The organism is Streptomyces sp. DH37, assembly GCF_029813835.1.
Taxonomy (GTDB): domain Bacteria; phylum Actinomycetota; class Actinomycetes; order Streptomycetales; family Streptomycetaceae; genus Streptomyces.
This window is the reverse complement of the sequence record NZ_JARVKV010000008.1, coordinates 1-166,385: the sequence shown is the minus strand read 5'-3', so window position 1 is coordinate 166,385 and position 166,385 is coordinate 1. Positions and strand designations below refer to the sequence as shown.

Sequence of the window (166,385 nt, the reverse complement as noted above, 5' to 3'; positions counted from 1 at the left end):
GCGCGGCGGTCGGCGGCGTCCCGGAGGCACCCGCCGCCCCCGCCCCCGCCCTCACCCCCGCCGCCGGCGCACCGGCGCCGCCCTCCGGCCCCTTCCCCCTCACCGAGATGCAGCTCGCCTACCTGGTGGGCCGGGCCGACACCTGGCTGGGGAACGCCGTCGGACCCCACTACTACACCGAGGCCGACCTGGACGACCTCGACGTCGACCGTCTCCGCACGGCGCTGCACACCGTCGTCCGGCGGCATCCGATGCTGCGGGCCGTCGTCACCGACGACACCCGGCAGACCGTCCTGCCCCGGCCGGCGCTGCCCGAGATCGACGTGCGCGACCTGCGCGGCCTCGCCCCCGACGCGGCGCGGGAGGAGCTGTCGCGCCTGCGCCACGAGAGGTCCCACCGGGTCATGGACCCGGCCCGGAGCCCGATGCTCCATCTCGCGGCCACCCGTACCGGGGAGCGCGGCTGGAGGCTGCACTTCGGCCTCGACCTGCTCTTCTGCGACGCGCGGAGCGCGGTCGTGCTGGTGGACGAGCTGTTGACCGCCTACCGGGACCCCGGCGCGCTGCCCCCGCCGCCGTCCGTCACCTTCGCCGAGTGGGCGCACGAGTGCTCCGCCGCGGCCGACGACCGGCGCCGGGCCGAGGCCACGCGGTACTGGCGCCGCAGGGCCGCCGAGCTCCCCGACGGCCCCGCCCTCCCCATCGCCCCTCCCGGGCCGGGCGGGGTCCGCTTCACCCGCCGCCGGGCCGTCCTGGACGCCGAGCGGTGGAGCGCCCTGCGGGACCTCGCCCGGCTCCACCGGGTGACGCCGACGGCCGTGCTGCTCACCGCTTTCGCCGACGTCCTGCGCGCCGGCACGGGCAGCGACCGCTTCACCCTGGTCCTGACCACCTTCGACCGGCCCGAGCACCACGGGGGTGTCATAGGCGACTACACCTCCACCGTCCTGCTCGGTGTCGAGGATCCGGCGCCGGACGTCGCCGGCCGCGTCCGCCGGACGCAGGACCGGCTGTGGTCGGACCTGGAGCACGCCTCCGGGGCCGCCGGTGTCCACGGCAACGAGGTGCTCAGGGAGATGACGGCGCGCAGGGGACGCCAGGTGCTGCTGCCGGCGGTCTTCTCCAGCGGCCTGGGCAGCACGTCCGGGGTGCGCGGTTCCGCCGACGCCTCCGAACTGCTGGACGGGTTCGGCCGTACCGTCTACGCCATCAGCCAGACCCCGCACGTCGTCCTGGACTGCCAGGTCTTCGAGCAGGACGGCGAACTGCGCGTCAACTGGGACGCGGTGGAGGCGGCCTTCCCGCCCGGATACCTGGACCCGCTCTTCGCGGCCTACACCGACCTGCTGCGCCTCCTGACCGAGGGCCGGCCCGTGTGGAGCAGCGCCGATCCCGCCGCGCTGGCCGGCCGGAACCTGCGCCCGGCCGGGCCGGTTCCCGGCCGGGCGCCCCTCGCGGTCCGCGCGGCCGACGACGATCGGCGGGATCCCGCCGTGGAACTGCGCGTGGCCGCCGCTCTGGCCGACCTCGTCGGCGCCGACCCCGCGCAGCTCGACCGCGACCGCTCGTTCTTCGAGCTGGGGGCGACGTCCCTGACCCTGGTGCGCGCCCATCGCGTCCTGCGCGGGGAACTGGACGGGACCCTCTCCGTGCTCGACCTCTTCGCGCACCCCTCGATCCGCGCCCTGGCGGCCAGGATCAGCCGGGGGCAGGGGGCCGTCACCCGGCGGTCGGAGTCGCGGGACCGGCGGACCGGCGGCCGTGCGGCTCCCCCCGCCGACCCCCTGGTCGTCCGGGCCCGGCAGCGGGGAAGCCGGCGCCGGGACCGCCGCGGGATCGCGCGCTGAGCGGGAACCGCGGCGGTCGCGGGGCGGCACCGCGCGCCCGCGCTCCGGGGGAGACGCGGCCACGAGGCGGTGCCCGCCGTACCCGCCCCCGGGGCCGGGGGCCGGTGACCGGGGGCCCGGCCCCCGGTCACCGTCGGACGACCGGCCGGAAGGCGTCCCGTACGCCGGACGTGGTGGTGGAGACGAACCGGTCGCTCCCCGGCCCGTAGTCGTACGCGCCGTAGTACTCGTAGCGCAGGACCCTCGGGCAGCTTCCGCCGCCGATCTGCACCTCGCGCGGGTCGACGCGCTTTCCGGTGCGCAGCTCGTAGACCTTCAGCGGAATCCTGACCTTGTGGAAGGTCACTTCGTGGGGAAGGTGCGCGAACCTGTCGTTCTCGTAGTGGCAGGTCTCGACGGCGGCCCCGTTCTCCGCCCTGCCCGCGCAGACCACGAGCGCGGCCTCGGCCGGGTCGTCGGCGCGCCAGCCGTCCGGGAGCTTCCCGGTGTACTCGGTGTCGCCGAGGAACACCGCGCGGTTGAGCCCCTTGCGGTACGGCGGGGCGCCGCGGTACCCGGCGGGTGCGTCGCAGTAGCCGGACTTCGCGTCGAACGTCTTCCCGATCAGGCGGCGCACCGTGTCCAGTTCGATGGCGAGGGTGGCCTTCTCCACACCGCCGCGCGCCTCGTCCGCGCGCGGGTCATCCGGGTACGCGTCGAGGAGGCGCTGGTAGCGCGCCCGCGCCTGCCGCCAGTCGTCCTCGTCCATCAGGTCGTCGCCGCACTCCACCAGCGCGGCGGGTTCCGTGCGCGTCGCGGCGTCGGCGGACCGGTCCAGCACGGGGTGGCCGGGGTCGCGGTGGCGGAGCCAGTCGGCGGTGTCGGCGGTGCGGCAGGGGTCCCCGGTGGGCAGGCCGTCGAGGAAGGCGTCCAGGACCGTCCCGACGGTCTCCTCGTTGCCGGGCTCCCTCAGGACGCGGGCGAGGATGCCGAAGCCCCGCTCCAACTCCTCGGTGTCCCCGTTCCGTCCGGCGTCGGCCAGCGCGGACGCCGCCTGCTCCAGCCGGCGGCACGCCTCCACCACCGCGTCGCCGTGCCCGACCACCGGTGCGCCCGCCAGCCGGTGGCCGAACCACACCTCGCCCTGCGCGGCCACGGCCTCCTCGCAGTCGCCGTCCTCACGGGCCTCGTCCACGCGGTCCTCGATCCCGTACGCGCCGGCTCGCAGCAGCGCGGCGGTCAGCAGCACCGCGACCGTGACGGCGAGTGCCCCCGCGCGCTGCCCGCGCCGTACGGCGTGCTCCGCGCGTCCGCGTGCCAGGAGCCAGCCGTGGGCGGTGCCGGCCGCCCACCACAGGAGCAGCAGCGTCTCGCACCAGGTCGCGGCGGCCGAGGCGGTGAGGCCGAGGAGCACGACCGTGCCGAGCGCGGCGAGCGCGGCGAGCCGCGGGCGGCCCAGCAGCAGGTAACCGATGCCGAGCAGCGAGGCGTTGCCGAGCGCGGCCGCCACGGGGTCGCGCGGGACCGGGGCCCCGGACGGCTCCGGCGGTTCGGCGGGCGGCCGGCGGGGACCGTGCGTCGGGTGGTCCACGGGCGATCACCCCCGAGCCGAGGCGGACGACGGGCCGCGCACGGAGAACCAGCGGCGGGCGGTCTCGCCGAGCACCACCCACAGGGCCGCCACATCGACGCCGAGGACCACGAGCATCCCGAGGCCGGGCGAGCCGGCGGCCAGCGAGCCGATGAGGGCGAGGGCCGTCGAGAACGCCACCAGGACCAGCCACACGGCGAGCACCGCACGGATCCAGGGGCGGCGCTTCCGGGCCCGTACGACGCAGACGGACTGGAGCACCGCCGTCCCCCAGCCGAACAGTGCCACGAACCAGGCCACGCCCATCGGCATGAGCGGTTCCTGCCCGTGCTCCCGCCTGCCGTGGTTCTCCTGGAGGACCGCCCAGCCGCCGATGGCCGCGCCCAGCGCGTGCACGGCGACGACCACGAGGACGAAGACGAGGACCCCGGGCATGCGCGCGGTCTCGGGCGGACCGGCCGCACCGGGCGGAGACGGGGAGTTCCGCACCGCGGTCACCCCGCGCTTCCGCGGTCCGGCAGGCGCGCCGGGCCGGCGCTCACCGCGGTCGCCGAGGGCGCGGCCGCACCGGCCCCCGCGGCGGGGTGCCGGGCGCGAAGTCGTCCGTCCATGCCTCTCCTCCCGTCTGTCACGCGTGTGCGGGGACGAGGCGGCCCGAGCCCCCCGTTCGCCGGGCCCGGGCCGCTCCATGGCCCGTCCCGGCCATGTCCCCCGGCCATCCGACCGCCGTACACCGTTGTTCGGCAGGCCCTCCCCCGGCGCCGAACAACCCGGGCGCGCGAACCGAACGGAGACGAAGGGGCCGGGAGGAACCGTGAAGACCGGGTGAACGCCCGTGCCCCGTCCGCCGGTACGCCCGGAGTCCGGTTGCGGCCGCCCCTGCGGCTTCCTACCGTGGGCACCCGTACGGGCGCGCTGGGTGACGGCCCGGCGGAGACGCGAGCGGACGAGGGTGGGGGCACGTGGCGGGACGACCGGGGCCGGGGCGCACCGAGGGCGGGCTGGATCCGGGGGCCGGGCCGGTGCCGCGGTTCGCCGCCGGACTGCGCGCGCTGCGCGAGTCCGCGGGGAGGCCCACGTACCGGGCGATGGCCCAGCGGGCGCGGTACGGGGTGACCACCCTGTCGCAGGCGGCGGCCGGGAAGCAGCTGCCCACCCTCGCGGTGACGCTCGCCTACGTGGAGGCGTGCGGCGGCGACGTGGCCGAGTGGGAGCGGCGCTGGCGCGGGGTGTCGGCCGAACTGGCCGCCGAGGCCGCCGCCGACGAGACCCGCCGGCCGCCGTACCGCGGCCTGACCCGGTTCGAACCGGGTGACGCCGACCTGTTCTTCGGCCGCGACCAGCTCGTGGAACGGCTGGTCGGGCTGAACCGCGAGCACCGCTTCACCGCCGTCTTCGGCCCCTCCGGCAGCGGCAAGTCCTCACTGCTGCGCGCCGGTCTGATCCCCCGGCTGCGCGCCCCGCGCGGCGGGGAGGGCGGCAGGGAAGGCAGCGGGGAGGGCAACGGGGACCGCGCCGCCGCTCCCGCGGCCGTCCGGATCCTCACGCCCGGTGCGGACCCGCTGCGCACGCACGCCGACCGGCTCGCGCCCGTACCCGGCACCGACGCCGACACCTGGCTGATCGTCGACCAGTTCGAGGAGCTGTACACCCTCGGCGCCGACCCGGCCGAGCGGGACGCCTTCATCGACCGCCTCGTCGCCGCCGCCGACGCCGGCAGCCGGCTGCGCGTCGTCATCGCGGTGCGGGCCGACTTCCTCGGCCGCTGCGCCGAACACCCCGGCCTCACCGCCGCGTTGCAGGACGCCACCCTGCTCGCCGGGCCGATGAGCCGCGGGGAGCTGCGGGAGGCCATCGTCCGTCCGGCCGCCGCGGAGGGTCTGATCGTCGAACGCTCCCTGACCGACCGCCTGCTGGACGAGGTCGAGGGCGCCCCGGGCGGGCTGCCGATGATGTCCCACGCCCTGCTGGAGACCTGGCGCCACCGCAGCGGCCGGGTCCTGACCGAGACCGCGTACGAGGCGGCCGGCGGGCTGCACGGCGCCATCGTCCGTACGGCCGAGCAGGTCCACGGCGAACTCACCGCGCCGCAGGCCGAGCTGGCCCGCCGCATCCTGCTCCGCCTCGTCGCCCCCGGCGACGGCGCACCCGACACGCGCCGCCCCGCCGAGCACGCGGAGCTCGACTTCGGCGGTGCCGCCGACACCCGGGTGGTACTGGAACGCCTGGCCCGCGCCCGCCTCATCACCTCCGACGACGGCACCGTCGACCTCGCCCACGAGGCCCTCATCACCGCCTGGCCCCGCCTGCGCGCATGGACGGACGCCGAACGCGACCGGCTGCGCGTCCACCGCTCGCTCTCCGAGGCGGCCCGCACCTGGCAGGCACTCGGCCGGGAGAACGCCGCGCTGTACGCCGGCTCCCGTCTGGACGCCGCCCGCGACGCCTTCCCCCGGGGCGCCGCCCGGCCGCACGGCACCGCGCGGGAGGACCGCGAGGACCACCGCGGCGACGAACTGACGCCGCTGGAACGGGACTTCCTCACCGCGTCGCTCCGGCGCCGGCACCGCGCCGCGCGACTGCGCCGTACGGTCGTGGCCGCACTCGCCGCGCTCGTGCTGCTCGCCACCGGCACCGCCGTCGTCGCCCTCCAGGCGCGCTCCGCCGCACAGGCCGAACGGGACGGCGCCGTCTTCGGCCACCTCACCGCCGAGGCCGACAGGGTCCGCGAGACCCGCGCCGACCTGGCCGCCCGGCTCGACGTCGCCGCGTACCGCATGCGCTCCACCCCGGACCTGCGGACCCGGCTGGCCGCGGACGCGGGCCGGGTCCTGGCCACCCGGCTGCCCGGCCACGGCGCTCTGGGCAGCTCCGTGGCGTACGCACCCGACGGCCGCACCCTCGCCAGCGGCGGCCACGACGGCACGGTGCGGCTGTGGGACACCGCCGTGCGGCCGGGGTCGGCGGACAGGCCGGAGGACGTGGGGAGGCCGCTGGGCGAACCGCTGCGCTTCCGCACGGGACCGGTCGGCGCGGTCGCCTTCGCGCCGCCGGACGGCGGCCTGCTGGTGGCCGCCGGGGAAGGCGGCGCCGTCCAGCTGTGGGACGTACGCGACCGGGCGCGGCCCCGCGCCGTCGGCCGGCCGCTGGTGAGCCACGACGAGGAGAACGTCGTCTCCGTCGCGTTCGCCCCCGACGGCCGCACGCTGGCCACCGCCGGCGACGACGGGACCGTACGGCTGTGGGACCTGAGCGATCCGGTCCGCCCCGCGCCGCTCGGTGAGCCCGCCGAGGCCGACGGGTCCGAGGCGGGCAGCGTCCGCGCCGTCGCGTTCGCCCCGGACGGGGACACCCTGGCCACGGCGGGCTTCGACGGGACCGTGCGGATGTGGAGGTTCGGCGGCGAGGGGATCGCCCCCCTCGGCGGGCGGCTGCGCGAGCACACCGCCTCCGTCTGGACGCTGGCCTTCTCCCCGGACGGCCGGACGCTGGCCACGGCCGGCTTCGACGAGACCGTACGGCTGTGGGACGCCTCCGACCCGGGCCGCCTCCGGCCGCTGGGCGAGCCGCTCACCGAGCACACCGCGCCCGTCATGTCGGTGGCCTTCAGCCCCGACGGCCGCACCCTGGCGACCGCGGGCGAGGACAACTCCCCGATCCTGTGGAACGTGGCCAACCCCGCCTACCCGCAGCGGCTCGGGGAGCCGCTGACCGGCCACGGGGAGGCCGTGTGGGAGGTGGCCTTCAGCCCCGACGGCCGCACCCTCGCCGGCACCGGCGCCGGCCGCGGCGTCCACCTCTGGCACCGGCCGCCGACCGTCCTCACCGACTTCACCAACCCCCTGACCGCCGTCGCCTACAGCCCCGACGGCCGTCTGCTCGCCGCCGCCAGCACCGACGACGCGCTGATCCGCCTGTGGGACGTGGGCGAGCCGGGCCGCCCCCGCCGCGTACCGCGCCCCCTCACCGGCCACGAGGACGAGGTGCTGGCCGTCGCCTTCGCCCCGGACGGCCGTGTGGTCGCCGGCGGCTCGAAGGACGGCACGGTGCGGCTGTGGGACGTCTCCGTGCCGGAGCGTCCCGCTCCGCTCGGCGAACCGCTGGACGCGCACGCCGGGGGCGCCCCCGCCGTCGCGTTCGCCCCCGACGGCCGCACGCTGGCCACCGGCGGACGCGACGGCACGGTGCGGCTGTGGGACGTACGGCGGGCCGAGCGGGTACGGCCGCTCGGCGGGGCGCTGCGCGGCCACGGGGACGCCGTCACCTCGGTGGCCTTCGCCCCGGACGGGAAGACGCTGGCCAGCGGCGGCGAGGACGGCACGGCGCGGCTGTGGCGCGTACGGGACCCGGCGCGGGCGAGGCCGGCCGGCGGGGCCCTGACCGGGCACGACCGGCCGGTCAACGCGGTGGCCTTCGCCCCGGACGGGAAGACGCTGGCGACGGGCGGCGACGACCGTGCGGTGCGGCTGTGGGACGTACGGCGGGCCGAGCGGGTACGGCCGCTCGGCGGGGCGCTGCGCGGCCACGGGGACGCCGTCACCTCGGTGGCCTTCGCCCCGGACGGGAAGACCCTGGCGACGGGCAGCGGCGACAGCACGGTCCGCCTGTGGGACGTGGCCGACCCGGCGCGTGCCGAGCCCGCCGGCCGGGAACTGACCGGCCACCTCCGGACCGTCACCTCCGTCGCGTTCAGCCCGGACGGCGACGCCCTCGCCTCCGCCGGCTACGACCTGACGGCCCGGGTGTGGATCCTGGAGACGGACCGCGCGGCGGACTACGTCTGCGACCGCACCGGCGGCGTCCTCACCCGCGCCGCCTGGGAGGAGCACCTGCCGCGACTCGGCTACCGGGAGGCGTGCGGGGCGGGCGGGGCCGTGTCCGGCGGGTGATCCCGGCGCAGTGGCCGGCGCGGCCGCCGCCGGGGCGGCCGCACCCGGCCCGCCCGGCCACCGGGCGTTGTGCACGTTGTGCACGTCGTTCACGTTGTCCACGTTGTTCACGGCCGCGGACCGGGTGACCGAACAATGCGCGCCCCGCTGAACTGGGAGCACGGCGCCGGGCATCCGGCCCCGCAGGACGGTTCCGCAGCGCGGGGAGCCGCGGGAGAGAGGTCGTGGGATGTTCGGCAGGAGGGTGAGCGCCGCCGTGGCGGCCGCCGGGCTGGTGCTGGCCGCCGGCGCCTGCGGGGGCGGGGCGGACGGGAGGTCCGGCACGCCGGACAGGGGGTCCGCCGAACCGGCGCCGACACGGCCGCCGTCCGGGGAGCTGGTGGAGTGGGTCGGCGGCATGTGCGGGTCCACGGCCGCGCTCGAGGAACTCCGGGCGGACAGCGCGGCGGACCTGAAGGAGATACGGAACCCGGACGGGGCCGGTTCGCCCGCCGAGCACCTCGCCGCCGGCTACATCTCCCGGACGTCGTGGGCGGTGGAGGACGTGGAGCGTGATCTGGAGGATCTCGGCTCGTCGGGAGTGCCCGCGGCCGACCGGCTGCTCGACGCCTGGTTGAAGAAGGTGAAGGGCGTCGTGACCGAACTCGACGGGGTGTCCCCGTCCGCGGCCTTCGACGACGCCGAGGGCAGTGCCGCGGACGTCGACGCGCTCGTGCAGTCCCTCACCCCGCCGGAGCCGGACCTGCCGACACTGGCGAAGGAGGAGCCGCGGCTGGCGGCCGCGCGCCGGCACGCGGAGCAGTGCGCCCCGGGCTGGAAGCCCTCCGAGGGGACGGCCCCGCCCGCCCCCGACCCCTCCGGCCCGCTGCCGAGGGCGGCGGACGGCAAGCGGACCGGGGCCTGCGCGGACGGCGAGTGCGAGGTCCTGGTGACCTCGCCGGTGGACATCACGGCGAACGGGCTGACCGTGAACGTCTCCGCGGCGGACGAGTCCGTCACCTTCCGGACGCCGACCGGCGTGATGCGGCTGGGCGGCCAGGGCGGCGTGGCCAGGTTCGGCGACGTCCTCGCCGTGACCGTGGTCGCGCAGAACGAGGACGGCGCCGTGCTGAGGTTCACCACCCCCTGAACGCCTCCGGCACGCCTGGCGCCGGAGGTCGTCCGGGCGCGGCACCGTGGCCGGGGGAGACCGCCGCCCGCCGGGCCCACCGCCCGCCGCCGTCCCTCCCGGTCGGCGGCGGGCGCTCGTCCGGCCGGCGTCGGGAGCTCGTGAGGGCGACGAGCTGCCGGGTCGCCCGGGTCATCGCGACGTAGCGGTCGACCGCTCCCTCGCCGCCCTCGCCGTCCTCGCCGAACTCCTCCGGGTCGGCGAGGACGACCAGGCCGAACTCGAGCCCCTTCGACAGCTCCGGGGCCGGCGACCGGACGCGGGAGGTCGCCCGGAACGCGGGACCGCCGATGACGCAGGCGGTCCCGTCGGCGTGCTCGGCGAGCCAGGTGCCGAGCCGCGTCCGGCTCCGAAACGGATCCGTGGACGACGGGGACGCCGCTGCCGCGGATGGGGGCCGGGACGTCGGCGTCCGGGAGCACGGCCCGGATGACCGGCTCGGCTTCCGCCATGACCTCCTCCGGCGTCCGGTAGTTGACGCCCGGGGAGGCCACGCCGATCCGCCCGAGCCGTTCCCGCCACGACTCCGTGAACCCGGGCCTGGCCTGGGCGCGGTCCCCGACGATGTGCGCGAACGGGCCGGCGAACGGGTCCGGTTCGGCACCGGGGCGGCGCGGTGGTCGCGCGGGGCCGGCCGGACCGGCGGGCGCCGGGTGAGAAGACGATCACCTTTCGGAGGGAACGCACCCGTAAGCGGGGTCGTGCCCTCGAAAGCCGACGGGCCGGCCCCGTCGCCGGATCATGCTGCTGCATATCAATAGTTGTTGCAAGTTATTCGCAACAAGGGCATAGGCTGGCCCCGGACGATCACCCCCGTGGAAAGGAGTCGTGCCGATGGGCACCTACGCGCTTCCCGACCTGCCGTATGACTACTCGGCGCTCGCCCCGGCCATCACGCCGGAGATCCTGGAGCTGCACCACGCCAAGCACCACGCCGCGTACGTCAAGGGAGCCAACGACACCCTGGAGCAGATCGCCGAAGTCCGGGAGAAGGAGCAGATCGCGCCCACTCAACTGGTGGGTCTGGAGAAGACCTTCGCCTTCAACCTCTCCGGGCACGTGCTGCACTCGATCTTCTGGCAGAACCTCTCCCCGGAGGGCGGCGACCGCCCCGACGGCGCGCTGGCCGACGCCATCGACGAACACCTCGGCGGCTTCGAGGCGTTCAGGAGGCAGCTCACCGTGGCCACCGCGTCCGTGCAGGGCTCCGGCTGGGGCGTGCTGGCCTGGGAGCCGCTGGGCCGCCGCCTGATCGTGGAGCAGGTCTACGACCACCACGGCAACGTCGGCCAGGGCTCGGTGCCGCTGCTGGTCTTCGACGCCTGGGAGCACGCCTACTACCTGCAGTACAAGAACGTCCGCCCCGACTACGTCACCAGGCTGTGGGACCTGGTCAACTGGGACGACGTCGCCGCCCGCCACGCCGCGGCCACCGGCGCCTGACCCGGTCCCGGGCGGTCACCGGCGGGCCGGGAGGAAGCGCGGCGCCTCCCGGCCCGGTCACGGGCCCTGCGGCGTGGCGAACCGACGGTCGCCGAGGCTGCCGGACTCTTCGACGGGCCGGCAGCCGGGGCGGGCAGTACGTCTGGCGGAAGCTGCCGAGCGCGACGTCGCACGCGGTGATGCCGACGCCGACCGGGAAGGCGCCGGCCGTGAAGAGGAGCAGGCCCGCCTCCCGGAGAGGTGAGGAGCATCGGGAGCGCCCAGGGGCCGGTGAGCAGGCGCATCGCCGGCATGCCGCGGCTGGTGCCGAACCGGCGTCCCGCGGTCCGGGCGAGCGTCGCGCCCACGACGCCCCCGAGGCTGCCCGCGGTCAGCACCGGTCCGACCGCCGCGGAGGTGACCCCGGCGGTGCGTACGTCGTTCACGGCGGGTGCGCACCGATGGAGCCCGGTCAGCGCCGGGCGTCGCCGGGGACGAGCGGGCCGGTGACCTGGGCGATCGCCTCCGAGGGAGGGGCGAAGGCGCCGGCGGGTGCTCTCCTGCGGGCCTCGGCCCCGCCGAGCGCACCGTGCGCCTGCCGGGTGCCGCCCGGGTCCACGCCGCGCCCGTTCGCGGCGGATCCCGCTGCCGTCTCCGGACGCCGGGTGGCCGAGGGACCGGGCCGGACGGTGTCGTGGCTGCGGCCACCGTCCGGCCCGGAGTCTTCGCGTCCCCTCAGTCCCGCGGGGTCAGCAGGCCGCGCTCATAGGCCTTGACCAGGCGCTGCGGCACCAGATGGACGGTGCCATCGAGGGTGACGGGCACGAGTTGGGCTGTCGTGGCCTTCCACTGGGCGCGCCGGTGACGGGTGTTGCTGCGGGACATCTTCCGTTTGGGTACGGCCATGGTTACTCCTTCGACGGCGTTCGGCCTCCACTCTATATGAAAATGGTTTCCGTTTCGGAAGTCGTGCTCCGGTGACGCCTCGGCGGCCCGTGCGGGACGAGTTCCGGTGCCGGGGCGTGATCGCCGGGACGCCGGGGGATACGCCCCGCTCCTCGCCGCCGGCCCACGGCGCGCCCGTGGGCCCGTTCCGACGCCGGGTCAGGGCGCGAGCGGCTGTGCGGCCCGCCGGTCCCGGCATCCGCGGCACAGGCCTTCGAAGGTGAGCATGTGGCGCACGTCGACGAATCCGTACCGCCGCTGCGTCGCCGCCAGCCACTCCTCGAACTCCTCGCAGGGGATGGGCACGCTGTACCCGCACTGCCGGCAGATCAGGTAGTGCTGGTGTTCGCTGGTGTCCCTGCGCCGGTAGGCCTTCTCCCCCCTGCTGTCGCGCACGGCGTCGACCAGGCCCAGGTGCTCCAGGGTGGCAAGGGTCCGGTACACGGTGCTCAGGCTCACGGGGGCGTCCTGGCCGCGGAGATGGCGGTGGATCCCCTGCGCGCTGGCGAACACGTCCAGCCCGGCGAGGGCCCGCAGCACCGCCTTCTGCTGCGGGGTGTTCAGCGGCAGGAGGCCCCGGCCGGACGGGCGTTCGGCGCCGTGGCGCGCGGTGGAACGGTGCGGTGGGTGGAGGGTCCGCCTCTCGGGCATCTCTTTCCCTTTCCCGTGCGGTCGGACAGCGGCCTCGACGGGTGCGGCGGACGTGTCGTCCGTCCTGTGCCCCCGGCGTCCGGAACCTCACCGCGTCCCGCGCTCGCCGGATGGTCCGCGGCGGCGAACCGCCGTGGGCCGGGGCGTTCGTCCCGGGGCGGCTCGGTGGATCCCGCCCGTGGTGCGTCCCTGCCGCCCGACGCCCATGGCGCCGGGCGGCAGAGGGACGTACGCCCGCGTGGGGCGTGCGACCGCCCATGACCCGCGTCCGGACGGGCTCCCCAGTGCAGAGACGAGCCGGAGGAACCGTGGCGGCTGCCGCCGTCTCGTCGCGAGCCACGGTGACACTTTACGGGCGCTGGTTTTCATTTTCAATTGAGGAGCGCCGTCGGCGCGGGAGCCCGAAGGTGGGCCGCCGTGGGGCCGGATGACGCCCCGTCATCCGGCTGTCGCGCGGCTGGTGGCGGGTGAGGCGGTGACGTGGTTTTCATTTTCATGTAGCCTGTCTTCGTCGTCGCTGAGCGGGAGCTTCCCATGCATCCGTTCCGGCCCCTGTGCGCTTCGCGCGGGGTGACGCCCTCTCCTGGCCGGGTCCCAGGCGTGGTTGCGGCGCGCTGGTGCGCTCGCTCGGACTGTCCTTCCCCGGGACGACGGCCGCGACAGGGCGGCTGTCACGGTTGCTGCGGCCGGGGGGCCGGCTGACTGCGACCGTCTGGGCCCGGGGGGCGGCCGGACCGCCCCCCGGGCCCCTCCTCCGTGCGGTCGCGGCCGAGCGGTCGTACGTTCCCGCGCGCCGCGCGGGCCGCGGCCTGTCCCGAGCCGGCCGGCGCATCCGAGGTGTTCGGGAGCCCGCTGCCGGAACGTTCCTCAACGCCTGTTCACCGCACAGTCCGTGATCGAGGGTCACCCCGCCAAGATCGCCGGCGCCGATCCACGGCACTGGATGCCCCCGCCTCCGCACCGGCGGACGGGTGCACGCGGTGGTGTGCGGGCGGGCGACCGCGCTCCGTGCCGGTCGGTGGAGCCCGGCCGTACGACGCCCCGAGGGTCACCGGATGCCCGATCGCACCCGGGCGGCCGGAGTCCGGTCCCCTGCCCGGACGGCGTACGGCCGAGCGCGCCGGACCCGTCCCGGTCGTCCAAGGGCCGCCCGGTGGGGGAGCCGGGGGTGCGGGGGAGGCGGCGGCCGAGGGCGGGCTCGCGGCTGCCGCCGGGAGCGCGCGCATGCGGAAACCGGGCGAGGCGGAAGCGCCGTGCTCGTCGCCGTACGGCAGGTCCGCCGGCGGTCCGCGAAGAGAAGGGGTGATCTCCCATGTGAAACCGACTGTCGTTTTAACGTCTCATCAGACGTGCCGGATGCCCCGGACCTGCCGGACGGGCCGACGTGGCCGAGTGGCGGCGGTGCGCGCAAGACGGCGAACGGTCTTGACAATCGTTTTCATCTGATGGGAGGCCGGCCACGTATGGCATGCCGTTGTAGACGGAGTACAGCCACACGACCGTGGGCTCGCCCGTGACGTCGCCGCCGGCGGCGGCCGCCTCCCCGACCGCGGCCCGCTGCCGCTCGGAGAGCTCCGCGGCGCGCTCCTCGACGCCGAAGATCCTGCCCAGGTTCTCGTAGTCGTCCAGCAGCAGGTCGAAGGCCGTCCTGCCCGGGGCGGCCCGCTCCGGGCAGTCCACCGCGCTGACGTACGAGGCCAGGCCGAGTCCGTCCAGCTCCTCGCGCGTGCCGACGCGGTCCTTGGCGTACAGGTCGGTGAAGGACGAGACCACCAGGTCCGGCGCGGCCGCGCGCAACTACTCGCTCGTCAGGACCTCGGGGCTGAGGACCGGGACATCGGCGTAGGCGTCCCGGTACTCCTTCGCGACCTTCGTCTTCAGGTTGGAGGTGCCGGCCATCCGGTCGGCGAGCCCGAGTGCCGGCAGGGTCTCGGTGGAGGACTGGTCGAGGGTGACGGCCCGCTCCGGCGGTGCGGCGAAGGTGAGGGTCCGGCCGCAGCTGGTGACGGCCGTCCGCTCCCCGGGCCCGCTCCCGGCGGGGGAGCCGTCTCCCGCGGCCGAACAGCCGACGACCGCGAGAGCGAGGGTGAGGGCGACGCCCGAGCGGGCGAGCTGACGCATGGATCCTCCGGTCTGGGGCGTACGGACGCCGAGGTGGATCATGTGAGCGTGGATGGCCGACGGGTAGCCTACCGGTAATCATTTTCATTAGGGTGGTACTGGAGCGCCGCCAGTTCGTGCGCTCTCTCCTCGCGCTGCCCGCTGACCACGTGGCGGCTCCCGGCACTGGCACGGACACGAACCACTGGGCCCGCAGTCGATCCGCGCCCTCCACGACAGGAGCATCACACCGTGGCGACTTCGTCCGCACCGGCAACCTCCCAGGCCGACCCGCCGCCCCGGAGGAGCGTTCTGCTCGACATCGCCTTCCTGAGGCTGTGGGCCGGCACCACGGCATCGGGCCTGGCCACCTGGGCCCTGCCGTTCGTGCTCGGGCTCGCGGTGCTCGACCGGACGCTCACCCCCGCGGGGCTCGGCCTGGTTCTGGCCACCCGCACGGTGGGATTCCTCGCGGCGGTCCCGATCAGCGGTGTCCTGGCCGACCGGCACTCCCGCCGGGGCGTCGTGCTGTGGGCCGGACTCGCCGCGGCCGTGGCGGCGCCGCTGATGGCCGCCGGGCTGGGACGTTCGCTTCCGCTGATGGCCGCCGCGGCCGCGCTGGCCGGGGCCGGGCAGGGGGCCTGCCGGCCGGCGTTCCAGGCCCTGACCGCCGAGGTCGTCGACGTCGACCGCAGACAGCAGGCCAACGCCGCCATGACGCTGGCGGTCCGCGTCACCACCCTGGTGGGCCCCGCTCTGACCGCCCTGCTCGCGGTGTTCCTCGACACCTGGGCGCTGTTGCTGGGAATCGGCCTGCTCTGGCTCCTCGCGGCCCTCGTCCCCGGTCCCGGCGCCGCCGGCGCACCCGCCGCCGCGGGCCGCCGCGCCTCCTTCTTCGGCGAGTTCGCCGACGGAGTGCGCGAGGCGCGCCGGCACCCCTGGTTCGTGGCCGGGCTCGCCGCCCTGACCGCCGTCATCGCCACCGGCTACTCCGCCACCGGCGTCGCGCTTCCCCTGGTCAGCCGCGACCGGTACGGGACCGAGGTCGTGCTCGCCGCGGCGATGACCGCCTACACCGTGGGCGCGTTGGCGGGAGCCGTGGTCATCGCCCGCTGGCGATCGCGGTCCCAGGGCTGGACCGCCCTGGCCGGCCTGGCCGCCTACGGTTTCGCGCCGCTGAGCCTGATGCTGCCGGTGCACCCCGCCGTCGTGGTCGCCGCCTACGCCGTCGCGGGGATCGGAATCGAACTGTTCAACGTGCCGTGGTTCACCGCCACCCAGCGCGAAGTCGAGCCGGACAAGCTCGCCCGGGTCTCCTCACTGGACTTCCTGCTCTCCTACGGCCTCGCACCGGTCGGCCTCGTCCTCATAGCCCCGGCCATCGACGCCTTCGGAACCCAGACGGTCCTCGCCGCCTGCGCCCTGATCTGCTTCCTCGCACCGGCCGCAGCCGCCGCGGTGCCCACCGCCCGCCACTTCTCCCGCCGCCCGAAGTGATCTGCGAACCCGTGGACATGAGCGGCCACACCCCGACACGTCACCCGGCTCCCGCGGGCGAGCGGGACCCGCGGGGCCCCGGCCTCGTCCCCGCCCGCGTCGGCATCGACCGCACGGACCGGGCCCGGGAACTGCTCGCGGAACACGGCGCGGTCATCCTCACCGGATCCCGGGCCACCGCCGACGCCCTCGTCGTGGCGGCCGCTCTCCTGCTCGGCGACCGTCTGCGCGAACTCTTCCCCCACCGGGTGCGCACCTCCGGCGACGCGGGCCCCGTCCACCTGCACGCCGACAGCTTCGACCTCCTCGTCGACGTGGGAGGCGTCCCCCACCGGCGGCGCGATCCCGACGAGGACCACGTCCTGGTGCAGTGCCTCCGCCCCGCGCCGGCCGGAGGGGACTCCTTCGCGGTCGACGCCCACCGTTTCGCGGACGGCCTCGAGAGCGCCGATCCCCGGCTGTGGGAGTTCCTCACGGGCGTCGACGTCGACCTCTTCGGGGCATGGGCGGGGCTGCGCGGCCTGCCCTCCACCCCGCGTGTCGGCCGCCACGTCGAGTACACCCGCACCGGCAGGCGCATCGTCCGCCGCACCGACGGGGCCGCCCCGCTGCACCGGGATCCGGACGCCGACCGCGTACGCGCCATGCTGACCCGCTTCGAGCACGCCGTGCACGAACTGGAACTGACACTTCCGCGGTTCCGGCTCGATGAGGGGGACATCCTCGTCCTGGACAACTACCGCTGCTGGCACGGCCGTGACGCCCACACGGGCGACCGTACCGTCCGCATCCTCACCCTGCGCAGCACCGACACCCGCTGACGGCCCGGCCCAGGGGACCGGGCGCGTCCGGAGGCACCCTCCCGGGGGCTCCGGACGGCGCCGGGCCACCGCGGTACGGGGCTGCCGACGCGGCGGGTCGGCGGGCCGACGGGCGGTCGGCCGGCGCCCGGGAGGGGAGCGCGCGGCGGGCGGCACCGCGCGGCCGGGGCGCTCGGCGGATTCCGGCCGCGGGGCCGGTGGTCAGCCGGCCGCGGGCGCCCCAGAAGTCGACGGCGCGGCGGATGGAGTCCAGCGCCCGCCGGGCGGTGTCGCTCCCGCGGTCGGGCCAGTGTCCGTCACACCACGCGGTGAGCCGGTCGGCCGCCCCGGCGTCCTCCAGGACGGTGAGACGGTTGCAGGAGCCCAGGCGGGTGCCGAGCAGCATCGCGGTGGCGTCGGCGGTGCCGGAGGACTCGGCGAGGAAGGCGGCGACGGCCTGCCGGAGGGTGGGCACCCGGGACGGCGCGGGCTCCGGCCGGACGGACCGCGGCCGGGCGGTGGTGCGCGGCCTGTTCGAGGCCGCCGGATCCGGGGCCGGGACCGGCTTCGGGCCGTCGGGGGCGCTTTCCTTTCGGGGCTTTTCCCCCGACTCGGCCCGCAGGGCGGGGGAGGCGGCCCGGACCGGTCCGGCGGGCGCGGCGGGGGGGGGCGGAGCGGTGGCGGTCCGCTCTTCGCGGCCGAGCGGGCAGACCGCGGCGTAGTCGCCGGGGACGGGGAGGTCGTCGGCGACGGAGGCTTCCAGGGCCTCGGCGTCGCAGTGGACCCGCACTGAATCCTTCCCTCACGTAAGGGCCGGTTCCCCGGGGCCGGGCCCGCCCCTTCCGGGCGCGCTCGCCGGCCCGGAAGGCCGTCCGCCCCGGGACGCGCCCGTCATGTGTGGGCGGCGATGAGCGTCTCCAGCCGGGCACGGGGGAACTCGCGGGCGAAGGAGTCGGCCTGCCAGCGGCTGGGGAAGAGGGCGAGGTGGGTGGTGTCCCGGCTGCGGACCAGGCTCTCCCCGGCCACCAGCCGGGTGCGGTTGAGGGCGTCGGCGCCGGCGGCGTCGGTGGCCCGGGCGACGCGGTAGGGCAGCGGCTCCAGTCTCACGGGGGCGGAGAACTCGTGCTCCATGCGGTGGGCGACCACGTCGAACTGCATGGGCCCGACCGCGGCCAGCACCGGCGCCTGCTCGCCGCGCAGGTCGGAGACGAGGACCTGGACCACGCCCTCCTCGTCCAGCTGCGCGATGCCGCGGCGGAACTGCTTGGAGCGGCCGATGTCGGCGGGGCGGGCGACGGCGAAGTGCTCGGGGGCGAAGGTGGGCATGGGCGGGAAGGCGGCGGGCGGGCCGGTGTGGAGGGTGTCGCCCACCCGCAGGGCGGTGGCGTTGACCAGGCCGACCACGTCGCCGGGGTAGGCGATGTCGACCGAGGAGCGGTCCTGGCCGAAGACGCTGTGGGCGTACTTGGTGGCGAACGGCCGCCCCGTGGCGGCCCGGACCACGGTCATGCCGCGTTCGAAGACCCCCGAGCACACCCGCATGAAGGCGATGCGGTCGCGGTGGGAACGGTCCATGTTGGCCTGCACCTTGAACACCAGGCCGGAGAACGGGGCGTCGACGGGCCGGTGCCCGCCGCCGTCCAGCTCGCGCGCTCCGGGCGGCGGGGCGAGGTCGACGACGGCGTCCAGCAGCAGCCGCACCCCGATGTTGGAGACGGCCGCGCCGAAGAACACCGGCGTGGACCTGCCCGCCAGGAACGAGCCCTGGTCGTGCTCGGCGTCGGTGGCGCGCAGCAGGTCCAGCTCCTCGACCGCCCTGACCCAGTCGGCGCCCTCCTCGCCGGCCGCCCGGTCGGCCGGGACGGACTCCTCCGCCGCCGCCCGGGCGCCGCCGGGGGCGCGGGTGTAGCGCAGCATCCGCTCCGGTTCGCGCACGTCGATCAGCCCCCGCAGACGGCCGGCGCCGCCGACCGGCCAGGTGACGGGGGTGGGCTTGAGGCGGAACTCGGACTCGATCTCGTCCAGCAGCTCCAGGGCCTCGCGGCCGGGCCGGTCCCACTTGTTGACGAACGTGATGACGGGGATGCCGCGGTGGCGGCAGACGTCGAACAGCTTGCGGGTCTGCTCCTCCAGGCCCTTGGCCGCGTCGATGAGCATCACCGCGCAGTCCACGGCGGCCAGCACCCGGTAGGTGTCCTCGGAGAAGTCCGCGTGGCCGGGGGTGTCCAGCAGGTTCAGCACCCGGTCGCGGTGGGCGAACTGCAGCACGGCGGAGGTCACCGAGATGCCGCGGGCCTTCTCCATCTCCATCCAGTCCGACGCCACTCCGCGCCGGCCCGCCTTGCCGTGCACCGCGCCGGCCGAGGTGATCGCCCGCGCGTGCAGGGCCAGTGCCTCGGTCAGCGTCGACTTGCCCGCGTCCGGGTGGCTGATCACCGCGAACGTCCGCCGCCGGGCCGCCTCGCCGGCAACCTGCCGGTCCCTCGCACTCGCCGCGCTCATCGCATTCACCGTACTCACCGCGCCGTCCCGGTGTCGGCCGCCTCCGCCGCGTCCGGCATCCGGGCGAGCTGCCCGTGCGGGAGCCGGGCGAAGTCCTCGGCCCGCGCCGGCTCCCGGCGCAGGTCCTCGCACCGTGCGTCCGCCTCGACCCAGTACCCGCGCAATCGTTTCACCAGTTCCTCGTGTGCCTCTTTGTTGCCTTTGCTGCTTTCAGTGCTTTCGCCGGTCTCGGGCATCGGCCCGCCGCCGTCCGGCAGTCGGGCCGGCGGCTCCGGCAGCGCCTTCACGTCCTCCAGGTACAGGCCCGGGGGCCGCATCCGGTGCACCGGGCCCAGTCCGCGCACCTCCGCCTCGCTGTGGAGCCGGAAGCCGCCCATGCTACGTCCACCGGGCGCCATCGCGGCGACGTCCTCGTGGTGGCGGGATCGTGCGCAGGGGCAGACCCGTACGCCCGGCCACCTCGCCGATCCGCGTCAGCCGCTCGTCCACGGCTCCACCGCCTCGCCTCGCGTGCCGGGGCCCCTGCCCTCCATGAACCTACCCTAACGTGAGGGTAGGTTCTAAGGTGGGCGGCCGTCGCCGGCCGCCTCTCACGCCGCTGCCGGCCCCGCGCCCTGGCCGCAGCACCTTCTTCCGCTGCTACGGCGCCAAGGAGGACGTCGCCATGGCCGCCGAGGGGGAGCTGTGGGACGCCTGCACCGCCCACTTCGCCCGGCGCACCGGCCGCACCCCCGACGGCCGTGACGGGCGGCGCGGCCACGGCGGCACCGAGATCCTCGCCCGCCGCGTCGGGGAAGCCTTCGACGCCATCCCCGCCGGCCTCACCCTCGAACCGCCCTGAACCCGCAGGGGGCGGGACCGTCCGTGTCGCGGTAGCCGGGGAGGGGCGTTCGCGCGCCCCGCGGCGGAGGTCCCCGCGGAAGTTCCCGCGGCCGCCCACCGTGCCGGGGCCGAGGTGCTCGAGGTGCCCCGGGGTATCCGGGATGCCGCCGGGCGCGGCCGCGGGGGAGTTTCACGCGCGGCCGCGGGGCTTTCAGAAGTCCAGACCGGTCGAAGATTGTATTGGATTCAACAGAAGGATGACGGAAGGGGAAACCCGGCATAGACGGGAACGCCCGGTTCCTGTCGGTTCCCGAAGTGGGGAGAGGTGCCCCCGGGGGTACCCGCAAAACAGAGGCGGGCGCGATGGCGAGTTCACCTGGGCGTGTGAGAAAGATGTGTGTGGTTAATGCGGGAGGCGCGGGCATCCTGCTAAAGTCGTGGCCGGTTCCGGGGCTTGGTGGGGCCCCGGTGGTGATTTGCTGTTGAACGCACGGGGGTGGCGCATGGTGATCACCGAGTTATCAGCAGTTTCTCCAGGCGTTTCCGACCCAGGAGGCCCCGGGAGGGCGGAGTCGCAAGTCCCTCCGCCCGCTGTCGCGGGAGCCGGTTCGTCGTGCCGCACTGCCGGCCGCCCTCAGGGCGGGCGGGGGCAGTGGGGTGGCGGCGCCTGGAGTCAGGTGCGGCTCCCGCGTCACAGGGCGACGCGAGGCGGCCGCTCCGGAGTTCGGGCGCACCGCCGCATGGACAGGGCGCCCGCCGCTTTATAGGCCTCGGACGGCGAGGTCCGCTCATGGCCCGGTCGTGTGCGCCGGTGGTGCCCGGCGGGTTGTGGCGCAGACCTCAGGTTCGACCGAGGTGTTCCAAGTCGCTTGCTGTCATTGCCAGTTGATCGCAGGGTCCGTTCCTTCCCCCAGAGGACGGCCGGCATGCGAGTCCCCGATCCGGTGACCGGTGCCGCGGACTCGGGCGGTCCGGCGTCGACCGCCGGAACGCCCGCTCCGCTTCCCTGACCGCCCCACGGCGGGACTGTCCACGTCCGCCGGGGCCGGCTTCCGGGAACCGGTGCCCCGGCGCGGGAGGCATGCCGTCGTCGCGCGTTTCCGCGGACGCGCCGCGACCGGGTCCGCCGGCAGGGACGGCAGGGGGCTTCCGGGCAGCCCGGGGCGGCCGTGTGCCGTCCGCGCCCCCGCCGAAACCCACATGTCCGTCATGAGTTCTGAACGGAGACGTTCATCTTGCGGGTAATTCTCTGAGGCTTTCGATACCGCAGTATCACTGACCGCACGCTCGACATTTCGCACTCCGCTCGGCCGACGAGGCCGTGGGCGATTTCTGGGTCACGGCCGCCCGGAGAGGCGGCCGTATCAGGGCTGCGCAGAAAAGGGCGGCATTCTTCGCCCGACCGGTGGCTCTCGAATGCACATACCCGGCTGTTCCACAGCCGCGCGGAGAAGTGATCGCAATCCAAGGGAGCACTGTGTCTGCCATGCGCTTCAAAACCCGGAATTCCGCGCAGGAGGTCCTGATCACCGAGGGGAGGGGCCGGTGAAGCCGCGGGTGGCCGTCGTCGGAGGCGGGGCGGCGGGCATATCGGCCGCCTATCACCTGCGTGAGGACGCCCAGGTCACGCTGTTCGAGTCCGCACCGCGGCTGGGCGGGCACGCCCACACGGTCGAGGTGGAGGACGCCGGCCGCACCTTCGGCCTGGACACGGCCTTCATCGTCTACAACGAGCCCCACTACCCGAAGATCACCCGCTTCTTCGCCGAGCTGGGCGTGCCGACGCAGAGCCACCCCGGCAAGTTCTGCTTCTTCGACCTGGACGTCAAGAGCGCCTACGTGTCCGACGACTTCGAGCTCCCCGAGGACGAGGTGCGGGAGCGGTACCCGGCCGAGTTCGTCCTCCTGTGGCAGGAGGCCAGGCGCTTCCTCGCCGAGTCGCCGAAGCACTTCATCCGCAAGCAGGCCGACGTCCCGCTGGGGGAGTACCTCGACCGGAACGGGTACTCCGACGAGTTCCGGTACGGCTTCGTCGTGCTGATCTCCACCGCCGCCTGGTCGGTGCCCGCCGACCGCATCTGGGAGATGCCCGCCTCCACGGTGATCGCCTTCTTCTTCGCGCACGGCGCCGAGGGACTGGGCGGGCGCACCGCCCCCTGGCGGACGGTGACCGGCGGCAGCGTCTCCTACGTCCGCGCCGCCGCCGCCCGGCTGCGCGCGGCCCGCTCCCGGATACGGCCGGCCACCCCGGTGCTGGGCGTGCGGCAGGAGGAGGACGGCGTCGTGGTGCGGACCGCCGCAGGCCCCGAGCGCTTCGACTACGCGGTCCTGGCCACGCACGCGGACGACTCCCTGGCGATGCTGGAGAACCCCACCCCGCGGCAGCGGATCCTGGAGGCGTTCGCCTACCACCCCACCCGCGCCACCCTGCACACCGACGAGTCGGTGATGCCGGAGGACCGGACGACCTGGCGGAGCTGGAACTACGGGCGCAGGAACGTCGACGGCGAGCAGGTCTCCTGGGTGAACTACTACCTCAACGACCTCCAGTGCCTGGACGGCACCAGGGACTACTTCCTCACCCTGGACTCCGGGGTGGACATCCGCGAGGACCGCGTCATCGAGGAGATCTCCTACCGGCACCCGGTCTTCACGATCGAGGCGCGCAGGCTCCAGAGCGAGATCTACTCCCTCAACGACCCCGCCGGACGCGTCATGTTCGCCGGCTCGTACTTCCACTCGCGCAAGCTCGGGCCGGACGTCATCGGCCTGCACGAGTCCGCTTTCGACTCCGGCGGCGCGGCGGCCGAGGCGGTGCGCGAAGCCCTGCGCCGCTCCCGCGAAGCCGCCGCCTGACCCCCGTGCCGACGCCGCACGCGTACCGCCGGGCCTCCGCGCGCCCGGCCGCCGCGTGGCTGGTGACGGAACTGACCCAGATGCTCGGAATCCAGGCCGCCGACCCCGCGGCCGTGTCCAGGCCTCCCAGGCCACCCCTAAGGAGAAACCCGATGTCCGACAACCCGACCGGAAAGACCGCGTCGGCCACCGCCCAGCCGCTCACCGCCGAGGCCGTCCAGGAGTGGCTGCTGGAGAAGGTCGCCTACAAACTGGGGGTCGCCCCCTCGGAGGTCGACCCCGAGCAGTACTTCGACGAGTTCGACCTGGACTCCACCGAGGCGCTGGTCCTCTCCGGCGAGCTGGAGGACTGGCTGGGGTTCGAACTGGAGACCACCGCACTGTGGTACCACCCGACCATCGCGCAGCTGTCCCAGTACATAGCCGAGAAGCAGGCCGAACATGCGGCCTGAGCGTCCCCGGCCCGAACTCGTCCGCGCCTTCGGGGACGGCGCCGGAGCGCCGGGGGGCACCCGGGTCCTGGTGATCCACCCCGGCGCCCTGCCCGCCGCCCACTACGCCGGCCTCGCCGCCGCGCTCCCGCCGGGCGCCGGGCTGCACGTGATGGACCTCGAGCAGGTCCCGGAGTACTTCCGGGCGGCGCTGGACAGCGGCCGCGTCACCACCTCGATCGACGGGCTCGCCGCCCGGGCCGCCGACGAGTTCCGCGCCCGCGGGCTGCTCTCGGGACCCTGGACCCTGCTGGGCTGGTCCTTCGGCGGCGTGGTCGGACACGCGCTGGCCGGTCTGCTGGAGGAGGCCGAACGGCCGCTGCGGCTGGTGCTGCTGGACAGCATCGCGCCCGTACCCGGCTACGTGCAGCCCGAGGACGCCATCGGCCATCGGCTGGCGCTGCCCTGGTTCTGCATGTACCTGGCCGCCAAGCGCGACGGCGACCCGGACGCCCTCCCCGCCGCCTTCCCGGACGTCGCCGAGGACCGGCCGGAGGAGGCCCTGGACCGCGTCCTGCGCGCCGGGCTGGACAGCGGCATCCTGCGGCCCGGAACCACCCTCCCGGGGCTGCGCAAGGTCTACGACACCTACCTCGACGGCCTGCGCCGCAACAACCGGCTGGCCGCCGCCCACGACCCGCGCCCCGTCAGCCTGCCGATCACCCTGCTGCGTCCCCGGCGCGGCCTCCTGGACACCCCCGATCCGCTCGGCTGGTCCCGCCTCGGCGACGACCTCCGCACCGGGCACGTCCCCGGGGACCACTACTCGATGCTGCGCGACCCGGAGGCCCTGCGGCGCATCGCGGCGGCGGCGGTCCCCGCCACGGCACCCGTCCCCGGGTGACGAGGGCGCCGGCCCTTCCCACAGGAGTCCTCCCCGACACCGGTCTGGAGTCCCCATGGTTCAGCCACAGCAACCTCCCGCCCGCAAGCTCTCCGACACCCCGGTCGCCATCGTCGGCCTGGGCGCCCTCTTCCCGCGCTCCGGCGACCTGAACGAGTTCTGGCAGAACATCGCCGAGGGCAACGACTGCATCGAGGAAGTCCCCGAGACCCACTGGAAGATCTCCGACTACTACGACCCCGACCCGTCCGTCCCGGACAAGACCTACGCCAAGCGGGGCGGCTTCATCCCCACCGTCCCGTTCTCCCCGCTGGAGTTCGGCCTGCCGCCGAACACCCTGGAGGTCACCGACGTCCTCCAGCTGCTCAGCCTGATGGTGGCCAAGCAGACCCTCAAGGACGCCGGAGCCCCCGGCTCGCAGTGGTACGACCCCTCCCGCACCGGCTGCATCCTCGGTGTCACCGGCGCCAACTCGCTCACCCAGCCCCTGGCCACCCGCCTCCAGACGCCCGTCCTGAAGGAGGTCGTGCGCAGCTGCGGCCTGAGCGAGCGGGACGCCGAGGAGATCGCCGACAAGTTCACCAAGGCGTTCGCCCCCTGGGAGGAGAACTCCTTCCCCGGGATGCTCGGCAACGTCGTCGCCGGACGCATCGCCAACCGCTTCGACCTCGGCGCCACCAACTGCACCGTGGACGCGGCCTGCGCCAGTTCCCTGGCCGCCGTGCGGATGGCCGTCTCCGAGCTGGTGTCGGGCCGCGCCGACCTGATGCTCACGGGCGGCTGCGACGCCGAGAACACGATCCTGATGTACATGTGCTTCTCCAAGACCCCCGCCTTCTCCCGCTCCGGACGCATCCGGCCGTTCGACGAGGAGAGCGACGGCACCCTCATCGGCGAGGGGCTGGGGATGCTGGCCCTCAAGCGCCTGGCCGACGCCGAGCGCGACGGCGACCGCGTCTACGCCGTGCTGCGCGGCATCGGCACCTCCAGCGACGGCCGCTTCAAGTCCATCTACGCGCCGCGCAAGGAGGGCCAGGTCACCGCGCTGCGCCGGGCCTACGAGGACGCGGGTTTCGGCCCCGAGCAGGTCGGCCTGGTCGAGTGCCACGGCACCGGCACCCACGTCGGCGACCTCACCGAGCTCTCCGCGCTCCGCGAGGTGTACGCCGAGGCCACCGGGGAGCGGCAGTTCGCCGCGGTGGGCAGCGTCAAGTCGCAGATCGGGCACACCAAGGCGGCGGCCGGCGCGGCCGGGCTCATCAAGCTCTCCCTGGCGCTGCACCAGAAGGTGCTCCCGCCGACCATCAACGTCGAACGGCCCCGGGAGGCGGTCGACTTCCCCAACTCCCCGTTCTACGTGAACACCCTCGCCCAGCCGTGGATCGCCGACCCGGCGCGCGAGCGCCGCCGCGCGGCCGTCTCCTCCTTCGGCTTCGGCGGCACCAACTTCCACTGCGTGCTGGAGGAGCACGATCCCGGCGGCGAGGGGCTCGCCGTCCTGGCTCCCGCCGCCCGCGTCCACGTCTGGCACGCCGAAGGACCGCAGGCGCTCCTGGACCTGCTGGAGTCGGACGCCGCCCCCGCCGACGGGACCGAGCCGGTTCCGGCCGGCCACGCCCGGCTGGCGCTCGTCGCCTCGGGGGCGGAGGAGGCCGCCGAGCTGCGCGCCGCCGCCGCCCGCGAGCTGCGTGCCCGGCCCGACGCCGAGGAGTTCGCCCTGCCGCGCGGCGCCTACTACCGGCGCACCGCGCTCCTGGGCGGCGGCACGGGGGAGGGCGCGGAGGAGGGCGCGCGGGCCAAGGTGGCCGCGCTCTTCGCCGGGCAGGGCAGCCAGTACCTGCGCATGGGCCTGCGCACCGCCATGGCCGTACCGCCGGTGCGCGCCGCCTTCGACGCGGCGGCGGCCGAGTTCGCCGGGGCGGAGCCGCTGGGCCGCACCGTCTTCCCGCCGCCGGCCTTCGACGACGCCACCCGCGCCGCGCAGGACGCCGCGCTGCGCCGCACCGACTACGCGCAGCCCGCCATCGGCGCGCTCTCCGCGGGCCAGTACCGCTACCTGGCCGAGCTGGGCTTCGCCCCCGACGGCGTACTCGGCCACAGCTTCGGCGAGCTGACCGCGCTCTGGGCGGCCGGCAGCATCGGCGACCAGGACCTCCACCGCCTGGCCCGGGCCCGCGGCCGTGCGATGGCCCTGCGGCCCGAGGGCGCCGAGGACCCCGGCACCATGGCCGCGGTCTCCGCGACCGCCGAGGAGGTGGAGCGGATCGCCGCCGACCACAAGGACATCGAGGTGTGCAACGTCAACGCCCCCGACCAGGTGGTCGTGGGCGGTGGCACGGAGGCGGTACGCGCCTTCGTCGCGGCCTGCGCCGCGGAGGGCCTGACCGCCCGCGAACTCCCGGTCGCCGCCGCCTTCCACACCCGTTACGTCGCCCACGCGGTGGCCGGCTTCCGGGAGGCCGTGGAGTCCGTCAAGGTGCGCCCGCCCGCGGTCCCGGTGTACGCCGACACCCCCGGCGCCTCCTACGGCCGGCGCATCGCGGGCAACCGCGACGTGCTGGTCGGGCAGCTCACCTCCCCCGTGCACTTCGCCCCGCGGGTGACCGAGATGTACGAGGACGGCTTCCGGGTCTTCGTCGAGTTCGGTCCCAAGTCCGTGCTGTCCGGCCTGGTGCGCCGCACGCTCGCCGACCGGGAGGACGTCGTGGTCCTCAGCGCCGACCCCGGTCCCAAGGGGGACGGCGACCGCGCCCTCAAGCAGCTCGCCGCGCGGCTCCTCGTGCTCGGCGCGCCGTTGACCGAATGCAACCGCTACACCGCTGACATCGAGCCGGCCCGCCCGGCAGAGGGGATGACGATTCCGTTGAACGGTGTGAACCACGTGTCCGAGCAGCGCAAGCAGGCCTACCAGGACGCCCTGGGGAACGGCTACCGCGTCGAGGCCGCCGCCGCGCCCGCCGCGCAGGTGCCCGCCGTACCGCAGGAGCAGCAGGCCGTCCCGGTGGCGGCGGCCCCCGCCGGGCAGGGCGGCGCGCCCGCGCCCGCCGGGCTGCCCGGCACGGGCGCGGTCGCCTGGGAGCACCTGTCCATGCACCGCGAGTACCTGGGCAGCCAGCTCCGGGTGGCCGAGCGGCTGACCAACCTGCTGGACGGCTCGCCCAGCGACAACGTCCTCACCGGCATCACCGCCATCAGCCAGCAGAGCGTGGCGATAGGCCAGAGCCACGCCCAGGCCAGCGAGGTGCTGCGCAGCTTCGTGCTGCTGGAGAGCGGCGTCGCGCCGGGCCCGGCCGACGCGTACGCCTACGCCCCCGCTCCCGCCGCGATGCCCGCCCCGGCGCTGGCCCCGGCGGCCGTCCCGTACGCGCCCGCTCCCGCTCCGGCCTACGAGGAGCCGCCCGTTCCCGCCCCCGCCCCCGCTCCCGCGCCGGCCTACGAGGAGCCGCCCGTTCCCGCCCCCGCGCCGACCTACGAGGAGCCGGCCGCCCCCGCTCCGCAGCAGACCGCGCCCGCCGCGCCGGAGCCCGCTCCGTCCGCCGCCCCTGCTGCCCCTGCCGCCCCGGCCGCTGTCACCGAGGAGGACGTCCGCAAGGCGCTGCTGGAGAGCGTCGCCGAGAAGACCGGCTATCCGGTGGACATGCTGGAGACCTCGATGGACGTCGAGGCCGACCTGGGCATCGACTCCATCAAGCGCGTGGAGATCATGGGCTCGCTCCGCGACCGCTTCCCCGGCTCCGCCTCCGCCGACCCCGAGAAGCTCGCGGAACTGCGCACCCTGGACGACATCATCGCCTTCGTCTCCGGTGCCGCCGGTGCCGCCGCCGGCGCCGAGGAGGTGATGGCCGCCCCAAAAGCCTGAGCCCGGGCCTGGGACGGCGGCACGCCCGGCTGAGCACCCTGCCCGCCCCCGACCTCCTGCCGGACGCCTACCGGGACGCGCCGCACGCGCTCCTGGCGGGTGACACCGGCGGCGACGGCCCGCTGGCCGCCCTCGCCGACCTGCTGCGCGCCCGCGGGTGGACGGTCCACACCGGCGTGCGGCCCCCCGGGGCCCCCGACCGGCTGGACCTGGTGGTCGCCGAGGTCGAGGCCGACGGCCAGGAGGCCGCAGCCGTCGCGCTGCGGGACACCCTGCTGCTCGCCGGCTCCGTCCAGCCCCTGCTGGAGCGGAGCGCGGGCGACGGCGGCCGGGCGGCGTTCCTCACCGTCACCCGGCTCGACGGCAGCATGGGCCTGACCGGCGCCGCCGGTCCGGAACGGGCCGTCCTGGGCGGGGTGCCGGGGCTGGTGAAGACCCTCGCCATCGAGGCCCCGGCGGTGTTCTGCCGCGCCGTCGACCTGGACCCGGCACTGTCCGCCGGGCGGTGCGCGGAACTGCTCCTCGACGAGGCGCACGACGCCCACGCCCGCATCGCCCAGGTCGGCCTCGCCGCCGACGGCACCCGCCGCACCCTGGACCTGTCCGAGCGGCCCGGGGACCTGCCCGGCGAGTCCGGCGCCCCCGAGCCCGGCCCGGACGACCTGCTGGTGGTCACCGGCGGGGCGCGCGGGGTCACCGCCGCCTGCGCCGTCGGCCTGGCCCGCGCGTACCGCCCCGGGCTGCTGCTGCTCGGCCGCACCGAGCTCGCCGACGAACCCGGCTGGGCCCGGGGCGTGCCGGAGAGCGGGCTGCGGGCCGCTGCGGCGGCGGAGCTGAAGCGGGCCGGCGGGAAGCCCACCCCGCGCGAGGTCGAGCGCATCGCCCGGGACCTGACCGGGCAGCGCGAGATCCGCCGCACCCTGGCGGACCTCGCGGAGGCCGGGTCCCCGGCCGAGTACGCGGCGGTGGACATCACCGACCCGCAGGCCGTGGCGCGGGCGCTCGCCCCGTACGCCGACCGCGTCACCGGGGTGGTGCACGGGGCCGGGGTGCTCGCCGACGCCCTCGTCACCGCCAAGCGCGGCGAGGACGTGGACCGGGTGCTGCGCACCAAGCTCGCCGGGCTGCGCCACGTGCTGGACGCGCTGCCCGCCGACAGGCTGAGGCACCTGCTGCTCTTCTCCTCGGTCGCCGGGTTCTTCGGCAACCGCGGCCAGTCCGACTACGCCATGGCCAACGAGGCGCTGAACCAGCTCGCCTGCGCGCTGCGCAGGAGGACGCCCGGGGCCCGGATCACCTCCGTCAACTGGGGTGCCTGGGCGGGCGGCATGGTCACCCCGGAGCTGGAGCGGATGTTCGCCGAGCGCGGTGTGCCGCTGATTCCCCTGGAGGAGGGCGTCCGGTACTTCACGGAGCAGTTCGGGGCCGACCACGGCGGCGACACGGTGTGCGTGGTCGGGCCGGTGACCCCGCTGTCCGCCCCGGAGCCCGCCGCGCTGCCCGCCGGGGGAGTGGAACTCCACCGCTCCCTCGCCCCCCTCGACGGCGACCCGGTCCTGGCCGACCACGCCATCGGCGGCCACCCGGTGCTGCCCGCGACGGCGGCGCTGGGCGCGGTCCTCAACGCGGTCCGCCAGGTGCTGCCCGGCACCCGGGTGAACCGGGTGACCGGCTTCGCCGTGCACAAGGGCCTGGTGCTGGACGACCGGCGGCCCGCGGGCCTGCGCCTGGCGGTCCGGCCCGCCGGTACGCCGGAGGCGTGGGAGGTCGCGGTCCGGGACAGCGACGGCCGCCCCCGCTACCGGGCGCGCGCCGAGGCCGGGGCGCTGCCCCCCGCGCCGGTCCTGACCGGCCTGCCGGCTCCCGGCACCGGCCGCCCGGTGACCGCGTACACCGACGGCACCCTCTTCCACGGTCCCCGGTTGCGGGGTCTGACCGAGGTGCTGGACGACGGCCGGCGGATGGTGCTGGCGTGCCGGCTGCCGGACGCGCCGATCGCCGACGGCGCCTGGCAGGCCCCCGGGTACAGCCCGGTCCTGGCCGACCTGCTGCTCCAGGCGGTGCTGGTCTGGGCGCGGGTGCACCGCGGCCAGGCGGTGCTGCCCAGTGCCGTCGGCGAGGCACGGCGGTACGCGGAACTGCCCGGCGCGGAGGGGTTCCTGGTGGTCGTGGACGAGGTGGCGGAGACCTCCGGCGGCATCCGCTGCACCGTCACCGCGTGCACCGCCCAGGGGCACGTCCTGCTGGAGTTCCGCGGGGTCGAGGCCGTGCACGCCCCCGGTCTCGACGAGAAGTTCCGTCCCGCATCCGCATGACGGGCGGGGCGGGAGGGGGCCGGCCCCCTCCCGCCCCGCCGGACGGCCCGTACGCGAGGCCCACCGCCGTCTGCCCGCCCGCCGACGCCTCGCCCGTCCCAGAACCCACCACCGAGCGGAAGTCACGGAGAAAAATGTCGCGTTCACCTCGCCGGGACGAGCCGGTCGCCATCGTCGGCATGGCCTGCCTGCTCCCGGGCGCCCACAGCCCCGAGGAGTTCTGGACCGGCCTGCTCGCCGGTGCGGACCACCGCACCGAAGGCGGCCGGGACGTCTTCGGCACCGGCCCCGACGTTCCCGGCGGCTGGGGCGACCCGGACCACCGCGTCACCGCTGTGCGCGGCGGTTTCGTCACCGAGCCCCCCATACCCCTCGACGGCCTGCGCCTGCCCGCCGAGCGCCTGGCCTCCCTGGACCGCGTGGTCCACTGGTCCCTGCACACCGTGCGCCAGGCCCTCGCCGACGCCGGACTGGACGCGCACCCCGACGCTCTGGCCCGCACCGGCCTGGTCCTGGGCAACTACGCCTTCCCCACCGAGCAGTCGGTGCGGCTGTGCACCCCGCCGGTGCGGCAGGCCGTCACCGAGGGCCTCTCCCGCGCCGGGCTGCCGCTGCCCGCGGACGCGCCCGGAGCGGACGGGGAACCCGCCCCCGAGAACCTGTGGCCGTTCGGCGGCCCGGCGGTCACCACCGCCGACGCCCTCGGACTCGGCGGTCCGCGGCTGGCCCTGGACGCGGCCTGCTCCTCCGCCCTCTACGGCATCTCCCTGGCCCGCGACTACCTGGCCACCGGCCGGGCCGACACCATGGTCGCCGGGGCGGTCTGCGCCCCCGACCCGCTCCTGATCCACCTCTCCTTCTCCGACCTGCGCGCCTACCCGGACAACGGCGTCAGCCAGCCGTTCGACGGCCGGTCCACCGGCATCGTCACCGGCCAGGGCGCCGGGGCCTTCGTCCTGAAGCGGCTCGCGGACGCGCTGCGCGACGGCGACCGGGTGTACGCGGTGCTGGAGTCCATCGGGCTGAGCAACGACGGCGCCGGCCGCCACCTCCTCAGCCCCAACCAGGCCGGGCAGCTCGCCGCCTACCGCCAGGCGTACGCCGGGATCGACCCGGCCACCGTGGACTACATCGAGTGCCACGCCACCGGCACCCCGCTGGGCGACGCCACCGAACTGCGCGGCCTCACCGTCTTCTTCGCCGAGCACGGCGGTGTGCCGCCGCTGCTGGGGTCGGTCAAGGGCAACGTGGGGCACCTGCTGACCGTGGCCGGCTTCACCAGCCTGCTCAAGGCCGTGCTGGCGCTGCGGCACGGCACCGTGCCCGCCACGCCGGGGGTGGCCGAGCCGCTGCGCCCGGCGGGCGGCGAGGCCGCCGCCGAGCGGATCGTGCGGGAGCGGCGGCCCTGGCCGGAGGGGAAGGGGCCGCGCCGTGCGGCGGTCTCCGCGTTCGGCTTCGGCGGCACCAACGCGCACCTGGTCCTGAGCGGTCCGGAGACCGCCGCGTCCGTGCCGGTGCCCGCGCCCTCGGAGAAGCCCGTCCGGGCGCCCGAGCCGCCCCCGCTGCCCCGGCTCGCGGTGACCGGCCTGGGCACCCGGCTCGGCCCGCTGGCCGGCACCGGGGCGCTGCACCGCGCCGCGCGGCTGGGCCGCACCGCCCTCACCGGACGCCCGCCGCACCGCTGGTACGGCGCGGACGCGATGGCGCGCGGCCCGCTGGCCGGCACGCCCGCCGAGGACTCCGCGGCGCGCGGCGGCTACCTGGACCGCATCGACGTCCACCCCCGCACCTACCGCATCCCGCCCAACGAGCTGGCCCAGGCCAACCCCCAGCACCTGGCCCTCTTCGAGGCCGCCGAACAGGCCCTCGCCGACGCGGGGTACCCCGCGCCGCCCCCCGGCACCAAGGCCGACGAACTGCCCGAGCGGCGGGTGGGCGTGGTGATCGCGATGGAGATGGAGCCGCGCACCCACACCCACCGGGCCCGGTTCGACATCGGCGCCCACGTACGGGCCGAGTGCGAGCGGGCCGGGGTGCACCTGGGCCGGGAGGAACTGGACCGCCTGGAGGAGGCGGTGCGCGGTGCCGTGCACGAGCCGATCGGCGCCAACGAGGTCCTCAGCTACATCGGCAACATCATGGCGAGCAGGCTGTCCTCGTCGCGCAACCTCACCGGGCCCTCCTTCACCGTCGCGGCGGACGGGACGGCGGCGGTCCGGGCGCTGGAGGTGGCCGGCCTGCTGCTGCTCGACCCGGCCGTCGAGGCGGTGCTGGTGGGCGGCGTCGACCTGGCGGCCGGGGCGGAGAACACCCGCGCCCGCGCCCGGCAGGCCGCCCGCGACGGCGAGGAACCGCCGCCGCTGGGCGACGGCGCGGTGGCCGTGGTCGTCACCCGGGCCGGGGAGGACACCGGCCGCCGGGTGTACGCGACGGTGGACGCCCTGCGCGTGCGCAGCGCGACCGCCGGCCGGGACGCCGCCGTGACCGAGGCGGCGCGCGCCGCACTCGCCGACGCCGGGGCGGCCCCCGGCGACATCGAGTACCTGGAGCTCGGCGGCCCCACCCCCGCCGTCCGCCGCGCCGAGGCCGCCGCCCTCGCCTCCGTCTACCGCCACGACCCGGCGGCGGACCCGGTCGGGGACACCGGCGCGGGCGACCCCTACGGCTGCGTGCTGGGATCCACGGGCGCGCTGGTGGGGGACACACAGCGCGCGGCGCCGCTGGCCGCCCTGGCCACGGCCGTGCTCGCCCTGCACCACGCCGACTTCCCCGCGGCCCCCGACGGCCTGCTGCCCGATCCGGAGGACGCCGCCCTCGAGGGCTCCCGCTTCACCGTGCTGGGCGATCCGCAGCCCTGGCCGGTCCGCCGCCGCGGCGCCGCCCGCGCCGCCGCGCTCAGCCTGCTCGGCGACCACGGCCCGGCCGGCGCCACCGCCGCCCACCTGGTGCTGCGCGGTGTGCCGCAGGGCGCCGCCCCGGCACGGCCGGCCGCCGACTGGCGCGGCGGCCCCGGCGTCCTGCTGCTGCCGCTCACCGCCGACGACGGCCCCGGACTCGCCGCCGCCGCCCGCGCCGCCGCCACCGCCCTCGCCGAGCGCGGTCCGGAGGCGGTGACGCACGAGGCGGTGCGTGAGCTGGCCGCCCGCCGCGCCCGCCACACCGCCGTCCTGGTCGCCGCCGACGCCGACCGGCTCGTCGGCGAACTGGCCGCCGCCGAACGCGACCTGCCGCGCGTCATCGCCGAGGGCGGCGAGTGGTCCACCCCCTCCGGGAGCTACTGCACCGCGCGCCCGATGGGCTCCGGCGGCAAGGTCGCCTTCGTGTACCCCGGCGCGTTCACCACCTACCCCGGCGCCGGACGCGACCTGTTCCGCCTCTTCCCCGCGCTCCTCGACGGCTTCGAGCGGGAGGCCGACCACCCGGCCCGCCGTCTGAAGCACCGCGCGCTCCACCCCCGCGCCCGCGGCCCGCTCGGGCGCCGGGAGCTGATGCGCCACGAGGAGGGGCTGATCGACGACATCCCCGTGATGCTCGCCGCCGGCACCAACTTCGCGGTCCTGCACACCCGGCTGCTCCGGGACGTGCTGGGCATCCGCCCCCACGGCGGCTTCGGCTACAGCCTGGGCGAGAGCAGCATGCTGTTCGCGGGCGGGGTGTGGGCCGAGTCCGCCCGGGACGACACCGCGCTCGCCGCCACCCCGCTCTTCCGGGACCGGCTGCGCGGCCCGAAGCTGCGCGTCCGCGACGCCTGGGGCATCCCCGCCTCCGTGCCGGACGGCGAGGTGTGGGCGACCCGGGTGCTGCTGGCCGGGCCGGACGCGGTGCGGGAGGCCATGGCCGGCCAGGAGCGGGTCTTCCTCACCCACGTCAACACCCCGCGCGAGGTGGTGATCGCCGGTGATCCGAAGCAGGTCGCCCACGTGATCGCGAAGGTGGGCTGCCAGGCCGCGAAGGCGCCCGCCAACCACGTCATGCACTGCCCGGTCGTCGACCCCGAACTCGACGCCCTGGCCGCCCTCAACGACTATCCGCTCGGCGATCCGGACCCCGGTCTGGAGCTGCTGTCCGCCTACGACTACGACCGGGTGGACCTGTCCGACCGGGAGCGGATCGCCCGCCGCATCGCGGTCACCCTGCGCAGCACCATCGACTTCGCCCGGCTGGCCGAGACCGCCCACGAGCGCGGCTACCGCTACTTCGTCGAAGTCGGCCCGGGCGCCACCTGCACCCGGTGGATCGGCGAGACGCTCAAGGGCCGCGACCACGTGGCGGTCTCCGTGGACCGGCGCGGCGCGCCCGTCGCCGCCGCGCTCGCCCAGGCCCTCGCCCGGCTGGTCGCCCACGGCCTGCCCGTCGACCTGGGCGTGCTGATGACGGAGCCGTCCGCCGCCGGACGGCCGGGGCCGGTGCTCTCCGTGCCGTGCGGCGGGGAGTCCATCGCCGACCGGACGGCGCGGGCCGCCGCCGCGGTCCTCACCCCCGACCCGCCCGAGGTGCTGTCCGACGACTCGGCACGCCCGTCCACGCCCCCCTCCGCCGCCCCGGAGACCCAGCCCAGTGAGGTGACCCCGGCCATGCCGCCCGTCCCCCCGGCCCCCACGGCACCGGTGATCCCCGCCCCCGACCCGGCGTCGGAGCGGATCGTCATCGAGGAGGAGCCGTTCGTCCACCTGCCGGAGCCGCTGCCGCGGCCCGCCGCCGAGCGGTACCGTCCGGCGGCCCTGGCCCGGCCCGCCGCGCCGCCGCTGCGGGCCCTGGCGGCGACCGTCGCCCAGGCGCACCGCTCCGCGCTGCGCGCCCAGGCCGCGCTCACCGAGACCGCGCTGCGGGCCCTGGAGACCGGTGCACCGCCTGCCGCCGCCGCGCCCCCTGCCGCCGCCGTCGCGCCGCCGGCTCCGTCCGCGCCGGGGCCCGCCGCCCGGGAGCGGCAGGTCCTGTGGGACGAGGAGGACCTGCTGGAGTTCGCCCGCGGCCGGGTCGCCCCGGTCTTCGGCCCGGCCTTCGCCGAGGTCGACACCTACCCGCGCCGCTGCCGCCTCCCCGAACCGCCGTACCTCTTCGTCAGCCGGGTCACCCGGCTCGCCGGCGAGACCGGGAGGTTCGAGCCCTCCGAGATCACCACCGAGTACGACGTGCCGGTCGGCGCCTGGTACACGGTGGACGGCCTGGTCCCGTGCGCGGTGACCATCGAGGCCGGCCAGTGCGACATGCTCCTCATCGCCTACCTGGGCATCGACTTCCGCACCCGCGGCGAACGCGTCTACCGGCTGCTCGACAGCCGGCTGGTCTTCCACGGCGGCCTGCCCCGCGAGGGCCAGACGCTCCGCTACGACATCCGCATCGACCGCTTCGTGTGGAACGGCGACAACCTGCTGTTCTTCTTCAACTACCGCTGCTACGCGAACGGGGAGCTGATCCTGGAGCTCCTCGACGCCTGCGCCGGCTTCTTCACCCCGGCCGAACTCGCCGACTCCCTCGGCGTGGTGGAGACCGCCGCGGACCGCAGGCGGCGCGCGGAGATGAGGCCGGCCCGGTTCAAGCCGCTGGCCCGCACCGACCGCACCTCCCTCACCGGCGCCGACCTGGAACTGCTCGCCGCCGGCCGCCCCGGCGAGGTCTTCGGCCCGCGCTGGGACCAGAGCGCCGACGGCTGTAACCGCTCGGTCCGGCTGCCCGACGAGCGGCTGCGCATGATCGACGAGATCCCGGTCGTCGACCGGCTCGGCGGGCCGCGCGGCCTCGGCGCGCTCACCGCCGTCAAGCGGCTGGACCCCGACGGCTGGTACTTCCGCTGCCACTTCACCGGCGACCCGGTGCTGGCCGGCTCGCTCATCGCCGAGGGCGGCGTGCAGCTCCTCCAGGTGTACGCCGTGTACCTGGGCATGCACATGGTCTTCCCCGACGCCGAGTTCCAGGCCGTGCCCGGCCTGGAGACCGAGGTCAAGGTGCGCGGCCAGATCACCCCGCAGACCCGGGAGGTCCGCTACGAGGTGGAGATCATCGAGCTGACCATGCTCCCGCGGCCCACCGTCGTCGCGGACATCACGGTCTACGACGGTGACAAGCCCATCGTCGCCATGCGGAACTTCGGCGTGCGGGTGCAGGAGAAGCCCGGCACCCCGTACCGCCCCGAGGCCGGCGGCGTCCCGGCCTTCCTGGGCCGCCGCAACGAGCGGGGCGAGGCGGCGTTCATCAACGAGCTCCACCTGGCGCACGCCGCCAAGGGCGACCTGGCCACCGCCATGGGCAGGGAGTTCGAGATCTACGCCGGCCGCCGCGCCCCCTACATCCCCAACGGGGACTTCCGGTTCGTGGACCGCATCATGCGGCTCGGCGGCACCCGCGGCGAGCTGAGCCCCGGCGCCACCATGGCCACCGAGTACGACTCCCCGCCGGAGGCCTGGTACTACCGGGACACCGCCGGGCCGGAGATGCCCAACTGCGTGGTGATGGAGACCTCCCTCCAGGCGGCGATCCTGCTCGGCTACTACCTCGGCGCCACTCTCCAGAGCCCGCAGGAGGAGCTGGCCATCCGCAACCTGGACGGCCGCGCCCGCTTCGTCCGCCGCCCCGAGCTGAGCGGGAAGACGATCCGGCACGAGTCGGAGCTGCTGTCCAGCCAGTCCGTGCCCGGCGCGACGCTCCAGAACTTCCGCTACCGGCTGCTCGCCGACGACGAGGTGTTCTACGAGGGCGAGTCGCTCTTCGGCTACTTCACCGACAAGGCCCTCGCCCACCAGGTCGGGCTGGACGCCGGCGCCCACGTGCCGCCGTGGCTGGAGACCGAGCGCGCCGGCCTCGACCCGGACCGGATGCGGACGCTGGCCGTGCGCGCCGACGACCGCTGGTTCACCCCCCGGCCCGGCACCGGGCTGCGCCTGGCCGACGACCACCTGCGGATGGTCGACGAGGTGACCGTGGTGGACGGCGGCGGCGCCCACGGCCGGGGCTACCTCTTCGGCCGGCGCACCGTCGCCGACGACGACTGGTACTTCGACTGCCACTTCCACCGCGATCCGGTGATGCCCGGCTCGCTCGGCGTCGAGGCGGTCATCCAGGCGCTCCAGGTGTACGTCATCGAGTCCGGCCTCGCCGACGGCATGGGCCCGGTGCGGTTCGGGGTCCCGCTCGACGTCGCCATGGCCTGGAAGTACCGCGGCCAGATCCTGCGCGGCGACGGCGAGATGACCTTCGAGACGCACATCAAGGAGGTCCGCCGGGACGGCGGCCGGCTCGTCGTCGTCGCCGACGCCTCCGTCTGGAAGCCGAACCTGCGCATCTACGAACTCACCGACGTGGCGGTGGAGGTCCTCCCCGCCCCGGCGGACGAAGCGGAGAAGGAGACCGCAGCATGACGACCCCCGTGCCCGGGGCCGCCCGCCCCGCACCCGCCACGGAGGCGCCCCGCACCGACCCGGAGGGAATCCGGCACGTACTGGGCCGGCTGGAGGAACCCTGCTACATCGTCGCCACCCCGCACGGGCCCGGCGCCACCACCGTCCGGCCCGGCCCGCACACCCGGGTCCTCGCCGCGCTCGGCCCGCTGCCGCCCGAGCGCCTGGGCTCCAGCGCCTTCCGGACCCGGCACGGCGTCCGCCTCGCCTACATGGGCGGCGCCATGGCGGGCGGCATCGCCTCCGAGGACCTGGTGACCGCCCTCGCCCGCTCCGGCTGCCTGGCCTCCTTCGGCGCGGCCGGCCTGCTGCCCGAGCGCATCGACCGCGCCCTGCGCCGCTTCGCCGCCGAGCTCCCGGGCCTGCCCTGGGCGGTCAACCTCATCCACAGCCCCAGCGAGGACGCCCTGGAGCGCGACGGCGTGGAGCTGCTGCTCAGGCACGGCGTCAGATGCGTCGAGGCGTCGGCCTACCTGGACCTCACCCCCCACGTGGTGCGCTACCGGGTGGCCGGGCTGCGGCGGGGCCGCGACGGACGGGTGGAGGCCGCCAACCGGCTCATCGCCAAGGTTTCGCGCCCCGAGGTGGCCGAGCGGTTCATGCGGCCCGCCCCGCAGGCCGTCGTCGCCGACCTGCTGGCCCGCGGGCTGGTCACCGCCGAACAGGCGGAACTCGCCCGGTACGTGCCCCTGGCCGACGACATCACCGCCGAGGCGGACTCCGGGGGCCACACCGACCGGCGCCCCCTCACCGCCCTCTTCCCGGCGCTGCTGGAGACGCGCGACGCCGTCCAGCGCGAACTGCGCTACCCGGTGCCGGTCGGGATCGGCGCGGGCGGCGGCATCGGCACCCCGCACGCGGCGGCCGCCGCCTACGCGATGGGGGCCGACTACGTGGTGGTGGGCTCCGTGCACCAGTCGTGCCTGGAGTCCGGCACCTCCGAGGCCGCCCGGCGGCTGCTCGCCGAAGCGGGGCTGGCCGACTGCGAGATGGCCCCCGCCGCCGACATGTTCGAACTCGGCGTGGAACTCCAGGTGCTGAAGAAGGGCACCCTGTTCCCGATGCGCGCCAAGCGCCTCTACGAGCTGTACCAGCGGTACGACGGGATCGAGGCCCTGCCGGAGAAGGAGCTGCGCCGCCTGGAGGAGCAGATCTTCCGCCGCCCGGTGGCGGAGGTGTGGCAGGAGGTCGAGGCGTACTTCGCCCGCCGCGACCCCGACCAGCTGCGGCGCGCCGCGGCCGTGCCGCGCCGCCGGATGGCGCTGCTCTTCCGCTGGTACCTGGGCATGGCCTCGCGGTGGGCGGTGACCGGCGAGGCGGACCGCACCGCCGACTTCCAGGTGTGGTGCGGCCCGGCCATGGGCGCCTTCAACTCCTGGGCGCGCGGCACCTATCTGGCCGCACCGGAGAACCGGCGTGCGGCGGACGTCGCCCGGCACCTGCTGCGCGGCGCCGCCTACGCCGCGCGGGTGCACCAGCTCGCGCTCGCCGGGGTGCGCCTGCCGCGCTCCTGCGCCGAGTACCGGCCGGCGCCCTCGGCCGTGGAAGGGGGCGGGCGATGACCGCGGAGGAGTGGCCGCGCTACGCCGCCGCGACCGCCCTGGACCGCGAGCTGGGCGACCCGCGCGAGGCGCGCAACCCCTTCGGGTTCGCCGCCGCGGCCGACCGGGACGCCTCCGGCTCCTTCCCGCACGCCCTCGCCGACCGGGCCGGGCCGCGGCTGCGCACCGCGTTCGTCCCGGCCGGCGAGGGCGGCACCCTCGCCGCCATGGACGCCACGCTGATGCTGGTGAGGGCCGCCGCCCGGCGGGACGCGGCGGTCATGCCCGCCACCATGTTCGGCATCACCGCGGCCACCTGCGTGCTGATCGCCGGCTCGGCCGGGCAGCGCGAACTCGCCGTCCGGCTGCTGCGCGACGGCGGCTCGCTGGGCTTCGCCCTCTCCGAGGCCGCGCACGGCAGCGACCTGCTGGCCAACGACTGCGCGGCCGAGCGCGCGCCGGGCGGCGGCTTCCGCCTCACCGGTGAGAAGTGGCTGGTCGGCCTCGGCGGGAGGTGCGAGGCGCTGCTGGTGGTGGCCCGCACCGGCGGGCGCGGCCCGGCCGCGTTCTCCGCGCTGCTCCTGGACGGCGAGCGGGCCGCGGCGGCCCGCCGCGGCGCCCGCCGCCCGGCGGGCATGCGCGGCGTGGACCTCGCCGGATTCCGCTTCGACGGGCTCACCGTGCCGGAGAGCGCGCTGGTCGGCGAGCCGGGCCGGGGCCTGGAGACCGCGATGAAGGCCATGCAGGTGGTCCGCACCGTGAGCACGGCGGCCAACCTGGCCTGCGCCGACACCGGTCTGCGCCTCGCGGCGGACTTCGCCGCCGCCCACCGGGTGGCGGGCCGCCCAGCCCTGGCGCATCCGGGCGTGCGGCGCGAACTGGCCACCGCCGCGGCCCTGCTGCTGGCCGGGGACGCGGTGGCGCTGGCCACCGCCCGGGGCCTGCACGTCCTGCCGGCCGCCCAGAGCCTGTGGTCGAGCGTGGCGAAGAAGGTGCTCACCGACGCCTCCGAGGAGGCGCTGGCGCGCTGCGCGGACGTGCTCGCCAGCCGCGGCGTGCTGGGCGACGGGCCGTACGCGGCGTTCGACGTCCTGCGGCGGGACAACGCCGTCGTCCGCTACATCGACACCAGCCCGACCGCCAACCTCCGCCTGGTCGCGGCCCACTTCGCCCGGCTGGCCGCCGCGTCGCCCGCCGCGGACGCGAAGGCCCCGGACTCGAAGGCACCGCACGCGAAGGCGCCGGACGCCGCCCTCGCGCAGGTGTTCGCGCTGGACGCCGAGCCGCCCGGGCTGCGCCTGGAGGGCCTGGAGCTGTCCGACCGCGGCGCGGACCCGGTGCTGGCCGCGGTGCCGGCGGTGGCCGCCGCCGTACGGCAGGAGGCGGCCGGCCGGCGCGTGGCGCGGGCCGTCACCCGGCTGGAGCGGGCCGTGTCCTGGCTCGGTCACGCCCTGCGCGCCCGCCGGGGCGCGGACCCGCTGCGCGACCAGGACCTCGCCGCGCGGCTGTGCTGGGTGCACGCCGCCGCGAGCTGCCTGCTGCTGTGGTGGCACAACCGCGACCGCCGCCTGTGCGGCGTGCCCGAGGGCGACGCCGGCTGGCTCGCCGCCGCCCTGACGGTGCTGCTGTCCCGGGCCGCGGGCCGCACCGCGCCGCTGCCGGAGGAGGACGCGGAGGCGGTCCTGGCCGCCGTACTGCCGCTGCACGCGGACGACCGCCTGTTCTCCGTCGCAGCCCTGCCCCTGGCGACCCCGGACCCCGGAGCCGGGGACACCGCGCCCGGGGAGCCCGCACCCCTGGAAGGAGCAGCCGTATGACCGCCGCCAAACTGGCCTCCCTCGCCGGGGAGCTGGAGGAGTACCTGGGCGATCCGCACGACGACCGCTCGCGGATGCCGTTCAGCCGCGTCCTCGACCACGACGAGCGCGAGCAGTACCCCTACGAGATGGTCGGCCTGCTGCAGTCCTGGGGACTGCACCACTACTGCCTGCCCGAGCGGTGGGGCGGGCGGGCGGGCGACGTGGAGGTCGGCTTCCAGCTCGTGAGGCTGGTGGCCCGCCGGGACCCGACCACCGCCACCGCGCTGATGATCACCAACGTGGCGTTCATGCCGACCTGGATCGCCGCCACCGACGAGCAGGGCAGGGCCGCCGTCGAGGCGATCAACCACGGCGGGCGGATGGCCTGGGGGCTGACCGAGCGCGGCCACGGCAGCGACATCCTCGCCAACGAGATGCGCGCCGAGAAGGTCCCCGGCGGCTACGTCCTGACCGGTGAGAAGTGGCTGATCGGCAACGCCACGGTGGCCGACGTGGTGAGCGTCCAGGCCCGCACCGACCCGCGCGGCGGGCCGGGCGGCTGGTCGGTCTTCGCGGTGGACAAGCGCCGCTGCCCGGCCGGTTCGGTGCTGCCGCTGCCGGGCGAACGCCTGCACGGACTGCGGGCCATCGACATGAGCGGCATCCGGCTGGACGGGGTGTTCGTGCCCGAGGAGTGCCGCATCGGCGCCGAGGGGCAGGGGCTCGAACTCGCCCTCCAGGGCGCTCAGGTGGCCCGTACGGTGATCTGCGCGATCGCGCTGGGCGCGGTGGACACCGCGCTGCGGGTGACCCTGGACTTCGCCGAGCAGCGGGAGATCTTCGGCCAGAAGGTCGCCGACATCCCCTACTCGCGGCGCCAGCTCGCCGAGTCCTTCGCCGATCTGATGCTGGCCGACGCGGTCTCCACGGCGGCCGTCCGGGCCCTCCAGGTGGTCCCGGAGCAGACCAGCGTCTTCTCGTCCGTCGTCAAGTACTTCGTGCCGACGCTGCTGGACCGCACGATGGCGCAGCTCTCGGTGGTGCTGGGCGCCCGCCAGTACCTGCGCGCCCACCCGCACTACGGCGTCTACCAGAAGATGCTGCGCGACCTGCTGGCGGTCCACTTCGTCGACGGCAACACGGTGGTGAACCTCAAGAGCGTCGGAGCCCAGCTCGACGCGCTGCTGACGACGGCGGTCTCGGCCGACGACGCCGCGCGCGCCGAGGCGGCCGGGCGGGCGGCCGTGGTGTACGACGCGGACGCGCCGCTGCCGCCGTGGGAGCCGCACCGCCAGCTCCTGGTCAGCCGCGGCCGGGACGACACGGTGGTCTCGCTGCCGGCGGCCGTGCGGCGGCTGCGGGAGGCGGCGGCCCGGCACGGCGACGAGCGGCAGCGGGACTGGCTGAACCGCGCGGCGGACCTGGCCGGGCGGCTGGCGGGGGAGTTCGCGCGGATGCGGGCGGAACTGGACCTGCTCAAGCAGCGGCAGGGGCGCGGGTACGGCTCCTCGGCCGAGCTGTTCCGGCTGGCCGAGCGGTACTGCGCGCTGCACGCCGCCGCCGCCTCCGTACAGCTGGCCACCGGGTCCGCCGAGGCGTTCGGCGGCGGCTTCCCGGACGGCGCGGTGCTGCTGCTCTCCCTGGAGCGGGTGTGGCGGCTGCTGTACCCGACCGAGACGGTCACCGACCCGCAGGTCGTGGACCGGGTGATGGAGGTGCTGCGCGAACTGCACGGCGCCCCGCGCCTGTTCTCCGCCCGGCCGGTCCCCGTCCGCGCGTCCACGCCCGCCCCCGAGTGACCGCCGCGCGGACCGCGGGGGTGTGGCTGCTGACCGAGGACGCGGTCGGGGGGGAGACGGCGAGGCGGGCCGCCGGCCTGCTCTCCCCCGACGAGCGCGGCCGCCTGGACCGCATCCTCCCGCCGGACGGCCGGCGCCGCTTCCTCGGCGCGCGGCTGCTGTGCCGCACCGTGCTCGGGGAGCTGCTGGGCGAGGACCCGGCCGCGCTCCGGTTCGCCCGCAGCGAGCTGGGCAGGCCGGAGCTGGACCCCAACCCGTGGGGGGTGCGGTTCAGCCTGGCGCACACCCGGGGCCTGATCGCCCTCCTGGTGAGCGGCGAGGGACCGTGCGGGCTGGACGCGGAGCCGGCCGAGGCGGGGGAGGACGCGGTCCGGTACGGCACGCGGTGGCTGGCCCCCGCCGAACGCGCGCTGCTGGCCGGGCTGCCGCCCGCGGAGCGGGCGCGGGCGTTCACCGACGTGTGGGTGCTGAAGGAGGCGTACACCAAGGCGCTGGGACTGGGTTTCCAGCACCGCTTCGACGGGTTCCGGCTCGGCCCGGACCGGTACGGCCGGATCGTGCTGGAGGACCCGGCGGTGCCGGCGGCCGAGACCCCGCGCTGGAGCTTCGCCCTGCTGTCGGCGCCCAGCGGGCACCGGCTGGGGGTGGCGGTGCGGCGGGACGGCGGCGGGCCCGGCCCGTGGACCGCCCCTGTGCCGCGGTACGTCGACCCGGTGGTGCCCGGTGCCGTCCGGTGACTCACCCGGCGGCGCCGGCGTCCCCGTCGGCGTAGCGCAGCGCGCTCTCGTGCTCCTGCGCCATCCGGCGCAGCGTCGCCAGCACCGGTTCCATGAGGACGGTCAGCACCAGGGCGCGCTCCGCGATGTCGATCCGGTCCTCGATCCCGGCGAGGTGGTCCAGGTCCAGCCGGGCGGTCGCGGCGGCCAGTTCGGCGTACGGCGCCAGCTCGTCGGCGCCGTACGCCGCGCCGACCTCGCGCAGCGCCCGCAGCCCGGCGGCCAGCGCCTCCCGGAGCGGCGACGCCTCGGTGACGGTCCAGCCCATCCGCTCGATGAGCCGCTGCACCTCGGCCGTGCTGCCGTCGTCGTCCGCGCCGTCCTCACCGCTCCGGGAGGCGCCGGCCGCCGGGGGGCGCAGGGCGTAGTGCGTGACGCCGAGGGTCCGGTACCGGTCGAGCGGTTCGGCGATCGCCTCCAGGACCTCCCGGGTGGCGGCCACCGAGAGCCCGCCGAGGGTGATCAGCGCCCGTACCAGGCGCAGCCGCCGCAGATGGTCCTCCTCGTACTCGGCCTGGTTGGTGGCCGTCGCCCGCCCGGCCGGCAGCAGGCCCTCCCGCAGATAGAACTTGATCGTCGGGACGGGCACGCCGCTGCGACGGCTCAGTTCGGACATCTTCACGGGGGTTCCTCGCTCCCGAAGTGGCTGCGGATGTCGGTAGACAAAGGAAGTGTAACGTGCCACTATCCATAGCGGATAGTTCCACTATCGATTTATCGCGGGCGCTGTCACCGCGTCGCCCGTCAGCAGCCCCCTCCGCAGAGCAAGGACCCGACTCATGCCGACACTCCCCTGGGCGAAGATCAATCCGGCGCCCCCCTCCGCCGAGGCGTTCGTCATGGCCTCCCGGCTGGAGGTCTCGTCGCTGCGGCACGTCCCCCGCTTCTTCTGGCTCTCCCTCGCCACGTGGCGGCAGGCCCGCCGGGCGCCGGGCGCCTTCGGGGCCTCGCTCATCGCCCAGCTCACCCGCGGCGTCTTCTGGACCCTGTCGGCCTGGGAGAGCAAGGAGGCGCTGTACGCCTACGCCAAGGCCGAGCCGCACAACTCGATCATGAAGCGGCTGCGGCCCACCATGCGCCAGTCCCACTTCGTCTTCTGGACCGTCCCCGGCGAGCGGCTCCCCATCTCCTGGGACGACGCCCGCACGCGCCTGGAGGACGCCCGGACCCGGCAGTCCTGAACCGCCCGCCCCCCGCCCGTTCATCCGCCCGTCCACCTGTCCCTCCACCCGCCCGTCCACCATCTCGATCCGGGAGGACGCCCTTGTCCACCGCCGCATCCGCCGCTCCGGGCGCGACGCGCACGCCGCTGTGGCTGTCGATCGTCGCCTGCTCCCTGCCGATGTTCATGACCGCCCTGGACAACCTGGTGGTGTCCACCGCGCTGCGGACCCTCCAGCAGGACCTCTCGGCGAGCACCCAGGACCTCCAGTGGTTCGTCAACGCCTACACCCTGGGCTTCGCCTGCTTCCTGCTGGTCTGCGCCGGCCTGGGCGACCGCTACGGACGCCGCCGGTTCTTCGTCGCCGGCATCACCGTCTTCACCCTGGCCTCCGTCGGCTGCGGCCTCTCCACCGGCAGCGGCCAGCTCATCCTCTTCCGCGCGCTCCAGGGGCTGGGCGCCGCCGCGGTCATGCCCCTGTCGCTGACCCTGCTCTCCGCCGCCGTCCCCGACCGGCTGCGCGGCCTGGCCGTCGGCCTGTGGAGCGCGGTCAGCGGCACCGCCGTCGCGCTCGGCCCGGTGGTGGGCGGCGCGGTCGTGGACGGACTGGCCTGGCAGTGGATCTTCTGGATCAACGTGCCGGTCGGGCTGGTCGCGGTGCCGCTGGCGCTGGTGGTCCTGAAGGAGAGCCGCGGGGAGCGGGCCCGCATCGACGTCGAGGGCATGCTGCTGGTCACCGTCGGCCTCCTCGCCCTGGTCTGGGGCATCGTCAACGGCGAGACGCGCGGCTGGACCGACGGCCGGGTGCTGCTCGCCCTGGCCGGCGGCACGGTGCTGCTCGCCCTGTTCACCCTCTGGGAGAGGCGCACCGAGGCCCCGCTGCTGCCGCTGCGCTTCTACCGGATCCGCGCCTTCACCCTCACCAACGTGGTCTCCGCCGCCATGTACTTCGGCGTCTTCGGGTCGATCTTCCTGCTCGCGCAGTACCTCCAGATCGCGCCGCCGCGCACCCCGCTGCACGCCGGTGTGCTCACCCTGTCCTGGACCCTGATGCCGATGTTCGTGGCGCCGCTGGCGGGCATGCTCACCAACCGGGTGGGGGGCGGCCGGCTGATGGGACTGGGCCTGCTCCTCCAGGCGGCCGGCCTGGCCTGGATCAACCTGGTGGCGACGGTCGACACCCCCTACTCCCGCCTGGTCGCCCCGATGGTCCTCGCGGGCATCGGAATGGGCCTGACCTTCGCGCCCGCCGCCACGGTGGTGCTCTCCGCCGTGCGGCGGGAGGAGCACGGGAAGGCGTCCGGCGCCAACAGCACCGCCCGGGAGGTCGGCGGCGTCCTGGGCGTGGCCGTCCTCGGCACCGTCTTCGCGGCCTACGGCGGCTACGCGTCCGCGCAGGACTTCGTGGACGGCGTACGGCCCGCCCTGTGGATCGGCGCCGCGGTCACCGCGCTCGGCGGCCTGGTGGCCTTCGCCATCCCGAGGCAGCCCGTCCGGAACCCGGAGCCGGAGTCCGACGGCGCCGACCCGGCGGCGCCGGACGTCCGCGAGGTGGAGCAGGCGGCCTGAGCGGACCGCCGCCCGGCCCCCTCCGCCGCCCGGCGCCCCTCCGCCCGGTGCAGCCGCTTCCAGGACCGCCTCCGTACGGCGGGGACCCCCGGCCCCGCCGTACGGAGGCCTGCCGGTGCGGGGGCCTGCCGGTACGGGGGCACGGGGGACGCGGAGGAGCGGCCCGCGGCCGCTCAGGGCGCGGCGAGGCCCGCCAGCACGGTCGACAGCGCGTGCTCGAGCACCGCGTCGCTCTGCTCGTCCGGGAGCCGGGACAGGGGACCCTCCATCAGCAGCACGGACAGACCGTGCACCGTCGACCAGGCGGTCACCTCGGCGGCGGGCCGCCTGTGCGCCGGCATCCGGCCGTGGGCGACCAACTCGTCGAGTGCGGCGGTGAGGAGCCCGAGGGCGCGGTAGCGCGGCTCTCCGTCGGCCCGCGGGACCTCCGTCCAGTCCCGGGGCTCCCCCTCCGCGCCGGGGATCCGGCAGAAGGCCGAGCGGAACAGCCCGGGGCGCCGCAGGGCGAAGCGCACGTAGCCGCGCCCCAGCGCGGTGAACCGCCGTTCGGCCGCCACCCCCGGGTCCCAGGTCGCCGGGACCCGGGCCGCCGCGTCCTCCATGGACTCGGCGAGCGCCTCCTGGCCGCGGACCTTGACTGCGTACATCAGCCCGCCCTGCCCGTCGAAGTGCCGGTAGGCGGCGGTCGGCGACACGCCGACCCGGCGGGCGACCTCGCGCAGGACCACGCGTTCGGGACCGCCGTCGCTCGCCAGCTCGACGGCGGCGGCGACGAGCGCGTTGCGGAGGTCGCCGTGGTGATAGGCCGATCTGCTCCCTGAGGCCGAACCCATGTCACCCGCCCCGTTCCATGCCGACAGCACCGACATCGATCAACAGCGCCTTCCCGGGCCCATGTTAATGGTGTAAACATGGGGTTGGCCACGCGTCGGCGCCGAGGGCCGCAACCGGAATGCCGCCTCCGCCCCCGTCGGCCGCAGCGGGCGGGTGCCGTCGCCCCCGGAGAGGTCCCCGCACCCGCCGGCCGCGATCGGTCCCCGGGCCGCCCCGGCGCCCGTACCGGCCCTGACCGCCCGGATCACCGGCTCCGGTCGGCCGGTACGGCGGGGGCGGGCCCGGGCCGGCCGCGGTCGCGGCCGGCCGCGACCACGGTGCGGAAGGGGAGTGCGACGAGCAGGGCGACCGCGACCAGGAGCCCGCTGGTCCACAGCGGGCCGAGGTCCCCGGCCGCGGTGGTGAGAGCGGCCGCGGCGACGAGGGGTCCGACGACGGCGCCGGCGTTGAGCGCGGCGGTCGCGTACGAGCCGGCCATGGTGGGGGCTCCTGCGGCCTCGTAGAGAACCCGTGTGATCAGCGTGCCGCCCAGCGCGAACGACAGCGCGCCCTGCACGAACACCAGGGTGAGCAGGGCGGCCGGCTCGTCGGCCAGCAGCGCCAGGGCGGGCCAGCCGATCAGCAGCAGCGGGCCGCCGACCGCGATGACCAGGCCGGGACGCCGGTCGGACAGCCGGCCGGCGACGGTGACCCCGGCGAGGGAACCGGCGCCGAAGAGCACCAGGGCGACGGAGACCCACCACTCGCCCAGCCCGGCGGGGCCGGTCACCACGGGGGCGAGGAAGGTGAAGCTCCCGAACGTCGCCGCGTTCACCAGCGCGCCGAGCAGCATCACCAGCACCAGCGGCCCCCTGGTGAGCTGGGCGAGCTCCGCCCGCAGGGCCGGCCTGCCGCCCTCCTGCGCCGCCTCCTCCGTCACACGTCCCGCCGGGACCCCCTTCAGGACGCCGAGGGCCGCGGGCAGGCAGAGAACGGCGACGGCCCAGAACGCGGCCCGCCAGCCGAGCAGCGTGCCGAGCACCGACCCGCCGGGGACACCGGCGATCGTGGCCAGCGTGGTGCCGGACAGCAGCACGGCCAGCGCACGCCCCTTCCTGCCGGGCGGGACCAGCGCGGCGGCAGCCGTCAGGGCGACGGCCAGGAACCCCGCGTTCGCGAGCGCGGCCACCACCCGGGTGGCGAGCAGGACCGGAAAGCTGGAGGTGACGGCGCCCACGACGTGGGCCGCCGCGAAGGCGAGGACGAACCCGAGAAGGCCGGAACGCCGGGGCCAGGTGCGGGCCAGCGCGGCCACCAGGGGGGCGCCGACGACCATGCCGACCGCGAAGGCCGAGGTGAGCGTGCCCGCCGCCCCGACCGTGACGTCGAGGTCCGAGGCGATGTCCGGCAGGAGGCCGGCGAGCATGAACTCCGAGGTGCCCATGGCGAAGACCGCCAGGGCGAGCAGGTACAGCGGAAGAGGCATCGAGTGGCTCCGGGGTGAGGAGAAGTACGAGAGAGGTCATCTCGTCACCGCGGCCGGCCCCCGGAGGGCACACGCGTCCCACCGCGCAACGCGGCGGGACGGCGGGGCTACGAGCTCAGTGGTTCAGGGGGCTGACGGCGTGACCGAAAGCCCCCACCCTGTCCGACTCAGGACTCGACATGGCCCGCACGCTACCCGACCGACGCCCGCCGGGGCACCCCGGTTTCACGGCCGCGGATCCGTGTCACCGACGCCGTGTCCCGCACCGGCCGGCGAGACCACCCCGCCGCGCGTCCACGCCGCACGTCCACGCAGCGCGCGAGCGGATCCGCCGCGGGCACTCCTCCCGGCGCGGGCCCGACGGGCCGTGCGCCACCCCTTGGCCGCGGGGACGGCGCGAGCGGCTCCGGGACCGCCGCCGTCCGCCGTCCGCCGTCCGCCGTCCGGCGTCCGGCGTCCGGCGTCCGGTGAGCGCCGGAAGTCGGAGCGGAGACGGCCCGGGTGCCGGGGAGCGCGTCCCCGGCACCCGAACGACCGGGCCGACGGGCGGGCGTGAGCACCGGGTGCCACGCTGAGGCCACAGGACCTGCGAAAGGGAATCGCCGTGATCACCACTGACTTCGTCCCCGGCTCCCCCTGCTGGCTCGACCTCGGTGCCCCCGACGTCCGGGCCACCGCGGCCTTCTACGGCGCGGTGCTCGGCTGGGACTACGAGCCCATGGGGGAGGGGGAGGGGGAGGACATGGAAGGCGGGATGTTCCGGAAGGACGGCAGGACCGTCGCCGGACTCGGCAAGCTCACCGAGGAGGGCGCGCGCTCGGCCTGGATGATCTACTACCGCGTCACCGACGCGGACGCCACGACCCAGGCCGTCGAGCGCGCGGGCGGCACCGTGCGCGTGGCGCCGACGGGCCTCGGGGACTGGGGCCGGATGGCGCAGTACAGCGACCCGCTGGGTGGCCAGTTCGCCGTCTGGCAGCCGGGGAAGGACATGGGCCTCGAACTGGTGGACCGGCCGGGCTCGCTGTCCTGGACCGAGCTGTACACGAGCGACGCCGCGGCGGCGAAGGAGTTCTACGGGGGTGTCCTCGGCTGGCAGTTCAGCGACATGGAGCTGCCGGGCGGCGCGGGCACGTACTCCCTCGTCACGCCCGCCGGGCTGTCCGAGGAGCGCACGCAGGGCGGCATCATGGAACTGCGCACCGAGGACCTCGCCCTGGCGGACGGGCGGCCCTACTGGCACCCGGTCTTCGACGTCGTCGACTGCGACGCCGTGATCGCCGAGGTCACCGAGAACGGCGGCAGCGTGCAGATGGGCCCGGAGGACGCGGAGGGCGTCGGCCGGATGGCCGTCTGCCTCGACCCCTCCAACGCGGACTTCGTGGTGCTCACCCCGGCCTCGAGCTGAGCCGCGCCCCCACGGCCCGCCGGACCCCTGGCGCCACGGCCCCCGGGGACGCCGAACAGGTCCGCGGCCGACGCAACGGTGCTCCCGGACGCACGAGCGGGTCGCGGGCGTGACGGAGCTGCCGCGGGTTCCGGACCGGTCTCCTGCCGGCGGCGGGCCGGGGCGGCGTCAGGGGAGCGCGTCGGCGGTGCGGCCACCGGTGGCCCGCAGGAGGTCGAGCTTCCCCGCACCGCTGCTTCCGGCCGCCGCCGTGTAGGTGACCATGCGCAGGTCCGCGCCCGGAACGACGAGGACGTCGCAGTCGAGCAGGACGTCGCCGACCTCCGGATGCCGGATCGTCTTCCGGTCGGTGGTGTGCGGGGTCGCGGTCGCGGTGGCCCAGTGGCGGGCGAAGACGGCGGACGCGTCCCGCAGGTCGCGCACGAGCCGGTCGAGCCGGGCGTCCGAGGGATAGCGGGACACGGCGTCCTTGAGGTCGGCGACGACCGACGCCGCGAAGGCGTCCTCGCCGCGCTCGGAGCGGACGGGGAACATCGCGGCGTGAGCGGCGCCGTCGCCGAAGACGGCGCGCGCGAGGTTCCGCTCGGCGGCCGGGAGCGTGGCGGGGTCGCCGTGCAGGGCACGCCATGCGGCGTTCCACCACACCAGGGTCCAGTCGGCGGCGAACACCCCGATCGGAACGTCGTCGAGGCGCGCGGCGAGCCGCTGGACGCCCGGGGGCACGTGTGTGTTGACCGTTCCGTCCCGCGGCGGCAGGAGCCCGGCACTCCGGTACAACCGGTCACGCTCGGTCCGGGAGAGCTGAAGGGCACGGGCGAGGGCGCCGACCACCTGGGCCGAGGGGTTCCTCGCGCGTCCCTGCTCCAGACGCAGGACGTAGTCGACGGAGAGCCCGGCCGACTGCGCGAGCTCCTCGCGGCGCAGCCCCGGGGCCCTGCGGCCGGCCGTCACGGTGAAGCCGGCGTCGGCCGGGGAGAGGCGGTCGCGCCAGGCCCGCAGGAGCGCGGCGAACGGAGGGCGGGAGGAGGCCATGGGCCCATTCTCGCCGTGCGGCGCCGGACGAGCCCGGGTACTGCCGGTCCTGGGCACGGGGACGGCACTGGTCTGCGCCGGCGGGAGCGGCGAACGTGGGGACGCGTCCACGCCGGGCGCCATCGGCCGACGGGTGGAGGAGCCTCCCATGCAGCACACCATCGTGATGACCGGCGCGAGCCGCGGCATCGGCCGCATCGCCGCAGAGCACATCCTGCGGCGGTCACCGGACACGCACCTCCTCGTCGTCGCCCGCGGGTCCTCGGGCGCGCGGCTCGCCGCGGAACTCGCCGCGGGCGGGCCCACGGTCTCGTACGTCCCGGCGGACCTCGGTTCGCTGGAGAGCGTGCGCTCGGCCGCCACCGGGATACGCGACCGGCTCGACAGCGGTGAGCTGCCGCCGCTGCGCGGTTTCGTGGGCAACGCGGGCGCGCAGTACACGGACGCGCTGACCGAGGGGCCCGACGGTTTCGAATCCACCTTCACGGTCAACGTGCTCGCCAACCACCTGTTCGTGCGCATGCTCCAGGACCGCTTCGCCGCTCCCGCCCGGATCGTGATCACCACCAGCGACACCCACTTCGGTGACTTCAGGCACAACCTGGGCATGGTGCCCGGCCCGGTCTGGAAGTCCCCGGACCTCCTCGCCCGTACCGGCGCCTTCCCCCGGCCCGGGAGCGCGGCGGCCGGGCGTACCGCGTACTCGACCAGCAAACTGGCCGTGATCCACCTGGTGCACGAGTACGCGCGCCGGCTGCCGGCCGGGATCGACGCCGTCGCCTACAACCCGGGCTTCGTCCCCGGCACCGGTCTCGCCCGCAACGCGGGACCCGCCTCCCGGTTCGCGATGCGGTACATCCTGCCGGTGACGGCCCTCACGCCGTTCGCCACCGGCCGCAACGCCGCCGGTCGCTTCCTCGCCGACGTCGTCCTCGGCGCGACCCGGGCGCCGACCGGCTCCTACGTGGACCGCGGCCGCGCGGACCGCTCGTCGGAGGAGTCCTACGACGAGCGGCGTGAGGGCGAGCTCTGGGAGGCCGTCGAGCGGTTCACCGCGGAGCACGCCGCCAGGACGGACGGCGCGTTCCCGGACGGCGCGACGGGCGGTTCACCCCGGTAGGCCGGGGCGGACCGGTCCCGGCCTACCGGCTCCCGGGGCGCACGCGTTCCGCACGGTCCACCCCCGGCGACCGCGCCGCCCGGCGGCTGCGCGGTCGTCCGGCCGGGCCCCGTGCCCGCTACCCGGCGGGCGCGGCGTCCCCGCCGGAGAGGTCCGGGAACGAGTGGTGCTCGTGCGCGACGATCCAGCGGCCCCGCTCCCTGCGCAGCCCGAGGGTGAGCCGCAGGCGGTTCTCCGGCCGCCCGGCCGGCTCCTCCGGGGTTCCGCAGCGCAGCAGGGCGTGGGCGAAGGCGACGTCGCCGCCGACGGTGACGTCGAGGGACTCGGGCTCGAAGACGGCGCCCTGCGCCTGCCAGGCGAAGAAGGGCGGCCACGTCTCGCGGTAGGCGTCGATGCCGCGAACGCCCTCGTACGGCGGCGGCACGTCGAACATCACGATGTCCTCCGCGTGATCGGCCAGGACACCGCCCATGTCGCCCCGGTGCACCGCCGCGGCCCACTGCTCGATCAGGGCCCGGATCCGCTTCTCGTCCTCGGACACGGCTCAGCTCCTCAGCATCCCGGCGGCACCGCCGCGCGGTGCGCTTCCCGACACGCGTCTGGATGGGCAGACCGCCGCCGGCGCCGGAACTCATCGCGGGCGGCCAGACCGTCACGGGAGGCGGCCCCGTCCGCCGCGGGGTCGCCTGGTTTCCCGTGGGGGTCCGGGTGTGGCCGGTTCACGCGCGGCACCGGGCGTGGAGCGCTTGACCCTCACGTGGCGTCATGCCGCATCGTCGGCGGGGTGGAGGAACACCTGACCGTGGGACGCGTGGCCGGGCTGGCCGGCGTGACCGTCCGCACGCTGCACCACTACGACGGGATCGGCCTCGTACGGCCGTCCGCGCGGACGGCGGCCGGGTACCGGGCCTACTCGGCGGGCGACGTGGAGCGGCTGCGGGAGGTGCCGGCCTACCGGCGGCTGGGCTTCGGGCTGCGCGAGATCGCGGACCTGGTCGACGACCCGGCCACCGACGCGGTCGCGCGCCTGCGCCGGCTGCGCGGCCTGCTGCTGGAACAGCGCGACCGCGCCGCCGCCATGGTGACGGCCATCGACGGGGAACTGCAGGCACGGGCCATGGGGATCAGGACGACACCGGAGGAGCAGCTGAGAGTGTTCGGCGCGCAGCTGTACGACGCCATCGGTTCCGCCTACCCGGCGACGCGGCGCACCGAGCCGCGGATCGCCGCGCAGGTCTGGGAAGCGCTCGGGGACGCGCGGACGGTGTTGAACGTCGGGGCCGGCACCGGCTCCTACGAACCCCCCGACCGCGACGTCACGGCGGTGGAGCCGTCGGCGGTCATGCGGGCGCTGCGTCCCGCCGGCGCGGCGCCGTGCGTGGCCGCCGCCGCGGAGAACCTCCCCTTCCGGGACCGGTCCTTCGACGCCGCGATGGCCTTCAGCACCCTCCACCACTGGCGGGACCCGATCGCCGGGCTGCGCGAGATGCGGCGCGTGGCCCGCCGCGTGGTGGTGTTCACGCACGACGCCGGTGACGCCGGATGGCGTCACCGGTTCTGGCTCACCCGCGACAGCCCCACCACCGCCGGGTCGTCGGCGATCCTGGACGGTACGGACTTCAGTCGCCGCCCGGCCGCGTTGCGGCACACCACCCTCCCGTCGTCGAGGGCGACTTCGTAGCCGTCGGCCGACACCCACCCCATGTGCGCCTCCCGCATCCGCAGTGATCAAGTGACGGGAACCGTAGGGCAGGCCGCCGACAAGGGGATCCGCGCGGACGCCGGGCCGGCGGGAGCCCGGGGAGCGGGCGGCGTCCGGTCCTCCGCGGAAACGACCGCCGGGCCGTCCACGACGCGGTGGCTGGCGCCGTTCGCGGTGGACCGCTCCTCGCGTCCGGCGCGCGGAGCCCGCCGGTGGCCGGCTTCCCGGGCTCGGTCGCACCGTCAGGGGCCGCTCGGGCACCGGACGGAGGCCGCCGGCCCGGCGGGCACGGTTCGACGAGCACGGCCCGGTCTGATCCCGGATACGCGGCCGGAGTTCCCGAGCCGAACACGGCTCAAACGCGTGGAATCGAGTCCCGATCACTGATATTTCGGCCATTCGGAACACGAGTTCCTGGAGGGCTCCAAAAGCAATATGAAAGGTAACTATGCTGTCCCCTGCCCCGGTCGCGATGCCCCCGGCGCCCCGTCGAGAAGCCCGGCGGCCGAGGGGCCGACCCCATGGGCACAGCAGACAGCACCTCACTCACCGTCTCATCACCGCAGCGTCCCAGCTGGTTTGTCCCGGACGACGAATTGAGTGAACCCATATGCGACAGATCACGAGAGTGTTGGGCGTCGGTGGATCGCTCCGCGCGGACTCGACGGCCGAGAAGGCACTCCGGGTGGCCCTGGCCGAAGCGGAGCGGCTCGGGGCGGAGGTCGACATGCTCGCCGGCACGCAACTGGCGATGCCGCTCTACGACCCGAGAGCCGAATACCGCGGTCCGGAGGCGCAGCGGCTGATCAAGGCGGTCGCCGCGGCGGACGGCGTGGTGCTCGCCACCCCCGCCTACCACGGGAGCATCTCCGGGCTGATGAAGAACGCCATCGACCACATGGAGGAGCTGCGCGACAACGAACGCCCCTACCTCAGCGGACGCGCGGTCGGCTGCGTCGCCGTCTCGGACGGCGCACAGGGCGCGGTCGCCGCGCTCGGTGCACTGCGGGACGTGGCGCACGCACTGCGCGGCTGGCCCACCCCCCTCGGCATCGCCCTGGACGACGTGGCGTCCCGCTTCGGCCCCGACGGGGAGTGCACCGACGTCCGGGCGCGGCGGCAGCTCACGGCGATGGCCGGGCAGGTGGTCGAGTTCGCCGTGCACCGGAAGACCGCCCTGGGGGAGCGCTCCCGCGCGGTCGGCGGAATCTCGCTGTCGTGAGCGCGGTGACCGGGGAAGCGATGAGGACCTCCGACGGCAGGGACGGCTGGCGCCGCCACGAGGAGCGGCTGGCCGAGATCAATGTCCGCATCGTGGCGCTGATACGTCAGTTCACGGAGCAGGAGTGTCTCCTGGCGGACGCGAGAAAGGCCGCGGGGCTGTCGCGCACCGACCTGTCCCGGGAGAACGAGATGGTGCGGTACTACGCCGAGGAGCTGGACGGCCACGGGGCTGACCTGGCCCTGCTCCTGCTGGTCATGCGGCGGGGCCGGTCCTGAGGGCCGGCCCCGCCGGGTGTCACAGCAGGTCCTCGCGCCGGATCGGCAGACGCCGGTGGCGCCGTCCGGTGGCGTGGTGGATCGCGTTGGCGATGGCGGGGGCCACGCCAACGAGGGCCACCTCGCCGAGGCCCTTGGCGCCCGCCGGAACCAGCCGGGGATCGGGTTCGCCGATGAAGTCGACGTCGATCCGCCCGACGTCGGCGTTCACCGGAACCAGGTACTCGGCCAGGTCGGCGTTGACGAAGCCGCCGAAACGGGGATCGGGCTCGCCGCCCTCCCGCAGCGCGGCGCCGATGCCCCACACGACGCCGCCGCGCACCTGGCTCGCGGCGGTGGCGGGACTGACCACCCGGCCGCAGTCCACGACGCTCACCACCCGCGGCACGCAGACCCGTCCGGTGGCGGCCTCCACCCGGACCTCGGCGAAGTGGGCGGCGAAGCTGAACGCCGAGAAACCGGGGTACACCGGTCCGGCCGGAGCGGACCTCCCGGCGAGCATCCTCTCGACCGCCTCCGCCGACTGGCCCGGGGCCCGGGTGGTGGCCTCGACCGTGATCGCCGGGAGACGGGCGGCGGCGAGCGCCGCCGCCAGGTCCGCCCGCCCGCGGCCGGGCAGGCCCAGCCGCGCGCGCAGCTTTCGCAGGACGGCGTGGACCGCCGCCAGAGCGGTCGCGGTGCCCCACGAACCGGCGGTCAGGTGCTGCGCGACCCCGCGGGTGTCCCCGAGGACGACCCGCACGTCACCGGGGGCGACACCGAGGTCCTCGGCCACGGTGCGGGCGACGGCGGTCCGCAGGCCCTGCCCCATCTCGTGGCCGGTGACGTCGAGGGCCACCCGACCCCGGGCGTCCACCCGCAGCCGTGCGGCGGCGGGCGCGGCGGAGGCCCGGTAGGCTCCGGCGGCCACGCCCCAGCCGACGAGGGTTCCGTCGGCGTCGCGCATCGACCCGGGCCGGGGCGTGCGGGCCGCCCAGCCGAACCGCGCCGCGCCGCGCCGCAGGCACTCGGCCAGGTGGCGGGAGGAGAACGGCAGGCCGGTGACGGGGTCGGTGGCGGTGTCGTTCGCCAGGCGCAGCGCCACGGGGTCCCTCCCGGTGGCGTACGCCAGCTCGTCCATCGCCGACTCCAGGACGAACGCGGCGACGTGTTCGAAGGGAGCGCGCATGAAGCCGGGCGTCTGCACGTCGGTGCGCTCCAGCCACTGGGCGCCGCGGAAGGCCGTCACTCCGTACAGGCGTGAGGTGACCGTGGTGAAGTCCGACGGGAACAGGTCGTGCCGGGAGGTCTGCTGCCAGGACTCGTGGATGACGGCCGCCAACTTTCCGGAGCGGTCGGCGCCCAGCCGTACGCGGTGCCGGCTGGCCGGGCGGAAGCTGGTTCCGTGGAAGGTCTGCCGCCTGGACATGACGAACCCGACCGGCCGACCGAGCCGGCGCGCGGCCACGGCCATCGGGGCCAGGTGGGACTGCAGCCAGGCCTTCTGGCCGAAGCCGCCCCCCACGTCGGGTGAGACGACCTCGATCCGGGAGTGGTCGATGCCCAGCTGCCTGGCGAGGCCGTGCCTGACGGCGCCGCTGTTCTGGGTGCTCTCGTACACCGTCAGCGTGTCGCCCCGCCACCGGACGACGGTGGCCGGCGGCTCCAGGGGCACCTGATGCTGGGGCGCGAGGTCGAACGCCGCGTCGATCCGGACCGGACAGGAGGCGAGGACCGCGTCGGCGTCGCCCAGTGAGACGTCGGAGAACCTGGGGTCGCTCAGCGCCTGCGCCTGCGACACCGTCTCGGTGCCCTCGGCGCCGAGCGTGACGGCCACCGGTTCGGCCTCGTAGGAGGCCTCCACGAGGTCCGCGGCCTCGGCGGCGGCGACCGGCGTGTCCGCCACCACCAGGGCGACCGGCTGGCCCCGGTAGGCGACGCGGTCGTCCAGGAGCGGTTGCAGGCTCTGGAAGCCGTAGCCCGAGTCGGCGGTCGGGAAGCCGGGGGGACGCACCTCGTGCTCGTCCAGACGGGTCAGCACCAGGCGCACACCGGGGACGGCGCAGGCGGCGGCGGTGTCCACGCCCGTGACGCGTCCCCTGCCGATCGTGGCCACCGCCAGCGCGGCGTGCAGGAGGCCGGGCGGTCGGTGGTCGGCGGTGTAGCGCGCCCGCCCGGTCACCTTGTCGTAGGCGCCCGCGCGCTGTGCGGAGGGCGGTACGGGGGCGCTCACGAGGCGGCCCGGAGTCCGGCGACGCGCAGGGCCGCCACGACGGTGCGGACGCCCAGCTCGGTCTTGAAGGCGTTGCGGAGGCCGGGGCGGGCGCCGGCGAGCGCCGCCTCCCCCGCGCGCCGGGCGCCGTCCTCGGTGAGCGGCCGGCCGAGGAGCGTCCGCTCGGCCTCCCGGGCGCGCCAGGGCCGGGTCGCGAGCCCGCCCAGGGCGATGCGGCAGTCCACGACCCTGCGCCGGTCGTCGAGACCGACCGCCACGGCCGCGGAGGCGAGCGCGAACGCGTAGGACTCCCGGTCCCTGACCTTGTGGTAGGTGGAGGCGCGCCCCGTCGCGGTGGCCGGCACGCGGATGCGGACCACGAGTTCGCCGGGCTCGAGGTCGTGCTCGTGCTCGGGTGTGTCCCCGGGCTCCCTGTGCAGCTCGGACAGCGCCATGGTGCGGGGCCCGCGGGGCCCCAGCAGGTCGAGGCGGGCGTCGAGGGCGGTCAGCGCCACGGCCCAGTCGCCCGGGTAGGCCGCCGAGCAGGACTCGCTCGTGCCCAGGACGGCCTGGTCCCGGTCCGGTCCGCCGCGCGCGGCGCACCCGCTGCCCGGCCGCCGTCTGTTGCACGGGAACGGCGGGCCGGCCCGGAAGTACCCGCACCGGGTGCGCTGCAGCAGGTTGCCGCCCACGGTCGCCATGTTCCGCAGTTGCGGGGAGGCCGCCTTGGTCAGGGACTCCGCCAGGACCGGGTAGTCGCGCAGCAGGACCGGATCCCCGGCGACGTCGGCCATCCGGGCGCCGGCGCCGAACACCAACTCCCCGGGGCCCGTGGTGTCGAACCCCGCCAGTTCGGCGAGGCCGCGGATGTCGACCAGGGCCGTCGGCGTCTCGACGCCCAGCTTCATCAGGTCGTACAGGCTGGTGCCTCCGGCCAGTGCCCTCGTGCCGGGCCCGCCGGCGGCCAGGGCCTCGACGGCGTCGGCAAGGGTGGCCGGCACGGTGTAGGAGAAGGGGCGCATCCGTCAGCCCCCCGCCGGGCCGCGGATCTCGCGGGCCGCCTGCCGGACCGCCGCCACGATGTTCGGGTACGCGCCGCACCGGCACAGGTTGCCGCTGAGGTGCTCGCGGATCTCGTCGTCGCTGCCCGCGTGGCCCTCGGCTATACAGGCGACCGCCGACATGATCTGGCCCGGCGTGCAGTACCCGCACTGCAGCGCGTCGTGGTCGACGAACGCCCGCTGCACCGGGTGCGGCGTGCCGTCCGCGGCCGCCAGTCCCTCGATCGTCGTCACCGCCCCGCCCTGGACCTGCACCGCGGGCGTCAGGCACGCCAGGACCCGTCGGCCGTCCAGATGGACGGTGCACGCGCCGCACTGGCCGTGGTCGCAGCCCTTCTTCGTGCCCGTCAGCGCCAGCCGTTCCCGCAGGAGGTCGAGCAGCGACTCGCGCGGGTCGATCACCAGGCGCGCCTGCGCGCCGTTCACGGTGAGGGCGACCTCCACCGACGACGCGGAGCGGTTCTTCACGGACATGGCATGTCCACCACCTCGGGGTCCGTACGGACAGGGACAGGGACGGGGGAACCGGGGGACCGGGCCGGCGGGCCGCCGCGGTCACGGCGCACGGTGGCGTGCCCGCGCACGCACGGATCCGGTCAGCGCCGACGCGATGCGCTCGAGGATCCGCCGCGACGTCGCGAAGTTGAGCCGTATGAACCCCCGTCCGGCGGCGCCGAAGAACGCGCCGTCGCTCACCGCGACCCCCGCGTCCCGCAGCAGGAAGCCGGCCGGGTCGTCGAGGCGGAGGGCGCGGCAGTCCAGCCACGCCAGATAGGTCCCCTCGGGCATCCGGTACCCCAGTTCCGGGAGTTCGGAGCGCAGGACGTCGGCCAGGAAGCGGCGGTTGGCGTCCAGGTAGCGCACCGCGTCGCGGAGCCAGGGGCCGCCGCGGGTGTAGGCGGCGATGTGGGCGGCGATGCCCAGGGTGCTCGCCCCGTGCCGGGAGTGGAAGGGCAGGGAGCGCCACCGCGCGACGTCCCCGTCGCCGGTGAGGACGGCCTGGGCGCACTTGAGGCCGGGGATGTTCCAGCCCTTGGCGGCGGAGACCAGGGTGACGGTGTGCGCGGCCGCCTCGGGCGAGACGGAGGCGTAGGGGACGTGCTCGTGGCCCGGATAGGTCAGCGGCGCGTGCACCTCGTCGGCGACGACCCGCGCCCCGCGGGCGGCGACGCAGCGGCTGAGGGCCGACAGTTCGGCCCGGGTGAACACCCTGCCCACCGGGTTGTGGGGGTTGCACAGCAGGACGGTTCCGGCGCCGCCGGCCAGGGCGGCGTCGATGGAGTCGATGTCCAGGGACGGCCCCGCCCCATCGGGGACCAGCGGGATCTCCACGGCCCGCCGCCCCTGCGCGGCCACGATCTCGAAGAACGGCGGATAGGCGGGGGTCGGCACGACGACGGCGCTGCCGGGGGCGCTGTAGGCGCCGATGCCCAGCCCCACGCCGGTCACGACGTCGGGGACCAGGAAGATCCGTTCGGCCGGCACCGACCAGCCGAACGAGCGGTCCAGCCAGCCGGAGCACGCGGCCGGCAGTCCGGTGCGGATGTCGCGGAGCGGGTACCCGGTCTCGCCGCGCTCGACCGCCCGGTGCAGCGCGTCCCGGACCTCCGGCGCCACGGGGAAGTCCATCTCGGCGATCCAGGCGCCCAGTACGCCGGGGCCGTGCCGCCCCCACTTCAGCGTGCGCCGTTCCAGCAGGCTCTCGATGCGGACGTCGTCGAACCCGGGCAGCGCCCGGTGCCCGTCCCGCGGCGGCCGGGGCGCCGCGCCGGCCGGTACGTTCTCCTGCACGCGGTCCTCCGGAGGATCGGTGGCGGATCGGTGACGGCGGGTCAGTGGCAGAAGAGCCGCAGCCCGGTGCGGACCAGGGCGATGCCGTGCTCCTCGCAGGCGGCCTCGACCTCCCCGCTCCGCCTCGACCCGCCGCCCTCGACGATGCACCCCACCCCGTGCCGGGCCGCGACGTCGACGTTGTCCCGGAAGGGCAGGTAGGCGTCCGAGACGAGGGTGCAGGACGGGCTCCCCCACGACGGGTCGGGCTCCCGTGCCGCGGCGAGCCGGTCCTCGACCAGCCGCAGCACGCCGTTCACCCGGTCCTGCAGCGGTGTGCCGTCCGGGAAGCGGACGGCGGCGACACGGGGGTGCCGCCGGAGCCGCCAGCGGTCGGCCTTCTCCCCGGCGAGCCGCACGCAGTCCACGCGCGACTGCTGTCCCGCGCCGATCCCGATCGTCCGTCCGTCCTGGACGCAGGCCACCGAGTTGGACTGGGTGTACCGCACCACGATCAGCCCGAGGACGGCGTCCCGCAGGTGCCGGTCGGTCGGTTCCCCGAACCTCTCGCCGAGCGACCGGGCGTCGATCGCGACCGGATCGGCGTCCTGGACGATCCGTACGCCGAAGACGTCCCGCACCTGCCGCCCGGCGGGCTCGTACGCCGGGTCCACGCGCAGGACGAGGTACGCGCCCCGCTTCTTGCGGGCCAGGACCTCCACCACGCCCGGTTCGTACCCCGGCGCGACGACGCCGTCGGAGACCACCCGGGCCAGCAGGCGCGCCGTCGCCATGTCGACGGGGCGCGACAACGCGGCCATGTCGCCGTAGGAGGAGCGCGGATCGCAGTCCCGGGCGCGTGCGTAGGCCGTCGCCGGCTCCGACAGGCCGTCGTCCAGCGCGAACGTCGCCCGTGTCACCGCGTCCACCTCGCCGGCGACGGCGGCGCCGGCGGGGGAGACGTGCTTCATCGACGCCGCGGCCGCGAGTCCGAGGGCCCTGTCGGCCTCCCTGACCAGTTGCCAGCCCTGCAGGGCGTCGAGCAGGTTCACCACCGAGGGGGTGCCGTTCAGCACGGACAACGGCAGGGGCCCGCCGTCGGGCATGGTCGCGGTGGCGTGCTCCTGCTGGGGGTTCAGGCCGTACTTGAGCCGCACGCTTCTCTGGTCACCGGGCATCGACGCCCCTCCAAGGAATGGCACTGTCGACCGGTCGGCGGGCGGCCGCTGCGGTACGGCCGGAAAACCGGGTGCCGGGTTCTTCGCGTTCCCCGCGGTTTCCCGCGTTCCCCGTCGTGCTCCGCCGAGCGTCCTTCCGGACGGCTGTCGCGGGACAAAGATAACCGGCGGCCCGTGGAGGCCGTCAACCCCCGCAGCGCGGCCGCATTGCGGCGGGAAAGGGCTGTATGGAACAGGCCGAATCCGGTGTTCCCGAAAGAGTGTTCCGTAAAAGCGCGCGAGCTCGTTCCGTGAGCATCGCACGGCTTTTCCCGCGCGCCGCCCGCCTCTCCGGCGACGGCCCGTGGTTGTTTCAGGCCACCGGGAGGAGAAATCCGCCGCGGAGGTCCTTGCCCGGTGGCCGTTCCGGGGATAGAGTCCCGGATTTGTGTGCCTGGAAAAGATCGCGTGACCTGCAGGGGGAATCCCCCGCGTACGACGGGCTGACGGCCGCCCGTCTCCCGTCCTCGCCGCGGGGTTACTGGGGGCGCTTCGTCCTGCTGTACCTCTGCGGGGTCCTGGCGGCCACCGGCCTGGGCAAGCTGGCGCCCGTCTCGGTCGACGTGCGCGCCGCGCTCGGCCTGTCGCTCGACCAGATGTCGTTGCTCATCTCCTCCATCACCGCCGTGGCCGCGCTGTTCGGCGTGCCGGTGAGCCGCCTCATCGGGCGGATGGTGCTCCGGTGGGCCCTGCTGGGAGGCTGCGCGGTCATGGCGGCCGCGGGTCTGCTGCAGTCGCGGGCGGACGGCTTCGGGCCGATGCTGGGGATGCGGCTGGTGGAGAGCGTCGGGTACGTCGCCGTCGTCGTGGCCGCCCCGGCGGTCATCATCGCGATGGACGCCGGCCCCCGGCGCGTCGTCGCGCTCGCCGCGTGGGGCACCTACTTCCCGGTCGGGCTGGCGGTGGGGTCGTTCGCCGGCGGCCTGCTGTCGTCGTGGCTGGGCTGGCGGGTCTGGCTGGCGGCCGAATCCGGCGCCCTGCTGGCCATCGGAGCCGCGGCCGCGCTGGCGCTCGGCCGGCCGGGCCCCGGCGACGGAACGCCGGCCCAGGGGGACGGGGAGGGGCCCGCGTCCCGCGGCGCCGGCGCGCGCCGTCTGCTCGGACCGCTGCTGCTCGCCGCCGGCTTCGCCACCGCCAGCGGAACGATCGTCGCGGTGGTCTCCCTGTTCCCGGCCTACCTGCACGAGGAGCTGGGCGTGCCCACGGCGACGGCCGGGACCATGACCGGGCTGGTGTCGCTGGCCGGCATCGCGGGCGGCTTCCTCAGCGGCTGGCTGCTGCGCAGGGGGGTGCCGGTGCGCCACCTGTTCACCGCGTCCCTGCTCATGCCGCTCGGCGCGGCGCTGGCGTTCCTGCAGTCGGGCGGGGTCGCCCTGAGCGCGTTCGGCGCGCTGCTCGTCGCGCTGGCCAACGAACTCGTCGTCGCCGCCGCCTTCGCGACGATCCCCGCGGTGGTCTCCGCGTCCCGTGACGTCAGTCTCGCCAACGGCCTCCTGGCGCAGATCGGCAGCGCTGGCTCGCTGGTCGGCCCGCCGCTGGTCGGTTCCGCGGTGCTGCTCGCGGGGGGCTGGTGGGCCGTGGGCCCGACGGTCCTGGCCGTCTGCGCCGTCGGTACGGTGCTGCTGCGCGCCTCGGTGCGGCGGGCCGGCTGACCGGCCGTGTTCCCGCCGGCGGCGGACCGCTCCCGCCGTGCCGCGCGGCCGGGACGGGCCCCCGGCGGCCGGGGAACGGGACGACTCCCGCGGACGTCGGCGCCCGGTGATTGTTCCCGCACGCCACCGATCGATATTGGCCAGACGGAGTTCCGACATTGATTTCGGGCTCCCCCTGGGTAGACTGAGTGTGCCCGGCAAACATGCCAAAGTCTTTTCATGTTTCGATCATGAGTCGGGCGAGCGCCTTCCGAGCGAATATCTCCCATGCCCTTCCAGTGCGCGACGGCTTTTCTCGTGTGCCCGTCGAGTGGCGGCGTCCAGGTCGCTCGCGGAAGTGATACCGAATGCTCTGAGGTGATCGGCGAAATGGTGCGAGAACAGGATTCCGGCCAGTTATCCGAACTGCGCCGAGAAGTGCGCGCATGGCTCCGGGAAAAATGGAGCGAAGATCTCACGGTCGGCACTTGGTGGCGATTGCTGGCGGAGGCGGGTTATGCGTTTCCGACCTGGCCCGCCGGAATGGGCGGCCGGGACCTGGGGCGCGGCGAGGCCAGGGCGATCACCGAGGAGATCGCACGGGCCGGCGCGATCGGGCCGCCCGGAGGCGTGGGGCAGATGGTGGGCGGCCCCGTGCTCATCGAGTACGGGACCCCGGAGCAGCGGCGCCGCTGGGTGCCGTCCCTGGCCGCCGGCGCCGAGTCCTGGTGCCAGCTCTTCAGCGAGCCGGGAGCGGGATCGGACCTGGCGAGCCTGCAACTGCGCGCGGAACGCGACGGGGACCGCTGGGTGCTGAACGGCCAGAAGCTCTGGTCGCGGGAGGCCGAGGGCGCCGACCGCGGCCTGGCCCTGGCCAGGACCGATCCCTCCGTCCCCAAGCGCAGGGGCATCAGCTGCTTCGTCGTCGACCTCGACCAGCCCGGCGTCGAGACCCGGCCGATCCGCCAGATGAACGGCCGGGCCACGTTCAACGAGGTCTTCCTCACCGACGTGGTGGTGCCTTCGGACCAGATGATCGGCGAGGCCGGGCAGGGCTGGCGGCTGGCCCAGAGCAGCCTCGTGTACGAGCGCCAGGAGGTGGGCGGCGGCGGAGTGCTGCGGCCGGCGCGCGTCGCGCTGCCGGGGCGGCGCAACGGAATGCTCGACCGTCGCGTCGGGGAGCTGATCGAGGAGGACCGCGCCGCGCGCCGGGACTCCACGGCCCGCCGCGGCGTCCGCACTCCCGCGGCCCTGATCGGGCTGGCCCGGGAGGTCGGCCGCTCCCGGGACCCGCTGGTCCGTCAGCGCATCGCGGCCGTGTACGGGGACGCGGAGACCAACCGGCTGCGCAACCTGTCGGCCCGGTCCGCGCGCGGACGGGGAGACCGGCCGGGAGCGGAGGCGTCCCTGGGCAAGCTCGCCGGCTCCGCGGTGGGGCGCCAGGCGCGCGACATCGGCCTGTCCCTACTGGGCGCGGAGGGCATGCTGGCCGGGCCGGACACGACCGGCGGCGGGGCGTTCCAGCAGATGGCCCTGTCGGTCCCGTCGCTGTCCATCGCCGGGGGAACGGACGAGATCCAGCGCAACCTGATCGGCGAGCGCGTGCTCGGCCTGCCGCGGGAGCCCGAGGCCGACCGCGACGTGCCGTTCCACCAACTGCGCGTGGGGACCCAGCGCAAGTAGCCGAAAGACCGCAGCAGTCGATCCTACGGAGCGGGCATGGACGGGAACAGCCACTGGAACCCTCGCCACGAGACCATGCCGAGGCGGCAACTCGAAGCACTGCAGTTGGCGAAACTCCGCAACGCCGTGGGCTGGGCGCTGGAATCCCCCGGCCTGCAGGGCGCGCTCCTGCGCGAGGCCGGCGTCGTACCGGAGGACCTAACGTCCCTGGCGGACGTCCGGCGCATCCCGTTCCTCACCCGCGACGCCTGGATGGAGGCGCAGCTCGCCGCCCCGCCCTTCGGCGACATCCTCGCCGCGCCCCCGGACGTGGCCGTGCGCCACCACCTCACCTCCGGCACGACCGGACGGCAGCCCATCCGTGTGCTCGACGGTCTCAAGGACTGGGAGTGGATCGCGGAGATGTGGTGCTACGCCTTCTGGGGCTTCGGCGTGCGGCCCTCGGACCGGGTCTTCCTCGCCTTCGGCTACGGCAGCTTCATCGGCTTCTGGGGCGCCCACTACGCCTGCGAGAAGATCGGCTGCCTGGTGCTGCCGGGCGGCAACATGACGACCGAGACACGGCTGCGCCACCTGCTCGACACCGGGGCGACGGTGCTGTGCTCGACCCCCACGTACGCCCTCCGCCTGGCGCAGGAGGCGCGGCGGCTCGGGATCGACCTGGCAGCCGGCCCGGTCCGGCGCGTCGTCCTCTCCGGCGAGCCCGCCGGCTCGATACCCGCCACCAAGCGCCTGATCGAGGCCGAGTGGGGCGCCCGGACGGCGGACACCGCCGGGATGACCGAGCTCGGCACCATCATGACGTTCGAGTGCGAGGCCCAGCCCGGCGGGACCCACATCATCGAGGACAACTTCCTGGAGGAGGTCGTCGACCCCTCCTCCGGCGAGCCCGTCCCCTACGGGCGGATGGGCGAGCGCGTCGTGACGTCCTTCGGCCGCGGGATCATCCCCTTGCTGCGCTACCGGACTCGGGATCTGGTGGTGCGGACGCCCGGCGGGCACTGCCCCTGTGGCCGCACCTGGGACCTGTACGACGGCGGGATACAGGGACGGGTCGACGACATGCTGCTCGTCCGCGGGACCAACGTCTACCCCCGCGCGCTGGAGGCGGTCGTGCGGGAGTACCCGGAGGTCGACGAGTTCCAGATCCACCTCTACACGGAGGAGGGCATCCGGGAGGAGATCGAGGTCCTGGTGGAGACCCCCGGCCGGCCGGGCACCGGCGGCCGGCTGGCCGGGGAGCTCGCGAAGTCTCTGGCCGAGGCCGCCGGTGGACTGCGCATCGGCGTCCGCGAGGCCCCACCGGGCTCGCTGCCGCGCTTCGAGCTGAAGGCCAGACGGGTGCGGGACGAGCGGATCGTCATCGGAAGCGGGGAGACCAGGGAGGCGGCGGAGTGAGGAACTGTCTGGGGCAGGAGATCAGCGGGCCCGAGGAGGAGCTGGTCGACCTCTACCGGTCCGTGTGCCGCCTCGTGGAGGAGCGACTGGAGGAGATGCCGCCCTACCAGGCGCGGAACACGCTCAAGGCGCTGTCGTGCCTGTGGCAGATCGTCAACGGCCTCGACATGGAACCCCGGCATCTCTACCATGTCGGCCTCTGAGGCGCCCCCCGCCGGGGTGGAGGGGTGCCGGATCGGCGTGGGACTGCCCTCCGCCGTCCCCGGCGCGGACGGCGGTCTGCTCGTCGAGTGGGCCCGGCGGGCCGAGGAGCTGGGCTTCTGCAGCCTCGCCGTCCTGGACCGGGTCGCCTACCCCAGCTACGACCCCGTCAGTGCCCTGTCCGCCGCGGCGGCGGTGACCAGCCGGATCCTGCTGGCCACCACGATCGTCATCCCGCCGCTGCGGCAGACGGCGCTGCTGCTGAAGCAGCTGGGCTCGCTGTCGGCCCTCGCCCCGGGGCGCGTCGTGATGGGCGTCGGCACCGGAGCGCGCGGCGACGACTACGAGCGGGCCGGCACCCCCTGGCGGGGCCGGGGCCGGCGGCTCGACCGCTTCCTGGACGCGGCCGTGCGGCACTTCGAGGCCCGGGGAGCGGGCGAGGCGCCGCTCGCGGTGCCGTGCCCGACGATCCTGGTCGGCGGGGGAGGGGCGCCCGCGTTCTCGCGCATGGCGCGCTGGGGGGACGGGTGGATGTTCGGCGGGGGCTCACCGGCCGCCTTCGCGTCCGGCCGGGCGTCCGCGACCCGGGCGTGGAGCGCTCTGGACCGCCCCGGACGCCCCCGGCTGTGGGCCATGGGCTACTTCGCCCTGGGCAGTGCCGGACGGGGACGGGCCTATCTGGAGGACTACTACGCCTTCCTCGGACCGCACGCCGCCCGGGTCCTGTCGGGGAACCTCGGGACGGGCGCCCAGGAGATCCTGCGCACCGCCAAGGCGTACGCCGACCTCGGCTGCGAGCACCTGGTGCTGTTCCCCGCGGTGGCGGACATCGGCGAACTGGACCGCCTGGCCCGGGTGGTGCCGCGTCTGACCCGGCCGCTCTCGGACCCGGTGGGGGGCTGAATGCACGTACACGTCGTCGGCGGCGGACCGGCCGGACTGGTCTTCGCCCAGGTGTTCAAGGAAGCCGCCCCCCACGCGGAGGTGGTGGTCTCCGACCGCAGCGGCGGCCGCTGCCCGCGCGGACTCGGCGTGCTGCTGTCGCAGAGCACCCGGCGGCGGTTGCGCGAAGTGGCGCCCGAGGCGTACCGGGAGTTGGAGGCCGACCTCGTCCGGTGGGACGTGCTCGAGGTGCGCCGCGGGGGCGAGCGGATCGCCATGCACGGGCACGACTACGCCGCCGTGTCCCGCCCGCGCCTGCTTGCGGCACTCGGCGACAGGTGCGAGTCGCTCGGCGTGGTCCTCAAGACCGAGGACGTCGAGCGCCCGCTGGAGGAAGCGGACCTGGTGGTCGCGGCCGAGGGCGTCAACAGCACGGTCCGCGCGCGCCTCGCCGATCCGCTGGGCGCCGAGGCGCACACCCACACCCCCCGCTTCCACTGGTTCGGGACCCCCCGGCTGTTCCACTGCCTCACCTTCGTCGTGGTGGACGGTCCGGCCGGGCTGTTCCAGGCCCACGCCTACCCGATCGACCACGCCACCAGCGCCTTCATCGTGCAGTGCGGCGAGGAGAGCTGGTACGAGGCGGGCTTCGACACGGCGACGCCCGAGGAGGCCGCGGACAGGTGCGCGGAGATCTTCCGCGAGGCGCTGGACGGCGAGCCGCTGCTGACCGCGGACCGGGGGTGGCGCCGCTTCGCCACCGTCAGGTGCCGGAGGCTGAGCGCCGGCCGGGTGGCGGTCGTCGGGGACGCGGCGCACACCGTGCACTGGTCCATCGGCTCCGGCACCAAGGTGGCGGTGGACGACGGCGCCGGCCTGGCCCGGGCGGTGTCGGAGTCCCGCTCCCTGGAGGAGGGACTGGCCCGGTACGAGCTGGCGCGCCACGGTCCCGTCGAACGGCTGCAGCGGGCCGCGGCGCGCAGCGCGGACTACTTCGACAACCTCGACCGCTTCCGCGCGCAGCCGCCGCCCCTCTTCGCGTTCAACCTGTTCACCCGCAGCGGAAGGCTGAACCACAAGGACGTCTGGGCCAGGGACCCGCGGTACGCCGCCCGGTACGAGCGCTGGTTCGCCGGACGCGGCGGCGGGAACCGGCTGCTGGTCCCCCCGCCGGCGCACGCACCGATCACCGTGCGGGGCGTGGAACTGGCCAACCGGGCCGTCGCCCGTGTGCCCGTGCGCCGGCCCGGCGGCGATCCGGCCGCCCGCGTGAGGAGCGCCGCCGCCGGCCGGCCGGGCCTGCTCCTGCTGGACCGGCTGGCGGTCAGCGGGAACGGCGCCCTGCGCGGCGCGCCCGTCCTGGACGGGGAGGGCGCGCAGGCGCTGGGCCGGCTGGTCCGGGCGGCCCGCGAGGGCGGCGCGTCCGCGGTCGGCGTGGTGCTGGACCACGCGGGACCCTCCGCCGGGCGGGGCTGGTCGGCGGGCGGGCGCCCCGACCGCGCGCCGGGCCCGCACGCCGTGGCCGCATCGGCGCTTCCGGCCGACGCCTCCGGCAGGGCGCCGCGCGCCCTGCCGGAGGAGGAGACCGGGCGGGTGGTCACCGCCTTCGTCTCCGCCGCCGGAGCCGCCCTGGAGGCCGGCGCCGACGCGCTGTTCGTGAACATGGCGCACGGCAACCTGCTGGCGACGTTCGTCTCGCCGCTGCTGAACCACCGCACCGACCGGTACGGGGGATCCGCGCGCCGGCGCGCCGGGTTCCCGGCCGCCGTGGCCGCCGCCGTACGCCGGGCCCATCCGTCGGTGCCGCTGGGCGCCGTGGTCTCGGCCGCCGACGGCGTCCGAGGCGGGACCACGCTCGCCGACGCGGCAGTGCTGGTGGAGAGGCTGTGCCAGGAAGGGGTCGACATGATCGTGGTGGAGGCCGGGCAGGGCACCGACGACGCGCTCGTGTGGTCGGACCACGGCGCGCTGCTCGGCTGCGCGGACGGGCTGCGGGCCGCGGGCGCCCCCGTCCTGGTGCTCGGTGGGCTGACGCTGGACGCCGACGAGCTGAACACCGCCGTGGGCGCCGGACGCGCCGACCTGTGCGTCGTGGAGCGGCTGTGAACCCGCCGCGCGTCGAGGGCGAGGGCGGGGCGCTGGCGGTCGCGGCGCTGCGGGCGGCCGGGGTGGACACGCTGTTCACCCTGTCGGGCGGCCACATCTTCTCGGTGCTGCACGCGGCGGCCGCGAGCGGCGTCCGCGTCGTCGACGTCCGCCACGAGCAGACGGCCGTCTTCGCCGCGGAGGGCCTCGCCAGGCTCACCCGCCGGCCGGGGACGGCGGTCCTCACCGCGGGGCCCGGCGTCACGAACGGCGTCAGCGGTCTGGCGACGGCCCAGGCCAACGGCTCCCCGGTCGTGGTGCTGGCGGGACGGGCGTCGCAGCGGCGGTGGGGGTCGGGCTCCCTGCAGGAGTTCGACCACGTGCCCCTGGTGAGCCCGGTGACGAAGGAGGCCCGGACGGTCACCGACGCGAGCGCGGTGGCCGACGAGGTCCGGGCGGTGACGGCTGCGGCCGCCAGCCCGCACCGCGGACCGGTCTTCCTGGACGTCCCGATCGACGTGATGCACAGCCGGGCGACCGCGCGGCCCGCGCCCCCGCGCCCCGACGACCCGGCCGAGCCCGACCCCGACGAGGTCGCCAGGGCCGCCGCGATTGTGGCCGCCGCGCGGCGCCCGGTGCTCGTGGCGGGCAGCGACGTCTGGTGGGGCGGCGCCTGGGAGGCGCTGCGCCGCTGCGTCGAGACGCTGCGCGTGCCGACGTTCATGAACGGCCAGGGGCGCGGCTGCCTGCCCGCCGGCCACGAACTCGCCTTCAGCAGGACCCGGGATGCGCTGAAGGAGGCGGACGCGGTCGTGGTCGTCGGCGCGCCGCTGGACTTCCGGCTGTCGTTCGGGTGTTTTCCGGACGCCCGGATCGTGCACGCCGTGGACCACCCCGACCTGCGGGCGACGCACGTGCCGACGGCCGCCTCCCCGTCCGGTGACCTGGCGGCGGTCCTCGACGGCATGGCGGCGTGGCCGGGTGCGCGGCGCGACCACGAGGAGTGGATCGGCCGGCTGCGCGAACGGGAACGGGCCCGGCGCCACGCGGAACGGCTGGAGCTGGAGTCGGACAGTGATCCGATCCACCCGGCCCGGGTCATCGGCGAACTGCGGGCCCAGCTCGACGACGACGCCGTCGTCATCGGGGACGGCGGCGACTTCGTGTCCTTCGCCGGCCGGCTGCTGGACTCGCACCGCCCCGGCCGGTGGCTCGACCCCGGGCCCTTCGGATGCCTCGGCAGCGGGGTGGGCTACGCCGTCGCGGCCGGGCTGTGCCATCCGGGCAGCCAGGTGGTGCTGCTCCTGGGCGACGGGGCCTTCGGTTTTTCGGCGGGCGACGTCGACACGCTGGTCCGCCACGGACTGCCGGTGGTGATGGTGGTCGGGAACAACGGGATCTGGGGACTGGAGAAGCACCCGATGCGAAAACTCTACGGAACGGACGTCGCGGCGGACCTCCGGCCCGGCTGCCGGTACGACCGGCTCGTCGAGGCGCTGGGCGGAGCGGGCGAGGTGGTCGGCAGAGCGCGCGACATCGCCCCCGCGCTGCGCCGCGGCTTCGCCGCGGGCCGACCGTACCTCGTCAACGTGCTCACCGATCCCGGTGTGGCCTACCGCCGCTCGGCGAAACTGGGGTGAGGGACGTGACGACATCCGGGAACCGGCGACTCCAGTTCGGCGTGCTCCAGTTCTTCTCCTGGTCCGGCCGGAAGGTCCCGCTGCCGTCCGTCTACAGCCGCGCGCTGGAGCGGGTCGACATCATGGAGAGGTCCGGCCTCTACGAGGCGGTCTGGCTGGCCGAGCACCACTTCACGACCTACTCGGTCTCGCCGTCGGTGAGCGTCATGGGGGCGATGGTGGCCGCCCGTACCGAGCGGCTGCGCATCGGCACCGCCGTCTCGCTAGCCCCGATGTACCACCCGCTGCGCCTCGCGGAGGAGATCGCGCTGCTGGACGTCCTGTCCGGCGGCCGGGTCAACTGGGGGGCGGGCCGCGGGAACGACCCGGGCGAGTTCAGGGTCTTCGGCCTCGACCTCGAACGCAGCTACGCCCTGTTCCGCGAGAACGTGGACGTCGTCCTGCGGGCGTGGCGGGAGGAACGCCTCACCTACCGGGGCGACTTCCACACCTTCGAGGGGATCGAAGTGCTGCCCAAACCGCTCCAGCGGCCGCACCCACCGGTCTGGCTGGCCGCGTCCTCGCCGGGCGCGATCGCGTGGGCCGCGTCCGCCGGCCACTCCATCCTGATGGACCCGCACTCCAGCCACTCGGACATCGGCGCCAAGTACGCCGCCTACCGTGAGGGCCTGGCGGCCGCGGGGCACCCGGTCGAGGGCCGAGTCATCCCCATGGCGCGGATGGTCGCCGTGGCGCCGACCGACGAGGAGGCCCGCGAGATCGCCCTGCGGGGTGCCCGGTGGACCGTGTCGTCGATGAGCGACCCGGCCCGGCGCGGCTACTCCAGGAGCATCCGCCCGGCCTCCTCGGCGCGCACGGCGGAACGGGACCCGCGCTCCCGCGTGGAGCGGTACGTGGACGACGTCGTGATCCACGGCACCCCGGAGCGGGTCGCGGAGCGGATCCGGGCTCTCCAGGAGGAGGTGGGGCTCCACTACCTGCTCTGCGCACCCCTGGGCCACGGTTCCTTCGTGCGGTTCACCGACGAGGTGATCCCGAAGCTGGTGTAGTGGACCGCCGAAGGACATCGACTCGACAGGGCCTGGAGGGCCGCCTGATGACGAACCCACGGACGGGACAGTGTCTGTTCATCGACGGTGACGACACGCTGTGGGAGAACAACATCTACTTCGAGCACGCCATCGAGGAGTTCATCGACCTGGTGCGGCACGAGTCCGTCACCCGGGCCGAGCTGCGGCACGTGCTCGACGAGATCGAGAGGGCCAACTGCAAGGTCCACGGATACGGGGCCAGGAGCTTCGTGCGGAGCCTGCACGACTGCTACGAGCACGTGCACGGCCGGGAGGCGCCGGACGACCACATGCGCGCGATCGCCGCGCTGGGCGAGCGCATCCTGCACCAGGCGCCCGTCCTCATCCCGGGTGTCCACGAGACGCTCTCGTACCTGAGCGAACGTCACCGGCTGGTCCTGCTGACGAAGGGCGACCACGAGGAGCAGGCGGCGAAGGTGGAGCGCTCCCGGCTCGGCTCCCTGTTCGAGGAGGTCGTCATCGTGCCGGAGAAGACCGCCGAGACCTACGTCAGCGTGGTGGAGAAGGTGGACGTCCCCACCGCGCGGACCTGGATGATCGGCAACTCGCCCAGGTCGGACATCCTCCCCGCCCTCGCCGCCGGGCTGGGGGCCGTGTACGTGCCGCACCCCGACACCTGGGTGCTGGAGAAGGACGCCGTGCCCGAGCCCTCCGACCGGGTGCTGCACGTGGAGCGCTTCGCCGACCTGGCGGAGCACTTCTGATGGCGCCCGCGCGTCTGCTCGCGCTCGGGGACGCGCTCGCCGACATCGTGGTCCCGGTCCGGCCGGGCGACTGCGAGCGGCTGGGCGTGGCGCCGGGCACCGCGGTCTTCCTGGAACTCGACGTGCTGGAGGAGGTCCTGGCCGAACTCGAACGGGCCGGCGGGCCGGCGCCGGTGTCGGCCGGGGGCAGCGTCGCGAACACCTGCGTCGCCTTCGCGGAAAGCGGCGGACGCGCGGCGCTCGTCACGGCCTCGATGGACGACCGCCTCGCCCTGGAGATCCGGAGCGACCTGACCGGCCGCGGCGTCGACGTGCCGTCGCGGTCCACCCGGCGGGGGAGGACCGGGCGGTGCCTGACCCTGCTGCTCCCGGACGGCGAGCGGGCCTTCCTGATATGGCAGGGCGAGCCCTGGCGGCTGCGGACGCTGCACGAGGAGCTGGCGGCGTCCCTCGCGGAGGCCGGGCCCTGCGAGGGGTTGTTGGTCGAGGGGTACCTACTGGCCTCCGAGGACGGGATGGCGGTGGCGCGCTCGGCCATGCGGCACGCCGCCGCCCAGGGCGCCGTGCGCGCCCTGGCCCTCTCCGACCGGAGCCTGGTGGCCGGGCAGCGGCAGCGCTTCGCGGAACTGCTCGCCTCCGGCGTGGACGCCGTGTTCGGCAACGAAGCGGAGGTCGCGGCAGTCACCGGCGCGGACGACGCCCGGGAGGCGGCGGCCGCGCTCGCCCGGGGCGGCACGCTGTGCGTCGTGACGCTGGGCGGCCGGGGCGCGTTCGCGCACGGCCCGGGCGGGCGCCACGTCATCGCCGCCCGGCGCGGTCCGGTGAGGAGCGCGATCGGGGCCGGGGACGCGTTCGCCGGGGGCTTCCTGTTCGGCATGCTGTCGGGACGCCCTCATCCGGAGTGTCTGGCCCTGGGCGACGCGAGGGCGCGCACGGTGCTGGGGGTGCCGCAGGCGCGCACCCCCCTGCGGCAGTCCATCAGAAGTCCCTGATTTTCCTCCGGGAATTCCCTGACGCCGGTCCCGGTGAGTGGAAGAACAATGTTCGACGTGGACGGTTCCAGCCTGCCCTTTTTCTCCGAATATTCGACGTCTTGTTCTTCCGGGAGCATTCTGGTACTTCTTGTCGAGTGGTGGGAAACACCTCTCCCGTGAGAAGGGGATCTCTGTAATGGCGATTACCGTGCGCACCGAGGGGATCGGCCCGTCCGCTGTTTTCGCGCTTCCCTGGCTGGTGGCCGACGAACGGGGCTACTTCGCCTCGGAGGGAATTTCGGTCGAGTTCGTCGAGAACCGTGCCGAGCAGGTCCTGACCCAGCCGGTCGAGGACCACGGCCTCGTCGACTCGATCCGCAACCACGTGCCCTTCGAGGAGGGGCGGGTCGATCTGTACCGCGCCTGCGAGTGGGGGCAGATCAGGCGCGCCCACGACAGCAGGCGGGGGGCGAGGATCATCGGCAAGCGGTCCTCGGTCGCGGTCATGGCCCTCATGGCCGCCCCCGGTTCGAAGCACTTCTACCCCCAGACGCTGGCGAACGAGCCGGTCGCGGTCAGCTTCCACAACGGCAACCACTACGCGGCCATCCAGATGCTCGAGGGCTTCCTGGAGACCGGCGAGATCAAGACGGTGGGCTACCACACGATCGACGGCTACCGCGCGGTCCGGTCCGGCGAGGCCGCCGCGGTCGCCCTGTCGGAACCGTGGATCGCCCTGGCCGAGAAACAGGGCTTCCAGAAGGTCATAGAGACCCACTACGCGGGGCTGGAACTGGCCTCGCCGGACTTCGACCGCGACGTCTACGCGGCCTGCAACCGCGCGATCGGCCGGGCCGTCGCCGATATCAACGCCGACAAGCGCCGATATCTGCACTACCTGATCGACTCGCTGCCGGAGGTCTTCCGGGGCGAGATCACGCCGGATGACTTCCACCTGCCCAGGCTGCGTTATGTGCAGCCGGAGCCGTACACCCGCGTGGAATTCGAGAAGGCGTATTCCTGGATGCTGCGCTGGGGGCTGATCGAGCCGGGTTCCCGCTATGAGGACCTGGTGATCGGGGACCCGGACGCCGGCACCGTTCGCTAGCCGATCCACCACCGAATCCGAGGGAGAGTGTGATGGCCGAGGCGTTGTCGCGGGAGTGGGGCGTGCGCATCCGGACCGGATGCCGCGTGAGCTTCACGCTGATCGACCTCAACGGGGAGACGGGCCGCCGCAACGGCATGGCGTCCATGGCGCTGCGCTCGCCCGGCCTCGAGGCCGTGGTCCTGCCGCACGACTCGAACGAGGTGGAGGCCGACGAGAACGGCTCGGCCCACCTGGAATCCGTCAGGAGCCTGCTGGACCGGCTCCGGGAGGCGTGGCAGGGGCCTCCGGCGAGGGTGGTCATCCGCAAGGGACTCCCGCCCCACACGGGATTCGGTTCGGGCACCACGACCGCCGTCGCGGTCGGCCGCGCGTACGCGCAGTTCGCCGGGGTGTCCGCAGGCATCGCCGAGATCGCCCGGGCCGCCGGGCGGGCGGGCACCTCGGGAGCCAGTCCCAACCTGATAGAGCGGGGGGGATTCCTGGTCGACGGGGGCCACCGCAACCCCGACGACTTCGCGGAGGACCCGCGGCGCTACTTGGTCCCCACCCGCTACGCGGGCGGCGGCAGGCGCCCGCCGGTGCTGATCTCGGCCCCGTTCCCGGCGTGGCCGATCCTGGTGATCATCCCGAACGGCAACCAGATGCACGGTGAGGCGGAGCGCGACTTCTTCGCCCGTACGCTGCCGATCCCGGCGGAGGAGGCGCGGCGCACCGCGCACGCGGTCCTGATGAACCTGGCCACCTCCGTCCTGGAGGAGGACTACACGGCCTTCTGCCGGGCGGTGGACTTCCTGACCTACGAGAGCCACTTCAAGCGGAAGCAGATCGACATGCAGTCGTCCCAGGTGAAGTTCCTGCTGGAGGAGGCGCGTCGCGGCACGGAGATCGACGCCGTCGCGATGAGCTCCGAGGGGCCGATGTGCTACGCCTTCACCCGGCGGCCGCGGGCCGCCGTCGACTGGCTCTCCGGGCTCCGCGAGGCCGGCGTCGTCCGCGACTTCTGGTTCAGCGGCCCCCGCAACGCTCCCGCCGACGTCAGCTGGATACCGGTGCTCGACGACGGCCTGGCCGTCGTGGCCTGAACCCGGACGAGGGCGAGGGAGGAAGCAGTGCCGAAGAGGTTCTCCACCAAGGACATGACCGTTCTCGAGGAGCCGACCGACGACCGGCCCGGCCTGGGTCGCTTCGAGTTCACCGACGACTACTCGGTCTTCCACTACGGGAAGATGCCCGACCGCCTGCCCGGCAAGGGCGAGGCGTGCTGCCGCATCGCGGCCTTCAACTTCGGCCTGCTGGCCCGGGCGGGCGTCCTCACCCACTACCGCGGCTTCCGCCCGCCCGACCTGATGGACTTCGACCTGCTGAGGGTCGTCGATCCGCGGGTGAGCGCGCTCGGGCCGTCGGACGTCAACCACCTCGTCCCGCTCCAGGTCATCTTCCGCAACCTCATCCCCGAGGGGTCGTCCGTGCTGCGCCGTCTGCGGCTGGGGCGCCTGACACCGGCGGACATCGGGCTGGAGCGGCCTCCGGAGTCCGGCACGGTGCTGGAGCGGCCGGTCATCGAGTACACCACCAAGCTGGAGGAGATCGACCGCTTCGTCGGCCGGGAGGAGGCGGCGGCGATCGGCGGCCTGGACGGGGACCGGCAAGCGGAGTTGGAGGAGCGGACGCGGCTGATCGACGAGGTCGTCACCGGGCACGCTCGCGGCCTGGGGCTGGTGCACGCCGACGGGAAGGTGGAGTTCGGCCGGGACGGCCGCGGCCGGCTGATCCTGGTCGACCACGCCGGCACCCCCGACGAGGCCCGTCTGCTGCTGGACGGCGCGCACGTGGGCAAGCAGGTGCTCCGGGACCACTACGCGGCCACCGGCCTGCAGGCACGGGTCGAGGAGTGGGTGCGGGAGGGGCGCCCCCGGTCCACCTGGCCCACTCCCGAGCCACTGCCGTCCGAGGTGGTGGAACTGGTGGCCGAGATGTACCGGTCGCTGTGCGAGGTGTGGACGGGCGAGCGCGTGTGGGGCGCTCAGGACCTGGACCGGGTGCTGGACCGGCTGGCGGACGTCGGCCCGCGGCCGGGCGGGACCGGGGACGGCGCGCCCGGGACAGGAGTGTCATGGACCTGATCATCGTGGGGTGCCAGGCCGGCGACGAGGGCAAGGGGAAGTTCACCGACATCGCCAGCGAGGCGGCGCACGCCGTCGTCCGCTACCAGGCCGGGCCGAACACCGGGCACACGGTCGTGGTCGACGGCCGGGACCACCGGTTCGTGCAGGTTCCCGCCGGCGTGCTGCGCGGCGCCGTCGGAGTCCTCGGCAACGGGTGCGTGATCGAACCGGTCTCCCTCGTCGAGGAGGTGTCCCGGCTGCGCGAGGCCGGCCTGGAGGCCGACCTGCGCATCAGCGAACTGGCACACGTCATCTTCCCGTACCACGTCGAGCAGGACGGCGCGGAGGAGGCATGGCGCGGCACCGGGATCGCCACCTCGGCCGCCACGGGCTTCACCCACGGCACCGGCCGGCTGGGCACCACGAACCGCGGCGTCGGCCCCTGCCGGGAGGACAAGGCGGGACGGATCGGGCTGCGCATGGTCGACCTGCTGGACGAGGACCTGCTCCGGGCCCGCCTGTCGCGCCTGGTCCCCCTCAAGAGGTCGCTGCTGGAACGGGTCCTGGGCCGGCCGGGCGGTCGCCCGCCGGTCGCCGACGAGGTCGACCGCCTGGTCGAGGAGTACGGCGCGGCCGGGCGCGCGCTGGAGCCGAGCCTGTGCGACGTGTCCCGACTGCTCCGGGAGATCCGCTCCGAGGGTCACCACATCGTCTACGAGGGCGCCCAGAGCTTCGGCCTGGACCTGGAGCACGGCACGTACCCGTACGTCACGAGCGGCTACAGCGGCGCGTGCGGGGTGACGGTGGGCACCGGGACGTCGCCCGCCCAGGACTTCACCGTGCTGGGCGTCGCCAAGGCGTACATGGTGCAGGTCGGCGGCGGACCGCTCATGGCCGAACTCGACGGCGCGACGGCCGACCACCTCGTCACCCGGGGCCGCGAATGGGGGACGGTCACCGGCCGCCGGCGGCGGGTCGGCTGGTTCGACGTCCCCATGGCCCGCCGCGCGATCGAGGTCGACGGCGTCCGCCGGCTCTGCCTGACCAACCTCGACGTCCTGGCCGGACTGGAGGAGGTGATGGTGGTCACCGGCTACCGGATCGGCGGCCGGGCGGTCGACTCATTCCCCGTGCGGCTCGGCGAGATCGCGTCGGCCACCCCGGTGCTGGAGCGGCTGGAGGGCTGGCCCGAGCAGGACTGGCGGGAGGTCGCGCGCCGGGGCCCGGAGGGGCTGCCCGCGGCCGCCGGGCGGTACGTCGCCCGTCTGTCCTCCCTCCTCGGCGTGGAGATCGTCGCGGCCGGGGTGGGGCCGGAGCGGACCGACACCGTCTTCTTCTCCGGCTCCTCCCTCCTGCCGCCCCCGCCTCCACCCCCGTCTCCCGGCCACGCCGTCGCCCTCCGGGCCGAGGAGGGACCCCGCGGTGGAGGGTGACGGAGTGGGGCCGCCCCGGCCGCGGCCGGAAGCGGCGGGATCGGCGGGATCGGCGGGATCGGCGGGAGAAGGGGCCGCGACCGCGGAGGAGTTCACGACCGCGGGCGGTGTGACGGTGGAGCGCCGGCGGCTCGCCGCCGGCGGCGACGCGCTGGAGGGCGTCGCCGCGGCCCTCGACGAGCGGCCCGGCATGCTACTGGTCTCCGACACCGAGTACCCCGGCCGGTACACCCGCTGGGGGATCGGCTTCGCCGACCCGCCGCTGCGGCTGACGGCGCGCGGCAGGCGGGTGTCCCTGACGGCGCTCAACGACCGCGGAAGACCCCTGCTCGGCATGCTCGGCCCCGCACTGCGGCGGGCCGCCGGGGTGGCCCGCGTCCAGGGGGACGACACCGAACTGGTGGCCGTCGTCGAGGAGCCCGCCGGCGGCCGCGCCGAGGAGAGCCGCAGCCGCCGCCCGTCCGCGCTCTCGGTGGTGCGCGTCGTCCGCGAGGTCTTCCACTCGCCGGCCGACCGGTACCTCGGCCTGTACGGCGCCTTCGGCTACGACCTCGGCTTCCAGTTCGAGCCCGCCAGGCCCCGGCTGGCCCGTACGGCCGACCAGCGGGACCTCGTGCTGTACCTGCCGGACGTCCTGGTCGTCACGGACCCGGCCGGGGGCGTCGCCGAGCGGCGGCACTACGACTTCCGCAGCGGCGCGCACACCACGCGCGGCCTGCGCCGCGACGGAGGGCCGCGCGAGCCCTGGCCGCCGGGCGAGCCGGGCACCGGCCGCAGTCTGCCGCCCGGCGGGTACGCGGCCCTCGTCCGCCGGGCCGGGGAGGCGTTCCGGCGCGGCGACCTGTTCGAGGTGGTGCTCAGCCAGACCTTCTCCGAGGCGGCCGACCGGCGGCCGTCCGAACTGCTGCGGCGGCTGCGCAAGGACAACCCGTCCCCGTACGGGTTCCTGGTCAGCCTCGGCGAGCACGAGCACCTCGTCGGGACGTCGCCCGAGATGTACATCCGGGTCCGGGGCCGCCGGGTGGAGACGTGCCCGGTGAGCGGGACGGCGCCGCGCGGCTCCGACGCGATCGCGGACGCCGAGCAGATCCGGGCGCTGCTCAACTCCCCGAAGGACGAGTGCGAGCTCACCATGTGCACGGACGTCGACCGCAACGACAAGGCCCGCATCTGCGAGCCGGGCAGCGTCCGGGTCATCGGCCGCCGGCAGATCGAGCTCTACTCGCGCCTCATCCACACCGCCGACCACGTCGAGGGCGTGCTGCGCGAGGAGTTCGACGGCCTGGACGCCCTCCTCGCGCACACCTGGGCCGTCACCGTCACCGGCGCCCCCAAGGCGTGGGCGATGCAGTTCATCGAGGACCACGAGACGTCCCCGCGCCGCTGGTACGGCGGCGCGGTGGGCAGGGTCGGCTTCGACGGCGACGTCGACACCGGCCTGACCATACGCACCGTGCGGATGAAGTCCGGGCGGGCCGAGGTCCGGGCGGGCGCCACCCTGCTGTTCGACTCCGTGCCCGAGCAGGAGGAGAAGGAGACGGAACTGAAGGCGTCCGCCCTGCTCGCCGCGCTCCGGGGCGACGGGGGCCGGGTGCGCGGCCCCGCCCGCGCCGCGCCGCGCCCGCCGGGAAGCGCGCGCCCACGGCGCCGGCGCGTGGTGCTCGCGGACCACCAGGACTCCTTCGTGCACACCCTGGCCGACTACTTCCGCCAGACGGGCGCGGATGTGCGCACGCTCCGGGCGCCGCTGACCCACGGGGAGCTGGCGGACGAACGCCCCGGTCTCCTGGTCCTGTCGCCCGGGCCCGGCCGGCCGGCCGACTTCGGCACCTCCGAGACCCTCTCCGCCGCGCTGCGGCTGCGGTGCCCGGTGTTCGGGGTGTGCCTGGGCCTGCAGGCGGTCGTGGAGCACTTCGGCGGGTCCCTGTCGCTGCTGCCCGAGCCCGTGCACGGCAAGACATCCTGGATCAACGTCGTGGGCGGCAGGCTCCTCGGGGACCTGCCGCGCAGGTTCGCCGCGGGGCGTTACCACTCGATCCACGCCGCGGCCGTGCCGGACTGCCTGGAGGTCACCGCCCTCACGGACGAGGGGGTGGTCATGGCGGTGGAGCACCGGAGCCTGCCGGTCGCGGCCGTCCAGTTCCATCCGGAATCGATCATGACCCTGCGCGGCGGCGTCGGGCACCGGATCGTCGAGGCGGTGTTGCGCGACCTCGACGATCCGGTGCGGCGCCGGGGGGCCGCGCCGCACGGGGCACGAGAGGAGTGAGGGGTGTGGACGTACACGAGACCGGGTGGTGCCTCGTCACGGCCGACCGCGTCTGGGACGGTGTCGCGGCCGAGCCCGTCGAGGACGGCTTCGTCCTCGTGGAGGGCGAGCGCATCGCCGCCGTCGGGCGCCGCGCGGACCTCGGCGGCGGCCCGGACGGGGTCGGCGTCCGCATCGACCTGCCCGGGGCGACCGTGATGCCCGGCCTGATCGACTGCCACGTGCACCCAACCCTGTCGGGATCGCCCGTGCCGATCCGCGACTACAAGAGGGAGGCCCGGGCCGGCACCGCCGCCCTGACGGTGCGGGCCGTGCGCAACCTGCGGGCCGCGGTGGAGGCCGGCGTGACCACGGTGCGCGATCTCGGGACGGTCGACGAAGTGGCCTTCCCCGTCCGCGCCGCCGTGGCCGACGGCAGGATCCCCGGCCCCCGGATCCTGACGACCGGGCGGCCGATCACCGTCACCGGAGGGCACTGCCACTGGTTCGGCGACCAGTGCGACTCGGCCCTCGACATCCGGGTGGCCGTCAGGCGCCGGGTCCGGGACGGAGCGGACTGGATCAAGCTGATGCTCAGCGGCGGCAACCTCACCCCCCGCACCAATCCGCACCGGCCCCAGTACAGCGAGGAGGAGGTCCGGGCCTGCGTCGAGGAGAGCGACCGGCTGGGCCGACCGGTCGCGGTCCACGCCTACGACCCCCTCAGCATCCGCCGGGCGGCCGAGGCCGGCGCGCGCACGATCGAGCACTGCCTGTTCGAGACCGCGGAGGGCATCGAGTACGACCCCGCCACCGCGGACCTGATGGCCGCGCGCTCGGTCGCCTTCGTCCCCACCATCAGCGGAGCCCTCCGGCGGATGGGGACCGCGGAGCCGGACGGGCCCGGCATGGTCGCCCCCCGGTTCCACCAGCGGCAGGAGCGGATCCGCGAGGTCTTCCGGCTGCTGCTCGCCGCCGGGGTCCCCATGGCCGCCGGCTCGGACGCCGGTGTGCCGCAGCGCCGCTTCGACGGCTTCCCGGCGGACCTGGCCGCCCTCGTCGGCGACGAGGGCATCGGGCTGACCAGTCACCAGGCCCTGGTCGCCGCGACCTCCGGAGCGGCGGCGCTGCTCGGCCTCGACGACACGGGGGTCCTGGAACCGGGGCGGCGCGCGGACCTGCTCGCCGTGGACGGCGACCCGCTGCGCGACGTCGGGGCCGTCGCCCGCCCGCGCCTGGTCCTGGCGGCGGGGCGGCCGGCGCGTGGACCGGCCGCCCGCCCGGAGGACCGCCACCGGCACCCCGGCGGCCCCGACACCGAACCCGATGGGAGCGCTACATGAAGTTCGGCATCTTCTTCGAGCTCTCGGTACCGCAGCCCCTGGCGCGCGAGGACGAGGTCCAGGCCTACCGGGACGCGCTCGAGCAGTGCCGGCTCGCCGACGAGCTGGGGTTCACCACCGCCTGGGCGGTCGAGCACCACTTCCTCCAGGAGTACTCCCACTGCTCGGCCCCTGAGGTGTTCCTCACCGCCGTGGCCATGTCGACCACGCGGCTGCGCGTCGGCCACGGCGGGGTGGTGTGCGTACCGCGGATCAACCACCCCATACGCGTCGCGGAGCGGGCCGCCGTGCTCGACATCGTCTCCGGCGGCCGTCTGGACGTGGGCACCGCACGGGCCTCGACCATCACCGAACTCGGCGGCTTCCTGGCCGATCCCGACACCACGAAGGCGTCCTGGGACGAGTTCGTCCACGTACTGCCCCGGATGTGGACCGAGGAGCGGACGGCCTACGAGGGGACCACCTTCTCCTTCCCCGAGCGTCCCGTGGTGCCCAAACCCGTGCAGGACCCCCATCCGCCGCTGTGGGTCACGGTGACCTCGCCGGGGACGGAACGCGACGCCGCGGACCGGGGCATCGGCTGCCTGGGGGTCGCAGCGGCCGACTTCAGGGAGCAGGAGCGGCGCACCGGCGAGTACCGCAGGCGCATCCGGCAGTGCGATCCCGTCGGAGCGGCGGTCAACGACCAGGTGACGACCATGAACTACCTCTTCTGCCACGAGGACGACGCCGTCGCGAACCGGGTCGGGGGAGCGATGTACACGGCCTTCGGCATGCTCAACAGCCAGTTGCTGTGGGCCAGGGAGGTCTATCCGACGCCCGCCTACCGGTCGCTGGGCAACCTCGCCGCGGGCGGCGTCGCACGCGTCCGCGACGACGACCCCGCCGCGCGCCGGCCGGTGCCCGAAGGCGTCGCGATCGGCGACCCGGACCGGATCGTCAGGGCCATCAAGGTGTGGGAGGGCATCGGAGTGGACGGGATCAACTTCCTGCTGAACACGGCGAACCTGATACCGCAGGCGCAGGTGCTGGAGAGCATGCGCCTCTTCGCCCGGGAAGTCATGCCCCACTTCGCGGAGGAGGGACGCTGATGCTCCACGGAACCGCCGATCCCGACACCATGGCCGCCGACGCCCCGTTCGTCGCCGCCCCGGCCACCGAGCCGCTGGTGTGCCGCGGGGCCGAGGTCCTCCAGGTCGTCTACGAGGTCCACAGCGCCTCGCGGCAGGACGTCCTGCCCCCGGCCCTGCACCCGGTGAACCCACCCGCGATCACCGTGACGGTCCTCAGGGCGGAGGACAGCGACGCCGGCCCCTTCGCCCTCGCGGAGACCCGCGTCGTGTGCCGGACCGGCGCGCGGAGCCGGGGCTTCCACGTCTCGTGCTTCGTCCGGGGCGAGGAGGCCGCCGGAGTGCTCGCCGAGCGGTGGGGCTACCGGACCCGCCCGGCCGGGATCGAACTGCGGCGCGGATACCACGGCTCGGAGGCCGAGGTCCGCTGCGGGGACCACCTGGTGCTCGGCGCGCGGCTCCGGCGCCCCGTGCCGCTGTCGGCCGCCGACCTGCAGTTCACCGACTCCATGCACCTGGCCCGCACACCGCGCGGGAACCGGCTCGTACAGGTCGAGCGCGCCTACGAGGTGCGGACGGCGGAACGCGGCCTCCCGTCGCTGACCGCCTTCGACGGCCAGGCCTGGGGCGAGCCGCGGCTGCGCCCCTCCCACCCGATATCGGCCGTCTCGCTGACCGCCGACGTGACCCTCCGGCCGGTCCGCTACGTGTGCCGCGCCGATGTCAGTGCCGTGGAAGGGACGGAACGCGTTGACCAGGGCTAGCACACCGGAGGACGGACGGGACCACCTCACCGGGCACGAGCGGGCCGCACCGATGCGGCCCGGCCCCACCGGCCCCCTGCGGGGAGTCCGGGTGATCGACCTCACCCGGGCCGTCTCGGGACCGTTCTGCACGATGATCCTGGCCGACCTGGGCGCCGAGGTGATCAAGGTCGAACCGCCCTCGGGCGACCTCCCCCGGTTCAGCGGCCCCTTCACCAAGGACGACACCACCCGGGGGATCGGCGGCCTGTTCGGCAGCATCAACAGGAACAAACTGGGCATCGTGCTGGACCTCACCACTCCCGCCGACCGGGAACGGCTGCTGCGGCTGACCGACACGGCGGACGTACTGGTGGAGAACTACCGGGCGGGCGTGATGGAGCGCTGGGGCCTCCAGTACGAGGCGCTCCACGAGCGCAACCCCGGGCTGGTCTACGCCTCCATCAGGGGCTTCGGCGACCCGCGCACCGGCAGGAGCCCCTACGTGGACTGGCCGGCCTACGACATCGTCGCGCAGGCCATGGGCGGGCTCATCAGCATGACCGGGCCGTCCGAGGGCGAGACGGTGCGGGTGGGGCCGACCATCGGCGACCTGTACCCCGCCACCCTGTCGGCCATCGGGATCCTGGCCGCCGTGATCCACGCGCGGGCGACGGGCGAGGGACAGATGGTCGACGTGGCCATGGTGGACTCGATCGTCTCCCTGTGCGAGACGGCCGTCTACCGCTACTCCTACACCGGCGCCGTCAGCCGCCCCACCGGCAACGGCCATCCGCAGCTGGTGCCGTTCGACGTCTATCCCACCAAGGACGGCGAGTGCGCGATCGCGGCCCCGACGGACAACCACTGGAAACTGCTGTGCGAGGCGATGGGGCGCCCGGAACTCGTGGACGACGAGCGGACGCGGACGAACGGGGACCGGGTGGCCAACGCTAGGCTGGTGCAGAGCGCGGTGAGGCGGTGGGCCGCGGAACGGACCACCGGCGAGATCGTCGGGGAACTCGGCGGCCGGGTACCGGTAGGGCCGGTGAACGACGCGGCCGACCTGTTCGCCGACCCCCACCTCCGGGCCCGCGACATGCTCGTCGCCGTGGACCAGCCGGCGGGGGCCCGCCCGGTGGTGCTCCCCAACTGCCCGATCCGCTTCACCGCCACGCCGTCCGGCGTCTACCGGCGCTCCCCGCTGCTCGGCGAGCACACGGCGGAGGTGCTGGCGCGGCTGGACGCCGACGCCGGGGCGGCGGACTCCGGGCTCCGGAACCCGCCGCCGGAGACGGTCAGGGACGACGGCCCGTGAGGGCGAGCAGCCTGGTCTGGGGGTCGGCCCCGGGGTCGGCCTCCACGTCGGCGAACCCCCACTGCTCGCGCATCTGGGGGCGCGAGGCGAGGATCTCGGTGCACGCCGCGACGAGGTCGGGCGGGAGCTGCGGGTCCTCCAGCCCCGCGGCCCTGCCGACGTCCCAGCCGTGGACGAGCACGTCGATGAACCGCTGCCGGGCGTACACCCTGCCCGGCCTGGCTCCGTAGGACAGCGGCCACAGGCGCTCCATGGCGTCCCCGGCCGCGAAGGCCTCGGTCGCCGCCACCACGGACGCCTCGTGCGCGGCCACCGGGTCGTCGCCCAGCAGGTCGCCGTCGAGTTCCCCGCCGATCTCCTCCGCCGTCCGGCCTTTCCCGAGCTCCCGCACCCGGAGGTTGCCGACCACCAGGTGGTTGACGAGCTGCCGCGTGTTCCACGCCTCGCAGGGGGTCGGCGCCTCCCACCGGTCCGCGCCGACGGAGGCGACGAACCGGTGGGTGGACCGCAGGGCTTCCGCGTGCAGGCTTCGGATGTCCATCGAGACCTTCCTCTGTCGCAGGGGCAGGGCTGTGCGGTGACAGGACGCGGGCGCGTCCCTATCCGGCGTCGCCGAGCCGGCCGACGAGCCGCTGTATCGAGAGGTCGTAGGCGGCCGTGCGGGCGAAGGCCTTCTCGGCCAGGCGCCGCCGGAACGCCGGGTCCGTGGCACCCACGGCGCCGCGCGCCGAGGTCAGGGCGCGGAGCACGGCCGCGTAGTCCGCCGGGTCGACGACGGGCAGCACGTGCGCGTGGTTCTTGGCGGCGGCCCGCACCATGGCCGGGCCGCCCACGTCGACGGAGTCCATCGTGCGCTCCGGCGGACCGTCCGGCGCCACGTCGGGGAAGTTGCAGACGAGCACGTCGATCCGGGGGACGCCGTACCGCCGGACGTCGGCCTCGTCGGACGGGTGGCCCCGGCGGTACAGCAGCCCGCCGAAGACCGAGGGGTGGAACGCGCGGACCCGGCCGCCCATCAGCTCCGGGACGCCGGACAGGTCGCCGATGACGGTGGCGTCCAGGCCGCCGCGCCGCAGCGACCGGGCCGTGCCGCCGGTGGCCACCAGGCTCATGCCCAGACCACCGAGCCCGGCCCCCAGCTCCACGACCCCGGTCTTGTCGGTCACCGACAGCACTGCGTACATCCCGGTCCCCTCCGTCCTCCGCCGAGGTCAGTGCGTGAGCAGTGGTTCCACCCGGGAGATCGTGTCCCGGATGTTGGTCTTGGTGACCGCCTCGTGCGCCTCCCGCGGCGTCAGCCAGCGCAGTGGCGCCCCGGGGTTCTCCGGCCGTGCCGCCTCGGGCTTCTCGGTCGCCAGCACGAAGCGCAGGTCCGCGTGCTCGTGCGCGGGCTCCCGCGGGCCGGCCGGGACCGGGACGATCACCAGGTGCCGTACGTCCGCGTCCGGCCACGGCACGAGGTCCGGCAGGCCGGTCTCCTCCTGCCCCTCCCGCAGGGCGATGGCGAGCGGGTCGTCCTCGCCCGGGTCGGCGTGTCCGCCGACCAGCAGCCAGGACTGGTGCTGCCGGTGCCAGCGCAGCAGCACCCGTCCGCTGCCGGGGTGCACGATCAGCGCCGACGCGGTGACGTGCAGGGGGTTCGACCGCGGCCAGGGGTCGCCGGCCGCCACCAGGGCGCGCACCCGCTCGGTGTCCGCGGCCTCCGCCGCGGTCCTCGGGCGGTGGCGGGCGAGGACGTCGAGGACTGTCTGATGGGTAGTCGACATGTGTCAGATCCTAGGTGCGGGGAGTGACGGGGAACGTCCCTCCGCCGGGCCGTCCGGGCCGGGCCGGCGGCCGCCGACCGCCGCCCGCGCCGCCGGGTCCCTGGGCAGCCCCAGGATCCGTTCGGCTATGACGTCGCGCAGGACCTCGCCGGTGCCGGCGTCGATCGTCGCGGCCCGGCCCGACAGGAACGCCCCCTGCCGGCGGTCCGTCCGGTACCCGTCCCCGTCCGGGCGGACCAGCGCGGGAGCGCCGACGACGTCCAGGGCCAGCTCGCCGAACCAGCGGTGGTACTCCGCGCCCAGCAGGTTCACCAGGGCCGCCTCGGGACCCGGGTCCGTCGCCGCGCCGGTGCGCTCCGCCAGGCGCTCGGCGGTCCGGCGTACCAGCGACATACGCGTGTACGCCTCGGCGAGGCGGCTTCTGACCAGGGGGTCCCGGGTCCTTCCGCTCTTGCGCGCCGCCTCGACCAGGTCCCAGAACCCGGCCTCGAGCCCCGGCCGCCCGGTCATCCGGCTCGCCCGCTCGTGCGCCAGGGCGGTCAGGACCGTCCGCCATCCGCCGCCCACTCCGCCGATGACGTCGCGCAGCGGGGCCCGGGCGCCGTCGAGCAGCACCTCGCACAGGTCGTGCGCCCCGTCCGCCCCTCGCACGGGGCGCCGTTCGACCCCGTCGCCGCCGTCCAGCCGCACCAGGACGCAGGACAGGCCGCGGTGCCGGGGCGCCTCCGGATCCGTCCGGCACAGCACCAGCATCACGGTGGCCGAACGGGCCCCGTCGACCCACGACTTCCGGCCGGTCACCACGACCGTGCCGCCGTCCACCGCACCGCGCGTCCGCACGGAGGCCAGGTCGGAACCGTGGCCGGGTTCCGAGTACGCCCGGCAGTACCTGTCGTCGCCGGCGAGTATCGCGGGCAGCAGACGGGCCTTCTGCTCCGCGGTGCCGTGCGCCAGGACGGTGGGGCCGATCACGTGTTCGCCGGCGCCCCGTCCGATCCTGGGCACCCCGGCCCTGGCGCACTCCTCCTCGAGGACCAGCGTCTCCCGCAGGGTCAGCCCCGCGCCGCCGTACCGCCGCGGCCACATGGGGCAGACCAGGCCCGCGTCGAGGAGCGTGCGCTCCCACAGCGGGCTCCCCCCGGCACCGGCCGGGGCGTTGGCGGAGATCCACGCACGGATGCGCCGGCGGAACGGCTCCGCCTCCCGCCGGGCGCCGCGGGCAGGGCCCGGGATGCGGGGGAACGGGGGCCGGCCGGGGGATCGTTCCATGCTCGTCCCTCCTGTGGTGGTCTCGCGGTCGTCAGACACCGATGCGCTGCGCCAGGAGCTCCCGGTGGTGGGCGGCGTCGCCGAAAAGGAGTTCACTGCTCTTGGCCCGCTTGAAGTACAGATGGGCCGGGTGCTCCCAGGTGAAGCCGATGCCCCCGTGGATCTGGATGTTCTCGGCGGCGGCGTGGAAGAACGCCTCGGAGCAGTAGGACTTGGCGAGGCTCGCCAGGACCGGCGCCTCGTCGTCCCCCAGCGCCACCGCCCGCGCCGCGTGCCAGGCGGCCGATCTGGCCGACTCCACCTCCAGCAGCATGTCCGCGCACTTGTGCTTGATCGCCTGGAAGCTGCCGATGGGCCGTCCGAACTGCACCCTGATCTTGGCGTACTCGACGGCCATCTCCAGCACCCGCTGGGCGCCCCCCACCTGCTCGGCCGCCAGCGCGACGGCCGCGAGGTCGAGCATCCCGGCCACGGCCGGCCAGCCGCGGCCCTCGGGGCCGACCGGGCGCGCGGGGACCCGGTCGAAGGAGAGCACGGCGAGCTTGCGGGTCTGGTCCAGCGTGGGGACGGGAACCGCCGTGAGACCGCTCGCCCCTCCGCGAACGGCGAAGAGCGACACCCCGGCGCCGGTCCTGGCGGCCACCAGCACCAGATCGGCCACGTGGCCGTCGAGGACGTAGTGCTTCTCGCCGGTCAGGCGCCAGGTTCCGTCCGCTCCTCGGACCGCCTCCAGCGTGATCCCGGACTCGGTCCACAGCCCCGGCCGTTCGGCCAGGGCGACCGTGGCGATCGTCCGCCCGCTCGCGATGCCGGGCAGGTGGGCGCGCTTGGCCTCCTCGTCCCCGCAGGAGAGGAGCAGCCCGGCCGCCATCGCCACGGTGGCGAAGTACGGCGCGCACAGCAGCGCCCGGCCCATCTCCTCGAGGACGACACCCAGTTCGGCCCATGTGTGGCCGGCGCCCCCGTACTCCTCGGGAATGGGTATCGCCATGAGCTCCAGTTGGTCCGCCATCTGTTTCCAGACACCGGGATCGAATCCCTCGGCACCGTCCATCAGACGCCGGACCTCGCTCTCGGGCGATTTTTCGGCGAGGAAGCGGCGCACCGTGCGGCGCAATTGCTCGTGGTCGTCGCCGAGTGGGTGGTCCACAGCAGCAGCTCCCGTCGGCTGGGAAGAATTCCGGGCGATAATCTAAGCGACCTGACGCCGGTCCGGGAGTAGGCGTCCGAATCAGGCCGGATGCCGTTGTCCGTGCGACTCGCGGACTGGCGGGAATTCCATCGGCGGGCGGGCCGGGAATCAGCCGGCCGGCAGCCTCCGATGCCCGGTCCCTCGCGTCAAGCCGATCGAACACCTGGCGGCGCGGCCTCGCAAGCCGCTTTCACGACAACCTCCAGATGCCATCGGAAATTGACTGCTTGACGGCTGCAACGGCGTCAGTAGGATGGCTGTCCTGTGCCAAGCCGCCGCGCTGCCCGGCTATCGTCCCGGTGCGCTGATCATTTCGTGACGCGGTGCTGTACCGCCTGTTCGGCGATGTGAAACCCGTGAGATCCGAGCGTGATCAAGGTAATCAGCCTGGAGTGGCGATGAGTGTTCCTCCGATGAAGCTCAGCGGTCTTGTTCCCTCGATAGACGGAGGGGAATTGGAGGCCGGAATGCGATCGGCGGCGGAGGCCGTCGGGACCCAGTTGACCGAGTGGGGGTTCATGGCCGTCGAGGTGCCGGGCATCGGCGGGCGCGTCGAGGCGATGATGAGCAGTTTCGCGGCGGCCTGCTCCTCCGCCGAGCCCAGCCTGTCGGACTACGCCTACTCGCGGGTGCCGCAGATCTCCAGCGGCGGCACGCACGGTTTCTTCCCCTACCTCTCGGAGGTGCCGCGGCTGGCCAACGGCGTACCCGACCCGAAGGAGTTCATCCACGTCAGCGGCGCGATGATCGACGACCGGCCGCCGGGAGCGGCACAGGTGCTGCGGGCGTTCCCCGAGTTCGGCGAAGCGGCCCGCGAGGTCTTCGACGCCGCCTTCACCCTCGTCTCGCTCTTCGCGGAGATCGTCCACGGCATGCTCCCGGTGGACGCGCCGCCGCTGGAGCTCTCCCGGGACGCGGCCAACCTCCGGGTCATCCGCTACCGGGACGTCGGCGACCGGGAGGTCCTCGCCCACGAGCACTCCGGTATCCAGATGCTGGGGCTCCAACTGCCGCCCGGCGACCAGGGGCTGCAGTACGTCCTCCACGACGGCACCTGGGTCGAGCCGGTGATCGCCGGGACGGATATCGTCCTGTGCAACATCGGCAGGATGCTCGCCAGTGCCTCCGGTGGGCGGTTCCGCCCCTCCACCCACCGGGTGCACCGCTCGGACACGGAATCGGGCTACGAACGGCTGTCGTCGGTCCTCTTCGCCTACCCGCCCCACGGCGCGCGGCAGTGGAAGGTGACGGAGGACGGAGTGACGGTCATGGACGCGACGTGGGGCGACTTCATCGCCGACAGGTTCGCCGGACTGGGCGGCCGGCCCTCGTAACCGGCGGGCGGGCCCGGAGGAGCCGCCCACGCCCCCGACAGACCCCACCAGGAGACAGCCGCATGCGCACCGACCCTTCCATACCGTACGACACCGACGCACTGCTGCGGACGGCGCGGACCAGGCCCCCCGACATCACCGGGCGCAGCAAGGAACTGTGGAGGCTGCCGGACGGCCTCTGCCTGGTCAGGATCGTTCCCAGCCTCCGCAGCTTCACCTACGGGCGGGACGAGATCGTCGAGGAGACGGGCCCGTTGCGGCTCGCGTTCTACGAGCGTGCGGCGGCCAGGCTCACCGAGGCGGGCGTCGACTGCGCCTTCCGCGGCCGGGTCGGCGAGGACATGTACCTGGCCGACTACTGCCCCGCCCCGCCCTTCGAGGTGATCGTCAAGAACGTGGCCACCGGCTCCACCACGCGCAAGTACCCGGGCCTGTTCCCCGACGGCGAGCCGCTGCCGCGTCCCGTGGTCAAGTTCGACTACCGGACCGACCCGGAGGACCAGCCGATCGGCGAGGACTACCTGCGGGCGCTCGGCCTGCCGGTGGAGGCGATGCGGGAGCGGGCCCTCGCCGTCAACGACGTGCTCAGGTCCTGGCTGGCGCCCGTGCGGGTCTGGGACTTCTGCGTCATCTTCGGCACCGGCCGGGACGGCCGGCTGGTCCTGATCTCGGAGGTCTCCCAGGACTGCATGCGGCTGCGGCACGAGGACGGCTCCCCGCTGGACAAGGACCTGTTCCGCGGCGGCGTACCGGGAGCGGAGATCGTCGCGCAGTGGAGGCGGGTCTTCGATGCCATCTGAGACCGGGGCGCCGGTGGCCCTGCTGACCGGCACCAACCGCGGCACGGGCCGAGCCATCGCCGCCGCGCTGCACGGCCGGGGCTACCGGGTGCGCTCGCTGAACCGGACCCTCGGCGGCGAGGACTGGCTCGGCGAGCGCGAGTGCGACCTGTCCGACCCACCGCGCCTGGCCGGGGCGGTGGCGGACGTCCTCGCCGAGACCGGACGGCTCGACGTGTGCGTGGCCAACGCCGTCGACCGGGGGGTGCTCCTGCCCCTGGAGGCCCTGCCGGACCAGGACTGGGACCGGCTCGTCGCGGTCAACCTCACGTCGGTGTTCCGCCTGATCAAAGCGGTGCTTCCGGCGCTCAGACGCAGCGAGGGCCTGTTCGTGGCGATGGGGAGCCACGCCGGGAGCCGCTACTTCGAGGGGGGCGCCGCCTACAGCGCCACCAAGGCCGCCCTCAAGGCACTGGTGGAGACGCTGCTGCTCGAGGAGCGCGGGAACGGGGTGCGCGCCTGCCTGTTCTCCCCCGGAGCCGTCGCCAACCTCGACGGCGACGAGTCGCCCCACAAGATGAGCACCGCCTCGGTCGCGGAGTGCGTCGCCACCGTCGTCGACTCCTGGCCGCACGACCTGGTCGCCGGGGAGATCGAAATTCGCCCGGCCTCCCCGCCGAACCCCCCGGTGACCGGCATCGACCGGTTGCTGCACGTGTAGGGCGGCCATGCACCCGGCCCGCGTCCCCAGCCTGATCGTCGCCTCCGACCTCGACGGCACCCTGCTCACCACGGACCAGCGGATCACTCCCAGGACCCGGCGCGCGGTGGCGCTCCTGCACGAGGCCGGCGGCCTGTTCGCCGTGGTCACCGCGCGTCCGCTGCGGGACGCCGCCCACATCGCCCGGGACGTCTCGGCCGACCTCCTGCTGTGCGGAGGCGGAGCGGTGCTGTACGACCCCGCGGCCGGCCGGGTGCTGGACGTCACGGCCTTCCCGGCGGGCAGCGCGCGACGGCTGGTGGCCGAAGCGCGCCGCGGGGTCCCGGACGTGCGGATCGGCGTGGAGTACGGCGACCGGTGCGAACTCGATCCGGGCTTCAGCATGGGCAGCCCGGGCGTCGCGGACACCGCCTCGGACCGTCCCGTCACGGTGACGGACGAGCCCGTCCTGAAGATCGTCATGCAGTCCGGCTCGCTGGACGCCGACGCACTGGCCCGCCGGGCCGACCGGCTTCTGCGCTCCGGCGCACCACCCGGCGCCCCGCGGCACGTCGTCACCGTGTCCTGCCGGTTCTTCGCCGAGGTCCTGCCCGCGGGCGTGCACAAGGCGGGCCACCTCTCCCGGCTGTGCGCCGGCCGCGCGGCCCGGGCCCGGACGGTCGCGTTCGGCGACATGCCGAACGACCTGGCTCTGTTCGAGTGGGCGGACACCCGGGTGGCGGTGGCCAACGCCCATCCCGACGTGCTCGCCGCCTGCCACCGGGTGACCGACAGCAACGACGAGGACGGCGTCGCCGTGTTCCTGGAACAGATGCTCGCTGACCGCCTACCACGCTCGGGGTGAAGGACATGGTCTCTCTCGCGCTTCCCACCGGCTCTCTGGAGAAGCCGACGCTCGAACTGTTCGCGGCCGCCGACCTGCCCGTGCACAGGCACGCCTCCCGGGCCTACCGCGGAGGCGTCGACCACCCCGCCGTCGACCGGGTGGTGTTCTACAAACCTCGGGAGATCCCGGGCATCGTGGCGAACGGGACCTTCGACCTCGGGGTCACCGGCGCCGACTGGATCGAGGAGGCCGGGGCCAAGGTCGAGGTCGTGCACGCCTTCGACTACTCCAAGACGACCGACTCGGGCTGGCGGGTGGTCCTGGCGGTGCCCGAGGAGCACCCGGCGCGGTCCGCGGCCGACTTGGAGGACGGGGTGCGCGTGGCGACCGAGTACCCGGGCATCGCCCGGGAGTACTTCCGGCGGCTGGCGGTACGGGCCGAGGTGGTGCGCTCCTACGGGACCACGGAGGCGAAGATCCCCGAGCTGGCGGACGCCGTCGTGGAGGTGGTGGAGACCGGCGCCTCGCTGCGGCAGAACAAGCTGCGCGTGCTCGACACCGTCCGCCGGTACGGGGTCAACCTGATCGCGAACCCGGGCGCCTGGGCCGACAGGTCCGCCCGGGCCTCGATCGAGGCGCTCGCGTCCCTGCTGCGGGCCTCCCGCGCCGGATCCCTCCACCAGTTGCTGACCATCGTCGTCCCCGCCGACCGGTGGTCCCGGGCCGAACCGCTGATGCCGGCGCGCTGGTGGCGGCTGGACGGCGGCTCCGACCCGCGGATGGTGGTCGTGCAGGGGGTCTTCGAGAAGCGAGCGGTCGCCATGGCCTTCTCCGCGCTGACGGCGGCGGGTGCGGTCGAGATCGTGGAGACACCGATCAGGAAGCTGGCCCTGGGATGAGCTCCCGGGCGCCAGCGGAGGCGCGGGCGCGCGACCGCCTGGGGCGCGTTGCTCCGGCACGGCGCGCGGAGCGCGCCGCCGGCGCGGGCGGGAGCGGGCCCTTCCGGCAGGGGCCCGCCCGGCCGGCGGCCCACTCGCCCGGCCTGTCACGGGGACGCCCGTCGGACGGGGGCCCGTCCGGCCAGGGCCGTGCCGTAGCCGCCGCGGAAGGGCGGCGCGGTGCGCCGGTCGCCGCCCGGATCAGGGGAAGCGGCGGATCGCGGTGTCGAGACGTGTCCGGGCCGTCTCCAGGAGCTCGTGGCACGTGTCCTGCGGGCTCGGGTCCAGGAGGGTGCGCACGGCGCGGACGGTGTCCCTCAAGTCCCGCAGCAGCGACGGCTCCTCCGCGGCCAGGGCCGCGCGGGTCCCCACTTCGAGCGCACCGCACCAAGGGACGGCCAGGTGCGGCGACCACGCGCGTGCGGACCCGCCCGCCTGACGCATCGCCGCCTGGCACATGAGGTGCGTCTCGGCCGCGACGCGCCACGACCGCGCGACCTCGCCCTCGCCCATCAGGAGGTCGGCGAGGGCGGTCAGCCGGGCCGCCCGGGCGGGGAACGCGGACGGGTCGGTCAGACGGGACGACGCCGAGTACGACTCGTGGGCCGTCAGCGCCTCGCGCAGCCGCTCCGCCTCGTGCGGGGGGACGGCGGACCGCGGCTGCCGGCGCGTGAGGGATTCGGCCGTGGTGAGGGCTCCCGCGAGGGTGGGCGGCAGCGCGAGGGCGGCGATCTCCTCCTCGCGGGCGACGGACCCCGGCGACTCCTGTTCCGCCCGGGCCAGGAGCGGCTCGGCCTGGCGCGGGTGGCCGGCCAGGCGCAGGTACAGGCCCTGGCGGGCGAGAGCCGCGCCGAGGGAGCCCCAGCCCTGCTCCGCCGCCTGTAACACGAGCGCGCCGACGCCCAGGGCCGCTCCCCAGTTGCCGTGGGCCGCCTCCAGGCGGGTGGCCGTGTCGCCGGCCATGCCGACGGCGTAGCCGATGTGGTCGGCGGGCAGATGGCCCCGTGCGGCCATGAGGTCGCGGTAGCGGGAGAGGGACTGCCGGGCGCAGGCCAGGGCCTGGTCGCTGTCGCCGCTCTCGAGGTGGACGGTGGAGGCGACGGCCAGAACACGTGCGAAGTCGGCGAGCCGAGGGTGCGGGGAGGCGAACGCGCCCTCCCGCACGTAGGCGGTGATGGCGGCATCGACATCGGCGAGCGCGGACAACGCGTTCCCGCCCTCGCTGTGGGCACGGGCGCGGCGGATGACGGCGTCGGCGATGAGGACGCCGCCGTCGGGATGCGCGCTGCGCCGGTACGCCTCCTCGCACCGGTCCAGCGACGCGATCGCCTCGCTCCGCCGGCCCGCCTCGAGGTGCGAGGACGCCTCCGAATACAGCAGCGCACCGCGCATGTGCCACAGCTCCCGGTCCCCGGGGTGTTGCTCGAGGAGCTGTTCGAGGCTCCGGTGGGCCTCGCCGAACGCCTCGAGCGCCCGGAGCGCGGACTCCCGGCCGGGAGTCCGCTGGTACGCGATCGCCTTCTCGTACGCCTCGGCCGTCTGCCGTCTCAGCCGCTCCGCGCGCACACGTCCGAACGGTGCCACAGGCACCTCCCCCCAAAGGTCCTCGCTGCCGTGAGCATCATGGCGCACAACGCGCCGTCCTGCCCAGGGAGTCGGTGGAGAACCGTCGACATGCCGCGGCAGCGGAGGGCCGGCGGCGCCGGCGGTGCCCGGAGCCCGGCCACGTGGTCCACGTCCCGCGGCACCGCTCGTCCGGTCCCCGTCCTGCCCCGTACGGCCTGCTCCTCAGGCGGCGGCCGAAGGCCGGGACGGGCTGAGGCGGTGCACGGCGGTCCGTTCGGCGTGCGGGGCGAGCAGGTTCCGCAACTCGTCCGCGGCGGTCTCGAGGAGGTGGCCGTCGCGAGTGGCGTGGAGGGTCTCGAGGACGAAGACGACGTGGGTGGAGTCCTCGGTGACGCGGGTGCGGTGGGCGTCGCGGTGGTTCCAGTGGCGGGTCAGGACGCCGGCGGTGTCCGCGTAGACGACCTCGCCGGGCCTGGGGTGCTCGGTGGTGTCGGGTTCGCCGAGTGGGGTGAAGGTCTCGGTGCCGTCCGCGTACCGGATGGCGACGTCGCCGGTGACGCGGTCGAGGTCGAAGGCGCCGGCGGGCAGGCCGTGACGGACGGAGACGGCGTTGTAGGAGTCGACGGCCGGATTGATGCGCGGCAGGGTCCCCCTCTTGGCCATGCGGCGGCCGAGTGCGTCGACGCTGGGGCGGACGCGGCGGGGGTTGGTGCCGAAGGAGCGGTAGGCGGTGTGCCACGCCTCGATGCGCGGGTCGCTCTCGTCGGCGGGCTGCCAGGTGCCGTCGGCGAGCCGCCGCTCCAGGTCCTCCAGGGCGGCGGCCGTGTCGGGCCAGGTCTCGTGACCGCGCAGGCCGGTGGCGGTGACCAGGGCGACGAGGGTGTCGGGGAAGGCGTCCGCGACGGCGGGGGCGAGGTGGAAGAGGGTCATGGGCGGTGCTTTCCGTTCGTGCGTGCGGGGCGAGGGGTCAGGGCTTCCAGGGGCCGACGCGGTCCAGGCGGCGGCGCTGCTGCTCCGCGGCGGGCAGGTCGAGGCCCCGGCCGCGTGCGGTGAGGTGGTCGGCGACGGCGGCGCGGTGTTCGACGGGCTTGTGGTCGTCGTACTTGAACTTGGCCCGCACGTCGGTGACTTCCAGGCGCAGGCCCCGGATGCCGGACAGCATCCGGCCGTACGGGGGGCGGCCGACGGCGACGGGGCCGTGGTCGCCGTCGGGCTGGAAGTGGGCGAGCTGGCTGCGCAGCAGCTCCGCCTTGGCCTCGGGGTCGTCGACGACATGGGCGCGGCAGGTGAACTGCACGGCGGTGTAGTAGCTGGTGGGGACGCCGTCGGTGGGCGGGGCGCCGGCCTCGGCGCGCCAGGGGCCGGGGATGAAGGCGTAGTCGCCGAAGACGGTGAACAGGACCTTCGGGTTGTGCTCGATCGCCTGCCAGACCGGGTTGGGGCGGGCGAGGTGGACCAGGAGGTGGCCGGGGGCGCCGGTGAAGTGGGTGGGGACGGCGACCGGTGCCCGGCCGGGCGGGCCGTTGACGCTCAGCAGGCCGAAGTCGTGGCCGTCGGCGATCCAGGTCCGCCACTCGGCCTCGTCCAGACCGGCGTCCCAGGGCTGGATGAACATGCGGGGCTCCTTGCGGTGGTGCGGAGGTGCGGTGTGCGGCGGAGGGGTCAGGCGAGGGCGAGGAGGCCGACGGCGACGGCGGCCGTGCCCAGGCCGACGAGCCGGCCGCGGTGGATGCGTTCGGCGAGCACGCCGCGGGCGAGCAGGACGGTGCCGGCCGGGTAGAGGGCGGTGACCACCGCGACGACGGCGAGGTCCCCGCCGCGGGCGGCGAGCAGGAACAGCAGGTTCGCCACCGAGTCCAGCGCACCGGCGGCCGCCGACATCGCGTACGCGGGCCTCTCGGAGCCCAGCTCGCGGTGCATCAGCCCGGCGGCGGTCAGGGTGACGGCCGAGGAGACCGCCCGGCCGACGATCAGCGGGGCCACGCCGCTGTCGGACGGCGCCTGGTGGAGGAAGACCAACTGCAGGGCGATCGCGGCGCCCGCGCCGAGGGCCGGCAGCAGCGCGGTGCGCGAGGGGCGGGCCGCCTCCGCGCCGTGCCCGGCGCTGACCAGTACGACCGCCGCCAGCGCGAGCGGCAGCCCGATCAGCCCCGCCGTACCCAGGTGCTCGCCCTGCGCAAGACCCACGCCCACGGGCAGCATCGCGGACACCAGGGCGGTGACGGGCGAGAGCACGTTCATCGGCCCGATCGCCAGCGTGCGGTAGAGCAGGGCGAACGCCGCGGCCGAGGCGACGCCGGACGCGGCGCCCCAGGCGAGGGCACCGGCGCTGAACGAGGCGCCGAGGAACGGCCACAGCAGTAGCTCGACCGCGAGCGAGGCCGGCGCCGCGATCATCACGGTGCGCAGCACATGGGCCCTGCGGGCGCCGAGGCCGCCGAGGAAGTCGGCGCACCCGTAGGAGAGGGAGCTGCCCAGGGCCAGCAGCAGAGCGATCACGGTGCGTACATCCCTTACTATTCCAGTGGAACGACTGAACCGTACAACGGATCGACCGCTTTGCGCCAACCAAACGACCGGGCGGTGCGCTGAAGTGGTCCACTGGTGAGGATTGGTGATCGGATGGCCGAGACGGACGCGGCCCTGCGGACGCTCGCGCGCAACGTCAGGACGGCCCGCAACCGCGCCGGTCTGTCCCTGGACGAACTCGGCCGGCGCGCCAAGGTGAGCAAGGGCGCCCTGGTCGCGCTGGAGAAGGCGCAGGGGAACCCGAACTTCGCCACCCTGGTGCGGCTGGCCGACACCCTCGGCGTCTCCGTGTCCGCCCTGATGGAGGGACCCCCGGAAGGCCGCGTCCGCGTCGTGTCCGCCGACGCCGCGCCGCCGCTGTGGACCGGCAGCCGGGGCGGCGAGGCGCGCCTCATGCTCACGACCTCGGGCCCGGCCCCGGTCGAGGTCTGGCGCTGGAGACTCGCACCGGGCGAGGAGTACCCCAGCCACCCCCACCAGGCCGGAGTCGTCGAAACCGTCTCCGTCACCTCCGGACGCATGACCCTGGTCGTGGACGGCGCCGAACACCCCGTCGAAGCCGGCCAGACCGCCGCCTTCGACGCCGACGCCCCCCACACCTACCGAGGCGCCGGTACCGAAACCTGCCACCTGATCATGACCGTCCACATCCCGCCGGGCCCCGCCTCCGCGGGCTGAGCGGTACGGCGAACCCGAAGACCGCGGCCGCGGCGGCGTCCACGCCCGTGGCGGCCGACGAGGCGCGGGCCGGGTGCGGATTCTGTCGGCCACGGGGGGCGGGGGCGTCTTCTCCGGGATCGTCGAACTGCGCGTTCCGTCCTGACACTGTGCGGTGTGCTCCGAGGCTGCGATCACTTTGTCCCGTGTCTGGAAAAAGTGTCGAGATCTTGTGCGGAAGGGGTTACGGGGTTCAACAAAGCCCGCTAACTTCCTTGAAATGAACCGGTCACAGATCCCGGCCGGTCCCAAGGGCGCGACGGCGCGCGCCTGTGCAGCTCGTGGCAGTCCGGTGAGGCCTGCCGCCATCCCACCCCACTTTGGGAGACCTCTGTGCACACGAGACCACTCAGACACAGACGCGTCCGCTTCTTACTGACGGCCATGGCCTGCGCCGTCGGCTGCCTGCTCCCGGCGTCCCCGGCCGTCGCCGCGCCCGCGGAGCCGGGCGGCGGGGCCGAGGCGCTCGCCGCTCCCGAGTTCCAGCAAGTCACGCTCGCCAAGGGAGTGGCCGAGATGGGCGAGCCCATGACGTTGGCGGTGCTGCCGGACCGCTCGGTCCTGCACACCTCGCGCGACGGCAGCGTTCGGCTGACGAACGCCGCCGGGACCACCACCGTCGCGGGCAAGCTGGACGTCTACAGCCACGACGAGGAGGGCCTGCAGGGCGTCGCGGTGGACCCGGGCTTCTCGTCCAACCGGTACGTCTACCTCTACTACGCGCCCAAGTCGAGCACGCCGGGCGGTGACGCCCCGGCCGACGGCACAGCCGCCGACTTCGCCCCGTTCGACGGGGTCAACCGGCTGTCGCGGTTCGTTCTGAGGACCGACGGCACCCTGGACGTCGCCAGCGAGAAGAAGATCCTCGACGTGCCCGCCTCACGCGGCATCTGCTGCCACGTCGGCGGCGACATCGACTTCGACGCGGCCGGAAACCTGTACCTGTCCACCGGCGACGACACCAACCCGTTCGCCTCGGACGGCTACACCCCGATCGACGAGCGGGCATCCCGCAACCCCGCCTACGACGCCCAGCGTTCCTCGGGCAACACCAACGACCTGCGCGGCAAGGTCCTGCGCATCAAGGTCAACGCCGACGGGTCGTACTCGATTCCGAGCGGCAACCTCTTCCCGCCCGGCACCGCGAGGACCCGTCCCGAGATCTACGCGATGGGCTTCCGCAACCCCTTCCGGATGAGCGTGGACAAGGCCACGGGAATCGTCTACCTCGGCGACTACGGACCCGATGCCGGCAGCGCCAGCCCCTCGCGCGGCCCGGCCGGGCAGGTGGAGTTCAACCGGATCACCAAGGCGGGCAACTACGGCTGGCCGTACTGCACCGGCGACAACGACGCCTACGTCGACCACGACTTCGCCACCGGCGCCTCGGGGGGCGTGTTCAACTGCGCGGCCCCCAAGAACAACTCGCCGAACAACACCGGTCTCACCGACCTCCCCCCGGCACAGTCCGCCTGGATCCCCTACGACGGCAACTCCGTACCGGAGTTCGGCGGCGGCTCGGAGTCCCCGATGGGCGGCCCGGTCTACCGCTACGACGCCGCCTCCACCTCCGAGGTGAAGTTCCCGCAGGAGTACGACGGGGACTACTTCGCCGGGGAGTTCGGCCGACGCTGGATCAAACGCGTCGAGTCCGGCGGCGACGGGACCGTGCAGTCCATCAACCCCTTCCCCTGGAGCGGCACCCAGGTGATGGACATGGCCTTCGGCCCGGACGGGGCCCTGTACGTCCTCGACTACGGCACCGGTTACTTCAACGGCGACGAGAACTCCGCCCTGTACCGCATCGAGCACGTCACCGGCGGTCGCGCGCCGACCGCACAGGCGAAGGCGAACGTCACCTCGGGCAAGGCGCCCCTGGCCGTCTCGTTCTCCTCGGCCGGCAGCTCCGACCCGGACGGCGACACCCTCGGCTACGCCTGGAACTTCGGCGACGGCGCCACCTCCACCGCCGCCAACCCCTCCCACACCTACACCTCCAACGGCCAGTACACGGCCACCCTGAAGGTCACGGACTCGTCCGGCAGGTCCGCGACGGCTTCGGTGCGGATCACAGTCGGCAACACCGCGCCCACGGTGAGGCTGGACCTGCCCGTGGACGGACGCATCTACGACTTCGGCGCCGCGATCCCGTTCAAGGTGACGGTCACCGACCCCGAGGACGGCACGATCGACTGCTCCAGGGTGAAGGTCACCTTCATCGTCGGACACGACAGCCACGGCCATCCGCAGACCTCGGCCACCGGATGCAGCGGTACGCTGCAGACCCTGGCGGACGGCGAGCACGACCCCAACGCCAACATCTTCGGCGTCATCGACGCCGAGTACACCGACAAGGGTGCGAACGGCCAGCCCGCGCTGACCACGCACGACCAGCACATCACCCAGCCCACCCACCGGCAGGCCGAGCACTACGGCGACTCCGCCGGGGTCCAGGTCGTCAGCCACGGCCCCGCGCACGGCGGAAAGACCGTCGGCCACATCGACAACGGCGACTGGATCTCCTTCGCACCGTACGCCCTCGACAACGCCACGACGTTCACCGCCCGGGTCTCCTCCGCGGGCGCGGGCGGCACCATCGAGGTGCGGGCCGGATCGCCGACCGGCGCCCTGCTCGGTACGGCGACCGTTCCGGTGACCGACGGCTGGGAGACCTTCGAGGACGTGACCGCCACGCTCGGCGGCCAGCCGTCCGGATCGACGTCCCTCCACCTGGTCTTCAAGGGCGGCAGCGGTTCGCTGTTCGACGTGGACGAGTTCTCCTTCACCACCTCCGGCGGCGGGACCCGCTCGGGTGAGGTGAGGGGGGTCAACGGCAAGTGTCTGGACGTCGACGGCTCCCAGACCGCCGACGGCACGAAGGTCCAGTTGTGGGCCTGCAACGGCACGAGTGCCCAGCGGTGGACGGTGTCCGCGGACGGGACGGTGAAGGCGCTGGGCAAGTGCCTCGACGTCTCCGGGGGCGGCACGGCGGACGGCACCAGGGTCCAGTTGTGGACCTGCAACGGCACGGGTGCCCAGACGTGGGCGCCGCAGGCCGACGGCACGGTGCGCAACCCGCAGTCCGGCAAGTGCCTGGACGCCTCGGGAGGCACCTGGAACGACGGCACGCCCGTCCACCTGTGGACCTGCCACACCGGCCCCAACCAGAAATGGACCCTGCCGTAGAAAGGAGGCGACCGTACATGCGCACACACCTGAAAGCGGCCCTCGGCCTGTTCGTCGGCGCCGCGCTCTGCCTGGCCCCACAGGCCGCGGCCCTGCCCGCGGCGGTGAGCGACCTCCCCACCGCACAGACGCGCGCGGCGGCGGACCCGCCGTACGAGGTCCTCGTCTTCTCCAAGACGGCGGGCTTCCGCCACTCCTCGATCGACGACGGCATCGCGGCCCTGCGCAGCCTGGGCACGGCGAACAACTTCACCGTGGACGCGACCGAGGACGCGCAGTCCTTCACGACCGGCAACCTCGCCCGGTACAAGGCGGTCGTCTTCCTGTCGACGACGGGCGACGTGCTGAACGCCGCCCAGCAGACGGCCTTCGAGCAGTACATCCGGGGCGGCGGCGGATACGTCGGCATCCACGCCGCCGCCGACACCGAGTACGACTGGCCCTTCTACGAAGGGCTGGCCGGCGCCCTCTTCCACTCGCACCCGGCCATCCAGCCCGCCACCGTCGAGGTGGAGGACCGGGCGCACGACGCCACCGCCCACCTGGGCAGCACCTGGCAGCGCACCGACGAGTGGTACAACTACCGCAGCAACCCGCGCACCACCGCCCGCGTCCTGGCCTCGCTCGACGAGTCCAGCTACTCGGGCGGGAACATGTCCGGCGACCACCCGATCGCCTGGTGCAAGGACTACCAGGGCGGCCGTGCCTTCTACACCGGCGGTGGCCACACCGACGAGTCGTACACCGAGCCCGCCTTCCGCAGGCACCTCCTCGGCGGCATCCGCTGGGCCGCGGGGATGACCGATGCCGACTGCCGTCCCGAGACCGGCTACACGGCCCTGTTCGACGGCTCGTCCACCACCGGCTGGCAGCAGGCCGGCCCGGGCGGGTTCACCCTCGCGGACGGGACGCTCACCTCCCGGGGCGGGCTGGGCATGCTCTGGTACTCCGCCAGGGAGTTCACCGGCGACTACTCCCTCAAACTCGACTGGAAGGCGGCCGGGGACGACAACTCCGGGGTCTTCGTCGGCTTCCCGGCCTCCGACGACCCGTGGTCCGCGGTGAACAACGGCTACGAGATCCAGATCGACGCCACCGACTCGGCCGACCGCACCACGGGCGCCGTCTACGGCTTCCAGTCCGCCGACATCGCCGCGCGGGACGCCGCGCTGAATCCGCCGGGGGAGTGGAACACCTACGAGCTCCGGGTCACCGGCGAGCGGCTGGAGATCTTCCTCAACGGCCGCAAGATCAACGACTTCACCAACACGGACCCGGCGCGGAGCCTGCGGCAGGGCCACGTCGGCATCCAGAACCACGGGGACGGCGACGAGGTCGCCTTCCGCAACATCCGTGTCAAGCAGGGGGGAGGACAGGAGCCCGGGACCCGGACGGGTGAGGTGAGGGGGGTCAACGGCAGGTGTCTGGACGTCGACGGCTCCCAGACCGCCGACGGCACGAAGGTCCAGTTGTGGGCCTGCAACGGCACGAGTGCCCAGCGGTGGACGGTGTCGGCGGACGGGACGGTGAAGGCGCTGGGCAAGTGCCTCGACGTCTCCGGGGGCGGCACGGCGGACGGCACCAGGGTCCAGTTGTGGGCCTGCAACGGCACGGGTGCCCAGACGTGGGCGCCGCAGGCCGACGGCACGGTGCGCAACCCGCAGTCCGGCAAGTGCCTGGACGCCTCGGGAGGCACCTGGAACGACGGCACGCCCGTCCACCTGTGGACCTGCCACACCGGCCCCAACCAGAAATGGACCCTGCCCTGACGCGTACGGGGCGGTGAACCGGAAGGCCTCTTCGTGAATTCGCCCCGCTCACCGGCGTGAGCGGGGCGAAACGGCGGCCGCCGGTCGCCCTGCGGCGTTCCGCGACCACCGGCGGAGGCGGGCCCGGCGTCGCGGGCCCCGCACCGACACGGAGGGCCGGCGCGGCGGATTCCGCCGGCGCCCCGCCCTCGTCACCGTCTCACCCGGGCCGCCGCCCGGCCGTCGACGGGAACGCCCAGCCGGCCGGCCACGGTGGTGAGGGCCGCTCCCAGGGGGAGCGCGACCCGGGTGAGGGCGTGCCGGTCGCCCCGGGTCGGGTCCCGGTTGACGATCAGCACCGGCTTCCCGTCCCGGGCCGCCTGGCGGACGAACCGGAGCCCGGACATCACCGTCAGCGAGGAGCCCAGGACCAGCAGCGAGGTCGCCTCACGGACCAGCTCGCGGCAGTGCTCGACCCGCTGCGGCGGGACGGCTTCGCCGAAGAACACCACGTCCGGCTTGAGGATGCCGCCGCAGACCGCGCAGGGCACCACGCGGAAGTCCCCGACCTGCTCGTCGGTGAGGTCGGCGTCACCGTCCGGGTTGATCCCTGCGGCCACCGGCTCGAAACCCGCATTGGCCTCCTCCAGCCGCCGGGCGAGTTCGCGGCGCGGGCTGATGTCGCCGCAGGAAAGGCAGACGACCCGGGCCAGGCTTCCGTGGAGTTCCACGACGCCCTCGCTGCCGGCGGCCTGGTGCAGTCCGTCGACGTTCTGGGTGATCACCCCTGAGAGCAGGCCGTGCCGCCCGAACGCGGCCACGGCCCGGTGCCCGGCGTTGGGTCGGGCGCGGCCGAAGGTGCGCCAGCCGAGGTGGCTGCGCGCCCAGTACCGGCGCCGGGCCCGGGCGCCGGCGGTGAAGTCCTGGTAGGTCATGGGGGTGTGCCGACTCAGGCTCCCGCCCTCGCCCCGGTAGTCGGGGATGCCCGACTCCGTGGAGATGCCCGCTCCGCTGAGCACCAGCACACCGCCGGCGCTCAGCGCATCGGCGACCGGCTCCAGATCCGTGGTGCCCGGCGGCAGGTCCTCGTCGGGGGTCCAGCTCACAGTGGGGCGCATGCGCATGCCGCCAGGGTACGGAACGGACTGCGTCCGGTACGGGCCGGAGCAGGCGGACGTCTTCCGCACGACGGCCGCCACCCGGCACGGCGCCGTGACCACCCCCTCGCGCCCGGCCGCCCCGAGGGCCGTGCGGAGCGCCGTCCCTGGCTCGTCCGGCCGCGCCGTCCGGCCGAACCCGTGAGCGGAAGCGGGACCGGCTTCGCCGCGGACCTGCCTGAAGCCGCACAGCGCTCCACCGGGCGAACGCGGAGCCGGGGGCTGGAGCGCCGAGCGCCCGCGCTGCGTGGAAGGCCCCGGTACCGGCCGCGCACCCGTTCCGGGACCCCTCCATCGCCGGCGAGGGGAGATCGCCGACCGCTGCACCGCGGCGGCACCGGCCTCGGTCAGGGAGACGGATGCGCGCCCGGAGGCGGCCACGCCCCGCGGCGCACCCTGCGGGACGTGGCCGCCACCCCGCCGTCGTCGACGTGCCGTCCTCCTGTATGAGCCCCCGTCAACTCGACGTCACGGGCCAGAGGGCAGAGGGTCGACGGCCGGCCTGTCGGCTGCCGGACGGCCCGGACTCGATGCTCGATGGCGGACGGAGCCGACACGCACCGCGAGCGATCATGGATTCGGACGAGCGCCACAACGAAGCGGTGGTGACTCGGAGGATCCCTTCCACCGTCCACCCCGACATGTGGGTCGACCCGGACGACGACCCGCGCGAGACCGGAGTCGAGACGGTTGACGGACGCGGCACGCCGCTGGAGAGGCTGCGCTGTTTCCGGCTCGCCATCGAGATGAAGTGTGCGGGCCCGGACGCCGAACGGATGGTCCGGCGCTCCGTACCGCCGTCCACGATGTCCCTGCCCGGACTGGTTCGGGCGGTGATGCCGATCCCGCACCGCGAGCCGGGCGTGGCGGAGGACATGCCCCCGCTGGACTACCAGCGCGTCCTCTCCGCCGTGCGGCAGGCCGCTGGGCCGGTCACGGCCCGGAAGGCCGGCGGGATGCCGGCGGTGGACGTCAGCGTCAGGAGCAGGCCGGAACCTCTGCGCGGGAAGCCGGTCGGACTGACCGGCCGCGGCCGGCCGAGCGAACTGCCCGACTGATCGGACCGCTCGCTGCCCGGACTGCGCCTGGACCGCGCCCTGAAGAAGGTCGCCACGCTCCGCCGGCGACGCCCGGAGGCATTCCGACAGGGGTTCCTCCGGGATCGGCCGGGGGTGGCCGCCCAGACCCGCCCGACATCCCCGGCGGTCGTGTGCGCCTCGTCCGTTCCACCGACCGGGGGCGCGCGCGAAGCCCTGGGGGCAGGCCCCGCACCCCCGCGACGGGGCCTGCCCGGCCCCTCGGCCCTCCTCTCGGCCCGTCAGGCCCTCCCGGCCCCGAGGGGCCGAGCGGCGGAAGGCGCCGGCGGCCGGTTCGGGACCGGCTGCCGTCCGTGCACCGCCGCACGGCCGGGAGGCCCGCCTTCGCATGGTAACGGCTGTTACCATCGACGGTATGGCCAAGACACAGATCGGCGCCCGCGTCGACGCCGAGATCGCGGAGCTCGCCCGCAAGCGGGCGGCCGACCGAGGACTGTCGGTGGGGGACTACCTCGCCCAGCTCGTCCTGGACGACGCCAGCGGCCTGCGCGAGCGTGCCCTGGGAGCCGCCGAGCGCTTCCTCGCCGAGCACCGGCAACTCTTCGACGACGCCGAGAACGCCCAGCCCGCCCCGGCCGCCCGTGACAGCCGGGGAGCGCACGCCGCGTAATGGACCCGCACATCGACGTCCCGTGGATCCTGCAGGTCGCCGAACTCGCCGGCGCCAGCGATCCCGCCCCCGAGGACTACGGCGTGCCGGTGGCCGCCTGCGCCCGCCACCGTGCCGAACTCCTCGAGCATCCCGTCTACGACGGCTCCTACGCCCGCGCCGCCGCCCTGGTCCACACCCTGGGCCGCTGCCGCTGGCTGGAACACTCCAACCTCGCCGTCGCCGCCGCCACCGGAGTGATGTACCTGGAGGCCTGCGGCATCTCGGTCAAGCCCGCCCGCGAGGACGCCGCCGCCCTGCGCGACCTGCTCCTCGCTCCCACCTGCACCGCCGCCGACATCGCCCGACTGCTGCGCTCCTGGCCCACCGCCGGCTGACCGCCCGACGCCGCCGTCGGGTGCGATCCGCTCCCGCCGGCGGACGTGTTCCTCGCGGCCGGGGCGGGCGGAGCACCGCCCACCCGCCGAGGCGGGCGGGCGGCACTCCGCCGGCGGTGCCCTCCCGCACGACGGACCGCGTTCGGCGGGTCCTGCACGGGCTCCCCGCGGAACGGGCGTCAGGCGCGTGGGGAGTGCCCCGCCGTCTCCGTGTCACGACGGACCGGGTCCGCGGCACGGAAGGTCCCGGTGGCCGTCACATCACCACCAGTCGAGGCACCGAGGCCCGCCTCCCGGTCCCGTGATGGACGCGCAGACGCGGAACTTCCGCGACGACGAGGAACTCGTCGGATAGGCGGCCGTGGTGATGGTGCCGCTTCCCCACATGCTGAAGGGGCCGCACTGTATCCAGGTGCTGCCGCCGTTGTTGGTGACGTCCATCCACAGGTCGACCCGGACGCTCGACGGCAGGTTGCGCGCCTCCAGGAAGCCCCATCCCATCTGGCGGCCCGAGACGGTCCCGACGTGCTGGCCGAAGGACGCGGCGTTGCCGTTGCTGTTGGCCACCGCGGTGCCGTTCACCGGGGTCCCCCGAAGGCTGTCGGAGATGTCGGTGAAGCCGTTGGCCCCGTTGGAGCAGTCCGCCGCGGTCGCGTGGGCCGTCGACGCCGGGCCGGCGAGCAGCAGTCCCGCCGCGAGCATCAGTGCGGCCGTTCCCCCACTGATGATTCTCCGTATCATTTTTTCGATTTCCCCCTGGTCAGGTGGCCGGCAGCCAGTTCCGCGAACTGGCGTGCGCAGGCCCGTGGGCGTGGTTCCACGTGTCGAAGCGGTTCTGAAGGGCGTGGTGGGCCCGGTCTTCCGTGAGGCCGGCTCGGCCGGATGTTCCGGCCGCACTCCGGTGGCCGTCGCGGCGCGCGGCGGCCCGCGAGGAGGTCACCAGATGCGGATGGACTTCGCCCGGTCGTTCATCCTGTCACCCACATAGGTGGTGCTGGCCGTGTAGAGCTGGTCGGGGTGTCCCGACTCCTGCCAGCAGTTGGGCAGGGAGTACAGGTGCACGCGCTGCCACACGTTGCTGATCGAGGAGATCCGGTTGTGCCAGTCGGCCGGCAGGTTGATGCAGGTCCCGCCGGAGCCGGACATCGGCAGGCTCGCGCCCCCGTAGTTCATGTGCTCGAAGAAGTTGGCGCCGCCGAGGGCGCCCGCCTCGGTGGCCTGAGCCGGAGCGGTGCCGCCTGCCAGTGCGGCGGCCGCCAGTACGGCCGCGCCGGCGAGGGACCGGATGGTGGAGGGAAAGCGTCGCATGTTCGTCCTCGTCGCTCGAAACGGTTCATGACGGTGGTTTCGGCAGGTGCTGTACGAACCGGCCGTCCGGCGGTCACCCGAGGCCGGCGGCCACGCCCACGGTCTCACGCCTGCACGGGACATCGACATGAGCAGAACTGCGTATGGACAGCGGAGGGGGCGGTGACCCGCCCGCGGCCGAGAGGGCCCGCGGGCGGACGCCGGACCCGGCCGTGGGGGCGCTGGGGGCCGCCGGTCCCGGCAAGGCGCGGCGGACGGCCGCAGGGACGCCGGCGGGGGCGCTGCCGGCGTGGCGGGTGACGACGGCCGCCCGGACGGGCCGACGCGCCGGACGGCCATGGGGTGGCTCACGTCCGGTGCGTGGCGGCGAGGGCAGCGGTGAGGGAGTCCGTGAGGGCGGTGTCGTCGCCGTCGTCGCCGGCCCAGGCGACGTGGCCGTCGGGACGGACGAGGGCGGCGCGGACACCGGCCCAGTCGGCCGGGGGCAGGTGCGGGGTGCCGGTGCGCACGCGCAACCCGGGCCGGGCGGGCGGGCCGAGACGGCCGCTGCCGGTGAGGTCGAGCAGGAGGTGACTGTCGGCGCGCAGCAGGGCGAACAGGTTGGTGTCGTCGATCGTGAGGTCGGGGGCGCGGGTGCCGGTCAGCGGGTGGGCGTCGGGCCGGTCCGGGGGATAGGTGACGGCGAGCGAGCTGACCTGGGCGGCGAGCCGGTCGTTGAGGCCGGGCAGTGCGGCGATCAGCTGGGCGAGCAGGCCGCGCAGGCTGAGGCCTTCGGGGGTGAAGGCGGTCATGAGGGCGACCTGGGCGCGGCTGGTCTCGGTGAGGTGGACGCCGACCGGGTGGCGTTCGGAGTGGTAGGTGTCCAGGAGGGCGTCGGGGGCCCACCCGTTGAGGGTGGCGGCGAGCTTCCAGGCGAGGTTGGCGGCGTCCTGGATCCCGACGTTCATGCCGACACCGCCCGCGGGAAAGTGCTGGTGGGCGGCGTCTCCGGCGAGGAAGACGCGGCCTCGGCGGTAGTGGGAGGCCAGGCGGGTGGCGTTGCCGTAGCGGGAGAGCCAGACCGGATCGCGCATGCCGAAGTCGGTGCCGGCCATGGCGATGACGTTCCCGCGCAGCTCGTCCAGGGTCAGGTCCCCGGGCCAGGTGGTGGTCAGGTCGCGGGGAGTGATGCCGACCAGGCGGTGGACCCCGCCCGGCATGGGCACGGCCATCAGCGTGCCGGCCGGGCCGAAGTGGCTGTAACCGGGGGCCGGGGGCTCGTCCAGGCGGACGTCGCCGAGCCAGCCCAGCACGGTGGAGGGAGTGCCCGGGTAGTCGATGCCGGCCGCGGCGCGCACGGTGCTGCGGGCGCCGTCGCAGCCGACCAGGTACGCCGACCGGAGGGTGCGGGGCCCGTGCGGGCCCTCGATGTGCACGCCGATGTGGTCGGGGCCGTCGGTGAATCCGGTGACCTCCCGGCCACGCAGGATGTCCGCGCCCAGGTCGAGGGCCTGCTGCTCCAGCAGGGCTTCGGTGCGTTCCTGGGGCAGGGCGAGGGTGTAGGGGAAGGGACTGGGCAGGCGGCGGAAGTCCAGCCGGGACTCCAGCGCGCCGAAGTGGCCGCCCGGCAGGGGTATGCCCTCGTCGATGAAGGGCCGGTGGACGCCGCGGGAGGCGAACGTCTCGATGGTGCGCGGGTGCACGGTCAGGGCGCGGGAGCGCATGTCGCGCTCGGTGCGCGTCTCGACGACCGCGACGGTGATGCCCGCGCGGCGCAGTTCCGCCGCCAGCCACAGGCCCACGGGCCCACCGCCGGCGACGACGACCTGGTGGTTCACGGTCTTCTCCGCTCTCTCATCACTTGGTCGGTGACCAAGAAGTGTTCCGCAGTAAACTAGGTCAGTGACCAAGAGGCAAGCCAGGGAAGACACCGCGGGCCGACTCGCCCGTACGGCCGTGATCGACGCCGCGCTGCAGGTGCTGGACGACCGGGGGTTGGAGGGAGTGTCGACCCGGGCGGTGGCCGACCGCCTCGGGGTGCGCATGAACACCGTGCTGTGGCACGTGAAGACCAAGGCGCGGATGCTGGAACTGATGGCCGACGCCGTCCTCGCCGGCATCGGCTACGACAACCTGCCCGCCTCGCCGCGGCAGCGCGCGCGGGAACTGGCGGGCCGCTACCGGCGGGCGCTTCTCGCGCACCGCGACGGCGCCGCCCTGGTGACCGGCGCCTACCCGGCCGAACCCCACACCCTGCGCTTCGCCGACCGCCTCGTCGACGCCCTGCTCCAGGCCGGGGCGGACGGACGGCAGGCGGCCTGGACGGCCTGGACGGTCAGCTACTTCACGCTCGGCCTGGCCCAGGAGGAGCAGGCCGCGCCCGATGAGCGCGACGACCGCCTCGCCCGGGCCGTGGACCCCGGCGAGCACCCGGCGCTCCACCGGGTCGCCGCCCACCTGCGGCAGGGCTCCTTCGAGGAACGCTTCGCCTTCGGCCTGGACGCGATCCTCTCCCGCCTGCCCGAGTAGGAGCGGGCCGCCACCCCTCACGGGCGCCGCGGTTCGGGCGCGGCGGAAGCGGGTGGCGGCCCGGCCGGGCCGGTATCCCCCCCCGTGCCTGGACGGGTCCGGTGGCCGCCGGCGCCGCGACCGCTGTGCCCGGACCCGACCGCGGCCGTCCGCCTCGGCCGGCCCGAAGCGGACGGCGAGCCCCGGCAGGCGGCCCACGCACTTTCGGCACTGCCCGGCGCCGCGGTGGCCTCGGCGGGCAGTGCCTCCGCGCGGCGGACCCGCCGACGGAACTCTCCTCCGCCCGTCGTGCCCCGGTCCTCCTCGGCGGCACCGGCGAGATCCCCGGCCGGCCCGGCGCCGGTCGCGCCATCGGCGGCTGCCTGCGCGACCTCGGCCGTACCGCCGCGACCTCGGCCGTACCGCCGCGACCTCGGCCGTACCGCCGCGACCTCGGCCGTACCGCCGCGGCCCGGTGTTCCCACACCGCCGGGCGCTTCCCTGTCCGGCTCGGCCGGGTGCTCCCCCGACTCCTGTGCCGAGGGGGACACCCCCTCCGCCGGTGTGTCCCGCGGGCGGCGGCGGTCAACTCCGCGAGCGAATCATCACCCGGGCCGGTACCGATCGGCCGGCGTGTCGTTGGTGGGAGTGGAGGTCCCCGGCCGCGGGCCGGGGAGGATGCGCCGCCGCCCGCCGCGCCGCGGGTTCCGTGGCGGCGGCACGGTCGAAGGGGAGGTCTGCACATGGTGGGGAACGAGGCCGCTTCCGGTTCGCCCGAGCTGCGGGAGTCCTACGAGGTGTGCGCCGCCGAGACCAGACGGTTCCTGGCGCCGATGTGGAAGGCGGCCGAGGTGCTGCCCGCCGCGGTCCGTCCCCACGTCCTGGCCGTGCACGGCTTCCTGGTGCGGACCGATCGCCTCGCCGACGAACACGGAACGCAGGCGGACCGTGAGGAGCGGATCACCCGGTGGCGCTCCGAGACCCTGGAGGAACTGCGTGCGGGACGCAGCGAGCACCCGTTGCGGCGGGCGTTCGTGGACACGGCGCTGCGGTGGGAGCTGGACCGTGCGGTGATCGAGGAGTTCCTCGACGCGATCAGAGCCGACTGCGTCTCCCCGCCCGCCTTCGAGACGTTCGCCGAACAGCGGCGCTATCTGCGGGAGGCCGGAGGGACGGTCTTCGAGATGTGGACCCCGATGCTGGAGCCGGAGGGACCGGAGGCGTCGTCGCTGACCTCCGTGCTGGGCGAGGTGTGCCAGCTGGTGGACATCTTCGAGGACCTGCCGACCGACCTCGCCGCCGGCCGGTGCTACCTGCCGCAAGCCGACCTGCGGCAGCTGGGGCTGGAGGTCGGCGACCTCGTGCGCGGTGAGCGGCGCCGGACGCTGGACGAACTGGTGGACATCCAGCTCGGCCGCTGGCGCCTCCTGCTGGAGCAGGCGGCGCCGGTGACCGGGATGGTGGCCCCCGAGTACCGGCCGTTCCTGCACACCCTGCTCCTGGGCGCACAACTGCAGTTCGACGAGGTCGTGCTCCGGCAGGGCCGGGTCTTCACCGACGGCATCGAACCGCTGGTGACGGCCGGCGGGGTGACCCGCCGTCCCGCCTGGCCGCACGCGGGTGCGGTGCCGGACCATGTCGCGGTGATCATGGACGGTAACCGGCGGTGGGCCGCGCGGCAGGGCCTGCCGGTCTCCCGGGGCCATCAGACGGGCGAGTGGGCCGCGATGCGCCTGGTCAACGCCGCCCTGCGGCTGGGAGTGCGGCACCTGAGCATCTACGCGTTCTCCACCGAGAACTGGGACCGTTCCCGGGAGGAGCTGGCCGCCCTGTTCGACACCCTGGGCCACGGGGCCGCCCAGGGCATCGAGTGGCTGCACGAGCTGGGTGTGCGGGTGCGCTGGTGCGGGCGGCGCGACCGTATCGAGCCGTCGCTCGCCTCCACCCTGGAGCTGCTGGAGAGCGTGACGTCGAACAACGACGCGCTGTCGCTGACCGTCTGCGTCGACTACGGCGGGCGGGACGAACTGACCGAAGCCGCCCGCGCGCTGGCGGCCGAGGCTGTCGCGGGGACGATCAGGCCCGAGGACATCGGACCCGCCGACCTGGCCCGGAACCTGTACGCGCCGGGCCTTCCCGACGTCGATCTGCTGATCCGCACCTCCGGTGAGCAGCGGATCAGCAATTTCCTGCCCTGGCATCTCGCCTACGCCGAGCTGGTCTTCGATCCGACCGCCTGGCCCGACTTCGGCCTGGCGCAGCTGCGGGAAGCCGTCACCACGTACGCCGGCCGCCGGCGCCGCTTCGGCGGCGGCCTTCCCGGTCCCACCCGCCCGGTGGAGTCGGCCCCGGCCACCTGAGCCCGGGGCCGACCCTCACCTCAGGTCACGGTTTCGGCGGGGTGTACACGCCCTCGGCGGTCACGTACGCCAACACCGTGTCGGCGGTGAACACGGGGGCGCCGAGGGTGGCGGTGTACACCTCCAGCAGCTCGGGGGTGGGGCGCAGCGGCACCTCGCCGATCCGGACCGCCAGCGGCTGACCCACCGGCGCCCCGCCGGTGGTCAGCAGCCCTTCGGCCAGACCGCACCGGAACACCGAGCGGTGCCCGACCTCGACACCGTTGACCGTGCACTTCCCGGACACCACCCCGTCCCGCAGGACGCTCTCGGGGTTGACGACCCGGAAGCCACCGGTCGGCGTGCGAACCGCGATCCCGCCCTCCAGGGCGCCGTTGCCGCCGGCCTCCGGCAGGCGCCTCAGCGAGGGATCACCTTTGCCGAACCGTACGGGGAACCGCACCGCCGACCCCCGGGAGTCCCGGACCAGCCGGGCCGGAGCCACGGCCTCGACCACGGCCCCCAGCCGGTCCAGCTCCGCCCGGACCTGCCCGGTCCAGCGGACTTCGACCCAGCCGTCGGAGACCGTGCCCCACTTGCCGTCCGCGGCGGCGGACGCCGTTCCGGTGAACTGGGCCAGCAGGGGCGCCGCTGCGGCGGCGCCCAGGACTGTTCGTCGCGTCGTACTCATCGCTGTACGGACCATCCTTCCCGGGCCGCAGGGCACGGCCCAGGAGGATCATCCGACCACCTGAATGCCCAGGCCGTGGAATAGCCGGAAACCACCCGAAGGAGTGGTAGAGGTGCATCGCTGGGCGTAACCGACCTTGAAGAGCGCCGTCTGAGACGGTATGCGCCCGGACTGCCGTAGCCGGCGCGGGGCGGGGCGGGGCCGCACGGGCGCACCGCACCCGACCGGCCGGGATCGCCGCGGCGGGCGCCGGCGCCCACCACGGAGGACGAATCCGACGGGCCGCGTCACCGAAGGGGGCCACGCCCGCAACGAACGCGCCATCCGCACAGCCGGGGACCGGGTGGTGTCCGGACGGCTCCGGACCCGCACCGGCGTCGCGGCCTGAAGGCACTCGCCCGAGAGACGGGAGTCGCCGGGAGCGGGTTCCGCCCCGGAAGGAGCGCGGACGGGCCGGTCCGCCCCGGCCCCCACCGACACCTCGTCCGGGGGGTTCGTACGCCGTCGAACTCCCGGACTCCGGCGACGGGTCGGGCGTCGGCTGCCTGCTCAAGGACCGGGTCGGCCAGGCCGGGGAGTTCGTGGAGGCGCTGCGCGGGGTGGCGGCCGGCGGGACGGTGGTCGACCCCCGGCACGCGCCCAGGGCGAGCACGGCCTGCCGTTCACCGGGAAGGCGGCCCGGACCGCCCGGCTGGTGGTGAGCGAACCGTGGTCGCCGGGCCCGGCCGCCCCCGACGCCGAACGGGCCGGGGCCGTGGCGGCGCGGGACCGCACCGGTCGTCGCTCGCCGCCGGACACGGATCCGGGTACGGATTCCGGCCGGAGGAGACTCCGTCGCACAGGGAGTGAACCCGATCACCGCTGATGCCGTAGAGAGCGCCGGGCCGGATTCCTCGTCGGACGCGGAGCGGTCCCCGATCACCCCCTGACGTCCTGATCCGAGGAGCACACATGCACATGCGCAGCCGAGTGGCCGCCCTGACGGCCGTGGTGGCGGGCTTCCTGGCGGCCTTCGCCACCCCGGCGTCGGCCGGGGCCTCCGCCGAGGGCGGGCTGATCATCTGCAACTACCGCGCGCAGTCCATCCACGCGGAGTTCCCGCAGCGCGGCGGCTGGAGCACCGGGAGCATCGCGCCCGACACCTGCCGGAGCGGGCCGCTGTCCAACGGCCGGGTCAACGAGCAGGTCGTCGTGTACGCCCACTACAGCGGCGGGCACAACCTCGCCGTGGACCACTTCTTCTTCGACAGCCGGACCTGGTACACCCGCCTCGTGCGCTGAACCTCCGTATCCGCGCCCGATCCCCGGACCGCTGCGGGCGGGGTGTGGGGCCCCGCCCGCAGTGCACGCCGCGGCCCTCCCGCTTCCCCGTTCCCCCGGGGGCGGGAGGGCCGTCGGCGTGCTCGGCGTCAAAGCCCCCGGGGAGCGGAGAAGCATCCGCGGCCGCCGGGCGGAGGACCACCTCGTCCTACGGGTTCACGCGCCGCCGTCCGGGGGCATCGCGGTCGCGGCGGCCGTGCCCGGGGCCGGATCGCCGCCCATGGTCGGCGGACGCCCGGAAGGCTGCCCTGACTCTCCGGCCGCCGGACCGCCGACGACAGTTGCCGCCCTCTCCTCCTCTTCCCCCTCCGCCTTCCTCGCCGCTGCCTCCTCCGCTGCCTCGATCGCCTCGCGCAGCGGCTCCGTCTCCACGGTCATGCTCACCGCCCCGGAGGCGTTGAGGTAGAGCAGGTGCTCGGGCGGCAGCAGGTCCACGGCCTCGCGCGTCGGCATCAGCCGGTATCCGAGGCGGCCCGCGACGTGCAGCTGGGCCGGAGAGGTGAAGACGGGGACCACCCAGGCGCCGTCGGGCGTCGTGGCGCGCAGCGGACCGCCGTCGGAACCCGTCAGGACGGCCACCTCGGCCGTCGCCAGGGCACGGTGGACGGCCTCTCCGGAACCGTAGCCGGTGGCCGCCAACTGCACCGCGTCGTCCACCTCGTCGGTGGGCGCGGGCCAGCCGAGCGCACGCGGGGACGGTCGGTACGCCTCGTTGGGACGCCACTCCTCGATCTCGCCCTCGTAACCGGCCCGCCACTGGCCCATCACCGCCCAGTCCGGCGGCTCCCCCTCACCGGACCAGGCCGGATCGACCATGCCCAGCCAGTGGTCGGGGGCGAGCCGGGCGGCCTCCAGGATCTCCGGCGGGACGGGCGGCGCGTCCCCTGCGGCGGCGTCGTCCCGCTCCCGGTCGTTCCGGTCTTCGCCGGCGGTGTTCTCTTCCATGGGCTCCTCATCACGACACGGGGGCCGTACCGGAGGCCTCTGCTCCCGGCCTTCCGAGTACCCCTCACAGCTGCCTACGGCCGGAACGCGATTCCGGTTCGGCCCCGCGCATCCGGATGCGTCGGCCCGTCCACACCTGTCGCCCCGCCCGGTCCGCCCCGCCCGACCGCTCCGGCCGACCGGGCCGGGCGGACCGGCCGGGGAGGTGGCGGTCACGAGCGCGGTGGCTGTTCCTCCTCCACCTCGATGAGCTCGTAGCTGTCCTGTATGTCACCGTCATCGTCCAGCTCGTCCTGGATGCTTCGGCTGACGACGCTGAAGACCGCGCCGGGCGGATAGAGGATCTCCTGCTCGTCCGGATGGACGGAGAAGGGGGAGATGTCCCGGCCCGTGGAGTCGACGACCTGCACCAGGGCACGATGCGTTCCCTCCAGAGGAACAGCCGATGCCTGCAGGAAGTCCAATGCGGTGTTGAGATCCGAGGTGGTGCTGCGGAAGAACGGCATCGTGATGGTGTGCGGACCGTATACCGGGGAGTCGGCCGACGGCTCGTCGTCGAGCTCTCCGGGGATGCCCCGGTCGCCCCAGTAGACGGTCCTGCGGGCCGGGGGGAGTAGTTCGAGGGCCTCGGCGGCCATCTCGATGTGCAACCGCAGCTCGGGGTAGAGCCGGTCGGAGAGGGTGTCCAAGGTGCGGCGCAGCGGCGACAGTTCGGGTCTGCGGCTGAGCGCGTCCAGATCCTGGAGGTCCTCCGGCAGGGCGCGCAGCCCCTCCAGCAGTGCGGTGAAGCCTGGCCGGGCACGCAGGAGCAGGGGCGGATCGCCGCTTTCCACGCCGAGCACCTCCCTCTTGGCCAACCGCCAGATCTTGTTGCGTACCAGGTGGCGGCTCACCGCCTCGCCGAAGCGTTCCGAGACCAGCAGCGTCTTCATGAGCTTGTAGTCGGAGCAGGTGTACAGGTGCAGGGCGGTGATGTGGGCGGGGGTGAGTTTCCTGAGGGCGGCCAGGCCCTCCTGGCCGTATTCCGCCAGCCACTGGCTGATCTTCTGGGCCGTGTTGCTTCCGTCCTGGGGGACCTGTCCGGAGGCGAGGAGCCGGCCGACGGTGTTGATCACTTCGCTCAGGTAGGTCGGCGCGTCGGGGGTTCCGCGCAGGGCTGTGGTGTGCGTGGCGCGGTAGAGGACGGTGTGGGGGAGGGTGAGGTGGGGTTTGAGGTGGGCGGGTACGGGGCCGGAGGGGATGAGGTGGTCCAGGGTCCAGCGGTGCAGGCGGGCGGCGTCGGGATAGGTGGGGGCGGGGTCGGGTACGTCGGCCAGGCCGGTGGTGTGCCAGGCCTGGAGGACTTCGTGGAGGGAATTGTGTTGCTTGGGGACGGCCCAGGCCAGTAGGGCGCGGTGGAAGGCGCGGAGTTCGGCGGGGGTGGCGCCCAGGGTGTGGTGGGCGCGCAGCATCCAGGCGGCGGGTCCGTTGGTTCCGCCCAGGTGGCGCAGGCCCTGGTTGTCGTAGACCTCCGAGCCGGGAGCGGTGTGGCCGGTGGTGCCGGTGTGGCCGGTGGTGCCGGGCAGGAGACGTTCCAGGGTGGGAGCGGTGGGGTCCTGGTTGGCGAAGGCGGCGTTGGCATAGGCCTCCATCAGGCGGTGCAGGGCGCCGTGGCCGGTGAGGGAGGTCAGGACGGTCATGGGGTCGCGGGACTGCTGCCACAGGGGGTCGTGCGGAAGTAGGAAGGCCGAGGTCGCCTGACGGGGGTCGCCGATGTGGTCGGTGAGGAAGCGGTGGAGGCGGATGACGGCGATGCGTGCGACCGCGGTCGCGGCGGGGTGGCCGGCCAGCAGTTGGGCCAGGGCGTGTTCGAAGCGGAGGTTGCGCTGTTGCCATTCCTGGTTGCGGTAATAGCCCCGGAATCGGACGGCGCCGGGTGCGGCGGTCGGGCGCCAGGTGGGGATCGACCAGGGGGCGGGGGTCGTCTCGTCGGCCTGTGTGCTGGGTCCGCTGTTGTAGTTGAGGTAGGTGGGGTTGGGGTAGGTGGCGTTGGGTTCGGGGGTGCCGGTGTTGTCGGTTGTTGTGGGGTGGGTTGCGGTGTCGGTGTCGGGGTGGGTGGTGATCCAGGTGGTGGGGTGTCCGGTGGGGTCTGGTAGGAGGTGGATGTCGGTGGTGTGGGGGGTGGTGCCGGGGGTGATGGCGACTTGGCCGTGGGCGAGGTGGACGGTCAGGCCGGTGGCGTTGGCGATGCGGCGGGCTTGGGCGGTGGCTTGGTCGAGGGCTTGGGGGGTGGTGCCGGGGCCGCAGGCGGTGATGGTGATGCTGGTGTAGCCGTGACCGGGGCCGGGGCGGTGGTTGGTGAGGTGGGTGAGGAGGGTGGCGGTGTGGGTGCCGTCGTCGGGGTGGGGGTGGCCGTGGGTGTCGACGGGGGCCAGTCCGGTGGGGCCGCCGTGGGAGGTGTAGTGGAAGGTGCCGGCGGGGGTGCCGCCGCCGGGTAGGGGTTTGCGGGTGGCGGTGGGGTGTCCGGTGGTGGGGTCGTGGGTCCAGGAGAGGTAGGTGGTGGTGGTTTCCAGGCGGCGGTAGGGGTCCTTGCGGGTGGTCCAGTCCTGCGGGGTGAAGGAGGCCGCGCCCAGCAGCCGGCCGTCCGCACCCACCACCCGCCGCACCACCAGAGACGACGGGGACCGTTCCTCCTCGGCCACGATGAGCTCGTAACTGCCGCCGCGAGACCCCGGATCCGGCGTGACGGTCCGGTTGAGGATCTTGAAGACCGCGCCGGGCGGGTACAGGATCTCCCTTTCCGGGGGGTAGTGGGAGAACAGGGAGATGTCCCGGCCCGTGGAATCGGCGACCTCCACCAGGGCGGGGTGTGAGGCGCCGGGCGCGGGATCCGGTTTCCTGGTGAAGTAGAGGGCGTCGTCGATGCTGGAGGCGGTGCTGCGGAAGAACGGCATCGTGAGGGTGTGCGGACCGTATACCGGGGAGTCGGCCGGCGGTCCGCCGAGCTGCCCGGGGACGGCCCGGTCGCCCCAGTAGACGGTCCTGCGGGCCGGGGGGAGCAGTTCGAGGGCCTCGGCGGCCATCTCGATGTGCAGCCGCAGTTCGGCGTGATAGCGGTTGGAGAGCGTGTCCAGGGTGCTGCGCAGCTGTGCCAGTTCGGGGCGGTGCCTGAGGTCCTGCAGGGTGCGGGAGTCCTCGGGCAGGGCGCGCAACCCTTCCAGCAGTGCGGTGAAGCCGAGCTGGGCACGCAGGGTCAGCGGCAGGAAGGGTACGGCTCCCTCGTCGGCGGCGCCCTTCCTGGCCAGTCGCCAGATCCTGTCGCGTACCAGGCGGCGGCTCACCGCCTCGCCGAAGCGTTCCCCGGCCAGCAGCGTCTTCATGGGGCCGTAATCGCTGCGGGTGTACAGGTGCAGGGCGGTGATGTGGGCGGGGGTGAGCTTCCTGAGCGCGACCAGGCCCTGTTCGCCGTACTCCGCAAGCCAGTCCACGGCCGCCGCGGCGTTGAGGGTCTCACCTTTGAAGTCCCGTCCGAGGGCGATGAGTTGGTCGACCATGGTGACCAGGTCGTCGGGGACGGCCAGCAGACCTGCCGTCTCCCGGCCGTACCGCATCCTCTCCCCGTAGAGGGCGAGATGGGGCGGGGTCAGACGGTCCTGGAGACGGGCGGGGGGAGGGCCGGGGATGAGGTGGTCCAGGGTCCAGCGGTGCATGCGGGCGGCGTCGGGGTAGGTGGGGGCGGGGTCGGGTACGTCGGTCAGGCCGGTGGTGCGCCAAGCCTGGAGGAGTTCGTGGAGGGAGTTGCGGTGGGTGGGGATGGCCCAGGCGAGTAGGGCGCGGTGGAAGGCCTGGAGTTCGGTGGGGGTGGCGCCCAGGGTGTGGTGGGTGCGCAGCATCCAGGCGGCGGGTCCGTTGGTTCCACCCAGGTGGCGCAGGCCCTGGTTGTCGTAGACCTCCGAGCCGGGGCCGGGATGGGACGCCGAAGAGCGGTTGGGCAGGGCCGGGTTCAGCGCCTGGAACGCGGCCCGGTTGGCGAAGGCGGCATCCGCATAGGTCTCCATCAGGTGGTGCAGGGCGTCCTGGCTGGTGGAGGGCGCCGGGAAGGCGGTGAGATCGCCGGTGCGGTCGGTGAGGAAGCGGTGGAGGCGGTCGACGGCGGTCCGTGCGGCCTCGGCCGTTGCGGGGTCGGAGGCCAGGGTCTCGGCCACGGCGAGTTCGAAGGAGAGGTTCTTCTCCCGCCAGGCCGGGTCGGAGTAGTAGCCCTGGAAGCGTACGGCTCCGGGCGCGCCGGTTCTGCGCCAGCCGGAGATCGACCAGGGGGTATCGGACGCTTCGCCGGTCTGGTTGAAGTAGGCGCTGTCGGGATAGACGGCGTTCTCCTCCGGAACGGCGATCGGTACCGTCCCCGTTTCGGCCTGGAGCGCCGGCTGGTGGACGGGGTGAGCCGTGACCTGGCTGATGGCGGTGGGGGTGGTACCGGGAAGGGAAGGTCGGGGCTGTTCCTGTTCGGCCACGAGGATCATCTCGTAGCTCCGCTCGACGTTCATCCTGGCCATGACGGATCGGCGCAGGATGCGGAAGGTGGCGCCGGGCGGGTAGAGGATCTCGCTCTCCTCGTAGTCGGAGAAGGGGGAGATGTCCCGGCCCGTGGAGTCGACGACCTGCACCAGGGCACGGTGCGCGCCCTGGGGGACGTTCGGCCTCTGCGTGAACTGCATCGCGGCCTCGATGCTCTGGCTGGTGCTGCGGAAGAACGGCATCGTGATGGTGTGCGGGCCGTAGAGCGGGGAGTCGGTCGGCGGCTCGTCGCCGAGGTTCCCGGGGATGCCCCGGTCGCCCCAGTAGACGGTCCTGCGGGCCGGGGGGAGCAGTTCGAGGGCCTCGGCGGCCATCTCGATGTGCAGCCGCAGCTGGGGGTAGAGCCGGTCGGCGAGCGCATCCAGCGCGCGGCGCAGCGGCGACAACGCGGGGTTGTTTCTGAGAGCGGCCAGGTCCTGGAGGTTCTCCGGCAGGGTGCGCAGCCTCTCCAGCAGTGCGGTGAAGCCGGGCTGGGCGTACAGGGTCAGGGACCGCGGCGACTCGGGGTCATCGTCGCTGGCGACTTCCACCATGGTCAGCACCCAGATCTTGTTGCGTACCAGGTGGCGGCTCACCGCTTCGCCGAAGCGTTCTGCTGCCAGGAGCGTCTTCATGAGGCCGTAATCGGGCTGGGAGTACAGATAGAGGGCGGTGATGTGGGCGGGGGTGAGTTTCCTGAGGGCGGCCAGGCCCTGCTCGCCGTATTCCGCCAGCCACTGGCTGATTTTCTGGGCCGCGTTGCTTCCGTCCTGGGGGACCTGTCCGGAGGCGAGGAGCCGGCCGACGGTGCTGATCACCTCGGCCAGGTAGTTGGGTTCGTCGGGGGTTCCGCGCAGGGCTGTGGTGTGCGCGGCGCGGTAGAGGACGGTGTGGGGCGGTACCAGGTGGGGTTTGAGGTGGGCGGGTACGGGGCCCGGGGGGATGAGGTGGTCCAGGGTCCAGCGGTGCATGCGGGCGGCGTCGGGGTAGGTGGGCGGGTTTTGGGGGGTGGTGGTCAAGCCGGTGGTGTGCCAGGCCTGGAGGACTTCGTGCAGGGAGTTGCGGTGGGTGGGGATGGCCCAGGCCAGTACGGCGCGGTGGAAGGCGCGGAGTTCGGTGGGGGTGGCGCCCAGGGCGTGGTGGGCGCGGAGCATCCAGGCGGCGGGTCCGCGTGTTCCGCCCAAGTGGCGCAGACCCTGGCTGTCGTAGACCTCCGAGCCGGGAGCGGTGTGGCCGGTGTGGCCGGTGGTGCCGGGCAGGAGACGTTCCAGGGTGGGAGCGGTGGGGTCCTGGTTGGCGAAGGCGGCGTTGGCGTAGGCCTCCATCATCCGCAGGGGAGCGTTGGGACCGGTGAGGGAGGTGAGGGCGGTCATGGCTGCGCGGGACTGCTGCCCCAGGGGGGCACCGGGGCGGAAGAACGCCCGCGCGGCCTGGTCGGGGTCGCCGGTGTGGTCGGTGAGGAAGCGGTGGAGGCGGGTGACGGCGATCCGCGCGATCTGGGTCACCGCGGGATGGTTGGCCAGCAGTTGGGCCAGGGCGTGTTCGAAGCGGAGGTTGCGCTGTTGCCATTCCTGGTTGCGGTAGTAGCCCTGGAAGCGGACGGTGTCGGGACTGCCGGTTCTGCGGGGGTTGGGGACCGACCAGGGAGCGCCGGGTGCCGCGGGGTCGTCGTTGTTGAGGTAGGTGGGGTTGGGGTAGGTGGCGTTGGGTTCGGGGGTGCCGGTGTTGTCGGTTGTTGTGGGGTGGGTTGCGGTGTCGGTGTCGGGGTGGGTGGTGATCCAGGTGGTGGGGTGTCCGGTGGGGTCTGGTAGGAGGTGGATGTCGGTGGTGTGGGGGGTGGTGCCGGGGGTGATGGCGACTTGGCCGTGGGCGAGGTGGACGGTCAGGCCGGTGGCGTTGGCGATGCGGCGGGCTTGGGCGGTGGCTTGGTCGAGGGCTTGGGGGGTGGTGCCGGGGCCGCAGGCGGTGATGGTGATGCTGGTGTAGCCGTGGCGGTGGCCGTGGCGGTGGTTGGTGAGGTGGGTGAGGAGGGTGGCGGTGTGGGTGCCGTCGTCGGGGTGGGTGTGGCCGTGGGTGTCGACGGGGGCCAGGCCGGTGGGGCCGCCGTGGGAGGTGTAGTGGAAGGTGCCGGCGGGGGTGCCGCCGCCGGGTAGGGGTTTGCGGGTGGCGGTGGGGTGTCCGGTGGTGGGGTCGTGGGTCCAGGAGAGGTAGGTGGTGGTGGTTTCCAGGCGGCGGTAGGGGTCCTTGCGGGTGGTCCAGTCCTGCGGGGTGAAGGAGGCCGCGCCCAGCAGCCGGCCGTCCGCACCCACCACCCGCCGCACCACCAGAGACGACGGGGACGGGTCCGCGCCCTCGCCGTACTCCTGACCGTCGCTCTCGGCGGTGAGCCATCCCAGACCGAGCCAGTGCGCACGCTGTTCCGGGTCGATGCCCGCCGCCTCCTCGGCCGCGGTGGTGGGACCGAGACCGTAGTCGCGGATCTGCGCGGTCAGGGCCTTCGCGACCGAGCCGGGGCCGGTGAGGAATCCGTTGCCGACCAGTTCCCTGCCGGGCACGGTCCGCAGCGCCTCGGGAATGGCGTCGACACAGTGGTCGATGAACCGCGAACCGGGCGGCACCGCGATGAAGCTGTTGCCGTACTCGGCCCGGGACCAGCGGTGGGCGACCAGATCCTGGACGGTGATCCGGTCGGCGGACCTGCCCAGGGCTCGAGCGGCCTCCTCCCGGCCCCAGCGGAAGTCGCCGGTGTCCCGGATCATCGGCGCGAGGACGGGAAGGTCCGTCGGGCCCGCCACGGCTCCGGCACCGGTGAGCGACACCGTTCCCGGGGCGATGTCGACATCCGCGTACACGCCGCCGTACCGGTGCAGCACCGCGTAGCGCGCCACGTCTGAGGCGGTGGGAGCCGCGTTCGGCTCGGTACGTGCGCTGTGGTAGATGTCGCGCAGTTTCTCCATGCCCGGGGAGAGCCGGGGAGCTCCCCTCAGGAAGTCGAGTACGCCCGTGCTCCTGGGCGGCAGCAGCTCCGTCGTCTCCACGAAGCGCACCCCCAGGTCCTCCAGGTGGGCGCGGAGCGCCGGGTCCCACACGGTGACCGGGCCGGTGCCGGACGTGCCGGAAGCACGGCCGGTGTCCGTCCAGAGCCGGACCTGCCAGCCGGAGCCGCGGGCCCGCCGGGCCCAGGCGCCGATGTTCTCCACGGCGTCCGCGGAGATCGGCCGTCCGCTCCAGTAGAAGTGCAGGATCCTGGGAACGTCGCGCAGTCCCGGCAGCCGGTGTCCGCCCGGCGCGATGTGCATCGTCCGGAAGGCCGTGATCGCCCGGGTCGCCCGCTCGCGCAGGTCCACCGCGTCGGCGTGGGCCGTCGTCCCGGCGAGCCGGTCGGCGCGGGCCGCGAGACGGTGGGCCAGGATCCGGGCGGCGCTGGACCGGCCCCCGTCCAGCAGTTCCGCCAGACGGGTGAGGATCGCGTCGGCCTGTGCCCGGTCCAGCGGGCCGTCGTACCGGGCGAGGTCCTCGGGAGCGAGGTGGCGCGGTGCGCTCGGCACGGTGAGCGGGGCGGTGTCGTCGGAGGACGGTGCCGCGGTGTCCTCCGAGGCCTTGGGAAGCAGGCCGAGGACTTCCAGGGCGTGCTCGTCGGGGAACCTCCCGTCGGTGGCCACATGGGCGCGCAGTTCGTCCTCGGCCAGCGGGGCGATGCGCCAGTACCGGCCCCAGTTGTCGAGGTAGTCCAGGTCGGACGGCTCGGGGGTGCCGCGCTCCCGCAGGGAGTCCAGAACGAGCTGGGAGCCCAGCATGACCTCGTGCAGCGAGTGGTGTCCCACCGGCAGCATCTCGGCCAGCAGCGCCAGGCGCACCAGCCCCAGGTCGACCCTCAGCCCCCAGATGTCGCGCATCTTCACGGCCTGCGCCATCAGACGGTGGGCCGAGCCGGAGGTACCGGCGCGGACCAGGCCGCCGGTGGTCTCGGCGGCGGACTGCAGAGCACTCCGCATGGCGAGGTTCCACCGGTTCATGCCCGGGATCCAGGGAATCCGCCCGTCCGGCATCAGGGCGAGTTCCGCCTCGCTCAGCGGCGGGCGCACCTCCTGCGGGCGTACCGGGGACCGCAGGATCCGCTCGGCTTCGGCGAGCAGACGGTTCCGCTGTTCGGGGGGCAGGGCGCGGGCGTGTTCGCGTGCCTGCTCGTAGGCGGTCATCACGCTGGACGGGAGCCGGTCGGCGCGCTCGGCGGCGATGGGCTGCGGGTCGGGGTCGGGGCTGCCCAGCAGATCGGAGATCAGCCGGGCGCCGACCCACAGCATGCCCATGCGCTCGCGCAGGTTGCCGGCGTCCACCACGGCCCGGAGGCGGTCGCGGTCGGTTCCCACCGTGCCGTCGATGGTGGGGTCGCCCGAACCCAGCTCCCGCCATCTGCCGACTGCCACGGCCCGGTCCCAGACCGCGCGGACCATCACCGCGAGCTGGTCGTTGAGGTCCTGACGGTCGCCGAGGTACCAACCGAGCCGCTGCTCGAAGCGCTCGCTTTCCCGCAGGTAGCGGATGCGGGCCCGTACCCAGTCCGGTGCCGGGCCGGATTCGCCGGTCCGGCCGGGGTGTGCGCCGTCGGGATGGACGGCGCTCCGCTCCGGGGCGGCGGCGGGCACCGTCTCCGCTCCCGGTGCCTGCTCGTACGCCCATCGGCGTGAGCCGGAGGAGGAGGGACCGTGAGGACGGTTTCCGGCCGTCTCGGTACCGGGCGCCGGAGCGGGGAGGTGCGGCCCGGGCTGTTCCCGCTCGGCCACGAGGATCATCTCGTAGCTCTGCCCGGAGTCCTGCTCGGCCACGACGGACCGGTTCAGGACGTGGAAGACGGCGCCGGGCGGGTAGAGGATCTCGCTCTCCTCGTAGCCGGAGAAGGGGGAGATGTCCCGGCCCGTGGAGTCGACGACCTGCACCAGGGCACGGTGTGCGTCATGGGGAACGGGCTTCCGACTCAGCGTGAAGCGCAGAGCGGTACCGACATCCGAGGTGGTGCTGCGGAAGAACGGCATCGTGAGGGTGCGCGGGCCGTAGACCGGGGACTCGGCCGGCGGACCGCCGAGGTTCCCGGGGACGCCCCGGTCGCCCCAGTAGACGGTCCTGCGGGCCGGGGGGAGCAGTTCGAGGGCCTCGGCGGCCATCTCGATGTGCAACCGCAGCTGGGGGTAGATCCGGTCGGAGACGGCGTCCAGGGTGCGGCGCAGCCGCGACAGCGCGGGGTCGTGCCTGTGGTTCCGCAGGGTGCGGGCGTCCTCGGGCAGGGCGCGCAGCCCCTCCAGCAGTTCGGTGAAGCCGGGCTGGACGAGGAGGGTCAGCGGCAGCTCGGGTTCCTGTTCCTGGTCCCCGCCGACGGCTCCGTCCTTGGCCAGTGCCCAGACCTTGTTGCGTACCAGGTGGCGGCTCACCGCTTCGCCGAAGCGTTCCCCGGCCAGGAGCGTCTTCATGAGGCCGTAGTCGACGCGGGTGTACAGGTGCAGGGCGGTGATGTGGGCGGGGGTGAGTTTCCTGAGCGCGGCCAGGCCCTCCGCGCCGTACTCCTCCAGCCACTGCCCGAGCCCCGAGCTCGTGATGAAGGCGTCGTCGTCCTCGGAGGTCGGCCTGGACGCGGCAAGCCGGTCGACCACGTCGACCAGCTGTTCCAGGTAGGCCGATGAGCTGTCCTCGTCGAGCAGGCTGCGGGTGTGGTCGTCGTAGAGGGCGATGTGGGGCGGGGTCAGACGGTCCTGGAGACGGGCGGGGGGAGGGCCGGGGATGAGGTGGTCCAGGGCCCAGCGGTGCATGCGGGCGGCATCGGGATAGGCGGGGGCGGGGTCGGGTACGTCGGCCAGGCCGGTGGTGTGCCAGGCCTGGAGGACTTCGTGCAGGGAGTTGTGTTGCTTGGGGACGGCCCAGGCCAGTACGGCGCGGTGGAAGGCCCGGAGTTCGGCGGGGGTGGCGCCCAGGGCGTGGTGGGCGCGCAGCATCCAGGCGGCGGGTCCGCGTGTTCCGCCCAGGTGGCGCAGACCCCGGCTGTCGTACACACCCGTAGGCGAGGAGGCGGGCGTGGAGTACGGCAGGGGGCGGCCGGTGGTGCCGGGCAGGAGGCGTTCCAGGGTGGGAGCGGTGGGGTCCTGGTTGGCGAAGGCGGCGTTGGCGTAGGCCTCCATCATCCGCCGCAGGGCGTTACGGCCGGTGGGGGAGGTGAGGGCGGTCATGGCGGCGCGGGGCTGCTGACCCTGGGGGTCGTGGGGGCGGAAGAACGCCCGCGTGGCCTGGTCGGGGTCGCCGATGCGGTCGGTGAGGAAGTGGTGGAGGCGGTCGATGGCGGTCCGTGCGGCCTCGGTCACCGCGGGGTCGGAGGTCAGGGCGTCGGCCACGGCGAGTTCGAAGGAGAGGTTCCTCGCCTGCCAGGCCGGATCGGAGTAGTGGTCCCGGAATCGGACGGCGCCGGGTGCGGCGGTCGGGCGCCAGGTGGGGATCGACCAGGGGGCGGTGGTCGTCTCGTCGGCCTGTGTGCCGGGTCCGCTGTTGTAGTTGAGGTAGGTGGGGTGGGGGTAGGTGGCGTCGGGTTCGGGGGTGCCGGTGCCGGTGTCGGTGTCGGTTGCGGTGGTGGTTTCGGTGGTTGCGGTGTCGGTGTCGGTTGCGGTTGTGGGGATTGTGGTGTCGGGGTGGGTGGTGATCCAGGTGGTGGGGTGTCCGGTGGGGTCTGGTAGGAGGTGGATGTCGGTGGTGTGGGGGGTGGTGCCGGGGGTGATGGCGACTTGGCCGTGGGCGAGGTGGACGGTCAGGCCGGTGGCGTTGGCGATGCGGCGGGCTTGGGCGGTGGCTTGGGTGAGGGCTTGGGGGGTGGTGCCGGGGCCGCAGGCGGTGATGGTGATGCTGGTGTAGCCGTGGCGGTGGTTGGTGAGGTGGGTGAGGAGGGTGGCGGTGTGAGTGCCGTCGTCGGGGTGGGTGTGGCCGTGGGTGTCGACGGGGGCCAGGCCGGTGGGGCCGCCGTGGGAGGCGTAGTGGAAGGTGCCGGCGGGGGTGCCGCCGCCGGGTAGGGGTTTGCGGGTGGCGGTGGGGTGTCCGGTGGTGGGGTCGTGGGTCCAGGAGAGGTAGGTGGTGGTGGTTTCCAGGCGGCGGTAGGGGTCCTTGCGGGTGGTCCAGTCCTGCGGGGTGAAGGAGGCCGCGCCCAGCAGCCGGCCGTCCGCACCCACCACCCGCCGCACCACCAGAGACGACGGGGACGGGTCCGCGCCCTCGCCGTACTCCTGACCGTCGTCCTCGGAGAGGGAGGTGACGTCCTGCGGGTACGGGCCTGGTTCCGCGAGCCGGACGAGTTCGTACGGGAACGTGCCGTCGGAAAGGCTGATGCGTTCGGTGACCTCGAGATCGGTCTGCGCCGCGTAGACCGCCGTCCCGCGCTCGGGGTGACGGGAGAAGACGGAGACGTCCCGTACCCGGGAGTCCTCCGCGGTGAACAGTGCCGCGCGCCATCCGGGGCCCGGGAGCTGCTTGGACCGCAGGTCCTCCAGGGCGGCCCGCTGATCGAGCCGGGCCGTGTGGAACTCCGGCACCGTGATCGTGCGCGGTGCGTCCGGGCCGTCCGGCAGCCAGCCGGCCCACCACACCCGGGCCCGCACCGGCGGAATCCGGGTGAGCCCCTCGGCGGCCATGGCGATGTGCAGATCCCGGTAGGTGTGGAGTTGGGGCGCCATCTCGGAGAAGTGCTCCAGCACGGCGGGCAGGAAGTCGCGCAGCGCCTCCGTCCGGTCCGCGGCGGTCGCGGCGGTCGCGGCGGCGGACCTGGCCCGGTCGACCAGGGCCTGGAAGTCCGTGTCGAGCATGGGCAGAAGGGGGAGGTCGAACCGGCCGCTGAGGAGTTCGTCGGCGATCACGGTGTGGGCGCGCCATGTCAGCGCGGTCACGGGGCCGGGCTGCAGCAGGGCGGCGTCCGGCCCGCCCAGCAGGGCCAGCGCGATGACGTGCCCCTCGTCCAGGTCCGTGAGCGGGGAGCTGCCGGTGCGACCCCACCAGCCGAGCAGTGCCCGCTCCCGTGGGGGGAGCCCGCTTGCGTCGGCGGCGGACGCGGCTGCCGAGGTACGGCCGGACAGGGCGCCGGCCTCCCGCAGCCTCTGCTCGGCCTCCCGCAGGGAGCCGTGGACGGCGGAGAGCGCCGGGCCGTATCCGGTGATCCCCTCGAAGACCTCCTTGGCCTCCGCGGCGTACAGCCGCCGCTGCGGTGGTTGCGGCGCTCCCTGCGGCCCGGCCTGCCGGCCGCCGCGACGGAGAAGCACCCGTTCGGTCCACTGGTAGAGGTGCGTGGCGTCGCCGGCGAGTGCGGCGCGTTCGGCGCTGTCCCCCAGCCCCACGGCGTGTGAGGCGTGCAGGATCTCGTAGAGGGAGTGGTGGCCTGCGGGCAGCAGCCAGGCCATCAGCGCGTCGCGGAAGCCGGGCAGGTCCTCCCAGCCCACGTCCGGCAGCTCCCAGTATGCGGCCAGCAGCTCCTGCACCAGGGGCGCGCTGCCGTGGGGGAGGGGGAAACCGCGCTCGAGGTGGATGTCGCGGTTCCAGTGGCCTTCCGTGTCCAGCGGCGGAAGATCGCGTAGCAGATCCCCCTTGCCGGCGGCCGTGCTGAACGCGGACATCAGTTGCGCCACTCCGGTTCCGGCGGCCGGGTCCAGCAGGGCCCGCATGGCGGCGTGGTCGGAGGACCGGGAGTCGTCGTGGTCGAAGAACTCCCGTTGCGCGGCCTCCTCGCTGCCGTACCAGAGGACGAAGTCCTGGTAGAGGGCTGCGACGGCGCCGCGTGCCGCCTCGACGACGTCGGAGTCGGCTGCCAGGGCCCGGCCGACGGCGCGCTCGTACTCATCGCTCGCCGCGACCCACTGCGGGGTCCGGTAGAAGTCCCTGAACCCGTCCGCGTGCGGGGAGGGGAGGGAGCGGAGTTCCCGGTCCCGTCGTGCCGCGGTGGGTTCTGCGGTCGCCTCCTCGAGGGTCACGTGCGTGTAGCGCAGGCCGGTCGCGGTGTCGTAGCGCTCCTGGCGCTCCAGCACGCGGAAGGTGACCGGTTCCGGATACAGCGCCTGCCGCCACTCGGGCAGGACCGCGAAGGGGGCGACATCGCGCGCGGTCGACCGGAGGACCTCCCACACCACCGGCACCCTCCCCGCTTCCGGCGGGGTGTTGGCGTGGGAGTCCAGCACGATCCTCGGCGAGGTCGTGGCGTGGTGGAGACGCGGCTTGGTGAACGTCCGGCCCGGCGTGGCGTGGGCCTGCGACTCGCCGCCGGAAGCATCGAGGTAGCCGTGGTACCACACGCTGCCGTCCACCGGCGGCAGCCGCAGGAGGGCCTCCAGGGCCATCCGCCGGTGGACCGCCAGTTCGCCGACCAGTCCGTCGACGGTCTCCGCCAGCCGGTCCGCGGCCTGCCGCCCGAGTTCGGCCAGCCAGGCCGGCCGGTCGGGGGCGTTCGGCGGGATCTGCTGTGCCTCGCGTACGAGCTCGCGGAACCGGTGATCCCGCCGGAACAGCACCGGGAGCGCTTCGGGCCGTCCCTGGACGAAGGGCTGCCGGACCACGGGGGTCGCCGCCCTGAGCAGCCGGCTCCGCGCACCGGGGCCTTCGGTGAACCGCTCGCCGAGGAGGAAGCCGTCGGGGCCGGTGGCGAGGTAGAGGGAGGGGAGGTGCGCGGCGGAGATGTTGCCCGGCAGCGCCGGGACCCGGTGGCGGAGCAGCCACGTGCGCAGGGCCTCCCTGCGGGGCCGGAGCGATGCGGGCGCGGGCCAGGGCAGGTTCCGCAGGTCGTCGGCGGCCGGTTCGCCGCCCCGGACACCGGTGATCCGGGCGATGGCGGCGATCTGCGCCGTGCCGTCGGTGAGCCAGGGGCCGAGCCAGGCGCTGCGCTGCTGGTGGATCCGCTGGTGAGGCGGCTGGAGGGCCGCCCGCAGGACGGCGGCGTCCGAGTCGCCGAGCAGGGCGGGGCCGGTGCCGAGGTGTTCGTGCGGTGTGAGGGCGGCGTCGGCCCACGCGTACATCCCCGCGGCGTCGGTACGGGCGGGGACGGGTTCGTCCGGCCCCCGTACTCCGGCTCGCTGGGCCGCCTCCACCACCTCGACCAGGGAGTGGTCACCGGTCCACAGATGGAAGGCCAGCAGCGCGTCGCGCAGTCCCAGGAGCTGGGGCGCGCCGACCGACGGCAGGCCGCGGAAGGCGTTCAGCAGCCACTCCACCCTGTCCGCCATCCCCCCTCCGGCGGGGTAACCGAGCCGGTCGTGCCGGTCCAGGTACCAGGGATCCCGGTGGTGGTGGGGGATGACCACGGGGAGTGCGGTACGCAGATAACCGGTGTTCAGCTCGTGACGGGTGCTCCACAGCGCGCGGAGCGAGTGGGCGTGGGCGGTACCCCGCCCGGGGGACAGGGCCGCGTCGATGATGCGGCCGGTCAGCTCCCGTACGGACGCCGAGGAGGAGTCGCTCAGCAGCCGGTCGGTCTCCTGGGAGAGGTCCGCGTCCTGCGGCAGGTCGGGGTGGAAGGCCAGGGTGGCGGCGCGGTCGCCGAGGTGGGAGGAGAGGTAGCCGTGCAGGGTGCGGACGGCCGAGCGCGCGTGCTCCAGCACCGCGGGGTCGGAGACGAGCGCCTGTCCCAGCGCCTGTTCGTACGCCTTGCTCAGCTGCCACCAGCGCGGGTCGGAGTGGAAGGGGCCGTAGGAGCGGCTCCCGGCCGACTCGGTGCCGGGCGCCGGAGCGGGAAGGGGCGGCCCGGGCTGCGCCTGCTCGGCCGCGAGGATCATCTCGTAGCTCCGGCTGGGATCCGATTCGTCGACCAGCGACCGGTTCAGGACGCGGAAGACGGTGCCGGGCGGGTAGAGGACCTCGCTCTCCTCGTACCTGGAGAAGGGGGAGATGTCCCGGCCCGTGGAGTCGACGACCTGCACCAGGGCACGGTGCGCGCCATGGGGAGCGGGCCTCCGACTCAGCATGAACTTCAACGCGGCGTCGCTGCTCTGACTGGTGCTGCGGAAGAACGGCATCGTGAGGGTGTGCGGGCCGTAGACCGGGGACTCGGCCGACGGCCCGTCGCCGAGGTTCCCGGGGACGGCCCGGTCGCCCCAGTAGACGGTCCTGCGGGCCGGGGGAAGCAGTTCGAGGGCCTCGGCGGCCATCTCGACGTGCAGCCGCAGCTCGGAGTAGAGCCGGTCGGAGAGGGCGTCCAGCGCGCGGCGCGGCTGCGACGCCCGGATGTGTTCTCTGAGGTTCCGCGGCCTGCCGAAGACCTCCCACAGCTCGCGGAGGTCCTTCACCAGGCTGAGGAAGCCGGGCTGGGCGCCGAGTACCACCGGCTTGTGGGACGGCCTGGGGTTCGGGTTGGCGACCATCCACAGGGTGAGGTCCCAGACCCTGTTGCGCAGCAGGTGGCGGCTCACCGCCTCGCCGAAGCGCTCTCCGGCCAGGAGCGTCTTCATGAGCCTGTAGTCGACGCGGGTGTACAGGTGCAGGGCGGTGATGTGGGCGGGGGTGAGTTTCCTGAGCGCGGCCAGGCCCTCCGCACCGTACTCCTCCAGCCACTGCCTGATCCTCCGGGCCGCACGGCTCTCGTCTCCGGAGACCTGTTCGGACACGGTGAGCCGACTGATCGCGTCGGCCAACTCGTCCGAGTGGGCCGGTGTGTCGGCCGTGTCGAGGAAGATGGGGATGCTGCCCTCTTCGGGGCCCCGCGCTGCCGTGGTCGTGAAGGACCCGCCCTCGGGTCCGGGTCCGGGCGCGGCAAGCCGGCCGACCACGTCGATCAGCTCGCTCACGTCGTAGGCCGATGTGTTGTCCTCGTCGAACAGGCCGAAGGTGTGGTCGTCGTAGAGGGCGAGATGGGGCGGGGTCAGGCGGTCCTGGAGACGGGCGGGGGGAGGGCCGGGGATGAGGTGGTCCAGGGCCCAGCGGTGCAGGCGGGCGGCGTCGGGGTAGGCGGGGGCGGGGTCGGGTACGTCGGCCAGGCCGGTGGTGTGCCAGGACTGGAGGACTTCGTGCAGGGAGTTGCGGTGGGTGGGGATGGCCCAGGCGAGTAGGGCGCGGTGGAAGGCGCGGAGTTCGGTGGGGGTGGCGCCCAGGGTGTGGTGGGCGCGGAGCATCCAGGCGGCGGGTCCGCGTGTTCCGCCCAGGTGGCGCAGGCCCCGGCCGTCGTAGCCCCCCGTGTGGACGAAGGGGAAGCGCGGCAGGGGGCGGCCGGTGTAGCCGGTACTGCCGGGCAGGGCGCGGTCCAGGGTCAGGGAAGCGGCCTGGTGGGCGAAGGCGGCGTTGGCGTAGGCCTCCATCATCCGCAGGGGAGCGTTGGGACCGGTGAGGGAGGTCAGGGCGGCCATGGGGCCGCCGGACTCCTGCCACAGCGGGTCCCCAGGGAGGAGGAAGGACTGCGCGGCCTGGTCGGGGTCGCCGGTGCGGTCGGTGAGGAAGCGGTGGAGGCGGGTGACGGCGGTCCTTGCGGCCTCGGTCACCGCGGGGTCGGAGGTCAGGGCGTCGGCCACGGCGAGTTCGAAGGAGAGGTTCCTCGCCTGCCAGGCCGGGTCGGAGTAGTAGTTCTGGAAGCGGATGGTGCCGGGGCTGCCGGTTTGGCGGGGGTTGGGGACCGACCAGGGCAGGTCGAATGCCTCGCTGGTCCAGGCCCCGTAACCGCCCCTGGAGCCGAAGGTGTTGAGGTAGGTGGGGTTGGGGTAGGTGGCGTCGGGTTCGGGGGTGCCGGTTTCCGTCTCGGTGCCGGTGTCGGTTGCGGTGGTGGTTTCGGTGTCGGGGTTGGTTGCGGTGTCGGTGTCGGTGTCGGGGTGGGTGGTGATCCAGGTGGTGGGGTGTCCGGTGGGGTCTGGTAGGAGGTGGATGTCGGTGGTGTGGGGGGTGGTGCCGGGGGTGATGGCGACTTGGCCGTGGGCGAGGTGGACGGTCAGGCCGGTGGCGTTGGCGATGCGGCGGGCTTGGGCGGTGGCTTGGTCGAGGGCTTGGGGGGTGGTGCCGGGGCCGCAGGCGGTGATGGTGATGCTGGTGTAGCCGTGACCGGGGCCGGGGCGGTGGTTGGTGAGGTGGGTGAGGAGGGTGGCGGTGTGGGTGCCGTCGTCGGGGTGGGGGTGGCCGTGGGTGTCGACGGGGGCCAGTCCGGTGGGGCCGCCGTGGGAGGTGTAGTGGAAGGTGCCGGCGGGGGTGCCGCCGCCGGGTAGGGGTTTGCGGGTGGCGGTGGGGTGTCCGGTGGTGGGGTCGTGGGTCCAGGAGAGGTAGGTGGTGGTGGTTTCCAGGCGGCGGTAGGGGTCCTTGCGGGTGGTCCAGTCCTGCGGGGTGAAGGAGGCCGCGCCCAGCAGCCGGCCGTCCGCACCCACCACCCGCCGCAGGATGTAGGGAGGCTGGGACGGGTCGCCTCCGGGGTGCACCTTCCAGGGGTCCGCCACGGCGCCCTTCCGCTTGCCGGCGGGACCGCCGGAGCCGGGCGCCGACGGCCCCGCCGGCGTCGGCACCCCGCCCGTCCGGACGTCGACGCCACGCCTGCGCCACTGCTGCATGTCCTCCACGAGCCGGCTGACACGGGTCCACCAGGCGTCGGGAAGGCCCTCCGGGCGGCCCGCGAACTCCGGGAACACCACCGGGTGCAGCAACAGGTTCACATGGGGCCCGTTCTCCGGCCGGTGGCCGGAGAACGGGGCGAACGGCTGGAGCTTCTGCTTGATCTCGACGGCCTCCCTGCGCAGCACGGCGACCTGCTCCTTCATGCCGGAGTCGGTCGGCGGCCGGTCCCGGAGCGCCTGCCAGGAGGTCTCCAGGGCCGTGACGCGGGACAGCAGCGCCTCCTGGGCGGCCTTGCTGTTCAACGGGTGCTCGGGGCGGTACCCCCCCTGGGGCATGTGGGTCTTCTGCCAGAGGCTGATCTCGGCGGTGTCGGCATGGGACACGGTGAGCAGAGGAGCCGGGAAACCGCCGATCTGCGCCATGAGCCGGTCGAGTTCCCCCGTTCCGAGGGTGATCAGGTCCTCCAGCGAGCGCGCCGCACCGGTCGGGTCGAGAGTCCGGGGCAGGCCGTCCCGCAGGAACTCCCGGACGGTGTGCACGGGATCCGGCCCGGCGGCCCCGTCCGACTCCAGGGAGACCCGGAGTTCATCGAGGGCGGTGTCCAGACGGTCGGACAGCTCGGTCCACGAGGGCTGTCCGGGAACCGTGTCGGTCAGGTCGGCGCGGTAGTCGGCGAGCACCCGGCGCCAGTCGCGGACGGCGTCCGACAGGGCCCGCCGCACCGCGGCGCGGTCGGCCGCCGTCGACACCGTGTCGGCCCGCTCCGCCAGCCGGACCAGACGGTCGTGCTGGAAGAGCCACTCGGTGGGGGCCTCGAACTGCTGCCGCCGCCAGGTCCACACCGCGCCGTGCCAGGACTGCCCGTCGCCGTGTGCCTCGTCCCCCCAGGTGGCGCCCGAGACGTAGGTCCAGCGTTCGGCCTTGTCGTCGCGCATGGCCCGCCGCTCGAGATAGACGGTCGGCATGCCCAGGAGGGCGGGCATCTCCAGCGCGCCGCTCTCCATGCCGATCGCGACGGCCCCGTGCTCGCGTGCCAGGTAGTCCAGCAGGGCGAACTGCTCGCGGCGGCCGTCGAGGTGGTGGGTGCGCCAGAACCTGATCAGGTTGTGGCGGCTGTCGTCGGCGGAGGTCGCGCCGAACAGACCGTCGGAACGGTGGCGTTCCCGCAGCGACGGCCCGGGTTCGTCCCCGGCGGGAAGAACGCGTGCGCCGGGGAACCGCTCCTTCAGGCGGTGCGCGATCTGGGTGAAGAAGGTGTCGGGCATGTCGAGTTCGGGGTAGCTCCCGCCGGGAGTGAGTCCCGACCTGCGGATCCACAGCAGGAAGACGCGTCGGCCGTCCCGCAGCCCCAGGAGCTCATCGGCCTGCCGCTCGATCTCCAGCCGCCGCTCCTCACCGACCGTTTCCACGGCTCCGGCACGTAGCGCCCGCAGGGCCCGCTGCGGGCCGTCGCCGGGGGAGGTGAAGGCGTTCGCCACGAGCAGGTGGGTGTCGCTGACGTGCCGCAGGCTCGCCGGAAGCTGCTGTTCGGAATCCTGGTGGTGGATCAGCCGGATGCGGTCGGGGGCGATCCCCATGCCCACCAGGTCCGCCTTCATCCCGCGTGCGGCCCGCAGCCCCGTCCCGACGAGGGCGTCGATCGCCTGCGCGTCCGTGCCGCCGAAGCCGGGGTTGAGGTGGCGGAAGTGCGCGAGCGCGTCCGCGAACGCCTCCCGCCGGGCCGCGCGGTGGTGTTCGTCCAGGTAGTAGACCCCGTCGTAGTGGATCTCCAGCCGGTGCCTCGGGTCGAGGAGCAGCGCGGCGCCGTGGATCGGCATCTCACCGGAGAAGTGCGCCATGATGCGGTGGACCCGTTTCCTCTCCTCCTTGCTCCCCTCCCGGGGGAAGGGCTGGTCGCCGGCCGCCGCCAGCTCCGGGTCCATCCTCCGCAGCGCCTCCAGGAACCGCTCGTCCCGCGGGTTCCCGTCCCGGTCGTGACCGAGCGTGCCGTCGTCCGGCGCGACGGGGCCGGGACCGGACGGCCGGTCCTGCGGCAGGGCCGCGAGGTGACGGTCGCCGTCGAGGACCACGACGGCGACCGGGGGGCCGTCCTCCCCGGCGTCGGCGCCATGGCGGCCGGTCTCGCCGTCGGGACCGACCACGGCGATCCGCACGCCCAGTTCACGGGCCGCGACCTCGGGCAGGACGCGGACGGCCAGGTCCGCGACGGCCCTCTCCCCGCCTCCGTGGGACGGGTCCAGCAGCGCCAGCCGGAAGTGCCCGGCGGCACCCAGTCCGGCGTCGGAGACGGGCAGCGCGCCTCCCAGCAGGACGGCCTGGAGCTGCCGTTCCCCGTCGAGGGTCACCCCGGCGTCCGCGAGCAGGTCCACCGGGACGGTGCGTCCGCCGTCCGGCGGCGGCAGCGCGCCGCCGGGTACGTCGGCGTCGGTGACGCGCCGCGCCAGCCAGGCGCGGAAGTCCCCCGCGGTGCGGACGGCGGCGGGCCCCGGCACGTCCACCGCGTCCGGCGCGGTGTGACGCAGGGCGGTCAGCAGGGCACCGGCGAACCCGTCGGGCCCGCCGCCGTCCCGCGGCTCCTGGAGCGCCAGGGGAACGCCGTCGAGTTCCGCGGTGTGCGGTCCGGTACGCCGGTAGCCGCCGCCTGGAACGGGCGCCGCGGGTGCCGGGGGAGAACCGAGGAAGCGGCCGGTCGCCCGGTCGTAGCGCTGGTTGCCGCGCAGGGAGAGGAGGATCAGCTCGTCGTCGGGGCGGACCGGCCAGGTGGCCGTGCCCAGGCGCGCGACGGCCAGGTCGTCCTCCTCCATGACGCCGAGCGCGCCGCGCACCGTGACGGTGGCGCCGGCGAACCTCCCCCCGCTGAGGACGATCTCCTCCTGGACGAGCAGCGCCCGGCCGTCGGATCCGACACTGTAGTGCCAGGTGTGGACCGGAGCGCCGCCGGCCTCGCCCAGGCGGTGGACGCTGATCTGCCCGCCCTCGCGGTCCACGCGGAACAGCCCGGATCCGGCGCCGTCCGCGGTGACGGTCGCCTCCCCGGAGGGCGTGACGCGCAGTTCCGCCCCCGGATGGCCGGGGAGGGCGATCCTCCCTCCGGCCGGAACCTCGCGGCCGCCGGACGGCGGGACGGACGGCGGGACGGACGGCGCGACGGTCGGTGGCGGGGAAGCGTCCAGGTCCGCCCGGAGGGGGTCCCCCGCCCCGGCCGGGAGCTCCTGACCGCCGGGGGTCCCCCACAGGGCCGAGCGGTCCGGGCGGACCCCCTGCCAGTCGCCGAGCCGGGTGTCGGGCGCCTCAGGCGTGCGGTACAGGCAGATCGCCGACACGCCGTCGGGGTCCGGGCCGGTCAGTCCCGTGGCGGCACGCGAACGGTGCACCGTCCTGCCGGTGGCGTTCGCGGTCGCCTCGGCAGCCCGCAGGCTCTCCTCGCCGGGGGCCAGGCCGACCAGTACGGCCTCCTGCACGTCCGCGCCGGCGTCCAGCAGGAGCGGGTCCATGGCCGCCAGTTCGCCGATCTCGTCGGGGGGTGTCCGATCGTCCAGGAGCAGCACGTAGGGACTCTGCCGGGGGTTCCACGGCGGGTCGCCGTGCGCGAGGACCTCGGACTCGCCGGGCCGGGTCCCGTCGACGAGGCCGATGCGGCTCGTGCTCAGGCGGGTGACCGGCCGGTCCGTCAGGTTGCGGCCCACCGGCCTGCCCGCCTCGTTCCGGACGGCGTTCCTCAGGGCCAGTACGTCATGACGCGCGTGCAGGTCGTAGGCGGCCCAGGCGGCGGGCCGGGAGTCGCTATGGCCCGCGGCGATCGTCTGCGCCACCCGCAGCCACAGCTCCCTGCGATGCCGCGTCCCGATCCCCTGTTCCGGATCGAGGTGCAGCACCTTGCGGACGAGTGCCTCCGGAGCGCCGGGCACGGCGGCGATCGCGGCGTGGGCCCGTACCAGGGACCAGAACGCCAGGGCGTGTTCCCCCTCCGTCACCGGCCCGTGCGCGCTCCGGCGCAGAACCTCCTCCACCAGGCCGTCCCGGTTCCCGGTCGCCCACACCTCCCCGGCCGCGGCCACCGAGGGCAGGGGGAGGTGACGGGTCAGGGCCGGGGGGACGTCCGGTGTCCGGGCCCACCGCACGGCCCTCGCCAGCAGTACGCGGTGGTCCTCCGGAGCGGGCGCCCGGTTCTCCCCGCCGGGGGAGCGGCGCAGCTCCTCCCGTGCGGCGTGGTGGAGGAACGCCAGGGTGAACGGGCCGGCGGTGGCGAAGGCCGGGTCGTCCCGGCGCAGCCGCTCCAGCGCGCCGATGCCTTCCACCAGCGCCGCCTCCCCCTCCGCCCGGGGACCGAAGACCTGTCGCAGCGCCCGCACCAGACGCAGTGTCCGCGCCACCGTCTCCGGCGGCACCGGGCCCGCCTCCCCGTGCAGTCCCATGGCGTGCGCCAGGTCCTCCAGGGCGGCTCGCCCCGGTTCCGGCAGGAACTCCCGCCACGTCCCCGGGCTGCCGTCGTGCGCCACCGTCATGACCGACCTGAACCGCGACCGCGACTCCCTGATCCCGACCGGACGGGTGGGGGCGAGGACGGGGCGGCCGCTCATGGTGGCGACCGTCTGTGCGGGCTCCACCGTCTCCAGCGGGTCGACCGCCCTCCTCGGTACGGCCCCGTCATGGCACCTGTGCAGCAGGAGGTGCGCCTTTCCTCCTCCGGCGACGTGCGCGTCCAGCCGTGCCAGCCCCGGGTGCCGCCTGAGGAACTCACCGGTCTGTTCGGGGCTCCCCCACAGTCCCCGGACCCCGCCGTGCCGCTGCACGTACCACAGCGAGCGGCCGCTCGTGGAGCTGTGCCCGACCAGGGAGAACACCTGCGCGCCCGGAGGCAGGTCCGCGGTGGGGAGGGTGCCGGTGCCCACCACCGTTCCGCCGTTGGGATCCAGCTGGTAGAAGTCCACGGCGGACGCCAGCCAGGAGTACTTCCGGCCCTTGGTCTCCCACTCCTCGGGGGAGTGCAGGGAGACTCCGCCGGGCCGGGAGCCGTCCGCGGCGGTGAAGGAGTGCGTCACCACATCGGAGACCGGAACCCGGACGAAGTCCCCCTCCTCGCTGTCGAAGAGCGACAGCTCCGTCTCGGAGCGGTCCGCTCCCTCCCCGGGGGCGTCCGCCATCTCCGTGTCGCCGTCCGGGGCGGCCGGGGCGTCCGGTACGGACGGTGCGGCCGGGGCGGCCGGGGCGGTGACGTCGAGGTCCAGTTCCCCGTCGGTGTCCCCGTCGTCGGTGTCCTCGTCGCCGGTGTCCGCGCCGCCCGGGTGCCTCGGCCCGGTGGCGGGCCCCGCGGTGAGCGCCAGGAAGATCTCGTCCTGGGCGGACGGTCCGGCCGCCGGCGCGGGGACGTCCGGAGCCGTCTCGGCGGGCTCGTCGGCCTCGGGAACGGTGGGCAGGACGGAGACGGCGCCGCGGGCCGGTGCGTCGCCGGGCGGCGCGGCGGCGGTTTCGGGAACGCCAGCCGTCCCGGCCCCTTCGGAGGACCCGGGAGCCACGGGGGCCGCCGTCTCCGGCCGCTCCGACGGATCGGGTGCGCCGGAGCGTTCCGCCCAGGCGGCCCACGGGTCGCGCAGCGACTCCTCGGCGGCGGCGACGGCCTGCGCGACGCGGTCCGCCGGCAGCGGTCCCCGCCCCCCGCGTGGGGGGCGGGCCAGCTCCCGCAGGCCGTCCAGGGCCCGGGCGGCCCCGCGCAGACGGGTCTCGGCCTCGTCGAGCCGCCGGGCGAGATCCCGTTGTCCCGCGGCGAGGTCGGCCAGCAGCGCTTCGAGCCGGTCCCGTTCGGCCTCCAGGGCGGAGGCGGAGGCCGCGCCCCCGGCACCGGGCGCCGTGCCGCCGGAGGCGGCGGCACCGTCCACGGAGTCGCGCAGCCGGGCGAGGTCCAGGTCGTACAGGTGCTCGCGCACGTCCCCGTGCTGCCGCCGGACGGGCTCGATTCGCAGCTCCGCCTCCGCGTACCGCGCCCGCAGCCGTGCCACCTCGCCGCGCCAGAACTCCTCGGTGCCGCGCGCCCGGCCGAACAGGTCCGGCAGCCGGGGGTCCAGCCCGGCCAGGCGGTCCTCGCGGTGGGCGAGTTCGGCCGAGAGCGCCTGCTCGAAGGTCCGCGCCCGGGCCCAGGAGGTGCGGTAGATCCTGCCCAGGTCGGCGTCGGTCAGACCGAAAGCGTCCACCGCCGGGCGCAGGTGCGGCGGCAGCAGCCCGGCCCTCTGCGCGGCGCTCGCGGACAGCGCCGAGTCGTCGAACGTCCTGGGGTCGAAGGCGTGGACGCGGCCGTCCGGGGCGATCCACCAGCGGCGTGCGGTCCCGTCCGGACGCGCGACGTCCAGGGTGATGTGGGCACCGGTCTCCAGGGCGATGTCGCGGGCCAGGTACACCGGGTCCAGGGCGAGCACGCCCGCCTGGAGGGGGAGCGGGAGCGGCGCCGGGTCCGTGTCGGGGGCGAGCAGCGCGCGGACCCGGTCGACCTCCCCGATGATGTCGTGCGTGACCTCCTCGACGTCGCCTGGCAGGTACGGGATGCGCGGCAGCGCGCTGAGGTAGCCCTCGTAACGGCGCAGGCTGAGGGGGATCCCCGCGTCCGGGCCGGTGCGCCGGAGATCGGCCAGGTCCCGGCGCATCGTCCGTACCGCCCAGGGCACCACCGCGCGGAAGGCCCGGGCGGCCTGCTCCCGCGGGTCGAACCGCAGCTCCAGCCCCTGGACGCCGTCGCCGGCCGTCTCACGGATCCGCCGGGCCACCGCCCGCGGGACGCGGTCGGGCACGGCGCCGGCCCCGTCGGCGGCCTCGGCGAGCAGGGCGCCCAGGTCGAAGGAGGCGGAGCGGGCCGGGGCCCGCCAGGTCCGCCCCGGCTCGGCGGCCTCGGCGACGGCGGCCTCCTCCGCCCGGGCCAGCCGGGCGCGCAGCTCCTCGACCTCGCCCTCGTACATCTCGGCGTACACGTCGCCCGAGAACGGGTCGCCGCGGTAGGAGCCCAGCGGCTTCGGCCCGCCGAACAGGCGGCGCCGGAAGAGGTCCGCCGTCAGGTGGTAGCGGCCCCGCAGCCGCACCAGGAACATCCGGCCCTGCATCTTGACGTGCTGTTCGCGGCGGTAGTTCTGGGTGCCGGACTGGTTCTGGTTCGCGGAGGTGGTGCGGACGGCGGAGGAGTCGCCGCCCATCGTGTGCTGCGGCGGTTCGACGCCGCCGGTGCCCGCCAGCGACGCGCTCGCCGTCGGCCGCCACCGGTCGGTGCTGCTGTAGGCCGTGGTGCCGCTCTGGTGCTTGTTGTACCGGCCGGCGCCGCTGCCCTCCACCGGGGCGATCACCTGGAGGTCGTACAGCTCGCCGCGGAGCCACAGGGCGGCCCGCCGGGTGGGGTGGCCCGGCATGAACAGGTTGTCGGCGAGCTTGTGGGCTCCGCCGCCCGCCACCTTCCTCAGGTGGTTGACCAGGTGCGAGCGGGAGAGCGCGACCGGGAGGGAGACGCTGGAGCGGACGGTGGCGAGGTCGGCCGCGGGGCCGAAGACCTGCGCGAGCAGCCTGCGCCCGGCGCCCGGCGCGTCGTCCAGCACCACACCGACCACGGCGGAGTCGCCGGCCAGCGGCGGCACCGGGATCGGGGAGCGCGGCAGGGACGGCCCGCGCAGGGCACGCGCCTCGGCGAGCGCCCGCGGCAGTTGCAGGGCCAGCCGGCCCCGCTCGGAGAAGGCGAGCGGCTCGTCGAGGCCGGTGCGGCGGCGGTACGCGCCGGCCAGCAGGTCGTTGAGGGGACGGCCGCCCATGCCGACCCGGCGGACCGTGACGTCGACGCGGTGGCGGGCCTCCAGCCGCCGGTGGCCGCTCCAGTCGTAGACGGTCATCTCCTCGACCGCGTTCTCCGCCCGGTTGGTGCCCCGGTGGTGGCCCTCGGACAGGGCCAGGCCCTGGCCCCCCGAGGCGTGGGAGCCGCTGGAGCCCAGCTTCGCCACCGTGATCCGCTGGGCGCCGGTGCGGGAGCGGCCCACGCCCGTGCCGACGTAGCCGTGGCCGTAGTTCTCCAGGCCGGTCTCGGGGACGAGGTCCCGTACCTCGGGGGCCGACTCCAGGACGGCGCGCAGGTTGATCTCCACCACGTCCGCCAGCAGCCAGCCGACCGGGTTGACCAGGTACAGGCTGTGGCCGCCGGTGGAGAGCAGGTCCTCCAGCATGGCCTCGGCCCGGCCGTGGGCCAGGAGCGCCTGGAGGGCGTTGACGCCGCCCTGCGTCCGGCCGATCATCCGGCCGTCGCCGGTCCACACCCGGGCGTCGGCGGTCAGCAGGCCCGGCGCCGCCCGGTCGACCCGCTTCCGGACGATCTCGTACAGGGACTCGCCGCTGTCGAAGGTGAGCGAGGTGACGCCGCTGTGGCCCAGCAGCCTGCCGCCGGGGTCCTCGCGGGTGAGGTACTCGGGCAGCTCCGCGTCACCGGCCCGCGGGTCCTCCAGCGGGTGCTGGGGGAACGCCTCGCCGAACCGGGCGCGCAGACCGGGGTCCAGCACCGGTGTCGCGCCGGTGGTGTGCAGCCGGGCCAGCAGGCCGGCCAGTTCGGGGTAGCCGGTGCCCAGCAGTTCCGCCACGCGCGGCCGGCCCGCCAGCCGCAGCAGCATCCCGGCGACCGTGTCGCCGCCGAGCACGAGCGTCTGCCCGTTCCCGTCGTCGGCCGCGTCCTCCTCCCGGTCCTGACGCCGCCGGTCCAGCGCGTCGCCGAGCCGCTCACCGCCGGCCGGGAGGACGCTCCGGGCGTGCCGCCGCCAGCGGCGCAGCGCGTCGGCGAGTTGCTCGTCGGAGACCGGCAGGACGCCCCGGGCGTAGTGCCCCAGGGCCTCCGGCTCGGACAGCAGGAAGAGCATGTCCCGCTCGTCCAGCGTCCGCACCGCCGAGCGGTGGCCGGAGGGCAGCAGCTTGGCGTGCTTCTCCTGCCGGCCGGAGACGGTGAGGGTCACCGGCGCCCGGTAGGCGTAGGCCCGGTGGAAGTCGAGCTGGATCAGCTCCTTGCCGCCGGTGTTGCCGTGGGAGACCGAGTCGTTCCAGGCCCAGGAGCGGGTCAGGTCCACTCCGCCGGTCTCGGTGGCCGGGCCCGCGGCGCCGCCCACGGAGACGTCGAGCTGACCCCAGGAGACTCCCGAGGTGGAGGTGTCGGTGGAGTTGGTCTGCGCCAGCCAGAGCTTGATGATGCCCAGCACGAACTTGTCGGCGGTGGCGTCGTAGAAGGTCGCCCCCGAGGCCATCGCGCCGGAGACGTCGAGCGCGCCGTGGGCGTTGCGCCACAGTCCGGTGCCGAAGAGCTGGTCGGTGGTGTACGCGCCGCGGGCGATCTCCTTCAGGTGGGCGCGCAGGGAGATCAGGCCGGCGAAGGCGCCCACCTCCGCGTCGGCCTGGCCCGCCGGGCCGACCAGGTCGCCCAGCGCCGCGGCCGCCGCGGAACGCGCCCCGGTGGCGTCCAGGTGGTAGACGACGGCGTTGTCCAGGACCTCCGGCGGTACCGGGGCGGAGGAGACCAGTTCGCCGGAGTGGTCCGCGGTTCCCAGGGTCGGTACGCGCGCCAGCACCTCCCGGCCCGGCAGGGACAGCGGTTCCGGGTCGCGCGCGCCGGGCCGCAGCAGGCCCCGCGGTCCGCTGTGCCGGAACTCGACGGTGACCGTGAAGTCCACGGTCATGGCGATCTCGTCCAGCCTGCCCGGGTACTCCAGCAGTTCGGGCCGGTTGTTGAGGAAGTTGACGGCATTGGCGGCCGAGACGGCCCGCTGGGCCTCCAGTCCCACCGCGGTGGTGCGGAGCTTGTCGTAGCCGGCCCGGCCCTTGACCGAGAACGCCAGCCTGCGGCTCGCGGTGACGGTCTGGCCGGCGGTGTCCATGCCCATCGCCAGATTCACCGAGTGGTACTCGTCGGTGCTGCGCCGGTACTCGGGTGGCGTGCCGGGGGTCGGCCGCGTGGTGATCGTGACCTTCGCGGAGTCCAGTTCCAGGTCGACGCCCAGGACGCCGCGGGGCATCTCGAAGGTGAACTCCAGGCCGTCCTGGGCCATCTGGTCCCAGTGCGACTCCAGGCCGCGTGCGGAGACCACCTTCCGCAGCAGGGTCTCGTTCAGGACGCGGCGGTCGACGCCGTTGCCGTGCTCCAGCGCGCCGTCGTCCCCGAAGGGCGCTCCGTCGGGCGGGAGGAAGCCGTACGCGCCGATCTGCTGCCGGATCCACGCGCGGAGGGCGTCGACGGTCTCCTGGGGCGCCTCGACGACGCCGGTGCCGATGCCGCGGCCCGCCAGGATGTGGTCCGGGATCCGCTTCCCGCCCGCCGGGGGATCGCCCGCCCGGCGGCCGGTGTTGCGCAGCGCGTCGGGGCGGTACGCCACCTCGGCGTCGGCGGCGGGCTCCTTCAGCGCCTCCCGGTCCACCGGGAAGCCGTGCGCGAACGCCATCGGCTCGGGCAGGCGCAGCAGCCCCCGGCCCTCGACCTCGCCGGTCGTCACCGTGACGCCCCGGCCGCGGACGGTGACCAGCGCGTGGTACGCCAGGCCGGTGCCGTAGCCGGCGGTGTGGCCGGTGTAGCGGGGCACCACGACCCACAGCCCGGTGCGGCCGGCGCTGAGGACGTCGGAGTACGAGGCGGTGTAGGAGGGGCCGGCGGTGGCGCCCAGGCTCACCCCGGTGAGGTCCTCGGCCGTCAGGTCCACTCCGGCGTTGACCCATCCCGTGGCCGAGTGCCCCAGGGTGTGGCTGCCGCCGGTGCCGTCGATGGCGGTCCGCACCTTCTCCACGTGCGCGGTGTCGCTGGTCGCTCCGATCCGGCGCGCCCCGTCGGCACGGCGGGCGTGGAGCTGGACCGAGGCCACCGGCCGGCCCCGGTCGTGCAGGTGGAAGCGGTAGCCGTCCCGGTCGTTGACGGCGTCGTCCAGGTGCGCGTCGGCCTTCCACAGCTTCTGCCGCAGCTCGTCCAGCAGGAGGCTGCCCACCTCGGGCCGCAGGCCCTGGCCGCGCAGGGCCCCCAGGACCTCGTCGTACAGGGCGGGGAGGTTGGTGAGTCCGGAGGCGAAGTAGAAGGCGGGCAGCCGGTCGGCGCGCACGTCCTCCCCGACCGCGGTGACCTGCGCCGGCGCCTGTTCCAGGTAGGACTCGGCCAGCCACAGCAGCAGCCGCTCCCCCTCGGGCGCGGGCAGGACCCGCTCCGTGACCGCGCTCCACGGCCGGCTCGGCTCCGTCCTGAGCCCGAACCGCCACACGGCCTCGTACGACAGCAGGACCTGGGGCCCCCGGTCGTCCAGCACCGCCCCGCCCTCGGCGTCCAGGACGCGCTGGGTGGCGCGGGAGGACTGGTTGGCCACGCCGGACAGCCCGGCGCCCACCCTGACGGCCTGCAGGATCCCCGGCGCCAGCCCGATGCCGTACGACAGCCCGAGTCCGGCCCGGGTGGCGCCCAGGCCGCCCGAGTGGGACTGCACGTAGGCGCCGGTCTGGTAGGTGGCGCTGATGGTCTCGTTGGAGACGGGCTCCTCGGTTTTGGCGGGGGCGGGCACCTCACCGCCGGGAAGGTGCGCCGGGGGGACGTCCGCCCGGTCCGGTTCGTACCTCCGCGGCAGCCGGGCGTCCAGCCCGATCAGGGCCTCCACCGGGCCCAGGGGCACCACCATCCCGCCGCGCGCTGCTCCGTCGCCGCCGTCACCGCCGTCGCCGGCCAGCAGGTAGGAGTAGTTGCTGAGCAGGCGCTGCGGCAGCAGGTCCCATACGCTCTCCGGCACCGTGTGGCCGGCCGCCGCCACCTGCTCGCGCAGTGCGGCGATCAGCCGGGGCAGACCGGGCAGCCCGGCCCTGGGGACGCCGACGGAGCGGGCCAGCGGGTCCAATTCCAGCACGTCCCCGAGGAGCGGTCCGGCCGGTGCGGGTCCGGCGGGCTCCCCGGTCCCGCGGTCGTCGTCCCGGTCCCCGCCGGCCGGCCAGGCCGGCCCGGACAGGGAGTCGAAGAGCCACGTCCCCGCGTGGTCGCCGGGTTCGTAGCGGCGGAAGCCGCCCTCCCGGGTGCCGTCCGGCGTGTCGCTCCCCGTGGCCCGCAGGGTCCCCTCCCGCGGGTCGAAGAAGACCTGGTGCGGGGCCGCGACCACCGGAACGCCCAGCCGGTCCGACAGCGGGCCGGCGATCGCGCCCCCCTCCGGCATCCACAGCAGCGGCCGCAGACCGGCGGCCCGCTGGCCGAGCACCCCGGCCAGCGCCGACGGCGTGATGGGCCGGCCGCCGGCGGTGACGCCGCCGTCCGCGGCCGTGCCGAAGACGAGGACGCTGTCGGCGGGGACGAGCGCGGCGAGCCGCTCGACGGAGGCCGCGTCGAACCCGGGGGCGTCAGCGGGAGCGCCGGGCAGCCAGAGCGCCACCGTGCGGCCCTCGTACAGGCCCACCCGGGTGTCCCCGAGTACCTCCTCGACCGGCATCGCCGCCCCGGTGCCGGTGCCGGTGCCGGTGCCGCCGTCCGCCGTTCCGGGCTCCGGCGCGGTGGACGGGGAACCGCCCGCCGCCTCCGTGCCCGTCTCCGTTTCCGCCGCCGCGCGGCGGGCCGTCCGGCGGAGCGCGTCCGGGTCGACGCCGTCGGCGAGCCCGTCGAGCGCGGCGGTGTCGGTCCGGTTGTACGCCACCGCCATCGCCGCCGACTCAGACATCGCCGCGGCCCCCGCCGGTCCGGGAACGGCGGGATCGCCGGAGGAGACGGTGGGGAGCGCCACGGGACCGGACGGGGAGCCGGCGGCGGACTCCGGCAGCCCGCCGTCCTGCGCCGGCCCGGCCGCGGGCGCCGTCTCCAGGGTGAGCAGGCCGGGCAGGAGCCGCTCCAGACCCTCGGCCAGGACGTAGCCGCCGTCCGGCGCCTCCTCCACCGGGAGCGCGCCGTACAGGCCCCGCGGCGTGTCCAGGACCAGGGTGCCCCGGGGGCCCGTCAGCACCACCCGTCCGTCGAACTCGTAGTGGCGCAGGAGGACGACGCCTTCCTGGTTGTGCTCGTCGGTGTCCTTCAGCTCGCCCGAGGTCTCCGCGGCGTCCTCCACCTCCCTCTCGAAGGGCAGGGACTGGGTGTGCGCGTTCTCGTGGTGGTCCTCGCCGCCGCCGTCCGGGCCCGCGCCCCAGTGGTGGCCGGAGGACTTCTCCTCCTTGACGTCCTCGCTGGTGTGGTCCTGGGTGTAGCGCCGGGCCTTGACCCGCCTCTCCGGCAGGCCGGGCAGGGGCCGGGCCGCGGTGACCTCGAACCCGACCGTGACGGTGCGGCCGCCGACCGGCACCTCGTACGCGTGGCGCAGCAGCCTGACGATGTCCGGCAGGAGCCTGTCCCGGCTGGTGGAGAGCCGGTACCGCAGCTCGGCGGCCGAGGCCGGGTCGGCCTCCGGCACCTGCCAGGCGCCGTCCCGCCCGAGGTCCTCCGGCAGGGGGAGGGGCGAGGCGAGGAGCGCGGCCCAGCGCGCCACGGCCGCTCCGGCCGGGAACACCCACGGGTGGAGGTGCCCGGCGAACGCCTCCAGGGCCTCCCGCTCCGCCGCGGAGCGCTGGAGCGGGCCCGTCCGCCGGCGCGGGCCGGACCCGTACACGGCCGGGTCGTAGGACGCCGGGAGCCCCTCGGTGAAGACGTTGTCGGGCAGCAGCAGCCGTACCCGGCCCTCGGCCGTGAGGGTGCTCCACCTGACGAGCGGCCGGAAGGCGCGCCACCGGTCGGCCGCCGCCGGGTGGTTCCGCAGCGCGGCGGTGATCACGTGGTCGGCGCCGCGCCTCATGACGTCGAGGAACTCGGGCAGTTGCCCGGCGATGCCGATCTCGACCGTGAACAGCACCGGGAGTTCGGCCTCCCCGGAACCGTCCTTGGTGCTGAGCCGGTTGATGACGATCTCTTCGCTGCCGCTCTTCCTGCTCAGCCCTTCCTTGCGGCCGTAGCCGGCGGCGGCCTCGGCGCCGCCGTGGCTGTGGTCCCGTCCGCCCCGCCCGCGGACCAGCACCCCGCCCTCGACGTCGAAGGAGAACGCCTCCGTGCTCGACTCGGCCCTCAGCGCCTCGCTGCGCAGGGTGAGCTTGACCTCGGGCCGTGACCGGTGCCCGGTCGTGGGCCCGTTGCCTTCGGCGGCCACCCGCACCACCAGGTAGCGGGTCCCGCCGAAGGCGGAGCGCAGCGGCAGCCAGCGGACGATCCCGCTGCCGGTGACGGGCCGGTACTGGTTGCTCAGCCGCTCCCCGGAGAACGACTTGACCAGCTCGCGCATCAGGAGGCCGGGCCGGGGGGCCAGCCCGTCGGGCTCCTCCGGAAGGAGCCCCTGCTCCCGCAGGTGCTCGACGATGAGGGGCAGGACCCGGTCGGCCCGGAACTCCTCGGCGTAGCCGGCCGCCGACAGCAGGGCGGGGTGGGGGGTGCCGGCCAGGGGCGGCGGGGCGGGCTGCGCGGCGCCCCCGGGGAGTCCCAGCCGGGGGACCAGGTCCCGCGGCACCAGCACGCTCATCGCGTGGGCGACGCTCAGCAGGCCCCTGTGCTGTGTCCGCCGCCGCCCCTTCCAGCGGTCCACGGTCACCTCGAAGACCGGGGTCATGCGGTACGTGGGATTGGGGCCGTCGTAGGTGACCCGCGCGATGTGGATGTCCCCCGAGGCCGAGGACGTCGCCGTCGAGCGGTGCCACATCGCGTCGCCGTGGAGCTCGGCCTGCACCCGGCCGCCCGGCCGCCCCGCGTGGTGGCCGTCGTGGCCCTCTGCGTGGTCCCCCGTCCCGGCTTCCCCGGCCTCCTCGACCTCCGAACCGAAACGGGCCTGCGGCCCGGCGGCGGCGGTCACGCCCAGCCCCCGGCTCCTGTCGCGGTGCTCCTCGGACTTCTGGGAGCCGTAGGCGTACTGCTCCAGCTCCACACCGCCTCCGGTGCCGACCGGCACCGGGTCGTAGCCGCGCAGCCGCAGGGTGAGGGTCTGCTCCCAGTCGTCCCCGGGCTCCGACAGGACCACCACGCGGCCGAAGTCGCCGACGAGCTCGGCGAAGCCGGACGCCAGCCGGCCCGGCTCCGTCGCGGGCTTCAGCGCGTCGGGCCAGTGGGACTCGTCCTCCGCCCAGGACGTGGGTAGGCCGTTGGCCTCGGCGTACAGCGTGGCCGCGAGCCCGGACAGCTCCGGCATGACGAAGAACGACGGGAGCAGCCCGGAGCTCCCGGAGGACGTGAACGGCACGTGGCCCCCGCCGTCTCCGCCCGGCCAGCCGGTGAGCTCCCGCGCCTGCCCGGCCTCGCTCAGCAGTTCCGCGGACAGGGGAGTCTCCGGCCAGTGCTCCTCCGGCACGGCGACCGTGGCGGACGCCTCCCAGTGCCTTCCCCGGCGCGGGTCGATCCACCAGGTCACGGCAGGGCCCTTCGGCGGGCGCACCGCCAGTTCGTAGACCACCTCGTAGTGGTGCAGCTCCACCCGGCCGGTCGTCTCGGTGCGCCGGTAGGACTTGGCGGCCCCCTCGACCGCCTCGTTCCGCCCCCACCGGAACTCGGCCTTTCCGCTCAGGGAGCCCAACTGGAGGAGCACCTTGGGCAGCGGAACGCGCAGACCGCCGCCGAACGACCCGGCGAGCGACGTCTCGCTGCCGCGGTGGCCACCCACCGCGGCGCCCTCCAGGGCGCGGGTGTTGACGGTCAGCGAGTGGGAGCCGTCGTCGGGGTGCGGGGGGAGGGTGTCCCCGTCGACGCGTTCGCGCAGGTGGATCCTGGCGCTGAGCCGGTAGCGCCGGCCGTCCAGCGTCACCTCGTGGCCGAAGCCGGCCATGAGCCGCGACAGGTCGCCCTCCAGGGAGGGCCTGCCGAACCAGGCGGCCAGCTCCAGGTCGAGCCCGCTCAGGCCGGCGTTCTGCGGGTCCGCCACCCCGTGCAGGCGCCCCAGCTCCGCCCGGAGCTGTTCGAGGACGAGCTCGGACCCCGGCAGTGCCACGCCCACCCCGAAGTCCACGCCCCGCCGCGTCGCCAGGGCCAGCGGCTCCCGCGGGTGGGGAGGCGGCAGCGGGGCGTCCAGGCGCGCCGGGCGCCGGTGGGCGGAGGGCGGCAGGGGCAGCCGGGCGGCCCGCAGCAGCGCCCGTACGTGGGGCCGGGCGGCGACCGGCAGCGCCGGACTCTGCGGCAGCCCGGTGAACACCGCGCCGAGCATCCGCCGCTCGAAGTCCCGGACGTCCCGGTAGGGCACCGCGATCTCGGAGGGCACGGCTTTGACCACGGACGGCACGGAGTGGGTGGCGGACCGCACGTCCACCGTGACGACCAGCCCGGCGCGGTACCTGCTCAGCGGGCCCCTGGCGGTCAGGACCGTGTGGTTGCCCGCCGCCTCCGACAGATGGTGACCGGCTCTCCGGCGGGAGGTGAGGCCCGCCTTCGCGACCGGGAACATGCCCGTCGGCCGGGAGGAACCGCCGGCCCCGTCGGACCCGCCGTCCTCCTCGAGGCCCAGCAGGCCGATGCCGAGGGCGACCGATCCCTTGCCGCCGGCTTCGAGGGCGAGGCCGGTCGAGGCGCTGATGGCCATGTCGTCCCGGATGCCGCCGTCGGGCACGTTCCCCAGGTACTGGAGGCTGTCGACGGACGCCCTGACCACCACGTGCCCCCGGAACCGCCCTCTCCGGCCGGTCCGGACCCGGACGTCGGGGGAGACCATCCCGCCGCCGAACAGCAGGCGGTGGCGGTTGCGGGCCGACGGCTCGTCCAGCAGCTCCAGCACCTCCGCCAGGATCTCCACGGCCGCCCGGGCGGGGACGCCGGAGGCGCGCAGGTTCTCCTGGAGACCGGCGACCACCGGGATCAGGCCGACGGCGTTGAGCACGTCCATCGTCCGCGAGGGCCGCTGCCGCCGCCCGACGCGGTCGGCGGCCACCTCCACCGGCGCGCCGTCCCCGTCGCCCGGCCGGTGTCCGCCGGGCTCGGTGAGGGCGGCGGGCAGGTCGACGTCCAGGCGCCCGGGGGTCCGTACGGCGTGGGGGCGCTCCACACCGTCCACGAACACCCGGATCCCCAGCCCGGCCCGGAACCGCCTGCTGTCGGCGACGAACAGCTTCCGGCCCGCCACGACACTGAGGTCGTCCTCCCGGGCCCGGGCGTCGGTCGCGCTCGCGCCGAAGGTCGGCACGCCCGGGACCAGCGTCGACGCCGCCTGCGACCCCAGCTTCACGAGCGTCAGCAGCGCGGCCTCGGCGCCCAGCGTGGTCTGGTGCCCCCTCTTGACGCCCGCGCTCATCCTGCCGAACGCCACCGCGTACGAACGCATGGCTCCGGCGTGCTCCCGCGGCGTGTACCGCACGTCCCGCAGCACCGGCCGCAGCCATACCAGCCGGTCGTCGGCCACCAGCATCGTGCCCCGGTGCAGGAGCTTCTCCCATTGCCTGTCGTCGGCGGTGGACAGCAGCTCCCTGATGCCGTCGCGGATCGCAGTGGCCAGCGCCGGGCCGTCACCGCCGCGCACGACGGCGACGGCGGTCTCGTCCGCCCGGCGCCGGACGTCCTCGTCGGTCCAGGGGACCACGTCCGCCACCCGGGTCTCGCCCAGCATGTCGTGGTCCAGGTACCAGGGGCTCTCGGGCTGCGGTTCCGGTCGCGGTCCCGGTTCCGGTTCCGGCGGCTCCTCGGGGGACGTCACGGAGGCGGTGGACTCGCTCACGGTGGCGCTCGTGGTGACGCCGCGGTCGCCGGTGTCGCCGTCGGCGTCCGCCCCGGGGGCGTCCGTCTGCGTGGGAAGGGGCGCGGCCGGCTCCGCGGCGGCCTCGCCGTCCGTCCGCGCCGCCGGCCGGTGCTCGGTCCAGCCCCGTGCCCCCGGCCCGGGGGGTGTGAGCACCGGGGCGCCGAGGTGGGCGGCCACTCGCGCGGCGAAGGACGGCCCGCCCGCCGGGCCCGGCAGGTCCGCGCCCGGGGCGTCCAGCCCCACCTCCTGCCCGTAGGACCAGTCGGTGTTGCGCTTGATCCAGTTCGCCGTGCGCTCGGCGTCCCGCGCCTCGGCCGTGCCGGTGACGACCAGTTCTCCGGTACCGGACAGGTACGTGCCCCCGACCACCAGCTCGGGCCGCGGCGGTGCGAGTGTTCCACCGCGGCCGGCGGAGGACCGCAGGAACCGCCCGAGCCATCGGGGGTCCGCGCTCCGGCCGCCGCCGTCCGCAGCGGAGAGCGGGGGCAGGGCCTCCGCCTGCCCGGCGGGGGCCGCGGCTTCCCGCGGATCCGTACCCTCCGGGACGGTCCGCGTCCACAGGCCGGACGGTGCGGCCAGTTCGGCGGAGGTGCCGACCAGATGGACCGACACCGAGCCGGGATCCCCGGGAGTGGGCCTGAGTTCCACCCCCACCCGGGGGCTCAGCACCCTCCTGCCGGTCCGGTTCGCGATCGAGCGCGTCAGGAGCCCGTCCCCGGCACCCGCGCGGGGGACGAGCAGGACGAGGTCGTTCTCCTGGCCCGTGCCCTCCACGAGCGGGTCCGCGGCGGCCAGCTCGCCGGACTCCTCGTGGGAGACGGCCAGGTGGGCGCCGCCGGGCCAGGGCAGGAGGAGGTGGTCCTCGTCGCCGTCCGCCACCACGAGGTGGGCGTTGCCGCCCCACGGTGCCTTGGGGGCGTCCGGCAGGGGACGCGCCGGATCGGACTCGTCCACCAGGAACACCCGGTCCGTCCGCAGCGCCGGCACCGGCCGTCCGCTCCAGCTGCGGCCCGCGGCACGCCCTCCGGACACGACGAGCGTGCCCGGGGAGTACAGGCCGCCCCTGTCCGCCAGGTCGAAGGCGGCCCAGGCGGCGGGGTCGGAGTCGCTGCGGCCTGCGGCAATGGCCTGCGCCACCCTCTGGACCAGAACCGCCCGGACGCCGTCGCCCACCCGTTCCTCCGGGTCCAGGTGCAGCACCACCGGGGCGATCAGGTCCGCTCCCTCCGGCCCCAGGACCGTCAGGACCGAGTACGCGCTCACCAGGGCCCAGAACGCCCGGCCGCGCTCCTCCTCGGTCGGCGGCCCGTCCCCCTCCGGGGGGAGGATGCGGCGGGCCAGGTCGTCGTCGGCCCGCCAGGCCGCGGCGGCCTCGGAGACCACCGGCAGCGGAAGGTTCCCGGTGAGGCGGGTGCCCTGCGTGGTCGCCGCCCACCCCAGCAGTCCGCGGTAGGCGGTGGCGTCCGGTACGGGGAACTCGTTCCCCGCCCCCTCCGGGGAGCGACGCATCCACTCCCGCACCGCATGGTCGAGGAAGGACAGGGTCAGCGGTCCGGTGCCGGCGAACAGCGGATCGCCGCCGCGCAGCCGCTCCAGCGCCCCGATGCCCCGCACCAGCTCCGGCTCGGTCTCGGCCCGCGGGGAGACCACCTCCCGCAGCGCCCGCACCAGACGCAGGGCCTGCCCGCGCACCGCCTCGGGTGCGGGGCCCGGCCCGGTGTGCAGGCCGGAGGTACGCGCCAGCCCGTCCAGGACCTCGCCCTCCGGCTCCGGCCAGTCCTCCCGCCAGCCGGCCGCGCGATCCCGCCGCCCGTCCCACAGGAGGAGCAGGGGGACGTCGGTCCCGTTCTCGGTCCTCGTGGCGCTGAACTCCTGGGGGGCGCCGAAGACCACGCGTCCGGTCCGGTTGGCCACCAGCCGGCTCGGAGGGACCGAGACCAGCGGGTCCGCGGCTCCCAGCGGCGACGAGCCGCCGTGGCACGCCGCCAGCAGGATCGGTGTCCTCTCCGCCCCGGGCGCCGCGGCGTCCGACTCCGCCAGAGCCGGATTCCGGTTCAGGACGTCGCCCAGTCCGGTGCCGTCCCCCAGCAGGGTCCTGGCGCTGCCGCCGACCAGGGCCCGCCACCGCAGCAGGCCGTCCCGGCCGCCGTGCATGCCGACCAGGTACGGCTTCTTCGCGAACCGGCCCACCCAGGGCAGCGGGAACGGTTCCGTACGGCCGGAGTTGTTCCAGTGCACGAAGTGCTCGGCCGCGGACAGCCGCTCGTAGGAACTCTCGCGCTCGGCCCAGTCCTCGTCGGAGAACGAGACCAGGCCGGCGGGCCGGTCGGCGGGGCCGACGGTGTGCACCACCAGGTCCCGGTCCGGCACGAAGACCTCGTTGCCGTCCCCGTCGTACAGGAGCTGACCGGGCGCGTCCGGCTCCGCCGGGCGCGGAGCGCTGCCGGGGGGCTCCGTCATGCCCAGGGCGTGTTCGTCGGGGAAGAGCCCGCCCGGGGCGAGGGAGCGCAGTTCCTCCTCCGTCAGCGGGGCGATGAGCCAGTACCGCCCCCAGCCGTCCAGGTAGTTCAGCTCCTCCGGAACCGGCCGCCCCTCGGCGGCCAGCTCGTCGAAGACCGCCTGCGCACCGCGCATCACCTCGTGCGCCGAGTGGTGCCCGGTGTGGACCATCGCGCCCAGCATGATCAGGCGCAGCAGGCCCGGGTCGACCTCCACGCCCCAGCGTTCCCGCATCTGCAGGGCGTAGCGCATCAGGAGGTACGCCGAGCCGGAGGTCCCGGTCGCCACCAGACCGCCGGTGTCCTCCGAGCGGCTCTGCAGGTCGCCGCCCAGAAGGATCTCCGTGTCCATCGACGCCGGCCTCCAGGAGACCGTCCCGCCCGGGTTCATGCGGCGCTCGGTCTCGCTCAGCGGAGGCCGGACGTCCTCGGTCCGCAGGTCGTGCAGGATCCTCGGCGGGAGGACGAGCGGCGCCAGCGACGGCTGGGCGGTCTGGCGTTCCCGGCGCTCCAGGCTCAGCCAGTCCGGGTAGTGGACGGGAGTGAGGAGCTCCGCCAGCACTCCGTTGGCGGAGGCGTTGAACAGCAGGGTGAAGCGCTCGCGCAGATTGCCCGACTCCACGACCCGTTCCAGCGCCGCGCGGTCCTTGCCGACCGCGCCGACGACCATGTTCCTCCAGTCCCCCAACAGGGAGACCCACCCCTGATCGGTGTCCTTCACCCGCTCCCACAGAGCCTTCACCAGCCGCTCCAACTGCTGGTTCGCTCCCGGGTGCCCGGCCGCGTAGGAGCTCAGCGCACGGTCGAAACGCTCGGCCTCCGCCTGGTAGCGGATGCGCGCCAGGATCCACGGCGGCGCGTCCGCCGGACGCCAGGTCCCCTCCTCCGGGGACGGGCCGGAGGAGCCCGGCTCCGCCGACGGCCCGCGGTCGTCGTCGGCCCCGGCGGAGGAATGCGGGGCCGTGACGGCCGTCACGGTCGCCTCGATGTCCGCGATCAGCCGCGAGGCCATCCGCCAGACCTCGTCCAGTTCCCGCTCCTGCTCCCGCATCCTCCGCTCGATCAGCGGCACCGTGGCGGCATCGGCCCAGGCCAGGCTGGCCCTGGTGCGGTGGACGACCCCCTGCGCCGCGTCCAGGTAGGCCGCGGCGGCCTCCGCGACGGCCCTGAAGTACCAGTCCCTGTCGTTGCCCAGCTGCGCCGGGTCGAGCCGGACGCCGGACCTGCCGAGCCGCTGTGTCCCCGCTGTCCACAGCCGCGCCGCGCCGTCGAGGTCCCGCAGTTCCCGCAGCTTCTCACGGGCCGTGCCGCGGGCCGCGCTGGCCGAGAAGCCGACCGGGTCCATGGTGCCGTCGGGGCGGTAGCGGCCGTCTCCGTCGGGGTCGACAACGGCCAGCGGACGCGGCAGGGACGGCTCGTCCTCCGCACCCGGCGGGTTCAGTATCGCCATGGCCTTGAGTTCGCCCGTGGGCTGGTACAGCCGGGAGAGCAGCCGGCCCAGCAGCTCGGGGTCCTCCGACTCCAGCAGCCTGCGCTGTGCGTCCCCGCCGATGCGCGCGATCTCGCGCAGCACCGACAGCACGATGCCCTCGTGGATGTCGGCGCCGTGGAAGACCTCGTCCTGGAAGAGGACCTTGGCCGTGCTCCGGTTCCCGGGCGCGTGCGGGTAGGTGTGACGCCACCCCTGGGCGTCCCACCCCGGGAGCTTCTCGGTGGTGCGCAGCGGCTCCGGCTCCTCCTCCAGCGTCACGTCCCGTGTCGCGGGCAGCGGGTTGCGGATGTCGTGCAGGGAGACCCAGCCGCCGAGTTTCTCGAACAGGTCGATGCCGAACACCATCGTGGTCGGCGCGGACGCCTGCGGCACGGGCAGGGACGGATCCGTCAGAGGGCCGTCCCCCACCTCCACCCGGAAGGAGATCTGCGCGGACGGGAGGCTGCCGGCTCCCAGGGTCCGTCCGACGAGCTGCTGCTCGTGCAGCAGCATTCCGGTGTTGACGATCGCGTGGTAGGCGAAGGTGGTGTGCTTGAACCGCAGCGGCAGCCGCGTCAGCCGCTCGTGCAGCGCCTGCCACCGCGGCTCCCGCAGCAGCCCGGCCACGTCCGAGCGCAGCTGCTCCAGATTGCGCCGGGACGTCCGGCGTACGAAGTCGATCCGCCTCTCCTCGGGGATCGCGGCCAGGCCCGCCAGCGCCCGGTCCCACCGGGAGCCACTGGGTACCAGCGCGTACTCCCCGGAGGCCGCGACCTTCGCCGCCTCCTCGGCGGCGTACCCGAACTCGTCGGGCGGCAGGTCCGGCAGGAAGAGCTGGTCGACCGTCCCGGCGTTCACCGCGAACCGCACGGCCTGAGCCCGTTCGAGCGCGGTCTCGGCCGGGGGCCGGTACCTGCCCAGAACCCCGATCATGCCGCCCAGGGAGGCGGTGTCCCTGACCACGCCGTACTTCAGGGCGTTGACCACCGCGGACGCCAGGGTCCGCACCCGGACCGCGCTCTCCAGCAGGGCCCGGTCGTACGGCGACGGGTCGCCCTCGCCGGTGGCGGCTGTGCCGACCAGCCGCAGCATCTCACGGTACGCCTGCCGGAGCTCGGCGGAGCGGTCGCGGATCTCCGCGCCCGTCCAGATCATCCGCTCGCCACGTGTGCCGCCGGCGGCCCGCTCGGCGCGGTCCATCCGCACCGCGTACTCGTCCAGCAGCGCGTCCACGCCGGGCAGACCCGCGCTCGCCGCCTCCTCCCTGATCTCGCGCAGTTCACGCTGGAACAGTTCGTCGACCGCGAGCCAGAGGCGCTGGGGCAGCGGTTCACCGTGGTTGTAGGGGTCGTTACGCCATGCCTGCCAGTCCCGGTACGGCATGCCGTCCCCGGGGGGACTGGTGGTCAGCCACCAGTCGATGTCGTCGCGGAGCAGGTGGACCGGCCCGGTCCCGTCCGGAAGGCCCGGGACCAGGAGGGAGACCGGGGTGGGAGCGTTCTCCCGGTCGGCCCGGGGCAGGGGGCCGTCACCGGAGTTGCTCGGCAGCACGCTCATCGGGCCGAACACCGCCTCCCGCCGCGGACCGGGGGACGCGGCGCGTTCCGGTGCCGTACCGGGGGGCGGCGTGGCGGGGGCGGTGAACTCGGACAGGGTGAGGCCGGGGTTCGGGCCCGCCGCCTCCGCGGCGGCGGAGAGCATCGCCCACAGCCGGTCGTTGCGGCCGTGTCCGGTCGTGTCCGGGCGGTGCGCGGTGTACTCCCGGAGCATCGCCTCCAGCACGGGCGTGGTCAGGGGGCCGGAGCGTTCGCCGGGCCAGGCGGGGTCGTTCAGGCGCATGCGCTCCAGGGCGGCCGGCCCGCGCAGCATCCCCCGCAGTTCCTCCAGGTCGCCGAAGGCGCCCAGCTCGGGCCGGTGGAAGGACTGCCGCAGGGCCAGGACCCAGCGGGCCACCCGCTCCCGCCGGGCGGCACCGTCCTCGGAGGGAAGCGAGGGGAAGTCCGACTCGGAGGCGAGCCGGTCCAGTTCCTCCGCCGTGGGCTCGGGCCAGGCCACCACCCAGCGCTCCTGCGGACGGTCGGACCCCGTGGCGGGGTCCGCGGCGGACCCCGGGCCGGATTCCGTGGCCGTGCCCGGGTACGTGCGCGGGCCGTCCTTGCCGATGGCCGTCCTGTGCTCGCTGCCGGCCCACTTGTACCGGTAGTGGTTGGCCAGCTCCTGCGCGACGGAACGGTCCACCAGGGGATCCGAGCCGGCGGGCCGCTCCAGGAGCCTGCTGGGGAGGGCGAGGAAGCAGCCGTCCGGGTTCCGTCTCATGAGCCGGGTGAACTCGGGTCGGCCGGAGAGGAACCGCACGGCTTCCGGGCCGGTCAGGACGGCTTCCGAACCGTCCTTCAGGGCGAGCGTGATGCTTCCCGGGCCACCGCGCATCACCACGGTGCCCGCCACGGTGAACGGAAGGTCCCGCGGATCGTCGCGCGTGCTCCCCTGGTTCCCGGTCTCCGCGGTCCCCCCGTCCTGCGGGTCCTGCGGATCCTCCGGGCTCTCCTCGCCCCGCTTCCGCCACCAGCTCTGCTTCCCCGGCTTCCGCTGCCGCCGCTCCTCCTGCTCCCGGTACCGGGTGACGGCGTCCAGCCCGTCCAGGTACGGGGCGAACCTCGGCAGGTCGTCCCCGGTGAAGGAGTGGAGTCCGAAGGTGTCCCGGCCGTCGCCGGTGAGCGTGGTGCGGAGGTCCACGTCCCGGTCCGAGATCGTCCTGCCGTCGGCGGTCCGGTACTCGGTGTTGGCGCCGGTGCCGGTGCCGCCGGGCGCGGGGACCTCGTCGGGGAAGCTCGGTATCCACCGGCCCTCCGCGGCTCCCTTGTCCCAGCCGGACAGCGCCAGCCGGGACCTGCGCCAGGGCAGGAAGCGGTCGAGCACGGTGACGTCCCCGTCCGGCGCCCAGACCGTCAGCCCCGCGTCCCGGGCGAGCCGGCGCATGGCGGCGCGGTCCCCGTCCCCGGCGAACGGGACGGCCATGACCACGTCGGTGAGCGCGTGACGCCGCGACACGTTCCGCTGGGCGCCCACCCGCCGGGCGGCGCGCGCGGTCAGCGCGGCGGCCACCTCCAACCGCACCGCGTGGCCCAGGACGCTGGCCTGCCCGGGACGGGGGGCGTCCGCCGTGACCAGCAGGGGGCGGCGGCTCCAGCCGCTGCTCCGGCCCACCGCGGTCGAGCCGCCCACGCGGACCTCCACGGCCGGTCCCGCCGGGCCGCGGCCGAAGGTGAACGTCTCGTCCAGCCGTATGCCCGACGGACGGCGGCCGGTCCAGTTCAGGACGTGGGTACGGCCCTCTCCGGTGTCGATCGTCGTGAGGTACCGGGGGTCCAGCGCGCCCAGCTCCTCCAGGCGGAAGGCGGTCAGCTCGTCGACGCTGCCCGCGCGTCCTTCGGATGCGGCCCTCCCGACCAGTTCCAGCAGCGCGCGCACCTCCTCCGGGGACACCGGCCGGGAGGCGTCCCCGTCGAGCAGCAGGACCTCCCGGGCCAGGGCCGGCAGGTCCAGCGCGTCCCCGCCCAGGTCCGGGCGGTCGGTCCGCAGCCGGTCGAGCAGCTCCGCGGCGTCCGCCAGCTCCTGGAAGCCGGGCGTCTCCACCGCCTGCGCGCCGAGTACCGCCAGCACCGCCTCCACGGGGGTGGGCGCCGCCGCGGTTCCGGCCGGCCCGGCGGTGCCGGGGGGCGACGGGGGCTCACCGGTGTCCGGGGAGGGACCGCCCGCGGAGCCGTCCGTACCGCCGGTGGCCGGCACCGCGCCGACCGTCGCGGCGAGCCGGCCCAGGTACTCCCGCTGGCGCCGGCTCCACAGCTGCCGGTCCGAGCGGTCCGGAACCTCCGCCGGGAGATCCCGCAGCCCCAGCCGGTGCCCCAGTCGCAGTGCCAGTTCGACCGGGGAGGCGTCCGCGGGCAGGACCTGGGCGGAGACGTCCCCGGTGGGCGCCACCTCGGCGCTCCAGTGCGCATCGGCCGTGTTCTCGTCCACCCGCTCCACGGTCACGTGCAGCTCTCTGTCCCCGTCGGGCAGCGGCAGCCGGTGCCGGGGGGCGTTGAACAGGACCTCCGTCTGTTCGCGCAGCCGGTCGAACACGACCTCCAGCTGGGTCCGGGTCACTCCCGGCCGGGGGGACAGGGCCACCCGCACCGTCACGTCGGCGTAGTCCCGGCCGGAGGAGAAGCGCCGCACGTCGAAGTCCGGCCCCCGGTGCTGCCGCGCCTCCTGCCTGGCCCGCGTCCAGGCCTGGGTGCCGGGCCCGCCGGCGTCGCTCCGGCCGTTCTCGCTCCTCGTGGACTCGGCGATCTCCTGGGTCGTCGGTACGCGGTCGGCGGGCCGGCCCTGGGCGTCGAGTTCGATCGAGTTGAAGAAGGCGCCCTCGTACAGGGGCCGCTCGCCCACCCGGCCGCGCTGGCCGTCGATCCACACCACCCGGCCCCGGTGGTTGACGCCCACGACCGCGTGGTTGTTGCCGTCGGGACGCTGGAAGGTCACCACGGCCGCCGCGCCGTGGCCGTGCGTCAGCAGTCTGGTGCGCACCGAGTTCCACGCGGTGTCCGAGTCACGGCCCAGGTACCGCCAGCCCGCGTCCAGCCATCGCGAGGTCAGCATCCCCCCGTTGCTTTCGGGGCCCCGAGCCGTGGCGGCCGCCACGGTGGGAACGCCGTACCAGGACGCCAGCACGCTGCGCGCGACGTCCATGCAGTTGTCGAGGCGGTTCTTCTGCCGGGCACCGCTCCGGGCGTTGACCCTGCGCACCCAGGGCGCCGCGCCCAGGTCGGTGGCGAGGCCGTTGCGGACGTTCGCCCGGTTCAGCGCCCTGACGGGCCAGGCGAGGAGGTAGGTGCCGGGATCCCGGGGGTCGGGGTACCGCTGGAAGTGCCCGTCGCGGACCGGGAAGACGCCCTCCAGCTCGGCCTGCTCCTCCGCCTGGGGCGTCAGCAGCCTGCCCTCGGGGGAAACGCCGTCCCGGGCGTAGGGACGGATCTCCTCCAGCGGCCGGAACACCCCCCGGCCCGCGGAGAACACCCGAGGGTCGGCGAACGTCCCGTCCCGGCCGGACCCGCCCGGCGCCCGGCTCACCGGGAACTCCGGGGCCTCGTCGGCCGTGCCGCCGACGAGATCCGCGTCGGCCGGTACGGGAGCCGGACGGTCGGAGGCGGCCAGCGGCAGGTCGCGGATCACCGGTCCGGAACCGGTGGCGGTCTCGACGTGCTCCAGGTAGTCGGCCGGGAGCGTGCCGTCGGCCGGTGCGGACACGTCGGCCATCACCCCGGAGGCGAACGTCTTGTCCGGGCGGTTGCGGAACAGCGAATCGGGGTCGGTGTAGCGGTCGGGCACTCCGGCGTAGTGCCACAGCTCGTGCAGCACGGTGTTGTCGTCCCGCAGCCGGTTCCGCGCCCGCCGGTCGCCGTCGCCGTCGGTGGTGTGCAGCCGGAAGTGCAACTGGTCGGAGCGGCCCGGCCGCCCGGTGCGGGAGATCTCCACCGCCTGCCGGTGCTCCGGGGCGTGGACCAGGCGGACGCGCAGGTGCAGTTGGTCGCCGGAGGCCGGCAGGACGAAACCGGGGTTGGCCCGCTCGTCCAGCAGGGCGTTCAGCTCCGCCTCGAACGCCGGGAGCTCCCCGGCGGTGAACCCCTCACCCGGCCGGACGGGCAGGACGATCTCCAGGTCCCGTACCCAGCGGCCGTCCGCCGCCTGGATGCGGCGGATGTCGGCACGTACCAGTGTGGCCCTGCCGCCCAGCAGACGACCATTGCCGGTGGCCGGTCCACCGGCGAGCGGGTCGGAGGCCGGGTCGTAGATCTCGGTGCGCAGCCGGGCGGGGACGGCCGCCCCACGGCGGTGCCACCAGGCGTCCCTGGGCACCGGGTTCGCCGAGGGCGCCACGAACCGCGGGAGCCGCGTGCCCCGGGGCGCCGGGGCGTCCTCGGCGGGGGAGGACGACACCGCCGTGTCCGGGACGGGAACGGCCCGCAGGTCGACGGGGGTCTGGTACTCGCCCAGCCAGTCGCTGGGCTGCCGGCCCTCCGTCCGCCGGGAGTCGAAGTCCAGCAGGTCCCTGGCGGCGCCGGGCAGTTCCACCCGCCGCTCCGCGCCGCCGGGCTCCGCCCGCCGGTCCGTGATCATGGTGACCAGGGGCGCGATGTCCGGCCTGCTCGCCAGGAAGCGGATCACCGCCTCCCAGACGAGGTCCCGTTGCGGATGCCCCTCCAGCACGGGGTCGACCTGGGTCACGTGCAGGTCGCCGTTGCGGTTGTACAGGTCGCGCACCAGCGTCTGGGCCATCAGCTGCGCCGTGCGCAGCGTCCGGGACCGCTCCGGAGGGGCGCCCGCCGGGTGCGGAGTCGGCGGGTCCAGCCAGCTCAGCGCGCTGTCGACCTCCACGCCACCGAGGCGGGGCAGGCGTGCGGAGGGCACGCCGATCCTGCGCGCCACCGTGTTGACCACCGCCGGCCCCGTGCGGTCCATCACGGAGTTGCGGCGCGCCCTGCCCTGCGGCTCGGTGAACGCCCGGGGCGGCACCCCCACGAATCCGCTCATCAGATCGGGCTGGGGCTCCCCGTAGTTCCTCCAGATCTCCTCCAGCCAGACGAGCGCCAGCGGATGCCCCTTGGGCATGGTCATCACCGAGTTGCCGGCGCTGCTGCCGTCCTCGCTGATGTCGAGCGCGTACGCCTGGGGCGACTGGAGCGCCTCCGCTATGCGGCTGGGGTCGTGCACCACGTTGTCGGGATCGAGGTAGGTGCCGCCGAACGCGTGCAGGATCTCCAGCCGGGCGATGTCGGAGGCGGCCGCGTACCCCGGTCCCACCTGCTTCGCCGTCTCGGTGAGGTAGAACGGGTGCAGGAACATCGGCGCCTCGGAGTGGAACACCTCGTCCATGTTGACCAGGGCGATGCGGTGCGACCGTGCCCAGTCGAGCATGGAGCGGGCCTCGGCCAGTTCCGGGCCGTCCGAGGGCGCCGGAGCCGCCTTGGCCCGCTCGAACAGCGCACGCGGCACGTCCGTCCACAGCACGACCCGGGCCGCACCGCGGTAGCGGTCGGCCATCCACGCCAGCCGCTCCCGGAGTTCGCCGTGCTTCCCGGTGCCCCGCAGCGGTCCACCGATCCAGACGGAGTGGAGGACGCTGGGCGCCTCGGCCACCTCCGGCAGAGGCGGCACCTCGCCCGGGGCCCAGGCGGTCAGCTCGTCCCCCGACCGGTGGACGACCAGCGACATGCCCTCGGCGGGCGGCAGGGTCGCGGGGTCCATCGCCTCCCGCGTCGGGGCGCGCCTGACCATGTCGAGCCGGCGGAGGAAGGTGAAGATCTGCTCGCCGGTCAGCGAACGGTGGTCGTGGCCGGCCAGGAAAGCGGGAGGCGGGGCGGGGGCGCGGGTGCCGAACAGGTCGGGCCCCAGGAGATGCGTCCCCTCCTCCTGCGCGGCTGTGTAGACGGCCTCCGGGTCCTCGGCGGGAGCGGCCGAGGCCACCAGGTCCGCCAGCAGCTCCCTCGCACTGGTGTACGCGGCGGCCCGGGGCACCTGGCCCGGCGCCCGGCCCGGCGCGAACGCCGGTGTCTCGTCCGTGTCCGTGAGGTCCGGTGCCGTGTCCGCTTCCGTCACCGGCCGACCGGTGACGGCCGGGTTCCCGGACGTGGCGGTCGCCGGGGCGGAGGTGCGCCCGTCGCCGATACCGGTCGTGGGGAGCGGAACCTGTGCGTCCTGCTGCTCCCGCTGCCCGGTGGCGCCCTCCGGCCCGTCCGGAGGCGTGGCCGCGCCGTCGCCGGAGAGGGGCTCGGCGGGCTGGAGGACGTCACCTCCCAGTACCGACAGGTCGGCGAGGGCTTCTGTCCGGGTGGGCGGGGCGGCGTCGGTGAGTCCTTCGAAGGGCTCGGTCAGGCCGCCCTCGGCGACGCTCAGGTCGACCGGTTCCTCTTCGGCGGCCGGCTCCGACTCGGTCGGCGGTGCGGTGGCGGCCGCGGCGGGGGAGGCCGTGGTGTGCGACACCGGCCCGTCCTGCGGAAGCGGACCGTGAGGCAGCGGTGCGTAAGAGCCGTCGAGGCGGTTCCAGAAGGCCCGGTAGCCGTCGTACAGGTCGTTCTCGGCTGAGGTGGTCCGCACCGGGTTGGCCGGCGGGGCGGGGGCCGGGTCCGTTCCGTAGAGCCGTTCCAGGACGGGCAGGATCGCCCGCTCGTGCTCGCGCACCCACTGCGGCCCGTTGTTCCGGGGCCGTCCGGTGAACGGGTCATGACCGGCGTTCGTGCCCAGATAGGCGTTGCTGGCCTGCGCGAAGTACTCCTCCACGGTGGTGGACGAGTAGTTGTCCCGCTCCGCGCCGGAGGCGTCGCGCCGGGGGCCGTCCGGCCACTGCACGTCATGCCCCTGCTGCCGCCTGTGCCGGAAGGACTCCTCCACCACGGCGCGCTCCGCGTCGCTCAGGGCGTACGCGTAGAGGGTGTGCGCCATCTCGTGCGTGGTGGTGGAGTAACCGTCGGGGTGGCTGTCCGCCAGTGGCCTTCCCGGAGCGTCGCCCGGGAGGTTCTCCTCCGTCACCGCCGTCTGCCGCATGCCGTCGGCGCCCCGTACGTCGTCCCAGCGTCGGCCGTCACCCGCCTCCCCGGGCAGAGGGCCCCCCGCCAGGTCGCGGAAAGCCGACAACGAGGTCATGGCCTCGCTCCGGGGCACCACCGTCACCCGTACACCGGCGGCCAGCACACTCTCCGCCACCCCCGGACCGGTCAGCATCCGCTCCAGCTGGGCGACCGCCTCGTTGTGCGCCGAGACCGGCCGCTCCACCGACTCGGGAACCCGCACGATCAGGTGTGCGGCCGCCCGCGCGAACTCCTGGGGCGGCAGGGACGCCCGCAGTTCGGCGATCGCCTGCGGATCCCCCGCCACACGGTCCAGCTCGGCCGCCGACGCGTACGCCAGCGCGGCCGCCCGTTCCCGCGCCGACGTCTGCGGCAGGTCGCCCGGGACCGTTCCCGGGGAGGACGCCGGTTCGCCCGTTCCGGTGGTGGGGACGGGGGCCGGCGCGGTGACCGGTGGTGTCTCCGTCTGTGTGTTGACGGTTGCCGGGGGATTCGGCGCGCTGGGCCGGGCGGTGTCCTTGCCGGTGGCTTCGGTGGTGGGTGCGGTGGTGGTGGGTGCGGTGGGCTGGTCCGGGGCGGGGAGGTGGTCGGCGCGGAGGTCGAGGAGGTGGTTGAGGGCGTGGGCGTAGTGGAGGGGGGTGGCGTCGGTGTGCCACCGGTGGGGGGTCATGGGGACGGAGTCGGCGGAGGGGACGAGCTCGACGGTGAGGTGGGGGGTGGTCCCGGCGGGGGCCGGGGCGACGGTGAGATGGGTGGTCTCGCCGTCGAAGATCTCTTCTTCGACGGTGTCGAGGTGGGGGTTGAGGTGGGTGTCGACGGCCTGGTGGATGCGGTCCCACAGGATGTCGAGGTCGGTGGGGGAGGCGGTGTGGGGGTTGGTGAGGCCGAGGTGGAAGGTGAGGTCGTTGTAGGTGTGGCCGTCCACGGTGAAACGGCGCAGGTCGAAGGCGGGTTCCGGGCGGGGGGTGCCGTCGGGGCCGGGGAGGGGGGCTCCTGCGGGGATGTGGGTGACGGGGGCCTGGGCGCGGGCGGCGTGCCACTCGGGGGTGGTGTAGGGGAGTGGGCGGGGGGCGGTGCCGGGCGCGGGGGCGGGGGTGTCGCTGCCGGGGGTGCCGTCCTGGTGGGCCGGGTTGTTCTGGGTGGGGTCGTAGCCGCTCAGGGTGCTCAGGTCGGTGCCCGGGGGGAGGGTGTCCTGTGCCGGGTCGGGTTCGGGTGTGGGGGTGCTCAGGTCGGTGTCGAGGGTGGGGGTGTCGTGGGTGGTGGCCGGTCCGGTGGTGGTGCTGGTGGGTGGTGGGGTGTGGGGTCCGGTGGTGAGGTGGGTGTGTGGGCCGGTTCCGGTGGTGGTGTCGGGCAGGTCGGTTCCGGTGGTGAGGTGGGTGTGCGGGGTGGTGGGGGTGGTCGGTCCGGTTCCGGTGGTGGTGTCAGGTGTGCCGGTGGGGGTGCTGGTGGTCGGTCCGGTTCCGGTGGGGGTTCCGGTGCCGGTTGTGGTGTTGTGGAAGGTGAAGTTGGTGGTGGTGTGCCATTTGTGGTGGAGGTTGAGGCCGGCCAGGTGGGCGGTGTCGAAGGCGGGGTTGGTGATCAGGGAGCTGGCGGTGCCGCCGGCGACGGTGTTCCAGTTCCAGTCC

At 74.6% G+C, this 166,385-nt stretch carries 93 protein-coding genes and 3 pseudogenes; 59 read left to right on the top strand and 37 right to left on the bottom strand.

The annotated features are described in order from the left end of the window. A partial coding sequence (locus QC029_RS07110) for a condensation domain-containing protein (protein WP_279554594.1) occupies positions 1-1,847 on the top strand: 1,847 nt, incomplete at its 5' end. Positions 1,848-1,974: 127 nt separating this feature from the next. Here QC029_RS07110 and QC029_RS07105 read toward each other — a convergent pair. Both QC029_RS07105 and QC029_RS07100 read right to left on the bottom strand, forming a co-directional pair. Further along, positions 1,975-3,417 carry a tol-pal system YbgF family protein gene (locus tag QC029_RS07105; RefSeq protein WP_279554593.1) on the bottom strand — a complete coding sequence of 481 codons (1,443 nt, stop codon included), beginning with the start codon at positions 3,415-3,417 and terminating at the stop codon, positions 1,975-1,977. Between the two features lie 6 nt (positions 3,418-3,423). Beyond that, a complete protein-coding gene (locus QC029_RS07100) occupies positions 3,424-3,852 on the bottom strand; it encodes a hypothetical protein (RefSeq protein ID WP_279554592.1) in 429 nt (142 codons plus the stop codon). A 527-nt stretch (positions 3,853-4,379) separates the two neighbouring features. Between QC029_RS07100 and QC029_RS07095 the strand changes: the two genes are divergently transcribed. After that, entirely contained in the window at positions 4,380-8,306 is a 3,927-nt protein-coding gene (locus tag QC029_RS07095; protein WP_279554591.1) for a WD40 repeat domain-containing protein, read from the top strand. Positions 8,307-8,550: 244 nt separating this feature from the next. Beyond that, on the top strand, positions 8,551-9,435 hold the full coding sequence (locus tag QC029_RS07090; RefSeq protein WP_279554590.1) for a hypothetical protein: 885 nt from the start codon (positions 8,551-8,553) through the stop codon (positions 9,433-9,435). A gap of 136 nt (positions 9,436-9,571) precedes the next feature. Here the strand turns inward: QC029_RS07090 and QC029_RS07085 are convergent. After that, positions 9,572-10,082 (bottom strand): annotated as a pseudogene (locus QC029_RS07085) (AAA family ATPase); the annotation flags it as partial. A 226-nt stretch (positions 10,083-10,308) separates the two neighbouring features. Between QC029_RS07085 and QC029_RS07080 the strand changes: the two are divergent. Next, positions 10,309-10,917: a superoxide dismutase gene (locus QC029_RS07080; protein WP_279554589.1), complete on the top strand. Its 609-nt coding sequence runs from the start codon at positions 10,309-10,311 to the stop codon at positions 10,915-10,917. 451 nt (positions 10,918-11,368) lie between these two features. Here QC029_RS07080 and QC029_RS07075 read toward each other — a convergent pair whose 3' ends face one another. The 5 genes from QC029_RS07075 to QC029_RS07055 all read right to left on the bottom strand — a co-directional run bounded on the left by QC029_RS07075 (position 11,369) and on the right by QC029_RS07055 (position 14,613). Further along, positions 11,369-11,515, bottom strand: a complete 147-nt coding sequence (locus tag QC029_RS07075) for a hypothetical protein (protein ID WP_279554588.1) — start codon at positions 11,513-11,515, stop codon at positions 11,369-11,371. A 116-nt stretch (positions 11,516-11,631) separates the two neighbouring features. Further along, on the bottom strand, positions 11,632-11,802 hold the full coding sequence (rpmF, locus tag QC029_RS07070; RefSeq protein ID WP_279554587.1) for a 50S ribosomal protein L32: 171 nt from the start codon (positions 11,800-11,802) through the stop codon (positions 11,632-11,634). A gap of 198 nt (positions 11,803-12,000) precedes the next feature. Then, positions 12,001-12,492, bottom strand: coding sequence for a Fur family transcriptional regulator (locus QC029_RS07065; protein ID WP_279554586.1), 492 nt, complete (start codon positions 12,490-12,492; stop codon positions 12,001-12,003). Positions 12,493-13,824: 1,332 nt separating this feature from the next. Continuing rightward, on the bottom strand, positions 13,825-14,289 hold the full coding sequence (locus QC029_RS07060; protein ID WP_279554585.1) for a hypothetical protein: 465 nt from the start codon (positions 14,287-14,289) through the stop codon (positions 13,825-13,827). Continuing rightward, on the bottom strand, positions 14,290-14,613 hold the full coding sequence (locus QC029_RS07055; RefSeq protein WP_279554584.1) for a hypothetical protein: 324 nt from the start codon (positions 14,611-14,613) through the stop codon (positions 14,290-14,292). Positions 14,614-14,844: 231 nt separating this feature from the next. Between QC029_RS07055 and QC029_RS07050 the strand changes: the two genes are divergently transcribed. Beyond that, positions 14,845-16,089 (top strand): MFS transporter, encoded by a 1,245-nt coding sequence (locus QC029_RS07050; RefSeq protein WP_279554583.1) that lies wholly within the window; start codon positions 14,845-14,847, stop codon positions 16,087-16,089. A 17-nt stretch (positions 16,090-16,106) separates the two neighbouring features. Beyond that, positions 16,107-16,910, top strand: coding sequence for a TauD/TfdA family dioxygenase (locus QC029_RS07045; protein ID WP_279554582.1), 804 nt, complete (start codon positions 16,107-16,109; stop codon positions 16,908-16,910). Here the strand turns inward: QC029_RS07045 and QC029_RS07040 are convergent. From QC029_RS07040 to QC029_RS07030, 3 genes are all read right to left on the bottom strand, one after another. Next, the gene (locus QC029_RS07040) at positions 16,882-17,679 is read right to left on the bottom strand and encodes a hypothetical protein (protein WP_279554581.1); all 798 of its coding nucleotides are present in this window, start codon (positions 17,677-17,679) and stop codon (positions 16,882-16,884) included. The two genes, QC029_RS07045 and QC029_RS07040, sit on opposite strands and share 29 nt — an antisense overlap. 101 nt (positions 17,680-17,780) lie before the next feature. Continuing rightward, the gene (locus tag QC029_RS07035) at positions 17,781-19,391 is read right to left on the bottom strand and encodes a peptide chain release factor 3 (RefSeq protein WP_279554580.1); all 1,611 of its coding nucleotides are present in this window, start codon (positions 19,389-19,391) and stop codon (positions 17,781-17,783) included. Positions 19,392-19,405: 14 nt separating this feature from the next. Continuing rightward, positions 19,406-19,768 carry a MerR family transcriptional regulator gene (locus tag QC029_RS07030; protein ID WP_279554579.1) on the bottom strand — a complete coding sequence of 121 codons (363 nt, stop codon included), beginning with the start codon at positions 19,766-19,768 and terminating at the stop codon, positions 19,406-19,408. A gap of 170 nt (positions 19,769-19,938) precedes the next feature. Here QC029_RS07030 and QC029_RS07025 point away from each other — a divergent pair, with 170 nt between their 5' ends. The 11 genes from QC029_RS07025 (at position 19,939) to QC029_RS06975 (ending at position 43,848) form a co-directional block, all read left to right on the top strand. Next, complete coding sequence (locus QC029_RS07025; protein ID WP_279554578.1) at positions 19,939-20,232, top strand: hypothetical protein; 294 nt, start codon at positions 19,939-19,941, stop codon at positions 20,230-20,232. Between the two features lie 1,526 nt (positions 20,233-21,758). Further along, positions 21,759-23,069 (top strand): NAD(P)/FAD-dependent oxidoreductase, encoded by a 1,311-nt coding sequence (locus QC029_RS07020; protein ID WP_279554577.1) that lies wholly within the window; start codon positions 21,759-21,761, stop codon positions 23,067-23,069. A gap of 152 nt (positions 23,070-23,221) precedes the next feature. Then, the gene (locus QC029_RS07015) at positions 23,222-23,521 is read left to right on the top strand and encodes an acyl carrier protein (RefSeq protein ID WP_279554576.1); all 300 of its coding nucleotides are present in this window, start codon (positions 23,222-23,224) and stop codon (positions 23,519-23,521) included. Then, positions 23,511-24,404 carry a thioesterase domain-containing protein gene (locus QC029_RS07010; protein WP_279554575.1) on the top strand — a complete coding sequence of 298 codons (894 nt, stop codon included), beginning with the start codon at positions 23,511-23,513 and terminating at the stop codon, positions 24,402-24,404. Before QC029_RS07015 ends, QC029_RS07010 begins: the two co-directional genes overlap by 11 nt. Before the next feature lie 55 nt (positions 24,405-24,459). Then, the gene (locus QC029_RS07005; protein ID WP_279554574.1) at positions 24,460-28,263 is read left to right on the top strand and encodes a beta-ketoacyl synthase N-terminal-like domain-containing protein; all 3,804 of its coding nucleotides are present in this window, start codon (positions 24,460-24,462) and stop codon (positions 28,261-28,263) included. A gap of 176 nt (positions 28,264-28,439) precedes the next feature. Beyond that, positions 28,440-30,578, top strand: coding sequence for an SDR family NAD(P)-dependent oxidoreductase (locus QC029_RS07000; RefSeq protein WP_279554573.1), 2,139 nt, complete (start codon positions 28,440-28,442; stop codon positions 30,576-30,578). A 134-nt stretch (positions 30,579-30,712) separates the two neighbouring features. After that, positions 30,713-37,933, top strand: a complete 7,221-nt coding sequence (locus QC029_RS06995; protein WP_279554572.1) for a beta-ketoacyl synthase N-terminal-like domain-containing protein — start codon at positions 30,713-30,715, stop codon at positions 37,931-37,933. Further along, positions 37,930-39,534, top strand: a complete 1,605-nt coding sequence (locus QC029_RS06990) for a PfaD family polyunsaturated fatty acid/polyketide biosynthesis protein (protein ID WP_279554571.1) — start codon at positions 37,930-37,932, stop codon at positions 39,532-39,534. Before QC029_RS06995 ends, QC029_RS06990 begins: the two co-directional genes overlap by 4 nt. Further along, positions 39,531-41,330 carry an acyl-CoA dehydrogenase family protein gene (locus QC029_RS06985; protein WP_279554570.1) on the top strand — a complete coding sequence of 600 codons (1,800 nt, stop codon included), beginning with the start codon at positions 39,531-39,533 and terminating at the stop codon, positions 41,328-41,330. The genes QC029_RS06990 and QC029_RS06985 overlap by 4 nt, the downstream gene beginning before the upstream one ends. After that, positions 41,327-43,111 (top strand): acyl-CoA dehydrogenase family protein, encoded by a 1,785-nt coding sequence (locus QC029_RS06980; RefSeq protein ID WP_279554569.1) that lies wholly within the window; start codon positions 41,327-41,329, stop codon positions 43,109-43,111. The genes QC029_RS06985 and QC029_RS06980 overlap by 4 nt, the downstream gene beginning before the upstream one ends. Continuing rightward, a complete protein-coding gene (locus QC029_RS06975) occupies positions 43,108-43,848 on the top strand; it encodes a 4'-phosphopantetheinyl transferase superfamily protein (protein WP_279554567.1) in 741 nt (246 codons plus the stop codon). Before QC029_RS06980 ends, QC029_RS06975 begins: the two co-directional genes overlap by 4 nt. A gap of 1 nt (position 43,849) precedes the next feature. On the opposite strand, the gene QC029_RS06970 is transcribed toward QC029_RS06975, so the two are convergent. Then, positions 43,850-44,503, bottom strand: a complete 654-nt coding sequence (locus QC029_RS06970; protein ID WP_336621564.1) for a MerR family transcriptional regulator — start codon at positions 44,501-44,503, stop codon at positions 43,850-43,852. 163 nt (positions 44,504-44,666) lie between these two features. Between QC029_RS06970 and QC029_RS06965 the strand changes: the two genes are divergently transcribed. Further along, positions 44,667-45,068 (top strand): DUF3291 domain-containing protein, encoded by a 402-nt coding sequence (locus QC029_RS06965; RefSeq protein WP_279554565.1) that lies wholly within the window; start codon positions 44,667-44,669, stop codon positions 45,066-45,068. A gap of 83 nt (positions 45,069-45,151) precedes the next feature. Further along, positions 45,152-46,618: an MFS transporter gene (locus tag QC029_RS06960; RefSeq protein ID WP_279554564.1), complete on the top strand. Its 1,467-nt coding sequence runs from the start codon at positions 45,152-45,154 to the stop codon at positions 46,616-46,618. A gap of 173 nt (positions 46,619-46,791) precedes the next feature. Here the strand turns inward: QC029_RS06960 and QC029_RS06955 are convergent, their stop codons facing one another. Then, positions 46,792-47,451 (bottom strand): TetR/AcrR family transcriptional regulator, encoded by a 660-nt coding sequence (locus tag QC029_RS06955; RefSeq protein ID WP_279554563.1) that lies wholly within the window; start codon positions 47,449-47,451, stop codon positions 46,792-46,794. Positions 47,452-47,696: 245 nt separating this feature from the next. Continuing rightward, on the bottom strand, positions 47,697-48,917 hold the full coding sequence (locus QC029_RS06950; protein ID WP_279554562.1) for a Cmx/CmrA family chloramphenicol efflux MFS transporter: 1,221 nt from the start codon (positions 48,915-48,917) through the stop codon (positions 47,697-47,699). Between the two features lie 604 nt (positions 48,918-49,521). On the opposite strand from QC029_RS06950, the gene QC029_RS06945 reads away from it, so the two are divergent. Beyond that, on the top strand, positions 49,522-50,325 hold the full coding sequence (locus QC029_RS06945) for a VOC family protein (RefSeq protein ID WP_279554561.1): 804 nt from the start codon (positions 49,522-49,524) through the stop codon (positions 50,323-50,325). 168 nt (positions 50,326-50,493) lie between these two features. On the opposite strand, the gene QC029_RS06940 is transcribed toward QC029_RS06945, so the two are convergent. Next, on the bottom strand, positions 50,494-51,357 hold the full coding sequence (locus tag QC029_RS06940) for a helix-turn-helix transcriptional regulator (protein WP_279554560.1): 864 nt from the start codon (positions 51,355-51,357) through the stop codon (positions 50,494-50,496). Between the two features lie 148 nt (positions 51,358-51,505). Here QC029_RS06940 and QC029_RS06935 point away from each other — a divergent pair, with 148 nt between their 5' ends. Continuing rightward, on the top strand, positions 51,506-52,477 hold the full coding sequence (locus QC029_RS06935) for an SDR family NAD(P)-dependent oxidoreductase (RefSeq protein ID WP_279554559.1): 972 nt from the start codon (positions 51,506-51,508) through the stop codon (positions 52,475-52,477). Between the two features lie 118 nt (positions 52,478-52,595). Here the strand turns inward: QC029_RS06935 and QC029_RS06930 are convergent, their stop codons facing one another. After that, the gene (locus QC029_RS06930; RefSeq protein ID WP_279554558.1) at positions 52,596-53,018 is read right to left on the bottom strand and encodes an SgcJ/EcaC family oxidoreductase; all 423 of its coding nucleotides are present in this window, start codon (positions 53,016-53,018) and stop codon (positions 52,596-52,598) included. A 270-nt stretch (positions 53,019-53,288) separates the two neighbouring features. Here QC029_RS06930 and QC029_RS06925 point away from each other — a divergent pair. The 3 genes and pseudogenes from QC029_RS06925 to QC029_RS06915 all read left to right on the top strand — a co-directional run. After that, positions 53,289-54,050: pseudogene (locus tag QC029_RS06925) on the top strand (methyltransferase domain-containing protein); the annotation flags it as partial. Between the two features lie 739 nt (positions 54,051-54,789). After that, a complete protein-coding gene (locus QC029_RS06920; protein ID WP_279554557.1) occupies positions 54,790-55,401 on the top strand; it encodes an NADPH-dependent FMN reductase in 612 nt (203 codons plus the stop codon). Beyond that, entirely contained in the window at positions 55,398-55,679 is a 282-nt protein-coding gene (locus QC029_RS06915) for a hypothetical protein (RefSeq protein ID WP_279554556.1), read from the top strand. Before QC029_RS06920 ends, QC029_RS06915 begins: the two co-directional genes overlap by 4 nt. 19 nt (positions 55,680-55,698) lie before the next feature. Here QC029_RS06915 and QC029_RS06910 read toward each other — a convergent pair whose 3' ends face one another. The 5 genes from QC029_RS06910 to QC029_RS06890 form a co-directional block, all read right to left on the bottom strand. After that, positions 55,699-57,891 (bottom strand): xanthine dehydrogenase family protein molybdopterin-binding subunit, encoded by a 2,193-nt coding sequence (locus QC029_RS06910; RefSeq protein ID WP_279554554.1) that lies wholly within the window; start codon positions 57,889-57,891, stop codon positions 55,699-55,701. Further along, entirely contained in the window at positions 57,888-58,892 is a 1,005-nt protein-coding gene (locus QC029_RS06905; protein ID WP_279554552.1) for a xanthine dehydrogenase family protein subunit M, read from the bottom strand. Before QC029_RS06905 ends, QC029_RS06910 begins: the two co-directional genes overlap by 4 nt. Positions 58,893-58,895: 3 nt before the next feature. Further along, entirely contained in the window at positions 58,896-59,405 is a 510-nt protein-coding gene (locus tag QC029_RS06900; RefSeq protein ID WP_279554551.1) for a (2Fe-2S)-binding protein, read from the bottom strand. A gap of 81 nt (positions 59,406-59,486) precedes the next feature. After that, the gene (locus QC029_RS06895) at positions 59,487-60,722 is read right to left on the bottom strand and encodes a MalY/PatB family protein (protein WP_279554550.1); all 1,236 of its coding nucleotides are present in this window, start codon (positions 60,720-60,722) and stop codon (positions 59,487-59,489) included. A 41-nt stretch (positions 60,723-60,763) separates the two neighbouring features. Further along, entirely contained in the window at positions 60,764-61,879 is a 1,116-nt protein-coding gene (locus QC029_RS06890; RefSeq protein WP_279554549.1) for a hypothetical protein, read from the bottom strand. 425 nt (positions 61,880-62,304) lie between these two features. Between QC029_RS06890 and QC029_RS06885 the strand changes: the two genes are divergently transcribed. The 19 genes from QC029_RS06885 (at position 62,305) to QC029_RS06795 (ending at position 85,578) form a co-directional block, all read left to right on the top strand. After that, positions 62,305-63,570 (top strand): CynX/NimT family MFS transporter, encoded by a 1,266-nt coding sequence (locus tag QC029_RS06885; protein WP_279554548.1) that lies wholly within the window; start codon positions 62,305-62,307, stop codon positions 63,568-63,570. Between the two features lie 267 nt (positions 63,571-63,837). After that, positions 63,838-65,232, top strand: a complete 1,395-nt coding sequence (locus tag QC029_RS06880; protein ID WP_336621562.1) for an acyl-CoA dehydrogenase family protein — start codon at positions 63,838-63,840, stop codon at positions 65,230-65,232. A 36-nt stretch (positions 65,233-65,268) separates the two neighbouring features. Further along, positions 65,269-66,630: a phenylacetate--CoA ligase family protein gene (locus QC029_RS06875; protein ID WP_279554545.1), complete on the top strand. Its 1,362-nt coding sequence runs from the start codon at positions 65,269-65,271 to the stop codon at positions 66,628-66,630. Continuing rightward, positions 66,627-66,833 carry a hypothetical protein gene (locus QC029_RS06870; protein WP_279554544.1) on the top strand — a complete coding sequence of 69 codons (207 nt, stop codon included), beginning with the start codon at positions 66,627-66,629 and terminating at the stop codon, positions 66,831-66,833. The genes QC029_RS06875 and QC029_RS06870 overlap by 4 nt, the downstream gene beginning before the upstream one ends. Beyond that, the gene (locus QC029_RS06865) at positions 66,820-67,734 is read left to right on the top strand and encodes an LLM class flavin-dependent oxidoreductase (protein WP_279554542.1); all 915 of its coding nucleotides are present in this window, start codon (positions 66,820-66,822) and stop codon (positions 67,732-67,734) included. The genes QC029_RS06870 and QC029_RS06865 overlap by 14 nt, the downstream gene beginning before the upstream one ends. Further along, complete coding sequence (locus QC029_RS06860) at positions 67,735-69,819, top strand: FAD-dependent monooxygenase (protein ID WP_279554541.1); 2,085 nt, start codon at positions 67,735-67,737, stop codon at positions 69,817-69,819. Continuing rightward, entirely contained in the window at positions 69,816-71,438 is a 1,623-nt protein-coding gene (locus QC029_RS06855; protein WP_279554540.1) for an acetolactate synthase, read from the top strand. Before QC029_RS06860 ends, QC029_RS06855 begins: the two co-directional genes overlap by 4 nt. Before the next feature lie 5 nt (positions 71,439-71,443). Further along, positions 71,444-72,487, top strand: coding sequence for an LLM class flavin-dependent oxidoreductase (locus QC029_RS06850; protein ID WP_279554539.1), 1,044 nt, complete (start codon positions 71,444-71,446; stop codon positions 72,485-72,487). 47 nt (positions 72,488-72,534) lie between these two features. Continuing rightward, complete coding sequence (locus tag QC029_RS06845) at positions 72,535-73,233, top strand: HAD family hydrolase (protein ID WP_279554538.1); 699 nt, start codon at positions 72,535-72,537, stop codon at positions 73,231-73,233. Further along, positions 73,233-74,225 carry a carbohydrate kinase family protein gene (locus tag QC029_RS06840; RefSeq protein ID WP_279554537.1) on the top strand — a complete coding sequence of 331 codons (993 nt, stop codon included), beginning with the start codon at positions 73,233-73,235 and terminating at the stop codon, positions 74,223-74,225. The genes QC029_RS06845 and QC029_RS06840 overlap by 1 nt, the downstream gene beginning before the upstream one ends. Positions 74,226-74,403: 178 nt before the next feature. Continuing rightward, a complete protein-coding gene (locus QC029_RS06835; protein WP_279554536.1) occupies positions 74,404-75,315 on the top strand; it encodes an ABC transporter substrate-binding protein in 912 nt (303 codons plus the stop codon). 32 nt (positions 75,316-75,347) lie between these two features. Next, positions 75,348-76,400: a beta-ribofuranosylaminobenzene 5'-phosphate synthase family protein gene (locus QC029_RS06830; RefSeq protein ID WP_279554535.1), complete on the top strand. Its 1,053-nt coding sequence runs from the start codon at positions 75,348-75,350 to the stop codon at positions 76,398-76,400. Positions 76,401-76,427: 27 nt separating this feature from the next. Further along, complete coding sequence (locus QC029_RS06825; protein ID WP_279554534.1) at positions 76,428-77,441, top strand: phosphoribosylaminoimidazolesuccinocarboxamide synthase; 1,014 nt, start codon at positions 76,428-76,430, stop codon at positions 77,439-77,441. Continuing rightward, positions 77,432-78,856: an adenylosuccinate synthase gene (locus tag QC029_RS06820; protein WP_279554533.1), complete on the top strand. Its 1,425-nt coding sequence runs from the start codon at positions 77,432-77,434 to the stop codon at positions 78,854-78,856. Before QC029_RS06825 ends, QC029_RS06820 begins: the two co-directional genes overlap by 10 nt. After that, entirely contained in the window at positions 78,846-81,125 is a 2,280-nt protein-coding gene (locus tag QC029_RS06815) for an anthranilate synthase component I (RefSeq protein WP_336621561.1), read from the top strand. Before QC029_RS06820 ends, QC029_RS06815 begins: the two co-directional genes overlap by 11 nt. A 5-nt stretch (positions 81,126-81,130) precedes the next feature. Beyond that, on the top strand, positions 81,131-82,447 hold the full coding sequence (locus tag QC029_RS06810) for an amidohydrolase family protein (RefSeq protein ID WP_279554532.1): 1,317 nt from the start codon (positions 81,131-81,133) through the stop codon (positions 82,445-82,447). Beyond that, positions 82,444-83,538, top strand: a complete 1,095-nt coding sequence (locus QC029_RS06805) for an LLM class flavin-dependent oxidoreductase (RefSeq protein ID WP_279554531.1) — start codon at positions 82,444-82,446, stop codon at positions 83,536-83,538. The genes QC029_RS06810 and QC029_RS06805 overlap by 4 nt, the downstream gene beginning before the upstream one ends. Further along, positions 83,538-84,281 carry an acetoacetate decarboxylase family protein gene (locus QC029_RS06800; protein ID WP_279554530.1) on the top strand — a complete coding sequence of 248 codons (744 nt, stop codon included), beginning with the start codon at positions 83,538-83,540 and terminating at the stop codon, positions 84,279-84,281. Before QC029_RS06805 ends, QC029_RS06800 begins: the two co-directional genes overlap by 1 nt. Continuing rightward, on the top strand, positions 84,268-85,578 hold the full coding sequence (locus QC029_RS06795) for a CaiB/BaiF CoA-transferase family protein (RefSeq protein ID WP_279554529.1): 1,311 nt from the start codon (positions 84,268-84,270) through the stop codon (positions 85,576-85,578). Before QC029_RS06800 ends, QC029_RS06795 begins: the two co-directional genes overlap by 14 nt. Here the strand turns inward: QC029_RS06795 and QC029_RS06790 are convergent. From QC029_RS06790 to QC029_RS06770, 5 genes are read right to left on the bottom strand one after another with little or no spacing between them, the layout of a single operon-like run. Next, positions 85,559-86,119, bottom strand: coding sequence for a TIGR03086 family metal-binding protein (locus QC029_RS06790; protein ID WP_279554528.1), 561 nt, complete (start codon positions 86,117-86,119; stop codon positions 85,559-85,561). The genes QC029_RS06795 and QC029_RS06790 overlap by 20 nt on opposite strands. 58 nt (positions 86,120-86,177) lie before the next feature. Beyond that, positions 86,178-86,762, bottom strand: coding sequence for a hypothetical protein (locus QC029_RS06785; protein WP_279554527.1), 585 nt, complete (start codon positions 86,760-86,762; stop codon positions 86,178-86,180). 27 nt (positions 86,763-86,789) lie between these two features. After that, positions 86,790-87,344, bottom strand: a complete 555-nt coding sequence (locus tag QC029_RS06780; RefSeq protein ID WP_279554526.1) for an NUDIX domain-containing protein — start codon at positions 87,342-87,344, stop codon at positions 86,790-86,792. Positions 87,345-87,347: 3 nt separating this feature from the next. Next, positions 87,348-88,613: an acyl-CoA dehydrogenase family protein gene (locus tag QC029_RS06775; RefSeq protein WP_279554525.1), complete on the bottom strand. Its 1,266-nt coding sequence runs from the start codon at positions 88,611-88,613 to the stop codon at positions 87,348-87,350. 31 nt (positions 88,614-88,644) lie between these two features. Further along, positions 88,645-89,763 (bottom strand): acyl-CoA dehydrogenase family protein, encoded by a 1,119-nt coding sequence (locus QC029_RS06770; RefSeq protein ID WP_279554524.1) that lies wholly within the window; start codon positions 89,761-89,763, stop codon positions 88,645-88,647. Positions 89,764-90,272: 509 nt separating this feature from the next. Between QC029_RS06770 and QC029_RS06765 the strand changes: the two genes are divergently transcribed. The 5 genes from QC029_RS06765 (at position 90,273) to hisG (ending at position 94,364) form a co-directional block, all read left to right on the top strand. After that, on the top strand, positions 90,273-91,139 hold the full coding sequence (locus QC029_RS06765) for a hypothetical protein (RefSeq protein ID WP_279554523.1): 867 nt from the start codon (positions 90,273-90,275) through the stop codon (positions 91,137-91,139). A 62-nt stretch (positions 91,140-91,201) separates the two neighbouring features. After that, positions 91,202-91,939 carry a phosphoribosylaminoimidazolesuccinocarboxamide synthase gene (locus QC029_RS06760; protein WP_279554522.1) on the top strand — a complete coding sequence of 246 codons (738 nt, stop codon included), beginning with the start codon at positions 91,202-91,204 and terminating at the stop codon, positions 91,937-91,939. Then, positions 91,929-92,639 carry an SDR family NAD(P)-dependent oxidoreductase gene (locus QC029_RS06755; protein WP_279554521.1) on the top strand — a complete coding sequence of 237 codons (711 nt, stop codon included), beginning with the start codon at positions 91,929-91,931 and terminating at the stop codon, positions 92,637-92,639. Before QC029_RS06760 ends, QC029_RS06755 begins: the two co-directional genes overlap by 11 nt. Positions 92,640-92,646: 7 nt before the next feature. Further along, on the top strand, positions 92,647-93,483 hold the full coding sequence (locus tag QC029_RS06750; RefSeq protein WP_279554520.1) for an HAD family hydrolase: 837 nt from the start codon (positions 92,647-92,649) through the stop codon (positions 93,481-93,483). Positions 93,484-93,488: 5 nt separating this feature from the next. Next, positions 93,489-94,364, top strand: coding sequence for an ATP phosphoribosyltransferase (hisG, locus tag QC029_RS06745; RefSeq protein WP_279554519.1), 876 nt, complete (start codon positions 93,489-93,491; stop codon positions 94,362-94,364). 240 nt (positions 94,365-94,604) lie between these two features. Here the strand turns inward: hisG and QC029_RS06740 are convergent, their stop codons facing one another. The 4 genes from QC029_RS06740 to QC029_RS06725 all read right to left on the bottom strand — a co-directional run bounded on the left by QC029_RS06740 (position 94,605) and on the right by QC029_RS06725 (position 98,468). Beyond that, entirely contained in the window at positions 94,605-95,987 is a 1,383-nt protein-coding gene (locus QC029_RS06740) for a hypothetical protein (RefSeq protein ID WP_279554518.1), read from the bottom strand. A gap of 204 nt (positions 95,988-96,191) precedes the next feature. After that, the gene (locus QC029_RS06735; RefSeq protein ID WP_279554517.1) at positions 96,192-96,899 is read right to left on the bottom strand and encodes a B3/4 domain-containing protein; all 708 of its coding nucleotides are present in this window, start codon (positions 96,897-96,899) and stop codon (positions 96,192-96,194) included. A 37-nt stretch (positions 96,900-96,936) separates the two neighbouring features. After that, positions 96,937-97,584, bottom strand: a complete 648-nt coding sequence (locus QC029_RS06730; protein WP_279554516.1) for an FMN-binding negative transcriptional regulator — start codon at positions 97,582-97,584, stop codon at positions 96,937-96,939. Positions 97,585-97,631: 47 nt separating this feature from the next. Continuing rightward, complete coding sequence (locus QC029_RS06725) at positions 97,632-98,468, bottom strand: EamA family transporter (protein ID WP_279554515.1); 837 nt, start codon at positions 98,466-98,468, stop codon at positions 97,632-97,634. Between the two features lie 123 nt (positions 98,469-98,591). Between QC029_RS06725 and QC029_RS06720 the strand changes: the two genes are divergently transcribed. The 3 genes from QC029_RS06720 (at position 98,592) to QC029_RS06710 (ending at position 104,170) form a co-directional block, all read left to right on the top strand. Beyond that, entirely contained in the window at positions 98,592-99,176 is a 585-nt protein-coding gene (locus QC029_RS06720) for an XRE family transcriptional regulator (protein ID WP_279554514.1), read from the top strand. A 423-nt stretch (positions 99,177-99,599) separates the two neighbouring features. Next, complete coding sequence (locus QC029_RS06715; protein WP_279554513.1) at positions 99,600-102,401, top strand: lectin; 2,802 nt, start codon at positions 99,600-99,602, stop codon at positions 102,399-102,401. A 17-nt stretch (positions 102,402-102,418) separates the two neighbouring features. Beyond that, positions 102,419-104,170, top strand: a complete 1,752-nt coding sequence (locus tag QC029_RS06710; protein ID WP_279554512.1) for a lectin — start codon at positions 102,419-102,421, stop codon at positions 104,168-104,170. Between the two features lie 191 nt (positions 104,171-104,361). Here QC029_RS06710 and QC029_RS06705 read toward each other — a convergent pair whose 3' ends face one another. Continuing rightward, positions 104,362-105,273 carry an NAD-dependent protein deacetylase gene (locus QC029_RS06705; protein WP_279554511.1) on the bottom strand — a complete coding sequence of 304 codons (912 nt, stop codon included), beginning with the start codon at positions 105,271-105,273 and terminating at the stop codon, positions 104,362-104,364. 638 nt (positions 105,274-105,911) lie between these two features. Between QC029_RS06705 and QC029_RS06700 the strand changes: the two genes are divergently transcribed. The 3 genes from QC029_RS06700 (at position 105,912) to QC029_RS06690 (ending at position 107,390) form a co-directional block, all read left to right on the top strand. After that, entirely contained in the window at positions 105,912-106,364 is a 453-nt protein-coding gene (locus QC029_RS06700) for a hypothetical protein (protein ID WP_336621563.1), read from the top strand. A gap of 394 nt (positions 106,365-106,758) precedes the next feature. Continuing rightward, positions 106,759-107,013, top strand: a complete 255-nt coding sequence (locus QC029_RS06695) for a hypothetical protein (RefSeq protein WP_279554509.1) — start codon at positions 106,759-106,761, stop codon at positions 107,011-107,013. Then, positions 107,013-107,390, top strand: coding sequence for a fic family toxin-antitoxin system, toxin component (locus QC029_RS06690; protein ID WP_279554508.1), 378 nt, complete (start codon positions 107,013-107,015; stop codon positions 107,388-107,390). Before QC029_RS06695 ends, QC029_RS06690 begins: the two co-directional genes overlap by 1 nt. Before the next feature lie 261 nt (positions 107,391-107,651). Here the strand turns inward: QC029_RS06690 and QC029_RS06685 are convergent, their stop codons facing one another. The 3 genes from QC029_RS06685 to QC029_RS06675 all read right to left on the bottom strand — a co-directional run bounded on the left by QC029_RS06685 (position 107,652) and on the right by QC029_RS06675 (position 110,515). Further along, positions 107,652-108,092, bottom strand: coding sequence for a hypothetical protein (locus tag QC029_RS06685; protein ID WP_279554507.1), 441 nt, complete (start codon positions 108,090-108,092; stop codon positions 107,652-107,654). A 234-nt stretch (positions 108,093-108,326) separates the two neighbouring features. Then, positions 108,327-108,698 (bottom strand): hypothetical protein, encoded by a 372-nt coding sequence (locus QC029_RS06680; RefSeq protein ID WP_279554506.1) that lies wholly within the window; start codon positions 108,696-108,698, stop codon positions 108,327-108,329. A 347-nt stretch (positions 108,699-109,045) separates the two neighbouring features. After that, on the bottom strand, positions 109,046-110,515 hold the full coding sequence (locus tag QC029_RS06675; RefSeq protein WP_279554505.1) for an FAD-dependent monooxygenase: 1,470 nt from the start codon (positions 110,513-110,515) through the stop codon (positions 109,046-109,048). A 64-nt stretch (positions 110,516-110,579) separates the two neighbouring features. Here QC029_RS06675 and QC029_RS06670 point away from each other — a divergent pair, with 64 nt between their 5' ends. Both QC029_RS06670 and uppS read left to right on the top strand, forming a co-directional pair. Further along, positions 110,580-111,206 carry a TetR/AcrR family transcriptional regulator C-terminal domain-containing protein gene (locus tag QC029_RS06670; RefSeq protein ID WP_279554504.1) on the top strand — a complete coding sequence of 209 codons (627 nt, stop codon included), beginning with the start codon at positions 110,580-110,582 and terminating at the stop codon, positions 111,204-111,206. A 722-nt stretch (positions 111,207-111,928) separates the two neighbouring features. Next, positions 111,929-113,545: a polyprenyl diphosphate synthase gene (gene uppS / locus QC029_RS06665; protein ID WP_279554503.1), complete on the top strand. Its 1,617-nt coding sequence runs from the start codon at positions 111,929-111,931 to the stop codon at positions 113,543-113,545. Between the two features lie 25 nt (positions 113,546-113,570). Here the strand turns inward: uppS and QC029_RS06660 are convergent, their stop codons facing one another. After that, the gene (locus QC029_RS06660) at positions 113,571-114,215 is read right to left on the bottom strand and encodes a hypothetical protein (protein ID WP_279554502.1); all 645 of its coding nucleotides are present in this window, start codon (positions 114,213-114,215) and stop codon (positions 113,571-113,573) included. Positions 114,216-114,709: 494 nt separating this feature from the next. Between QC029_RS06660 and QC029_RS06655 the strand changes: the two are divergent. Beyond that, positions 114,710-114,844: pseudogene (locus tag QC029_RS06655) on the top strand (DNA-binding response regulator); the annotation flags it as partial. A 328-nt stretch (positions 114,845-115,172) separates the two neighbouring features. After that, positions 115,173-115,496 carry a hypothetical protein gene (locus QC029_RS06650; RefSeq protein ID WP_279554501.1) on the top strand — a complete coding sequence of 108 codons (324 nt, stop codon included), beginning with the start codon at positions 115,173-115,175 and terminating at the stop codon, positions 115,494-115,496. Between the two features lie 195 nt (positions 115,497-115,691). On the opposite strand, the gene QC029_RS06645 is transcribed toward QC029_RS06650, so the two are convergent. Both QC029_RS06645 and QC029_RS06640 read right to left on the bottom strand, forming a co-directional pair. After that, positions 115,692-116,480: a type VII secretion system-associated protein gene (locus QC029_RS06645; RefSeq protein WP_279554500.1), complete on the bottom strand. Its 789-nt coding sequence runs from the start codon at positions 116,478-116,480 to the stop codon at positions 115,692-115,694. 212 nt (positions 116,481-116,692) lie between these two features. Beyond that, on the bottom strand, positions 116,693-165,685 hold the full coding sequence (locus QC029_RS06640; RefSeq protein WP_279554499.1) for a lonely Cys domain-containing protein: 48,993 nt from the start codon (positions 165,683-165,685) through the stop codon (positions 116,693-116,695). Between the two features lie 346 nt (positions 165,686-166,031). Between QC029_RS06640 and QC029_RS06635 the strand changes: the two genes are divergently transcribed. Further along, positions 166,032-166,385: hypothetical protein (locus tag QC029_RS06635; protein ID WP_279554498.1), on the top strand; the 354-nt coding region annotated here is incomplete at its 3' end.

Bases quoted from the DNA above. Each gene is read 5' to 3' on its own strand.
- QC029_RS06995 (WP_279554572.1), top strand. From the start codon at position 30,713: ATGTCGCGTTCACCTCGCCGGGACGAGCCGGTCGCCATCGTCGGCATG.
- QC029_RS06935 (WP_279554559.1), top strand. From the start codon at position 51,506: ATGCAGCACACCATCGTGATGACCGGCGCGAGCCGCGGCATCGGCCGC.
- QC029_RS07035 (WP_279554580.1), bottom strand. From the start codon at position 19,391: ATGAGCGCGGCGAGTGCGAGGGACCGGCAGGTTGCCGGCGAGGCGGCC.
- rpmF (WP_279554587.1), bottom strand. From the start codon at position 11,802: ATGGCCGTACCCAAACGGAAGATGTCCCGCAGCAACACCCGTCACCGG.
- QC029_RS06735 (WP_279554517.1), bottom strand. From the start codon at position 96,899: ATGACCCTCTTCCACCTCGCCCCCGCCGTCGCGGACGCCTTCCCCGAC.
- QC029_RS06690 (WP_279554508.1), top strand. From the start codon at position 107,013: ATGGACCCGCACATCGACGTCCCGTGGATCCTGCAGGTCGCCGAACTC.
- QC029_RS06955 (WP_279554563.1), bottom strand. From the start codon at position 47,451: ATGGGTTCGGCCTCAGGGAGCAGATCGGCCTATCACCACGGCGACCTC.
- QC029_RS06650 (WP_279554501.1), top strand. From the start codon at position 115,173: ATGCGCAGCCGAGTGGCCGCCCTGACGGCCGTGGTGGCGGGCTTCCTG.
- QC029_RS06980 (WP_279554569.1), top strand. From the start codon at position 41,327: ATGACCGCCGCCAAACTGGCCTCCCTCGCCGGGGAGCTGGAGGAGTAC.
- QC029_RS06865 (WP_279554542.1), top strand. From the start codon at position 66,820: ATGTCGGCCTCTGAGGCGCCCCCCGCCGGGGTGGAGGGGTGCCGGATC.
- QC029_RS07065 (WP_279554586.1), bottom strand. From the start codon at position 12,492: ATGCCCGAGAGGCGGACCCTCCACCCACCGCACCGTTCCACCGCGCGC.
- QC029_RS06890 (WP_279554549.1), bottom strand. From the start codon at position 61,879: ATGCCCGGTGACCAGAGAAGCGTGCGGCTCAAGTACGGCCTGAACCCC.
- QC029_RS06905 (WP_279554552.1), bottom strand. From the start codon at position 58,892: ATGCGCCCCTTCTCCTACACCGTGCCGGCCACCCTTGCCGACGCCGTC.
- QC029_RS06985 (WP_279554570.1), top strand. From the start codon at position 39,531: ATGACCGCGGAGGAGTGGCCGCGCTACGCCGCCGCGACCGCCCTGGAC.
- QC029_RS06765 (WP_279554523.1), top strand. From the start codon at position 90,273: ATGCGATCGGCGGCGGAGGCCGTCGGGACCCAGTTGACCGAGTGGGGG.
- QC029_RS07010 (WP_279554575.1), top strand. From the start codon at position 23,511: ATGCGGCCTGAGCGTCCCCGGCCCGAACTCGTCCGCGCCTTCGGGGAC.
- QC029_RS07080 (WP_279554589.1), top strand. From the start codon at position 10,309: ATGGGCACCTACGCGCTTCCCGACCTGCCGTATGACTACTCGGCGCTC.
- QC029_RS06685 (WP_279554507.1), bottom strand. From the start codon at position 108,092: ATGCTCGCGGCGGGACTGCTGCTCGCCGGCCCGGCGTCGACGGCCCAC.
- QC029_RS06875 (WP_279554545.1), top strand. From the start codon at position 65,269: ATGGACGGGAACAGCCACTGGAACCCTCGCCACGAGACCATGCCGAGG.
- QC029_RS06785 (WP_279554527.1), bottom strand. From the start codon at position 86,762: ATGTACGCAGTGCTGTCGGTGACCGACAAGACCGGGGTCGTGGAGCTG.
- QC029_RS06800 (WP_279554530.1), top strand. From the start codon at position 83,538: ATGCTCCACGGAACCGCCGATCCCGACACCATGGCCGCCGACGCCCCG.
- QC029_RS07055 (WP_279554584.1), bottom strand. From the start codon at position 14,613: ATGCGTCAGCTCGCCCGCTCGGGCGTCGCCCTCACCCTCGCTCTCGCG.
- QC029_RS06940 (WP_279554560.1), bottom strand. From the start codon at position 51,357: ATGGCCTCCTCCCGCCCTCCGTTCGCCGCGCTCCTGCGGGCCTGGCGC.
- QC029_RS06780 (WP_279554526.1), bottom strand. From the start codon at position 87,344: ATGTCGACTACCCATCAGACAGTCCTCGACGTCCTCGCCCGCCACCGC.
- QC029_RS06840 (WP_279554537.1), top strand. From the start codon at position 73,233: ATGGCGCCCGCGCGTCTGCTCGCGCTCGGGGACGCGCTCGCCGACATC.
- QC029_RS06920 (WP_279554557.1), top strand. From the start codon at position 54,790: ATGCGACAGATCACGAGAGTGTTGGGCGTCGGTGGATCGCTCCGCGCG.
- uppS (WP_279554503.1), top strand. From the start codon at position 111,929: ATGGTGGGGAACGAGGCCGCTTCCGGTTCGCCCGAGCTGCGGGAGTCC.
- QC029_RS06880 (WP_336621562.1), top strand. From the start codon at position 63,838: ATGCCCTTCCAGTGCGCGACGGCTTTTCTCGTGTGCCCGTCGAGTGGC.
- QC029_RS07045 (WP_279554582.1), top strand. From the start codon at position 16,107: ATGAGCGGCCACACCCCGACACGTCACCCGGCTCCCGCGGGCGAGCGG.
- QC029_RS06835 (WP_279554536.1), top strand. From the start codon at position 74,404: ATGGCGATTACCGTGCGCACCGAGGGGATCGGCCCGTCCGCTGTTTTC.
- QC029_RS06820 (WP_279554533.1), top strand. From the start codon at position 77,432: ATGGACCTGATCATCGTGGGGTGCCAGGCCGGCGACGAGGGCAAGGGG.
- QC029_RS06680 (WP_279554506.1), bottom strand. From the start codon at position 108,698: ATGCGACGCTTTCCCTCCACCATCCGGTCCCTCGCCGGCGCGGCCGTA.
- QC029_RS06805 (WP_279554531.1), top strand. From the start codon at position 82,444: ATGAAGTTCGGCATCTTCTTCGAGCTCTCGGTACCGCAGCCCCTGGCG.
- QC029_RS06965 (WP_279554565.1), top strand. From the start codon at position 44,667: ATGCCGACACTCCCCTGGGCGAAGATCAATCCGGCGCCCCCCTCCGCC.
- QC029_RS06755 (WP_279554521.1), top strand. From the start codon at position 91,929: ATGCCATCTGAGACCGGGGCGCCGGTGGCCCTGCTGACCGGCACCAAC.
- QC029_RS06705 (WP_279554511.1), bottom strand. From the start codon at position 105,273: ATGCGCATGCGCCCCACTGTGAGCTGGACCCCCGACGAGGACCTGCCG.
- QC029_RS06900 (WP_279554551.1), bottom strand. From the start codon at position 59,405: ATGTCCGTGAAGAACCGCTCCGCGTCGTCGGTGGAGGTCGCCCTCACC.
- QC029_RS07030 (WP_279554579.1), bottom strand. From the start codon at position 19,768: ATGGGCGGCTTCCGGCTCCACAGCGAGGCGGAGGTGCGCGGACTGGGC.
- QC029_RS06645 (WP_279554500.1), bottom strand. From the start codon at position 116,480: ATGGAAGAGAACACCGCCGGCGAAGACCGGAACGACCGGGAGCGGGAC.
- QC029_RS07100 (WP_279554592.1), bottom strand. From the start codon at position 3,852: ATGCCCGGGGTCCTCGTCTTCGTCCTCGTGGTCGTCGCCGTGCACGCG.
- QC029_RS06730 (WP_279554516.1), bottom strand. From the start codon at position 97,584: ATGTTCATCCAGCCCTGGGACGCCGGTCTGGACGAGGCCGAGTGGCGG.
- QC029_RS07005 (WP_279554574.1), top strand. From the start codon at position 24,460: ATGGTTCAGCCACAGCAACCTCCCGCCCGCAAGCTCTCCGACACCCCG.
- QC029_RS06710 (WP_279554512.1), top strand. From the start codon at position 102,419: ATGCGCACACACCTGAAAGCGGCCCTCGGCCTGTTCGTCGGCGCCGCG.
- QC029_RS06970 (WP_336621564.1), bottom strand. From the start codon at position 44,503: ATGTCCGAACTGAGCCGTCGCAGCGGCGTGCCCGTCCCGACGATCAAG.
- QC029_RS06790 (WP_279554528.1), bottom strand. From the start codon at position 86,119: ATGGACATCCGAAGCCTGCACGCGGAAGCCCTGCGGTCCACCCACCGG.
- QC029_RS07015 (WP_279554576.1), top strand. From the start codon at position 23,222: ATGTCCGACAACCCGACCGGAAAGACCGCGTCGGCCACCGCCCAGCCG.
- QC029_RS06990 (WP_279554571.1), top strand. From the start codon at position 37,930: ATGACGACCCCCGTGCCCGGGGCCGCCCGCCCCGCACCCGCCACGGAG.
- QC029_RS06750 (WP_279554520.1), top strand. From the start codon at position 92,647: ATGCACCCGGCCCGCGTCCCCAGCCTGATCGTCGCCTCCGACCTCGAC.
- QC029_RS06715 (WP_279554513.1), top strand. From the start codon at position 99,600: ATGGCCTGCGCCGTCGGCTGCCTGCTCCCGGCGTCCCCGGCCGTCGCC.
- QC029_RS06845 (WP_279554538.1), top strand. From the start codon at position 72,535: ATGACGAACCCACGGACGGGACAGTGTCTGTTCATCGACGGTGACGAC.
- QC029_RS06660 (WP_279554502.1), bottom strand. From the start codon at position 114,215: ATGAGTACGACGCGACGAACAGTCCTGGGCGCCGCCGCAGCGGCGCCC.
- QC029_RS06775 (WP_279554525.1), bottom strand. From the start codon at position 88,613: ATGGAACGATCCCCCGGCCGGCCCCCGTTCCCCCGCATCCCGGGCCCT.
- hisG (WP_279554519.1), top strand. From the start codon at position 93,489: ATGGTCTCTCTCGCGCTTCCCACCGGCTCTCTGGAGAAGCCGACGCTC.
- QC029_RS06860 (WP_279554541.1), top strand. From the start codon at position 67,735: ATGCACGTACACGTCGTCGGCGGCGGACCGGCCGGACTGGTCTTCGCC.
- QC029_RS06950 (WP_279554562.1), bottom strand. From the start codon at position 48,917: ATGCCTCTTCCGCTGTACCTGCTCGCCCTGGCGGTCTTCGCCATGGGC.
- QC029_RS06760 (WP_279554522.1), top strand. From the start codon at position 91,202: ATGCGCACCGACCCTTCCATACCGTACGACACCGACGCACTGCTGCGG.
- QC029_RS06720 (WP_279554514.1), top strand. From the start codon at position 98,592: ATGGCCGAGACGGACGCGGCCCTGCGGACGCTCGCGCGCAACGTCAGG.
- QC029_RS06830 (WP_279554535.1), top strand. From the start codon at position 75,348: ATGGCCGAGGCGTTGTCGCGGGAGTGGGGCGTGCGCATCCGGACCGGA.
- QC029_RS06695 (WP_279554509.1), top strand. From the start codon at position 106,759: ATGGCCAAGACACAGATCGGCGCCCGCGTCGACGCCGAGATCGCGGAG.